199 protein-coding genes, 1 tRNA gene, 2 pseudogenes and 1 riboswitch (2 of these 203 cut by a window edge) are annotated in these 230686 nt (G+C 68.3%); of the genes and pseudogenes, 83 read left to right on the top strand and 119 right to left on the bottom strand.

Annotated elements, in window-relative coordinates:
- The 10 genes from FJ887_RS03705 to FJ887_RS03660 all read right to left on the bottom strand — a co-directional run.
- Nucleotides 1-247, bottom strand: partial view of a hypothetical protein gene (locus tag FJ887_RS03705; protein ID WP_137825636.1) — the 5' portion only. Its footprint begins 95 nt before the window's first position; the window shows 247 of its 342 coding nt (coding positions 1-247); it begins with the start codon at nucleotides 245-247; its stop codon lies off the left edge, out of view.
- Between the two features lie 200 nt (nucleotides 248-447).
- Nucleotides 448-1002 (bottom strand): cysteine hydrolase family protein, encoded by a 555-nt coding sequence (locus tag FJ887_RS03700; protein ID WP_137825637.1) that lies wholly within the window; start codon nucleotides 1000-1002, stop codon nucleotides 448-450.
- 92 nt (nucleotides 1003-1094) lie between these two features.
- Nucleotides 1095-1679, bottom strand: a complete 585-nt coding sequence (locus FJ887_RS03695; protein WP_249356770.1) for a CbiQ family ECF transporter T component — start codon at nucleotides 1677-1679, stop codon at nucleotides 1095-1097.
- 160 nt (nucleotides 1680-1839) lie between these two features.
- A complete protein-coding gene (locus FJ887_RS03690; protein WP_376904000.1) occupies nucleotides 1840-2721 on the bottom strand; it encodes an energy-coupling factor ABC transporter ATP-binding protein in 882 nt (293 codons plus the stop codon).
- Nucleotides 2718-3365: a biotin transporter BioY gene (locus tag FJ887_RS03685; protein ID WP_137825639.1), complete on the bottom strand. Its 648-nt coding sequence runs from the start codon at nucleotides 3363-3365 to the stop codon at nucleotides 2718-2720. Before FJ887_RS03685 ends, FJ887_RS03690 begins: the two co-directional genes overlap by 4 nt.
- A 223-nt stretch (nucleotides 3366-3588) precedes the next feature.
- Entirely contained in the window at nucleotides 3589-5169 is a 1581-nt protein-coding gene (gene guaA, locus FJ887_RS03680; protein ID WP_137825640.1) for a glutamine-hydrolyzing GMP synthase, read from the bottom strand.
- Nucleotides 5170-5249: 80 nt separating this feature from the next.
- Complete coding sequence (locus FJ887_RS03675) at nucleotides 5250-5687, bottom strand: DUF3817 domain-containing protein (protein WP_137825641.1); 438 nt, start codon at nucleotides 5685-5687, stop codon at nucleotides 5250-5252.
- Entirely contained in the window at nucleotides 5684-6619 is a 936-nt protein-coding gene (locus FJ887_RS03670; RefSeq protein WP_249356771.1) for an SURF1 family protein, read from the bottom strand. Before FJ887_RS03670 ends, FJ887_RS03675 begins: the two co-directional genes overlap by 4 nt.
- A 55-nt stretch (nucleotides 6620-6674) precedes the next feature.
- Nucleotides 6675-7808: a GuaB3 family IMP dehydrogenase-related protein gene (locus tag FJ887_RS03665; protein ID WP_137825642.1), complete on the bottom strand. Its 1134-nt coding sequence runs from the start codon at nucleotides 7806-7808 to the stop codon at nucleotides 6675-6677.
- A 198-nt stretch (nucleotides 7809-8006) separates the two neighbouring features.
- Nucleotides 8007-8906 (bottom strand): LysR family transcriptional regulator, encoded by a 900-nt coding sequence (locus tag FJ887_RS03660; RefSeq protein WP_137825643.1) that lies wholly within the window; start codon nucleotides 8904-8906, stop codon nucleotides 8007-8009.
- A gap of 191 nt (nucleotides 8907-9097) precedes the next feature.
- Here FJ887_RS03660 and FJ887_RS03655 point away from each other — a divergent pair, with 191 nt between their 5' ends.
- Nucleotides 9098-9814, top strand: coding sequence for a LysE family translocator (locus FJ887_RS03655; protein WP_137825644.1), 717 nt, complete (start codon nucleotides 9098-9100; stop codon nucleotides 9812-9814).
- 580 nt (nucleotides 9815-10394) lie between these two features.
- On the opposite strand, the gene FJ887_RS03650 is transcribed toward FJ887_RS03655, so the two are convergent.
- From FJ887_RS03650 to panB, 3 genes are all read right to left on the bottom strand, one after another.
- Nucleotides 10395-11966: a mechanosensitive ion channel gene (locus tag FJ887_RS03650; protein WP_137825645.1), complete on the bottom strand. Its 1572-nt coding sequence runs from the start codon at nucleotides 11964-11966 to the stop codon at nucleotides 10395-10397.
- Between the two features lie 523 nt (nucleotides 11967-12489).
- The gene (gene panC / locus FJ887_RS03645; RefSeq protein WP_249356772.1) at nucleotides 12490-13518 is read right to left on the bottom strand and encodes a pantoate--beta-alanine ligase; all 1029 of its coding nucleotides are present in this window, start codon (nucleotides 13516-13518) and stop codon (nucleotides 12490-12492) included.
- The gene (panB, locus tag FJ887_RS03640; protein ID WP_137825646.1) at nucleotides 13518-14381 is read right to left on the bottom strand and encodes a 3-methyl-2-oxobutanoate hydroxymethyltransferase; all 864 of its coding nucleotides are present in this window, start codon (nucleotides 14379-14381) and stop codon (nucleotides 13518-13520) included. Before panB ends, panC begins: the two co-directional genes overlap by 1 nt.
- Before the next feature lie 224 nt (nucleotides 14382-14605).
- Between panB and nadA the strand changes: the two genes are divergently transcribed.
- From nadA to FJ887_RS03615, 5 genes are all read left to right on the top strand, one after another.
- The gene (gene nadA, locus FJ887_RS03635) at nucleotides 14606-15889 is read left to right on the top strand and encodes a quinolinate synthase NadA (protein ID WP_137825647.1); all 1284 of its coding nucleotides are present in this window, start codon (nucleotides 14606-14608) and stop codon (nucleotides 15887-15889) included.
- A gap of 1 nt (nucleotide 15890) precedes the next feature.
- A complete protein-coding gene (gene nadB, locus FJ887_RS03630; RefSeq protein WP_137825648.1) occupies nucleotides 15891-17690 on the top strand; it encodes an L-aspartate oxidase in 1800 nt (599 codons plus the stop codon).
- Entirely contained in the window at nucleotides 17684-18640 is a 957-nt protein-coding gene (gene nadC, locus FJ887_RS03625; RefSeq protein ID WP_137825649.1) for a carboxylating nicotinate-nucleotide diphosphorylase, read from the top strand. Before nadB ends, nadC begins: the two co-directional genes overlap by 7 nt.
- Nucleotide 18641: 1 nt before the next feature.
- Complete coding sequence (locus FJ887_RS03620; protein ID WP_137825650.1) at nucleotides 18642-19805, top strand: cysteine desulfurase family protein; 1164 nt, start codon at nucleotides 18642-18644, stop codon at nucleotides 19803-19805.
- Between the two features lie 229 nt (nucleotides 19806-20034).
- The gene (locus FJ887_RS03615) at nucleotides 20035-20247 is read left to right on the top strand and encodes a hypothetical protein (protein ID WP_137825651.1); all 213 of its coding nucleotides are present in this window, start codon (nucleotides 20035-20037) and stop codon (nucleotides 20245-20247) included.
- A gap of 115 nt (nucleotides 20248-20362) precedes the next feature.
- On the opposite strand, the gene FJ887_RS03610 is transcribed toward FJ887_RS03615, so the two are convergent.
- The 15 genes from FJ887_RS03610 to FJ887_RS03540 form a co-directional block, all read right to left on the bottom strand.
- Nucleotides 20363-21046, bottom strand: coding sequence for a hypothetical protein (locus tag FJ887_RS03610; protein ID WP_137825652.1), 684 nt, complete (start codon nucleotides 21044-21046; stop codon nucleotides 20363-20365).
- A 118-nt stretch (nucleotides 21047-21164) separates the two neighbouring features.
- A complete protein-coding gene (locus tag FJ887_RS03605) occupies nucleotides 21165-21887 on the bottom strand; it encodes a TenA family protein (RefSeq protein ID WP_140954801.1) in 723 nt (240 codons plus the stop codon).
- Between the two features lie 94 nt (nucleotides 21888-21981).
- Nucleotides 21982-22851 (bottom strand): bifunctional hydroxymethylpyrimidine kinase/phosphomethylpyrimidine kinase, encoded by an 870-nt coding sequence (gene thiD, locus FJ887_RS03600; protein WP_137825654.1) that lies wholly within the window; start codon nucleotides 22849-22851, stop codon nucleotides 21982-21984.
- Nucleotides 22848-23573, bottom strand: coding sequence for a thiamine phosphate synthase (gene thiE / locus FJ887_RS03595; protein ID WP_137825655.1), 726 nt, complete (start codon nucleotides 23571-23573; stop codon nucleotides 22848-22850). Before thiE ends, thiD begins: the two co-directional genes overlap by 4 nt.
- Entirely contained in the window at nucleotides 23570-24430 is an 861-nt protein-coding gene (gene thiM / locus FJ887_RS03590; RefSeq protein WP_137825656.1) for a hydroxyethylthiazole kinase, read from the bottom strand. Before thiM ends, thiE begins: the two co-directional genes overlap by 4 nt.
- A riboswitch (TPP riboswitch) is annotated at nucleotides 24418-24521 on the bottom strand. Its footprint overlaps the gene before it by 13 nt.
- 86 nt (nucleotides 24522-24607) lie before the next feature.
- Nucleotides 24608-25819 carry a sugar ABC transporter permease gene (locus tag FJ887_RS03585; RefSeq protein ID WP_137825657.1) on the bottom strand — a complete coding sequence of 404 codons (1212 nt, stop codon included), beginning with the start codon at nucleotides 25817-25819 and terminating at the stop codon, nucleotides 24608-24610.
- Nucleotides 25816-26652 (bottom strand): ATP-binding cassette domain-containing protein, encoded by an 837-nt coding sequence (locus tag FJ887_RS03580; RefSeq protein ID WP_212743320.1) that lies wholly within the window; start codon nucleotides 26650-26652, stop codon nucleotides 25816-25818. The genes FJ887_RS03585 and FJ887_RS03580 overlap by 4 nt, the downstream gene beginning before the upstream one ends.
- Before the next feature lie 18 nt (nucleotides 26653-26670).
- On the bottom strand, nucleotides 26671-27813 hold the full coding sequence (locus tag FJ887_RS03575; protein WP_249356773.1) for a substrate-binding domain-containing protein: 1143 nt from the start codon (nucleotides 27811-27813) through the stop codon (nucleotides 26671-26673).
- Nucleotides 27814-27921: 108 nt separating this feature from the next.
- Complete coding sequence (locus FJ887_RS03570) at nucleotides 27922-29046, bottom strand: LacI family DNA-binding transcriptional regulator (protein ID WP_140954802.1); 1125 nt, start codon at nucleotides 29044-29046, stop codon at nucleotides 27922-27924.
- 140 nt (nucleotides 29047-29186) lie between these two features.
- Nucleotides 29187-31826 carry a GNAT family N-acetyltransferase gene (locus FJ887_RS03565; protein ID WP_249356925.1) on the bottom strand — a complete coding sequence of 880 codons (2640 nt, stop codon included), beginning with the start codon at nucleotides 31824-31826 and terminating at the stop codon, nucleotides 29187-29189.
- The gene (locus FJ887_RS03560) at nucleotides 31823-33364 is read right to left on the bottom strand and encodes a lysine N(6)-hydroxylase/L-ornithine N(5)-oxygenase family protein (protein ID WP_137827005.1); all 1542 of its coding nucleotides are present in this window, start codon (nucleotides 33362-33364) and stop codon (nucleotides 31823-31825) included. The genes FJ887_RS03565 and FJ887_RS03560 overlap by 4 nt, the downstream gene beginning before the upstream one ends.
- 391 nt (nucleotides 33365-33755) lie before the next feature.
- Nucleotides 33756-35270 carry an IMP dehydrogenase gene (gene guaB, locus FJ887_RS03555; protein ID WP_137827006.1) on the bottom strand — a complete coding sequence of 505 codons (1515 nt, stop codon included), beginning with the start codon at nucleotides 35268-35270 and terminating at the stop codon, nucleotides 33756-33758.
- Between the two features lie 205 nt (nucleotides 35271-35475).
- Nucleotides 35476-36138: a GntR family transcriptional regulator gene (locus FJ887_RS03550; protein ID WP_137827007.1), complete on the bottom strand. Its 663-nt coding sequence runs from the start codon at nucleotides 36136-36138 to the stop codon at nucleotides 35476-35478.
- Nucleotides 36139-36183: 45 nt separating this feature from the next.
- Nucleotides 36184-37236: a pseudouridine synthase gene (locus tag FJ887_RS03545; RefSeq protein WP_140954803.1), complete on the bottom strand. Its 1053-nt coding sequence runs from the start codon at nucleotides 37234-37236 to the stop codon at nucleotides 36184-36186.
- A 10-nt stretch (nucleotides 37237-37246) separates the two neighbouring features.
- On the bottom strand, nucleotides 37247-37915 hold the full coding sequence (locus FJ887_RS03540; RefSeq protein ID WP_137826998.1) for a TetR/AcrR family transcriptional regulator: 669 nt from the start codon (nucleotides 37913-37915) through the stop codon (nucleotides 37247-37249).
- 130 nt (nucleotides 37916-38045) lie between these two features.
- Between FJ887_RS03540 and FJ887_RS03535 the strand changes: the two genes are divergently transcribed.
- Nucleotides 38046-38288, top strand: a complete 243-nt coding sequence (locus FJ887_RS03535; protein ID WP_137826999.1) for a hypothetical protein — start codon at nucleotides 38046-38048, stop codon at nucleotides 38286-38288.
- 123 nt (nucleotides 38289-38411) lie between these two features.
- Here FJ887_RS03535 and groL (FJ887_RS03530) read toward each other — a convergent pair whose 3' ends face one another.
- From groL (FJ887_RS03530) to FJ887_RS03490, 9 genes are all read right to left on the bottom strand, one after another.
- Nucleotides 38412-40004: a chaperonin GroEL gene (groL, locus tag FJ887_RS03530; RefSeq protein WP_137827000.1), complete on the bottom strand. Its 1593-nt coding sequence runs from the start codon at nucleotides 40002-40004 to the stop codon at nucleotides 38412-38414.
- A 36-nt stretch (nucleotides 40005-40040) separates the two neighbouring features.
- On the bottom strand, nucleotides 40041-40334 hold the full coding sequence (groES, locus tag FJ887_RS03525; protein WP_009376237.1) for a co-chaperone GroES: 294 nt from the start codon (nucleotides 40332-40334) through the stop codon (nucleotides 40041-40043).
- Between the two features lie 425 nt (nucleotides 40335-40759).
- Complete coding sequence (locus tag FJ887_RS03520; RefSeq protein WP_137827001.1) at nucleotides 40760-41980, bottom strand: resuscitation-promoting factor; 1221 nt, start codon at nucleotides 41978-41980, stop codon at nucleotides 40760-40762.
- Between the two features lie 399 nt (nucleotides 41981-42379).
- Nucleotides 42380-43357, bottom strand: a complete 978-nt coding sequence (locus FJ887_RS03515; protein WP_137827002.1) for a TatD family hydrolase — start codon at nucleotides 43355-43357, stop codon at nucleotides 42380-42382.
- Complete coding sequence (metG, locus tag FJ887_RS03510; RefSeq protein ID WP_137827003.1) at nucleotides 43357-45072, bottom strand: methionine--tRNA ligase; 1716 nt, start codon at nucleotides 45070-45072, stop codon at nucleotides 43357-43359. The genes FJ887_RS03515 and metG overlap by 1 nt, the downstream gene beginning before the upstream one ends.
- Before the next feature lie 434 nt (nucleotides 45073-45506).
- The gene (locus FJ887_RS03505; RefSeq protein WP_140954804.1) at nucleotides 45507-46331 is read right to left on the bottom strand and encodes a hypothetical protein; all 825 of its coding nucleotides are present in this window, start codon (nucleotides 46329-46331) and stop codon (nucleotides 45507-45509) included.
- Between the two features lie 736 nt (nucleotides 46332-47067).
- The gene (gene rsmI, locus FJ887_RS03500; RefSeq protein WP_137824283.1) at nucleotides 47068-47937 is read right to left on the bottom strand and encodes a 16S rRNA (cytidine(1402)-2'-O)-methyltransferase; all 870 of its coding nucleotides are present in this window, start codon (nucleotides 47935-47937) and stop codon (nucleotides 47068-47070) included.
- Nucleotides 47938-48368: 431 nt separating this feature from the next.
- Nucleotides 48369-48830 carry a DUF4190 domain-containing protein gene (locus FJ887_RS03495; protein WP_137824284.1) on the bottom strand — a complete coding sequence of 154 codons (462 nt, stop codon included), beginning with the start codon at nucleotides 48828-48830 and terminating at the stop codon, nucleotides 48369-48371.
- A gap of 153 nt (nucleotides 48831-48983) precedes the next feature.
- The gene (locus tag FJ887_RS03490) at nucleotides 48984-49634 is read right to left on the bottom strand and encodes a DUF4190 domain-containing protein (RefSeq protein WP_171006947.1); all 651 of its coding nucleotides are present in this window, start codon (nucleotides 49632-49634) and stop codon (nucleotides 48984-48986) included.
- Nucleotides 49635-49858: 224 nt separating this feature from the next.
- Here FJ887_RS03490 and FJ887_RS03485 point away from each other — a divergent pair, with 224 nt between their 5' ends.
- The 7 genes from FJ887_RS03485 to FJ887_RS03455 all read left to right on the top strand — a co-directional run bounded on the left by FJ887_RS03485 (nucleotide 49859) and on the right by FJ887_RS03455 (nucleotide 59336).
- On the top strand, nucleotides 49859-52045 hold the full coding sequence (locus FJ887_RS03485; RefSeq protein WP_137824286.1) for a dolichyl-phosphate-mannose--protein mannosyltransferase: 2187 nt from the start codon (nucleotides 49859-49861) through the stop codon (nucleotides 52043-52045).
- 83 nt (nucleotides 52046-52128) lie between these two features.
- Nucleotides 52129-53361: an acylneuraminate cytidylyltransferase gene (locus tag FJ887_RS03480; protein WP_137824287.1), complete on the top strand. Its 1233-nt coding sequence runs from the start codon at nucleotides 52129-52131 to the stop codon at nucleotides 53359-53361.
- Between the two features lie 129 nt (nucleotides 53362-53490).
- Nucleotides 53491-54378, top strand: a complete 888-nt coding sequence (locus FJ887_RS03475) for an N-acetylneuraminate synthase family protein (RefSeq protein ID WP_137824288.1) — start codon at nucleotides 53491-53493, stop codon at nucleotides 54376-54378.
- 277 nt (nucleotides 54379-54655) lie between these two features.
- Nucleotides 54656-55630, top strand: coding sequence for a glycosyltransferase family 2 protein (locus FJ887_RS03470; RefSeq protein WP_137824289.1), 975 nt, complete (start codon nucleotides 54656-54658; stop codon nucleotides 55628-55630).
- Entirely contained in the window at nucleotides 55627-57018 is a 1392-nt protein-coding gene (locus FJ887_RS03465; RefSeq protein ID WP_137824290.1) for a polysialyltransferase family glycosyltransferase, read from the top strand. The genes FJ887_RS03470 and FJ887_RS03465 overlap by 4 nt, the downstream gene beginning before the upstream one ends.
- A gap of 1 nt (nucleotide 57019) precedes the next feature.
- Nucleotides 57020-58003, top strand: coding sequence for a polysialyltransferase family glycosyltransferase (locus tag FJ887_RS03460; protein WP_137824291.1), 984 nt, complete (start codon nucleotides 57020-57022; stop codon nucleotides 58001-58003).
- Nucleotides 58004-58034: 31 nt separating this feature from the next.
- On the top strand, nucleotides 58035-59336 hold the full coding sequence (locus FJ887_RS03455) for a DUF6716 putative glycosyltransferase (protein WP_249356431.1): 1302 nt from the start codon (nucleotides 58035-58037) through the stop codon (nucleotides 59334-59336).
- A gap of 62 nt (nucleotides 59337-59398) precedes the next feature.
- Here the strand turns inward: FJ887_RS03455 and FJ887_RS03450 are convergent, their stop codons facing one another.
- Together FJ887_RS03450 and FJ887_RS03445 are read right to left on the bottom strand one after the other, a co-directional pair.
- On the bottom strand, nucleotides 59399-59872 hold the full coding sequence (locus tag FJ887_RS03450; RefSeq protein ID WP_249356432.1) for a GtrA family protein: 474 nt from the start codon (nucleotides 59870-59872) through the stop codon (nucleotides 59399-59401).
- A gap of 51 nt (nucleotides 59873-59923) precedes the next feature.
- Nucleotides 59924-61426, bottom strand: coding sequence for a hypothetical protein (locus tag FJ887_RS03445; RefSeq protein WP_137824293.1), 1503 nt, complete (start codon nucleotides 61424-61426; stop codon nucleotides 59924-59926).
- A gap of 393 nt (nucleotides 61427-61819) precedes the next feature.
- Between FJ887_RS03445 and FJ887_RS03440 the strand changes: the two genes are divergently transcribed.
- A complete protein-coding gene (locus tag FJ887_RS03440) occupies nucleotides 61820-62938 on the top strand; it encodes a glycosyltransferase (protein ID WP_137824294.1) in 1119 nt (372 codons plus the stop codon).
- A gap of 229 nt (nucleotides 62939-63167) precedes the next feature.
- On the opposite strand, the gene FJ887_RS03435 is transcribed toward FJ887_RS03440, so the two are convergent.
- Both FJ887_RS03435 and FJ887_RS03430 read right to left on the bottom strand, forming a co-directional pair.
- Complete coding sequence (locus FJ887_RS03435; protein ID WP_137824295.1) at nucleotides 63168-64778, bottom strand: hypothetical protein; 1611 nt, start codon at nucleotides 64776-64778, stop codon at nucleotides 63168-63170.
- Between the two features lie 76 nt (nucleotides 64779-64854).
- Nucleotides 64855-66393, bottom strand: coding sequence for a hypothetical protein (locus FJ887_RS03430; protein ID WP_137824296.1), 1539 nt, complete (start codon nucleotides 66391-66393; stop codon nucleotides 64855-64857).
- A 38-nt stretch (nucleotides 66394-66431) separates the two neighbouring features.
- Between FJ887_RS03430 and FJ887_RS03425 the strand changes: the two genes are divergently transcribed.
- The 3 genes from FJ887_RS03425 (at nucleotide 66432) to FJ887_RS03415 (ending at nucleotide 68050) form a co-directional block, all read left to right on the top strand.
- Nucleotides 66432-66584 carry a hypothetical protein gene (locus FJ887_RS03425; RefSeq protein ID WP_171006948.1) on the top strand — a complete coding sequence of 51 codons (153 nt, stop codon included), beginning with the start codon at nucleotides 66432-66434 and terminating at the stop codon, nucleotides 66582-66584.
- Between the two features lie 126 nt (nucleotides 66585-66710).
- On the top strand, nucleotides 66711-67820 hold the full coding sequence (locus FJ887_RS03420) for an iron-containing redox enzyme family protein (protein ID WP_249356434.1): 1110 nt from the start codon (nucleotides 66711-66713) through the stop codon (nucleotides 67818-67820).
- Between the two features lie 5 nt (nucleotides 67821-67825).
- Complete coding sequence (locus FJ887_RS03415; protein WP_171006949.1) at nucleotides 67826-68050, top strand: CDGSH iron-sulfur domain-containing protein; 225 nt, start codon at nucleotides 67826-67828, stop codon at nucleotides 68048-68050.
- Between the two features lie 109 nt (nucleotides 68051-68159).
- Here FJ887_RS03415 and FJ887_RS03410 read toward each other — a convergent pair whose 3' ends face one another.
- The gene (locus tag FJ887_RS03410) at nucleotides 68160-69401 is read right to left on the bottom strand and encodes a metallophosphoesterase family protein (RefSeq protein ID WP_249356437.1); all 1242 of its coding nucleotides are present in this window, start codon (nucleotides 69399-69401) and stop codon (nucleotides 68160-68162) included.
- Between the two features lie 390 nt (nucleotides 69402-69791).
- On the opposite strand from FJ887_RS03410, the gene FJ887_RS03405 reads away from it, so the two are divergent.
- The 4 genes from FJ887_RS03405 to FJ887_RS03390 all read left to right on the top strand — a co-directional run bounded on the left by FJ887_RS03405 (nucleotide 69792) and on the right by FJ887_RS03390 (nucleotide 73582).
- Complete coding sequence (locus FJ887_RS03405; RefSeq protein ID WP_137824297.1) at nucleotides 69792-70766, top strand: methionine ABC transporter ATP-binding protein; 975 nt, start codon at nucleotides 69792-69794, stop codon at nucleotides 70764-70766.
- The gene (locus FJ887_RS03400) at nucleotides 70763-71437 is read left to right on the top strand and encodes a methionine ABC transporter permease (protein WP_137824298.1); all 675 of its coding nucleotides are present in this window, start codon (nucleotides 70763-70765) and stop codon (nucleotides 71435-71437) included. Before FJ887_RS03405 ends, FJ887_RS03400 begins: the two co-directional genes overlap by 4 nt.
- A 79-nt stretch (nucleotides 71438-71516) precedes the next feature.
- Complete coding sequence (locus FJ887_RS03395) at nucleotides 71517-72353, top strand: MetQ/NlpA family ABC transporter substrate-binding protein (RefSeq protein ID WP_137824299.1); 837 nt, start codon at nucleotides 71517-71519, stop codon at nucleotides 72351-72353.
- A gap of 134 nt (nucleotides 72354-72487) precedes the next feature.
- Entirely contained in the window at nucleotides 72488-73582 is a 1095-nt protein-coding gene (locus FJ887_RS03390; protein ID WP_137824300.1) for a carboxylate-amine ligase, read from the top strand.
- A 48-nt stretch (nucleotides 73583-73630) separates the two neighbouring features.
- Here FJ887_RS03390 and FJ887_RS03385 read toward each other — a convergent pair whose 3' ends face one another.
- Nucleotides 73631-74032, bottom strand: coding sequence for a VOC family protein (locus FJ887_RS03385; protein WP_137824301.1), 402 nt, complete (start codon nucleotides 74030-74032; stop codon nucleotides 73631-73633).
- 107 nt (nucleotides 74033-74139) lie between these two features.
- Here FJ887_RS03385 and FJ887_RS03380 point away from each other — a divergent pair, with 107 nt between their 5' ends.
- The 4 genes from FJ887_RS03380 to FJ887_RS03365 all read left to right on the top strand — a co-directional run bounded on the left by FJ887_RS03380 (nucleotide 74140) and on the right by FJ887_RS03365 (nucleotide 77955).
- Entirely contained in the window at nucleotides 74140-75192 is a 1053-nt protein-coding gene (locus FJ887_RS03380) for a helix-turn-helix transcriptional regulator (RefSeq protein ID WP_137824302.1), read from the top strand.
- Between the two features lie 43 nt (nucleotides 75193-75235).
- Nucleotides 75236-76036, top strand: a complete 801-nt coding sequence (locus FJ887_RS03375) for an NAD(P)-binding domain-containing protein (RefSeq protein WP_137824303.1) — start codon at nucleotides 75236-75238, stop codon at nucleotides 76034-76036.
- A gap of 185 nt (nucleotides 76037-76221) precedes the next feature.
- Nucleotides 76222-77070, top strand: coding sequence for a DUF4062 domain-containing protein (locus FJ887_RS03370; RefSeq protein ID WP_137824304.1), 849 nt, complete (start codon nucleotides 76222-76224; stop codon nucleotides 77068-77070).
- Nucleotides 77071-77376: 306 nt separating this feature from the next.
- The gene (locus FJ887_RS03365; RefSeq protein ID WP_137824305.1) at nucleotides 77377-77955 is read left to right on the top strand and encodes an antibiotic biosynthesis monooxygenase; all 579 of its coding nucleotides are present in this window, start codon (nucleotides 77377-77379) and stop codon (nucleotides 77953-77955) included.
- Nucleotides 77956-78143: 188 nt separating this feature from the next.
- Here the strand turns inward: FJ887_RS03365 and FJ887_RS03360 are convergent, their stop codons facing one another.
- The gene (locus FJ887_RS03360) at nucleotides 78144-79853 is read right to left on the bottom strand and encodes a formate--tetrahydrofolate ligase (protein ID WP_137824306.1); all 1710 of its coding nucleotides are present in this window, start codon (nucleotides 79851-79853) and stop codon (nucleotides 78144-78146) included.
- Nucleotides 79854-79919: 66 nt separating this feature from the next.
- Nucleotides 79920-80315 carry a MerR family transcriptional regulator gene (locus FJ887_RS03355; protein WP_137824307.1) on the bottom strand — a complete coding sequence of 132 codons (396 nt, stop codon included), beginning with the start codon at nucleotides 80313-80315 and terminating at the stop codon, nucleotides 79920-79922.
- 54 nt (nucleotides 80316-80369) lie between these two features.
- Between FJ887_RS03355 and FJ887_RS03350 the strand changes: the two genes are divergently transcribed.
- Nucleotides 80370-81257, top strand: coding sequence for an alpha/beta fold hydrolase (locus FJ887_RS03350; protein WP_137824308.1), 888 nt, complete (start codon nucleotides 80370-80372; stop codon nucleotides 81255-81257).
- Here the strand turns inward: FJ887_RS03350 and FJ887_RS03345 are convergent, their stop codons facing one another.
- From FJ887_RS03345 to lhgD, 4 genes are all read right to left on the bottom strand, one after another.
- On the bottom strand, nucleotides 81258-82436 hold the full coding sequence (locus tag FJ887_RS03345; RefSeq protein WP_140954805.1) for an FAD-dependent oxidoreductase: 1179 nt from the start codon (nucleotides 82434-82436) through the stop codon (nucleotides 81258-81260).
- A 125-nt stretch (nucleotides 82437-82561) separates the two neighbouring features.
- Entirely contained in the window at nucleotides 82562-83917 is a 1356-nt protein-coding gene (locus FJ887_RS03340) for a sodium/glutamate symporter (protein WP_137824310.1), read from the bottom strand.
- Nucleotides 83918-83993: 76 nt separating this feature from the next.
- Nucleotides 83994-84986 (bottom strand): UDP-glucose 4-epimerase GalE, encoded by a 993-nt coding sequence (galE, locus tag FJ887_RS03335; RefSeq protein ID WP_137824311.1) that lies wholly within the window; start codon nucleotides 84984-84986, stop codon nucleotides 83994-83996.
- Between the two features lie 119 nt (nucleotides 84987-85105).
- Nucleotides 85106-86320, bottom strand: coding sequence for an L-2-hydroxyglutarate dehydrogenase (gene lhgD / locus FJ887_RS03330; RefSeq protein ID WP_137824312.1), 1215 nt, complete (start codon nucleotides 86318-86320; stop codon nucleotides 85106-85108).
- A 546-nt stretch (nucleotides 86321-86866) separates the two neighbouring features.
- Between lhgD and FJ887_RS03325 the strand changes: the two genes are divergently transcribed.
- Nucleotides 86867-91285 (top strand): choice-of-anchor G family protein, encoded by a 4419-nt coding sequence (locus tag FJ887_RS03325; RefSeq protein ID WP_181365612.1) that lies wholly within the window; start codon nucleotides 86867-86869, stop codon nucleotides 91283-91285.
- A gap of 174 nt (nucleotides 91286-91459) precedes the next feature.
- Nucleotides 91460-91642 (top strand): hypothetical protein, encoded by a 183-nt coding sequence (locus tag FJ887_RS03320; RefSeq protein ID WP_137824314.1) that lies wholly within the window; start codon nucleotides 91460-91462, stop codon nucleotides 91640-91642.
- A 4-nt stretch (nucleotides 91643-91646) separates the two neighbouring features.
- Here FJ887_RS03320 and FJ887_RS03315 read toward each other — a convergent pair whose 3' ends face one another.
- On the bottom strand, nucleotides 91647-92336 hold the full coding sequence (locus FJ887_RS03315) for an aminoacyl-tRNA hydrolase (RefSeq protein WP_137824315.1): 690 nt from the start codon (nucleotides 92334-92336) through the stop codon (nucleotides 91647-91649).
- A gap of 213 nt (nucleotides 92337-92549) precedes the next feature.
- Between FJ887_RS03315 and FJ887_RS03310 the strand changes: the two genes are divergently transcribed.
- On the top strand, nucleotides 92550-93650 hold the full coding sequence (locus tag FJ887_RS03310) for an alpha/beta hydrolase fold domain-containing protein (protein ID WP_137824316.1): 1101 nt from the start codon (nucleotides 92550-92552) through the stop codon (nucleotides 93648-93650).
- Between the two features lie 234 nt (nucleotides 93651-93884).
- Nucleotides 93885-95567 (top strand): DEAD/DEAH box helicase, encoded by a 1683-nt coding sequence (locus tag FJ887_RS03305; RefSeq protein WP_249356470.1) that lies wholly within the window; start codon nucleotides 93885-93887, stop codon nucleotides 95565-95567.
- Nucleotides 95568-95676: 109 nt separating this feature from the next.
- Here the strand turns inward: FJ887_RS03305 and FJ887_RS03300 are convergent, their stop codons facing one another.
- The 5 genes and pseudogenes from FJ887_RS03300 to FJ887_RS03280 all read right to left on the bottom strand — a co-directional run bounded on the left by FJ887_RS03300 (nucleotide 95677) and on the right by FJ887_RS03280 (nucleotide 101819).
- Nucleotides 95677-97356: an ABC transporter ATP-binding protein gene (locus tag FJ887_RS03300; RefSeq protein ID WP_137824318.1), complete on the bottom strand. Its 1680-nt coding sequence runs from the start codon at nucleotides 97354-97356 to the stop codon at nucleotides 95677-95679.
- Nucleotides 97356-98264: pseudogene (locus FJ887_RS03295) on the bottom strand (ABC transporter permease). Before FJ887_RS03295 ends, FJ887_RS03300 begins: the two are co-directional and overlap by 1 nt.
- Nucleotides 98261-99215, bottom strand: a pseudogene (locus FJ887_RS03290) (ABC transporter permease). Before FJ887_RS03290 ends, FJ887_RS03295 begins: the two co-directional pseudogenes overlap by 4 nt.
- Before the next feature lies 1 nt (nucleotide 99216).
- Nucleotides 99217-100767, bottom strand: coding sequence for an ABC transporter substrate-binding protein (locus FJ887_RS03285; protein WP_137824320.1), 1551 nt, complete (start codon nucleotides 100765-100767; stop codon nucleotides 99217-99219).
- A complete protein-coding gene (locus FJ887_RS03280; RefSeq protein ID WP_137824321.1) occupies nucleotides 100767-101819 on the bottom strand; it encodes a TetR/AcrR family transcriptional regulator in 1053 nt (350 codons plus the stop codon). Before FJ887_RS03280 ends, FJ887_RS03285 begins: the two co-directional genes overlap by 1 nt.
- Nucleotides 101820-102012: 193 nt before the next feature.
- Here FJ887_RS03280 and FJ887_RS03275 point away from each other — a divergent pair, with 193 nt between their 5' ends.
- Nucleotides 102013-103350 (top strand): CDP-glycerol glycerophosphotransferase family protein, encoded by a 1338-nt coding sequence (locus FJ887_RS03275; protein ID WP_171006951.1) that lies wholly within the window; start codon nucleotides 102013-102015, stop codon nucleotides 103348-103350.
- A 52-nt stretch (nucleotides 103351-103402) separates the two neighbouring features.
- Here FJ887_RS03275 and FJ887_RS03270 read toward each other — a convergent pair whose 3' ends face one another.
- The 9 genes from FJ887_RS03270 to FJ887_RS03230 all read right to left on the bottom strand — a co-directional run bounded on the left by FJ887_RS03270 (nucleotide 103403) and on the right by FJ887_RS03230 (nucleotide 117411).
- Nucleotides 103403-104596 carry a glycosyltransferase gene (locus FJ887_RS03270; RefSeq protein ID WP_137824322.1) on the bottom strand — a complete coding sequence of 398 codons (1194 nt, stop codon included), beginning with the start codon at nucleotides 104594-104596 and terminating at the stop codon, nucleotides 103403-103405.
- Entirely contained in the window at nucleotides 104596-107448 is a 2853-nt protein-coding gene (locus tag FJ887_RS03265; protein WP_137824323.1) for a bifunctional glycosyltransferase/CDP-glycerol:glycerophosphate glycerophosphotransferase, read from the bottom strand. Before FJ887_RS03265 ends, FJ887_RS03270 begins: the two co-directional genes overlap by 1 nt.
- Nucleotides 107449-107508: 60 nt before the next feature.
- On the bottom strand, nucleotides 107509-108432 hold the full coding sequence (locus FJ887_RS03260) for a glycosyltransferase family 2 protein (protein WP_137824324.1): 924 nt from the start codon (nucleotides 108430-108432) through the stop codon (nucleotides 107509-107511).
- A complete protein-coding gene (locus tag FJ887_RS03255) occupies nucleotides 108429-109259 on the bottom strand; it encodes a CDP-alcohol phosphatidyltransferase family protein (protein WP_249356440.1) in 831 nt (276 codons plus the stop codon). Before FJ887_RS03255 ends, FJ887_RS03260 begins: the two co-directional genes overlap by 4 nt.
- Before the next feature lie 154 nt (nucleotides 109260-109413).
- A complete protein-coding gene (locus tag FJ887_RS03250; protein ID WP_137824326.1) occupies nucleotides 109414-111231 on the bottom strand; it encodes a glycosyltransferase in 1818 nt (605 codons plus the stop codon).
- 64 nt (nucleotides 111232-111295) lie between these two features.
- Nucleotides 111296-112765, bottom strand: a complete 1470-nt coding sequence (locus tag FJ887_RS03245) for a glycosyltransferase family 2 protein (RefSeq protein ID WP_171006952.1) — start codon at nucleotides 112763-112765, stop codon at nucleotides 111296-111298.
- A gap of 46 nt (nucleotides 112766-112811) precedes the next feature.
- Nucleotides 112812-113201 (bottom strand): glycerol-3-phosphate cytidylyltransferase, encoded by a 390-nt coding sequence (gene tagD, locus FJ887_RS03240; protein ID WP_137824328.1) that lies wholly within the window; start codon nucleotides 113199-113201, stop codon nucleotides 112812-112814.
- 132 nt (nucleotides 113202-113333) lie between these two features.
- Entirely contained in the window at nucleotides 113334-115967 is a 2634-nt protein-coding gene (locus tag FJ887_RS03235; protein ID WP_137824329.1) for a glycosyltransferase, read from the bottom strand.
- A 187-nt stretch (nucleotides 115968-116154) separates the two neighbouring features.
- On the bottom strand, nucleotides 116155-117411 hold the full coding sequence (locus FJ887_RS03230) for a CDP-glycerol glycerophosphotransferase family protein (protein ID WP_137824330.1): 1257 nt from the start codon (nucleotides 117409-117411) through the stop codon (nucleotides 116155-116157).
- Nucleotides 117412-117516: 105 nt separating this feature from the next.
- Between FJ887_RS03230 and FJ887_RS03225 the strand changes: the two genes are divergently transcribed.
- The 5 genes from FJ887_RS03225 to FJ887_RS03205 all read left to right on the top strand — a co-directional run bounded on the left by FJ887_RS03225 (nucleotide 117517) and on the right by FJ887_RS03205 (nucleotide 122927).
- Complete coding sequence (locus FJ887_RS03225) at nucleotides 117517-118521, top strand: glycosyltransferase family 2 protein (RefSeq protein ID WP_137824331.1); 1005 nt, start codon at nucleotides 117517-117519, stop codon at nucleotides 118519-118521.
- 111 nt (nucleotides 118522-118632) lie between these two features.
- On the top strand, nucleotides 118633-119823 hold the full coding sequence (locus tag FJ887_RS03220) for a magnesium and cobalt transport protein CorA (protein ID WP_249356443.1): 1191 nt from the start codon (nucleotides 118633-118635) through the stop codon (nucleotides 119821-119823).
- A gap of 96 nt (nucleotides 119824-119919) precedes the next feature.
- Nucleotides 119920-120579, top strand: coding sequence for an HdeD family acid-resistance protein (locus tag FJ887_RS03215; protein ID WP_137824332.1), 660 nt, complete (start codon nucleotides 119920-119922; stop codon nucleotides 120577-120579).
- Between the two features lie 163 nt (nucleotides 120580-120742).
- On the top strand, nucleotides 120743-121645 hold the full coding sequence (locus tag FJ887_RS03210; RefSeq protein WP_249356446.1) for a glycerophosphodiester phosphodiesterase: 903 nt from the start codon (nucleotides 120743-120745) through the stop codon (nucleotides 121643-121645).
- Between the two features lie 82 nt (nucleotides 121646-121727).
- Nucleotides 121728-122927, top strand: a complete 1200-nt coding sequence (locus FJ887_RS03205) for an MFS transporter (protein ID WP_249356448.1) — start codon at nucleotides 121728-121730, stop codon at nucleotides 122925-122927.
- An 86-nt stretch (nucleotides 122928-123013) separates the two neighbouring features.
- On the opposite strand, the gene FJ887_RS03200 is transcribed toward FJ887_RS03205, so the two are convergent.
- Both FJ887_RS03200 and FJ887_RS03195 read right to left on the bottom strand, forming a co-directional pair.
- Nucleotides 123014-124345, bottom strand: a complete 1332-nt coding sequence (locus FJ887_RS03200; RefSeq protein ID WP_140954807.1) for an NAD(P)/FAD-dependent oxidoreductase — start codon at nucleotides 124343-124345, stop codon at nucleotides 123014-123016.
- 280 nt (nucleotides 124346-124625) lie between these two features.
- A complete protein-coding gene (locus FJ887_RS03195) occupies nucleotides 124626-125246 on the bottom strand; it encodes a TetR/AcrR family transcriptional regulator (RefSeq protein WP_137824334.1) in 621 nt (206 codons plus the stop codon).
- Between the two features lie 142 nt (nucleotides 125247-125388).
- On the opposite strand from FJ887_RS03195, the gene FJ887_RS03190 reads away from it, so the two are divergent.
- Both FJ887_RS03190 and FJ887_RS03185 read left to right on the top strand, forming a co-directional pair.
- On the top strand, nucleotides 125389-126507 hold the full coding sequence (locus tag FJ887_RS03190; protein ID WP_137824335.1) for a phosphotransferase enzyme family protein: 1119 nt from the start codon (nucleotides 125389-125391) through the stop codon (nucleotides 126505-126507).
- On the top strand, nucleotides 126504-127769 hold the full coding sequence (locus tag FJ887_RS03185) for an aspartate aminotransferase family protein (RefSeq protein ID WP_137824336.1): 1266 nt from the start codon (nucleotides 126504-126506) through the stop codon (nucleotides 127767-127769). Before FJ887_RS03190 ends, FJ887_RS03185 begins: the two co-directional genes overlap by 4 nt.
- Before the next feature lie 7 nt (nucleotides 127770-127776).
- Here the strand turns inward: FJ887_RS03185 and FJ887_RS03180 are convergent, their stop codons facing one another.
- The gene (locus FJ887_RS03180) at nucleotides 127777-128136 is read right to left on the bottom strand and encodes a hypothetical protein (protein WP_137824337.1); all 360 of its coding nucleotides are present in this window, start codon (nucleotides 128134-128136) and stop codon (nucleotides 127777-127779) included.
- 190 nt (nucleotides 128137-128326) lie between these two features.
- Between FJ887_RS03180 and FJ887_RS03175 the strand changes: the two genes are divergently transcribed.
- Nucleotides 128327-129391 (top strand): 2,3-butanediol dehydrogenase, encoded by a 1065-nt coding sequence (locus FJ887_RS03175; RefSeq protein ID WP_137824338.1) that lies wholly within the window; start codon nucleotides 128327-128329, stop codon nucleotides 129389-129391.
- 15 nt (nucleotides 129392-129406) lie between these two features.
- Here FJ887_RS03175 and FJ887_RS03170 read toward each other — a convergent pair whose 3' ends face one another.
- The 3 genes from FJ887_RS03170 to FJ887_RS03160 all read right to left on the bottom strand — a co-directional run bounded on the left by FJ887_RS03170 (nucleotide 129407) and on the right by FJ887_RS03160 (nucleotide 132316).
- Nucleotides 129407-130762 carry a DUF2252 domain-containing protein gene (locus FJ887_RS03170; RefSeq protein WP_137824339.1) on the bottom strand — a complete coding sequence of 452 codons (1356 nt, stop codon included), beginning with the start codon at nucleotides 130760-130762 and terminating at the stop codon, nucleotides 129407-129409.
- Nucleotides 130763-130870: 108 nt separating this feature from the next.
- Entirely contained in the window at nucleotides 130871-131773 is a 903-nt protein-coding gene (fdhD, locus tag FJ887_RS03165; protein WP_137824340.1) for a formate dehydrogenase accessory sulfurtransferase FdhD, read from the bottom strand.
- A gap of 3 nt (nucleotides 131774-131776) precedes the next feature.
- Nucleotides 131777-132316, bottom strand: a complete 540-nt coding sequence (locus tag FJ887_RS03160; protein ID WP_137824341.1) for a MogA/MoaB family molybdenum cofactor biosynthesis protein — start codon at nucleotides 132314-132316, stop codon at nucleotides 131777-131779.
- A gap of 206 nt (nucleotides 132317-132522) precedes the next feature.
- Here FJ887_RS03160 and FJ887_RS03155 point away from each other — a divergent pair, with 206 nt between their 5' ends.
- The 6 genes from FJ887_RS03155 to FJ887_RS03130 all read left to right on the top strand — a co-directional run bounded on the left by FJ887_RS03155 (nucleotide 132523) and on the right by FJ887_RS03130 (nucleotide 137846).
- Nucleotides 132523-132981, top strand: coding sequence for a MarR family winged helix-turn-helix transcriptional regulator (locus FJ887_RS03155; protein WP_137824342.1), 459 nt, complete (start codon nucleotides 132523-132525; stop codon nucleotides 132979-132981).
- 22 nt (nucleotides 132982-133003) lie between these two features.
- Nucleotides 133004-134209 carry an LLM class flavin-dependent oxidoreductase gene (locus tag FJ887_RS03150; RefSeq protein ID WP_249356451.1) on the top strand — a complete coding sequence of 402 codons (1206 nt, stop codon included), beginning with the start codon at nucleotides 133004-133006 and terminating at the stop codon, nucleotides 134207-134209.
- On the top strand, nucleotides 134209-134775 hold the full coding sequence (locus FJ887_RS03145) for an NADPH-dependent FMN reductase (protein ID WP_137824343.1): 567 nt from the start codon (nucleotides 134209-134211) through the stop codon (nucleotides 134773-134775). The genes FJ887_RS03150 and FJ887_RS03145 overlap by 1 nt, the downstream gene beginning before the upstream one ends.
- 213 nt (nucleotides 134776-134988) lie before the next feature.
- Nucleotides 134989-135474 carry a DoxX family protein gene (locus FJ887_RS03140; RefSeq protein ID WP_137824344.1) on the top strand — a complete coding sequence of 162 codons (486 nt, stop codon included), beginning with the start codon at nucleotides 134989-134991 and terminating at the stop codon, nucleotides 135472-135474.
- 286 nt (nucleotides 135475-135760) lie between these two features.
- On the top strand, nucleotides 135761-137020 hold the full coding sequence (locus FJ887_RS03135) for a calcium:cation antiporter (RefSeq protein ID WP_137824345.1): 1260 nt from the start codon (nucleotides 135761-135763) through the stop codon (nucleotides 137018-137020).
- 193 nt (nucleotides 137021-137213) lie between these two features.
- On the top strand, nucleotides 137214-137846 hold the full coding sequence (locus FJ887_RS03130; RefSeq protein WP_137824346.1) for a hypothetical protein: 633 nt from the start codon (nucleotides 137214-137216) through the stop codon (nucleotides 137844-137846).
- 75 nt (nucleotides 137847-137921) lie between these two features.
- On the opposite strand, the gene FJ887_RS03125 is transcribed toward FJ887_RS03130, so the two are convergent.
- A complete protein-coding gene (locus tag FJ887_RS03125; RefSeq protein ID WP_137824347.1) occupies nucleotides 137922-138812 on the bottom strand; it encodes a LysR family transcriptional regulator in 891 nt (296 codons plus the stop codon).
- A 78-nt stretch (nucleotides 138813-138890) separates the two neighbouring features.
- On the opposite strand from FJ887_RS03125, the gene FJ887_RS03120 reads away from it, so the two are divergent.
- Complete coding sequence (locus FJ887_RS03120; protein ID WP_137824348.1) at nucleotides 138891-139799, top strand: EamA family transporter; 909 nt, start codon at nucleotides 138891-138893, stop codon at nucleotides 139797-139799.
- 62 nt (nucleotides 139800-139861) lie between these two features.
- A complete protein-coding gene (locus FJ887_RS03115; protein WP_137824349.1) occupies nucleotides 139862-140866 on the top strand; it encodes an aldo/keto reductase family protein in 1005 nt (334 codons plus the stop codon).
- 297 nt (nucleotides 140867-141163) lie between these two features.
- Here the strand turns inward: FJ887_RS03115 and FJ887_RS03110 are convergent, their stop codons facing one another.
- Nucleotides 141164-142180: a helix-turn-helix transcriptional regulator gene (locus FJ887_RS03110; protein ID WP_137824350.1), complete on the bottom strand. Its 1017-nt coding sequence runs from the start codon at nucleotides 142178-142180 to the stop codon at nucleotides 141164-141166.
- Between the two features lie 111 nt (nucleotides 142181-142291).
- Here FJ887_RS03110 and FJ887_RS03105 point away from each other — a divergent pair, with 111 nt between their 5' ends.
- Nucleotides 142292-142657, top strand: a complete 366-nt coding sequence (locus tag FJ887_RS03105; protein WP_137824351.1) for a VOC family protein — start codon at nucleotides 142292-142294, stop codon at nucleotides 142655-142657.
- Nucleotides 142658-142770: 113 nt separating this feature from the next.
- On the opposite strand, the gene FJ887_RS03100 is transcribed toward FJ887_RS03105, so the two are convergent.
- A complete protein-coding gene (locus FJ887_RS03100; protein ID WP_137824352.1) occupies nucleotides 142771-143259 on the bottom strand; it encodes an SRPBCC domain-containing protein in 489 nt (162 codons plus the stop codon).
- A gap of 16 nt (nucleotides 143260-143275) precedes the next feature.
- On the opposite strand from FJ887_RS03100, the gene FJ887_RS03095 reads away from it, so the two are divergent.
- On the top strand, nucleotides 143276-143647 hold the full coding sequence (locus FJ887_RS03095) for an ArsR/SmtB family transcription factor (RefSeq protein WP_137824353.1): 372 nt from the start codon (nucleotides 143276-143278) through the stop codon (nucleotides 143645-143647).
- A 216-nt stretch (nucleotides 143648-143863) separates the two neighbouring features.
- Here FJ887_RS03095 and FJ887_RS03090 read toward each other — a convergent pair whose 3' ends face one another.
- On the bottom strand, nucleotides 143864-145153 hold the full coding sequence (locus FJ887_RS03090) for an MFS transporter (RefSeq protein ID WP_137824354.1): 1290 nt from the start codon (nucleotides 145151-145153) through the stop codon (nucleotides 143864-143866).
- Nucleotides 145154-145331: 178 nt separating this feature from the next.
- On the opposite strand from FJ887_RS03090, the gene FJ887_RS03085 reads away from it, so the two are divergent.
- Nucleotides 145332-145883: a hypothetical protein gene (locus tag FJ887_RS03085; RefSeq protein ID WP_137824355.1), complete on the top strand. Its 552-nt coding sequence runs from the start codon at nucleotides 145332-145334 to the stop codon at nucleotides 145881-145883.
- 22 nt (nucleotides 145884-145905) lie between these two features.
- On the opposite strand, the gene FJ887_RS03080 is transcribed toward FJ887_RS03085, so the two are convergent.
- From FJ887_RS03080 to FJ887_RS03055, 6 genes are all read right to left on the bottom strand, one after another.
- Nucleotides 145906-146343, bottom strand: a complete 438-nt coding sequence (locus FJ887_RS03080; protein WP_137824356.1) for an NUDIX hydrolase — start codon at nucleotides 146341-146343, stop codon at nucleotides 145906-145908.
- Between the two features lie 32 nt (nucleotides 146344-146375).
- Nucleotides 146376-146972, bottom strand: a complete 597-nt coding sequence (locus FJ887_RS03075; RefSeq protein ID WP_137824415.1) for a DNA-3-methyladenine glycosylase I — start codon at nucleotides 146970-146972, stop codon at nucleotides 146376-146378.
- Nucleotides 146973-147013: 41 nt separating this feature from the next.
- Nucleotides 147014-148426, bottom strand: a complete 1413-nt coding sequence (locus FJ887_RS03070) for a pyridoxal phosphate-dependent decarboxylase family protein (protein ID WP_137824357.1) — start codon at nucleotides 148424-148426, stop codon at nucleotides 147014-147016.
- A gap of 52 nt (nucleotides 148427-148478) precedes the next feature.
- Nucleotides 148479-150542: a choline BCCT transporter BetT gene (gene betT / locus FJ887_RS03065; protein ID WP_137824358.1), complete on the bottom strand. Its 2064-nt coding sequence runs from the start codon at nucleotides 150540-150542 to the stop codon at nucleotides 148479-148481.
- Between the two features lie 250 nt (nucleotides 150543-150792).
- Entirely contained in the window at nucleotides 150793-152172 is a 1380-nt protein-coding gene (locus tag FJ887_RS03060; RefSeq protein ID WP_137824359.1) for a short-chain fatty acid transporter, read from the bottom strand.
- Between the two features lie 182 nt (nucleotides 152173-152354).
- On the bottom strand, nucleotides 152355-153737 hold the full coding sequence (locus FJ887_RS03055) for an NAD-dependent succinate-semialdehyde dehydrogenase (RefSeq protein ID WP_137824360.1): 1383 nt from the start codon (nucleotides 153735-153737) through the stop codon (nucleotides 152355-152357).
- 204 nt (nucleotides 153738-153941) lie between these two features.
- Here FJ887_RS03055 and FJ887_RS03050 point away from each other — a divergent pair, with 204 nt between their 5' ends.
- Nucleotides 153942-154295 (top strand): nuclear transport factor 2 family protein, encoded by a 354-nt coding sequence (locus FJ887_RS03050; RefSeq protein ID WP_137824361.1) that lies wholly within the window; start codon nucleotides 153942-153944, stop codon nucleotides 154293-154295.
- Between the two features lie 47 nt (nucleotides 154296-154342).
- Here the strand turns inward: FJ887_RS03050 and FJ887_RS03045 are convergent, their stop codons facing one another.
- The gene (locus FJ887_RS03045; protein WP_137824362.1) at nucleotides 154343-155317 is read right to left on the bottom strand and encodes a 3-hydroxyacyl-CoA dehydrogenase NAD-binding domain-containing protein; all 975 of its coding nucleotides are present in this window, start codon (nucleotides 155315-155317) and stop codon (nucleotides 154343-154345) included.
- Nucleotides 155318-155415: 98 nt separating this feature from the next.
- On the opposite strand from FJ887_RS03045, the gene FJ887_RS03040 reads away from it, so the two are divergent.
- Nucleotides 155416-156279: a hypothetical protein gene (locus FJ887_RS03040; RefSeq protein WP_137824363.1), complete on the top strand. Its 864-nt coding sequence runs from the start codon at nucleotides 155416-155418 to the stop codon at nucleotides 156277-156279.
- 182 nt (nucleotides 156280-156461) lie between these two features.
- The gene (chrA, locus tag FJ887_RS03035; RefSeq protein ID WP_137824364.1) at nucleotides 156462-157715 is read left to right on the top strand and encodes a chromate efflux transporter; all 1254 of its coding nucleotides are present in this window, start codon (nucleotides 156462-156464) and stop codon (nucleotides 157713-157715) included.
- A 69-nt stretch (nucleotides 157716-157784) separates the two neighbouring features.
- On the opposite strand, the gene FJ887_RS03030 is transcribed toward chrA, so the two are convergent.
- From FJ887_RS03030 to FJ887_RS03010, 5 genes are all read right to left on the bottom strand, one after another.
- Nucleotides 157785-158507: a YceI family protein gene (locus FJ887_RS03030; protein WP_137824365.1), complete on the bottom strand. Its 723-nt coding sequence runs from the start codon at nucleotides 158505-158507 to the stop codon at nucleotides 157785-157787.
- Nucleotides 158508-158586: 79 nt separating this feature from the next.
- Entirely contained in the window at nucleotides 158587-160224 is a 1638-nt protein-coding gene (locus FJ887_RS03025; RefSeq protein ID WP_137824366.1) for a long-chain-fatty-acid--CoA ligase, read from the bottom strand.
- Between the two features lie 88 nt (nucleotides 160225-160312).
- On the bottom strand, nucleotides 160313-161071 hold the full coding sequence (locus FJ887_RS03020) for an enoyl-CoA hydratase (RefSeq protein WP_137824367.1): 759 nt from the start codon (nucleotides 161069-161071) through the stop codon (nucleotides 160313-160315).
- A 118-nt stretch (nucleotides 161072-161189) separates the two neighbouring features.
- Nucleotides 161190-162455 (bottom strand): trans-sulfuration enzyme family protein, encoded by a 1266-nt coding sequence (locus FJ887_RS03015; protein WP_137824368.1) that lies wholly within the window; start codon nucleotides 162453-162455, stop codon nucleotides 161190-161192.
- A gap of 93 nt (nucleotides 162456-162548) precedes the next feature.
- A complete protein-coding gene (locus FJ887_RS03010) occupies nucleotides 162549-163463 on the bottom strand; it encodes a LysR family transcriptional regulator (protein WP_137824369.1) in 915 nt (304 codons plus the stop codon).
- 87 nt (nucleotides 163464-163550) lie between these two features.
- On the opposite strand from FJ887_RS03010, the gene FJ887_RS03005 reads away from it, so the two are divergent.
- The gene (locus tag FJ887_RS03005; protein ID WP_137824370.1) at nucleotides 163551-164594 is read left to right on the top strand and encodes a YeiH family protein; all 1044 of its coding nucleotides are present in this window, start codon (nucleotides 163551-163553) and stop codon (nucleotides 164592-164594) included.
- A 184-nt stretch (nucleotides 164595-164778) separates the two neighbouring features.
- Nucleotides 164779-166191, top strand: a complete 1413-nt coding sequence (locus FJ887_RS03000; protein WP_137824371.1) for an SLC13 family permease — start codon at nucleotides 164779-164781, stop codon at nucleotides 166189-166191.
- A 53-nt stretch (nucleotides 166192-166244) separates the two neighbouring features.
- Here FJ887_RS03000 and FJ887_RS02995 read toward each other — a convergent pair whose 3' ends face one another.
- Nucleotides 166245-166832 carry a GNAT family N-acetyltransferase gene (locus FJ887_RS02995; RefSeq protein ID WP_137824372.1) on the bottom strand — a complete coding sequence of 196 codons (588 nt, stop codon included), beginning with the start codon at nucleotides 166830-166832 and terminating at the stop codon, nucleotides 166245-166247.
- A gap of 149 nt (nucleotides 166833-166981) precedes the next feature.
- Between FJ887_RS02995 and FJ887_RS02990 the strand changes: the two genes are divergently transcribed.
- Nucleotides 166982-167302 carry a GNAT family N-acetyltransferase gene (locus FJ887_RS02990; protein WP_137824373.1) on the top strand — a complete coding sequence of 107 codons (321 nt, stop codon included), beginning with the start codon at nucleotides 166982-166984 and terminating at the stop codon, nucleotides 167300-167302.
- Nucleotides 167303-167361: 59 nt separating this feature from the next.
- Here FJ887_RS02990 and FJ887_RS02985 read toward each other — a convergent pair whose 3' ends face one another.
- Nucleotides 167362-167898, bottom strand: coding sequence for a DUF2306 domain-containing protein (locus FJ887_RS02985; RefSeq protein WP_137824374.1), 537 nt, complete (start codon nucleotides 167896-167898; stop codon nucleotides 167362-167364).
- 145 nt (nucleotides 167899-168043) lie between these two features.
- Here FJ887_RS02985 and FJ887_RS02980 point away from each other — a divergent pair, with 145 nt between their 5' ends.
- The 4 genes from FJ887_RS02980 (at nucleotide 168044) to FJ887_RS02965 (ending at nucleotide 171586) form a co-directional block, all read left to right on the top strand.
- Nucleotides 168044-168751 carry a MerR family transcriptional regulator gene (locus FJ887_RS02980; protein ID WP_137824375.1) on the top strand — a complete coding sequence of 236 codons (708 nt, stop codon included), beginning with the start codon at nucleotides 168044-168046 and terminating at the stop codon, nucleotides 168749-168751.
- 117 nt (nucleotides 168752-168868) lie between these two features.
- Nucleotides 168869-170326: an NAD-dependent succinate-semialdehyde dehydrogenase gene (locus tag FJ887_RS02975; RefSeq protein WP_137824376.1), complete on the top strand. Its 1458-nt coding sequence runs from the start codon at nucleotides 168869-168871 to the stop codon at nucleotides 170324-170326.
- 118 nt (nucleotides 170327-170444) lie between these two features.
- Nucleotides 170445-171080, top strand: a complete 636-nt coding sequence (locus tag FJ887_RS02970) for a putative immunity protein (protein WP_249356454.1) — start codon at nucleotides 170445-170447, stop codon at nucleotides 171078-171080.
- The gene (locus FJ887_RS02965; protein ID WP_137824377.1) at nucleotides 171077-171586 is read left to right on the top strand and encodes a putative immunity protein; all 510 of its coding nucleotides are present in this window, start codon (nucleotides 171077-171079) and stop codon (nucleotides 171584-171586) included. Before FJ887_RS02970 ends, FJ887_RS02965 begins: the two co-directional genes overlap by 4 nt.
- 72 nt (nucleotides 171587-171658) lie before the next feature.
- Here FJ887_RS02965 and FJ887_RS02960 read toward each other — a convergent pair whose 3' ends face one another.
- From FJ887_RS02960 to galU, 3 genes are all read right to left on the bottom strand, one after another.
- Complete coding sequence (locus FJ887_RS02960; RefSeq protein ID WP_137824378.1) at nucleotides 171659-173503, bottom strand: hypothetical protein; 1845 nt, start codon at nucleotides 173501-173503, stop codon at nucleotides 171659-171661.
- An 88-nt stretch (nucleotides 173504-173591) separates the two neighbouring features.
- Entirely contained in the window at nucleotides 173592-174233 is a 642-nt protein-coding gene (locus FJ887_RS02955) for a GNAT family N-acetyltransferase (RefSeq protein WP_137824379.1), read from the bottom strand.
- A gap of 118 nt (nucleotides 174234-174351) precedes the next feature.
- On the bottom strand, nucleotides 174352-175254 hold the full coding sequence (galU, locus tag FJ887_RS02950) for a UTP--glucose-1-phosphate uridylyltransferase GalU (protein ID WP_137824380.1): 903 nt from the start codon (nucleotides 175252-175254) through the stop codon (nucleotides 174352-174354).
- Between the two features lie 46 nt (nucleotides 175255-175300).
- Between galU and FJ887_RS02945 the strand changes: the two genes are divergently transcribed.
- The 4 genes from FJ887_RS02945 (at nucleotide 175301) to mscL (ending at nucleotide 177818) form a co-directional block, all read left to right on the top strand.
- The gene (locus tag FJ887_RS02945) at nucleotides 175301-175963 is read left to right on the top strand and encodes a 5-formyltetrahydrofolate cyclo-ligase (protein ID WP_249356457.1); all 663 of its coding nucleotides are present in this window, start codon (nucleotides 175301-175303) and stop codon (nucleotides 175961-175963) included.
- Between the two features lie 109 nt (nucleotides 175964-176072).
- On the top strand, nucleotides 176073-176402 hold the full coding sequence (locus tag FJ887_RS02940; protein WP_137824382.1) for an FmdB family zinc ribbon protein: 330 nt from the start codon (nucleotides 176073-176075) through the stop codon (nucleotides 176400-176402).
- A gap of 137 nt (nucleotides 176403-176539) precedes the next feature.
- Nucleotides 176540-177169, top strand: coding sequence for an SAF domain-containing protein (locus FJ887_RS02935; RefSeq protein ID WP_137824383.1), 630 nt, complete (start codon nucleotides 176540-176542; stop codon nucleotides 177167-177169).
- 181 nt (nucleotides 177170-177350) lie between these two features.
- Nucleotides 177351-177818: a large conductance mechanosensitive channel protein MscL gene (gene mscL / locus FJ887_RS02930; RefSeq protein WP_137824384.1), complete on the top strand. Its 468-nt coding sequence runs from the start codon at nucleotides 177351-177353 to the stop codon at nucleotides 177816-177818.
- Nucleotides 177819-178016: 198 nt separating this feature from the next.
- On the opposite strand, the gene FJ887_RS18280 is transcribed toward mscL, so the two are convergent.
- Together FJ887_RS18280 and FJ887_RS18485 are read right to left on the bottom strand one after the other, a co-directional pair.
- Nucleotides 178017-178142: a hypothetical protein gene (locus FJ887_RS18280; RefSeq protein ID WP_283202121.1), complete on the bottom strand. Its 126-nt coding sequence runs from the start codon at nucleotides 178140-178142 to the stop codon at nucleotides 178017-178019.
- Nucleotides 178143-178362: 220 nt separating this feature from the next.
- Nucleotides 178363-183702, bottom strand: coding sequence for a PDDEXK-like endonuclease domain-containing protein (locus FJ887_RS18485; RefSeq protein WP_140954808.1), 5340 nt, complete (start codon nucleotides 183700-183702; stop codon nucleotides 178363-178365).
- Nucleotides 183703-183809: 107 nt separating this feature from the next.
- Here FJ887_RS18485 and FJ887_RS02920 point away from each other — a divergent pair.
- A tRNA-Arg gene (locus FJ887_RS02920) sits at nucleotides 183810-183882 on the top strand.
- 29 nt (nucleotides 183883-183911) lie between these two features.
- Here the strand turns inward: FJ887_RS02920 and FJ887_RS02915 are convergent.
- From FJ887_RS02915 to pdxH, 7 genes are all read right to left on the bottom strand, one after another.
- The gene (locus FJ887_RS02915; protein WP_137824386.1) at nucleotides 183912-184988 is read right to left on the bottom strand and encodes a permease; all 1077 of its coding nucleotides are present in this window, start codon (nucleotides 184986-184988) and stop codon (nucleotides 183912-183914) included.
- A gap of 4 nt (nucleotides 184989-184992) precedes the next feature.
- The gene (locus tag FJ887_RS02910) at nucleotides 184993-186057 is read right to left on the bottom strand and encodes a universal stress protein (RefSeq protein WP_137824387.1); all 1065 of its coding nucleotides are present in this window, start codon (nucleotides 186055-186057) and stop codon (nucleotides 184993-184995) included.
- 223 nt (nucleotides 186058-186280) lie between these two features.
- The gene (locus FJ887_RS02905; RefSeq protein WP_137824388.1) at nucleotides 186281-186781 is read right to left on the bottom strand and encodes an HNH endonuclease; all 501 of its coding nucleotides are present in this window, start codon (nucleotides 186779-186781) and stop codon (nucleotides 186281-186283) included.
- Nucleotides 186782-187243: 462 nt separating this feature from the next.
- Nucleotides 187244-188086: a C40 family peptidase gene (locus FJ887_RS02900; protein ID WP_137824389.1), complete on the bottom strand. Its 843-nt coding sequence runs from the start codon at nucleotides 188084-188086 to the stop codon at nucleotides 187244-187246.
- 383 nt (nucleotides 188087-188469) lie between these two features.
- Nucleotides 188470-189156 carry an iron-dependent transcriptional repressor DtxR gene (locus tag FJ887_RS02895; RefSeq protein WP_137824390.1) on the bottom strand — a complete coding sequence of 229 codons (687 nt, stop codon included), beginning with the start codon at nucleotides 189154-189156 and terminating at the stop codon, nucleotides 188470-188472.
- Between the two features lie 158 nt (nucleotides 189157-189314).
- Entirely contained in the window at nucleotides 189315-190874 is a 1560-nt protein-coding gene (locus FJ887_RS02890; RefSeq protein WP_249356460.1) for an aldehyde dehydrogenase family protein, read from the bottom strand.
- A 128-nt stretch (nucleotides 190875-191002) separates the two neighbouring features.
- Nucleotides 191003-191674: a pyridoxamine 5'-phosphate oxidase gene (gene pdxH, locus FJ887_RS02885; RefSeq protein ID WP_137824391.1), complete on the bottom strand. Its 672-nt coding sequence runs from the start codon at nucleotides 191672-191674 to the stop codon at nucleotides 191003-191005.
- Between the two features lie 115 nt (nucleotides 191675-191789).
- Between pdxH and serC the strand changes: the two genes are divergently transcribed.
- Nucleotides 191790-192941 (top strand): phosphoserine transaminase, encoded by a 1152-nt coding sequence (gene serC / locus FJ887_RS02880; RefSeq protein WP_212743274.1) that lies wholly within the window; start codon nucleotides 191790-191792, stop codon nucleotides 192939-192941.
- 80 nt (nucleotides 192942-193021) lie between these two features.
- On the opposite strand, the gene FJ887_RS02875 is transcribed toward serC, so the two are convergent.
- From FJ887_RS02875 to FJ887_RS02855, 5 genes are all read right to left on the bottom strand, one after another.
- Nucleotides 193022-193516, bottom strand: a complete 495-nt coding sequence (locus FJ887_RS02875; RefSeq protein ID WP_137824393.1) for a DUF456 domain-containing protein — start codon at nucleotides 193514-193516, stop codon at nucleotides 193022-193024.
- Between the two features lie 81 nt (nucleotides 193517-193597).
- Nucleotides 193598-194857 carry an MFS transporter gene (locus tag FJ887_RS02870; protein WP_140954809.1) on the bottom strand — a complete coding sequence of 420 codons (1260 nt, stop codon included), beginning with the start codon at nucleotides 194855-194857 and terminating at the stop codon, nucleotides 193598-193600.
- 8 nt (nucleotides 194858-194865) lie between these two features.
- Nucleotides 194866-195888, bottom strand: a complete 1023-nt coding sequence (locus FJ887_RS02865; RefSeq protein WP_249356463.1) for a DUF3027 domain-containing protein — start codon at nucleotides 195886-195888, stop codon at nucleotides 194866-194868.
- Nucleotides 195888-196268 carry a cold-shock protein gene (locus FJ887_RS02860; protein ID WP_137824395.1) on the bottom strand — a complete coding sequence of 127 codons (381 nt, stop codon included), beginning with the start codon at nucleotides 196266-196268 and terminating at the stop codon, nucleotides 195888-195890. The genes FJ887_RS02865 and FJ887_RS02860 overlap by 1 nt, the downstream gene beginning before the upstream one ends.
- Before the next feature lie 510 nt (nucleotides 196269-196778).
- Nucleotides 196779-197009: a hypothetical protein gene (locus FJ887_RS02855; RefSeq protein WP_137824396.1), complete on the bottom strand. Its 231-nt coding sequence runs from the start codon at nucleotides 197007-197009 to the stop codon at nucleotides 196779-196781.
- Between the two features lie 78 nt (nucleotides 197010-197087).
- On the opposite strand from FJ887_RS02855, the gene FJ887_RS02850 reads away from it, so the two are divergent.
- Both FJ887_RS02850 and FJ887_RS02845 read left to right on the top strand, forming a co-directional pair.
- The gene (locus FJ887_RS02850; RefSeq protein WP_249356466.1) at nucleotides 197088-199178 is read left to right on the top strand and encodes a helicase-associated domain-containing protein; all 2091 of its coding nucleotides are present in this window, start codon (nucleotides 197088-197090) and stop codon (nucleotides 199176-199178) included.
- Nucleotides 199179-199266: 88 nt separating this feature from the next.
- Nucleotides 199267-200901: a DNA repair helicase XPB gene (locus tag FJ887_RS02845; RefSeq protein ID WP_137824398.1), complete on the top strand. Its 1635-nt coding sequence runs from the start codon at nucleotides 199267-199269 to the stop codon at nucleotides 200899-200901.
- Nucleotides 200902-200916: 15 nt separating this feature from the next.
- Here the strand turns inward: FJ887_RS02845 and FJ887_RS02840 are convergent, their stop codons facing one another.
- Entirely contained in the window at nucleotides 200917-202596 is a 1680-nt protein-coding gene (locus FJ887_RS02840) for an ABC-F family ATP-binding cassette domain-containing protein (protein ID WP_137824399.1), read from the bottom strand.
- A 172-nt stretch (nucleotides 202597-202768) separates the two neighbouring features.
- Nucleotides 202769-203728 carry an EamA family transporter gene (locus tag FJ887_RS02835; RefSeq protein ID WP_137824400.1) on the bottom strand — a complete coding sequence of 320 codons (960 nt, stop codon included), beginning with the start codon at nucleotides 203726-203728 and terminating at the stop codon, nucleotides 202769-202771.
- Nucleotides 203729-203924: 196 nt separating this feature from the next.
- Here FJ887_RS02835 and FJ887_RS02830 point away from each other — a divergent pair, with 196 nt between their 5' ends.
- The 9 genes from FJ887_RS02830 to pspAB all read left to right on the top strand — a co-directional run bounded on the left by FJ887_RS02830 (nucleotide 203925) and on the right by pspAB (nucleotide 213586).
- The gene (locus tag FJ887_RS02830; protein WP_249356468.1) at nucleotides 203925-204611 is read left to right on the top strand and encodes a CGNR zinc finger domain-containing protein; all 687 of its coding nucleotides are present in this window, start codon (nucleotides 203925-203927) and stop codon (nucleotides 204609-204611) included.
- Between the two features lie 172 nt (nucleotides 204612-204783).
- A complete protein-coding gene (locus FJ887_RS02825) occupies nucleotides 204784-205539 on the top strand; it encodes a response regulator transcription factor (RefSeq protein WP_137824402.1) in 756 nt (251 codons plus the stop codon).
- A gap of 30 nt (nucleotides 205540-205569) precedes the next feature.
- The gene (locus FJ887_RS02820; RefSeq protein WP_137824403.1) at nucleotides 205570-207357 is read left to right on the top strand and encodes a sensor histidine kinase; all 1788 of its coding nucleotides are present in this window, start codon (nucleotides 205570-205572) and stop codon (nucleotides 207355-207357) included.
- Nucleotides 207354-209573 carry a S1C family serine protease gene (locus FJ887_RS02815; RefSeq protein ID WP_137824404.1) on the top strand — a complete coding sequence of 740 codons (2220 nt, stop codon included), beginning with the start codon at nucleotides 207354-207356 and terminating at the stop codon, nucleotides 209571-209573. The genes FJ887_RS02820 and FJ887_RS02815 overlap by 4 nt, the downstream gene beginning before the upstream one ends.
- A 576-nt stretch (nucleotides 209574-210149) precedes the next feature.
- On the top strand, nucleotides 210150-210437 hold the full coding sequence (locus tag FJ887_RS02810; RefSeq protein ID WP_137824405.1) for a WXG100 family type VII secretion target: 288 nt from the start codon (nucleotides 210150-210152) through the stop codon (nucleotides 210435-210437).
- A 380-nt stretch (nucleotides 210438-210817) separates the two neighbouring features.
- Nucleotides 210818-211564, top strand: coding sequence for a PspA/IM30 family protein (locus FJ887_RS02805; RefSeq protein WP_171007134.1), 747 nt, complete (start codon nucleotides 210818-210820; stop codon nucleotides 211562-211564).
- Nucleotides 211564-211848 carry a PspA-associated protein PspAA gene (gene pspAA, locus FJ887_RS02800; protein ID WP_137827047.1) on the top strand — a complete coding sequence of 95 codons (285 nt, stop codon included), beginning with the start codon at nucleotides 211564-211566 and terminating at the stop codon, nucleotides 211846-211848. The genes FJ887_RS02805 and pspAA overlap by 1 nt, the downstream gene beginning before the upstream one ends.
- A 131-nt stretch (nucleotides 211849-211979) precedes the next feature.
- On the top strand, nucleotides 211980-212891 hold the full coding sequence (gene htpX / locus FJ887_RS02795) for a zinc metalloprotease HtpX (RefSeq protein WP_137827046.1): 912 nt from the start codon (nucleotides 211980-211982) through the stop codon (nucleotides 212889-212891).
- A 98-nt stretch (nucleotides 212892-212989) separates the two neighbouring features.
- The gene (pspAB, locus tag FJ887_RS02790; RefSeq protein ID WP_137827045.1) at nucleotides 212990-213586 is read left to right on the top strand and encodes a PspA-associated protein PspAB; all 597 of its coding nucleotides are present in this window, start codon (nucleotides 212990-212992) and stop codon (nucleotides 213584-213586) included.
- 58 nt (nucleotides 213587-213644) lie between these two features.
- On the opposite strand, the gene FJ887_RS02785 is transcribed toward pspAB, so the two are convergent.
- From FJ887_RS02785 to FJ887_RS02770, 4 genes are all read right to left on the bottom strand, one after another.
- Nucleotides 213645-214271, bottom strand: coding sequence for a M23 family metallopeptidase (locus FJ887_RS02785; RefSeq protein WP_349290538.1), 627 nt, complete (start codon nucleotides 214269-214271; stop codon nucleotides 213645-213647).
- Between the two features lie 26 nt (nucleotides 214272-214297).
- Complete coding sequence (locus FJ887_RS02780) at nucleotides 214298-214525, bottom strand: RNA-binding S4 domain-containing protein (RefSeq protein WP_137827044.1); 228 nt, start codon at nucleotides 214523-214525, stop codon at nucleotides 214298-214300.
- Nucleotides 214525-215346 (bottom strand): OadG family protein, encoded by an 822-nt coding sequence (locus FJ887_RS02775; protein ID WP_171007133.1) that lies wholly within the window; start codon nucleotides 215344-215346, stop codon nucleotides 214525-214527. Before FJ887_RS02775 ends, FJ887_RS02780 begins: the two co-directional genes overlap by 1 nt.
- 123 nt (nucleotides 215347-215469) lie before the next feature.
- A complete protein-coding gene (locus tag FJ887_RS02770) occupies nucleotides 215470-216219 on the bottom strand; it encodes a sulfite exporter TauE/SafE family protein (RefSeq protein ID WP_137827043.1) in 750 nt (249 codons plus the stop codon).
- A gap of 164 nt (nucleotides 216220-216383) precedes the next feature.
- Between FJ887_RS02770 and FJ887_RS02765 the strand changes: the two genes are divergently transcribed.
- Entirely contained in the window at nucleotides 216384-217151 is a 768-nt protein-coding gene (locus tag FJ887_RS02765; protein WP_140954810.1) for a DUF1707 SHOCT-like domain-containing protein, read from the top strand.
- 206 nt (nucleotides 217152-217357) lie between these two features.
- Here FJ887_RS02765 and groL (FJ887_RS02760) read toward each other — a convergent pair whose 3' ends face one another.
- Both groL (FJ887_RS02760) and FJ887_RS02755 read right to left on the bottom strand, forming a co-directional pair.
- Nucleotides 217358-218995, bottom strand: coding sequence for a chaperonin GroEL (groL, locus tag FJ887_RS02760; RefSeq protein ID WP_137826671.1), 1638 nt, complete (start codon nucleotides 218993-218995; stop codon nucleotides 217358-217360).
- A 309-nt stretch (nucleotides 218996-219304) separates the two neighbouring features.
- Entirely contained in the window at nucleotides 219305-219778 is a 474-nt protein-coding gene (locus tag FJ887_RS02755; protein ID WP_137826672.1) for a winged helix-turn-helix transcriptional regulator, read from the bottom strand.
- A 168-nt stretch (nucleotides 219779-219946) separates the two neighbouring features.
- On the opposite strand from FJ887_RS02755, the gene FJ887_RS02750 reads away from it, so the two are divergent.
- Nucleotides 219947-221374 (top strand): MFS transporter, encoded by a 1428-nt coding sequence (locus FJ887_RS02750; RefSeq protein ID WP_137826673.1) that lies wholly within the window; start codon nucleotides 219947-219949, stop codon nucleotides 221372-221374.
- 97 nt (nucleotides 221375-221471) lie between these two features.
- On the opposite strand, the gene FJ887_RS02745 is transcribed toward FJ887_RS02750, so the two are convergent.
- The 4 genes from FJ887_RS02745 to FJ887_RS02730 form a co-directional block, all read right to left on the bottom strand.
- Complete coding sequence (locus tag FJ887_RS02745; protein WP_009376446.1) at nucleotides 221472-221675, bottom strand: cold-shock protein; 204 nt, start codon at nucleotides 221673-221675, stop codon at nucleotides 221472-221474.
- 279 nt (nucleotides 221676-221954) lie between these two features.
- The gene (locus FJ887_RS02740) at nucleotides 221955-222614 is read right to left on the bottom strand and encodes a LytR C-terminal domain-containing protein (RefSeq protein WP_137826674.1); all 660 of its coding nucleotides are present in this window, start codon (nucleotides 222612-222614) and stop codon (nucleotides 221955-221957) included.
- A 3-nt stretch (nucleotides 222615-222617) separates the two neighbouring features.
- The gene (locus FJ887_RS02735; RefSeq protein WP_137826675.1) at nucleotides 222618-222884 is read right to left on the bottom strand and encodes a DUF3263 domain-containing protein; all 267 of its coding nucleotides are present in this window, start codon (nucleotides 222882-222884) and stop codon (nucleotides 222618-222620) included.
- A 436-nt stretch (nucleotides 222885-223320) separates the two neighbouring features.
- Complete coding sequence (locus FJ887_RS02730) at nucleotides 223321-224787, bottom strand: aldehyde dehydrogenase family protein (RefSeq protein ID WP_137826676.1); 1467 nt, start codon at nucleotides 224785-224787, stop codon at nucleotides 223321-223323.
- Between the two features lie 282 nt (nucleotides 224788-225069).
- Between FJ887_RS02730 and FJ887_RS02725 the strand changes: the two genes are divergently transcribed.
- Nucleotides 225070-225771: a uracil-DNA glycosylase gene (locus FJ887_RS02725; RefSeq protein WP_137826677.1), complete on the top strand. Its 702-nt coding sequence runs from the start codon at nucleotides 225070-225072 to the stop codon at nucleotides 225769-225771.
- Between the two features lie 180 nt (nucleotides 225772-225951).
- Here the strand turns inward: FJ887_RS02725 and FJ887_RS02720 are convergent, their stop codons facing one another.
- Nucleotides 225952-227841 (bottom strand): threonine/serine exporter family protein, encoded by a 1890-nt coding sequence (locus FJ887_RS02720; RefSeq protein WP_249356889.1) that lies wholly within the window; start codon nucleotides 227839-227841, stop codon nucleotides 225952-225954.
- Nucleotides 227838-229106 carry an amidohydrolase gene (locus FJ887_RS02715; RefSeq protein ID WP_137826678.1) on the bottom strand — a complete coding sequence of 423 codons (1269 nt, stop codon included), beginning with the start codon at nucleotides 229104-229106 and terminating at the stop codon, nucleotides 227838-227840. Before FJ887_RS02715 ends, FJ887_RS02720 begins: the two co-directional genes overlap by 4 nt.
- A 257-nt stretch (nucleotides 229107-229363) precedes the next feature.
- On the opposite strand from FJ887_RS02715, the gene FJ887_RS02710 reads away from it, so the two are divergent.
- Complete coding sequence (locus FJ887_RS02710) at nucleotides 229364-230245, top strand: SGNH/GDSL hydrolase family protein (RefSeq protein ID WP_249356890.1); 882 nt, start codon at nucleotides 229364-229366, stop codon at nucleotides 230243-230245.
- Nucleotides 230238-230686 carry the 5' portion of an alpha/beta hydrolase gene (locus FJ887_RS02705; RefSeq protein ID WP_137826679.1) on the top strand. 367 nt of this gene lie beyond the right edge of the window, so the window shows 449 of its 816 coding nt (coding positions 1-449); its start codon is at nucleotides 230238-230240; its stop codon lies beyond the right edge, outside the window. The genes FJ887_RS02710 and FJ887_RS02705 overlap by 8 nt, the downstream gene beginning before the upstream one ends.

Genomic DNA, 230686 nt, shown 5'->3' with positions numbered 1-230686 from the left:
GCGAGACGATGCCGCTGCTGAGGGTCATCATGACGACGAGATAGACGAGAGCCCCGAGGAGCGCGAACCGGTCGGCCGGGACTGCTCGAACCTTCCGCCGCAGGCTCACCCACAGTCCCGCACCAGCGAGGATTGCGGCGATGACCTGGACGGATGACAATGCGCTCGCGGTCTCGGGCACGCTCTGTCCGTTGCGGCCGACGCTGATGACGGAGAAGAGCAGAGCGGCGATGATGACCAGGGGCATGCGATCCTCTCTTCGGTTGCGGTCCGCTTCCACCGTAACAGGACCACGCACACACGGATTCGCGTGCTCGCGGCGGCTCAACCCGCAGGTCATGGGCCGCAGCTTGGGCCTCCCTGAAATCGAGACGGACACTTCGCGTCGAGACCGACAGTTGTCAGTGCCGGTCTCGACGCGAAGTGTCCGTCTCGATGGCTGGGGCGTTACTTCCCGACCCACTCGGCGACGGTGACGACATCGGCCTGCCAGGGCAGCACCTTCTCGATGAGGACTCGGTGGACCTCCTCGTCGCGGTCGGCGCAGGCATCGGCGAGGATCGTCACGGGATAGTCGAGGTCGGCGGCCTGCCGCATCGTGGCGAGGACGACGCCGCGGGTGGCGATCCCGGCGAGCACGAGCTCGGTGGCCCCGAGGCCCCGGAGCACCTCGGCGAGGTCGCTGCCGCTGAACGCCCCGACGCGGCGCTTCGTCACGAGCAGCTCATCGTCCCGGCGCCCCATGACATCGAGGATCTGCGTCGCCTCGCTCTCCTCGGACAGGTCGCCGTGGGAGGCGATGCGCATGAACGGTGAGGTCTCGGGCAGCTCGGGATAACCGGGTCGCAGCGCCACGTGCACCCAGACGACGGGGATGCCGACCTGCCTGGCGTGGGCGATCGCGTCCTTCGTGCGGGCGACGACGTCAGCCTCGGCGAAGGGCCCGGCGATGCCGTTCTGGAAGTCCATGGCCAGCAGGACGGTGCCGGTGTGGTTCTTCATGAGCATCTCCCCTCTGTGCGGGGTCACTCGCCCCGCTGTCTCCGACGGTACTCCGGAGATCGGGTCATCGGGGTGGGCATCTCTGCTGGCGATCAGTCGACGATGCCGCGGGCGTCGAGGGCGCGCCCCGTGTCCTGCGCGTACTTCACCGATCGGAGGATCGCGGGCACGACCCGAGCCCTGAGGCTCGTCTCGAGCCCACGGGCGCGGGCGGCCCGGTCGGCGTCGGTCAGCAGCCCCGAGATGTGCGAGATCGCGCGGACCATGAGTCCGGCGGTCAGGGCGATGACCTCGGTGTCGACGCCGAGGCGGCGCAGCGGGGAGACGATCGCCGCGAACGCGTCGAGGAGCTGGCCGACGGTCGTCGTCAGAGTGAGCAGCAGTGCCGCCTGGACGCAGGCGAAGACGGTGCCGGCCACGGCCAGACCGGCCTGCAGGGTTCCGAAGAAGACCTGGAGGACCATGACGATGACGACGAGAACCGCCGCATACGCCCAGGTCAGGGCGAACCGTCGGACGGGCAGGCGGGCGCTGAAGCCGACGAGGACAAGGACGGCGAAGATCGACCAGTTGATGATCGGGTCGCGGAAGATCAGGGCGACAAGACCGATGACGGCGATTGCCGCGAGCTTCCACCCCGTCGGCACCCCGTGCAGCCAGCCCCGTTGCCTGCTCACCGTTCCGAAGAACTGAGGGCGACGCCGGACCCCGGCCCGCGACCGGCCCGCGCTTCGTGCCTGGCCGGCTTGGGTCTGCGCTGCCTGGGTCTGCCCTGCTTGGGTCTGCCCGGCTTGGGTCTGCGCTGCCTGGGTCTGCCCTGCTTGGTTCTGCCCTGACTCAGTCATGGGTCTCGCTCATGACGATCTCCCGGTAGGCCGCGACCGCCTCGGTGGGGGTGCCGTCGTGGGCGATGCGCCCGGCCTCGACGACGATGGCGCGGTCGGCGATCCCGGCGAACTCGAGGTCGTGTGTGGAGACGATGATGCGGACGCCGCGTCGGGCCACGAGGTCGTTCAGCCGTGCGCGCAGCCGCTCCCGGTTGCGCAGGTCGAGCAGGGTCGTCGGTTCGTCGAGGACGAGGATCTGCGGGTCGACGGCGAGGACGGCGGCGAGGGCGACGAGCTGCCGCTGCCCGCCGGAGAGCTCATAGACGCTGCGGTCGGCGAGGTCGGCGATCCCGAGTTCGTCGAGCACGGCGAGGGCCGCCGCCCGGCGTTCGCGTTTGGGCACGCGGCGGCGCAGGGAGAGTTCGATGTCCTCGAGTGGGGTCGGCATGACGAGCTGTGCGGCCGGGTCAGTGAAGACGAAGCCGACGTGAGAGCGCACCTCGGCGGGCTGCCGGGCGGGATCGATGCCGTCGATGAGGACCTGTCCGGCGTTGGCGGTGACGAGTCCGTTGAGCAGCTGGAGCAGCGTCGACTTGCCCGATCCGTTCGCCCCGATGACGGCGACCGCGGGCTCGGTGAGCCGCAGGTCGATGTCGGTGAGGATCGGCCGGAAGGCATCGCCTGTGGGAGTGTCGTCGACGACGCCGACCGTCACCCCGGACAGGGAGATCTCCCGGTGGTCCCTCGCCCGGGCAGGGGTGGATCCGGCCGACACCGAGGCGGCCCCGGGGTCTGCGGCGGACCCGGGCACCGCCTCGGGGTCGGCTGCGGACCCGGGCACCGCCTCGGCGGTCGATGGGGCGTTCGATGATGGGCGGCGGCGGAAGATCACTCGGCGTCCGGGATCTGGGGGCGGACGCCTCGGCGGCGGAGGATGTCGGGGAAGGCCCGGTGGATGAGCAGGGCCACGGACACCGCGAGGATGTTCTTGATGATGTCACCGGGCCAGTAGATGAGGTCCGCAGCGAAGGCGACGCCGAGCGGGAGGTCGCCGTTGATCGACATGCCGAGGATGCCGAGCGGGTGGTTGAGCAGGAAGCTCGCGCCGAGGGAGCCGAGGAACATCGCGACCCACAGGGCCGCGCCCCGATAGCGGCGCAGCGCCCAACGGGCGACGAATCCGGCGGCCAGGGCGTAGAGGGTGAAGGAGATGATGTAGCCGGCGCTCGGGCCGGCGAGGACGGCGATGCCGCCGCGCATCCCCGAGAAGATCGGCAGTCCGAGCAATCCGAGGACGACGTAGAGCCCGACGGCGGCGGCCCCGCGCCACGGGCCGAGGACGAGGCCGCACAGCGCCACAGCGAAGGTCTGCAGGGTGATCGGCACGCCCACCGGGCCGACGGGGATCGGGGGCAGCATCGCGAACGCCGCGAGCAGGGCGGCGAAGACCGCGATGAGCGCGATGTCGCCGGCCCGGCTCGGGGTCTTGAGCGAAGCGGTGCCCGCCGAGGCGGCGGTGCTGTCTGCGTGGGTCATGGGTTCTCCAACGGTCGGGTCGTCCCGGGCCTCACCCGGGCTGACCCCACTGTAGCTGAACACCGTTCAGGAGTTGTCGGCGGGGCACAGATCGTGCCCCGCTTCTTGGCAGGGCTCGACCCAGCGCCCGACCCAGGGCCCGACGCGGCACCCGACCCAGCGCCCGACTCGGCACCGGTCGCGGCACCCGCGGACGCCCGAGGTCACCGCACACGAGCGGCGCTCACTCCCATTCGATCGTGCCCGGAGGCTTCGAGGTGACGTCGAGGACGACGCGGTTGATGTCATCGACCTCGTTGGTGATCCGGTTCGAGATCACCGAGAGCGTGTCGTAGGGGATCCGCGTCCAGTCGGCGGTCATCGCATCCTCGCTCGAGACCGGTCGGAGGACGACGGGGTGGCCGTACGTGCGGCCGTCACCCTGGACGCCGACGGAGCGGACATCGGCGAGGAGGACGACCGGGCACTGCCAGATCTCACCGTCGAGGCCGGCCTTCGTCAGCTCCTCACGGGCGATCGCGTCGGCCCGGCGGAGGATCGCCAGGCGCTCCTCGGTGACCTCGCCGATGATGCGGATGCCGAGGCCCGGGCCCGGGAAGGGCTGACGGGAGACGATAGCCTCGGGCACGCCGAGTTCACGGCCGATCGCGCGCACCTCGTCCTTGAACAGGGCGCGCAGGGGTTCGATGAGCTGGAACTGGATGTCCTCGGGCAGCCCGCCGACGTTGTGGTGGCTCTTGATGTTCGCGGTGCCCGACCCGCCGCCGGATTCGACGACGTCGGGATAGAGGGTGCCCTGGACGAGGAAGCCGATCTCCTCGCCTTCGTCCTTGGCCTCGAGGACGAGGTCGGCGGCGGCGGTCTCGAAGGTGCGGATGAATTCGCGCCCGATGATCTTGCGCTTCTCCTCCGGGTCGGTCACCCCGGCGAGCTCCTTCATAAACCGCTCACGGGCGTCGACGGTGACGAGGCGGACGCCGATCGAGTTGACGTAGTCGTTCTCGACCTGTTCCCGTTCGCCTTCGCGCAGCAGCCCGTGGTCGACGAAGACGCAGGTGAGCTGATCGCCGATCGCCTTGTGGACGAGGGCGGCCGCGACCGAGGAGTCGACGCCGCCGGAGAGCGCGCAGATGACCTGCTTGTCCCCGACCTGCTGGCGGATGAGGTCGACCTGTTCGTCGATGACGGACTCGTTCGTCCAGTCGGCCTCAAGACCGGCGACCCGGTAGAGGAAGTTCTCGAGGATCTTCTGCCCGTTCTCGGAATGGAGGACCTCAGGGTGCCACTGGACGCCGGCGAACTTCCGTTCGGGGTGCTCGAACGCCGCGACCGGGGTGTCGGGAGTCGAGGCGAGGACAGTGAAGTCCGCGGGCGCCTCGGCGACGGAGTCCCCGTGGGACATCCACACGGTGTAGGCATCGGGGGTCTCGGCGAGCAGTGCCCCCTGGTCGGCGACGGCGACCGGAGTCGAGCCGTACTCGCGCTTGTCGGTCTTCGCGACGCGACCGCCGAGGCTCGTCGACATGAGCTGGAACCCGTAGCAGATGCCCATCGTCGGGACGCCGAGGTCGAAGACCGCCTCGTCGAAGGGCGGCGCCGCCTCGTCGTTGACGCTCGAGGGTCCGCCGGAGAGCACGATGGCCACGGGGTTCTTGGCCGCGAACTCGGCCGCCGGGGCGTCATGGGCGATGATCTCGGAATACAGTCCCGCCTCACGGATCCGGCGGGCGATGAGCTGCGCGTACTGCGCGCCGAAATCGACCACGAGAACAGGAGGCACCTGTGTGCTCTGGGGGTTCGTCATGCCCCCAAGTCTAATCAACGGCAGGACGCGCCGGATCGCCGGCTCCGGACGGAACTCAGCGACCGCCTCGGCGAGGGTCCTCAGCTCCTGGGAGCGACGACGACCGCGGCGGCGAGCTCAGCTTCGACCTGACGGTGGATGCGGCGCTCGAGGATGAACGACATCACCGGAACGACGCCGGCGAGGGCGAGGATGAGGTAGCGGCCGAGGCTCCAGCGCATCTGCTGATTGAGCCAGAAGCAGCCGATGAGGTAGACGACGTAGCACCAGCCGTGGCTGATCGCGATCGCCGCGGCGAGATTGAAGTCACCGAACATCAGCGCCGTCGACGGGTCCGGGGCGATGAGGTACTTGTAGATCATCTCGACCGTGAGGATCATGAGCATCGTGCCGGTGATGATCGCCATGACGCGATAGAACTTCAGGGCATTGCGCGCCGAGGTGAAGCGCTTGACGCTCCACAGGTTCGACTCGTCGACCTCGGGGCGGGAATCGAGGTTCTCGGGGTGGTCGCTCACGCTTCGGGTCCTTCGGTCGTGGTGCTGGCAGTCGGGGAGGGCTGGGTCTGGCTGTCGGCTCTGCGCGGTTTCGCCCCGCCGTGCCGGTGGGCGGGCAGTCCGGTCAGCCCGGACATCACCTCGGGGTCGATCCGCGCCTGGCCGGCAGGTTTGACGATGACGTAGTCGCCGCCGGTGGACGGGTCCTTCCCGTTGCCCCCGGCCTCGCCGAGGCGGGTCCTGACGTAGTCGTCGCGCAGCAGCTGCCACCACATGTAGAGGGCCATGCCGGCGAAGATCAGCCATTCGATGGCGTAGACCGCCGACTGCAGGTTGAAGCCGCCCTCGTCGCGGGTCGTCGTCGTGTCGACCTGGGTCAGTCCCCCGGTGCCCACCGAGGCGGCCGCGCCGGTGGCGGACTCGGGCATGAGGAAGCCGGAGTACGTGAGCAGGTCGGGGAAGAGGTTGATGAGCTGCGAGGTCGAGACCGTCTTCACCTGCCCTGGCGGCAGGTCGGTGCCGGGTTCGGGCCCTTCGACGGGACCGATGCGCGCCACGAGCGACACCGGGCCCTCGAGCGCCCGTGAGTTCATCGCCGTCGCCTCGTCGGTGGTGAAGCCGCGGAGGACGGGGATGGCGATCGTCTTGCCGGTCGTGTCCGCGACGGCTCCCTCGCCGAGGCGGGCGTCATCGGGGGCGAACATCGTGACGACCCAGTACCCCTCTTCCCCGTCGTTGATCCGGCCGGGAACGACGACCTGGTCGTCGGGCAGCCAGCGGCCGGTGAGACTGACCCGCTGATCGGCGAGGATGCCCGGCATCGGGGCCTGGGCGCCCATCAGCTCGTTGAAGTCCTTCGTCTCGTCGACATCGGTCGAGGACACGACCTCGTTCTTGTGCTGGGCACGGTCGACCTGCCATGCCGACAGTCCGACGAAGCAGCTGACGAGCACGAGGACGAAGACCAGGGACCCCAGCCATTTGGGAGTCAGTGCCAGACGGAACAGATCAGACCACCGATCCAGGCTGGTACGGGGACACGGTGACGTCGACGCGCTGGAACTCCTTGAGGTCGACGTACCCGGTCGTGGCGAGCGCCCGGCGCAGCGCACCGGCGAGGTTGAGTTCGCCGATCGCAGTGCGACCGGGACCGAAGAGGACCTGTTCGAGGCTGCCGACCGTGCCGAGTTCGACGCGGTGGCCGCGCGGCAGCTCGGGATGGTGGGCCTCGGCGCCCCAGTGCATGCCGCGGCCGGGGGCCTCCGTGGCGCGGGCGAGCGCAGTGCCGAGCATCACGGCGTCGGCGCCGACGCCGAAGGCCTTGACGATCTCACCGCTCGTGCCCAGACCGCCGTCGGCGATGACGTGGACGTAGCGGCCGCCGGATTCGTCCATGTAGTCGCGGCGGGCGGCGTGGACATCGGCGATCGCGGTGGCCATCGGGGCGTGGATGCCCAGCGTGCGCCGCGTCGTCGCCGCCGCTCCCCCGCCGAAGCCGACGAGGACGCCGGCGGCACCCGTGCGCATGAGGTGGAGGGCGGCGGTGTAGGTGGCGGCCCCGCCGACGATGACGGGGACGTCGAGTTCGTAGATGAACTGCTTGAGGTTGAGCGGCTCGGCCTGGCTCGAGACGTGTTCGGCCGAGACGGTCGTGCCGCGGATGACGAAGATGTCGACACCGGCATCGACGACGGTCTTGTAGAACTGCTGCGTGCGCTGCGGGGTCAGGGCACCGGCGACGGTGACCCCGGCGTCGCGGATCTCCGCGAGACGCGCGGTGATGAGTTCGGCCTGGATGGGCGCGGAGTAGAGCTCCTGCATCCGGGACGTCGCCATGTCCGAGGGCAGCTGGGCGATCTCGGCGAGCAGCGGGGCGGGGTCCTCGTACCGGGTCCACAGGCCCTCGAGGTCGAGGACGCCGAGACCGCCGAGGCGGCCGAGCGCGATGGCGGTGTCTGGCGACATCGCCGAGTCCATCGGCGCGCCGATGAACGGCAGCTCGAAATGGTAGGCGTCGATCTGCCAGGACAGGGAGACATCCTCGGGATCGCGGGTGCGACGTGCGGGGATGATGGCGATGTCGTCGAGCGAATAGCCCCGACGACCGCGCTTGCCTTTGCCGATCTCGATTTCAGAACTCACGCGCACAGCCTATCCCACCGGACTCTCAGGAGGTCTCAGCCGACTGTGAGGGAGAGCGCGACTGCGGAGGCAGGTCAGTGCCGGGGTGCGGCCGCGCGAATTGCCTCCCGGAGGCGGATCCCGCTCGATTTTCGCCGCGAAGTCGAGCGGGATCTACCTCTGGACGTCGTTCGGGGTGCGATGTCCGGGGTGAGCAGCTCAGGGGAAGCGGTCGGCGGCGACCGCCTCGGCGGCGGAGGCGAAGGCCCGCACGTGCGGGAGGTGGGCTTCACGGTCACGGACATGCATGACGACGCGGCGCACGGGGGTCGGGTCGGTGAGGTCGACGGCGACGAGGCCGGGCGACAGGTGCTCGGTCGAGAGACGGGGCAGCACGGTCACGGCGAGGTTCGCGGCGACGAGGGCGAGCGCGGCGTAGTCGTCCTCGGAAGCGGCGAACATCGTCGGCTCGAACCCGGCGGCGGCGCACGCGAGATCGACGACGCGGCTCGTCGGGCCGTTCCACAGGTCGTAGTTGACCCAGCGTTCGTCGGCGAGCTCCTTGAAGGGCACGAAGTCGCGGCCGGCGAAGGGGTGGCGTTCGGAGACGACGACCCGGTAGTCGTCGTCGAAGAGCACGGTGCGCGACATCCCCGGCAGGCTGCCCTCCTCGTCCTGAGGGACCTCGTTGCGGATCTCGATCGTGCAGTGGCTGCGGCGGACCTTCGCCGGTTCGTTGAGCTGGATGTCGAAGCGCAGGTCCTCGTGCTCGAGGGCGACGGGACCGATGATGTCGGGCAGAAGGACGGCGTTGAACGAGGTGAACGCCGCGATCCGCATCCGCGGGCGGTGGACGGCGCTGAAGCTCTCGACGAGGCCGTCGAGGCGGCCGAGGCCGGTGAAGACGTCGGAGGACTCCTCGGCGAGGCGGCGCCCGAGTTCGGTGATCTCGATCCCGCGTCCCGACCGGCGGTAGAGCTCGGCTCCGACGGCCTTCTGCAGGGTCGTGATGTGCTGGCTCACGGTGGCCGGGGTGTAGTTGAGGCTGCGCGCGGCGGCGACGACCGAGCCGGTCGCGACGACGGCCCGCCACACGCGCAGGCGCTGGAGATCCCACATGCGTCCAGGGTAGCCGAGATCGTTCGGTGACGCCTGATGATTGTTTGAGAATGATTGCTTTTCGCAACGCTTTTTCTGCGGCAGACTGGTCATCGGCGTGATTCGCGCCCGCCGTGTCTCGGTCGCTGTCGGCCGGCATCCGGCTCGTTCGTCCCCGCCAGCACGTGCACCACCACCCCGACAGGAGTCCCATGACCGGTCCTGAGCTCATCACCATCGCCGGCGCCGCCACCGTTCTCGCGGTCACCCCCGGACCCGAGACGATCCTCACCGTGCGGCTCTCGGCACTGCGCCGCAAGGCCGGGCTCATCTACTCCCTCGGTTCGGCGACCGGCATGACGATCTGGATGATCGCCGCGCTCACCGGGATCTCCGCACTGCTCACCGCCTACCCCTCGGCACTCCTCGTGCTCAAGATCGTCGGCGGCGCCTACCTCTGCTTCCTCGGCGTCCTCGCCGCTCGGCAGGCGCTGAAGATCCGCCGCGAACTGCGCGGCACCGCCCCGCTGGGACCGGTCGGCGAGATCGCGGCGGCCACCGATGACATCGTCGCCGACGACCTCGTCGCCGAGGTGGCCCCGGCCAAGGGCGCCCACCCGTGGGGCCAGCTCGCCTCGATCATCTCCTACCGCCGCGGCCTGCTCTCCTCCCTGTCGAATCCCAAGGCGGGTCTCTTCTTCCTCGCCGTCATGCCGACGCTCGTCCCCGCCTCCCCCGCGGGCACCGACTACGTGCTCCTCGTCGCGATCGTCGTCGGGCTGCTGCTCGCCTACCAGATCCTGCTCGCCCTCATCGCCGGATTCGCCGCCGCTGCCCTCCAGCGCCGCAGCACCGACTTCTGGATCGAAGCCGTCTCCGCAGGCATCCTCGTCGTCATGGGCATCACGGTCGCCGCCATCCCGATGTGACGCCCCCGCCGGTTGTGGTGTGAGCGGCGCGGCCTCCCATCGCACGGCCGCCGCGACGACACACCTGCACCGCGGCCCGTGTCGGCCAAAAGTACAACTGCGGACGACTGATCGCCCGCCGTTCTGCTTTTGGCCCGCAGAATCTCAGCGCCCCGCACCGTTCGCCCGCAGATCGACTTTTCGCCAACGCCACATGCGGCGCGGCATCTCGCAACACGATCGGTGCGACGACACACCTGCGCCGCAGCTTGTGTCGGCCGAAAGTACAACGGCGGACGACTGATCGCCCGCCGTTCTCCTTCTGGCCCGCAGAATCTCAGCGCCCCGCATCTTTCGCCTGCAGATCGACTTTTCGCCCTCGCCACCCTCGGCGCGGCACTGCCTATCGGCGCGACATGGCCGGGTGACACGGCGGGACGGCACGGCGACTGGTGCGGGCGGAGAGGCGACCCTGGCGACCGCCACCACACGCGACGGCGCCGGTGCCCGAGATCGCTCTCGGACACCGGCGCCGCTGACTTCTGTCCCGGCCGAACCGCCACCGCGGAGAATGCGGCGAGCGGCTCGGGCCGGGTCAGGCTCAGTCGCTGTGGCTGGGGCCGTCGCCGCGCGGACCGTCACCGACCGAACCCGCGCCGGGGCCGGCACCGGGAGCCGCACCGCCGCCGACCGGACCGGCACCGGTTGCGCGGCCGGTCGCACCGCCGAGGCGGTCGCCGGTCGGATCTCCGACCGAGGACTCGACGACATCGGCCGCTTCATCCTCGACCTTGCCGAGCAGTCGCGAAGCGGCCTCCCGACCGCCGAGGCCGAACGCGAGTGCGGCGGCCGCGGCTCCGCCGATGACGACGGCACCGAACGCGAGGTTGATGATCGAATCGGCGATGCCCATGTAGCGCAGGCCCATCGCGATGAAGAGCGCGATCGCCGAGTAGCGCAGCACCTTGCTCGCGAGGTTGTTCGTGATGAACTTGCCGATGAGCGCCGCGATGAGGAAGCCGGCCGCGATGATCACCGCGCCGAAGAGGACGCTGCCGCCCAGCGCGAGGATCTCATTGAGGATGTTGGTGATCTCGGGGAAGCCGAGCATCCTCGTGGCCATGATCGCGAAGAAGATCATGATGGCGACTTGGACGATCTTCGTGATCACCGACGACGCGCTCGTGCCCGCGGGGAAGATGCCGATCGAGTCGATCGCCTTGTCGGTGCCGACACCGCGGAGGATCTCCTCGAGCAGGTTGCCGAGGAACTTCGCGATCACCCAGCCGATGGTGAGCAGGATGGCCGCGGCGATGATGAGCGGGATCGCCTGGAGGAACATCTCGAGCATCTGCTGGGCGGGATCGGAGATCGCTGCGATGCCGAGCACCTGCAGCGCCGCGATCGAGACGACGATGATGATGATTCCGAAGACGAGATTGCCGACGAGGTTGACGACCCGAGCGTTCGCATCGGCCTGCGCGTTCGGCTGGCCGTAGCCCTGCTGACCGGTGTGGCCCTGCTGACCGTAACCCTGCTGACCCGGGTGACCCTGACCTGGATGGCCTTGGCCGGGCTGCCCCTGCGGCGGCATCGGCTGACCCTGCGGCGGCTGACCACCGGGCTGCCCCGGTCCCGCCGGTCCGCCCTGGCCCATGGGCGCACCCTGCTGGTCGAGGTTCGCGTTCGGCTGCGACGTGCCACCGGGACGGCGGAAGCCCCCGTCGGAATCGGCGACGCTGACCGCACGGTCGCCGATCGACTTGAACTTCGAGGTCAGTCGGCTGAGATCGACGGCACCAAGGGCGGTGACGACGAGCTGCTTGGCGATCTTCGCGAACACATAGCCGATGAGGAAGATGAAACCGGCGCCGATGATGTTGGGAAGGAACCCGAAGATTCCATTCGCCAGTCCCTGCAGCGGCGTGAGCACCTGATCGAGGGCGAACAGCTGGAGGACCGCGATGAGACCGAGGATCCAGATGACGAGTCCCGCGATCTGCCCGACCGAGCGGCCGATCTGCTGACCGTTGTGCCCGTCTCTCTGCAGAGCCGGGATCTTGGCCACGAGCTTGCCGATGGCCCATTTGACGATCGATGCGACGATCCACGTGACGATGAGAATGAGAATTGCAAGGCCCACATTGATGAGGACCGGCCATATGTCTTGCATTTCCGTTGTCTCCTTCGGATTCTGCGGACTAACAAGGCGTCATTGCCGCTTGTTGATTCGGAGCCTATTCGAATGGAGCACACCGGACAAGGGTGCGTCGGCTTTCATCTCGGATTTCGACCGAAATGACAATCGGCGACTGCGCCATTCATCCGTTTATTTCAATGCCTTAACAAGACGTTCATATGGCGATCACAATTGTGCATCGAGAACGCATTTCGGCGGCCGGCAGGTCGAGCCGCTCACCGACCTGACCTCGAACGGAAGGCATTCCCGGCGCGCGTCCTCAGCGATGACCAGAGTGACCGCCGAGCTGCCGGAATGGTCGGCATTCGTCTGCCCCGGACGCGAATAGCGGTCAATGCGCGCGGCCGGCGGCGAATGCAAGAATGGCCGCGAAACGGATCGATCCGAGTCCGCATTCGCTCACCGCCGCGCCGCCGGGGAATCGCTCATCAGCCGCAGAATCACCTCGACGGATCGCCCGAGAATCGTCCTGTGATCGTTGACAATGACCCGGCAATTACTCCGCGGAGAATTCCACCGGCACGTTGTCGATGAGCCGGGTCGTGCCGACGGTGACCGCGGCGAGCAGCAGCGCCGAACCGCGGAAATGGTCGGCCACCGGCTGCAGGGTCGCCGCGTCGACGAGACTGAGGTAGTGGACCCTGACGTCGGGTCCGCCGTCCGCCTGGGCCGACTCAATGCCGATGTCGAGCACCCGGCGGGCGACTTCGAGGGTGTCGGGCGGCAGCGCATTGTCGATGCGCACCGCCTTCTCCGCCGCCGCCAGTGCGCGGGGAATCGCGAGCGCCGCAGCCCTCTCCCCCGGGCTGAGGTATTCGTTCCGGCTCGAGGTCGCCAGGCCGTCGCGGTCGCGGACGACGGGCAGGCCGATGAGCTCGATATCGAAGTCGAGGTCGGCGATGAGTCGCCTGACCAGGGAGAACTGCTGGATGTCTTTGAGCCCGAAGACGGTGACATCGGGCTCGATGAGGGTGAAGAGCTTCGTCACGACCGTGAGCACCCCATCGAAATGGCCGGGCCGGTCGGCTCCTTCGAACACCGCACCCATGCGTCCGCCGGTGACGGTGACCTCGGGGGCCGACGGGTACATCTCGATGAACGCCGGGGCGAAGACGAAATCGGCTCCGGCCTCCTCGCACGCGGCGATGTCCTCGGCGAAGGGGCGCGGGTAGCGCGTGAAGTCCTCGCCGGGGCCGAACTGGAGCGGATTGACGAAGATCGACACGACGAGGTGGTCGGCCGTCTGCCGGGCACGCTCCATGAGCGCGCGGTGCCCGGAGTGGAGGGCGCCCATCGTCGGCACGAGCGCGACCGTCCCGGTCTGCCGCTTCCGCCACTCCCGCAGCGCGGGAATCCCGCCGATCTCCAGGCCACCGGCCCGGTTCTCAGTCCCCGACGCCTCCGCGCCCGAGGTCGCAGCACCCGATGCCTCCGCACCCGAGGTCGCAGCGCCCGGCTCAGCCGCTCGCGCCCCCGATGCACCCGACCCGTCCGCCTGCGACCCCTTCGCCTGCGCCGACGACATCACTCGAAGCTCCGCTCGGGTTCGGGGAACTGTCCGCCGGCCACCTCGGCGACATAGGTCTCGACCGCCTCGGTGAGGACGGATCGGACATCGGCGAAGCGCTTGACGAAACGAGGTGCCTTCCCCGGCCGCAGACCCGCCATGTCCTGCCACACGAGGACCTGCGCATCGCAGTCCGCGCCGGCCCCGATGCCGACGGTCGGGATGCTCAGCTCGGCGGTGACCTGGGCGGCCAGCGGGGCTGGCACCATCTCCATGACCACGGAGAACGCCCCCGCCTCGGCGACGGCACGGGCATCGGCGAGCAGGGCGTCGGCGGCATCACCGCGGCCCTGGACGCGATAGCCTCCGAGGTTGTGCTCGGCCTGCGGGGTGAACCCGATGTGCGCCATGACGGGGATCCCGGCCGCGGTGATCGCGCGGATCCGGGAGGCGACCTGCTGCCCGCCTTCGAGCTTGACGGCGTGGACCTCGGCCTCCTTCATGAAGCGCACGGCCGTGGCGACGGCCTGCTCATCGGAGATCTCGTAGCTGCCGAAGGGCAGGTCGGCGACGATGAGGGCCCGCGAGGTCGCGCGGGCGACGGCGCGGGCGAGCGGGATGAGCTCGTCGACGGTCACCGGCAGCGTCGTGTCGTAGCCGAAGACGTTGTTCGCCGCGGAGTCGCCGACGAGGAGCGCCTCGACTCCCGCCTCCTCGAAGAGCGCGGCGGTGTACTGGTCGTAGCTGGTCAGCATCGCCCAGCGCCGTCCCTCGGCCTTCGCCTTGAGCAGATCGACGGTGCGCACGCGCCGCGGCGGTGCCCCCGACCCGTACACCGGCGTCGTCTCTGTCTGCCTGCTGTCGTCTGCCGCATCGGGCATGGGAATCCTCTGTGGTTGGCTGTCTCGGCGCGCACGGTGGGCCGGGGCATCCGCGCGGTCGCGCGCTGCCTGCCTGCACCGGTCGCAAGCACCGTTGTCATGGAGCCGGCCCGGATCGCGAGCCTGCCACCAGCGTACCCGGGTCCGCGTCGGTTGCACTTTCCCGCCACAGATGATTAAGCTCAAAAGTGCGCAAATAAGGTGCCGAACCCCGAAGGACGACGATGACCACGACAGCCTCGATCGAGCTCACCCTCAAAGACATCTCCGCCGGCACCACCGCAGGATCGATGTGCGGCGACGACCTCGTCACCGCACCGTGGGACGTCGACGCCTCCCCCGGCTACGGCCCCGGCGCTTCGACCGCTGACCCGGTCCCCGCCTCGGCGCCGCGTCAGGGCGAGATCCCGCAGGAGTACCGGGACGCCTCGGCGGATGAGCTGCGGGAGCGGATCATCGCCGCCAAGACTGCGCTCGGTGACCGCGTCGTCATGCTCGGCCACCACTACCAGCGCGTCGAGGTCGTCGAACACGCCGACTACATCGGGGACTCGTTCATGCTCGCCGGTGCCGCCCAGAACCATCCCGACGCCGAGGCGATCGTCTTCTGCGGCGTCCACTTCATGGCCGAGACCGCCGACCTCCTCTCGACCCCTGACCAGGCCGTCATCCTCCCCAACCTCGCCGCCGGGTGCTCGATGGCCGACATGGCGACGATCGATGAGGTCGAGGACTGCTGGGAGCAACTGGCCGAGCTGTGGGGCACCGCACCCGACGCATCCGGCAAGGTGCCCGTCGTCCCCGTGACGTACATGAACTCCTCGGCCGCGATCAAGGGATTCTGCGGCCGCAACGGCGGAATCGTGTGCACCTCATCGAACGCCGAGGTGGTGCTCGACTGGGCCTTCGAACGCGGGCACCGCGTCCTCTTCTTCCCCGACCAGCACCTCGGCCGCAACACCGCCATCGACATGGGCATCGACCCCGGCCGGATGCCCCTGTGGAACCCCCGCCGACCGCTGGGCAACAACACCGCCGAGGTCCTCGACGACGCCCGCGTCATCCTCTGGCAGGGCTTCTGCTCCGTCCACAAGCGCTTCACTCCCGCCCAGATCGCTGCCGCCCGTGCCGCGAATCCGGACGTCCGCGTCATCGTCCACCCCGAGTGCCCGCGCGAGACCGTCGCCGCCGCCGACGAGTCCGGGTCGACGGCCTACATCACGAAGGCGATCGAAACCGCTGCCGAACCGACCGCGTTCGCCATCGGCACGGAGATCAACCTCGTCCAGCGGCTCGCCGCCGACCATCCCCAGCACGAGATCTCCTGTCTCGACCCCGTCGTGTGCCCGTGCTCGACGATGTACCGCATCCACCCCGGCTACATCGCGTGGGTCCTCGAATCCCTCCTCGACGGTCGGGTCGTCAATCAGATCACGGTCGATGCCGAGGTGGCCGACCCGGCCCGGGTGGCACTCGACCGGATGCTCGCCGCGAAGCCGAGGATCTGACGTGGGCCACGTCGTCGTCATCGGCTCCGGCATCGCCGGCCTGACCACGGCCCGGCACCTGGCCGGCGCCCACGAGGTCACCCTCGTGACGAAGGACCGCCTCGGCGACTCGAACACGGCGCTGGCCCAGGGCGGTATCGCCGGAGTGCTCAGCCCCGATGACTCCGCTGCCGCCCACATCGCCGACACGCTGACCGCCGGTGTCGGGCTCTGCGATGCGAGCGCCGTCCGGGTGCTCTGCACCGAGGGTCCCGCGCGCATCCGTGAGCTCGCGGAGACCGGGGTGCGCTTCGATCGCCGAGGCGGGACCGGCGATCCCGGGCCTGCCGGCGGGCTGGAGCCCCGCGTCGATCCGCTCGATCCCGCAGGGTGGGAGCGGGGCCTCGAGGGCGCGCATTCCGCGGCCCGGATCTATCACTCCGGCAGGGATGCGACGGGGCGGGCGATCGTCGAGGCCCTCGGCTCCGCGGTCCGCACCGAGGCGGACGCCGGCCGGATCGCAGTGCGGACGGAGACGATGCTCGTCGACCTCGTCACCGGGCCTGCGCAGTCCGCCGAGCCTGCGGCGGCTGCCGGGGCGCCGGCGGTGACAGGGGTCCGCGTGCATGGGCGCGACGGCGTTGTCGAGTGCATCGCCGCCGATGCCGTCGTCCTCGCGACCGGCGGGGCCGGACAGCTCTTCGCCCACACGACGAATCCGCCGGCGGCGACCGGTGACGGTCTCGCCGCGGCGATCCGCGCGGGCGCGGCCGTCAGCGACCTCGAGTTCGTCCAATTCCATCCCACGGCGTTCGCCGGATCGGGCTTCCTCGTCTCCGAGGCCGTCCGCGGTGCAGGGGCGCTGCTCCGCGATGCCCGCGGTCGACGGTTCATGCCCGCGATCGATCCGCGCGCCGAGCTCGCACCGCGCAATGTCGTCGCCCTCGCCCTCCGCCGGACGATGGCCGGACAGAACGGTCGGCCCTGTCACCTCGATGCGCGGGCGATCCCCGACGTCGATGCCCGGTTCCCGAGCATCGCCGCGCACCTGTCTGCCCACGGGCTCTCGCTCGCCGACGACCTCATACCCGTCACCCCCGCCGCGCACTACGTCATGGGCGGCATCACCACCGACCTCGAGGGGCGCACCTCGCTCGAGGGCCTCTTCGCCGTCGGCGAGGCAGCCTGCACGGGCGTCCACGGAGCCAACCGTCTCGCCTCGAACTCCCTGCTCGAAGGCGCGGTCTTCGGAGCGCGGGCCGCCGCCGCGATCACCGCCGACCTCGACGAGGAGACGCACAGCGGAATGACGCTCGCCGGCACGACGGCATCCGGCACCAGAGCCGAGGAGAACCGAACCGCATCGGCACCGAACCGGGAGACCGCCTCGGCGACCGACGAGCTCCATCGCCCAGCGCCGCTGTCGCGCACGGCGCTGCAGGCGCTGGCCTGGCAGCACCTCGGCCTCGAACGCACCGCTGCCGGCCTCACCGAACTCCTCGACCACCTCGGCGCCGGATCGAACGACCGCCCAGGCACGCCACAAGGAGACGACCTTCGCCCGAGTGACGACGTTGTGCTCGAACGGCATGACCTCGAAACCGCGAATCTCACGCTCATCGCACGGACGATGGCCGGGCACGCTCTGGCTCGCACCGAGAGCATCGGCGCTCATGTCCGCACCGACGAACCTCATCGGCCCGACGCCCTGCCCGATGCGACCTGCGCCGAGGCGGCCCCTGCGGCCTCGACGCCCGTGACCACTGGGTCCGGGGGTCGGACGACGATCCACCCCCACACCGAGGAGGCGGCTTCATGCTGACGACGGCGACGATCGAGACGGCAGTGCGGACTGCGCTGACCGAGGACGCACCCTGGGGTGACATCACCGGCGAGGTGTTCGTTCCCGCGGAGGCCACGGCCACCGCTGAGCTGCGCGCCCGGGAGGACGGCGTCTTCGCAGGCGGTGAGGTCTTCGCCGCCGCGTTCGCCCTCACCGATCCGACGATCGACGTCGAGGTGAGCCTGGCCGACGGGGATGCCTTCGCCGCCGGCCAGGTGCTCGCGTCCGTGTCGGGGCCGGCGCGCGGTGTGCTGCGCGCCGAGCGGATCGCTCTCAACTTCACCCAGCGGATGAGCGGAATTGCGACTCTGACCAGGGCATTCGTCGATGCCGCTGGGGGCAGGACACGGATCGCCGACACTCGGAAGACCACTCCGGGCCTCCGCGCGTTCGAGAAGCACGCGGTGCGCTGCGGGGGTGGGCACAGTCATCGGTTCGGGCTCTCGGATGCGGTCATGGTCAAGGACAACCACCTCGGCGTGCTCACCGGCGCCGGCGGCGACGTCACCGCCGCGCTGCTGACGGCGCGGGAGCGGCTCGGGCACACGACGATGATCGAGGTCGAGGTCGACCGGCTCGAGCAGATTCCCGCGGTCCTCGACGGCGGGGCCGACATCATCATGCTCGACAATTTCTCGCTGGCCGATCTGCGCCGTGGGGTCACCCTCATCGGCGATCAGGCGATCGTCGAAGCCAGCGGCAACGTCTCGCTCGAGACGGTCGAGGCGATCGCGGCCACCGGCGTCGATGTCATCTCCTCCGGTGCGCTCACGCACAGTGTCCGGTCGATCGACCTCGGCCTCGACCTCGTGCTCACCGCCGCCGCGGCGGCACCCGCGGCCGATGATGCGCCGATTCCAGCACCCGGGGCGAGCGCGGATCCTGCCTCCGCGGCCGCTGATCCAGTCATCCGCACGGCGGCCGACTGAGATGGACCCGCTCTACCTCGACACCGCCTCCGCCGCGCCGGTGCGGCGCGAAGCTCTTGAGGCGGCATGGCCGTATCTCGCCGGGGCCTTCGGCAATCCGTCGAGCCATCATGAGATCGGGCGGCGCTCCGCGGAGGCCCTCGACGACGCCCGGGCGCGAGTCGCCCGGGTCCTCGGGAGGCGGAGCACGGACATCGTCTTCACCGGTGGCGGCACCGAGGCGGCGAATCTCGCGGTCATCGGGATGGCGCTCGGCGGCCTGCCGGAGGACGGTGGCACCGCCCGCCGCCGCCACCTCGTGACCTCACCGCTCGAGCACGAGGCGGTGCTCGCCTCGGCGGATCATCTGCGCCGACGTCACGGCTTCACCGTCTCCTTCGTCGACGTCGAGCCCGACGGCACGGTCACCGCCGAGGCTCTGCGCGCGGTGCTGCGAGAGGACACCGCCGTCGTCAGCCTCGGGTATGCCAACAATGAGATCGGCACGGTCGCCGATGTCTCGACGCTGTCCGACATCGCCCGCGAGGTCGGTGCGCTCACGCACACCGATGCCGTCCAAGCCGCCGGATGGCTGCCGCTGGGCGATCTCGGGGTCGACGCCCTCACGCTCGCCGGGCACAAGATCGGGGCGCCGAAGGGCATCGGGGTCGCCGCGATCCGTGCCCGGGTCCCGGTCGAGCCGATCATCCACGGCGGGGGTCAGGAGTCGGGGCGTCGGTCGGGCACGGAGAACGTCGCCCTGGCCGTCGCGTTCGCCACGGCCCTCGAACTCGCCGAGGCGGAACGGGTCGAGGCGGCCGCACGGGTGGCCCGCATCCGGGATGCCTTCATCGCCGAGGTGGTCGGGGCGGTCGACGGCGCACTGCTCACGGGCAGCGCTGCGGCGCGGACCCCCAACCATGCCTCGTTCTGCTTCTCGCGCACGAGCGGGGAGGCGGTGCTCCTCGAGCTCGAGCGGCTCGGTGTCACGGCATCGAGCGGATCGGCGTGCGCGGTCGGCTCCGATGAGCCCTCGCATGTGCTCCTCGCTCTCGGCATCGACGCCGAGGTTGCGAAGACGAGTGTGCGCTTCACCTTTCCGGCCTCGATCACCCCCGAACAGGGGGCGGCAGCCGCGGCCGCCGTCGTCGAGTCGGCGAAGCGGTTGAGCCTCGCATTCTCCTGAGCCTCGCGGTCTCCTGAGTCCCGCAGGCCCCTGAGCCTCGCGGTCTCCTGAGCCTCGGGGTCACCTGAGGACTCGGTCCGGACTGCGGTCTCACGCCGTTCAGCCCTCACACGGCCCCTCTCACCTGCCGCGAAGAGTCCACTGATGAGCGATTGGACTCTTTCCAAGCTCTGGATGCGGAGAGACACTGGAATCACAGGATCCGCTTCGGCTGGGAGGAGGCACCGTCATGGATCTCGTGGCCCTGCTCTTCATCGCAGCGAGCTTCACGGGCATCGTCTTCCTCATCGGACGGCTGACGTGTCCGCGCCGCGATCGGGTGCCGCTGACGGAGGTCGACGGCGTCATCCTCTGGACCACGCTGTGCCGCGGGTGGCTGGCGATGAGCGCGATCGCTCCGCTCACCCTCATCATCGACGACCGTCCGGACAGCGCTGCCTAAAAGCGAATCGGGCTAAAAAATTGACCTCTTGCTGCGATAGATGCGGAATTGGCGAGTGACCAAGTGCTAGATGATGTGGACACCCGCCTCGCCCTTCTGTTTGCCTATTTGAAGGCTAACGACCAGCGCCAATGGCGAACTGAGCGTAGCCTTGAAACCCGAGAGCTGCCCAAGCAGCTCCGTACTTGATGAATCCGGTTGCGACATTCTTTACTTGACTTGCCGCCGCCGCCCATCGCGATTTTTCATCCTCCGACGCGCCCTGAGCAGCTAAGAGTGCAACCCACAGTTGCTCCATCGCATGGCCAAAGTCGAATTCTTGTCCAAGGCCGTTCCGTTCAATGTTGGCTCGAATCGAGCTTAAGAGTTCGTTGATGTACCGCTTCATTTCGCCGCTGATCGACTCGTCTTCGACGAGAATTTGGCGGACTTCGCCGAGGAGATCGTCCACCCGGGGAGCGTGCCGCGTGTTCTCGTCGAGGATTCTCTGTACATCGTAAGCGGCGAGGCGTAAGGCCTCCATCATCACCGGATCGAAGTTGTATGAGTCGAGCTGGCTACTATCCCAGCTGGACTGTACAGCCAGAATCGCGCGGGCCATCTTGGGAACGTGCTGGAGACAACGCTCAGCGACCAAGCTGTGGGTGCTGAGGAACTCAAGAGTACGACGAGTTTCAGTGAAGAGCTCCATCGCCTCAATGTGACGTTGAGTCGCTTGGCCTGGATCCCGTTTGAACCCCCGGCTCGTTTTGGGCGTTTCGTTGGTATTCCATGCATCAAACAGATCGGCAAGTTCCATTACCGGATTGCCATCAGATCTCGTTCCCATACACCATATCCAACCACAATACGGAAGTCAGCACTGTCGTCATCGGTGATTCCGGAGGGTCGGCCGTAGTTTCCTTGGCGTCCGCCCCTCACCTCGCGAAGACGGAGGCGTCCCAATTCTGCATCGCATGCGCTGAGGCCCAGAAGTGGAGTTCGTAGACGCATGCGCGTTCGAACGCCGCGCGCATCCGTGCGGCTTCGTCAGCCGGAACCCGGTCGAACTCGCGCTCTAAGATCGCCACGGCCTGCCGGGTCGATTCGTCGAACTCCGGGGAGTCATAGGTCTGCACCCACGTCCGGTACGGGTGATTCTCGCTCATCGTTCCCGCCTTCTCGACGAGCACTTTGCCCATGTGCGCGTAGACCCAGAAGCACGGGAGGACACCGGCGACACCTTCCCCGTACGACCGGCTCGCCGCAGTGGCGACGAGGAACGACACGTAGCCGAGCGTCGTCGGCGACGGTCCCAGATGGTCGGTGGCCTCGAGCTCGGCGTGGGCCACGGCGAGCCGCTCATCGGAGAGCAGCTGAGCGTGCATCTCCTCCTCCACCGTGATCGCCTCCGCCGCCGAGGTCGACCAGAACCGGGACTCTCCTCTGTCCGCTGTCTTCCCGGCGAGGAACGACATCGCCTTCGCATACCCGCTCAAGTAGATGCTGTCCTGCGTGATGTAGTTCGTGAACGCGAGCGGGGCGAGCGTGCCCTCGGCGAGCTGGGTGAGGAACGGCAGCGCTTCGATCTCGTCGATGATCGGGCGCACGTCCTCCCACAGCGCGGTGGTGTGCGGTCCGGCGGCGAAGTTCATGCTCATGAGTGGTCTCTCCTCGGGGTCGGAATGGGACGGGAATCAGACGGGAATCGGACTGTCCGGAATCAGCCGGGTGGGAAGCGGCCGGGTCGACAGGCTATCCGCGACGGCGGACGTCGACCTGGTGGTCGACGGGCCCGTGCGCACCGGCCGCATCGAGGCTGACCTGCCAGTCCGCGGCCGAGGCGAGCGCGCGGGCGAGGAAGTCGAGTCCGCGCTCGACGGCCCCGTGCACCTCCTCGGCACTCAGCGCCTCTCCGCCGTTCGCCCGCCTGAGCACGGCCGCCTCGGCGGTGATCGCAGCCGACAGGGTGCACCCGGTGCCGTGCGTGTTCGGGGTGGAGATCCGGGGGTGGGAGAACTCGGCGATCTCCCCATCAGCGGTGACGAGAATGTCGGCGACGTCCCCGTCCGCGGCGTGACCGCCCTTGAGGAGCACCGCCCGGGCACCCCGGGCGATGAGCTCGCGTGCCTGGTCGCGCATCTGAGCCGGGGTCTGGGCCTCAGCGACATCGTCGCCGAGGAGGAGGGCGGCCTCGGGGAGGTTCGGGGTGATGAGATCGGCGAAGGGCAGGAGACGCTCCCGCACGGCGGCGACCGCATCGACCTCGAGGAGGCGGTGCCCGGACGTCGACACCATGACCGGGTCGACGGTGAAGAACCCGAGATCGGAGGTGCGCGCCCGATCGACGACGAGGTCGACGAGCGACGTCGACCCGAGCATCCCCGTCTTCGTCGCATCGACGGGCATGTCGTTCAGGACACTGTCGAGCTCGGCGACGACGAAGTCCTCATCGATCGGGTAGACGCGGGAGACCCCGTGCGTGTTCTGCGCGACGAGCGCGGTGATCGCCGTGGTCCCCAGCACCCCGAGGGCGGTGAACGTCTTGAGGTCGGCGTGGATGCCCGCCCCGCCCGAGGGGTCGGTGCCGGCGATCGACAGGGTGATCGGTGGCCGCGTGCTCATGCCGCTCCCCCGTCCTCGCCGGCACCCGGCGCGGTCCCGTCGCCGTACGCGGTGAGCAGCTCCCGGGCCGCCCGTTCCGGGTCGGCAGCCCGGCAGATCGCCGAGACGACGCAGAAGCCGAGCAGTCCGCGGCCGCGCAGCTGCGGGACCCGGCTGGCATCGATGCCGCCGATCGCCACCGCCGGCAGACCCGCCTCGGCCGTGAGTTCGCCGAGGCGGTCGGGACCGATCCCGGCCGGTGCGTCGGTCTTCGTCGTCGTGTCGAAGACGGGCCCGATCCCGACGAGGTCGACGGCGCCGGCAGCCCGGGCGGCGGCGAACTCGGCGTCGCTGGCGGCGGAGAGACCGATGAGCGGGTCGGGTCCGACGAGGTCGCGCACCTCGGCGACGGGAGTGTCGGTCTGTCCGACATGGATGTGGACGTCGGCGCCCTCATCGAGGAGGTGCCGGGTGACGGCGACCCGGTCGTTGAGGACAACGGGCACGCGGCGGTCCGTACCCGCCACCGCCTCGGCGACGGCGGCAATGACCTCCCTGGTCAGGGTCAGGAACTCGGTGTCGTCGATGTCCTTGTCGCGGACCTGGACCATGCCGACTCCCCCGCGCACGGCCGCGAGCACGGTCTCGGCGACGGTGCGTCCGGCCTCCCGGCTCTGGGCGGAATCGGTGACGAGGTAGAGGCGGGCGTCGACGCCGGCCAGGCGCTCACTCGTCGCGCTCATGCTCTCGTCACTTCGACCCGTGCCTGACCGATGCGCGCATCGTCGGTGGTGTAGAGGGCGTCGAGGAAGTGTTCGGCATAGCTGCCCGGTCCGGCGGCACCGGCCGCTGCGGCTTCGCCGGCGACGGCGAAGTGGGCGTGGGCGGCGACGACGGCGGTGAACTGTTCGAACGCCGCGAGTCCGGCCGGCCCCGCACCGGAACTCGAACCGGCCGGCGGCACGGCGGCGAGGTAGGCGGAGGTCACGGCACCGAGCGAGCACCCGGTGCCGATGACGAGCGGCATGAACTCATGGCCCCCGTCGACACGGGCGATGTGATCGACGCCGTCGATGTGGGCGACGATCGCGTCGCGTCTGCCCGAGACGGCGACGATCGCCCCACTGGTCCGTGCGAGCTCGGCCGCCGCGGGGAGGACGGCGTCGACCTCGTCGGTGGATTCGACGCCGCGCCCGCCGGCCCCGGCTCCTGCCAGGGCCGCGATCTCCGAGGCGTTGCCGCGGATCGCGGTCGGGCGATCGGCGGCGGCCCGGCGGATGCGGGTGGTGCGGTGGTCGACTGCGCCGATGCTCACCGGGTCGAGCACCCACGGAGTCGAGTCCGCGGTGACGGCTCCGATCGCGGCGTCGGCGGCGAGGAACTGCTGGTTCGTCGCGGTTCCGAAGTTGACGAGCAGACCGCCGGCGAGGTGCGCGAACTGTGCGGCGTCGGCTTCATGGTCGAGCATCGCCGGGGACGCACCGACGGCGAGCAGCACGTTCGCGCTGAACTGCTGCACGACCGTGTTCGTGATGCATTGGATGAGCGGATTCGCCGCGCGCAGACGTGCGTGCGCCGACGACAGATCGATGTCAGTCATGACGATCCCTTCGCTAGCATGGCCCAGATCAGGTTCGATGGGTGTCCTCTCAGCCCGGCGCGACTGCCGCCGGGCACCCCATGTCATTGCCCATGACTGTACCAAAATCGCCGAGGCGGGGGTGAGGTGGGGTCACCCCCTGACCTCGCCCCCGCCTCGGCGCTGGTGGAGCAGACCTCACCCCCTGCCGACGTACCGCTGTCCGCGCCGGCTGACGGCGTCGATGACGACGGCGGTGAGGAGGACGAGGGCGGTGATGATCTGCTGCATATCGGAGTTGAAGCCGATGAGGTAGAGACCGTTGTTGATCGCGCCGACGACGAACGCCCCGAGGACCGCGGCCCACGCCGACCCCCGCCCGCCGAAGAGGGAGGTGCCGCCGATGACGGCCGCGGCGATCGCGTTGAGGAGGTCCTGGGTGCCCACGAGCGTCGACCCGGCGTTCGTCGTCACTCCGGCCTTGACGAAGCCGAAGAGGGCGGCGAGGACCCCGGCGGTCATGAACACGCTGATGCGCACCCACGTCACCCGGATGCCGGCGCGCCGGGCGGCTTCGACCTTGCCGCCGACGGCGTAGATCGAGCGTCCGTAGCGGGTCTTGCGCAGCACGAGGTCGATGATGATCGCGATGACCATCATGAGGAAGAACGGCAGCGCGAGTCCGAAGTCCTGGTTGACGAGGATGAGGAAGCCGAAGACGATCGCCGCGAGGACGACGATGCGCACGATGACGGCCGTCCAGCTCGGGCTGTCGAGGCCTGCGGAGTGCCGACGCAGCTTCGAATGGATGATGCCGGCGGCGAAGCCGATGACGGCGATCGCCCCGAAGACGTAGGCCCAGAACGCCGGGAAGTAGTAGCTGGCGAAGTCGAAGACGAACGTATCGGCCATCGAGAGGTTCTTCTGGGTGCCGAGCACCGTGAGCGTGAGCCCCGTGAACGCGAGCAGACCGGCAAGGGTGACGACGAACGCGGGAATCCCGACGACGGCGAAGAACCAGCCCTGGATCGCCCCGATGACGAGGCCGAGCAGGAGGATGATCGTCACCGCGATCACCGGCGGGACCCCCTGCCGGACGACGAGGACACCGAGCACCGAGGCGGCGAGACCGCCGAGCTGGGCGAGCGAGAGGTCGATCTCGCCGAGGAGGAGGATGAGGTTGATCCCGAGTGCGAGGATCGCCAGGTAGGCGACCTGGGTGGAGAGGTTGACGAGATTCGCCGGTGAGAGGAAGTTGCTGTTCGCCGACTGGAAGACGATGACGATGACGACGAGGGCGAGGATGACGGGGAACGACCCGAGCTGGCCTTCCCGGATCCGGCGGACGAACGTCCGCACGAGCCCCTCGTCGGAGATCCGCTCGTCGGTGATGAGGGAATTGCGGGTCATCGGCGCTCACCCCTCCGCGCGGCCCGCTGGGTCACGACGTTGTCGTTGGCTCCGGTGATCGCGGCGACGAGGACGTCGGTGCGCTCGTCTCCCGGGAAGTCCCCGGCGTCCTTGCCCAGCCGCAGCACGTGGACACGGTCGCACACGGCCTGGACATCGGCCATGTTGTGGCTGACGAGGAGCACCCCGAGGTCACGGTCACGGAGGCGTTCGATGAGGTTGAGCACCTCGGCGGTCTGGGCGACGCCGAGGGCGGCCGTCGGTTCGTCGAGCATGACGAGCGAGGGTTCGCCGAGGAGGGACCGGGCGATCGCCACCGTCTGGCGCTGGCCGCCGGACAGGGCGGCGATCGGCACGCGCACGCTCGGGATCTTCGCGGACAGGCTGCGCAGCAGCTCCCACGACTTCGCCTCCATCGCGACTTCGTCGAGGACGCCGCCGCGGGTGTGCTCGTGACCGAGGAAGAGGTTGGCGACGACGTCGAGGTTCTCGCAGAGTGCGAGATCCTGGAACACCGTGGCCACCCCGGCTCGCTGTGCGTCCTTCGGGGAGGAGAACTTCTGCGGGCGTCCGCCCATGATGAGCTCGCCTCCGTCGGCGGAGTGGACGCCGGCGATGATCTTGATGAGCGTCGACTTGCCGGCGCCGTTGTCGCCGACGAGGCCGACGACCTCGCCGCGGCCGATCGTGAGGTTGATGTCGGTGAGCGCCTGGACGGCGCCGAATCGCTTGTCGATCCCGCGCAGCTGGAGCACGGGCTGGGAAGCAGTGGACTGGGGCGTCTCCGACGCCCGCCCGGAAGCGGGCGTCGGATCGTTCGTCTGTGAGGTCATCGGGCTGGTCGGACCGTCCTACTTGATTCCGGCATCCGTGCACAGCTTCTCATCGATGCCCGAGCAGATGTCGGAGGCCTTGATCTGATCGCCGACGATGTCCTTGATCGTGTCCTTCGTCACGACCTTCGCCTCGACGAAGTCCGTCGGGGTGTCCTTGTACGTCGTGCCGGCCTCGGGCTTCTCCCCGTTGGCCAGTGCGACCGCGGCCTTCGCCGCGTATTCGGCCTGCGGCGGGATCGACTTGTAGATCGTCGCGTACTGCTCGCCCTTGAGGATGTTCTGCAGTCCGTCGACCTCGGCGTCCTGCCCGGTGACGACGGGATCCTGCTTCGCCTTCGTCGTCGCCGCGAGCACCCCGCCGGCGGTGCCGTCATTGGCCGCGTAGATCGCGATCGGCTTCTCACCCCCGCCCTGCAGCTGGCCCTCGACCCACTGGCGGGCATCGTCGGGGTTCCAATCGAGCGTGTCGTGGTTGGCGGCGATGTCGACGCCGGCACCCTTGAGCGTCTCCTCGGCACCGGCCTTGAAGTCCGCGGCGTTGGGGTCCTTCGGGTCGCCGTTGACCATCCACACCGGTCCGGACGTCGGGTCGACGCCCTTGGCCTCGAGTCCGTCGAGGAGGGCCTGACCCTGGAGGTTGCCGATCTTCTTGTTGTCGAACGACGTGTAGTAGTCGGCGCCCTCGAAGAACCGGTCATAGGAGACGACGGGGATCTGCTTCGCTTCGGCCTTCGACAGGGAGGAGGAGACCGCCGAGGCGTCGACGGGGTCGAGGACGATGACGTCGACGCCCTCGGTGACCGCGGCTTCGAACTGCTGTTGCTGCTGGGTCGCGTCCTGGTTGGCGTTGCGGTACTCGACCGTCGCATCGGGGCTCGCCTCGGCGACGTACTTCTCGAAGTTCGGCTTGTCGAGGGATTCGTAGCGCGTCGTCTTCGACTCGGGCAGGAGGAGGGCGATCGTCACCGGGCCGTCACCGCCGCCGGAATCGGCGGCTTCGTTGCCCTGGCCCTTCTGGTTGCCGCAGCCGCTGAGCGCGAGGGCCGAGATCGCGACCGCGGCGCCGAGCACCGCGAGCCGGCGCGGCTTCCTCAGCGCTGTGGGCACGGCGGTGAGAGACGACTTCTGTGCGTGTGACTGGGGGCGGAACCTGCGCATTCGCGAAACCTTTCATCATTCTGACAACGTTGTCAGGTTGGTCAACATATTTCGCCCACCGGTGTCGTTTGTCAACCACCCCCGCGGTGATTCCTTCCTCGCGTCGGCTCAGCGCTCGGTGACCTGGCGGGGTGATTCCTCACCGCTGCCGCGGCGGATGAGGTGGACGCGCGCGAATGCGGCGGCTTCGCCTCGTGCCTCGTCGGTCCGCGCGGACTCAGCGCCATCGGCGAGCGATTCCCCGGCCGGACGCGCCCCGCCGCCCTGCCCCGCCCCACTCTCCGGCGCGCCCCCGTCGAGGAGCCGGACCGCCTCGGCGGACATCGCGTCGATGTCGGCGTCGACGACGGTGACGTCGAGCAGATCCGCGCCGGGGAAGTCGTCGATGCCGACGACAGCCGGCCACTGGTCGAGGCGGCGACTGGCGTCGATCGCGCCCTTCGTCACGGTCGCCGAGAGCGTGATGAGCGCGGTCGGGGCGGCCCGGGAGCCGAGGAGGGCGGCAACGACGTTCTTCGCGCTCGCCTGGTCGTGCGCATCCTCGTCGAGGAAGGCCCGCCACCCGATGTCGCCGCGGTCGCCGAGGACCTCACGGATGCCGGCGAGCCGGCGCTTCTGCGATTCGAGATGGGCCCGATCCCCGATGACGCCGATGCTGATGTGGCCGTGGCGGACGAGCTGTTCGGCAGCGCGCCGACCGGCGTCGACATCGTCGGCGGCGAGCGTGACGATGCCCGGCCCCGTGACCGCCGGGTCGAGGGAGACGACGGCCATCTCGCCGGTCATCGCCGAGGTGGGACCCCGGGAGATCGTCGCATAGATGCTCGCCGACTCCGGCTGGGAGCAGACGACGCAGATGCCGGACATGTCACCGCTGAGGCATTCGTCGACGAAGGTGCGCTCGAGCTCGGCGTCTCCGCCGGTGACGGTGACGACGGTCCGCAGCCCCCGCTCGGCGAGGTCGGCTTCGAGCCGGGCGAGGAGGCGGACCTGGAGGGGGTCGTCCATGTCGGAGAGGACGACTCCGATGTAGGGTGAGCGGCTGCCTTCGCGCAGGCGCCGGGCCGCGGAGTTGAGGCGGAAGCCGAGCTCCTCGGCGGCCGTCTCGACCTTCGCGGCCGTGGCGCTGGCGACGTGCTTCTCCCCGTTGAGCACGCGGGAGGCGGTCTTGATGCTCACACCGGCGCGCTCGGCGACCGTGGCCAGTGTCGGCCGGTCGTTCTGCTTGCCCATGTGTGCGCCTTCGAAACGGTCCGGTGCCTCGACCCCGGCGACCGCCCCGGAGTGGGCGGCCGTGGGATCGATATTAGCGGCACCGCCGAGCCCCGCCCAGTGTCACCGCGGCGGTCACCGCCGGGGAACACCGGCCGGGATCAGCGCCCCACCGGGTTGCGCATCGTGCCGGCGAAGATCAGCGAGTCGGCCTGGTTGCCGATGTCGACCATCTCCTTCGTGTTGCGCAGCTGCAGCCGGTTGAGGCACGAATGCTTGAACCGCGGCGCCCGCAGATCGATGTCGCCGGCGATGCCGCGTGCCACCTCGGCGTGCTCCCCCTGATATGCGTCGAGGACCTCGGCGACGAGAGCCCAGAACCGGGAGGCCTCGAGCAGTCCGTCGACGTCGAGGATCCCCGCCAGGTGCCGCAGCACCCCGTCGAAGACATCGGTGAAGATCGCGAGCGCCTTCTCCTCACCGGGAACGACCGCGCGGATCCGCTCGACAGCGGGCGGCAGCTCTCCTTCGCCGAGGTAGGCGACCTCCTCGCCGATGTCCTTCATGAAGACCCCGGTGACGACCTCGGCGTCGAGGATGAGGATGAGATTCTCCCCATGCGGCATGAACACGAGATCATGGGCGAGCAGCCCGTGCACGAGCGGCTGCAGATACGCCCTCAGGTAGGCCCGCACCCAGTCCTCTGCGCTCAGTCCCGAACGGCGGATGAGGTGGGAGACGAGGGATTCGCCGAGGTGGTCGCGATGAAGCAGGGCCGCCATCGTCATCGTCCGCTGGCCGTCGGTGAGCAGCGGCAGCGGGTTCTCCCGCCACAGCCCGGCGAGCATCTTCCGGTGCGGGTTCGTCGCGCGGGTGCGGTGGTAGACATCGCCGGTGTAGCCGATCGCGCTGCGTTCGCGCAGCAGACGGAACCCGGCAGCGGCGAACGCCTGATCACCGTCGACGAGGCGAGCGACCCAGTCGTTGATCGCGGGGGTGTCGCGCATATACGTCGGTGAGAGTCCGCGGAGGAACCCCATGTTCTGCACCGCGAGGGCGACCTTGACATAGGGTGCGCCCGGACGCGAATGGTTGAAGAACGTCCGCAGCGACTGCTGCGCCTGGTGGTCGTCGAGGCCGGGCCCGAGCGGGATGAGTCCGCCGCGGGCGATGTCGGCGGCGAACGTGATCGCCAGCCGGTGGTCGGCCTGCCACGGATGAACCGGCATGAGGTGCACGTCCTCGAGGCGTCTGCCGACGGCGGCGAGTCGGCTGTCGAAGAGCTCGCGTTCGTCGTCGCTGAGAGTCCACGCGAGGTGCCTCTCCTCATCGAGTCCGTCGCCCAGCGCCAGGTGCGACTGCTCCCGGTCGACGGCGACCCAGTCGAGGCGGTTGCGTCTGCCGGTCTCCGGCGCCCACCTGCGGTAGTCGCGCAGTCCGAACCCGATGCGCCCGTTGTTCGCGATGAAGCCGGGGTGGCCTTCGGTCATCGCGGCCTCGATCGTCTGGAAGTCGGCATCGGCGAGCGCCGCGGAATCCGGGCGCTCACCCCTGCGCGCCGCAGTGAGCTTGAACGCGCTGCCGGCCACCGTCGAGGCGAGCTCCTCGAGGTACGTCGAGATGAGGTCCTCGGGCACGCCGAGGCTGTCCTGGAGTTCGAGGACGAATTCCTGCGCATCGAGGTTGACCGCCCGCCCGTCCCGGAACCGCGAGATGCTCGCGTCATCGATGACCCAGTGCTCGAGCGGGAGGACGCGCGCCTCGAAGGTGTAGTGGATGACGGGGGCCGCCGGGTGATCGTCCGGTCCGCTTCCCGGGCTGTCGGGGTCGCCCGGGATCGTCAGCACCCACGCGTGCTCGCCGGCCTCAGGGTTCTGGCTGGGGGCGATGAGCCGTTCGTGGGCGAACTCGGCGATCGACTTCGCGACGAGATGGCGGCTGACCACGGCGAATGCCTCAGGGGTGAGGTGGGCATAGTCGTCCTGCGTGAGAGGCTCGGGGTCGCCCTCGCCGAGGCGTTCGCCTTGCCGATCTCGGTCGCCGTCGCCTGCCTCGTCGTCTCCGCCGTTCCCGGTGACGCCGGCTCCGGCGATGAGCCGCCCGAGGCGGCTCGTCGCGAAGTCCGTGCGGGTGCACGTGCTCACGAGCGCGGTCTTCGTCGTCTCCCCCAGCGGCACCTCCGCCTCGGCGATGACGCGGAAGCCGGCGGCTGCGTTCTTCGCGTGGATCGCCGGATTCCCGACGTCGGGTTCGACGACGACTCGGCTGGCCCCGCGTCCGCCCTGTGAGTGCGGGCGCAGGCAGAAGTCGATGACGCGCGCCATGACGGCGTCGGTGAGGCCGCTGCGGGTCCGGCCCTGTGGTGGAGCGATGAGGAGGTGCATCCCGATGTCGCCGGGCTCCTCGGCGATGACCGCGGTGGGGATGAGCAGCGACGGTGCATAGGTCTCGACGTAGAAGGCCGGCGCGCCGTCGATGAGCCCGATCCAGCCGTTCTCATCCGCCGAGGCGCGGATCGCCTCGAGATAGGACCCCACGGCCTGTCGGTCGAAGTCGGTCATCTGCCAGAAGTGCGAGCGCGGGTGGGTCAGCCAGGCGTGGACCTCCTCGGCGTGGCCCTGCGGGTCGAGCGGAACGATCGAGATCGACCGGGCGATCTCGGCGGCTGCGGCATCCCCTGCCGCGGTCAGCGTGGTCGCGGCAATTCCGGTCGCGCGGCTGGTGCCGGGCGCGGGGCCGGTGTCGCAGTCAGTGCCTGCACCGGCCTCGTCCGTCGCCGTGTTCATCGTGTCGGTGCTCATGCGTGGGTCATCTCCTTCGTGCGATTGGGTTCGTCGGCGGCACGCGCGGTCTCCTCGGTGGTGCGGTCTGTCTCGGCGGTCGCCTCGGTGCCGGGAACCCCGAAGGTCTGGAACGCGATCGACCGTTCGATCGGATAGGGTTCACGACCGGTGACCTGGGACAGCACCACCGAGGCGCGCCACGGCCCGAACCCGAGGTCAGGACCCGTGACGCCGTGGGTGTGCTCTTCGATGCCGAGGGCGTGGATCGTGCCGGCCGCATTGACGGTGTAGTCGCGGCTGATGTCGAGGCGGCCCTCGCGATCGCGGTGGATCTCCGAGCCGAGCGGGCCGAGGAACGCCGGGACACCGGCGCGGTACCCGGTGGCGGCGACGACGGCACCGGCCGACCGGGTGAAGGTCTGCCCGAGCACAGGGTTGCGGAAGGTCAGCTCGTACTCCGCGGTCGCCTCGGCGGGGCGGGCGGAGATGAGCTCCGCATCGGTGGCGAGGGTCGTCAGGAGTCGCCGACCGCCGCGGCTGAGCCGGTAGAGCGTGTCGTGGATGTCGTCGATGAGGTCCGCGCTGATGCCCTTGTAGAGGCCGCGCTGTTCGCGTCCGATCCGTCCGCGCAGGTCATCGGGCAGGGCGCGGAAGTGGTCGGTGTACTCCGGTGACGTCATCTCCAGGGTGAGCTTCGTGTACTCCATGGGGAAGAACCGGGGCGAGCGGGTGATCCAGTCGACGCTTACCCCACGGTCCTCGGCGTCCTCGATGAGGTCCCGGTAGATCTCCGCGGCGGACTGTCCGCTGCCGATGATCGTCACCGATCCCGCCGCGAGCAGCCGTTCACGGTTGGCCAGGTAGTCCGCGGTGTGGATGACGGGGCCGTTGCCGGCCGCTTCGGCGTCGCTGCTCGTCAGGGCCTGCAGCGCCGGGGGGAGGACCGGTGCGGTGCCGACGCCGAGGACGACGTGCTTCGCGCGGTAGGTCTCGATGTCGACGATCCGTCCGGAGGCGTCGGTCACCTCGGCGAGGATCCGGTAGACGCCGCCGTCATTGGTCACCGAGGTGACCGTCCGGTTCCAGCGCAGCGTCCCCAACTGAGCGGCGACCCACCGGCAGTACTCGTCGTATTCGGCGCGCAGCGGGTAGAAGGATTCGCGGATGAAGAACGGGTAGAGGCGCCGGCGGTCCTTGAGGAACTGGAGGAACGAATACGGCGACGTGGGATCGGCCATGGTGACGAGGTCGGCGAGGAAGGGCACTTGGATGGTCGCGCCTTCGATCATCATGCCCGGATGCCAGCGGAACTCCGCGCGCTGGTCGAGGAAGACGGCGTCGACGTCGGGCAGCGGATCGGACAGGGCGGCAAGCCCCAGTCCGAAGGGCCCGATGCCGATGCCGACGATGTCGTGGACGCGGGAGTCGGGGTTGTGCGTGTGGCGGTCGTGTGCGCCAGGGTCGTACCTGCCGGCGCTGTGCGCGTCGTGGTCGTGTGAGTTGTCGTCGTGTGCGGGGGACGGCGGTGCGGGTGTCACTGAGTGCTGAGCAGTCATGAGCGTTCGTTGCCTCCTTCGTCTGCGTCCCGGGGTCAACCCGGGTGCATTAGGGAAACCTACCCTAAGTACGACGAAAAATGCTGGACGAAAGCCCAGGTCAGAGGACTACAGGCGTGACTGCACGGTGTCGGAGGGGTGACGTCAGGCGCGAGTCCGCGCGGATCGCGACGGTCACAGACCTAACGAGAACCGCCGCAGAATTCGTCCTGTGACGCTCATCACAGCAAACGGCTGCGACCCCCGCAACGGGGGGTCGCAGCCGTTCGTCGATGTCGTCGTCTCCACTGCGGAGAGGGACGCAGCCGCACCTGGAGTTGGATCCCGGCCCCACCTCGGCGCGGACCGCTCAGAAGCTCACTGTGCTCAGCCGCTCACTGCGCTCAGGTGCTCACTTCGAGACGTAGTTCGGTGCCTCGACGGTCATCTGGATGTCGTGCGGGTGGCTCTCCTTGAGGCCGGCCGTCGTCAGGCGGACGAACTTGCCCTTGGCCTTGAGCTCGTCGATCGTGCGGGCGCCGACGTAGAACATCGTCTGGCGCAGTCCGCCGGTGAGCTGGTGGGCGACCTGCTTGAGCTGTCCGCGGTAGGCGACGCGGCCCTCGATGCCCTCGGGGATGAGCTCGGTGTCGGTGGCGATGTCGGCCTGGAAGTAGCGGTCCTTCGAGTACGACTTGCCCTTGCGGGGGGCCATCGCGCCGAGCGAGCCCATGCCGCGGTAGGCCTTGTACTGCTTGCCGTTGACGAAGATCAGCTCGCCCGGGGACTCGTCGCAGCCGGCGAGCAGGGAGCCGAGCATGACGGTGTCGGCGCCGGCGACGAGCGCCTTGCCGATGTCACCGGAGTACTGGAGGCCGCCGTCGCCGATGACCGGGACGCCGGCAGCGCGGGCGGCCTGGGCGGCGAGGTGGATGGCGGTGACCTGCGGGACGCCGACGCCGGCGACGACGCGGGTCGTGCAGATCGATCCCGGTCCGACGCCGACCTTGACGGCGTCGACTCCGGCGTCGATGAGCGCCTGCGCGCCCTCCTGCGTGGCGACGTTGCCGCCGATGATCTGGACGTGGGAGAACGCCGGGTCGGCCTTGATCGTCTTGATCATGTCGGTCACGCCGCGGGCGTGGCCGTTCGCGGTGTCGACGACGAGGACGTCGACGCCCGCCTCGGCGAGGAGCCCGGCGCGCTCAAAGGCGTCACCGTAGAAGCCGACGGCCGCACCGACGCGCAGACGACCTTCGGCGTCCTTCGTCGCGAGCGGGTACTCCTCGGTCTTGACGAAGTCCTTGACGGTGATGAGGCCCTTGATGACGTTGTTCTCGTCGACGAGCGGGAGCTTCTCGACCTTGTTGTCGGCGAGGAGTTCGAACGCCTTCTCCGGCGCGACGCCGACGGGGGCGGTGACGATCGGCATCGGGGTCATCGTCTCGGCAACGGTGCGCGTGGGGAATTCGCTGCGGGAGACGAAGCGGAGGTCGCGGTTGGTGACGATGCCCAGCAGCACGTCGTTCTCGTCGACGACGGGCAGGCCGGAGATGCGGTAGCGACCGCAGAGTTCGTCGAGTTCCTCGAGCGTCTTCTCCGGCGTGATTGTCAGCGGGTCGTTGATCATCCCGGACTCGGACCGCTTGACGTAGTCGACCTGGTCGGCCTGGTCTTCCTTCGACAGGTTGCGGTGGATGATGCCGAGTCCCCCGATGCGGGCCATGGCGATGGCCATCCGCGATTCGGTGACGGTGTCCATGGCCGCGGAGACGAGCGGGATGTTGAGCTCGATCTCCTTGGTCAGGCGCGTCGTCGTCGAGGCTTCCGAAGGAATGACGTCGGTGTCGCCGGGCAGGAGCAGAACGTCGTCATACGTGAGCCCAGTGAGAGAGAACGGATCGTTTGCGGGCTCGAGGTTCCCCATGAGACCAGCCTTTCGACGCGGAGAGATCAGTTGATCAATGGTATCGAAGGGGCATGTGGACGATCCACAGTTTCAACTACCGCGGGCTGTGAGAATGGACACCTCGCCGAGGCGGTCGGACGGGAGTCCCGGTCAGCTCACCGAGGCGACCGGACGGGTGCCCTGGTCAGCTCGCCGAGGCGGTCGGACGGTGCCTGACCCAGTCTCAGCGGCCGGCGCCGACGGAGCGGGCGAGGTCGAGCGTCGAGGCCTCGGAATCGTCGAGGTGGATGCGCAGCAGCCCTTCGGCGCCCTGCCGGTCACCCGACTTGATCTTCTCGAGGATGTCGCGGTGCGGGTTCGCCCAGTGCGAATGGTATTTGCCGGGCTCCGGGGAGCGGGAGAACGTCGTCGACAGCCGCGCCATGAGGTTGAGGTAGAACTCGTCGAGCAGCGGCGAGCCGAGCAGACCGACGATCGCCCGGTGGAACGACGCCGAGTGCTCCTGGGCATCGGTCCAGCTCTCGTTCTCCGGGGCGGTCTCGGCGCGGACGACGGAGGCCTCGACGGCGGCCATCGCCTCGTCGGAGGCGTCCTGGGACTCCTGGACGGCGCGGATCTCGAAGACCCGGCGGGCCCGGTAGAGATCCTTGAGCTCGTCGATGCCGAAGGTGCGGACGAAGAAGCCGCGGTTGGGCTCCTGGGTGAGCAGGCCGGCATGGCGGAGCAGACTGAGGGACTCGCGGGCGGTGTTGCGCGAGACGTTGAATTCCTTCGCGAGCGCACCATCGCGCACCGGTGACCCCGCAGGGTACTCACCGTTCGTGATTCGGGTCCGGACCAGGGCGACGATCGCCTCAGAGGTGCATCCGGGGGCGTTGGGACTCATACCTCCAGGCTACCGTGTCCGTCTCATTTCCGCGTCGCCGACCCACTACGCCTGCCGCATCCCCTGTCCCGCGCGGTCGAGGTCGAGCCCGGTCGCGAAGTGCCGGGGGCGGCCGGTCAGCGGGTCGGTGAAGTCGATCGTCGCAGCGAGCAGCTGGAGCGGCGCGGAGAAGTCGTAGGGGTCGGGGCTGCGATCGACCGGGTAGACCGGATCGCCGAACAGCGGCAGCCCGAGGGCGTTCATGTGCACACGCAGCTGGTGGGTCTTGCCGGTGAGCGGTGCGAGCCGGTATTCGCTCACCCGCCCGGCCCCGTGACCGTGGGCTTCGATCTCGCCGAGGTGGTCGATGCGGCTGATCGCATTGACCTCCCCGGGCACCTCGATGACCTGCCGTCCCCCGGCAGGCTTGTGAAGGCGGGTGCGTCGTTCGAGGGGGAAGGACAGGTCGGCGGGCGGGGCGGGCGCGAGTGCCCGGTACGTCTTCATCACCTGCCGGTCCTGGAAGAGCCGCTGGTAGCGGCCGCGGGTCGCCGGCCGCTTCGAGAGGATGAGGAGGCCTGCGGTGATGCGGTCGAGGCGGTGGATGGCGACGAGGTCGGGCTGGTCGAGGTCGACGCGGAGTCGGGTGACGACGCATTCGCGGACGAAGCGGCCGTTGGGAGTGCTCGCGAGGAAGTGCGGCTTGTCGACGACGAGGAGGTCCTCGTCCTCGAAGACGATCGCCACCTCGAAGGGGATCCGCGCCTCGGCGGGCACCGGTCGGTGGAAGAAGTAGAAACCGCCGGGGACAACGGGATCGCCCCAGGCCACCGGCGTGCCAGCCGCATCGCTCAGCTGGCCGGGGATGAGGTCGCGGTCACTCAAGGTGGTGCGGTCGCGTCGATCGGCATCAGCCAGCAGCCCCTCGAGCTCGGTCGTCGACCGGGCGACCAGGCTGCGGAGCTCGAGGTCGGTGGCGTGAGGGAATTCCGAGGCCAGCCAGGCGCCGATCGAGGCGGGCACGGCCAGATGGGCCTTGTCGTGGGTGGCCAGTCCCCCGGGCGCCCGCAGCGATGTTGCCGAGATGCCGTCTCGGGGCGGAAGGGGGCTGCGGGGCATGGTGCCCAGTCTACGAGGCGGCCGCACCCGGGCTAGCTGCGGATGCCTGCGGGGGCACGGTGAGGGCACCGTCACGGGGCACTGCGGTCAGGGCTGCCCGGGAGAACGCGGACACGCGGTCGATGATCCATTCGACTTCAAGCGGGTTCGGGGTGCTCCGGGCCGGATCGAGGAGGTCGACGACGTTCTCGCTGACGGCCCCGACGAGCGATCGGGCGAAGAGCTCGGTGGGGAATTCGGGGCCGAGGCAGCGCATGAGCGCCGTGGAGATCGCGGACACGAAGCCGCGGCGCAGGGCACGGCGCTGGGCTTGGATGGGTTCGGGAACCTCTTCGAGCAGGAGCGCGTAGGCCAGGCCGCGCCCGGCGACCGCCCGGCGGATGAAGACCTCGACGACGGCTCCGACGGCGGCCTCGGGCGTCGAGCACGCGTCGACCGCCTCGGTGACGACGGAGAGCTCACGACCGGCGGCAGAGGCGAACACCGACGCCAGCAGTTCGTCGTGGTCGTCGAAGCAGCTGTCGATGACCCCCGTGGTGCACGACGCGGCGTGGGCGACGGCGGGGACGGTCGCGGCGGCGAATCCGCCGTCGGCGACGACGAAGCGCGCCGCATGTTCGATGCGTGCGCGCCGCTGCGCGGTGTTGGCACGACTTCTGGCGGTCTCCAGGTGGGCCACAGCGCCCCTCTCTCGCAAAGGTGAATGAAGATTCAACCGTTGACGAGTATGGCACCCCTCACATGACGAATCAACGGAGGGCCTGTGACCTCGGGGTTTGCCCAAGGTCGATCGAGTCCCGGTCTGCCCGATGGGCACGGTCGAAGTCCGGTTCACCGGCGATCCGCGTGCCGGCATCCTCGACCACGACGTCGTGTTCCCCGACGGGACGGTCAACCACAATCCCTTCCGCGTCCTCCCCCACGGCGAGGTCAGCGAAGTCGCCTTCACCGTCGTCCATCGCGCAGGGATGAGCGCTGCCGACGTCGACCGCGATGCGGCGGCTGTCGCCGCCGACCTCGATCGGCTCGCCGCGATCCTCGACGCGGACTGAACGCACGAATGGCCCGGAACGCAGTGTTCCGGGCCATTCGCAGGCGTCTCAGGCCGACCGGGCCGTCAGGCTGCTCGAGACTGAGCTGATCCGATCAGACTGTGAGGGGACGGAGCGGGGAGGTCAGTCCTCGTCCTCGTCGTCCTTCTTCTCAACAACCAGGGTCTCGGTGGTGAGCACCAGGGCCGCGATCGACGCTGCGTTGCGCAGAGCCGAGCGGGTGACCTTGACCGGGTCGATGATGCCTGCGGAGATGAGGTCGCCGTAGGAGTCGGTGGCGGCGTTGTATCCCTGGCCGGACTCGAGGTCCTGGACCTTGGAGACGACGACGTAGCCGTCCTGGCCGGCGTTCTCAGCGATCCAGCGCAGGGGCTGGACGATTCCGCGCTTGACGATCTCCACACCGGTGGCACCGTCGTAGTCGAGACCGAAGTCCTTGCCGTCGAGCACCTTGGCGGCGTGGATGAGTGCCGAACCGCCACCGGCGACGACACCCTCCTCGATGGCCGCACGGGTCGCCGACACGGCGTCTTCAACGCGGTGCTTGCGCTCCTTGAGCTCCACCTCGGTGGCGGCGCCGACCTTGATGACCGCAACGCCACCGGAGAGCTTGGCCAAGCGCTCCTGCAGCTTCTCACGGTCCCAGTCGGAGTCGGTGTTCTCGATCTCGGAGCGGATCTGGGCGACGCGCCCGGCCACTGCGTCATCGGCACCGGCACCATCGACGATGGTGGTGGTGTCCTTGGTGACGGTGATCGTGCGGGCGTTGCCGAGCTCGTCGAGGGTGACCTGATCGAGCTTCATGCCCATGTCCGGGGTGACGACCTGACCACCGGTGAGGACGGCGAGGTCCTCGAGGATGGCCTTGCGGCGGTCGCCGAAGCCGGGAGCCTTGACGGCGCAGACGTTGAGGATGCCGCGCAGCTTGTTGACCACCAGCGTCGACAGCGCTTCGCCCTCGATGTCCTCGGCGATGATGAACAGCGGCTTGCCGGCCTGCTGCACCTTCTCGAGGACGGGCAGGAGCTCCTGGATGTTGGAGATCTTGCCCTGGTTGATGAGGATGAGCGCATCGGACAGGATGGCTTCCTGACGGTCAGCGTCGGTGACGAAGTGCGGGGACAGGTAGCCCTTGTCGAACTGCATGCCCTCGGTGATCTCCAGCTCCACGTCGGAAGCCTGGGATTCGTCGATGGTGATGACGCCGTCCTTGCCGACCTTGTCGAAGGCATCGGCGATGAGCGAGCCGATCTCCTCGGACTGGGCGGACAGACCGGCCACGTGGGCGATCTCCTCGGAACCGGCGACATCACGGGAGATGGAGCCGAGTTCGTCCGAGACGGCCTCGACGGCGGTCTCGATGCCGCGCTTGAGCGCGCCGGGAGCCGCACCTGCGGCGACATTGCGCAGACCTTCGTTGACGAAGGCCTGGGCCAGGACGGTCGCGGTGGTGGTTCCGTCACCGGCGATGTCGTTGGTCTTGGTGGCGACTTCCTTGGCCAGCTGTGCGCCGAGGTTCTCGTAGGGATCGTCGAGCTCGACCTCACGCGCGATGGTGACACCATCGTTCGTGATCGTGGGGGCGCCCCACTTCTTGTCGAGAACGACGTTGCGTCCGCGGGGTCCCAGGGTCACCTTGACGGTGTCAGCGAGAGTGTTGACACCCTTTTCGAGTGAACGACGGGCCTCGTCGTTGAATTCCAGATTCTTAGGCATTCGTCCTCCTGTTCTCTAAGCGTTGTTCAGGTGGATTCAGCCGATGACGGCGAGCACGTCGCGCGCCGAGAGAACGAGGTACTCTTCGCCGGCGTACTTGACTTCGGTGCCGCCGTACTTCGAGTAGATGACCTTGTCGCCGACAGCGACGTCGACGGGAACGCGGTTGCCGTTGTCAGCAACGCGGCCGGGGCCCACTGCGACGACTTCGCCTTCCTGCGGCTTCTCCTTGGCGGTATCGGGAATGACCAGACCGCTGGCAGTGGTCTGCTCGGCTTCGACCTGACGGATGACGATCCGATCTTCGAGTGGCTTGATGGAGACCGACATATCGGGCTCTCTCCCTTCGCTGGGTGAATAACTTACGTGAAGTCAGACGGCGGCGGCTGCCTGAGGAACCACTCGTCGTCGCGGGTGCCGAGGAGTTCGACCGTCTTCATAAAACTGGCACTCACTGAGCGTCAGTGCTAATTCGACTCTATGACTCCTTTAGCACTCGGTCAACTCGAGTGCCAAAGAATTGTCACGCTCTCGGCGAAAGCTCAGGGTGCCGGTCCGGACGAGGGAAAGGCCGCTCGGCGCCGGGACGGGCAGGCCGCCTCGGCGAGAACCCTGACAACCAGAATTCGGCGATGATGCGGAAGAGGGACCCCGGAATCATCCGGAGTCCCTCTTCTGCCATTCAGCTGTTCTGCTCGCGCAGCCGCCCTGCTCAGGCCACCGCGCTCAGCGCGTTACTGCTCAGACAGTGCAGGTCACGCGCAGGCCCACTGGCCCCAGCCGGCCTTCGCCTGCAGCTTCTTCGCACGGTCGAACTGCTCCTGCGGGCTGGCATCGATCGGGTTGCCCGATCCGCCGACGCTCTGCCAGGTGGCGAGCTTAAACTGGAAGAGTCCGAAGTGCGCGTTGTTCTGCTTGTTGACCGCACGGGGGTTGAAGTTCGATTCGCACTTGGCGACCTGGTACCACTTCGACCCGGGTCCGCCGAGCATCGCCTTGATCTCCTCGGTCGACATCGAGCCGCCGGAACCGGAGCCCGAACCCGAATCGCCGGAGTCGCTGCCACCGGAACCGGAGTCGCTGCCACCGGAGCCGGAACCGGAGTCGTCCTTGGGAGCCGGGGCTTCCTTCTTCTTCGTGCCCTCGATCACGACCTTGGCCTGCGGTTCGGAGAGGACCTTCTCGCCCTTCTTCTCCTTCTCGACCTCGTCGCCGTTGATGGTCTTGACCGCGTACTCGACTTCCTTCTCACCGGCCTTGCCCTTGTCCTCGACCTTCGTCTCGCCGACGTAGAGCGAGTCCGACTTCTTGGTCTGGGTCTCGGGCTTGATCTCCTCTTTCTCCTTGACGGTCTTGTTCTCCACCCGGTTGACGGTGAGAACCTGGCCGTCGGCGACCGATGCGCTCATCGGCACGGAGAGGAAGTCGTCCTTGTCGAGTTCGACCTTCGCCTCGTTGAGGGCGTCCTCTGCGGTGTCGACCGGAGCCGTGACCTTGACGTCCTTGCCGTCGGCGACGACGGTCAGAGCCTTGGCGGTCGTGACCGCAATGTCGGTCGGGCTCTCGACCTTGAGCTTGTCGTCGGCATCAGCGCTGAGGTCGGCGTCCTTGGCGTCGACGCCGAGGTCGGCGAGCGCCTGACCCACGGTGTTCGCGTTCGTCCACTCGTCGGTCTTCTTGCCGTCGACGGTGAGCGAGATGTCCTTGGCCGTGTTGACCGTGACCGTCATATCGCGGTCGATCTTCGTGTCGATGCCGGGCTTGACCTCATCGTTCTTCTCGAGGTCGATGTCCTGGCTGTCGAGAATCTGGCCGACGGTTCCGCCGAACGTGCGGATCTCCTTCGGCTCTCCGTTCACCTCGAGGGTGACGGGCTTGTTCATGGTGAGTACGGCGCCGGTGCCACCGACGAGACCGGTGATGACTACCGCCTGTGCGGCGATCTGCACCTTGCGGTTCTTGAGAAAATCAATCACAGAAATATCCCCGAGCAGAGTTGATCAGCTGTTTGCAACTCGTCCACTGTAACCGATTCGTTACATGTAACGCAAAAGATCACGAATCCGTAACAGGAAGTTCCCAGACTCCCGGATTCTCGGCGATCGCGGCCGTTGCCATCGTCGCAGGTCACGCGCCGTTGGCACCGATTCCCGGGTTCTCAGGGTGAGACCGACACCACCACCGAGGCGGCCGTGATCTCACCGTCGCGACCCGTCGTCTCCGCGTGGTCGGCAGTGCCGTTCGGGCTGCCGTTCGGCATCGCCCGACCCCGGCGGCTCACACGTGGCTGGTCAGCCCACGTCCGGCTGGTCAGCCGTGGCTGCGCTGCCGAGGCGCCCCAGCTGCCCCGCGGTCGCCGCGCAGCCTCGCCGCCTTCAGTCCCAGCCGCCGAGCGCGGTCTCTGCGTTCGTCCAGACCGCCTCGGCGAGGTCACCGGCATCCATCCCGCGCACCTCGGCGAGCTTTCTCGCGGTGATCGGGGTGAGGTACGGCCCGCCGGGCTTGCCGCGATAGGGGTGCGGGGTGAGGAACGGGGCGTCGGTCTCGGTGAGGAGCAGCTCGAGCGGGGCGCTCGCAGCGGCCCGGCGCAGCTCATCGGCGTTCTTGAACGTGATGTTGCCGGCGAACGACATGAAGTAGCCGGCCTCGGCGCATTCGCGGGCCATCGCCTCGTCGCCGGAGAAGCAGTGGAAGATCGTCACCTCAGGCGCGCCCTCCTCGCGGAGGATGCGCAGCACATCGGCGTGGGCCTCACGGTCGTGGATCTGCAGGGCGCGGCCGGTGCGCTTGGCGATCTCGATGTGGGCGCGGAAGGAACGCTGCTGCTCGGCGATGCCGTCCTCGCCGGTGCGGAAGTAGTCGAGACCGGTCTCCCCCACCACGCGCATCCGGTCATGGCTCGTCACAAGGGCTTCGATCTCGGTGAGCGCATCGTCGAGCAGGCTGGCCTCGGCCAGACGCGGAGCCTCGTTCGGGTGGAGGGCCGCGCCGCCGAGCATCCACGTGCGCGGGGTCTCCGGCGGAGCCGGCACGGACGCGGCGACGCTCGGGTCCGCAGCACCGGCGCGGCCGGCGTACTGGGAGGCCACGAGCGCCGTCGTCCACCGGGCCGCCGGCAGGTCGCAGCCGATCTGCACGATCCGCCGCACCCCGGCCTGCTCGGCGGTGTTGAAGAAGAAGTCGAGGTCGGGGAACTCCTCATCCTCGTCGGGGGTCACCTCGGGAGCCGGTTCCCCCGCACCCAAGGGCAGTCGCATGCCCGTGCCGATGTCGAGGTGGGTGTGGGTGTCGACGATCGGGTGGGGCAGGGGTTCGGGCACCGGAGGATACGTTCCGGCGGCGCGCGAGGCCATTACTCCGTCTCCTCCACGAACTTCGGGAACACCGGTTCGGGCTTCGGCAGCGGTGTGCCGGGCACGAGCGGGTAGTCGATCGCGGCGAACGACCGGGGATCGATGTCGGCGGCGGCCACGGAGCCTTCGGCCTCCTCGGCGAAGGACGGGGCGATGCCGGCGGCGGCGACACCCGCCCCGGCGACGACGCCGACGGCGGCACCCGCGGACACGGTGTCCATGACTTCGGCACCGGAGCCCGACTCGACGGCAGTGGGCAGGACCTTCGCCCCCGCCTCGGCGACTCCGGTGGGCACCCCAAGGAGATCGAGGATCCGGCCCGCGGATTCGGGCATGACCGGCTGGATGAGGATCGAGACGATGCGCACGACCTCGATCGTCACCCACAGCACGGTGGCCATCCGCTCGGGATCGGTCTTCTTCAGCTTCCACGGCTCCTGCGCGGAGAAGTAGCGGTTGGCCTCGGTGAGGACCTTCCAGCACGCGTCGACGTACTGATGCAGCGACTGGGTGTCGACATGCCGCCGAGCGGTGTCGAGAGTGCCGCGGGCCAGCGCCAGCAGGGTCTCGTCCGCCTCGGTGAGCTCACCGGGCTGCGGCACCTGGCCGTCGCAGTTCTTCGCGATCATCGACAGGGAGCGCTGGGCGAGGTTGCCGTACTCGTTGGCGAGGTCGGCGTTCTTGCGGGTGATGATCGAGTCCTTCGTGTACGAGCCGTCCTGGCCGTAGGAGAACTCGCGGAAAAGGAAGAAGCGGACGGTGTCGAGACCGAACGCGTCGACGAGGTCGATGGGATCGACGACGTTGCCGACGGACTTCGACATCTTCTCCCCGGCATTGAAGAGGAAGCCGTGAGCGTGGACGCGGCGGGGCAGCTCGATGCCCGCGGACATGAGGAACGCCGGCCAGTAGACGCTGTGGAAGCGGATGATGTCCTTGCCGATGATGTGGACGTCGGCCGGCCACCACTTCGCCAGAGCCTCCTCGTCATCGGGGTACCCGGCGGCGGTGAGGTAGTTCGTCAGGGCGTCGATCCACACGTACATCACGTGCTTGTCGTTGCCGGGCACGGGCACTCCCCAGTCGAAAGTCGTGCGCGAGATCGAGAGGTCCTTGAGCCCGGAGGCGACGAACGAGGCGACCTCGTTGCGGCGGGAGTCGGGCCCGATGAACTCCGGGTGGTCGCGGTAGAGCTCGAGGAGCCGGTCCTGGTACTTCGAGAGGCGGAAGAAGTAGGACTCCTCCTCCGTCCAGGTCACCTCGGTGCGGGTCTCCTTGGACAGGCGCACGCCGTCGACGACCTCGGTCTCGTCCTCGGTGTAGAACGCTTCGTCGCGCACCGAGTACCAGCCGGAGTACGAGTCGAGGTAGATGTCGCCGGCCTCCTCGAGCCGGCGCCAGATCGCCTGCGAAGCCGCGTAGTGGTCGGGGTCGGTCGTGCGGATGAACCGGTCGAACGTCGAGCCGAGGGCCAGCTGGGTGTCGCGGAAGTTCGTCGCGTTGTCGTCAGCGAGTGCCTTGGGCGTGATGCCGAGCTTGTTCGCCGCCTGGAGCATCTTCAGACCGTGCTCATCGGTGCCGGTGGCGAAGAACACCTCGTGGTTGTCGAGGCGCTTGAACCGCGCGATGGTGTCGGCGGCGATGTACTCGTATGCATGCCCGATGTGGATGGCCCCATTGGGGTAGGCGATCGCTGTTGTCACGTAGTAACCCATAGGTCAATCAGTCTAAGGGACGCGCGGCGGCGGGTCGGACGGTGTCCGCGGGGGTGGGTGGCCTGCCGGGCGGGGCGGGCGGTGGGCCTGGAGGCCGGAGGGGTGGGTCCCGGCGGGGCGGAGGCCTCGGGGCGGGTCCGGGCTGGGCGGTCCGGGCTGGGCGGGTTCCCGCGCAAAGGGTCGACGGGCGGAGGAAGTCGCGGGGGTGCGTGGGGGCGCAGGAGGGCCCGGCGGGGCGGATCCCAGCGGGGCGGGTCGTCCCCGCGGGGTGGGTGCCCGCGCACAGGGCCGGCGGGAAGGCGCGCCTGCAGCCCCACGGCGTTAGAGCTCACCCTGGTTTCCAGGGCTCGGTTCTTGGCATGAGCCCTGGAAACCAGAGTGAGCTGTGGCGAGGACTCGCTCCCGGCACCCCTGCCGGTCGACGCAGAGCAGGCTCAGAGGCGAAGGGGCTTGCCCCTGAACTTCAGCAGCTCCGGTGCCTGTTCGAAGAGCTTCGCCCCGAACACCTGTGGATTGAGAATGTCTCGGAAGGCGAAGTGGACGACCTTGTACCCCATCGTCAGCAGCATGTTGTGCTGGTAGCTCTCCCGCTTCAGGCGACTGCGTCCGAACTCCACGTACTTGCCGGAACCATCGACGGCCAACGCCGTCCTCGTCTGCCGGTGGAGAAAGTCCAGCCTCGTGAGGAAGTCCCCGTCGTGGGCGACATTCCACTGCTGGTCGAAATCGTGGAGGCCGAGGAGATGGAGATTGAACGAACTTCGACTCTCCGCGTAGCTCTCCGACAGCGGAGAGATGTGCGCAAGCAGGGTGAGAGCTCGTCTGCGTCCACGCGCCAGTCGGAGTGCAGCGGGAGCGAAGTCGTGGGCGACGAGGTTCCGGCCGATGTCCGCGAGCACATGGGGATTGGCGAACCCCAGACGCTTCTTGAGTCCGTACCGCTTGTGGACGCCGCGTCGCAGGGTGGCCTCCAAGGCGGCGTACCCCGCAACTGGACCGCCGTACTCGATGAGGTCCAGGCTGGTGCGGATCGAGCTCGTCACGTCCACGTCCGACAGGTTCGCCCGATCAGCGCAGGGCACCGCGCGCCGGAAGCGGCGGATGGCCGGGCTCAGCGTGCTCGCAGTCGGATGCATGACTGTCAACGGTCGGAGCGGCAGGTCGAACATCGGCAGGTCGTGCAGCAGCGCTGCAGACACACCGGAGACGACATCGCCGCGGCGATAGTGCGGGTAGTGGATCACCTCGAGCCGTGCCAACTGAGTGCGAATCGCACGATTCTCGATCTGTTCGGCTATCGAAGAGTCCTGGAACCGATCAGTCCACACCGTGTCCGTGATCAGCTCGCGGATGCGCGCATGGCGAGGAACCGTGCAGGCGACGGCGATCGAATACACCCCGCGGCAGACGCGGATGAGACAGCAGTCGACAGCTCGACTGATCTCCACGCTGGTCACCCCTGCTGCACGCAGGGTCTGAGAGGTCACCACATTGCATGTCGGCTGTTCCCTGTGATCGTCCATCCGCACACTCTGGCGCCCGCAGTCGGCCGCCGCATCTGCGATCGGGTGTCCTGTGGAAACGCGATGAGCGTCCACAGGCTGCGCGAACGCGAGTGCTCGCAGTCTCCCCAGGGGGCGTGACGGCAACGCACCAGCGTCACCGTCCCTGACGTCGCCGGGCCGCCACGTCCCCGGCGGTCGCAGTTCCTCAGAGACGCATCACCGCAGGCGAGCGTGCCAGCACTCGAGTTCGCGTCGACACTGCGAGACGAGTCGGAAGCGTCAGACGAGCTCGCTGATCGAACCGCAACCCTTGACCACGCCGCTTTGAGCTCTGTCGAGCACGAGCAGCTCACGTTGCGAACAGTGCCGCCCAAACGAAAGTGAGCCCAAACCGTCCACAGCCGATCGCACGCAAGTGGGGCCGCACGACGGGCCCGACGGGCCGACCGCGCACGGACGCGCCGGTCCCACCGCCCACCCCGCACCGCGGTCACTCGCGGTGGAGCCAGGCCTCGTAGATCTCCCGCTTGGACAGACCGAAGCGCTTCGCGATCTGGCCGGCCGCCTCCTTCGCGCGCACACCCGACTCGACCAGCTCCTCCATCTCGCCGAGGTGGTCCTCCGGAGCCGTCTCCACCTCGGTGGCACCGGCGAGGACGAGGGTGAGTTCCCCGCGCAGACCATCGGCGGCGAGCTCGCGCAGGGACCCGACGGTCCCACGCAGCGTCTCCTCGTACGTCTTCGTCAGCTCCCGGCTGATACTCATCGGCCGGTCGGGGCCGATGACCGATGCGAGGTCGTCCATCGCCTCGGCGATCCGGTGCGGGCTTTCGAAGAAGACCATCGTCCGCTTCTCCGACTTGAGCTCGTCGAAGAGCGTCCGGCGAGCCCCGGACTTCCGGGGCAGGAAGCCCTCGAAGCTGAAGCGATCACTCGGCAGACCGGAGACGGCGAGCGCCATGAGCACCGCGGACGGCCCCGGCGTCGCGGTCACCGGCAGATCCGCCTCGGCGCACGCCCTGACGACGCGATATCCGGGGTCGGAGACCGCCGGCATCCCAGCATCGCTGAGGAGGACGACGGTCTGACCGCCGCGGACGAGGTCGACGATCTCGGGCGCGCGGGACTGCTCGTTGTGGTCGAAGACGCTGAGCACGCGCTTCGTGTGCGCAATCCCCAGACGCTGAGCGAGGGAGAGGAAGCGGCGGGTGTCCTCGGCGGCGATGACGTCGGCAGTCGAGATCGCCTCCCGCATCCGCGGGCTCGCATCGCCGAGGTTGCCGATCGGAGTCCCGACAAGGATCAGTCGTCCGCCTGCCGGCTTGGGGTCGAGTGACGGGTCGGCTGCGTCCTCGTCCATCGAGGGATCGCCGTGCGAGCCTGCGTCGGCTCTGTCGGCAGCGTGGCCAGCTCTGTCGGCAGCGTGGCCAGCTCTGTCGGCAGCGTGGTCAGCTCTGTCGGAAGCGTGCGATCCGTCGGCACGCGGTGCCGCGGACTGGTGGCCTGAATCGCGGTCATCAGGCTGCGGGTCACCGAACCCGGGACCACCGGATTCGGGAGCACCGGAATAGCGGTGGCCCGCCCCGATGTCATACAACTCTCGGTCACCGGACTCTGAGTCACCGGACTCAGTATCACGAGTCTCTGGGTTGCTGAGTTCAGGAGCGCCGAACGCATCCGGGGGCAGCCCGTCCGCCTCCTCACCGAGTACAGGATCGGGACCGAGAACAGGATCGGGCGTCGTCGGCTCAGGCGCCGGTGCAGTCGGCCACCGTGCGGGATGCGGCCTCGTCAACTGTACGAGCCGGCGCTGCCGAGGAATCCGACCCCGAGGATCGCCACGAAGAAGAGAATGTAGACGATCCAGAAGAGGATCCAGAGACTCGTGCCGATGTAGCCGACCCAGAGGGCGGCGATCGCCATCCCGTCGCCGCGCTCGCCGCGCTCCCTGATCTGCTTGCGGGCGATGTGGCCCATGACGATCCCGGCGATGCCCGCGAGGAAGACGCCCGAGATGGTGCCGAAGATCGAGGCGACGAGGGCGATGATCGCCAAGGTGTTCGTGGGTGCCAGCTGCTGGTAGCCGACCCCGGCGCTGCCATAGCTCGCAGGACCGTACGCGCTTCCGTAGTTCGCGACCTGCTGGTTGTTCGCGGCCTGGTAGCCGTTGGGATCGTAGCTGTTCGACGGCTGCCCGGACTGCGGCTGCTGGTAGTACATGTCGGGATTGTTCCAGTTGTTCTGACTGCTCATGACTTCTCTCCTCGGGGATTCTCCCTCAACCGTACCGAGCACGGCACCGAGACCAAAGGCGAACGTGTTGCAATCCTGCATCGTCGACCGTCGGAGGCACCCTCTGCGACCGATGCCGGGCGGTGGGCCGCCCGGTGAAGTCGAGTCCGCCGCTCAGGCCGTCGCGGCGAACATCGCGAACAGGCTCACCCCGACGATCGCGATGATGACGATGGCCAGGATCGCCAGGCCGATGCTGATGTAACCCATGACGAGGCCCGCCGTCGCCTGACCCCGCCCGTCTTCGCCGGTGCGCTTGATCTGGCCGCGCGCCACGTGCCCGAAGATCACCGCGAGGATGGGCGCCAGCCACAGGAGCATCGCGAGGAAGCTGAAGAGCCACCCGATGACCGGGATCATCGCGAGCAGCCAGCAGACGAAACCGCCGGCGAGGCCGATGATGCCCATCCACATCGACCACCCGGCCAGTGTGTTCGGCCTGCGGTAGACGACCATCGGCGCACCGTACGTGCCGTAGGTGACCGGCTGACTGAAACCGCCCGGCTGGCCCATCGCGGGCTGCCCGCCCGAGGGTCCCACCGAGTCGAGGTACTGCCCGTAGTCCGTGTACTGGCCGCCACCGTAGCTGACCTGGTCATAGCCGCTCTGGCCCGATCCGTAGCCGTTCTGGCCAGTGCCGTAGCCGGGCTGTCCGGAACCGTAACCGAGCGACGGCTGGGACGCTCCGTATTCGGAGCCGAACTGCTGGGAACCGACCTGGGGTGGGTCGCTCGGGCGGTAGTTCGGGTTGTTCGACACTCTCATCACCGTCTTCGCTCGTACACGGAACTTCTCGCACAGCACGTTGTGCAATGCCTGTAGTGATCAGCCTAACTGCCTTCCCCCGCGTGCGATACCGCCATTTGCACCACTGCGCCGCCACAGGGCGGCAGCAGGGAATGACGCGCGCCGAGGCGGCCCGACGTCCGAGACACGACCGAGCGCAAGCTGAACGGGCTGGTCGGCGCCGCACCCTAGACTTGGCGGTGATGACAGCTCCCCATGATCCCCCATCGCCGAGGCGGTCCTCCGACCCGACGACCCGCCCCGAGTCGTCGGGCAACACTGACCCGACGACCGACCGCAAGTCGTCGAGCGCCCCTGACCCGACGACCGGCCCCGAGTCGTCGAGCGCCCCTGACCCGACGACCGGCCGCAAGCCGGCGGCCAGCCCAGAGCCGACGACAGAGGCTGCGGCCACCTCGGCGGCCCGAGCGGCCGTGCGCGAGGAGATGTCACCGACGGCGGAGTCATCCGCCCGCACAGACCGCAGACAGAACACCGGCCCGTCGCGCCGCGTCGCACGCGAGACCCGGGCCCGCCGGCGCGAGGCTGTCCTCGCCGGAGCTGCGGCTCTGCGCAGGACGACCTTCTCCGCGGGCATGTGGGCGACCCGGGCTCCGGTGTGGATGTGGCCGGCACTCATCGTCATCACTCTCATCAGCGGCGCTCTGCGCCTCTTCCGCCTCGATTTCCCGCCGCGGCTGATCTTCGACGAGACCTACTACGTCAAGGATGCCTACTCGGTCGTCACCTTCGGCTACGAGCGCGCCTGGCCGGAGAACGCCGACGACTCGTTCAACGCCGGCGACCCGAGCGTCATCGAGTCCGGCCCCGAGTACGTCGTCCATCCGCCGCTGGGCAAATGGGTCATCGGATGGGGCATCGACCTCTTCGGCGCCGACGACTCCTTCGGTTGGCGCTTCTCCGTCGCCATCGTCGGCACCCTGACGATCTTCCTCATCGGCCTCGTCGCCTGGAAGCTGTTCCGATCAGCCTTCTTCGCATGCGTGGCCGCAGGTCTGCTCGCCGTCGACGGCGAGCACTTCGTCCACTCCCGCACGAGCCTGCTCGACATCGTGCTCATGGCCTTCATCCTGCTCGCCTTCTATTTCATCCTCCTCGACCGCGAGCAGGTGACGAAGCGACTCGCCCGCTGGACCGCGGGACTCGACAGCGCTCCCCCGCCGACGAGCGAATCCGCCGCAGACCCCGCAGCCAGCCACGCCGCAGAAGCCCAGAGCCCCGCCGCGAAGTCCGCCCGCGCCAAGGTCGCCGACGCGATCAACTTCGGCCCCCGCCTCGGCGCGCGACCCTGGCTCATCGCCGCGGGCATCAGCCTGGGACTCGCCACCGGCGTGAAATGGTCGGGCCTCTATGCCCTGGCGGCGTTCGGCATCCTCGTCGTCGCCTGGGACGTCCATTCCCGTTTCCGCGCCGGCGTCGTCCATCCGTGGCTCGGCGCCCTCATCCGCGACAGCATCCCGGCGTTCCTCTCGCTCGTGCCGGTCGCCCTCATCACCTACATCGCGACGTGGACGGGCTGGATCCTCTCCGACGACGGCTGGGACCGGCAGTGGGCGGCCGAGACGCCCGGCTGGTGGCAGTCCCTGCCGTCGTGGCTGTACTGGCTGCCCTCGCTCGCGCGCTACCACTACACGGCGTACTCGTTCCACGTCGGCCTCGACGCCGAGCACCCCTACATGTCCAACCCGTGGGGCTGGATCGTCCAGTGGCGGCCGACGTCGTTCTACTACGAATCCCTCAACCAGGGCGATCTCGGGTGCGAGGCGATCCGGTGCTCCTCGGCGATCACCTCGGTGGGCAACCCCGTCATCTGGGGTCTGGCACCCGTCGCGCTCCTCATCGTCCTCGCCGCGTGGATCATCCGCCGCGACGTCCGCTGCGGGGTCATCCTCGCCGGACTCGCCGCGACGTGGCTGCCGTGGTTCGCCTACCAGGAGCGGACGATCTTCACGTTCTACACGATCGTCATGGTGCCCTTCGTCGTCCTCGCGCTCACGTACTGCCTGACCCTGCTGTGGGGCAGGCGGAATCCCGCTCCCCCATTCGCCGAGGCGGTCCGACCGTCCCCGGCGACGCCGGGTTCCGCTCCCGAACCACAGACAGTCGCCGGTCAGTCACCGGACACCGACACGACAATGCCCCCCGGCCAGCCACCGGCGACCGGCACTCCGACATCCCCCGAAACCTCCCGCGTCTCCCGGCGCCGAGGCGGCCGGCCCTCGTGGACGCTGCTGGCCCGCCGCCTCGGCGTCGGTCTCATCCTCGCCGCCGCGGTGCTCGCGTTCGCGTACTTCTGGCCGATCTACACCGGCGAGGTCATCCCGTTCGAGGCGTGGAACAACAGGATGTGGAACGTCACCTGGCGCTGACCTGAACTCGACATGACGGGGTCGCCTCGGCGACACCGGCTGTTCACCTGCGCGTCACGGCCCGTCGTTAGGTTCGGGGCATTGTGACTGACACCGCCATCCCGAACCACCCAGCTCCCGCCTCGGCGACACCCGCTCCCACCTCGGTGGACACGAGGACATCCGAGCCGAACACATCGCGAACCGTCGCCATCATCCCCGCCCGCGGCGGATCGAAGGGCATCCCCCTGAAGAACCTCCAGAAGGTCGCGGGCGTCTCGCTGCTCGCCCGGGCGATCAACGCGGCGAAGGCCACCCCGAGCATCGACCGGGTCATCGTCTCGACCGACCACGAGGGCATCGCCGCGGAGGCGATCCGGGCCGGCGCCGAGGTGTCCCACCGTCCCGCGGAGATCGCCGGGGACACAGCGACGAGCGAATCGGCGATCATCCACACCTTGAACACCCTCGACGAGGACTTCGACGTCACCGTGTTCATGCAGTGCACGTCGCCGTTCATCGACTCCGCCTCGATCGACAATGCCGTGTGCCGGGTCGCCGACGGACAGGACGACGTCGTGTTCTCCGCCGTCGAGGACCATTCGTTCCTCTGGCGCCTCGACGACGACGCCGAGGCGGTCGCCGTCGGCCATGACAAGGCCTTTCGCCCACGGCGCCAGGACCGAGCCAAGCACTTCAACGAGACCGGGGCGTTCTACGTCATGCGCACGGCCGGGCTGCTCGAGAGCGGACACCGCTTCTTCGGCCGGGTCGGCATCGAGGAGGTCCCGCCCGAGCACGCCCGCGAGATCGACGACATGTCCGACCTCACGCTGGTCCGCGCGATCGCCTCGACGCAGGAGACGGCTCAGGTCATCGACGTCGACGCGCTCGTCACGGACTTCGACGGCGTCCACACCGACGACGGCGCCTATGTCGATGAGGACGGAAACGAGCAGGTCAGGGTCCATCGCGGCGACGGAATGGGAATCTCACGCTTGGTGAAAACAGGTTTCCCTGTCATGATTCTCTCAAAGGAACGCAACCCTGTGGTCACCCGCAGGGCGGAGAAACTTCATATCGACGTAACCCAGGGTGTGGACAATAAGTCGGAGGTTCTGCGGTCGTGGATCGACGCGCAGGGCCTCGACGCCACCCGCGTCGCCTATGTCGGCAACGACATCAACGACCTCGAAGCCTTCGACGTCGTCGGGTGGCCGATCGCCGTCGCGGACGCCCACCCCAAGGTGCTCGCCGCCGCTCGAGTCGTTCTCGACCGGCCCGGCGGACGGGGCGCGGTCCGTGAGGTCTGCGACCTCATTCCCGCCCGCAGCTGAGCCAGACACCGGAGCGCGGCCTCCCGGCGGCCCCACCGACAACTCCACACCGCAGACACAACTCCACAAGGAATCGCACCACCCACCCCGCGCGGCGGCACTCACCGCGTACGAACGAAAGCAGGATTCATGACTGATCACATCGCCCCCGTGGCCATCGGCGACCAGCTCGTCGGACCCGGCCAGCCCGTGTACATGATCGGTGAGATCGGCATCAACCACAACGGTGACGTCGAGATCGCCAAGCAGCTCATGGATGCCGCAGCGACCGCAGGCGCGCAGGCAGTGAAGTTCCAGAAGCGCAACCCCGATGTCGCCGTGCCCGAACACCAGAAGTCGAAGATGCGCTCGACCCCGTGGGGCGAGATGACCTACCTCGACTACAAGTTCCGCGTCGAGTTCGAACGCGAGGAGTACACGGAGATCGACCGCTACGCGAAGGAACTCGGCCTGCAGTGGTTCGCCTCCCCGTGGGACGTCGACTCCGTCGAGTTCCTCGAGAACCAGTTCGATGCGCTCACCTACAAGGTCGCCTCGGCGTCGCTGACCGACTTCGAACTCCTCCGCGCGATCGCCGAGACCGGCAAGCCGGTGCTCTGCTCGTCCGGCATGTCCGACTGGGCGACCCTCGATGCCGCCGTCGAGGTCTTCGACCGCGACAAGCTCGTCCTCATGCACGCCACCTCGACGTATCCGCTGCCGCCGGAGGAGGTCAACCTCCTCGCGATCCCCGCGATGCGGGAGCGCTACGGGGTGCCCGTGGGCTACTCGGGCCACGAGCTCGGCCTCGAGATCTCCTTCGCCGCCGCCGCGCTCGGCGCGGTGACGATCGAGCGTCACATCACCCTCGACTCCTCGATGTGGGGATCGGACCAGTCGGCATCGATGGAGCCGCGCGAGTTCGCCTCGCTCGTCAAGGGCGTGCGCGTCCTCGAACAGGCCATGGGTGACGGCGTCAAGCGCGTCATGCCCGGCGAGGAGTCGAAGATCGACTCCCTCCGCAAGGTCACCGCTTGATCTCAGTCCTCTGAAGTCAGCAGGCGAACCGCCCCGACGGACAGGTGTCCGTCGGGGCGGTTTCCCGTGCGCATAGGACAGAACCGTGCCTGCGTGCGGAATCCGGCACAGCGGAATCCGCACGCAGCCGGCCTCTCGAGGCCAACCTTCGGTGAACTCCTCGAACCGTGTCGTTAACCCTGTCGTCACCTGCTGTTACTCAGCCGTGTCTACCATCGTCTGAGCCCATGCACGTGCGGCATTCCCCTGCGGCCGTGCTCAGCAGCGAAAGGACCCCATGACCACTCCCCTGACCAGCGTCATCATCGCGGCGAAGAACGCCGAACAGACCATTGGGAGCAGTCTCAAGAGCTTGACCATGCAGGGGTTCGCCCCCGACGAACTCGAAGTCCTCGTCGTCAACGACGGCTCGGAGGACCACTCGGCTGAAGTCATCGCCGAGTACGAGGACAAACTCAATCTCGTGACCATCGAGAACCCCACCTCGCTCGGTGTCTCGGCGTCGCGCAACTTGGCGCTCGAGGCGTCCACCGGCCAGACCATCACCTACCTCGACGGAGACGACTGGTACGCGCCGGGTCACCTGCGGAAGATGACGGATGCGATCACCGGACTCGGCGTCGACTTCGTCAAGATCGACTACGTCCTCGTCGAAGGCACCAAGCGCAGCCTCAACCAGGCGCCCTGTGCTCTCCGGAACCGTCCGCTCAATCCGCGCGACTACATCATGCCCGCGAACATGCCGACGATGGTCGACTACCCGGCGTGCTGGACGGGCATCTTCACCCGCAGCATGGCCGATCGCGGCCTGCTCACCTTCGATCCCGCCCTGCGGACCTGTGAGGACCGCCCCTGGACGTGGCGACAGCACCTCGAGTCGGATTCGTTCGCCGTCATCAACTCCGCAGGCCTGTGCTACCGCAAGGGAATGTCGACGTCGCTGACCTCGATCTACGACGAACGGCAGCTCGACTTCATCCCGGCCTTCCGGACCGTCTTCGCAATGCTCGAGAGCGACCCGGAGATCGACGAGTTCGAGACGAAGGCCGTGCGGAACTTCCTGTCGATCCTCTACCACCAGCTCGTCAAACGATCGGACCAGATGACCGCCGAGGTGAAGCAGAAGCTGTTCGCCGGTGCGACGACGAACGTCAAGATGATCAAACCCGAACTCGTCGATCGGGTGGTCGAGAAGTTCGGCGATGACCGAGTTCCGGTCATCGCCCCGGTTCTGAGGAGGGCACAGGCATGACACAGCTCATCCAGGTCTCCACCCTGTATCAGCTCGCCAACGTGGCCGCGAACATCAACGCCGGTCACTTCGGGTCGGCCGACGAACGCCGCATCCTCGTGGTCGCCAACAACGCCTACGCGCCCGAGATCACCCCATCGGCGATCGACCTGCTCGGCTCGACGACCCTGCTCAGTCGGTTCGATTCGGTCGTCGACTGGAATGCCGCCATCTGGCCGAGCCACCCCAAGCAGTTCGGCATCTCGCCGACGCGGGCGCCGATCATGCGCACGCTGCTCGAACACCTGTGGTCGCTCTCCCCTGACGAGGACATCTCCCTCGTCGTCGAGTCGCTGCCCGGCCATCCGGCACACGCGCTCACCCAGGTCTTCGCCGACGCTCCGATCTCCGTGCACTCCGACGGCCTGATGAGCTACGGGCCGGTGCGCAATCCCCTCGGTCGTCCGCTCTGGCAGCGCCTCGAGAACGTCCACTACACCGACCTGCTTCCCGGAGTCATGCCCCGGCAGCTCGCCGAACACGCTCCGAATCGCATCGCCCTGACCGTCGACGAACTCCGTCCGGTCATCGAGGAGATGGCCCAGGAATCCGACGACGCCCTGACCTCTGCGGGCCTGTCGAATCCGATCGACGACAGCGCCCTGGTCCTCGGCCAGTACCTTGCGGAGATCGAGCTCATCACCGAGGAGGAGGAGATCCAGCTCCACCTCGACATGCTCGACGAGGTGAAGAAGCGCGGAGTGGGCACGGTGATCTTCAAGCCCCACCCGACATCGGCCCGGACCGTCGCCGAACCGCTGAGGCGGCGCGCGGAGGCCCTCGGCCTGCGCTTCGTCCTCGCTGATGTGCCCGTCCTCGCCGAGGTGGTGGCATCCCGGACGCAGCCCCGGCTCGTCGTCTCGTGCTTCTCCACCGGGCTCGTGACCACCCAAGCGCTGTACGGAACCGAGACCGCTGTCGTCGGCACGGAGCTGCTCCTCGAGCGGATCGCCCCGTATCAGAACAGCAACCGCATCCCGCTGACGATCGTCGATGCGCTCAATCGCGGCGGCTATGTCCTCGAGGACCGACCGGGCGGCCGCGGGCTCAAGGACTTCAATGCTCTCATCGACGCCGTCACCTACTGCATGCAGTCGACCATCATGACTCACCTGCGCGAACCCGCCGTGCGCTTCCTCACGGCGGCCGTCGGCACGGGCGACATGGTGTACTTCAAACGCAAGCGCCTCACCCGCCTCGATCTGCCCGGCAGCCTCGAGGCGTCGAACCGCGGGCGAGTGCTGCGCACGGGGAAGCGGATCCTGCGCAAGAATGCGAAGTCCGCGCTCTCGAAGCTCGACCGCCGTGGGATCAAGATCGACGTCGCCAAGCTGACCGGACGCCGCTGACATGGCTCGCACGGCGATCGCTTTCGCAGAATCGCCTCTCCAGTTCCTCTCCGCGCTCGAAGCGCACGAACCGCACGAAGAGCTGCTCATCCGAGCTCGCGCGAACGCGAAGGGGATGACGTCGTTCCTCGACGCCTTCGACCCCGCCTGGCTGCCCAAGCGCGTTCGCCTCGAACGCGAGGGGGCCAAGCCGGGCATCCTCAGGAAGATGTCGCCGTCGAGTATCTACATCGGTGACGCCTGCTCGGGCCAGGTGCACAAAGCGCTGTCGATGGCGTACCTGGAACGGCGGATGCCGGAGATCGTCATCCTCGATGACGGGCTGGCGACGTACTCGACGATTGAGACCCTCGCCGCCAAGCGGGGACCGCTCGTGCGCCCACGTCAGAAGCTCAAGCCGTCCCGGGAGGTCATGGCCGCCTATGTCGCCGACCGACTGCGCGGCCTGGCCTCCGGGGGCAAGCTCCGCTGGCACACCGCGCTTCCCGTGCCGAAGGCGCTGCGCAATGCCTTTCTGCGCACCGGGGCGGAGATCACCCGGCATCGTTTCGAACACCTCCAGTCGCTGCCCACCGGCGGCAGCCATTCGCGGGACACTCCGGTCATCGGATCCTCGCTGGCCGCTGACGGACTCATCCGCGAAGAGGCCTACCTCGCCTGGCTCGAGGGTCTGCTCGCCGCCGGTCCGATCACCTACTACCCGCACCGTCGTGAGTCCGCGGAGTTCCTGGCGAAGCTCGGAGCCGACGACCGGGTGCGGATCAAACACGTCGGACTGCCGATCGAACTGCGCCTGATCAACCTGCCGGCGGAATCGGTCATCCGCAGCCTCCCGAGCACGGCGGCAGTCTCCCTGGCGGTGCTCAACCCCGATGTCCGCATCGATGTCACGGAGATCCCCCGTGAATGGTGGACCGGGACGTCTCCCGATAGTCTGCGTACGTCCCTCAACGCACAGACTGTGGCCGGTGATCTCGATTCCTGATACCCCTCACGCCTCCGAGCACGAAACTCCGGTGGCCGACACCGTCACGCCGCATCCTGCCGGCACCCCGGCCGCGCCCGCCGGCACTGCTCGCTCCGTCGGTGCCGAGGACTCCGCGCGCGCCCGCTCGGAGCGGGAGACGATCAGCGTCGTCTCCGTCTCCGACAGCGAGTCGTACCTCAAGTGGGCGACTCAGCTGCTGAGCACGCTGCCCAATGTCGAGGCCCACGTCTACCTCATCGACAATCCGATCCTTCCCACGAACGAGCAGATCACCCATGCGATCGCCGGTACCGCGTGGGAGGGCCATGAGGTTCCGATCATCAGCCGCAGCGAACTCGGCGAGGTCATCGCCAATCACGCGCCCGACATCGTTCTCGGTGCGGCCACCGGTCCCATCGTCGCCCAGCTGTTCCTCACCGCCAGTGCACTCGAACCGCGTCCCGCGCTCGTCTCGGGACTGCCCGGGATGGGACTGCCGGCCAGCGGCAAGGGGATGAACTACCGCAGACTCATGGATGCGTTCCTCGCCCACTCCTTCACCGAGGTGGACGAGTACCGGGCCGTCAGCGCGCTGCGGCGGGTGCCCGCCGAGATCCTCCTCGCCCGCCTCCCGATGCTGCGTTCGCCGGGCGTGCCGGATCGCCCGGCCGGCGGGTCACCGGCAGGGGTGCCGACGACCCTGGTCTTCGCCCCGCAGGCGAAGGTGCCCGAGTCGGCCGCCGAGCGTGAGTCGATCATCGCCGCACTCGTGGAGTTCGCACTCCGGCATCCCGATTCCCGCACCGTGGTGAAGATGCGGTCCCGGCCGGGCGAGCACGAAACGCACCGCGAGCAGCACTCGTACTTCGAGATCATCGACGAGTTCAAGGCTCGCAAGGTGCCCGGAGCCGATCGTCTCGAGATCGGCTACGGTCCGCTCACGGCGTTCCTCACCCCCGGTTCGGCGCTCGTCACGCTCTCCTCCACAGCGGCGCTCGAATCGATCGACCGTGACATTCCCACCCTGCTCATCTCGGACTTCGGCTTCGACCGGGCACTGCTCAACGAAGTCTTCGCGGATTCGGGCGCGACTGGCAGTCTCGCCGATGTCGCAGCGGGCAGAATCGGCTTTCCCAGCGAGGAGTGGCTGGCGAGAAACTACTTCCACATCGATGACGGAAGTCTGCGTCGCAGCCTCGGCCTGCTCGCCACCCGGTCCCGCACCGGACAGCTGCCGAATCGCCGGAAGGCCGTGCTCAAGCAGAAGCGAATGCTCTTGCGTGCCGAAGCCCGCATCTACACCCCGCCGATCGTCGTCAAGGCCTATAGGCGGATTCGGTACGGCCGCTGAGCACGACGCACGGGGACGCTGGGCGGTGACCTTCGAAGGACTCTGGGACCGGTCCGTGGCCCTCAGCTGCGGTCGTCGGTGACCGAGCTCGATTCGTCGAGTTCGACGACCACCTCGGCGGCGGGTGATGCTGCCTTGAACACCCATGTCCGGTACGCGTAGAACCGGAAGGCCATGGCCAGGGCGATGCCGATGACGTTCGTCGAGATGTTGTAGGTGAGCTGGTCGCGCATGTTGAGCAGATACCAGGTGACGCCGAGCGGGATGACGGAGATCGCCATGCCGGCGAGGTTGACGGCGATGAAGAGGATGATGCCGCGGACATTGGAGTCGGTGGTGCGATCCCCGTAGGTCCACAGCTTGTTGCCGATCCACACGACGATCATCGCGGCGATCGTCGAGATGATCTTCGCCTTGATGGGGCTGCCCTCGAGAAGCGCAGGCACCGGGCCGAGCCCGTAGGTGAGGAGGTTCGAGAGTCCGACGTCGACGATGAAACCGACGCCGCCGACGGTGAGGAATTTGAAGGCTTCCACCGCGAGGCGCCGAAGCCGAATCGAGACAGACTCTTGCATGACAGCTCTACTCTATGTTGTCTGCTTCCGGACTCGCTGAACGTGCCCACGTCGCGCCGACCACATTCCCAGGGTGAGGACCACGCCGACGGTCACCGCAAGCGCAGGCCAGAAGGTGTATCGGAAGTGGTTGGCCGGCACGATCGGGAAGTAACCTGCGACATAGCACAGCGCCGAGGTGGCGAGCATCACGATCTCCGGGACGAGGCTGGGGGTCGGCCGGGGAGCTGAGCCGCGAGAGGTCTCGGCTCGTCTCAGGCGAAGCGCAGCGGCGACGAGAAGCACCCCCAGCAGAGACCAGAACCACGGTTTGAACACCATCGGGAACGTGGCCAGGGCGAAGTCCTCGACATACGGGCGGAAGAGGTAGTCGGCCTTCTCGTCACCCTGTGCGTAGCCGACCTTCGTCCCCTCCCCATGCCATTCCGCGGGCCAGTACTCGAGGCTGGAGGAAAAGAAATAATAGGAGAACACGGCTGCCCGGTACTCGACGTAGCGCAGCGGGTGGGTGATGACGGTGTCCAGCCAGAGCTGCCTGAGTGCGTCCTGGTCGGCGATCGGGCTGAAGTTCTCACCCGTCGCGCCTTTGCCGTAGCAGTTCCAGTACGCGTCCCAGATCTCCCCCATCTGCAGACACTTCGGGCGGGCCGCACCGATCTTCGCTTTGAGCTCCGGGGGCGCGTCGGAGGCCATGAGCTCCTTGTCGGGCACCGAGAACATCACGTCGTCGAGGAGGACCTGTGAGATCTGCCCGGTGGGCTGAACATCGTAGCGGGCGGCGATGATCGCATCAGTCGCCTTCACCCCGCCGACCAGGATGATGAGGACGACGACTCCCGCCGAGGCGGTGGCGAGCACCGCGCGCGCCCGCGTCCGGTGAGACGGGGGTGTCTCGACAGCGGCCATCCCGTGACGTCGACTCCGCCGCGCAGCGAGTGCGGTGACGAGGCACCACCCGAGGTAGACGGCGATGGGGATGATCGCGAATACGGCGTTCTTGCGCAGCCCGACCGCGTAGGTGATCAGAACGAGTGCCGGCACCCACAGCGGCCACGTCTTCGGCACGAGGCGCGCGACGGTGAGCAGCATGATGGCGGCGAGCAGCGCCGCGGCCATCTGCGTGTCCTTCCACAGCGTCGTCATCTGCGACAGCGTCCACGGCATCACCATGACGGCGGGACCGAGAAGGCTGACCCACCTCGGCGCCCCGCAGCGGTGGATGATGGCACCGAGCACCCAGCACGACCCGGCGATGAGGCCGGTCTGGAGGACGAACAGGCTCGCCTGCTCTCCGGTGAGGTCGATGAGGCCGCGCCACACGACGGCCATGACGGGCGGGTGCCAATCAGAGAACGGGATCGCGCCCACCGCCTGTGCGTACTGGTTGGCGATGTCGACGTTGACGCGACCGGGGGCGTAGAGGCGCACGAAGACGACGGCCCACCCGATGCTCAGACCACCGAGGACGACATCCCACACCCAGCTCGAACGGGCAATCGATCGCGCAGAGTTCATGGGGGCTCCTCAGCAACTGATGTCGAGGTCGGGGATCGGGCCGCGCGGTGGTCGCGGCCCGGTGACTCAGTCAAGCGACTACCGTAACCGCGCCGACTTCGCACAGCGGAGAAATCCGCACGACTTCACAGATGCTTCCTCGACACTTCACCTGCTCGCCATGCAACAGCGGCCGGGTGAGAGCGAACTCGCCGTCCGGTGGGGTCGCTGACGGCTCCCCCGACGGCAGCGCCTGTGCGCTTCACCACAGACGGAGTCTGCCCACGAGCCGCCGCCCCAGGTGACGCCCGCGAGGAAGCTGAGCGTCCGGTGTGTCGACCCTGGCAACTGGCTATAATTGCCGGAGCCCTGTGCACCCTCGCACGCACTCACGGCATCCCCAAGGAGCTTCATATGACCGACCGTCCCACCGGACTGCGCATCGCGGCGATCGTGCCGTGCCACAACGAGGAGATCACGATCGGCAAGGTCGTGCGTGATCTCTCGGCCGCAGTTCCCGAGATGACGGTCTACGTCTACGACAACAACAGCACCGATCGCACCGTCGAAGAGGCCCTCGCCGCCGGTGCGGTCGTCCGCCACGAATACTTCACCGGCAAGGGCAACGTCATCCGCCGGGCGTTCTCCGACATCGAAGCCGACATCTACGTCACCATCGACGGCGATGACACGTACGAGGCCGCCGATCTACCGGCGATGATCGATCTGCTCCTCGAGGGACCCTACGATCATGTCCTCGGGGTCCGGCAGGACACCCAGGCGACCTCGTCGTACCGGCCCGGCCACGAGTCGGGCAACAAGATGTTCAACCGGCTCACCAGCCGCCTGTTCAAGTCGCATGTCACCGACATGCTCTCGGGCTATCGGGTCTTCTCCCGTCGCTTCGTCAAATCGTTCCCGGCGATCAGCAAGCGCTTCGAGATCGAAACCGAGCTCACCGTTCACATGATGGCCCTGCGCCTGCCGAGCGCCGAATACCCCGTCGGCTTCCGCGACCGCCCCGACGGCAGCGAGTCGAAGCTCTCGACGTTCGGCGACGGCTTCCGCATCCTCGGCCTCATCACCCAGCTCGTCCAGCACGAGCGGCCCCGGCTCTACTACGGCCTGCTCACGCTGATCTTCGGCGCGCTCTCGCTCATCCTCGGCATTCCGGTGATCGTCGAATACTTCAACACCGGCCTCGTCCCCCGCTTCCCGACGGCGTTCCTCGCCGCGATCCTCATGCTCCTGGCGATCCTGATGGGCAGCATCGGACTCATCCTCGACGGCATCCGCCGTGGTCGTCGTGAGCTCGCGCGCCTCCACTACCTCGGGCTGCAGTCGGTGGCTCCGGTCATCCCGGCTCTCAAGTCCGCCGGCGCCCCCACGCCGCTGTCGAAGGACCAGGAGGAGCACGACGCGCCCATCGAGCGCCCGACCCAGGAGTCGAGCGTGACGTCCCCGAAGCCGGGGTCGGAGGCAGGGTCGAGCGGCGCCGCACCGCAGAACCGGCTGCACGTCACCCGCCCCTGAGACGACCGCCCGAGAGTCCGCCTCCGCTGAGCAGGTCCAGCGGCACAGCGCCAGTCTCAGCGACACAGCGCCAGCCCCAGCGGCACGGCCCCAGCCCCAGCATCACAGAACGCCCCGTCCGTCCGGACGGGGCGTTCCCTGCTCTCAGACGACCGCCGGCCTCGGCCGCCTCACCTCACTGGCCGTCAACCGTCACCTCACGGGCGGTCAGTCGTCACCTCACGGGCCGTCAGTCGTCGTTCCCTCGCTCCGCCTCGGCGTCCGCGCCGAGCCTCACGGCTCTCCGGCGCTTCGCCCTCCACGCCATCTGTGCGGCAGCGGCGATCATGATCGCGCACATCGTCATCACCATGGCCGGCCAGTAGACGTACCGGTAGTGGTTGGCCGGCACGATCGGGAAGTAGCCGACGACGTAGATCAGCGTCGACAGGCTCATCGCCGTCACCGCCGTCGCCAGGTGCGACCAGCCTGCGGCCTCCCCCAGGCGGCGGATCCGCGGGTGCGCGACAAGGGCGACGACGGACAGCATCGTCCAGAACCAGCCGGTGAACAGCCACGGCAGGTCCTCCATGCCGAACTTCTCGACATAGGTCTGCGCCGCGTCGTTGAGCTGCTTGTACTTCACCTCCCAGCCCATCGGGTTCTCCACGATCGTTCCACCCCATTCGGCGTAGTTGTCGAAGAGGAAATGGGAGAACGTCTGGGTGCGGTAGATGAGGTAGCGATCGGGACGGGTGACGACTTCGGACAGCCAGACGTCCTGGAGTTCCTCGGTGTGGTCGATGGCCGTGTAGATGCCGTCGGCCCCCTGCCCGTAGCAGCGCCAGTACGCGTCCTCGTACGATCCTGCCTCACGGCATTTGGCCTGCGCGGCGACGAGTCTGTCCCGCAGGTCCGGGTCGGTGTCGAGGGTCTTGAGCTCGGCGGCGGGAATGGTGAAGAGGACGTCGTCGAGCATCACCTGTGACACCTGATGCGTCTTGAGCGGCTGATACACCGCGTTGAGGATCGCTCCTGAACCGATGACGAGGACGAGCACCGCTCCGGTGAGGACGACGAACCGCAGATCGAGGATCCGCCTCCACATCGACCGCCCCGCCTCGGCGCGCTGTCCGGACTCGGTGGCGGCCGCCTCGGTGCCTTCCGGGGACGGCCTGGAGGTCGCCGCCGCCTCCGCCTCGGCGGGCTGTGAGGACCGCGCGATTCGGGCCGACCAGATCGTCCACGTCGAGAACGCCAGCAGCCAGATGAGCGGCAGCACGGCGAAGAACGCGTTCTTGCGCACCGCGGTCCCGTACGTCAGCGCCACGAGACCGACAGCCAGGAGCACCCAGCGCAGGCGCCTGAACCGCTGCGCGAGCAGCGCGCAGACCACAGCGGCGAAGAACGCCTCCGCCATCTGCGTGTCCTTCCACAGCACACCGATGTAGGTGAAGATGTTCGGCAGCAGCAGGAACCCCAGTCCCGCATACGACCAGCCACGGGACCGCGTGACGTCATAGAGGTAGAGCGCGAAGCCCAGGCCGATGCCGAACATGAGGAACACCTGGACGTAGAGGATCGCCGAGGCGTGTCCGGTGAGATCGAAGAGCCACGTCCACGTGATCGTCATGATCGCCGGATGCCAATCCGAGAGCTGCTCGTTGCCGAGCACCTGATGCAGCTGCCAGCGCGTGTCCGCGTACATGCCGCCCGGCGCGAAGGCGAGGCTGGTGCCGATCGCGAGCACGAGCGCGACGACACCGAGGACAGCCAGATGGATCCTGGCCGAGGCAGAACGGTAGTCGGGTCGCAGCGGAACGGCAGGCCGGTCGGACGCCGGGTGGTCGGCAGAGGGCATGTGGGGATCCTTCAGAGGGTTGACGCACTGGTCCGCCGCCGGACGGGCGGAGAACAGCCTGAACGACTCTATCCGATCAGTCGCCGGGACTCGCGGCTCCCGCGCCCGGGTCGGCTCCCGCGCCCGGGTCGGCAGGCGCGCCCGGGTCGTCAGGCGCGGGCCGTCGTCTCGCCTTCCACGCCAGCGAACCGGCGGCGGCGAGCATGATGGCGGCCATGCTCATCGCCAGCGCGGGCCAGTAGATGTAGCGGAAGTGATTGGCCGGCACGATCGGGAAGTACCCGACGATGTAGATGAGCGCGGACAGGCTCAGGGTCGTCACCGTCGTCATCAGGTGGGCGAGACCGGATGAGGCCTCGAGGCGCCGGACATGACGGACGCAGACGAGTCCGAGCACTGCGCACAGCAGCCAGAACCACCCGGTGAACAGCCATGAGAGATCGCGCGCCCCGAACTTCTCGACGTAGGTCTCCGCGGCATCGTTGGCCTGTTTGTACTTCGTCTCCCAGCCCAGGTCGTTCTCGACCGTCGCGCCGTCCCAGTCGGTGTAGTTGTCGAAGAGGAGATGGGAGAAGGTCTGCGTGCGGTAGAGGAGGTAGCGGTCGGGCCGGGTGAGCACCGTGCGCACCCACAGGTCCTGCAGCTCGTCGACGTGCTCGATCGCCGTGTAGATCCCGTCGGCCCCGCGCCCGTAGCAGCGCCAGTAGGAGTCCTCATAGGCATCCTTCTCCCGGCAGACCTTCTGGGCGGCCAGGAGGTTCTCCCGCAGCTGCGGGTCCATGTCGGTGGTCCTCAGCTCCGAGCCGGGCACCGTGAAGACGACGTCGTCGAGCATCACCTGGGAGACCTGATGGGTCTTGAGCGGCTGATAGATCGCGTTGAGGATCGCTCCCGACCCGAGCACGAGAACGAGCACCGCGGCCGTGGTCGCCGCGAACGCCGGGGAGAGCAGCCGTTTCCGCCACGATGTCCGCGGACGCGCGGAGCGGATCGCGAAGACGGAGAACGAGAGCAGATAGATGAGCGGCAGCACGGCGAAGAACGCGTTCTTGCGCACCGCGGTCCCGTACGTCAGGGCAATGAGACCGATGATGAGCAGAACCCACCGCAGGCGCTTGAACCGCTGCGCGAGCAGCGCGCAGACGACCGCGGCGAAGAACATCTCCGCCATCTGCGTGTCCTTCCACAGCACACCGATGTACGTGAAGAGGTGCGGGGTGAGGAGGAAGAGCAGCCCGACCCAGGACCAGGCCCGCGACCGGGTGACGTCGAAGAGGTAGAGGGCGAACCCGAACCCGGTGACGAACATGAGCAGCACCTGGACGTAGAGCACCGCAGAGGCGTGCCCGGTCAGCTCCGCGAGCCACATCCAGGTGATCGTCATGATCGCCGGATGCCAGTCCGAGAGCGGTTCGTTGCCGAGGACCTGATGCAGCTGCCATCGGGTGTCCGGGTTCATGCCGCCCGGTGCGAATACCACGGTGGTGCCGACGGCGAGCAGACCGGTGACGACGATGAGCAGCGCGAGGTGGATCCGCGCCCTCGCCGACCGATAGTCGGGACGCGTCGTCGAATCGACACGCGTCGGAGCAGAGGGGATTTCGGGCGAGGGCATGAGCAGGTCCTTCGAGGAATCAGCGCACGGATCACCGCGTGCGAAAACAACCTCATCGACTCTATCCCATCGGCACCGCCGACCCGGCCCTCCACGGCTCCTACCTGGCGATCCCGTCGTCGTCTGTGACGAAACTCGCCGAGGTGGTCCGACCTCAGTGTGCCCGAGACGAGCAGCAGATCTCCCTGTGATGTGCTCACCGGGCGGACTGCGCCGTGCAATGACACTTGACCGATCGCCGGGCATGCTATTTCATCGAACAAGGAAGATTGCACCCTGAGACGAGACGGATCCGCGCTGGAGAGAAGGGAGCAGAGGTGACGACCACACACTTCGAGCCGGCGGCAGACGGGACCGCGGCGACACACCTGCCAGGAGGCACCCCCGAACCGCGAGGACCGCTGAGTGCGGCGCTGCTCGCGGTGCTCACCCATGAGGAGACCGAGGCGGACCGGGACTCCGCCGCCGCACTGTGGCAGCGCCTCGACGAGGCGGCCCCGGTGGCGCTGCGGGAGACTGCGGACATCGTCGCCGACGAGGACCTCCAGCTGTCACTCTTCCTCCTCCACCTCCTCCACACCGGGCCCGCCCCCTTCGTCCGCGGGGACGTCGAGTGGGATCCGCGCCTCATCGCGCTGCGCCGGAGCATCGAGGAGCCCTTCGAAGCCGCCCTGCGAGAGCGCACCGCCACCGCGGATCCGGAACCGACCAGCGGAGAGGAAGTCTCAGAGGCCCTCTTCGCGATGACCGCCGAGGTCACGCAGCCGACGCTCGCGACCTGGGCATCGCGTCATGCGACCGCAGATCAGCTGCGGGAATTCCTCATCCACAAGTCGATCTACACGCTCCGGGAGGCCGACCCGCATTCGTGGGCGATCCCCCGCCTGCGGGGCCGCGCCAAGGCAGCACTCGTCGAGATCCAAGCCGACGAGTACGGCGGCGGCGCCCCCGACCGGGTCCACGCGGAGATCTTCGCCCGCACGATGCGCGGCTACGGCCTCAGCGATGAGCCCGACCACTACCTCGACGAGGTTCCGGCGCTCACTCTCGCGGCCTTGAATGCGATGAACCTCTTCGGGCTCAGCCGGCGCCTGCGGGGAGCGACCATCGGGCATCTCGCTGCGTTCGAGATGACCTCGTCGATCCCCAACCGCCTCTACTCGCGAGCGTTCAGCCGACACGGGTACGGCGCGGACGTCACGGAGTACTTCGACGAACATGTCGAAGCCGATGCCGTGCACGAGCAGATCGCCGGCCGAGACCTCGCCGGCGGTGCCGCCGACGACGATCCGAGCCTCATCGCCGACATCCTCTTCGGAGCCCGGGCCTGCCTCCACCTCGACGAACTGACGGGGACCCACATGCTGGAGAGCTGGCAGAACGACCGCACCTCACTCCGGGCACCGACGGTGTCTGAGAAAGGGTGATCCCCATGGACGACAGCGAACCCGCAGCGACGATCACTCCGTGTCCCGACGGGCCGCTGCTCGTGCGCGGCAGCTTCGCGATCCTTGCCGGACCCGGTCGCGAGGACACCGTGACCGACCGCGGAGTCGTGGCCCTGTGCCGTTGCGGCAAGAGCGGAATCCCGCCCCTGTGCGATGGCAGCCACCGCCTCGTCGGCTTCCGGGCCCCGGCTCCCCCACCCCCGGAGTGACACATCGCCGAGGCGGCTCCGCTGCCAGCAGGAACCCTGACGGCGAAGGCGGGGCTGCGCATCCGCCGCCTCATCAGCGACCACGCAGCCCCGCCTCGGCGAGATCAGCTCACTTCACGTAGGAGGGGAACTCCGCGGGCTCACCCGGCTTGTTGCCCGAGCTCGTGTCGATGCCGTAGTCGCGGGCGAACTTGATCTCCGACCCCGTGTAGACGCCATCGGCACCCTCGTCGAGAGTGAACACGCGGGCCCCGCGCATCCGGTTCTTCTCCGCCCCGGGCAGACCGTAGGGGTTGAAGCCGGTGCCCGGCGAGTAGCCGAGCTCGATGCCGTAGTAGTTGCCGCTGTAGCTGTTGATGTGGTCGTGGCCGACGAAGAGTCCGCGCACGTCGCCGCGGCCGAGCATCGCATTGAACAGACCCGAGTTGAACGGTCCCGGGCACTCGGCTTCGTTGCGCTCACCGACGATGCTGTGCTTCTTCACGGCACGCTCGTGGTCGGCGTCGGTGCGCGAGTCGATGCTCGAAAACCACATCGCCCGATGCTCGTGGAGGGCGATGTGCTGGAACACGAGGCCCGGCACCTTGCGCTTGGCCTTCTTCTCCAGCGCCCGGGAGGTCTCCGCATACCATTCGACCTGGTCATAGCGCAGCCAGTCCCAATCGGGGTAGCCCTCGAAGTCCTGTCCGGCGATCTCCTCGGGCGCATAGCGACCGGAGTCGAGGAGCCAGATCGCGAAGGCGTCGGCATTGCCGTTCGAGGCCGCGACCGTGACAACCTGGTTCGAGGTGCCGGTGACGTCGGCACCGGTCGTGTTGAGGTTGTACTCGTACTGGTCGATGAAGGCGATCATGTCGGCTTCGTCGAAACCGGTCTTGCCGGTGCTGTCCTCGTCGTGGTTGCCGAAGGTCAGCGCCCACGGGATCTTCCGCTCCTCCATCGGCAGGACGACGTTGTTGATCGCCTGCTTGACCTCCGTCACCGAACCCGGTCCGCCGTTGATGACGTCACCGTTGATGACGACGAAGTTCGGCTTCACATCGTCGAGCACGGCGTTCTGGAGTTCAGTGGTGCGCACGTCGGTCCGGTGCGAGTCCTGCGTGTCGTTGAACTGGACGATCGTGAACGCCCCGGAGGAGGAGAATTTCAGCTCCTTGCGCACGATCCCCTCCTGCGCCGAGTTCCCCGCGCCATTGCCCTTGGACTTGCCGGGTTTCGCGGCCGCGGGCATCGCCCCGAGGCCGGCCAGTCCGGCACCGAGGGCCGTGGCTCCGGCGGCCTGGAGCATGCCGCGCCGGTTCCAGCCGCCGCGCCCGGCCGCCTCGGCGCTGTGGGGGTTCTCGTCGTTCATCGTCCACCTCTCTGAGAAGTCTTCGTCTCCGCACGGGACCGCAGGAGACCACGGGCAGACACGCTATGGACGGACAATGACGCACATCTGAACCGCGGGGTAACTCTCGCCGACGAATCCCCGACCCCATCTGTTCACTGAGGTGTTCGTCACGTTGGTCAGCCAATGCGACGTTTTATGTCCTGGGCAGCACCTCGGCGGTCGGACGTTTTGACATGCTGAACTGCCCGCCCCTGCCCCACCGTCGCAGGCGGCGGGCCAACGACGCGATCCGGCCACGGCCGGGTCCTGCGCTCATGAGCACTGAGCACCCCCATGAACCATGAAGCACTCCGGACCCTGCGCTCCACCGAGCCGGGGAGCCGGAGACGACAACGAGGAGTTGAGCCTGTGATCGAACTGCGCGGCCTGCGGAAGGTGTTCGGAGACACCGTCGCGCTCGAGGAGATCGACCTCAGCGTTCCCGCAGGCGAGATCCACGGCATCGTCGGACGCTCCGGTGCCGGAAAGTCGACCCTCATCCGCTGCCTCACCGGACTCGACCGTCCCACCTCGGGAACCGTGGCCATTGACGGCACCGACCTGACCCAGCAGACCGGCAGCGGGCTGCGCCGCGCGCGGCGGAACATCGGCATGGTCTTCCAGCACGTCAACCTCCTCGACTCGCGCACGGCGCTCGACAACGTCGCCCATCCGCTCCAGATCGCCGGAGTCGGCAAGGCCGAACGCCATGCGAAGGCCCGCGAGCTCCTCGAGTTCGTCGGCCTCGGCGACCGTGTCGACAACCATCCCGCGCAGCTCTCCGGCGGGCAGCGCCAGCGCGTCGGCATCGCCCGGGCGCTCGCCGCCGAACCCAAGGTCCTCCTCTGCGACGAGCCCACCTCGGCCCTCGACGCCTCGACGACCGAGCAGATCCTCGGCCTCATCCGCTCCCTCCGCGACCGGCTGGGCATCACCGTCCTCATCATCACCCACGAGATGTCCGTCGTCCGCGAGATCTGCGACTCCGTGACGCTGCTCGCCGACGGTCGGGTCGCGAAGACCGGGAAGCTCGCCGAGGTGATCTCCGAGCCCGGTTCGACCCTGGCCAAGGATCTCGTCCCCCTGCCCCCGGTCGGACTCGGCGACGGTGACACCGGGATCGTCGAGGTCGCACTTGCCGGCACGACTCTGCCGGCCGTGCTCCGCAGCGCGGGCACCGTCGGCCTCGACGCCGAAGCGATCCTCGCCGGCGCCGTCGAGACGGTCGAGAACCGTCAGGTCGGTCGCATCCGCTTCTCCGTGGCGAGCCCCGCGCAGGCCAGGGAGCTCGTCATCGCCTTCGCCTCCGAGGGCATCCACGCCGAGGAGGTGGCAGCAAAGTGAACGATCCGATGTGGTTCGACAACCCCGCGATCACCGACCAGATGTGGCCGGCGACGATCGAGACCCTGCTCATGACCGTGTGGTCGACGGGCCTCGCGGTCCTCTTCGGCCTGCCGCTGGGGATCTGGCTGTTCACGACGTCGAAGGGCGGGCTGAGTCCGCACCCGATCGTCTACCGGGTGCTCTCGCTCATCGTCGACATCACCCGGTCGATCCCGTTCATCATCCTCATGATCGCGCTCATCCCGTTCACCCGGTTCATGGTCGGCACCGCTCTCGGCTGGCAGGCCACGGTCGTGGCGCTCACGGTCGGGGCGATTCCGTTCTACGCCCGCCTCGTCGAGAACGCCCTGCGGGAGGTCTCCGACGGCAAGGTCGAGGCGGCGCTGATGATGGGGGCCTCGAACGGCCAGGTGATCAGGCAGGTCTTCATCCCCGAAGCACTGCCCGGTCTCATCGGTGCGGCCACGGTCACCTCGGTGACGCTCGTGTCGTACACGGCGATGGCCGGAGCCGTCGGCGGAGGCGGGCTCGGTGCCCTGGCGATCTCCTACGGGTACCAGCGCTACCAGTCGGACACGATGATCGCGTGCATCATCGTCCTCGTCGTCATCGTCGCCCTCATCCAGTTCATCGGCGACCGCATCGCCCGCCTCGTCGACCACCGCTGAGGCACCCACCCCAGCCGGGACCCGAGCGGTCCCGGCCCCACCGACCCTCACCAGCACACGACACACATCTAGGAGAGTCATGAAGACCAAGCTCATCGCCGTCGCCGCATCCGCGACCCTGCTGCTCTCGGGCTGCGGACTCATGGGCGGCGGGACCGACACCGTCGGCCAGCAGGACGGGGACGTCACGACGCTCACCGTCGGGGCGACCCCGGTGCCGCAGGGCGACATCCTCCGGTTCGTCGACGAGAACCTCGCCGCCGACGCGGGCCTCGACATCGAGGTCAAGGAGTACACCGACTACACGCTGCCGAACAAGGCGCTCGCCGACGGCGACATCGACGCGAACTACTTCCAGCACAAGCCGTACCTCGACTCCGAGATCGCGGGCCAGGGGTATGAGATCACCGGCTTCGAACCGATCAACCTCGAGCCCTTCGCCCTGTTCTCGAACACGGTCGAGGACGTCAACGATCTGCCCGACGGCGCGAAGATCGGCATCAACAACGATCCCGCGAACCAGGGTCGCGCCCTGAAGATGCTCGAAGAGGCCAAGCTCATCACCCTGAACGACGGGGTCGACGCGGTCAGCGCGAAGCTCTCCGATGTGCGTGACAACCCGAAGAACATCGAGTTCGTCGAGGCCGATGCCGCGCAGCTGGCACGGACCCTCCAGGACGTCGACGCCTCGGTCATCAATGGCAACAACGCCCTCGAGGCCGGTCTCAGCCCCGCCGAGGACGGGATCCTCCTCGAATCGGCGGAGAACAACCCCTACGGCAACTTCCTCGCCGTCCGCACGGAGAACAAGGACGACGAGAACATCACCAAGCTCAACGACCTGCTCCACTCCCCCGAGGTCAAGCAGTTCATCGAGGAGAAGTGGGCGGACGGATCGGTCCTCCCGAGCTTCTGATCGATCTCGGTCCGGTGACCCGCACCCGCCGCTGCCGGGCGGGTGCGGGAGCTTGACAGACGGCACCGCCGGATGACCTACTGGCGGGAGACGACGCGGGCAGCACACGCGCATGAGGGCACCGAGGAGGCCAGTTGTCCGCTTTCGGAATCGAGGAGGAGTACCTCCTTTTCGACCGCGCCACTCTGCTGCCCGCTGCGCCTTCGAGCGAGCAGCTGAGGGCGCTGTCGGCGATCCCGCCGTCCGGCGGGCAGATCACCACCGAGTGGCTCGCCTGCCAGGTCGAGTACGCATCCGCCGTGCTGCGGACCGCCGCGGAGGGGTTCGACGCTCTCATCGGCTTCCGCGAGTCGCTCGCGGCGACAGCCGACGGGCTGGGGCTGAGCACCGCGGCGCTCGGCACTGCACCTCAACTCGCGGATGTCCCTGCGGCGACCAGCGACGGTGAGCGCTATCGGGAGATGACGGCGCTGGCCCCGGCGATCGCCGCAGAACAGCTCATCAACGGCATGCACGTCCATGTCGGTGTTCCCGACCAGGAGACCGGCGTGCGCGCGCTCAATGGGATCCGTCGGTGGCTGCCGGTGCTCACTGCCCTGGGCGCGAACTCTCCGGTGTGGCGAGGCACCGACAGCGGTTTCGCCAGCTGGAGATCGATCCAGTACCGCCGCTGGGTGGTCAACGGCGCTCCTCCCCACTTCGCCGACGCCGCCGACTACGACTCCCACATCGCAGCGCTCCAGCGCACCGACGTGATCAGCGATGTGTCCATGGTGGGCTGGCTGGCGCGCCTGTCACCACGGCACGGCACCGTGGAGATCCGAGCCTGCGATGTGCAGCTGAGCGCCGACGACGCACTCACCCTCGCGCTCCTCATCCGCTCCCTCGTCGAAGTCGAGATCGAGGACCCGGTGACCGATCCGATCCCGACCGCCCTCATCGACCTTGCCCACTGGCAGGCTGCGCGGTTCGGCACCGCAGCGACCCTCATGGATGCCGATGTGCAGAGGTCCGTGCCAGCGTCCGCCGCCGTGTGGGCCGCGGTCGATCGGGCACAGCCGACCCTGGCGGCCCACGGCGATGACGAACGCGTGCGCACCGGTGTTCGCCGCCTGCTGCACTCCGGCACCGGTGCGCACCGGCAGCGGGCCGCCTTGGCTCGCGGAGGCGTGTCCGGGCTGCTCACCTTCGCCGGCGAGCAGATGACGTCGCGCGAGCCTCACTCCTGACCGCTGCGCCTGGTTCCCGCTGACGGGAGGTGAGTCGAGCAGGGTTCCTCAGTGCCGGGCGAGCCAGTGGGGACTGTGCATGAGTCCGAGCACGTTGCCGAAGGGGTCGGTCACCGAGGCGGTGACGAACTCCTCACCCCGCGGGGTCACCGGCGCATGGCCCGTCGCCCCGCGAGCGACGAGATCAGCGAGCGCCTCCGCGACGTCGTCGACGAACCAGTACGTCACCGAGCTGCTGCCTGCCGACGTGCCGTCGGGAGCAAAGCTCCTGCTCATGATCCCGAGCTCGTCCTCGTCGGGACCGATGCGGAACTCGACGTAGGCGGGGTCGCCGTCGGGCGGCTGCCGGAAGTACGGCGCGATGCCGAGGACCCTGGAGTACCAGGTGGCGGCCTCCTCGACATCGTCGGCGGTCAGCACCATGGTCGTCAGTCCTCTGAGAGTGCTCATGTCGGCTCCTTGTGCGGTTCGGCGGCACCCCCGCTGGCTGCCGCTGAGAGCAACTCTTCCAGGCAAAGTGCTCACCCTATGATCACTTTTATGCGCATACTTGTCCTATGCGTGCAGATCGGCTTCTCGCCCTGCTTCTCCTCCTCCAGCGGCGGGGGAAGGTCACCGCCGCCGAGGTGGCGGCCGAGCTCGAGATCTCCGTGGCCACCGCGCGACGAGACCTCGAGGCGCTCCTGGCGGCCGGTGTTCCGGTGTACGTCCAGCCCGGACGCGGCGGCGGGTGGCAGCTGCTCGGTGGCGCCCGCACCGACCTCACGGGCCTGCGCTCCCCTGAGGCGCATGCCCTGTTCTGGATGCTCGGCACCGCAGGTCTCGCTTCCCCGCAGACGCGCGTCGCCACCCGCAAGCTCCTCCGCGCCCTCCCCGAGAGCCAGCGGGCAGAGGCCGAGATCCTCGCCACGACCGTCCACTACGACCACTCGCCGTGGGGACGTGCGAGCGGCGGTGAGGATTCCGTGGACATGAGCGGACACCTCGGCGAGCTCCGCTCTGCACTGCTGTCGCGCACCCACCGGCGCATGCGCTATCGCACCAGGGACGGCCGCGGACGCACGGTCACCATCTGTCCCGTCGGACTCGTCGCCAAGGCCGGAGTCTGGTACCTCGTCGCCCACGAGGTCACCGCCGAGGTGCCCGCACACGGATCAGGGTGGGAGGCCACCGTGCGCACCTTCGCCGTCGACCGGATCGATGCCCTCACCGACGCCGAGGTCACCATCGAGCCCGACGCACTGTCACGGCCCGGTCCGACCGAGGACCTCCACCGACAGATCGACCTCACCGACTTCTGGACGGCTCACGTCGACGAGGTCGAAGCCCTGCGGTCGGCAGTGACAGCGCGAGTGCGATGTCCCCGCTGGGTGCTGCCGATCCTCACGCAGCAGTTCGGACGGCAGATCACCGTGATCTCCACGGATGAGGACACCGCCATCGCCGAGGTGGGGGCCAACCTCACGGCAGCACTGGCCGAACAGCTCGCGGGGTGGGGGTCGACGATCGAGGTCCTCGACCCACCCGCGGTGCGCGTCGAGCTCGCCCGCATCGGCACCGAACTCGTCACGCGCTACGGCGACTCCGCCCCGCCGGCGGGGCCCGGATGACACAATGCAGAGTAAGTCACCGCTGACCGCAGGAGGACTGAGGATGGGCACCAGGCTCGGCATCATCGGAGTCGGGGAGATCGCCGCGGCGATCGTCGACGGACTCTGCACACAGGCAGCAGAGGAGAGCCCCCCGGCGGACGCTCCCGCCATCGTCCTCTCCCCGCGCGGAGCGGCGCACTCGGCGCGCCTCGCCGAGACCTATCCTCACGTCGAGGTCGCCGCGTCCAACCAGGAGGTCATCGACCGCAGCGACCGCGTCCTCCTCGCCGTCCTTCCCCAACAGGTCGAGGAGGTCCTCACCGAGCTCGACGTTCCCGAGGAGACGACCCTCGTCAGCGCGGTCGCCGGCGTCTCGGTCGCCGCCCTCGAGACTCTGCTCCCCCACCGCCCGGACGTCGTGCGCGTCATCCCGCTGCCGGCGGTCCGCGAACGCCGCGGACTCACAGCCGTCCACCCGGGGAACGCGCCCGTCGAAGCGCTCTTCGATCGCCTCGGCGGCACGGTCGTCGCGGAGACCGAAGCGATGTTCAGCACGCTGTCGGCGACGACGGCGACGATGTCCGCGCACTTCGCCTACCTCTTAACGATCACCGAATGGCTCATCGCCCAGGGGTGGGCCAGGACCGACGCCGAGGCGGTCGTCCGCGGTCAGTTCGTCGGCCTCGGCACGACGCTCGCCGACACCGACACTCCCATCGCCGATCTCGTCGCCGCCCACGAGACCCCCGGCGGAATCAACGCGCAGGTGCGCAGCGAGTGGATGGACGAGGACAACCGGCAGCACCTCTCGGCCGCCCTCGACGCGGTGCTCGCCCGGGTGACGGGCGCCCCGCAGACCTGATGACCAAGCAAGACCACTGCAGCGAGGAATCTCGAACTTCGCAACAACCTCCGTGTAACCAGAAGGCGCTGCGCCGCAGGGAACCCGATGCAACTCGATCGCTGGTCACGCATGCTTAAGCTAGGATCTTATTTAACTACAGCCACTTCATCGAAATTGAATTTGTTTAAGGAGCACGAGCAACGATGACTTACCTTGCCACCGCAGTCCGAGTAATGATCGCCTCACCATCCGACACCGCAACACAACGCGATGCCATCGAAAGAATGCTGACTCGCTGGAACGGCTCCAGAGGACAATCTGCTGCAGTGAATCTAGTCCCAGTCAGGTATGAAGCCCATGCAGTGCCCGCGGCAGCCGACAGTGCCCAATCGGTCATCAACGGCCAACTCCTTGATTCTGCTGACATCGTCATCGCAATATTTGGAAATAAACTTGGATCAGCAACTGACTCTGCCATCTCAGGAACGGTCGAAGAAATACAAAGAGCGATCGAAGCGAAGATTCCAGTACATGTTTACTTTTCCTCAGCAGACGTGCCACGTGATCAATTATCCGACGCCTCAAAGATCAATGATTACAAGAATAGCTTCAAGGGATTATACGCGGAGTATGCCGACGACTCCGAACTCGCAGATGCGGTGCGAAATGCCATTGAGAGGGACGTAACCCTGTGGGCCGGAGCAGTTAATGGTCCTAAAGAAGCAGAGGCAGATCCTGTAATTCAAATCCAAAGAGAGAACGAGGTCAAATACAACTCAAAAGGAAATCCGAGAAACCACACGAGAAGATGGATCGAGATCACCAACCAGGGGGGTAGCGACGCCGAAGACTTCACTATAGAAGTCGACGCAGGAGACGGAGTATTTTTCATGGCAGAACCGGACGAGCCACGCACACTGCATCGTGACGATCTGATTCGAATCCCATATGAACTGACGCTTGGTGCCTCGAACCAAGCAGAGGCGGTCATGTCATGGACCGAAGGGAAAGAACGCAAAGTAAAGCAGCGGACACTTAATCTGATAAACTGAGAGAATACTTACACATAACCCTTGGCCAGCATCCACAGAATCACTCACGTATGGTACGTGAATGCATCTCCAATGGAACCCATACTCGAATTTCTTAGCTCGGTGCAAGAAGCATTCTGAACTATAACTCTCGCCACTGCTCGCCTCTCCCCGGTTCGTCTAATTGTTCAACTTTGACTATTGAACGCAATCGAAACTCGCAATGCATCGAAAGGATTCAATTGTCGTTTTAGCCCCAACCCGAACGGTCGCCTGAGGCCACCCCGTGCGATCGCGGTCGCCCCGGTGATCCCTATAATCGCAATCATGCCTCAGCCGTCTGCCATCACCGTCGCGATCACCCGCACCGTCCAGCCCGCACACCACCGCCGTTTCAACGCATGGGTGCAGGCCGGTCAGGAGCTCGCCCGCGAACGTCCCGGCTATCTCGGATCCGGGTGGGTGCGGACCGCGCCGGACTCGAACGAATGGCACGTCCTCTATCGGTTCGCCGATGCGAAGTCGCTGCGCGCCTGGGACGAGTCCGATGACCGCAAGTGGTGGATCGACAGCGGTGCCGAACTCATCGAGGATACGAAGGTCGAACACCGCACGGGCATCGAAGGCTGGTTCGAACCCCAGGGTGAGACGGCGCTGACCATTCCCGAAACGGTCGTCCCACCGCGCTGGAAGCAGGCGGTGAGCATCTTCCTGCCGTTCTTCCCCCTCAGCCTGCTCTCGACCTATCTGCTGCTGCCCCACCTGTCGGCGTGGCCTCCGGTGCTCTCCGTGCTGCTCAACATCTGCCTCCTCACCCCGCTGATGACGTACATCTTCCTGCCGGTGAGCACGCGCCTGCTGCGCCCGTGGCTCCAGAAGCCGCGAAAGCCCAAGCGCCAGAGGTAGACAGCCGCCGTCCCGGTCTGCCGGCGGCCGCCGACTGCCGACCTGACACGGCGATGAGACCGGGCACCAGCGAGTGCGCCGACTCCACGGCGAATGTGCGCCATCGTGAGGGCGGAATCGGCTCGGATTCCACCCTCAAGGTGGCGCAGATTCCCGGACGCGCCGTGTGTCTCGGAAGACACCGCGCCTCAGAACAGGCCGGTGATGTTCCCGTCCTCGGTGACGTCGATCTTCAGCGCCGACGGCTCCTTCGGCAGTCCGGGCATCGTCATGATGTCGCCGGCGATGACGACGACGAACCCGGCGCCGGCGGACAGGCGCACGTCTCTGACCTCGATGATGTGGCCCTGCGGGGCACCGCGCAGGCTCGGGTCCGTGCTCAGCGAGTACTGGGTCTTCGCCACGCAGATCGGGGCATCGCCGTAGCCTTCGTCGGTGAACTGTGCCAGCTTCCGCTTGACCTTCGCGGGTATCTCGACGTCGGCGGCGCCGTAGATGCGCTGGGCGATCGTGCGGATCTTGTCCTCGAGCGGCTGGTCGAGCTCGTAGCTGTACTGCGCGCGGGCCGCCGCGTCTCCGTCCCCGGCGTTCTCGACGGCGGCGACGACCGCCTCGGCCAACGGCACGGCACCCTTGCCGCCGTCGGCCCAGTGCGTCGATTCCACTGCCGCGATGCCGAGCGAGTCGAGGTGGTCGATCGCGGCGGCCATCTCCTCGTCGGTGTCCGAGGGGAACCGGTTGAAGCACACGACCGGGGTGAGGCCGAAGATGTCGCGGAGGTTCGAGCAGTGGAGTTCGAGGTTGCTCATCCCCGCCAGAACCGCCTCGGTGTTCGGGGTCTCGACGTCGCCCACGTCGATGCCGCCGTGGTACTTCAGCGCCCGGAGGGTGGCGACGACGACGACGGCGGAGGGCCAGATGCCGGCGGCCCGGCATTTGATGTCGAGGAACTTCTCGGCGCCGAGGTCGGCGCCGAACCCGGCCTCGGTGACGACCCAGTCGCCGAGCGTCATCGCCGCCTTCGTCGCGAGCAGGCTGTTGCACCCGTGGGCGATGTTCGCGAACGGTCCGCCGTGGATGAACGCGGGCGAGTGCTCGAGGCTCTGGACGAGGTTCGGGGAGAGCGCATTGCGCAGCAGTGCGGTCATCGCCCCCGCGGCACCGAGGTCGGCGACGGTGACCGGCTGACGGTCGCGGGTGTGGGCGACGACGATGCGCCCCAGCCGTTCCTTGAGGTCTGCCACCGAGGTGGCCAGGCAGAACACCGCCATGACCTCTGAGGCGACGACGATGTCGAAGTGGTCCTCCCGCGGCACTCCCCCATTGAGGCCGCCGAGGCCGATCGTGACGTTGCGCAGAGCCCGATCGTTGAGGTCGACGACCCGCCGGATGTGGATGCGGCGCGGATCGATGTCGAGGTCGTTGCCGTGGTGGATGTGGTTGTCGAGCATCGTCGCAGCGAGGTTGTTCGCCGCCGCGATCGCCGCGAAGTCACCGGTGAAGTGGAGGTTGATGTCCTCCATCGGCACGACCTGCGCGTACCCACCGCCGGCGGCCCCGCCCTTCATGCCGAACACCGGGCCCATGCTCGGCTCCCGCAGCGCCAGCACAGCCTTCCCGATCTCCGGGTTCGTCTTCGCGAGCTCGTTGAGCCCGTCGGTGAGCCCGATGCTCGTCGTCGTCTTGCCCTCCCCGGCCGGGGTCGGGCTCATCGCGGTGACGAGGATGAGCGCGCCGTCGGTCGCCGACTCAGCGGCTGCGTCGAGGACGTCGATGGGCACTTTCGCCTTCGTCCATCCGAACGGAATGATGTCCTTGGGGTCGAGCCCGAGGTCAGCGGCGACATCGACGATGGGATCGAGCTCGGCGGCGAGTGCAATGTCAAGATCAATGCTCATAGGGCCATCTTGCCTGCCATGGCGCGTTTTGTGACCAGTGACACCCGATGAATTTCGACCGAGCCCTCACCGCGCCGAGGTGGTGCCCCGGCGCGTCGGTGTCGCCGCGTACTCGGCGCAGTCGGGGCACCGGGCCATGAGGTCGTGACGACAGTCGGCGACGTGGACGAGGAAGCGCTCGGCCGCCTCGAGGGCGACCGTCTGGCGACGGATGGCAGCGATCCGCTCAGCGATCACCGCCGCCCTCCCCGCCGCGCTCCGGTGGAGGACCTGCCGGATCTCCGCGAGACTCATCCCCACCCCTTGGCAGGCGATGACGATCCGGCACCGACCAAGGTGTTCATCGTCGTAGCTGCGATGTCCGGCGGGAGTGCGGTCGGGCACGACGACGCCGCACTCCTCCCAATGCCGCAGCACATGCGCGGCGATGCCGAGATCCGCTGCGGCCTCTCCGATCCTCATCGCCCCATCATCGCACCTTGACTTCAGGTCGACCTGAAGTTCTACCGTCGACGCATGTGCATCCCACCCACAGAGGTCCCGGCACCCGACTGCGTCGCCGTCCCGATTCCCTGCGGTCCCGACGCCTCGTCGACAGCACGGATCGGGACGTACGTGCTCGATGCGACCGGCGGCGACAGCCTCGGCGGTGTCGTCATCTGCCACGGCACGCCCTGGTCGTCGAGGATGTGGCTGCCGCTGGCCCGCCGGCTGAGCAGCCGGTGGCGCGTGCACCTGTGGGACATGCCCGGGTACGGCGGTTCGCTCGAGGCGAATGCCGCCTCGCCGGTCGATCTCGTCGCTCAGCGCACGCGGTTCGCGCGTCTGCTGCGCCACTGGGGCCTTGCCGCGCCCCATGTCATCGCCCATGACATCGGCGGCGCCACAGCTCTCGGCGCACACCTGTTCGAGGGCAGCGTCTTCGGCTCGCTGCATCTCAGCGACATCGTCACCCTGCCGCCGTGGGGGTCTCCGTTCTTCCGTCTCGTCGCGGAGAACGAAGGTGTCTTCGCCGCGCTCCCGCCGGCGCTGCATCGGGCCCTCGTCACCGAGTACATCGCCGGGGCGGGTGGCCCCGAGCTGTCACGGGAGTGGATCACCGAGCTTGCGCGGCCGTGGACGACCCCGGCCGGTCAGGCGGCGTACTACCGGCAGATCGCGGCACTGCGACCGGAGCACACGGACCCGATCGCCGCTCGTCTCGCGAAGGTGCGGTGCCCCGTGCGGATCGCGTGGGGTGAGTCCGATCCGTGGATCCCCGTCGCCCACGCCGACGCACTCGCCGCGGCACTGCCCGGACGTCCCGAGGTCACACGGTTCCCGGGCGTCGGGCATCTCGCTGTCCTCGAGGCGCCGGAGGATTTCGCCGCCGATGTGGTCACGTGGCTCTCGGCCCAGGTGTGATCACCGTCGGGACAGGTGCGCGTGGTGGGCGGCACGGAACTCCTCGGGCACGCCCCCGCCGATCCGGTCGCGGACCCCGCCGCCGGTCGCCAGCGCTGCGGCGAACTCGCCGAGCAGCGGAGCGAACTTCGCCCCGTGTCCCGAGCACGCGGAGACGATGGTGACCCCGCCGACGGAATCGATGAGGAAGTCCTCGCTCGGCGTGTTCGTGAACAGACAGGTCGTCTCCGCAAAGAGTTCCGGCACGAGTCCCGGCAGATGCGCCCGTGCGTAGGCGATCATCCGCTGCCGCATCGCCTCGGTGATCTGGCCGTCCTGGTCGAGGGCGGAGCCGATGACGCGCCCGCCGTTGAACTGTGCGAGCTTCTGCCCGGCGAATCCGGCGTCGCGTCCGCCGGGCAGCCCGTAGGTGAAGATCTCCGCACAATTGTGGATGAACGTCGGCCAGTCCCGTGCCGGGCGCCCACCGCCGATGGTGTCGCGGTAGGGCAGGTGGAACGCCTGCTCCTGGCGAACTTCGAACGTCGGCAGGGAGGAGAGGAATCCGGTCGGCAGGCCGAGATCCCCCAGCAGCGCCGGCAGCCAGCCGCCTGCCGCGACGATGACGGATGCAGCGTCAACCATGTCCCCGGCCGCCGAGGTGACCCGCAGGCTCCCCGTCGACCGCCGGTCCACCGCGGCCACGGTCCAGTCCTCGAAGACTCGGGCACGGCCGGTGGCGAGGGCGAGGTCGAGCAGCGTCCGCACCGACCGCTCGGCGTCGATGACCCCAGCGTCGGGATGCCAGAGCACCTCCGTGTCGAAGGCGAACTGCGGCCACCGGGCATGGGCGGCCTCGGCGCTGAGCACTTCGTGGTCGATCCCGAGAGCGTCGAAGACGCCGGTCAGCTGCCCCGTGTGTCTGGCCTCCCCGAAATCGAGGGCACCGGTGGGTGTGATGAGTTCGGTGTCGGCAGCCTCTTCGACAGCTGTCCACAGGTCGCGGGCGCGGACGACGAGCTCGGCGTAGAGGCGTTCGGGGTAGGCATAGCGGAAGATCCGGGCTGAGCCGTGCGAGCTTCCGCGCGCGTTGGCCGGGCGGTGCTGTTCGAGGACGGTGACGTTCTCTCCGCGTGCGGTCAGCGCCCACGCGGCGGCGGCCCCGGCGAGCCCGGCGCCGATGACGATGTGCTCGGTCATTGGTGCTCCTCCCCTGGGACGGCATCGTCCTGTGTCCGAGCCTATGCCAACGCGGGCAGACGCCGCGAGGCACTGTCGGAATGTGGCCTTGCGACAGTGCCTCGCGGCGGTGAGCGCGGATACGGCTAGCCGACGGGCACGAGCTCCCGGCGGTTGGCGGCCATGATGTAGAGCGCCACCGCGAGCGCGCCGACGGCGATCGCACCCCAGATCCCGACGACCGCCCACGCGGCCCCGCCGAGGACGAGCAGCGGCGCGAAGGTCACGGCGGCGACCTCGACGGGGATGACCGGCAGGTACGCGAGCGAGAAGTCCTCGAGCGTGCGGGAGTTGAGCTTCGGATCGACGATGCGCAGCAGGGCGATGCCCGTGGCCACGGCACCGGTCGCCCAGCCCCACGTGAAGAGCTGGCGTTCGAACCAGCCGTCGCTCATCACCCGCGGGGCGACCCAGAGGCCGAGGAAGAGGCAGAGGGCGAGTCCGACGATGAAGAGGATGAGCAGCGACAGCCACTGGTCGGCGACGAAGGACGGGACGACCGAGGCGATGCCGCAGACGATGAGGACGTCGGTGGCGAGACCGGAGATCGAGTTCTGCGTCTCCTTGTCGATGAACTTCGTCGTCTTCGTGCCCGCGAGGATGCTGCGGAGGATGAGGCCGACGATGAACGCGATCGAGAAGAGCGGGAACGTCACCGACGGCATGAGCTCGCCGAGGATGAGGTTGACTCCGTACGCGGCCGCGGAGACGGTGGCGACGATTCCGGCCTGGAAGGTCAGGGATTCGATCGCGCTGCCGGAGAACATGTGCGTGCCGATGGGCGGCTTCTCCTGCTCGTGGTCGAGCACGCCGGTGCGCAGTTCGGCGGGGACCTCGCTCAGTCCCACGAACTCCTTGGCGTGGCCCTTCGCCGCACCGATCTTCGCCTGGATGATGCCGCCGACGATGCCGGTGAGCATGCCGACGGTCGCGGCGGTGAAGGCCAGCGACTGCACCGCCGGGTCACCGGCCTCGGTGAAGACCGTGCCGATCGCGGCAGCCGAGCCGAAGCCGCCGGCCCACCCGGCGAAGAGGAGGAGCCCGACGGAGTCGGGAGCGCCGAGGAGGGGGCCGAGGAGGACGAGGACGAGTCCCATGCCGAGCGCCGTCTGGGTCGCATAGATGAGGACGCCGTAGCTGGCGAATCCGGCGACGGAACGGCCGATCTTGAAGATGTTGAAGTCGCTCGTCAGCGACAGGCACGCGAAGACGACGACGATGAGCAGCGAGGAGTACGTGCCCAGCTGGTCGGAGAACGGCAGCCAGCCCAGGCCGTTGGGGCCCATGAGCAGTCCGAGGAAGCCAGCGATGACTCCGGCGGGGACCATCATCGTCTGCAGGACGCGGATCCGGGCGCGCAGGATGGTGCCGACGACGAGCAGCGCGCCGATGAGGCCCGAATCGATGAGCAGGGCGTAGGGGCTGAAGGGGGTGGGATCCACGACGGGGTCTCCTTGATCAGGTCACGACGGCACGAAGAACCAGCGCCGGCGGCCCGGCGCTGGGATCAGGTGCGGGTTACTTGGCCGCGGGCAGCATTCCTGCGGCGGCGACGGCGCTGCGGACGATCTCGTCGAGCCCGTATTCGGCCTTCCAGCTCAGCTGGGCCGAGATCCGGGAGACGTCGGCGACGAGGGCGGGAGGATCCCCTGCCCGCCGTTCGCCCATCTCCGGGACGATGTCACGGCCGGTCACCTCGGCGATGGTGTCGATGACCTCTTTGACCGAGGCTCCGGTGCCGGTTCCGACGTTGAACACGGTCTCCGAGGTGTCCCCGGACTTCATGTAGTCGAGAGCGGCGATGTGGGCCTCGGCGAGGTCCTTGACGTGGACGTAGTCGCGGATGCACGTGCCGTCGGGGGTGTCGTAGTCGTCGCCGAAGACGATCGGGGCCTTGCCGGCGGCGACCCGGCCGAGGACGATCGGGATGAGGTTCATCACCGCAGTGTCGGCGAGTTCGGGCCAGCCGGCGCCGGCGACGTTGAAGTAGCGCAGCTTGACGGCGTTGAACGGGACCCGGCGCATCCGCGCCGCGGTGATCGCGTTGTCGATCATCCATTCGCCGATGAGCTTCGTCTCCCCGTAGGGGTTGATCGGTCGGCATTCGAGGTCCTCAGCGACGAGATCGACGTCGGGCATGCCGTAGGTGGCGGCCGAGGAGGAGAAGACGAGGGAGGCGATGCCGGTGCGCTCGACGGCGGCGAGGATGTTCGTCAGGCCGCCGATGTTCTGGCGGTAGTAGTGGACGGGCTGCTCGACGGATTCGCCGACCTGCTTCTTCGCCGCGAAGTGGATGATCGAGTCGATCCCGTGCTCCTCGATGGCCGCGACGAGGCGGTCCTCGGCATCGGGAGCGGCGAGGTCGAGGTCGAGGACGGGCAGTCCGGCGACGCGATCGGCGATCCCCGTCGAGAAGTCATCGACGACGAGGACGTCGTCACCGCGTTCGGTGAGCAGACGCACCACGTGCGAACCGATGTAGCCTGCTCCTCCGGTGACCAGTACAGCCATGAAACTCCCTCATTCGTCCCTCACCGCGGTCTCGATCTCGCGGCGATGCCGGATCAAGCTTAGTCGAGGGCACCGCCGGGACACGAAGTGCGTACCTGACCAGGGAGGATGCGTATCGCTCAGGAGTCGGCGACGGCTCGGTCGACGAGGTGCTCGGCGATGGCCAGCGCTGAGGTGGCACCGGGCGAGGGAGCGTTGCGGACGAACATCACCGGTCCGGCGCGATCGATGACGAAATCGTCGACGAGCGAGCCGTCTCGGTTCATCGCCTGGGCGCGGATGCCGCGGGTGGCGCGATGCCCGGTCGCCCCGGCCAGCTGCGGCACGTAACGGGCCGCCTCGGCGACGAAGCGCTCAGTCGAGAGCACCCCGCCGATCTCCCGGACCGCGGTGGGCAGATTCCCCGCGGCGAATCTCCAGAATCCGGCATCGGCGGCGATCGAGAGCGCATCGCGCACGCTGAGCCCGAGTCCTGAGTATCCCTCCCGGGAGAACGAGAGGAACGCGTTGGGGCCGATCATCACCCCACCGTCGATGCGCCGCGTGACGTGAACGCCGAGGAAGGGGTACTTCGGGTCGGGCACGGGGTAGATGAGTCCGTTGACGACCGAGTCGAACGCGGGATCGAGGATGAAGTACTGCCCGAAGAACGGCACCACAGACGGCCGCGCGCTCTCTCCCGAACGGGCGGCGAGGCGATCGGACTGGAGTCCGGCGCAGGCGATGACGGCGTCGAATTCGAGCGCATCCTTGTCCGAGTGGACGATCGCGCGCTCTCCGGCCCGTCCGCCTCGGCGCTCGACGCGGGACACCGGGGTCGAGAAGCGCACGCGACCGCCGCGACGGCGGAAGTCGACGACGAGTGCATCGGTCAGGCCCGGGTAGTCGATGATCGCCGTGTGTGGGGAATGGAGCGCGGCCACCCCGACGGCCTGCGGTTCGACCTCGGCGAGACCATCACGATCGAGCATCGCGACATCGGGGACCCCGTTGGCGAGAGCCCGCTCGTGGATGGCGCGCAGCCGACCGACCTCGATGTCGTCGGTGGCGACGACGACCTTTCCGCACTCGTCGACGGCGACCCCGTGCTCGGCGGCGAAATCACGGATGAGCTCGACCCCGCGGCGGCACAGACGCGCCTTGAGGCTTCCCGGCTCGTAGTAGAGACCGGCATGGACGACACCGGAGTTGTGTCCGGTCTGGTGCATTGCCGGCCCGTCCTCCTTCTCATAGAGGGTGACGTCGGCGGACTCATCTCGCAGGAGGAGTTCGCGGGCGACCGCCGCTCCGATGATGCCGGCCCCGATGACGGCGACACGCCTGACCTCACTCATCTTTCGCTCCTTCGCGGTGGGGACCGATGGTCCTGTCGTGTGAGAGGCCGTCTCGTCCAGTGGCCTGGTGCGGACTCTAGTTCACCGTTTCCGGTAACGCGAAGGCACGACGACTGACATATTCCCGGCATCTCATTGAATAACACCTGAAGTTCTATGTGAGTCCGATGCCATCGGGTCATTCACGAGAATATGCGAAATCGGCAATTCGTATACCTTCGCCATCGAGCCAGCATCTGATCCTGCTCAGAATAGATCACTTGACCAGCGCAAACAGTGGACCGACCAGCCTCGCCTCCAGCGCAAGTCGGCTTCTTTACGGAGTAAATCATTCTGTCACGAGCGCTCGATCAATCATCGGATCACAGGCGTAGACCGCCTGCACTATCTACCGATGAGTATTTATAACGGAGTCATAACTTTATTTATGACGTGATGATGACTGTTTAGTGTTTCCGTAATCTCGGTGATGAACTGCCAGCCGATTGCCGTCGAGCACTCAGGGCCTGTTCAGCATCAGAGATGATCACTGCCGAAGTGGGGGCTATGAAGACATTCCGCAACCGGGTGCGTTCCCGATACCGTGCCGCGATCGGCGTCGTCGCCGCGGCGACAGCCGTCGGGCTGACCGTGCTCATCACCTCCCCGGGCACGGCAGTGCCGATCGATCCCGACGAACTCGCCGAGGCACACGGGCAGGTCATCGACACGGACCTCATCACTGCGGATCTCCTCGACGTCTCCTCCGCCCGCAGCACCTATCCGTCGAGTCCCGAGGCCGACCACACTCCGCTCGACGTCGCGGCTCTCCAGGCCCTGAGCATTCAGCTGCCCAACGTCTCACTCCCCCTCATCAGCGGTGAGGACGGAAACGGTCTCCTCCACCTCGGCGAGGTCGGGGCGCTCAACGCCTTCGGTCACGCACCCTCCTCCGACAGCGCCGTCGCGAGTGCCGGCGCGGTCGGACAGGACGGAGCGATCAACGTCGATCCCGACAATCCCGGGGCCTACGGCAACGCCACGGTCAGCCTCACCCCGCTGCTCAAGCAGCTCGGCATCAGCGACATCACCGACGAGGTCGTCGACGAGCTCAGCCTCGAGCTCGGGGCGCTGGCCTCGCGGGCCGAGGCGGACGCGGAATCGGTGACCTCGGACTATGTCGTCGCCGACGGGAAGCTCACGATCTCGAGTCCTGCCGTCAGCCGGCTCTCCGACGACCTCGAGGTCGCGGTCGACACGACCGGACAGGCACTCGACGACGCCGTCGGCGACGAAGGACTCGTATCCGAACTCGCGTCGATCGGAATCGATGCGAATGTGCTGCTCGGCCGGGTCAGTGTCGGCGGAGCGGACACGAAGGTCAGTGCAGAGACCCGCGACGCCCTCAACAGCGTCGTCGAGAACGTCATCCGAGAGAAGCTCGAGGACAGGTCGGGCATCGTCTCGATCGACATCGGCAGCGGGGATATCGAGGTCGATCTCGCGAAGATCGTCGAAGGCGGCAACGGCGAGGACCTCAATGACCTGGCACCGAACACCGAGGTGCTCACCTCGGCGACGATGTCAACGATCACCGATGCCGTGGCCGATGCGCTCGGCGCACTCTCCGGACGCGTCAACGACACCCTCACCGAGGCTCTCGACAACGTCCATCTCATCATCGAACTGCCGGCCAGCATCTCTCTGCTCGGGCAGACGATCACCGGCGGGGTGACCGTCGATGCGACACTCGGTCAGTTGGCGGGCACGGATACCAGCCGTCCGACTGTCACCACCGATCTGCGGATCTCCGTGCTCGGCACGACGATCGACGCCGGAGCGATCCTCAACGTCATCACGACGCCGGTCATCGATGCTGTCCTCGGGATCACCAAGCCGATCATCGGGAACATCATCACCGCGACCGCCGACGAGGTGTCGAGCTCGGTGCAGGGGATCATCGACCCGCTGCTCACGACTCTCGACCCCGTCTTCGAGGCGCTCAACCAGGTCGTCGGTGTCACGATCAACGAGCAGGTCGAAACTCCCGTGCCGCAGCGGGAGGACGCGACTCGGGCATTCGCCGCGGCCGCCGCACCGACGGACATGTTCACCGTCAGCGCCGTGAGCCTTGAGGTTCTGCCCGGCGTCGATGCCGTCGACGTCAACCTCGCCTCGTCGTCGGTGAGGACGAGTGCGCAGGATGAGGCCGACCCCGACGCGAACACGAATGCAGCCGCCTCGGCATCAGCCTCGGCGACCGCTGACGACGACGGCAACCCGGCCGCCGAGGCCGCATCGGAGGCGGCAGCCAACGACGACGCGACCACGACGGCCTCGGCAGCAGCGGATCCGGATGCCGTGGCAGCCGCGGAATCCGCGGCGACCGAGGATGCCTCGTCCCAGGCATCGACGGATTCGACGACGGACACCAGCGCGTCCTCGACGGCAGCCTCGCAGGCGGCTGCACAGGCCGACAGCACCGACGACACGAACGCCGGAGCATCCACAGCGGCCGACGCCGATCCGGCGGCCGCGGCCCAAGCGGCGTCGACGGCCGACTCGTCCTCCGAGGCCTCCGCCGAAGCCGCGGCCACCGCCGATGCGTCGACTGATCCGGATGCATCTGCGGACCCCGACACCGCGGCTGCAGCCGACGCATCGACCGACCCGGACGCTGCGGCGGACCCGGATGCGGCAACCGACCCCGACGCGGCTGCCGACCCTGACGCCGCAGCGGACCCCGACGCGACTGCTGATCCGGACTCGTCGACAGACCCGGATGCCTCCACCGATCCAGACGGCACTGCCGACCAGTCGACCGATCCCGACGCCGCGGCGGACCCAGAGGCGGCTGCCGACCCCGACGCGGCCGCTGATCCCGATGCGGCTGTTGGCGCGGACTCGTCCGCCAACGTCAACGCCGCCGCTTCCGCCTCGGCCTCAGCCAACGCTGACGACGACGGCAACCCCGCCGCCCAGGTCGCCGCACAGGCAGCCGCCGACGAGGACGCAACCACCACCGCCTCGGCAGCAGCCGACGCCAACGCCGAAGCCGCAGCGGAATCCGCCGCCACCGAAGAGGCCACATCGGACACCACAGCCGATGCCTCGGCGGACCCGAACGCCGCCGCGAACGAATCCGCCCAGGCCGCCGCCACCGCTGACACCACCGACGACACGAACGCCGATCAGTCAGCAGCCGCCAACGCCGACGCCTCGTCCGCGGCTCAAGCAGCCTCAACGGCCGACTCGTCCTCCGAGGCCAGTGTCGAAGCCACTGCCACCGCCGACGCGTCGACCGACCCCGATGCGGCCACTGACCCCGATGCGTCTGCGGACCCTGAAGGATCTGCCGACCAGTCAACCGACCCCGACGCGGGAACGGATCCCGACGCAGCTGCTGATCCGGACACGTCGACGGACCCGGACGCCTCTACCGATCCGGATGCGTCTGCGGACCCCGACACCTCGGCCACTGCCGACGCATCGACTGATCCCGACGCTGCGGCGGACCCTGACACCGCGGCCACTGCCGACGCCTCGACTGACCCCGACGCCGCGGCTGACCCCGACGCGTCAGCCGATCCCGAAGGATCTGCTGACCAGTCAACGGACCCTGACGCATCGACCGACCCTGACGCAGCTGCTGATCCCGACTCGTCCACTGATCCGGACGCGGCTGCCAACGTCAACGCCGCCGCTTCCGCCTCGGCCTCAGCCAACGCTGACGACGACGGGAACCCTGCCGCCCAGGTCGCCGCACAGGCAGCAGCCGACGAGAACGCTGACACCACGGCCTCGGCAGCAGCCGACGCCAATGCCGAAGCAGCCGCGGAATCCGCCGCCACCGAAGAGGCCACCTCGGACACCACAGCTGATGCGTCGGCGGACCCGAATGCCGCGGCGAACGAATCCGCTCAGGCCGCCGCCACTGCTGACACCACCGACGATACGAATGCCGATCAGTCAGCAGCGGCCAACGCCGACGCCTCGTCCGCGGCTCAAGCGGCCTCGACGGCCGACTCGTCCTCCGAGGCCAGTGTCGAAGCCGCGGCCACGGCCGACGCGTCGACCGACCCGGACGGCGCCGCCGACCAGTCGACCGACCCCGATGCGGCGGCGGATCCGGATGCTGCAACAGACCCCGATGCGTCAGCCGACCCCGAAGGATCTGCTGACCAGTCAACGGATCCGGACGCAGCGGCTAACCCCGACGCGGACGCCAACGTCAATGCCGCGGCCACGGCGTCGGCCTCGGCGAGTGCCGACGACGACGGCAATCCCGCCGCTCAGGCAGCAGCCGAAACCGCCGCCGAGGAGGACGCGACCACCACGGCCTCGGCAGCAGCGAACGAGAACGCCGAAGCAGCCGCAGAGTCGGCAGCCACCGAGGATGCGTCATCCGAGGCCTCGGCCGACGCCACCTCGGATCCGAATGCGTCATCCGAAGCCGCCTCACAGGCTGCGGCCGAGGCCGACAATGAGGACGACGCCAACGCCGCTGCCACGGCAGCCGCCGACGCCGATCCTGCAGCCGCCGCCTCGGCGACAGCCACCGCGGACTCGGGTTCCGAAGCCTCGGCAGCGGCGGCCTCCGACGGGGACCCGAAGGGGTCATCCGATTCGGATGGCGGAGCAGCGGCCGATGCGGCACAGGCAACGTCGACCAGCACCGCCGATTCAGCGGCCTCCGCGAACGCCGGCGGATCGGCCGCAGCCGAAGGTGCCGACGGAACATCCAGTTCCGGAGGATCCTCGACGAGCAGCTCCGCCGGCGGCGGGTCCTCCAGCAGCGCAGACGCCTCGGCCGGCACGGGTGGTTCATCGGGCGCGAGCTCGACGGCCTCCGGAGGCGGAGACCTGCCGCGGACGGGTGCTGACGGCTTGGCGGCGATCATCACCGTCGCAGCTCTGCTCGTCCTCGGCGGTGCCGCAGTCACCCTCGCCTCGCGGCGGGACAGGATGTTCCGCGGCCGGCACTGATCACCTCACGAACGGTCAGGGGTGGGTCCGATGCTCCCGCGTCGGACCCACCCCTTCCCCTCTGCCCTGAACCACCGGTGACCAACCGGCACACGGGTCGACCACCTCGGCGAATGATCCTTGAGACTCGCGTCACACGGGGGTACGGTCAGAGTAACCAGAGGAGGCAGTGCCATGAGCGGAGTCAACGAGGATCACTACCAGCCGCAGACCCATCCCGGCGACATCATCGAAGTGCGCGACGAGGAGACCGGTGAGATGGTCAAGCGTCGCATCATCCTCGATGAGTTCGGCAACGGGACGAAGACGCGACCCCTCGAAGAGGGCGAAGAAGACGAGCTGACCGAGAGCAGCTGAACCGTCACCAGTGCGCGCGCACGGTCTCCGTCGGTCCGTCGACCTCGGTGAAACCGGCGTCGATGACGCTGATCGGACGCTCTGCGACAGCCCACTCGGCTTTCGACGGCGTGACCACCCGCAGACTGAAGCCCGATTCGCGCCAACGATCGCGCACCTCGGCGGGCATCTGCTCGAACGCGAGCTGAGCGCCGTGGGCGACCTGCGCCGCCGCCTTGCCCGTCGTCAGCGTGACCAGCGGTGAGAGTTCGATGGTGACGACCGCCTCGGCGGCGGGAATCGACGTCTCCCCATCAGCGGGGAACTCCGTGTCCCCCACCTGCAGCTTCGACAGCTCACGCGGCAGCGGAGAGACCGGACCGGGCGGGAAGACGTAGGCCTCGGCCGGGGCGAACTCCTCCGTGCCTCCGAAGCTCACGCCGACGCTGCCGAGGGCACGCGCGTCCTCGAGCTTCTTGCCGTCACCGCGCCGCACCACCTTGCGGATCGCCCCGTCGCGCCAGTACTCGACGGCGTCGAACCACTCCCCCTCCGGCTGTGTGCGGGGGTCATCGAGGAACGTGACGACGGCGCGCGCAGTCGCCTCGAGGACGTCGATATGGCGGGCGAGCGCCGTCTTCGACTTGCGGACGACGATGGGCAGGGACCACGGCACGTCATGATCGGTCTCGTGTCGCCGCATCTGCTCAGTCATTCGCTTCCTCCGTCGTCTCGGCTGCCGCAGCGGTCGCGGGCACTTCCGCTTCGACAATGACAACGTCGGGCATCGCCGCTTATTCCCGGGCACCTCCTCCCCACGCAGTCTCACCTCGATGGATCGTTGCCCTGCGCGGGTAGGCTGGAGGGGTGCGCGCCGATCGAGAACTGCTCGTGGTCCCGCGCGCCGTGAGCTCCGAAGAAGGATCCGATGACGCCCTCCCGTTCCCCGCAGTGGTCCGAGTCGATGCCGGCCGACATCCGCGACGCCCTGTCTGCGCAGATGCGCGAGGTCCTCGACATCCAGGAGGCCCGCGCCGCCGAATGCCGTGCGGCCGCCGACCGCGTGATCGCAGCCCGGGCCCGACAGGGCGGTGGTGAGCCCGGGATCCTCGTCCCCGACCGTGACGCCGGAGCGCCGACGGAGTTCGCTGCGGCACGGGCGGAGTACCGCGCCGAACGCACGCATTGGAACGAGGGCGGGCCCGCGATGGCGCGGACCGAGGACACGCATCTGCGGGTCGGTGACGTCGACGTGCCCATCCGCATCCACCGTCCGACCACCGAGGCGGTCCTGCCGGGCATCGTCTTCCTCCACGGCGGCGGGTTCTGCCTCGGCGACCTCGACACCCACGACCGGATCGCACGCGTCATCGCCTCGGCCTCCGGCGCTGCCGTCATCGCCGTCGACTACTCCCTCTCCCCCGAGGCCGTCTTTCCCCAGGCTCTTCTCGAATGCGCGACCGTCATCGCCCACCTCGCCCGGCACGGGGCGGACTGGGGAATCGACGGCACCCGCCTCGCCGTCGCCGGGGATTCGGCCGGGGCGATGCTCGCCCTCGGATCGGCACTGCTGCTGCGCGACGAACCCGAACGGGTCGGCGCCGACTCATCCTTCGCCGCACTCAGGGCCCTCCTCCTCGTCTACGGCTCCCACGGCCTCCGCGACTCTGCGAGCCGTCGCCTCTACGGCGGGTCATGGGACGGGATGGGACCCGAGGTGCTCGCCGGAATCGCGAAGGTCCACTACACCTCACCGGCCGACGCCGAGAGCCCGTACATCGACCACCTCGGCGCCGATCTCCGGGGTCTACCGTCGACGTTCATCGCCGCCGCGGGCCTCGACCCGCTGCGCGACGACAGCCGCGCCCTGGCCGCCCTTCTGCAGCGCGCCGGCACCGATGTCGACGTCATCGAATACCCGCATGTCCTCCACTCGTTCCTCCACTTCGGGCGGGTCCTCGACGAGGCGAACGCGGCGCTCACAGCAGCCGCGGGCTTCGCCGCGGCGCGACTCGATGCGGAGAACTGACGACGAACGATGTATCCTTGAAGATCTTGCGATTTCGCTCGGCGAAATCCCTGCGTCGTCAGGATCACGCGACTCTGCGCCCGCACACCCCAGCTGCGGCGCATGCTCGGCGAAACCCGTTCCTCTCGGCGAACGAGAACGCGGTCCCGCGTTCGGACACCCTGCCGGGTTGCACGATTGCCGCCACCACTGAGTGGTCTCGCAGCGCGCACCTGCGCGTCGAAAGGCCACCCCATCACCTCCACCACCGCTCCGGCCCAGTCGTTCTCCGCCCTCGGAGTCCCCTCTGCCCTCGTCGCCCGTCTGGCCGCCGACGGCAAGACCGAGGCCTTCCCCATCCAGCAGGACACCCTGGCCGACACTCTCGCCGGCCGCGACGTGCTCGGCCGCGGGAAGACCGGCTCGGGAAAGACCCTGGCCTTCTCCATCCCGATGGTCGCCAACCTCGCGGACGCCCAGCCGGCACGACCGGGTCGCGGCCGGGCTCCGCGTGGGCTCGTCCTCGCACCCACCCGTGAGCTCGCGACTCAGATCACCGCCGTGCTCGATCCCCTCGCCCAGGCCGCCGGGCTGACGACCACGACGATCTTCGGCGGAGTCAAGCAGAAGAAGCAGGAAGCGGCGCTCAACGCCGGCGTCGACATCGTCGTCGCGTGCCCCGGACGCCTCGAAGACCTCCTCCAGCAGGACCTCGTCTCCCTCGACGACATCGAAGTCACCGTCCTCGATGAGGCCGACCACATGGCCGACATGGGCTTCCTGCCCGGCGTCACCCGCCTCCTCGCGAAGACCCCGGCCACAGGCCAGCGGATGTTCTTCTCCGCGACGCTCGACAACGACGTGGACAAGCTCGTGCGCCGATTCCTCCACGACCAGGTGCTCCACTCCGTCGACGACCCGAGCTCGCACGTCGATGCGATGACCCACCACCTCTTCGAGGTCACCCCCGAGGACAAGGGCGACCTTGTGCACCGTCTGGCCTCCGGGGCCGGGCGGCGCATCCTCTTCACCCGCACGAAGCATCGGGCCAAGCGGCTTGCCCGGCTGCTCACGAAGCAGGGCATTCCCGCCGTCGACATGCACGGCAACCTCTCGCAGTCCGCACGCGAGCGCAACCTCGCGGCCTTCGCCGACGGCGGGGTCAAGGTGCTCGTGGCCACCGATGTCGCGGCTCGCGGCGTCCACGTCGACGCCGTCGAACTCGTCGTCCACGTCGACCCGCCCACCGAGCACAAGGCCTACCTCCACCGATCCGGTCGCACCGCGCGTGCCGGCAGCACCGGCGACGTGGTCACCATCATGACCCCGGAGGAGCGCAAGGACACCCTCGCACTACTGCGCAAGGCGAAGATCTCCGTCAAGCCGCAGAAGGTCTCCGCCGAGTCACCCCAGGTCGGCGAACTCGTCGGTGAGGTCGCTGCGTTCGTCGAGCCGCAGGAAGCGAACCCGGAGCGGGTCCGCGGCACGGAACCGGTCGAGACGGTGGCGCCACCGGAGAAGAAGCGCTCGTCCCGGCGCCGCCGCGGACGCCGAGGGGGCAGCGGACAGTCGGGTGCCGCCGCATCCTCCGAGTCAGCAGGCGGAACCCAGTCACGTGCACAGACGCCGGCCGGCGGCGCGAAGCAACGCGGAGGTGCGGGATCCCGGAACCGCGGTCGGGGCCGCGAGAAGTCCGGTCGCCCCGAGACCTCGGCCCGCGCGGATTCGTCGGGCCGCACCGAGTCGAACCGGAGCGAGTCCCGTCGCGGCGAGCAGTCCCGTCGCGGCAGCTCTGCAGGCTCCGGCCAGCGGCGGAATGCCGCATCCCGACGCGGAGAGTCCCAGAGCACCCGCGGGACCAGTGCTGAGACCCGCCGCCGCAATCGCTCGCGCGCCGCAGCCGGCGGATCTCAGCAGGTCTATTCGACGAGCAGCTGAACCGCGTCCGCAACCGGTTGACCTGGGTCGGTGCTCACCGACCCAGGTCGCACCGGCTCTCACTCAGAACGTCCCGGATTCGTCCGGCCCAGGTCGCACCGGCTCTCACTCAGAACGTCGGCACGTCGTCGATGAGGGAGCGGGTGTACGCGTGCTGCGGGTTCTCGAGCACGGAGTCCGCAGGCCCGTAGTCGACGATCTTGCCCTTGTTGAGCACCGCGAGGTTGTCGGCGATGTGCCGCGAGAGCGCGATGTTGTGCGTGACGAAGAGCATCGCCAGCTGCCGCTCGGCGCGCAGGGTGCGCAGCAGCCCGATGATCGAGGCCTGCACGCTGACGTCGAGGGCCGAGGTGATCTCGTCGCAGACGAGCACATCGGGCGCATTGACGAGCGCCCGGGCGATCGCCGCCCGCTGCCGCTCACCACCGGAGAGGTCTCCGGGCCGCCGGTGGTAGAAGCTGCGGCCCAGGCGCACCGCATCGAGCGCGTCCTCAACTGCGGCCTTCCGGCTCGCCGCCGTCCCATCTCCGCTCATCTCCAAGGGCACCGTGAGCGACTGCCCGATCGAGCGCCTCGGGTTGAGGGAGGAGAACGGGGACTGGAAGACGTACTGGATCCCGATCCGCTGCTCGTTCGTCCGCTTCCGCGTCGATTTCGCGAGTTCGACTCCGCGCAGACGCACCTCACCCGAGTAGTCGTCGTTGAGTCCGGCCACGCACCGCGACAGGGTCGTCTTGCCCGACCCCGACTCCCCCAGCAGCATCGTGCACTCGCCGGGTTCGAGGGTGAGGTTGATGCCGTCGAGGATCTGCGCCTTCCCGTAGGCGAGCTCGACGTCGGCGACGTCGAGGAGCGGGGTGCTCGCCGAGGCGGCCTCCCCCTCCCGGTCGACGGCCGTGACCGGGGCTGCCGCACTCGGCTCGTCGCCGATCTGCTTGTCACCGGCGAGGTCGGGAACCGCGGCGAGCAGCATCTTCGTGTAGTCATGCACCGGGCGTGAGAGCACTTCTTCGACCGGTCCCTCTTCGACGAGGTCGCCGCGGAGCATGACGGCCACCCGGTCGGAGATGTCCTTGATGACGGCGAGGTCGTGGGTGATGTAGAGACCGGCGACATTGTTGGCCACCGTCATCTGCCGGATCGTGTCGAGGACGACGGCCTGCGTGGAGACGTCGAGGCCGGTCGTCGGCTCGTCGAGGATGAGGACGTCGGGGTACATCGCGAACGCCATGGCGATGCCGATGCGCTGCTGCTGACCGCCCGAGAGCTGGTGCGGCCACCGACTCTGGTACGCCCGGTCGCCGGGCAGACCGACGTCGGTGAGCACCTCGGTGATCCGCGCCTCCCGCTCCGCCGAGGAGGACCCGAAGCCGTGGATCTCGAGGACCTCGCGGATCTGGTCACCCACCCGCATTGCCGGGTTGAGGGAGAGGGCGGGATCCTGGGGGATGTAGGCGATCCGCGATCCCCGCAGGGCGCGTACGGCCTCCTCGCCGAGGTCGAGGACCTCGACGGCGGTGTCCTCCCCGCGCGGCCACAGGCTCACCGAGCCCGAACCGTACTTCAGCCCCGACCGGAAGTGGCCCATGCAGGCGAGCCCCGCGGTCGTCTTGCCCGAACCGGACTCCCCGACCAGGCCGAGGATCTCTCCGCGGCTGAGGGCGAAGTCGACGCCGTGGAGGATCTCGTCACCGGCCATGGTGTCGATGCGCAGGTCGCTCACGCGCAGGACGATGCTCTCGTTCGGTGCGGAGTCGACCCCGGCAGCGGTGTCATTGGTCGTGGTCATCATTCCTCCACTGTCGTCGAAGCGGTGGCTCGGGCGAACGAGTCCGCGAGCAGGTTGGTGCCGATGGTCAGCAGCGCGATCGCGATGACCGGCAGCAGCACGCCCCACGGCTGGATGCTCAGCGCGATGCGGTTCTCGTTGATCATCAGGCCCCAGTCGGCGGCCGGCGGCTGCAGGCCGAGTCCGAGGAATGACAGCGAGGCGATCGCGCCGATCGAGTACGTCAGGCGCAGCCCCGCCTCGACGCTGAGCGGCCCGGTGATGTTGGGCAGGAGCTCACGGACGAGGAGCTTCGACCGGGGCATCGCGTACATCTCCGCGGCGAGGATGTAGTCCTCGTTGATGACGTTGAGAGTGGCCGACCGGGCCACCCGGGCGATGCGCGGGGCATGCGTGATGCCGATGACGGTGATGAGCACCCAGCCCTGCGGTCCGAGCACGGTGATCGCCAGCAGCGCGAACACGAGCTGCGGGATCGCCAGCAGGACATCGTTGAGTCGCATGAGGATCGCGTCGAAGCGTCCGCCCACATAGGCGGCGAGCATGCCGACGATCGCGCCGAGGACCATGCCGAGCGCCGTGGCGAGCACCGATTAGATGATGAGCGTGAGCCCTCCGGCGAGGAAGCGGGAGAGCACGCTGCGGCCGAGGTTGTCGGTGCCGAAGAGCCCGTACGGGGAGAACGGCTTCGCGACGAACTCGGTCGCCGTCGACCCCGTCGCCCACGGCAGGAGAAGGGGTCCGCAGAAGGCGAGGAGAACGATGAATGCCGTGAGCACGAGGCCGATGCGCCCCTGCTTCTGCGCGATGACGCGGCGGAAGAAGGGCACATAGGTCGTCTGCGACTCCTTCGGCACCTCCGCGGCTTCGATGGCGTCGGACTTCATGTCGTCGAGGTTGCTGCTCATGCTGCGCTCCTCAGTTTCGGGTTGGTGAGGATGCCGACGATGTCCGCGGCGAGGTTGACCACGACGTAGACGGCGGCGACGAGCATCGAGATCGCCTGGACGACCTGGACGTCGCGGTAGGTGACGGCGTCGATGAGCGCCTGGCCGATGCCGGGGTACCGGAAGAGGAACTCGACGACGACCACGCCGCCGGCCAGCCACGCGAGTTGGATCGCGACGACCTGGGCGACGGGACCGAGCGCATGGGGCACCGCGTGACGGAAGATCACTCGGCGTTCGGGAACGCCCTTGAGGCGGGCCATCTCAACGAATCCGGAGTCGAGGACTTCGATCATCGTCGCCCGCATCATCCGCACGATATAGGGGGGTGACGACGAGGACGAGGGTGGCCGTGGGCAGGACGAGCTGCGCGGGGATCAGCCACACTGGCTGGCCCGGCGGGGCGAGCGTGACGGCGGGCAGGATCTGGAACACCGAGGTGGCGAAGATCGCGATGAGGGCGATGCCGATGACGAACTCGGGCATCGCGGCGAGCACGAGGCTGATGCCGGTCAGCGCCTGGTCGCGGCGGGTGCCGCGGTGCAGCGCCGAGTAGACGCCGAGGCCGATGCCCAGCGGCACGGAGATGATCGCGGCGAGCGCCATGAGGACGAAGGAGTTGCCGATCCGCGGTCCCAGCAGCTCCGAGACCGGTCCGCCGGTCGCCGTCGAGGTTCCGAAGTCGCCGACGAAGAGACCACCGAGCCACTCGAGGTAGCGCTGCCAGGCCGGCAGGTTGAGCCCGAGCTGTTCGTTGAGTGCCGCGATGCGCTCCGGGGTGGCCTGCTGGCCGAGGATCGCGCGAGCCGCATCGCCGGGCAGGAGGAGGGTGGCGCCGAAGACGATGAGGGAGACGGCGAGGAGGATGAAGGCGGAGAAGATCAGCCTGCGAATGATGACTTTGGCGAACATGTCACACCTTCCCGATCCACACGCGGTCGAAGCGCCAGCCGCCCAGGGGCCTGCCGGTCGCATTCGGTTCGAGGCCGCCGACGTACTTCTGGTAGGCGTCGACCTGGTTGGCGAAGCCCCAGATGATGTAGCCGCCGTTGTCGTAGAGGATCTTCTGCGCCTCGTGTTCGAGGTTGCGTCGCGCCGCCGGATCCGGCAGAGAGCGCGCCTCCTCGACGATCGAGGTGAAGTTCGGATCGTCCCAGTGGGTTTCGTTGAACGGCGATTCCGGCATCACACAGGACACGCACTGCGGGAGGAAGTCACGCGTGTACCAGAAGTCCTGCGCGAAATCCCACTGCAGATAGTTCTCCCCGAAGAACGTCGTCGCATCGACCCGGCGGATGCTCACCCGGATGCCGGCGTCGGCGGCCTGCTGGGCGAAGACCTGCGCGGCTTCGACGACACCGGACTGGATGGGGGCGGTGACGAGCTCGACGTCGAGACCGTCGGGGTGCCCCGCCTCGGCGAGGAGCTGCCTGGCCTGCTCGACATCGCGCGTGCGCTGCGGGAAGTCGGGGTAGTTCTCACTGAGGGGACCGAACATGTCGTTGCCGATCGTGCCGTAGCCGGAGAGGACCTGCTCGATCATCTGCTCCCGGTCGACGACGAGGCGGAAGGCCTGCCGCACCCTGACGTCGTCGAAGGGCGGACGATCCACGCGCATCGTGAACGGCAGCCACATGCCGGTCTCGGAGTTGAGGATCGCCATCCGCTCGTCGGCGCCGATGACCTCGACGAGGGCGAGCGGGATCTGCGCGATCGCGTCGACCTGGCTCGAGAGGAGGGCATTGATGAGAGCGTCGGAGTCATTGAAGTTGAGAAGGTGGACGGCGTCGAGCCAGTTGCCGTCCGTGCGCCAGTAGTACTCGTTGCGTTCGAGCACGGTCGACACCGCCGCGGTGTGCGATCCGAGCTTGTACGGTCCCGAACCGACCGGTGCGGCCGGGTCGTAGTCGCGGGGGACGATGCCCGTCGTGTACTCGGAGACGGAGTCATCGAGGAGGCCGTTGGGTTCGCTGAGCCGGAACTCGACGGTGCGATCACCGGTGGCGACGACCTCGTCGAGCATCGTGAAGCTCGCCGCCGCGGTCTTCGGATCATCGGGGTCATTGATGCGTTCGAAGGTGAAGACGACGTCGTCGGGGGTGATGTCACGCCCGTCGGAGAATTTGATCCCCGGCCGCAGCGTTGCCGTCCACACGGTCGCGTCGCCGTTGGGTTCGAACGACTCGGCGAGCTCCGGCTGGATCTTGTAGTCGTCGGTGCGCGTGAGCAGGGAGTTGTAGAGGTTGACGGTGCGGGCGACGTCGCCGGAATTCACGGGGATGTGCGCATCGACGGTGTCGGCGGAGTTGCCGCCGGTGACCCCGACGCGCAGGGTGCCGCCGCGGACGGGCTCGCCGGCGGAGATGTCACCGGCCGCCGCGCCGCCGCCGCAGGCGCTCAGTCCGGCGAGCGCGGTGAGCGAGAGTCCCGCTCCCAGCGCTTGTCTTCGGTTCGGAGTGTTCATCAGCCTTCTTCCTGGAGTGGTTCGTCCTGAAGATGTTCCGCAGGCCCCGGCTGCGCGGCCGGGTCCGGAGGTCGTGTCGATGCCCGCATCTGCGCGGGCTCTGCGCCGGGGACGAGGATGTGGGCGCGGAGGAAGGCGTCGATCATCGCCAGGGCGTCGTCGTCGGTCAGACTCATCTGGGCGGTGCTGCGGGCGACGCCGAGTCCGTCGATGAAGACGCTGAGGCTCTTGACCATGAGGTCGGTGTCGCCGTCGCGGACCTGGCCGACGCGCTGACCGGCGGCGACGACGCCGCGGATGAGGTCCATCCATTTCTCGTAGACGGCGGCGAGGTTGAGGCGGGAGCGCTCGTCGACGACGGCGCGGGCCCAGCTCTGGATCCAGATCGACCACACGCGGCGCACGGTGGGGTCGACTCCCGCATGGACGCGGGAGAACCGGAGGAGCACCTCGGCGGGGTCCTCGGGTTCGACGAGGTCGCGAGCGGTCGCGATGATCTCAAGCGAATAGTGCAGGGCCGCCTCGAGCAGCGCGGTCTTCGTCCGGAAGTGGTAGTTGATCGCCGAGGTCGACAGACCCGCGGCGGCGGCGATGTCGTGGACGCGCACCGCGTCGATGCCGCGGTCGGCGTAGAGCTCCCAGGCGGCGGCGACGATGCGGCGGCGATTGCGGGTGCCCTTCGACATCCACGTCGTCGACGCCTCCGGACGGGGGTGGTCGCCGCCGGTGGCAGACAGTGCGGACGCGCCCTGACCGGCCGCCTCGGTGAGCGAATGGGTGGGAGACAGCGGGGCGGTCTGGCGCCGAGGTGCTCCCTCCTCACGTCCGAGCGTGAGCCAATCCGTGGTGACGTCGGTGAGCTGGGCGATGCGCGTGATCTCCTCGACGCGGAACTTCCGAGTCCCGGCGAGGGACTTCGAGAGCTTGCTCGGTTCGAGACCGATGCTGCGGGCGACTTCGCTGTGGTTGATTCCCGCGTCCCGAATGGCATTGCGCACACGGGTGCCGAGGCCGGCGCGACCGCCGTGATCTGCTTCTCTGCCCTCGAACACCATCCCAGTGTGCACACATGTTGCGATTATGGCAAGAGTTACTCTGGTTTCGTGCAGTTTTCGTGACCGGGGCGCAATGTGATTTTCCCGAGAGAACCGGGCCGGACTCGCGCTCGAGCCGGCTCTGCGGCCGTCGTCCACTAGACTCTCCGGGGCAATCGGAATCGTCGGACGAGCACGGAGCAGGCACGACATGCGTTCATCCCTGAAGTCACTGACCGCGAAGAAGCCTCCCATCAGCCGGTGGGTGCGCAAGGCGGGACTGTCGGCTCTCAACTCGCGGCCGTGGCAGGCGACCAGTCGCTGGCTGCGGGGTGCGAAGGCGATCGAACGCCTCGAAGCGAAGTACGACGGTGCGGGTCTGGAGACCCCGGTCATCGCGTACTTCGGCGACGGGCCCGCGAAGATCTACCAGATCCTCCAGTGGATCCCCATCTTCGAAGAGCTCGATCGGACGCATCCGGTCGCGATCGTCCTCCGGTCCCCCGGCGCGCTGCAGGAGCTGCGCGCGGTCACCGAGCTGCCTCTCGTGCTCAAGCGCCAGTTCGATCCGCTCCAGGACTTCTACTACGCCCTCGATCCGAAGGTCGCCCTCTACGTCAACAACGGCGTGCGCAACTTCCAGTCGCTCGGCTACGCCCCGATGGTCCACGTGCACCTCAACCACGGTGAGAGCGACAAGCTCTCGATGGTGTCGAACCAGGTCAAGGCCTACGACCGCGTCTTCGTCGCCGGACCCGCCGCGATCGAACGACACCGGAAGGCGCTCATCGAGTTCGATCTCGGCAAACTCGTCGAGGTCGGCAGGCCGCAGCTCGACATCGAACAGACATCGACGCTGCCGTCGACGACGAAGCGCACAGTGATGTATGCGCCGACGTGGGAGGGCGAGAACGACGCGAACAACTACACCTCGCTCGATCTCTTCGGTGAGGCCATCGTCGCAGCGATCCTCAGCACCCCGAACACCCGCCTCGTCTACAAGCCGCACCCCAGGGTCGAGCAGTCCGACGACCCCGCTGTCGTCGCGGCCGATGCGCGGATTCGGGAGCTCATCGCCGAGGCGGACAGTGCCGAGACCGCCGGTGCCGCAGCCGACGGCACCGGGGCAGGCAGCACCGGGGCAGGCGCTGGGCACCTCGTCTCGATGCAGGGTGACATCCTGCCGATGTTCGCCGATGTCGACCTCATGGTCACCGACGTCTCGAGTGTCGGGCTCGACTTCCTCTACCTGCGGCCGGAGAAGCCGATCATCATCACCGATCGCCGGGACGATCTCGCAGCGATCAACGAGGATTCGCCGATCACCCGAGCCACCCCCGTCGTGTCGCAGTCGACGATCGCCGAGATCGCCGACACGATCGCCACCGAGCTCGACGCTGACACCACGGCGGCCCAGCGCGCGGAGCTGCGCGAGTTCTACTTCGGTCGCCGTGCCGTCGGCGACTCGACCCGGGAGTTCGTCGCCACGATCTCCGGGCTCATCGCCTCACGGCAGCGGGAGATGCTCGCGAAGACCGACCTCGACTGAGCAGCCGGTCTCAGCGGCCGAACCGTCGGCCCCAGCGACCGAACCGTCGGTTTCAGCGGGCCATCTCGCGGAAGAGGTCCTCCCACCGATCGAGGATGCGCTCGGGGGCGTACTGCGCCATATCGGCGCGGACCTCGTCCGACATCTGCGCCAGCGCCGCGGGGTCGGCGGCCAGCGCCTGCAGGCGCTCGGCGAGGGCGGAGACGTTGTTCTGGGCGACGATGTATCCGGTGCGCCCGGAGTCGATGAGCATCTCGACCCCCGGGGAGCAGTCGAAGGACACCGTGGGCACGCCGGAGAGTCCCGCCTCGACGATCGAGATCGGCAGTCCCTCGTGCTGTGAGGAGATGACGTGGATCTTCGCGGCCGCGAGCACCTCGGCGACAGCGTCGGTCTTGCCCATGAGCGCGGCACGGGGAATCGCGCGGTCATCGATGAGGGCCTGCAGACTCTCGCGCAGTTCGCCCTCACCGTAGAGCTCGACACTCCAGTCGGGAAGGGCGGGAGCGATCTCGGCCCAGGCCGCCAGCAGGTAGTGCAGCGACTTGACCTCGTCGTAGCGCCCGAGCGCGACGATGGTGTTGCGGCGCGTGGATCCGGTCTCCGCCGTTGCCTCGATCTCCGACCCGGCGAGGGTGACGGGGTTGGGGATCCACCCGGTGTTGTTCAGTCCTGCGAGGCGGAAGCGCTCGGCGTCCTCTGCCGTGAGGAACACGGTGCGGTCGACGTCGGCGTAGGCCTGCAGCACGCGGCCGGCGTCCCGACCGGTGCGCGTGGCCCCGTCGTATGACCCGTGGTACTGACCGACGACCCGCGGCAGGCGGGGATCGGCGGCGTCGTATCCGGCTTCGAGCATGTGCTCCATGCCGTAGACCTGCGTGCAGATGATGAGCGTGCGCGGACCCCACTCGGCGAGCAGTGCCCGCAGCTTGTCGACCGCGATCTTGCGCAGGTCGAAGCGCTTCCGATACCGCCGCATGCGCTCCCGGTCCTTCTTGTCCGCGTCGGAGCGGATGGTCCAGTCCGGCGGCGGAGGCTCGGGCATGAGCGTGCGCACCGTGATGCCGGCGGAGCGCTCGACGACCTGACCGTGACCTTCCGGCGGCGGCGAGACCCCGACGAGCTCGGTGGCGTATCCCCGGGCGTGGAACCCGTCGGCCATCGTGCTGATGAAGCGTCCGACACCGCCGAGGCGGTCGACGTCGTTGGCCATGAGGACGATCCGATCGAACTGCGACTGCGCCATCACTGAGCTCCCCAAATCGTTGCGATCGTCTGCGCGGCTGCATCACCGGGTTCGGTGCCGGCGAAGTCCTCCCGGAAGCGGCGCCGCAGCGGCTCCGCCGCGTCGTCTCCTGCGGCCCTGATCGCCGCGACGAGTTCCTCCTGGTCGGTGACCAGCGGACCCGGATGATGGTCGCGCAGGTCGAAGTAGGTGCCGCGCGCGGAGTTCGCATAGTCGTCGAGGTCGTACGCGTAGAGGATGATCGGGCGGTCGAGACTGAGGTAGTCGAAGATGATGCTCGAGTAGTCGGAGACGAGGATGTCCGCGGCCTGGAGCACCTTTGCGGTGTCGGCGATGCCGCTGACGTCGATGACCCGACCGCGCAGGTGGGGCGGCACGGCGATGCGGTTGAGGTAGTGGGGCCGCAGCAGGATCTGATAGTCCTCACCGAGGTCGTCGACGAGCTCGGCGAGGTCGAGTTCGAGCGAGGCCTGCCCGCGGGTGCGGAACGTCGGGGCGTAGAGCACGCTCGTCTTCGCCGGGTCGAGGTCGAGGCGCGCCTTGGCCGCGGCGATCCCCGCGGCATCGCCGACGAGAACGTCGTTGCGCGGCGATCCCACCGGCAGCTGCGCACGCTCGTACCGGAACGCCGGCACGAAGGTGTCGCGGAAGTAGGCGCTGGGGATGCTGAGGAAGTCCCAGTAGCCGACTCGCCGTTCGAGGTCGGCGATGTCCTCGCGCGATCCGAACTCGAGGTTCGGCTCGTCGAAGCCCATCTTCTTGATGGGGATGCCGTGCCACGTCTGGATGTAGATCTGACCCGGGCGCTTGACGTAGCCGACGGGCAGGCTCTGGTTGTCGATGATGTACTTCGCCCGGGCGAGCGTGCGGTAGTAGTCGACGGTGTTGCGGATGACGATGTCCTCGCGGCCCGCCGCCCAGCGCTGGTTGGCCGCCGCCACGACGACGACCCTGAGGTCGGGGCGGGTGCGACGCAGCTCCGCGGCGAGCACGTGGGGCGAGTCGGACTCGGTGGTGCCCATGTGGGATTCGACGACGACGAGGCGGTCGTCGAGCTGCGCCGGTGCCTCCGCGGCGATCCGCGCGCCTTCGGCGACGAGCGCATGGGAGGGCAGGGGCACGTATCTGTCCCGCAGCGCGGTCTGACCGGTCGAGAGCATGGGTCTGATCGCCCGGCGCAGTCGCCGGCGCTGCTTGCCGATGCGGGCGAGGCGGAAGGCCAGGGTGCCGATCTCCGTGGCGTAGGGCTGATAGCGGATGTTCGCGAGCGACTCGGCGACCCCGTGAGGCTGGGTCTTCTGCTTGCTGCCGACGAATCCCTTCCTCACCCGCAGCGGGAGGAGCGTCGAGGCGGTGCCGTTCGTCAGCTCCATGCGGATGGAGATCTTCGGCCGCACGGCACGGTCGATGGCGGCGGGGAACTCGAACTCGGTGGTCCACTCCACCTCACCGTCGGCGGTGCGCTCCCAGCGCACTGGTGCCACCCATTCCCGCTGGAAGCCCCAGCGCTCCCTGATGAGCATCCGCGCAGTGAGATCGGGCCGGTCGAGCTTGGCGAACGAGTCGGGGATGCGGCCGGAGATCGTCACCCGGTTCTTCCCGTCGATGGCCACGGCGTCGACGGCGTTGTAGAACTTGAACGCGTACCACGGGATCGCGACGACCTCGGCGGCGTCGAAGGTCGCGAGCATGTGCTCACGGGAGTCGGCCGAGTAGGAGGCGAAGGTCTCCGGCTCCCACAGGCTGCGGTGCCCACCGGGCTCCCAGTCGCCGTAGAGGTCCCACGTGCCCGAGGCGATGTGGGCCATCCGAGAGACGAGGTCGACATCCTCGGCGAGGGCCGAGGCGATGAGCAGCCGGTCGTCGCGGGGCACATCGTCGTAGATCTCGGTGGGGATCGATTCGATGAGCGGCTTGAGTTCGGCGAGGAGTTCGGGCGCGAGGTTGGGCACCTGCCCGTGGGCGATGTCGTTGAGGTAGAGCCGGGCGTCGTGGCGGAGGATCTTCAGCTGCAGGCGGGCGTGGAGCGCCGGCACGCTGGCCGGGTCGGCGACCCGGAGGACTTCGGCGAGCGCGACCTTGCGATGCTGGAGGTTCCTGATGTCGTCGCGCTGGTTGGTGATCGATTTGCGGACCTTGATGGGATAGAGGTTCCACTGATAGACGAATTCGGGGATGACGCGGATGCCCTCGGCCTTCGCGAACACCTCGGCGGTGAAGATGAGGTCCTCGTAGTGGAGTTCCTCCCGGAAGCGGATGCCGTTGGCCCGCAGCATCTCCATGCGGTAGAGCTTCGCGACGGCGATCGTGTCGATGCAGAGCTCGGGGTTCTCCTCGATCGTGTCGAAGTGCTGCTCTTCCCGGTAGAGCCGGTGGTGCCAGCCGCGGAACTTCTTCTTCGCGATGTCCCGGCGCCGCGTCTTGGCCATGACGATGTCGGCTTCGCTGCGCTCCGCGGCCGTGAGCAGGTTGTACGTCGCATGGCGTTCGAGGATGTCGTCGCTGTCGAGGAACGTCAGGTACGGGGCGCTCGCGTTGTCCATTCCGATGTTGCGCGGCGCTCCCGGCCCGCCGCTGTTCTTCGGCGTCTGGAACACCCGCAGCCGCGGTTCGTCCCGGGCCAGCTCGGAGACGTGCTCGAAGGACCCGTCGGTGGAGCAGTCGTCGACGACGATGACCTCGGTGCCCTTGAGCGTCTGGTCGAGGGCGGAGCGGATCGCAGTGCCGACGTTCGCGATGTCGTTGAACATGATGATGACCACGGTGACCAGCGGTCGTCCGTCGATCCCCCAGACGGTCTCCGGTGGGGTCGTTGCGGTCGTGTCGGCGGCGCGCACCGCTGGGTGAGTCAAAGTGTTCTCCGTCGTCGTCTTCTCTATCGGTCGGGCGGGCCCGCGGCTCCGTGGGGCGGCTCAGACGACCGGGGGTCGGCCGTGGCGCGCCATGCGCAGGACACCGCGCCCTGACAGCTTCCGGTGCTGTTCGTCGTCGCTCCACGGGTCGAGCTTCCACCCGTCGCGCCACCCCTCGAACCACGGGCGCAGCTGGTCGGGCTTGTTCGCCCATTTCAGGCACTGCATGAGCGTCCACGATCCAACGTACATCCAATTGAAGGGCCACGGCAGGTTCCGCCGGGCCAGCCACACGCGGTTGCGGGCGTTCATGTAGAAGTACTCGTCGTGGCGGCTCGGATCGATGACGGGGTGGGCGACGGCGAGGTCGCCCATGTACCACACGGAGTAGCCGGCGTCCCAGACCCGCCACGCGAGTTCGATGCCCTCATGGGCATACCAGAACGGGGCCGGCCAGCCGCCGCATTCGTCGAAGGCCTTGCGCTGCATGCACACGGCGCCCTCCCACACGGAGAAGACGTTCGAGGAATGGTCGGCCTCGCCCTTCTTCAGGCGCGGAATCCAGCGCTTCGGGGAGGCCGGTCCGCCCGGCTCCTCGACGCGGGGCTGGACGAGCCCGATCTTCGGCTTCGTGCGCATCAGCTGGGCCATGCGCATGAGCGTGGTGTCATCGGGCAGCCAGGCGTCGTCGTCGAGGAAGAAGAGGAACTCCCCCTTGACGTGCGGCACCCCGGCGTTGCGTCCGGCGGGGATGCCGAGGTTCTCCGGCAGGGCGAGACGCTTGACGGCCGGCGGGATGCCTTGCGGCTCCCAGCCGTTGCCGACGCACACGATGTCGAGGTCGACGCCCTTCTGCGCGAGCAGCGAGTCGAAGCCGCGGTTGAGCTCCTCCAGTCGCTTGCCCTGCGTGAGCACGACGACGCCGAAGGTGTACTTCCGGTTCGCTTCGAAGCGCTGGGTGAGGACCCGTGAGGTGTTCGTCATGACAGCCTCTTCGACGCCATGATCGACATGAAGTGGCCGATGACGGAGAGCAGGCAGAGCGGCACGAGGATGAGCACGAGCCAGCGCTCACCGACGAGCGGGGCGGCGCCGAGCGGCACGGCGACGGCCGTGACGATGCTCGAGAGCAGGGCGAGCAGCGAGAGTTCGACCGAGTGGTAGATGCGGTGGAACGGGACGAAGCGGGCGGCGCGCTTGAGCTTCGCGGTGAAGCCGGGGTTGAGTGCGGTCGCGGACTGCGAATCGGCGAGCTTGTCGAGCCCGTTGAAGGCGCGGGACACGTGCACCATGTCGTTGAGCGCCTTGTTGAGCAGGACGAGGGAGGCGAGCATGGAGCCGGCGAGCAGGTACGGGTACGTGCCGCCGGGATCGGTGGCGAGGTTCGACCATTCGCCGACTGCGCGCGCCCCGAGCGCGAAGGCCACGAGTCCCTCGGTCGTGTAGTGGCCGACCTTGTCGAGGAAGACGCCTTTCGCGCCGCTCGTGCCGCGCCACCGCGCGACCTCGCCATCGCAGCAGTCGATGTACATCTGGACCTGCGAGAAGACGACGGCGAGGACGGCGCCCCAGATCCCGGGAATGAGCAGCGCTGCGGCGATGCACCACCCGGCGACGATCATCATCCCGGTCACGCCGTTGGCGCTGATGCGGGTGCGCACGAGGAGCATCGTGAAGTAGATGGAGAAATGCCGCAGGTAGAGTTGAGCCGTCCAGTGCTCGGCGTTCTTCCGGGTGCGGACTTCGATCGGCTGGGCCTTGGCGCGGAGTTCGGCCAGGGTCGGGTACCGTGATTGCTTCTCCGCGCTCACTCCCGACCTGCCTTCTGACTGCATCTGACCCCGACAATTCACGCCAAGTTTACCGACTGTCCAACCCCCTGGCCACTTCCGTGACCGCCGACACGACCGCGTGTTTCGCGCAGGGCGTCCTGGCTGACCCCGCCCTGCGGTGGGCGGCGACCGCTCAGCCCACCGTGAAGCTGAGGTTGCCCTTGACCGTGCGATACGGGGTGATCCGCCTCTCCGCGCCGGGCGAGTCCGCGGCCTCGTCCCCGGCCGCATCCGCGTCGACGGCGATCCGCGGGTGGTGGATCCCGTCCTGGCCCGTCCACTGCCACCACGCGTCGAGCGTCGCGCCCGCCGGCACGATCAACAGTTCCTCTCCGCTGAAGACGGCATTGCCCTGCGCATCGACCGCCGAGGCGAACGCGCAGCTCCCGTCGCGCGTGCCCAGGACGACCGCGAAGTCCTCGCCGGGGGCACGGCCCTCGACGGTGATCCGGACCCCGCCGTCGACGGCCGTCTCGGGTGCCGCGGTGAGTGCGGGGACGATCGTCTTCGGCCGGTTTTTCGCCGTCGTCCGCAGCCGCGAGAACAGCTCCGCCCAGCGCGCGGTCACGCTGTCGTCGCTGAAGGTCGCGGCCTTCGCCACGGCGGCGCGCCGCAGGTCGGCGATCGCGGCGGCGTCGGCGTCGAGGAGGCCGGTGATCGCGTCGGCCATGGCCGTGCTGTCGGCGACGAGGTACCCGTTCACCCCGGAGTCGATGATGTCGGAGGGACCGTACCTGATGTCGTAGGCCAGCGGGATGCAGCCTCTGGCCATGGCTTCGATGAGCACGACGCCCATCCCCTCGAACGAACTCGTGAGGAGGATGAAGGAGTGGTCGCGCAGCCTCTCGGCGGCCCCGTCGACGTGGCCGGCGAAGGTGACGCGGGAGCTGAGGACATCGCTGCCGGCGACGATCGCTTCGAGCTCGGCTCGCTTCTCCCCGTCGCCGATGATGTCGAGGGTCATCTCGGGTCCGACCCGGGCGACGGCGGCCAGGGCCTCGTCGATGCGCTTCTGACTCGTCAGTCGGGCGAGCACGACGCCGCGTCCCGGCGGCCGGGAATCGTTCTCCGGGGACGGGTGTCCCACCTCGTCGACGGCCGTCGAATTGGGGATGACGACGAGCGTCGGCGCGCTGCCGAAGGCGGCGGCGAAGTCAGCCCGCTGCTTCTCGGTGAGGAAGACGAGGAAGTCGTACTCGAACCAGTGCCTGAGGATCTCGATCCGGGACCGGGTGAAGGGGCCGTTGACGGACGCGGTTCCCGGGTTGAGGTGGGAATTGTGGAGGACCTGGCCGATGCGCAGATGGTCGCGCTTGTAGCGATGGAGGAACGTCGCGATGAATTTCGATTCGTTGATGAGGATCGACTCTTCGCCGCCGGTCGCGGCGTCGAGCCATGCGAAGTAGAAGTCCCTGGCGCGGGCGAACTCGGACACGCAGCGACCGTCGTGGTCGAGGAGCACGAGCCGTCTTGTGCTCCCGGTGCGGTCGTCGATGAGGAAGGTCGTGCCGTCGCGGCGCAGATGATCGACCCGATCGATCGTGCCGTCCGCGGCGAAGTATTCGATGTAGCGGTCGGTGGTGTTCGTCGACCCAGGTGCGTGCTGCGGGGGAATCCCGGCGGCGGGGCGACCGCCGAACCGGCGCAGGGCGCGCCGGTCGTAACCGGCGACCTCGTCCCACGCATTGCGCAGACGCATGCCGTCGATGAGTTCGCCCGCCTCGCGCAGTCGCTGCCGAGCCTCGGCGACGTCGAGTCGGTAGTCGAGGGTGAGCACATCGACGTCGATCCCGAGGAGGGTGACGAAGTTCCGCGACCGTCGCAGCATGACCTTGGTGAGACCCCCGTACTCCTGCGGGATCGACCAGGTGAGGTCGAAGATGCGGGTCGGAGGGGCCGAGCTCGAGGCGGTGGCGCGGCGGATACGCCGGAGCAGGCGGTTGAGTGGCATAGGTGGCGTTCCTTGGTGGTGGGGCAGGGATGCGAAGCGCCGGCTGGGACGTGTCTGCGGAATGCTACCGCATCGATCTGCGGCCGAGCCCGGTCAGCCGCTTCGCGAAGGCGCGTGCTCCGCTCGCGACGTGGAGGTTCGCCCCGCCGAGGCTGGTGGGGGTGACCTCGACGCGCAGCCCCCAGCGGCGCGCGGAGAGCACACCGGTGTCGGCGAGACCGACGCGAACCGCCCTCGTCTCTTCGGTGCCGGTGTCGGCCCGGGCGTAGACCTTGACCGTGCCGTGGGCGAGCAGCGCCTTGAGCGGGATCTCGCTGCGGAACCGCTTGACGGCGTTGGCGGCGGCGTCGGGTGAGTCGGCCGAGGTGGCGGCGACGGGCAGAAGGTCCGCCGCGAACTCGGCGATGTCCTCATCGCCGCGACGGAGGACGAACGTCAAGGCCGTGATGTCCTCTGCGGCAAGGAGAGCTGCGGCGCGCCCTTCGAGCACGAGTCGGACGCCGGTGAGCTCAGCTCGATCGACCTCGACGGCGACGAGTCGGCTGCGATTGCCGCGTCGGCTCACGGCCTCGACGAGGGCCGGGATCCCCGTGGAGAGGCTCCACACCCGTGCCCGGTTGAGGGGACTGTAGAACTCGAAGAGCCTGGAGGGCAGGCAGAATTCGTCGACGAGCTTCTTCGATTCGGCGATCCACGGCAGGCGGAACTCCACGCGCCGACCGTCGAAGCTGTCGTTGAAGCGGTTGAGGGTGACCCGTCGGAACCAGTCGGCCATGGCCTCGCGGCGCAGCTCGGGCTCCCAGGGTCCTGAGGTCAGCGGCAGGAGGCTTTCGCGGATGCCCTGCGCGTGCAGCTCGGGAGCTGTGCCGGTCTGGCTGATGTGTCCCCCGCCGTGGTCGTAGACGAAGTAGTAGCTGCGGTCGGCGAGGATCGAGACCTTCGACGCCGCGGCATAGGCGCGGAAGCAGAATTGGGCGTCTTCGAGCCTGATCCTGTGCGCGGGGAAGCGCAGATCGTGGTCATGAAGGAAGGATCGGCGGAAGAGTTTGAAGGAGTAGTTCGACCGCACGAGGCGTCGGATGTCTCCCTCGTCCTGGGTGTCGGCGAAGACGTCGGCGTGGGTGTGGCGTCCTCCCCGTCCCTCGATCGTCACGAGAACGACGTCGCTGCCCTGTGCATCGGCGTAGGAGACGGCCGTTCCCAGGCAGTCGCCGTCGAGGCGGTCGTCGGCATCGTGGAAGAACACGTAGTCGCCGCGGGCCGCGTCCAGCCCGGTGTTGCGGGGACCGCCCGCCCAGCCGGAGTTCTCCTGCCGGATGACCCGCACATTCGGATGCCGGGCGACCGCCTCGGCGAGGACCTGCGGTGTGTCATCGGTCGACCCATCGTCGATGACGATGACCTCCGTCAGTCCGTCGTCGCACGTCTGCGCTGCCGCAATGTCGACGGCGGTCCTGACGTGGGAGGGGTTGTTGAAGACGGGGATGACGATCGAAAGGCGCACCGGATCTGCTCCGGCCGTCTTCTCATTCACTGAGGGGGTTCTCCTCGCAGGGTGGGGATGAGATGAGGATTGGGGATCAGGAGTTGCTGAGCTCGGATTTGATCCTGGTCGTGGAGATCTCCGGGGTCCGCGAGAGGTAGACGACGTCGACCTTGTCCTTGAGGAAGTCGAATTCGCCTTCCCAGTCATCACCCATGACGAAGGTGTCGATGTGGTACTTGTCGACGTCGGTGGCCTTCTGCTCCCAGTTGTCCTCGGGGATGACGAGGTCGACGTAGCGGATGGCTTCGAGCATGCGCTTGCGGTCCTCGTAGGTGAAGTACGACTTCTTGCCCTTGCCGGCGTTGAATTCGTCGCTCGAGAGCGCGACGACGAGGTAGTCGCCCTGTTCCTTGGCCCGCTGCAGGAGCCGGATGTGGCCGTAGTGCAGCAGGTCGAACGTGCCATAGGTGATGACTCGACGCATGCGCGGTGCTTCCCAACTGTGATGTGGAACTCGCGCCGGGCGCCGAGCTCCGAAAGATTTGAGGAGTTCACGGCGATTTTACCAGCGTGTCACTCGGACGCTGAATTCACGCCGCCTTCTCGCAAGGAGGAGTCAGCGTCCGAAGACCGCCCGTTCGAACTCGACGACGACGTCGGCGTTGTAGGCGTCGGGGTCGAATTCGGACGGTTCGATCTCCCCGTTGAGGAACGCCCGCATCCCATCAGCAAGTGCGGAGACGTCACGGTCGACGACGAGGCCGCCGCTGCCCTCCATCGCACTTGCCGCCGACCCGAAGCGGGTGGTGACGACCGGCAGGCCGAGCACCCGTGCTTCGAGGATGACGATCGGCTGCCCCTCATAATCGCTCGAGAGCACGAAACAGTCGCCGGCGGCCATCACGGCATAGGGATTGCGCAGACGACCGGTGAACTCGACGGCTCCGGAGATGCCGAGCGAGACCGCAAGCTGCCGCAGTTCCCCGGCGAGGGGTCCGTCGCCGATGACGACGAGGCGTACGTTCGGGTCTTCGGCGCTCACCTCGGCGAACGCCCTGAGCAGACGGGCTTGGTTCTTCTCCGGCGACAGTCGCCCGACGGTCACGAATGTTCTGCCGCTGCCCTTCTCGAGCAGACCTCCGAGGAGTTCCTGTCTGGATGCTTCGGAGATCACCTCACCCAACGAGTAGAGACTGCCCAGTTGCGCCACGGCTCCGGACAGACTGCGAACATCGATCGCTTCGGTCTCGGCGTCCGCCGCTGCCGAGTGCCCGGCGCCACCGCGCACCCGCTCGCTGTCGATGACGTTGCGTGCGCTGACGAACTTCTCCGCGGCGGCATACTCGCCGAGGTTGGTCGCGTTGATCGCTCTGAGGTCAGGAGAGACCGACACGAGAGCATCGAAGTGGTGGTAGAGCTTGAAGACTCCAGTGAGGTTGTTGAAATGCGGGCGCGCACCGTCGACCTCGCGCATCGCATCGGCTTCGAGATCGTTGTGGAGCCAGACGGCTCTGCGCGCTGCGGTGCCATGCGCGACGATCCGCGCCCAGTACGAGGAGTAGCCGCTGAAATCGACGGCAGCATCGAACTCGGCGTGGCCGAAAAGTCTGCGCCATTCCCGGCTCCACAGACCAGCGTCGCGATTGCCTGCTTCAAGGTCATCGCTGGTCGACTCATCGAACTCCTGCATACTGCCGAGCAACGGCAGCTGCAGACTCCCCTGGTCGCGTATGACCTGACGGACATAGCGTGGGATGAGGGCGGCGTTGTCAAGCCGGTCGCCCTGCTTCGACCGATAGTGCAGCGTCGTGATGTCGTATTTCTCCGGGTCCAGCTGATGGAGGAGATTGAGCACCGAGGAGGTGATCCCGTTGGTGATGAGTCCGCCGAGGTAGAGCATGAGCCGAATTCGCCCGTCCTCGAATCCGCGCAGCACCCGCCGGTCCGATTCCCGACCGCCGAATACGATGTCGAGGATGCGGGCACTGGCTGCGCCGTCGTCGTGAGGTGTGAGCTCCGCAGCGAGACGCTCGTAGCGAGCTGTCGCAAGAGGAAATGCCGCAGTGTCGGACACCAGCTTTGTCACATCACTGATAAGACTCTCGACGGTCTCGGACACTGGGCCGGGCAGCTCCTCGATGCCGAAGTAGATGCCGCGCTGGGTGGCGTACTTCTGCGCGTCTGGCACATGAAAAGCGACAGGTCGACCGGTCGCCAAGAAGTCGATGAAGATGCTCGAATAGTCCGACACGAGGAGGTCGGTGAGGGCGAGGACGTCATTGGCGGGAATGTCGTTGGGAACCAGGAAGTCGGCGAGGTCTGCGTCATCGATGAGTTGATCGACGATGACTTGGTGGGCTTTGAGCAACACCGTCCAGCCCTTGTCCGCAAGTGCCGAACGCAGTGCGACAAGGGTGCTCTTGAGCCGAGCGGCATCGGATTGGGGATTGTAGAACGACTCCCCGCGCCACGTCGGCGCATAGCAGAGCACCTTCTTGCCCGCGATCTCGATCCCGTGTTCTCGCAGCTCCGTTCGGGCGCGGTTGCCTGCCTCTGGTCCGAACATCTTGTCGGTGCGCGGATAACCCTCCTCGATGATCGCGCCGCGAAAGATGTTGCGCAGCTTGTAGGCGTCGAGGTACATCGTCTCGGTCATGAACGAATTCTGCGAGAGCAGATAATCCGCCGACATGAAGTTGCGCAGGACGTTGCGTGCCCCGTCCGCACCGTTCTCGATGTCATAGCCCATCTTCTTCAACGGCGTGCCGTGCCACACGTTGAGGTAGGTCTGCTCGGGCCGTTTGATGAACTCGGCCGGAAACGTCGCGTTGTTGACGAGGAACTCGCTGGTTTCGAGAGCATCGAAGTATTTCCGCGAGCGGTGGCGGACGAAACTGACGCGTGGGTGCTTTGCGAACTCCGCTCGAATCGGTGAGTTCCACGCAGCGGTCGAGAGCACCCAGATGTGGCGATAGCTCACGTACTCGGGGGAATCGATCATGGTGCGGAACAGTGCCTCGGGATTGCAGAGTGCACCATTGCCGGCGAATGACTCCCACACCACAGTGTTCTTCTCGACAGGGCTGAGCAGGGCCTTCGCAAAGGCACGCGAGGTCAGCGCGGATGAGAGCGATCTGCGGTTTCGCTTCAACTGGCGCGACCACGTGACCCGTTCCTTGCGCAGATAGGCGGCCATCGCCGGCGGCAGAGAGTCGAGAAGCAGTCGCTTCCCCGTGGTGCGGACGTTCATGCGTTCAGACTCTCCTCGTCGTTCCACTTCTGCCGCATCATTGCGCACAGGTCGGCTGCCGAACCGTCGAACGGCAACCGTGGCTGATCTCGCCAAGATCTTAGTCGAACGAGGTCACTGAGGACGGAGGCGGGTCACCCTCGGAGTCACACGGCGGTCATTGACCGCCCAGCCACACATGACCTCATCAGTTCGTGCTGTGGTCGAGTTCGCGCCGCCGGGCGTCGATGACACGCTGTCCGGCCGCGACGAAGCGGTCGATCTGCGCTCCGGGCGCGGTGTCGCCTAGGTAGTGGCGGCTGAGTTCAGCCGCTTCACGGTCCTCGGCAGCGGCGATGAGTGCGGTCACCGAATCGACGTCTGGCTGCTGTCCTCTCCACGACACGGCACGGTCGAGCAAACCCCCTGGCAACACCTCGGCGCGGGAGTCGGTCGGAGGGATCATGATCAGCGGCTTCTGCGTCGACAGCCAGTCGAAGGCCACGGATGACATCTCTGCGAATGCGACATCAGCAACCTGCAGCTGCCACGTGACATCCGGCGTGGTATCGACGAAGCCACGGGGATGCGCGTCAACGACGGCCTGCACCGCCTCCAGTGCGCGGGCGAAGTCGCCGCGAAAGAGACCCGTGCGGGGATGCGCTCGGAAGATCACGCGATAGCCGGCGCTGAGCAGCTGTTCGACCACGGCCGCACCGGTGTCCGGAATAGAGCCGTAGGCCATGCTCGACGAGTCGCCTTCCCAGGTCGGGGCATAGAATGCGACGCGACCGGTGGGCGCCGTCGCGGCGAACGTGTGCCACACAGCGGGGATCGTCGGTGTGCGGTCGAGCTGCGGGCGGCCGACATCGATGAGCGCTTCCTCGTCGAGTCCGTGGAGGATGGACCCGATGCGGTCCCTGGCTGCCTGCCCTGCCGTGAAGACGAAGTCATAGGCCTTGAGCTGGTTGGAGATCATCGAGATCTTCTCGCTCTCTCCATGACTGAGGTGCACATGGGCGGGGACGGGAAATCTCAGCGCCTGGAAGTTCATCGTCGCCTGATTGACGTAGAAGACGATGCGCAGGCTCGGTGAGGAGAAGAACTCATCGAGCCCCTTGGTCAGGCGCGAGAATCGCACCGGAAGGTCGGTGCGCTTCGCGACCCGGCGCGCCACTCGCGGGTCGCGGACGATGATACCGAAGGGTGACGGACCCTCACCGGCCTCGACAAGGCTGTCGCGGAGCTGCTCGAACGGCCACAGCCATTGTTCGAGCTGGTAATCCGAATGAGGATCTGATCCGAAGTACGCCGCCGCAACGAACCGGTCGGCGGGGTCAGGTCGGAAGGCGTCGGGCAACCGGGCCTCTTCGACCCGGCTGCCCATCACGTCGGTGCCGACTCGCGCCGCAGTGGAGAGGAATGTCCACCCGCGGCGCAGAGTCTTCGAAGAAAGGGAGACCATGGATCCATTGTGCCTGGCGAAGATGGGTGTCCGAGTATAGTTGGCGAACAATGGCCCCCTGCTTTCGGCTGACAGCCGCCGACGTGAGAATCCGGAGTGGTCCCGATGGCACTATTCACCAGAACGCCAGACGTCACGATCGGAATCCCAGCCCACAACGCCGAGGCGCATCTGGAAAAGTGTCTGCGCAGCATCGCCGCACAGACGATCGACACCAAGCGCGTCGAGACGATCATCGTCGATGACGGGTCGACAGACGGCACAGTGGACCTGGGGAGACGACTGCTTGGGCAGCTGAAGCTGCGCGGCACTGTTCTCACCCAGGAGAATTCCGGCACACCGGCCAAGGGACGCAATGTCGCCCTTGACGAGGCCAGAGGCCGATGGATCTACTTCGTCGATGTCGACGATCACCTCGGTCCGCAAGCCCTCGACGCGATGACGAGCTTGGGGCATTCAGACAGCGCCGATGTCGTCGTCGGCAGGTACGTCGGGGTCGGACGGGGAGTCCCCAAGGTGATGTTCAAAGAGACGCTCAGCCGCACCGACGCACGCCAGACTCCACTCATTGATTCGCTCAATGTGCTCAAGATGTTTCGGACGGCTTTCGCACGCGACCTCGACTACCGGTTCAATCCCGACCTGAGAATGGCCGAGGACCACCCATTCGTGTTGTCCGCCTACGCCCGCACCGACCGCGTGGCCGTGCAGGCGGATGTCGACTGCTACTTCTGGGTTCGGCACACCACCGACTCGGGTGCGAAGGGCCATCTGACCGGACACGTCCTTCCCGTCGACGAGTTCTACGCCTACATGTTCGAGTCGTTCGGGGTGCTCGCGCATGCAGCCAGCCGCCGCCAACCCTTCGCCGAGTACCTTCACAACCGGTATTGGCACCGGTTGCTGTCGTTCGATCTCCCCACTGAGATGCGCCGCAAGCGAACGCCCGCCGATCGCGACCGTTCCATCACCGTCGCCAGACAGATCATGGAGATCGAAGGCGCAGCCGACGCTGTGAACGAGTTCAACCTCAAATCGCGATCCATGCACCGGGCGCTCGAGCTCGCCGATCGCGAGATGGTCGAATACGTCGCGCAGCTTCTCAGATAGCGCGCGTCGGAGCACCCCATCATCGCGACTGGGGACGTTGACTCCGACAGCTTCCCACCTCCCCACCCCCGTCGAGTACCTTGGGGTGAGAGACCAACCCAAGGAGATCCGATGGCACCCTCACGCCGACTTCCCACTCCCCCGCTCACCCGTCGACTCCGCGGGAATCCGGGCACGGGCCGGCTCGGGAACGCGAAACCCGCCGGCGGGAAGGCGACCACGGGCAAGGGCGGGAACCGGGGACCGGGGGCGAGCGCCTCGGCGCCGGTGCTGCTGAGCCGACAGATCGTCGACAGCCAGCCGCAGCCGGTCTCCGTGACGACCTCCTTCGCCGAGGCGCTCGCGGCCTGCGCACCCCAGGGTCCGACCCAGCCGGGCACGATCACGCAGGTCATCGTCCCGCATTCGACGCCGGAGCTGCTCGCGGAGATCGCGACGACGTGGGACCTCCACCCGGTGCTCGTCGAGGACCTCTTCCACGCCGATCAGCGGCCGAAGGTCGAACGCTACGACGACGTCCTCTTCGTCGTCCTCATCTCCGCGCTCTACGTCGACGCCGAGGAGGAGGTCGACTTCAGCGAGTTCCATCTCCTCATGAAGGGCGACGACGTCGTCATCATCTGCCAGGACGGCCGCTTCATCGACGGCATGCCGATCCCCTCGGATGTTCATGACCTCGAGGAGCATTTCTCCGACGCGGACCTCATCAGGAAATCCGACAAGGACCTGCTCTCGCTCGGCCCCGAGGCCCTCATCTACCGTCTGCTCGACGGCGTCGTCGACGGCTACTTCCCCGTCATCGACGGTCTGCAGGATGACAAGGACGGGATCGAACGCCAGGTCTTCAGCGGCGACCCCGCCGCAGCCGAGCGCATCTATCGCCTCAGCCAGGAGGTCATCGACGTCCTCCACGCCACGACCCACCTCAGTCGACTCACCCAGGCACTGAGCAACGGCGCGACGAAGTACGACATCCCCGAGGAGCTGCGCACCTATCTCAACGACGTCACGGACCACCTCACCCGGGTCCTCGCCGAGGCGGGGGAACTGCGCGAGGCCCTCTCCCAGATCCTCAGCGTCAACGCCACCCTCGTGGCCCAGCGCCAGAACGAGGACATGAAGAAGATCTCCGGTTGGGCCGCGATCCTCTTCGCCCCCTCCCTCATCGGCGCGATCTACGGGATGAACTTCGCGAACATGCCCGAACTCAACTGGAGGTTCGGCTACCCGATGGCGCTGCTCCTCATGGTCGGTCTCAGCGTCACCCTCTACACGGTCTTCCGTGTGAAGAAGTGGATGTGACCGAATCGGTGCCAACGGATCTCAGCCGTCCCCTCCGGTCGGACTTAGACTGAAGTGGCACCATCCCTTGGCAAGTCCCCTTCATGAGGAGTTGAGATGACCACCTCACCCGAATCCCAGAACTTCCCCGACCCGAACCCCTCCGCCGACACCCCGCCCAACGACGGCTACCGCAACCCGGTCGACTCGACGCGCTCCCTGCTCACCGAGCTCGGCAAGGGCGTGTTCTGGGTCGTCCTGCTCCGCGGCATCCTCGCGATCGTCTTCGGCATCCTCGTCTTCGCCGCCCCGGACGCTGTGGCCCTGGTCATCGGCATCTGGATCGGCGCGTGGCTCTTCGTCGACGGCATCCTCACCATCGTCAACGCGAACACCGCCCGCAAGGCCGGGCTGTCATGGGGGTGGGAGCTGACCGCGGGCATCATCTACATCATCGTCGGCCTCCTCATCTTCATCGCCCCGCTCGCTTTCGCCATGCTCTCCGGCGTCCTGGTGCTGTGGTTCATGGCCTTCGGCATGCTGCTGCGCGGCATCTTCAGCCTCGCCTCGAAGTCGTACCGCGGCTGGTCGAAGCTCCTCGGCGTTATCGACATCATCTTCGCGATCATCCTCATGATCGTCGTCTTCACCTCACCGGCTGCCGCCGTGACCGCACTGCTCTGGGTGATCGGCGTCTACGCGATCCTCTTCGGCATCTTCCTCATCGTCATGGCGTTCATGGCCCGCTCCCAGGCCAAGCGCGTGATGCAGGGCTGAGGACACCGCACCGCCGGCGGCCCGGACGGCAGGGACTCCCTGTCGTCCGGGCCGCTGTCATTCACACGGTGTTCACCACCGCATCCGACTGTTCGCCGTCTGCCGCCCTGACGTTCAGCTCCGCGCCATCGGAGGATCGGACGGTCGCCGTAGCGTCCGATGAATGGGCGCCTCACCTCGGACTCTGCTCCGCACACGCATTCCTCTCCGATCCGCTGCGATCGCGGCCGCACTGGGATCGGCCCTCGTCACCGCGACCGGCTGCGGTGCGAACGCGCCATCCGTCCAGAACCAGCAGGCCGCCGCGCCGATGTCGCAGCTCGCCGGGGACATGCCCGTTCCTCCGACCGGGACCAGTGGCACGGCCTCCGTCGCTGACCTGTCCTCCCCGGTGACGATCTCCCACCGCGGCGGGGCCCTCGTCTATCCGGAGGAGTCGATGGAGGGCTTCACCGCCTCGGCGCGGGACGGATTCCTCCCCGAGATGGACATCCAGTTCCTCTCCGACGGCACCCCCGTGCTCATCCACGACGACACCGCGGACCGCACACTCAACGGCGCCACCGGCCCGATCCGGGACCTCACCCGCGAACAGTGGGACGCTGCGACGATCACGCACCCGACGGGCGGGGCGCCGGCCGAAACGGTCACCCTCACCGAGCTGCTCGACGAACTCGGCGGCGAGGTCGTCCTCGTGCCCGAGATCAAGCCCGGGGCCACCTCGGCGGAGGTCGACTCCGTCCTCGACGAGTTCACCGATCGCGGACTCACCGCATCCCTCATCGTCCAGTCCTTCGACTTCGACACGGCAGAGACGATCGCCGACCGCGGGTTCACCTCGCTCTACCTCTTCGACGGCACCCTGCCGGACCAGACTCCAGAGCAGATCGCCGCTGCGGGGATTACCTGGGTGGGACCGAACAGGTCGCTGCCCGCCGACGACGTCGCCGCCCTCACCGGTGCCGGACTCCAGGTGGCCCCGTACGGGCTGAAGAACGCCGAGGATGTCGCCGAACTGCCCGACGGCGTCGCCGGCTGGTTCACCGACGACCCGTGGGACGAGTGAGACCCGGCCGCTCAGTGACCGCCCGTTCCGCGAGGTGAGCTCCGCGGCCCTGGAAGTCTGAGCGGGAGTACAGTGAGGATTCGTGAGCCCCGCGACCGATCCTGCCGAGAGTCCCTCGGACAACCGCTCCTCCCCCACGCGCCCGCCGCTGGCGGTCTCGCTGGCAGCGTTCGTCAGCAGCTTCGACCGGTTCGCGATCAGTCCTCTGCTCGTCCTCGTCGCCGCCGACCTCGGCGTCACCCTCGCCCAGGCCCTCGCCGTCGCGAGCGCGTACTACCTCGCCTACGGGGTGAGTCAGCCGCTGTGGGGGATGCTCTCGGACCGGGTCGGGCGGATCCGCCTCATGCGCGCAAGCCTCATCGCCGCGGCGCTCGTCGGCATCGTCGCGGCACTCGCGCCCACTCTCACCGTCCTCATCATCGCCCGCACTCTGGGCGGTGCGTTCTACGGCGCGATCGTCCCGACCTCGCTGACGTACGTCGGCGACACCGTCGATGAGCGGCACCGGCAGCCGGCGCTGGCCGATCTCATGGCCGCGATCGCCGTCGGCACGGCAGTCGCCACAGCCCTGGCCGGGATCATCGCCGACCTCCTCGACTGGCGGGTCGTCTTCGCGATCACCTCGGTGCTCGCGATCCTCTCCGTCCTCGGCCTCGCCCGCGCCCCCGAGGCACCCAGGACCCCGCGGGCCGGCGTGCTGACGACGATCAGGATGGCGCTGGGCAACCGGTGGGTGCTCGTCGTCATCGCCCTCGTCTTCGTCGAGGGCGCCGTCGTCCTCGGCGTCCTCACGCTCCTCGCCCCGGCCCTGCAGTCCCTCGGGGTCGGCGCGGCGATCGCCGGGCTCGCGACCGCCGCCTACGGGGTCGGCGTCATCCTCACCAGCCGCCTCATCAGACTCCTCGCCCCGCGCCTGGCGATGCCGCTGCTCATGGCCATCGGCGGCACCGCGGCGACCGTCGGCTTCACCGTCCTCGCCCTCCACCTCTCCATCGTCACCGTCATCGTCGCCGCCCTCCTCCTCGGCACGACGTGGTCGTTCCTCCACTCGTCCCTGCAGACGTGGTCGACGACGGTCCTCCCCCAGGCCCGCGGCACCGTCGTCTCCCTCTTCGCCGGCTTCCTCTTCGCCGGCAGCGCCTTCGGAGCCTGGGCCGGCGGCTACCTCGGCGAGCACGGGGAATGGTCTCTGCTCTTCACCCTCACCGCGGGCATCGCCCTCGTCCTCACCGCGGTCGTCGTCATCGTCCGCCGCACCTACGAAGGCCCCCGCCGAGTCTGAGACTCATGCGGGGGCCTCCGTGAGGGCCGACCGGCGCCGAGGCGGTCCTGCCCTCCCAGCCCAACCGGGCTGGGACTCGGGGTTCGTCAGCGGTCGCGGACCACCTCGGCGAGGACGCGCCTGGCCGTCGTGATCCCGGTTTCGATGGCCCCGTCGACGACGACGCCGTTCCAGCCCTTCGCGTAGTCGGCACCGGCGAAGTACATCGCCGTGTCGGTGTCGGCGAAGCGCGACCAGCCGTCGATGAACTGGCCGGACTTCAGCGTCGCCCACGTCTGCCCGCTCCACTGGTCGGCCACCCAGTCGTGGCCGTCGGCGGCGAGCACGACGATGTCGTCGCGCCACTGCCGCATGATCTCCTGCACCTGGTCCGTGTCCGTGAGGTCGATGGCGGTGTGGTCGCCGCCGAAGCCGACCATGATCGTCGTGCCGTCGTCGAGGAAGTACTCGCTCTTGATCATCGCCAGCGGCCCGCCCTTCGGGGCCGTGGCGATGAACGAATGGTGGCCGTCGATCTTGATCCAGATCTTCGATCCGACGCTGTTCGTCTTCTCGTCGGCGATCTCCTGCAGCGGGGCCGGCAGGGCGGGCGAGAACTCGATCGTGTTGATCGCCCCGATCGGGGTGGTGACGATGACGGCGTCGCCCTCGACGGTCGAGCCGTCGGCAAGCGTGAGCCGGGCGCCGTTCTCATGCTCGACCTTCGTCACCGGCGCCGAGAGGTGGATGGGGCACGTGAGGTCGGCGGCGAGCGCCTCGTAGAGTCCGCGCATGCCGTTCTTCAGCTTGAACTCGAGCGTCTGCTCGTCGAGGAGGTCGAGCCGGTGGTCCGACAGCGCGGCCCAGTGCTTGGCCATGAGCGGCGAGGCGGTCTCGAGGGGACCCTGATAGGCCGCGGTCCAGTAGGAGTCGCAGAGGTCGATCTCCTCCTGCGAGAAGTCACCGTCGCGGAGGACGTCGAGGACGCCTCCCTCATCGGCGGCCCGGAACTGCTCGACGACCTCGGCGGGGCCGTCGTAGCGGTCGCTGAGGACGTGGAGCGGGTCGTGCGGGTAGGGGAAGAGCTCACACGAGCCCTCGAAGATCTTCTTCTGCGGCCGGTCGAGCACCTCGTTCATCCGCTCCTTCGGGCCCTCGACGAGGTTGCCGTCGGTGATCCAGAACGCGCGGTCGTAGTCGGGGCTGGGGTGGATCTCCTGACCGTAGCGGGCGATCTCCGACCACACGAACGGCTGCATCCAGTGCACCCACGTGGCGCCGAGTTCGAGCGGCCGTCCGAGTCGCTCATCGGTCCAGGCGCGGCCGCCGATCCGGTCGCGAGCCTCGAAGATCTCGACCTCCACACCTGCGGTCTGCAGTTCGCGCGCTGCGATGAGGCCGGAGAATCCGGCACCGACGATGAGAATCTTCTTTGACATACCCGGGGCACTCCTTGTCTGCAGCCGACCGAGACGCCTGCCGTCATCTGGTGACCGGCACGTCCGCGCCCGGCGGATCGTCAGCAGCTGTCGCTGCCTGAGTCCATCCTCGCCGAGGTGGGGGCACCGGTCCTTGTGCGCGCGTGCACGATCCTTGCCCGAGCGTGCACGGTGCGGCTGTGTCCGGTGTCGGTGCCGGGTGTCACTGCCCGGTATTGCTGCCCGGTGTCGCTGTCCGGTGTCGGCGCCCGGTGGCGGCGCCCAGTGGCGGCGAGAGCCCTCAGTGCGGGGCCGCGAGGCCGGCGACGAGGGTGGAGAACGCGGCGAGCTCCTTCGCGGAGTCGGCCTCGCCGGTGGCGATGGCGATCGCGGCCTCCCGGATGGCGCCGACGAGCAGGGTGGCCACGGCTCCGGGCACGACGGTCTCCCGCAACAGGCCCGCGGCCTGGGCCTGTGCGAGGGTGTCGGCGATCATCGCCCGACTCGCCCCGGAGCCGATGCCACGGGACTCCCCGCCGGCGATGAAGGCCGGCCCGGAGACGTTGTAGAAGTGTCCGCTGCCGGAGTTCGCGGCGAAGTCGAACATCGCTCGGGCATGTGCGGTGAGCTCCTCGGTCCACACGCTCACTGACGCGATCTCCGTGGTCGTGCGGGCGACGATCGTCCGCCCGATCTCCGCATAGGCGGCGGAGACGAGTTCGGTGAGCCCTCCGGGGAAATGCGCGTAGACGGTCCCCCGGGACACCCCGGCCGCCGTCGCGATCCTCTCGATCGTCAGTCGGTCGAAGCCCTGCGCGTCGATGACCGCGAGCACCCCGGACACGAGGTCCTCGCGGGTCTGCGCCCGGCGCCGCTCCCGCAGGCTGGGGGCGGGGTCACCGGTGTCGGTCGCACTGTTCACGCCTTGATCCTCTCACAGCGGACGGATCGCCTCCGACCCCTGGATGGATTGCCAGTTCATGTTCTATACTCCGAGTATAACTTTGCAATCGGCCCCTGTTCGCCGCACGGCGACACCCGCAGAGCGACCGAAGGAGACATCGATGTCGAGGACGGCCCAGCCCGAACCGCGGCGCAGCACCGGCCCCTCCGCCGTGGCGGCGGGTGCGGCATCCACAGAGGCGGGTGCCGCATCCACGGCCGTCGTGGGGGCGGCAGAGCTCGCCGCGGAGGCCCTGGCCGCGTTCGGCCTGCCGGAGTCGACCGCACTGCGCCTGCTCAAGCACCGGGAGAACAGCGTCTTCGGGCTCGAGCACGCGGGCACGTCCTACGTCCTCCGGGTCCACCGGCAGGGCTATCACAGCGATGCCGAGCTCGCACGGGAACTCGAGTTCGTCGGCAGCCTCGCCGGCCGCGGCGTCCCGGTGCCGCGGTTCGTGCCGGTCTCCGATGCACAGAGCTTCGTCCACGTCGGTCACGACCACCGCCTCGGCGTCCATCAGGTCGATCTCCAGCTCCACATCGCCAACGACGGGAACTTCGGTGACGAGCAGACGGCCTTCGACGGGACCGCGACACACGAACCGGAGGACTTCGACCGCCTCGGCGAGCTCATCGGAGACGTCCACGACGCCACCATGACCTCCGGGTTCGCCGTCGACGACGACCGTCCGCGCTGGGATGCCGACGGTCTCGTCGGGGAGGCCGCGTTGTGGGGCGCCCCGCTGAGGGTGCGCGAACTGCACGCGCCGGAGAACTCCGCAGCGCTCGCCACGCTCACCGAGGCGATCGCCGACATCCGCACGGTCCTCGCCGACTACGGCGTCGGGCCGCAGCGGTTCGGGCCGATCCACGCCGACCTCACCCCGGAGAACGTGCTGCGCACGACCTCTGGTCTCGTCCTCATCGACTTCGACGATTTCGCCGCCGGCTGGCACCTCTTCGACCTCGCGACCGCCCTCTACTTCTTCACCCGCCATCCGCGGGCCGCGGAGTACCAGGCCGCGCTCTTCGCCGGCTACCAGCGCCGACGCCCACTCGATGCCGCGGACTTCGCGGCGTTCCCGGCCCTCCTCGTCGCCCGCGGCCTCACCTACCTCGGGTGGGCCGCCGATCGCCGCGGCGAGCCGGCCGCGGAGTTCCACATCCACACCGTCCTCCCCCACCTCGTCGACCTCGCCGCCGCGTTCGTCGCCGACCGACGCTCCGGAGCCCACCGATGACCGACCTCCTCACCCGCCGCCACGCCACCCTGGGGCCGTACTCACCGCTGTTCTACGACGAACCGCTCGAGTTCGTCTCGGCCAAGGGGGTGTGGTTCACCGATGTCCACGGCCAGCGGTACCTCGACGCGTATAACAACGTCCCCCACGTCGGGCACGCCAACGATCGCGTCGTCGACGCCCTGTGCCAGCAGGCGCGCACGCTCAACGTCCACACCCGCTATCTCAACGCCCGCGTCGTCGACTACGCGGAGGCGCTGCTGGCGACCTTCGAGGATCGGCTCGAGCGGGTGTTCTTCGGCAATTCGGGGTCCGAGGCCAACGAGCTCGCCCTGCGGATCAGCCGCCAGCTGACCGGGGTGACGGGCCTCATCGTCTCCGATTTCAGCTATCACGGCACGACGATCGCGCTGGCGGAGATGACGACGGGGCTGAAGACGCAGGAGGGACTCGGCCCGCACGTGCGCACCCTGCGCATCCCCGACCTCGACACCGATGAGCGCGGTCCCGACGAGGTGCTCGCCGCGACACTCGCTGACCTCGACGCCGCGATCGCCTCGCTCCAGGAGGCCGGATACGGGGTGTCGGCGTGCCTCTTCGACTGGCTGTTCTCGACCGAGGGGATGCCGCGTCTGCCCGAGGGGCTCGTGACCGGGATCGCCGAGCGGGTGCGGGCCGCGGGCGGAATGGTCATCGCCGACGAGGTGCAGTCGGGTTTCGGGCGCACCGGCACCCACATGTGGGGGTACCAGCGGGTCGGTCTCGTCCCCGACCTCGTCACCCTGGGCAAGCCGATCGGCAACGGCCATCCGATGTCGGCCGTCATCACCACCGCCGAGGTGATGGATGCGTTCGGTCCCCGCAACGAGTTCTTCAACACCTTCGCCGGCAACCCTGTGTCCGCGGCGGTCGGGCAGGCCGTGCTCGAGGAGATGGCGGAGAAGGAGCTCATGGAGCGCGCCCGCATCCTCGGCGCCGAGGCGAAGGTCCGGCTCGAGGAGTACGCGGACCAGTACGATTTCATCCGCACCGCGCGGGGCGCGGGCATGTTCCTCGGCCTCGACTTCGCCGTCGACGGCACACCTGCCCCCGACCTGACGAAGCAGGTCGTCGAGGCGATGAAGGCCAAGCACGTCGTCATCTCCCGCATCGGTCGTGACGACAACGTCCTCAAGGTTCGCCCGCCGCTCGCGTTCAGCGCGGCGGAGCTGCCCCTGCTGCTCGACGCCTTGGGCGAGTCCCTCGCCGAGGTGGAGGTGTGAGCACCCCTCACCATGGGTTGGCGAGCTGCCACTGCTTCCGCCAATAGCTGTCGCCGACGTAGTGCGACTTCCCCGGCCGGCAGCCGCGCAGACTCGCGTTCGCACCGAGCCACGCGCGCACCGTGGGACCCGCCTCGTCCATCCGCCCTGCCCAGTCGTCGAGGACGAGGAGCAGCGTCGCCCCGTCATCGGCGGTGAGCAGACACGAGTAGCGCGGCAGTCCGGCCGTGTTCTGCGAATGAGTGTAGGCGACGGTGTCGCACCCGGTCGTGAGGGAGAAGCGGATGTACTCCCCCGACACCGCTGAGCACAGCGCCTTGAAGTCCTGGTAGTCAGTGAGCCACTCCGGCACCCGATATTCGTTCATGCGTTCTATTATGCGCTCAGGGACTGACACCGACCAGAGTGCCCTCGGCCGGGGCCGGCACCACGCCCCCGACGAGCGACAGATGGCGGACGACGACCGGGAAATCCGCCGCAATCGGCGGTTGTCGCCCCCGGGCTCCGCCGTGGATCGTGGATGGTGAGAGCATCACCGAACATGAAGAGAGGCACTGATGAAGGCTGCGCGACTCCACGGACGCGAAGATCTGCGCATCGAGGACATCCCCGAACCGACCGTCGGCCCCGGCCAGGTCAAGCTCCGCAACGCCTACGTCGGCGTGTGCGGCAGCGACGTCCACCTCTACCTCAACCCCGAGGCCTCACCGATCGACCTCTTCTCCCCGCACCCGGTTACCGGCGCCCAGCTTCCCCAGCCGATGGGCCATGAGTTCTCCGGGACCGTCGTCGAGGTGGGTCCCGGTGTCGAGGACATCACCGTCGGTGACCACGGGGCGGTGTTCCCCATCGCCTACAGCTGCGGCGAATGCATCGCCTGCCGGCGCGGGGCACCGACGAGCTGCCGGCTCATGGCCTCGCTCGGGGCCAACGCCGACGGCGGCGGCATGGCCGAGTACGTCACCGTCTCCGCATCGCAGTTCCACCGCGTGCCCGAGTCCGTCGACCTGCAGACAGCGGCACTCGTCGAACCGATGGCCGTGGCGTGGCACGGTGCCGCCCGGAGCCGGGCCGGTGCCGGCGACGTCGTCCTCATCGCCGGAGCCGGACCGATCGGCATCGGAGCGTGGTACGCCTTCCGCGCACGTGGGGTGAAGGATGTGCTCGTCTCCGAGCCGAGCCCCGAGCGCCGACAGAAGATCGCCGCCCTCGGGGCCACGGTCATCGACCCGACGACGGAGGACCTCCACGCCATCGTCGCCGACCGCACCGACGGCGACGGAGTCGATGTGTTCTACGACGCCGCCGGCGTCCCTGCCGCACTGTCGACCGGACTGGCCGAGCTCGCCCCGGGCGGCCGCGTCGTCCTCCAGTCGCCGCACGAGCACGGGTTCGAGATCCAGCCGAGCGCATTGATGATGGGCGAGACCGAACTCATCGGCGCAGTCGGCTACACCGCCGAGGAGTTCGACGAGGTCATCGCGCGCATGGAGTCAGGCGACTACGACACGACCGGCTGGGTCGAGGAGATGGCCCTCGACGACGTCGTCACCGCGATCGACACCCTGCGCACCGGCGCGGGCACGAAGATCACCCTGCGGGTGGGTGAAGCCGACTCCTGACTCAGGCGACGTCGCTCAGGCGATGTCCGCGACCTCGCCGAGCAGCGGCTCCTTCCCGCTCTTCGCCGCCTCGACGAGCAGCGCATGATCGGCGGTGACCACCTCGGCGTACTTCTCCGCCCACGCCGCCACGGCGTTCGCGAACGAATCCGAGGTCCCGAGGTACCCTGCGACAAGGCGGGCCTGCGGAGACTGAGAATGCGCGCGGGCCAGCACCTCACCGCACAGCCGGGAATAGCCGTCGAACTGGGTCGCATCGAGTTCGGCGAGGTCGTAGCTGCCCTTCATGTCGCGGAACTGCCGCCAGTAGTAGTCGCGTCCCTCATACGTCGTCCAGCCGAGGAACGGATCGGAGACGGACTGGAGCACGAGCTGCGAGCGGACGACGCGCTCCCCCTCCGATGACAGACGCTGCCCCTCCGGGTGGGAGGAGAATCTCGGCAGACCGCCGAACGCCGAGACCACCGACTCCTGCGCCTCCTTGACCTGGAGCAGCAGCGATTCGCCGTCGGGGCCGGTGAGGAGGACGAGGAAGCAGCGGGTGCCGACACTGCCGACGCCCACGACCCTGAGCACCGAATCGGCCACCCCGTACTGCCTGAGCAGCACGGCCACATCGGTGCGCGCCGTCTGCCGGTACTCCGCGAAGATCCCGGCGACATCGATGCCCTGTTCGTCGAAGTGCCTCGTCAGCGGGGGCTGGTCGACGATCCGCAGGCCCGAGGACGATGTCTCCGTCGCGAACTTCTGCAGCGCTTTCTCACCGGTGCGGCTGCGGGCCTTCTTCATCGCCTTCGTCGTCGCCTTGCGATGCCCCTTGCCGCTGATCGCCTGGAGCATCGTGTCCGAATCGACGATCGCGTAGAAGCGGTCGAGCGCGGTCACCGCCATGAGTGCGGCCAGCCGATCCTGGTATCCCCGCACCGCGGCGAAGGCCGCCGATCGCCCGACGTCATCGCCGAGCCCGTGGACCTGAGCGCTGAGGAACGCCGAGGCGGCGAGGCGTTTGACATCCCATTCGAACGGGGCGAACTCCGCCTCGTCGAAATCGTTGAGGTCGAAGATGAGGGAGCGCTCGCGGGACGCGAAGAAGCCGAAGTTCCCGACATGTGCGTCCGCGCTCGAGAGCACGAAGGGACCGGTCGTCGTCCCGGCGGCGAGATCGATGGCCATCTGCGCAGCCGCCCCGCGGTAGTAGCTGAACGGCGATTCGGCGAGCCGCTGGGTGCGGATGCCGAGGAGTTCGGGCAGCCGTGACTCGTTCTGCCGGCAGATCACTCCCACCGGGTCGCGGTCGGGCGGCAGCAGCAGCTCGGCGTGGCGTGAGCGCGGTGTGTCCTTGCGCAGGGCTCTGCCGTCGGACTGGTCCATGTCATCACCCTCGCTCTCACCGCGTCGGCCCGGCGCCGATTCGTCCCCTCATCGTAGTGCGACAGAGCCGATCTCCGCGGCGGCGAGCCTGCCTTTTCAGCGCCGTCCTCAGGCGATGCGCTCGGGGTGGGAGTAGACGTTGAAGCGGCCCTTGCGGTTGAAGCCGATGACGGTGACGCCGCTCGTCTTCCCGAAGTCGACGGCGAGTGCCGAGGGGGCGCTGACGGCCGACATCATCGGGATTCCGGCCATCGCGGACTTCTGCACGAGTTCGAACGACGCCCGGGCTGAGACCTGGAGGACCGTGCGCGAGAGCGGCAGTCCGCGCTCGGCCATCGCCCAGCCGATGACCTTGTCGACGGCATTGTGCCGGCCGACGTCCTCGCGGACGACGAGGAGTTCGGGTTCGGCCCCGGGGTCGTCGCCGACGGCGAAGAGCGCGGCGGCGTGGACTCCCCCGGTCTTGTCGAAGACCACCTGCCCTGCGCGCAGTCGGTCGGGCAGCTCACCGATCCGGGCAGGGGTGAGCAGCGGAGGGAAGACGATCTCTCCGTCCTCGTCAAGACGCGGGGCGTCGATCCCGCCGAGGCCGTCGGCGGGCACGAGCGGATACGCCGACTCCTTCGTCACCGCATCGATCGCGGCCGTGCCGCAGATCCCGCAGGAGGACGAGGTGTAGACCGAGCGGGCCGGTGCCGTGGCGGCATCCCAGACCCCGGGTCGCAGGCGCACGCCGGCGACGTTGTAGTTCCGAGAGCCGTCGGGGGCGAGCCCTGTCGAGAAGTCGATCTCGGCGATGTCGTCCATCGACTCGACGATGCCCTCGGAGAGCAGGTAGCCGGAGACGAGTTCGACGTCGTTGCCGGGCGTGCGCATCGTCACGGAGAACTGCTCGCCGTTGAGGTTGACCTCGAGCGGCTCCTCCCCGGCGAGCGAGTCCGGTCCGGCTTTGATCTCACCGGTCGCGTCGAAGCGGTGGACGCGGGCGCGGACGGCCTTGCGCTGCTGCACGGCTCAGACCCGCGGTCCGTGGTCGGTCGTGTCCTCGACCGAGGTCTGGATGTGTTCGAGGAGGTCGTCGATGACGGTGATGCCGTCCCTCACCCCGCCCTTCGAACCGGGGAGGTTGATGACGAAGCTGCGTCCGCGCACACCGGCCACGCCGCGGCTCATCACCGCCGACGACGTCGACTCGAGGCCTTTGCGCCACATCGCGTAGATGAGTCCCGGCGACTGCCGCTCGAGGAGTTCGGCGGTGAACTCGGGTGTCCGGTCGTCGGGTGCGAGCCCGGTGCCGCCGCTGGTGACGATGACGCGTGGACGCTCCTCCGCGGGGGTGTCGACGAGCAGCGTCCGCAGAGCCTGCCCGACCGGTTCGCCGTCGCGGACGACGATCGCGTCGGGACAGTCGTAGCCGCGACCGCGCAGCCACTCGACGAGGAGCGGGCCAGTCGTATCCGCCGCCTCTCCCCTGGCCGCCGAGGTCGAGGCGATGATGACAGCGGCAGAGCGTCCTGCGCCGAGGCGGTCGGTCGTGGTCTCGCTCGTCGTCATTGCCCGTCTCCTCACTGGTCCATCGCTGGGTTCGCCACCATTCTTCCACGCCGCCCTGCCGTGCGCGCGAGTCCCGGTCGGAACTCGACCTGCCGCGCTCCTGTCCGATCGTCCGCCCCGTCGGCGACAGGCCGACATGATGGTCAGTAGAGTGAGAGTGAGTCGCCGCGGCGCCCGAGGCCCGGTGTGTCGAACGAGGAGCCGCGATGGACGACCTGACGCTGAGCACGCTCACCTGGCTGCGCATGGTGCGCTTCGTCCAGAACAGCAATCAGCTCTCCAACGACCACCTGAAGCAGTTCGACCTCACGGTCGGACAGTTCGAGGCGCTCGCGAACATCCGCGCCTATCAGCCGATCACCCAGTCCGACCTCGCCGAGCGCCTCACGGTCAGCGGCGGCGGGATCTCCCGGATGCTCACCCGCCTCGAACGCGACGGCCTCATCGCCCGGCGCCAGGACTGGAAGACGAAGTACATCTCGCTCACCGACAAGGGACGAGCGCTCCTCGAAGAGGCGTTCCCCAGCCAGCTCGCCCTCCAGTCCTCGATGTTCGACGACGCCCTGAGCGAATCCGAGCGCATCGAGCTCCATGCGCTGATGAAGAAGCTCTACGAACGCAGCGTCGCACGCCGCAGCGCGCTGCCGGAGACTCCTGGGGAATAATCCCCCGCACTCCTCAGTTGACATGACAAACGAGAATGTCATCGTCACTCAAGGAGACACCGTGCCCGAGTCCCAGAACCTCATGAAGGAGCTGAACTTCGACCCCAGCCAGGGCCTGCAGTTCGGCATGTACACCCTCGGCGACCACCTGCCGAACCCCGCCGACGGGTCGCGCGTGAGCGCCGGCGAGCGCATCCGCGAGTTCGTCGCCTACGCCACGGCCGCAGAGGAAGCCGGTTTCGACTTCTTCAGCGTCGGCGAGAGCCACCAGGAGTACTTCGCCTCGCAGGCCCACGCCGTCATCCTCGGCGCGATCGCCCAGGCGACGTCGTCGATCCGCGTCGGCAGCACCTCGACGATCCTCTCGACCTCGGACCCGGTCCGGGTGTTCGAGAACTTCGCAACGATCGACCACCTCTCCGGCGGTCGTGCCGAACTCGTCGCCGGCCGCGCCTCACGGGTGGGACTCTTCGAGCTCCTCGGCTATGATCTGCGCGACTACGAGGAGCTCTTCGAGGAGAAGTTCGACCTCCTCCTCCAGATCGCCCGCAAGGAGTCGCTGACGTGGAACGGGCAGTATCGTGCCCCGCTCACCGACGCCGCGGTCATCCCCCGCCCTGCGCAGGAGACGTTCCCGATCTGGCGTGCCGTCGGCGGTGCGCCGACGAGCGCGATCAAGGCCGGCCTCGCCGGCGTCCCCATGGTCATGGCCCATCTCGGCGGGACCACCTCGGTGTTCAAGACGACCATCGATGCCTACCGCGAAGGCGCCCGCCATGCCGGATACGACCCGGCGACCCTCCCGATCGCCACGGCCGGGTTCCTCTACACGGCACCGTCGTCGCAGGATGCCCTCAAGGAGCTCTACCCGCACGTCAACGAGGGGATGCGCCGGGTCAACGGGCAGGGCATGCCCAAGCAGCTCTTCGCCCAGAGCGTCGATCCGCGCAGCATCGTCAACATCGGCAGCCCGCAGGAGATCATCGAGAAGATCCTCCACCAGCACGAGGTCTTCGGCCACCAGCGCTTCCTCGGTCAGATCGACTTCGGCGGGATCCCGTTCGACCGCGTGATGAAGCAGATCGAGACGATCGGCTCGGAGATCATCCCCGCCGTGAAGAAGTACACTGCGCAGCCGGCCGCCGATTCCGACGGCACCAGCGCGCCGGCCGAGCCGACCTCGGGCGACGGCGAGACCGCGGGCACGAAGAGTGAGGAGCTCGTCTGATGAGAATCGTCGTCCTCTCCGGCTCGAACGTCGGGACGAAGACCCGCACGGTCATGGAGTACGTCACGCAGGCGGTGATGAGCTTCGACCCGGACGTCGAGGTCACGCTCATCGACCTCGCCGAGGCGGACATGGTCTTCAGCGACGGCCGGAACTTCACGGAGTACTCCGGGGACACCGGTCGGATCACCCGGACGCTCATGGATGCCGATGCGATCATCATCGGCACCCCGATATTCCAGGCCTCGATCCCGGCGACCCTGAAGAACGTCTTCGATCTGCTGCCGACGAGCGCCTTCCGCGACAAGGTCGTGGGCATGGTCGCGACCGCCGGTTCGCCGAAGCACTTCCTCATCCCCGCCCAGCAGCTGACTCCGATCCTCACGTACATGAAGGCGCAGGTCGTCCAGCCCTACGTGTTCGTCGAGGAGAAGGATCTCCATCGCAACCAGATCGTCAGCAGCGACATCACCCAGCGCCTCGACCGCCTCGTCGAGGACACCGTGGTGCTCACCCGCACGTACACCGCGATCCGCGAGGAGAGGGAAGCCGCCTACGGCTTCTGAGCCAGCATCGTCACTGAGTGCATTGCGACAATGCGCCTGGTTCGTCAAGCGAATCCCGGAGAGCAGAATCCGCTCTCCGGGATTCGTCGCACCTGCCCGCATCAGTGCTGGTGAGAGCCGAGATTCACGGGGGTTTGCCGAAGTCCGCCCAGGGTCCTGCCAAGCTCCGTGAATAGGGTTCTGGTTGTCATTTCAACTCACATGGAGGACAACATGTACGCCACCACCGGACTGCCGACACTTGCCCGCGACGTCATTGCCCTCATTGCCCGCATCGGGCTCGGAGTCATCCTCATGGCCCACGGCTGGCAGAAGTTCAGCGAATGGACCATCGCCGGAACAACCGCCTCGTTCTCGCAGATGGGAGTGCCCCTCCCCGAGGTGGCCGCCCCGTTCGCGACCTTCGTCGAACTCATCGGCGGCGCCCTGCTCATCCTCGGCGCCTTCACTCCGATCGTTGCGGTGCTCATCGCCGCGAACCTCCTCGGAGCCCTCGTCATCGTCCACTTCATCCCCGCCCCGTTCGTCAGCGAGGGCGGCTGGGAGCTCGTCGCCGCACTGTCCGCCGGAGCGCTTCTCATCGCCGCGATGGGACCCGGACGCTTCAGCGTCGACCGCTTCCTCTTCAGCGGCTCGAAGAAGAAGTCGGCATCGCGCGGTGCCCGCACCAGCGGTGTGCGCTCGGTCGCGACAGCCTGACTGGTCGCGACTGCCTGACTGGTCGCGACGGCCTGCGTCGTCACTGCCGGTCTGCGCGACAGGACAGCCGGACTGAGAGCACCGAGGGCCGCTCGTCCCACCTGGGGCGAGCGGCCCTCGTCGCATTCCCCGCTCGACATCCTCCGGCCCGGCCACCTCGGCGCAGTCGTCCCTCCTCTGCCAAACGCCGCGATCTTCGCTAGACTGGAGGTGACGCGGCGATCGGGACGACCCGGTCGCTGTCCTACGCGATGAGGACGGCCTCGTAGAACTGGATCAGACCGTCATGAATGCCGTACTCCGCAGCATCATCACCCCCGCAGCCGTCATTCGGCTCGTCCTCGGCTGGGGCGCTGTCGTCGCCCTCTCCCTCTTCGGCTCCCTCCTCGAGGCCCCCGCCCCAGCGCCGCTGCTCATCACCGCGCTCGTCGTCATCATCGGCGTCATCCTGCTCTGCGCGTTCGGGGTCGTCCACGAAGCCGAACATCTGGCGCACCGCCTCGGCGATCCCTACGGCTCGCTCGTCCTCACCCTCTCGATCGTCCTCATCGAGGTCATCCTCATCGCCGCGGTCCTCCTCGGTCCCGGCGACCATGCGACGATCGCCCGCGACTCCGTCATGGCCGTGTCGATGATCATCCTCGGCGCCGTCGTCGGCATCTGTGTGCTCGTCGGCGGCCTGCGGCACGGGGACATGGAGCACAACCGGACAGGCACCTCGGCGTACCTCAGCCTGATCGTCGTCCTCTCTGCGCTCGCGTTCGCGCTGCCCGCCGTCATCGGCGAGGACGGAAGCTATCTGCCGTGGCAGGAGATCCCGATCATCGTGCTGACGATCGCCATCTACGTCTTCTTCCTCGTCCGCCAGATGGGTGCGCAGGCCGATGACTTCCGCGAGGTCGACCCGCGGCTCGTTCCCGCCGGGACGGCTCAGGTCGAGACGACGCAGGCCGGGACGGCGCAGCTCGAGACGGCGGAGGTCGGTTCGGTGCCCACCGGCACGGCGCAGGCCCCCGCCCCGGCAGGCACAGGGCACGCCGGCACGGCGCACGCCCCAGCACACCCGGGCATCCTCGAGATCATCGCGACCCACCGCGTCGAGATCGTCGCTCGCCTCACCCTCCTCGTCATCACCGTCTTGCCCATCGTCCTCCTCTCCCATGACATGGCCGCGCTGCTCGATGACGGGCTCAGCCGCCTCGGCGCCCCGACCGCCCTGTCGGGCATCGTCATCGCGATGATCGTCTTCCTGCCCGAGACGATCACCGCCATCCGCGCCGCCTGGCAGGGCGAAGTGCAGCGGGTGAGCAACCTCTGCCACGGCGCGCTCGTGTCGACCGTCGGACTGACGATCCCCGTCGTCCTCGTCATCGGCCTCCTCACCGGCCAGCAGATCGTCCTCGCCGAGGGCCCGGCGAACCTCCTCTTGCTCGGCGTCGTCATCCTCCTGTCGGTGGCGACATTCGCCGCACGGAAGGTCACCGCCGTCCACGGGGCGGCACTGCTCATCGTCTTCGCCGCCTACGGGATCAGCGTGTTCTCGTAAGTGTCGTCGCCGAGGCGGCAGGTCCTCCACGGCCCGCCGCCGACTCCGAGGCGACGACTCCTGCTCAGCCCGCCGGCGCAGTTCTGTCCCGGTCCGACCACAAGATCGCCGACCCGTCGCCCTGATGGGCCGATCCGTGGCAGGCTGAAGACACCCGACCCCACCGCCGATCGAGACTGAGAGGAGGGCGAGGATGCGCCACGACACCGAGCGCTCGGTCACGCACGCCTTCCTCGACGCTCCCGTGCCCGCACACTGGCAGGCCGTCGTCAGGCAACTGAACTCCAGTCCGTTCACGCACCTGAGCAGGGACGACATCCTCGCCGAGGCGACCGGCCTCCTCATCGTCGCCCCGTCGGCAGAGGTGGTCGCCGCCGGTCTCGGCACCCTCCTCGCCGCGCTCGATCCGGTGCCCGCCGGCTTCGTCACGGTCCGCGCCGCCGAGGAGGTCGACCCTGCCGACGTCCCCGCGGGAACGTGGGTGCTCCTCCCCCACCGAGCGGACGGATGGGTTGAAGCCGAAACCGCCTCGGCGAAGCTCCACCGAGAGTTCGTCGCGGAGAACACCGCGCGGTTGCGCGCCCGCGATGACAGCACAGGCGAATCCCCGCGCACCGTGGGCGTCGTCGTCATCGAGTACGGCATCAACCTGTGGTTCTGGGCCGAACCGCCGGCGTCCGGGGGCGATCCCGTCTGCCACGCCGGGGAGCTCATCAGCTGGGAGAGCGCGTGGACGCTCAGCGACGCCTCGACCACCGCCGGGGCGCGACCGCCGATCCTCTTCGGGCTGCCACCGGTGCTGCACCGACGACGAGCAACCGGCTGACCCCGCGGTTCACCGGGCGGTGGCGTCTGTCACCGCAGGGTCGATCCACTCGTCACCGCGGAGTCGACCCACCCGTCACCGCGGGCGATCTGTGCCCGTGGCCAACCTGACCTCCTCGACGAAGGCGAGCGCGGCGGGGCTCGGGTTGAAGTCACTCCACGCGAGGTATTCGGTGCGGGTCGGGCCGCCCGTGATTGCGACCGTGGAGAGCCCGCGCTCAGCGGGCACCACTGCCGGGGGCAGCAGCGCGATCGCGAGGTCTGCGCCGACGAGGTCGAGGATCATCTCCGCTGTCATCACCTCGAACGCGACGGTCCGCACCAGCCCGGCGGCGGCGAACGCCCGGTCGGTCTGTTCGCGACCGGGACTGCCGGCAGGGAAGTCGACGTAGGTCTCGTTCGCGATGTCGGTGAGACTGAGGCGACGCCGGCCGCCGAGGCGGTGCCCGGGACCGAGGATCGCGACGTGACGCTCCTCGGCGAGGACGAGATGGTCGGTGCCGGACGGCGTCACCGAAGCAGGCAGTCCGAGCACGGCGGCGTCGAGCTCGCCGGCGCGAATCTCCGCGATGAAGCGTCTGCTGTCTCCGGCCCGCATCGTGATGCGCACCTGCGGATGTCGGGCGTGCAGTGAGGCGAGCACCGCCGAGAGGTCGAGCGCGGTGACCGTGGGAATGACGCCGATCGACAGCGTCCCGCGGATCTCGCCGGCGGCTGCCGCGGCGGCTGCCCCGGCCCGGTCGGCGGCCTCGAGGGCGGCGCGGGCGGCGGGAATGAACGCGGCGCCGGCATCGGTGAGGTCGACGCGCCGGCTCGTGCGCGCGAAGAGCGTGACACCGAGTTCGTGTTCGAGAGCTTTGATCTGATGGCTCAGCGCCGACTGGACGACGTGACACCGTGCGGCGGCTCGCGTGAAATTGCGCTCCTCGGCGACGGCGATCGCGTAGCGCATCTGCTGAAGCTCCATGCATCTATCGTGAATCACGATCGCTGAGATGAAAAGCATGTGTTGGACTCATTGACGATTCGGGCGGAATCTGAAGACATGACCTCGACGATCTCGCCTCCGGATCCCTCGCCAACCCGGTCCCGCCTCGGCGCGACAATGGCCACCGCCGTTGCTCCTGCCGTCTGGGGCACGACCTATCTCGTCACCACCGCTTTCCTGCCCGCCGACCATCCGCTGTTCGCTGCGCTCATGCGCTCCCTGCCGGCGGGCCTCATCGGGCTGCTCATCGCCCGCCGGCTGCCGCAGGGTTCGTGGTGGTGGAAGGCGCTTGTGCTCGGGGCCCTCAACATCGGTGTGTTCTTCCCGCTCCTCTTCGTCGCCGCCGGTCGTCTGCCGGGCGGAGTCGCGGCGACCCTGGGGGCCACGCAGCCGATCCTCGTCACCGTCCTCGCTGTCGTCATCCTCGGCGAACGGCTCTCCCGCTGGCGGCTGGCCTGGGGCATCGTCGGTGTCGTCGGCGTCGGCATGGTCGTCCTCGGACCCGGGGCCGGCTTCGACCCTCTCGGTCTCCTCGCCGGCATCGGCGGGGCGGCGTCGATGGGCGTCGGCGTCGTCCTCGTCAAACGCTGGGGCCGCCCGCCCGGGCTGAGCGCGGTCGGCTTCGCCGGATGGCAGCTGACCGCAGGCGGGCTCGTCCTCCTCGTTCCGACGCTGGCCTTCGAGGGTGTGCCGGGGCGCATCGATGCTGCGGGAGTCGCCGGCTACCTCTGGCTCGGCATCGTCGGCGGCATCCTCGCCTACACGCTGTGGTTCCGCGGATTGGGCCGCCTCCCGGTGACCGCGACGGCTCTGCTCGGGCTGCTCTCACCGCTCGTGGCAGCGGGTCTCGGGGCGCTCTTCGCCGGTGAGCGCCTCACCCTGCTCCAGATCGCCGGGTTCGGTCTCGCCCTGGCCGCGCTCGCCTGCGGACAGCTCACCCCACCTCGGCGGGGACAGCCCACGTGACGACGGACCACCTCGGCGATCACGATCCGAAGGCCCTTGACTCACGGTCGTAGGCTGAGGTTATGGAGTTCAGGTATCTCGGAAACAGTGGTCTGAAGATCTCGGAGATCACGTACGGCAATTGGCTCACCCACGGTTCGCAGGTCGAGAACGACATCGCGACGAAGAGCGTCCATGCCGCCCTCGACGCCGGCATCTCGACGTTCGACACCGCCGACGTCTACGCCAACACAGCCGCCGAACAGGTCCTCGGCGATGCTCTGGCCGGGCAGCGACGGGAATCGGTCGAGATCTTCACGAAGGTCTACTTCCCGACCGGCCCGAAGGGGCACAACGACACCGGCCTGTCGCGCAAGCACATCATGGAGTCGATCAACGGATCGCTCACCCGTCTGGGCACCGACTACGTCGACCTCTACCAGGCGCACCGCTACGACTACGAGACGCCGCTGACGGAGACGATGCAGGCCTTCGCCGACATCGTCCGGGCCGGCAAGGCGCTCTACATCGGTGTGAGCGAATGGAACGCCGACCAGCTGCGGGCCGGTCACTACCTCGCCCAGGACCTCGGCATCCAGCTGATCTCGAATCAGCCGCAGTACAACATGCTGTGGCGGGTCATCGAACCGCAGGTGGTGCCGACGTCGAAGGAGCTCGGCATCTCGCAGATCGTCTGGTCGCCGATCGCCCAGGGCGTCCTCACCGGCAAGTACAAGGTCGGTCAGCCGGCCCCTGCCGGGTCGCGCGCAACTGATGACAAGGGCGGGGCAGACATGATCTCCCGCTACCTCAATGATGAGACACTCACGGCGGTCGCGAAGCTCGAGCCGATCGCCGCCGACCTCGGCCTGACGATGGCCCAGCTGGCGATCGCGTGGGTGCTCGCCAATGACAACGTCGCCACCGCTCTCGTCGGGGCGTCGCGTCCCGAGCAGATCGCATCGAACGTCGCCGCCGCCGGGGTCAAGCTCGACGCCGAGGTGCTCGATCGCATCGATGAGGCCCTCGGAGATCTCCCGGAGACGGATCCCGCGAAGACGAAGTCCCCGGAGACCCGCATCGTCTGACGCGCATCTCGAGCCGCGCCGGCGGGTCCCGAGTAGGAGGCTGAGCGAACGCTCCTGACACGCACCGGCTCGAGCGCCCGGCGCAGGGTGGCTCGAGCGGCCCGACGCGGGGTGGACGCTCCGGTGTTAATCTCCCGAGGTGGATCTGAGCTGAAGATCAGCGGATTGTCGAGCTCGATCCACCTCGGAGAGCCGAGTCGCCAGAATCAGCGCGGAGCTGACATGCGGTGAAGCAGCGGGTTGGGTTGTCACGGGGGTGGATCGGTCGACGGACCCATTGCCGCCACTGCAGCACCGTCAGGGACGCCCGTCGTCGTGGCGTGCGGCCATGCCGCTCGTCAGGCGGTGGACGAGGTTGCGAGCCTCTAGCGGTTCGAGGATCTCGATGTGGTCGGTGAACTGGATGAGCTGACGGACTCCGTCGAGCTCCTCATAGCCGACGGTGATCGTCACGGTCTCGTCCCACCGGCGATCGTCATCGTCACTCGGTTCGAGCCCGACACTTGGTTCGAGGCTGAGCAGGCGACTGCCGAGGATGCGACGGACCAGATCCTCAGCGGCAGCGTCGATCACGGCGGTGACGACGACAGCGTGCCGAGTCTCGAGCCGCGTGACCAAGTGATCAGCCACCTCGGCGAGGGTGACATCATCGCGGACCCGCTTGGGCTCCCCGAGCTCCCGCCATGTGTGCACCCGGGACAGGGCGAACATCCGCGGGTCGCCCTCGACATCGGCGATGAGGTACCACCGACCACCGCGCGAATAGAGACCGTAGGGATCGACGGTGTGGTCCGCGGCGTCGGACTGCCCACTCGGACGGTACCGCAGACTCAGACGCCGGCCGCGCCGCAGCGCCTCGACGAGGGGACCGGCGTCGATCGACGGCCCCGCGTCGAACCACCCCGTGGTGTCGATCGCGACGAGGTCCCCCAGCCCCGTCGTCTTCGTCATGCCCTTGTGCTCGGCACCGACCGGCCACGGCGCTCGTGTCGAGAGCTTCCGTGCGGCCGAACGGGTGGCGGCTTCGAGCCCGAGTTCGCGGGCCCGGGCGACGTCGACGCCGACGAGCCCGAGCGCTTCGGCCTCGCGGTCACTCAGCCTGGTGACGTCGATGTCCGCGCCGTAGACGAGGGAGATGCCGCCGCCTCGACCGCGTTCGGCGATGACGGGAACATCCGCCTCGGCGAGAGCATCGATGTCACGCAGGATCGTCCGCTTCGAGACATCGAACTGTTCGGCCAGGTCAGCGGCGGTCGTCTGCCTCCCGGTCTGCAGCACGGCGATGATCGCCAGCAGACGCTGCGGACGATCCATGGCAGCCTCCCGACGACTGTTCTTCGCGACCGATCGAAAGATGACATGGGCTGTCATCTATGGGTGCCACTGTAGTCGTGTCAGCACCCGGCAACCAGTGAAGGAGCCATCATGTCCACCCCGAACCTCTTCCTCATCTACGTCACCGACACCGAGGCCTCGACCGCGTTCTACTCCGACCTCTTCGGAATGGAACCGGAGATGGTCACACCGCGCTATGTCTCCTTCGAGGTCGCGCCCGGTGTCCTCTTCGCGGTGTGGAGCGGAGGCGCCGAGGCGATCGCCCGGGCAGGTGCCCGCACCGCGGAAGTCGGGCTCATGGTCCCCGGGTCCGCCGAGGCGGTCGACCGGATGTTCACCGATTGGACGGCGAAAGGCGTGTCCGTCGTCGAGGAGCCGCACGATGCGGTCTTCGGGCGCACGTTTGTCGTCGCCGACCCGGACGGCAACCTCATCCGGGTCTCCCCGGTCGACTGAGGCGCCGCGCAGCCCCTGCCCGCGGGTTCCAGTGCCCGCGGGCCGGTGCGGTGCAGGGTCTCAGCACTCAACGACCCCTGCACTCGAGCACTCGGCACTCGAGAGGCGATGGCCTACTTGTAGAAGCCCTCGCGGAGGTTGATTCCGTATTCGACCCACGCCTTGAGCGCGGCGAGCATGCCGGTCCAGCCCATCGAGTTGCCGAAGGCGCCCTCGGCTCCGCCGACCGTCGTCTTCCACGCCTTCTCCGTGATCGTCACGAGCGTGCGGGTTCCGTCATCGACCGGCGAGAACTCGAAGGTCGTCGTCGTCTTCGGCGCCGTCGTGTGCTCCGAGCCCTCCCACGCGATGACGATCTTCTCATCGGGGACGGTCTCGATGACGTCGACCGGGAAGCGCCCGGGGAAGTCAGCGAAGTCCCAGGTCACCTCGGCGCCGGGAGCGAGTCGGCCGCGGGCGCCGCCGGTCGTGAAGTACTTCGAGAGCTGCTCGGGGTCGGCCACCGCCTCATAGGTCTCATGGGGCGTCTTCGAGATGTAGCCGGTGACGGTGAAGGAGAGCTCCTCCAGCGGGGCCTGCTTGTCGTTCTGCTCATCATTCATGTGATATTTTTACCACATGTCTGGAGAGAAGGGAACAGGTTCGCGCCGAGGCGACCGCACGGAGAGCGGATCCGCCGACTCCCGCGACGACGCCGTGTTCAAGGCGCTCGCGAATCCGACCCGGCGTCGCATCCTCGACCTCCTCCGCGCCGAACCGCGGACGACCGGAGCCGTCGCCGCCGAATTTCCCGAGCTCGATCGCACGACCGTCCTCCAGCACATCCGTGTGCTCGAACATGCCGAGCTGCTCACCGGTCGCAAGGTCGGCCGGACCCGCGTGCTCGCCCTGGCTCCGCTGCCGATCAAGCGGATCCACGACCGCTGGATCGGCGACTACGCCCATGCCGCCGTCGAACTCCTCGCCTCCCTCGACACCGAGAACGAGTGACCCGGCCGCAGCACGCACTCAACCTGGCCGGTCTCGGAGTCTGCGCCAGGTCCAGGGTGAACCCTGGATTCTGCGCCAGGTCCAGGGTGATTCTGCGCCGCGGCGATGGCGAAAATCGAAGAGATAACGCCATGAACGTGGCGCAGACCTCTGGGAAGCGCCATGGATGCGGCGCTCAATCGCGCACGCAGCGACCACCTGCGCAGTCTGCTCCCTCTAGTCCCGGCCACCCGATGTGCCGGCGCGCCGCGCGGCGACGATCCATGACACGAGTCCCGCGAGCAGGAGGATTCCGGCGCAGAGGAGGAAGGTCGCGGTGTCGCCGAGGTAGGTGAACCCCACCCCGCCGATGACCCCGGCGATGCCGAGGCCGATGTCGAAGCTCATGTTCCACGCGACGCTCGCCCGCGCCGGGGTGCTCACAGCGGTGAACGCCATGACGAGGCTCGCCGACTGGAGAGTGCCGAGCCCCAGTCCGACCACCGCCATCGCCAGCCCGAGGACGACTCCCCCGCCGGTGATCGCCGTGATGATGAGGCCGCAGGCCGCCAGGCCGACGCCGGCGAGGTTGAGCCCGAGCGGCGAGCGCGCATCGGCGACGGCTCCGGCGGCGAAGCGCCCGATGACGGAGAACACCTGCATGATCCCGATGTAGATCGCCGGAGTGGCGATCCCCTCCCCTGGACCGAAGCCGACGATGAGTCCGAAGGTGACCATGCCGATGAGGAACGGCGCGAGCATGGTGAGCAGAGGAAGGATCTCGCCGAGGCGGCGCCGGCCCTGCGAGGACGCTCCGCGGTCAGCGTCAGGGCCCGAAGTCCGGGCACCGACGCCGGCACCCGAACCCCGGGCACCGCCGTCGGAGACCGCCGCCTGAGCATCAGCGTCAACAGCGCGGTGTGTGCCGGGCAGCCCGTCGTGCTCGGCGCCGGGCGGCGGGACACGTCCGGGCAGGAAGCGGATGATCGTCGGTGCCGCGAGCAGCAGGGTTCCGCACGCGATGAGGCGGAACGACCACACGGGGACGACACCGATGAGCCACAGCCCGAACGGCGCCCCGAGGGCCGCCGCGAGCGAGGTGATGCCGCCGAAGATGCCGAGCGCCTTCCCCAACCGGCGGGGCGCCACCGTCCCCGGGACCGCGGCGTTGGCGAGGACGACGAAGAGGCCGAACCCCATGCCGCCGAACACCCCGGCGAGGACGAGGCTGAGCAGCGGCTGCGTCACGATGAGGCCGCACACCTGCCCGAGCACCTGGAGTCCGAGGGCGACGAGCAGGGCCGAGCGCAGGCCGAGCCGCGCGCCCAGCCACGGGGCGAAGGGCTGGACGGCGATGACGCCGACCATCATCGTCGTCAGCACGGCACCGCCGGTCACGGTTGCGAGCCCGCCGATCGCCCCGATCGAGACCATCGTCGAATAGCTGAGGAAGAACCCGGAGAATCCGAACATCGCCGACCACACGAGCCCGAGCAGGGCCGGGGTCAGAGTGCGACGATCATCCATACTCGCACGTTACGTCATCGCCTCCCCGAGGCGGCTGCGGATCTCGCATTCGCGATGATCGGTGGTCAGCGCCCGCTGGTCTTCGCTGGTCGGACACGCACTCTGCCGGGCACTCAGCCGCCGACCGAGCACCGGCAGCGTTCATTCCGTGTTCCTCGACGTTCTGTAGAATCGCGGCATGACCTCGTCGCAGCTTCCCGACAGCCCGTCCTCCGGCCTCATCGACACGGCTTTCGTCCTCCGCTACGAGCCCCAGTACGAGCTCACCGACCTCGAGGCCGAGATCTTCGATTCGATCGCCCCGAAGGTCGTGCGCCGCGAGGGCTACAAGCGCAAGAACTTCCTCAAGGTCGTCGAGTGGAAGGCCGTCGCGGTGCTGCCGATGGCCGAGAAGCTCTCCGGCGACGACATCGACTACGTCACCGCCGTCGCCCTCGACGAGGACACCCCGAACCATCTGCGCCTGCCTTTCCTCAAGGTCCTGCCGGGGGTCGGCAATCCTCTGGCCAGCGCCCTGCTCACCGTCTTCGATCCGAAGAAGTACGCGATCCTCGATGCCCGTGCCGTCGGTGTCCTCCACGACCATGGCCTGCTCGAATCCGCCAACCCGTCGCATGTCGACTACACGGCCTACCGGAAGCTCGTGAAGTCCCTGGCCAAGGGCGCGAACTGCGCTCCCCTCGACCTCTACCGCGCTCTCGTCGCGTACTCGCGCCAGCCGAAGGGCTGAGCGTCGCCGACCTCCGTCAGCCTCAGATCGCGCCGGCCGCCGCCAGTGCCGGCACCACCCGATCCCGGGTGAGCGGGGCGAACTGGCGCTCGGCGGTGTCGGCGGGCATCGGATCGCATGGGAACCATCCGGCCGCGGCGATCTCGGCCTGATGCCGGATGTCGGTGAGGTCGAGCCCGGCGGGCACCCCGTCGTAGACGAAGACGTCGCCGATGACCCGATGGTCGGCCTCATTGGCGGCCGCTGCGGTGAACTCCCCGAGCGGCGAGAGACGAACGGGATCGAGGTCGAGTCCGAGCTCCTCGGCGATCTCCCGGATGATCGTGTCCTCCGGGGTCTCGCCCGCCTCCGGTTTGCCGCCGGGCAGCATGAACGACGTCGTCCCGGTCTTGCGGACCATGAGCAGTTCCGGGCGTTCGGGGTGGATGACGACGAGCGCGCTCACGCGGATGTCCCTCATGGTGTCCTTTCGCCGAGGCGGTGGTGTCCGGGTCAGTCCGACCAGAGGCCGGAGGCGCCTCGGCGATGGGAGCCGACGAGGTGCGTGTCCACCATACCGACGGCCTCCATGAGCGCATACATCGTGGTCGGACCGACGAAGCGGAACCCTCTGCGCTTGAGCGCCTTCGACAGTGCCGTCGATTCCGGGGAGGTCGTGGGCACCTCGGCGATCGTCTGCGGTGTCGGGGTCTGTGCGGGCCGGAAGCTCCAGATGAGCTCGCTGATCCCGCCGGAGTCCCGCAACGCGATGATCGCCCGGGCATTGCCGATGCATGCCTCGATCTTCCCGCGATGCCGGATGATGCCGGGATCGTCGAGGAGGGCTGTGACCTCGGCGTCGCCGTAGCCGGCGACGGTGTCGACATCGAAGTCGGCGAAGACCTCGCGGAACCGTTCGCGCTTCTTGAGGATCGTCAGCCACGACAGCCCCGCTTGGAAGCCCTCGAGGCTGAGGCGCTCGAAGAGCCCGGACTCATCGCGGACCGGCAGACCCCACTCGGTGTCGTAGTACTTCAGCAGCAGCGGATCCCCGTAGGCCCACGGGGTGCGCGCGAGACCGTCCTCGCCGACGACCGGGCCACCGGCCATCGTCTCCACGGCACTGGTTTCCCCGGCGCCTGTCTCCTCCCTCACGGTGCCACCGCCTCCTTGAGAATCTCCCACAGCGCTTCGACATCGCTGCGCTCCGTCGTCAGGGAGCCGATCGAGATCCGCACCATCCACCGACCGTCGAGCGTCGACGGGGACACGTACGCGCGCCCGGAGTCGTTGACCGCCCGCGCCCACTCCCGGGTGTGCGCGTCGAGGTCCTCCCCGCTCACGCCCGGCGGCTCATGGCGGATGCACACGGTCTGCAGGGGCACAGGGGCGACGACGGTCCACCCCGGTTCGGCCTCGACCTGCGCGGCGAACCAGCGGGCATTGTCCAGGTCACGGCGCAGGCGGGCGCGGATCGCCTCGGCGCCTTCGATGCGGAGCATGAACCACAGCTTGAGCGCCCGGAACCGGCGCCCCAAGGGCACACCCCAGTCGCGGAGGTTGGTCACCTCGGCGTCCCGATCGGACTGCAGGTACGAGGGATTCGTCGACATCACGGCCTCGAGATGGGCGGGATCGCGGACGAAGAACAGAGAGCAGTCGAAGGCGACGCCGAACCATTTGTGGACGTTGATGACGAGTGAATCGGCGCGGTCGATGCCCTCGGCCATACCCCTCATCTCCGGGAGGATGAGGGCGGACCCGGCCATCGCGGCATCGACGTGGAACCACAGGCCGTGTGCGGCGGCGACCTCCCCGATCGCCGCGAGCGGGTCGAGTCCCGTGGTCGTCGTCGTTCCGCACGTCGCGACGACCGCGGCGGGAACGGCACCGGCCGCACGGTCGGCGGCGACCGCCTCGGCGAGGGATTCCGGATCCATCGCGAAGTCCTCGTCGACGTCGACCCAGCGGATCTGGTCCTCCCCGAAACCGGCGAGGAGCACGGCCTTGCGGACCGAGGAGTGCGCGTACGGGCTGAGGTAGACCGTCAGCGGAGCGCTGGCCTGGGTGAGCCCGGGGCCCATCATCGCGAAGTCCGAGGCGCGTTCCCTGGCCCCGAGCATCGCGAGCAGGGTCGCCGTCGAGGCGGTGTCCTGGATGACCCCGCGGAAGTCCGCGGGCAGCCCGAAGAGGTCGCGGGCCCACCCGAGGACGACCTGCTCGACCTCCGACAGCGCCGGGGAGGCCTCCCAGGACAGCCCGAGCACCCCGAGTCCCGAACTCGCGATGTCACCGAGCACCGAGGAGAGCTCGCTGTTGGCGGGGAAGAAGTTGAAGAACCGCGGATGCTGCCAGTGCGTGAGCCCGGGCATGACGATGTCATCGAGATCCCCGAGCACTGCGGCCGGATCCTCCCCGTCCTCCGGCGCCGAGGCGGCCAGGCGAGCGGCGATGTCACCGGGAGGGACACTCGCGCGCACGGGCCGCTCATCCAGGGAGGCGCGGTAGTCGGCGATCCAGTCGATGAGGTCGTGGCCGTGCTTCCGGAACTCCTCGGGCGTCATCGTCGCACCGCCCGGTCCCTCGCGTCGGCGCCCCAGCCCGGCTCCCAGCCCATCATTCGGTGCCGCCGGTGATGTTCTCCTGCATCTGGAGGAACTCGACGTGGCGCTCGTACTTGTCGAGGACGTCGTCGATGAGCTGGTCCTTCGTGTAGCCCATGATGTCGTAGCCCTGACCGGCTCCGCCGTCGAGGTAGACCTCCATCCGATAGTAGTCCTCGGTGCCGCGCGGAACGCGGCCGCCGAAGGACGGCACGCTGACCTTGTGCGGCCACACCTGGTAGCGGAAGGGGTACTGGCCTTCGCCGTCGACCTCGAGTTCGACGAGCTCGCCGTCATCGTCGAAGCGGCCTTCGGAGTCGACGCGGCCGCAGCGGGCGGAGATGCCGCGTGAGCGCATCTCCTCGGCGATCTCCCGCATCGTCGGCAGCAGGACGGTCTGCTCGTAGTCGCGGACCTTGCTCCCGCTGGGGAACGCGAGCACGCGGGAGAGCTGCTTCTTCCACGTCTCCGATCCCCGCCCTGACCGGCGGGCCAGCGATCCCGAGAGGCTCTGCTCAACGCTGTCGACGCGGTTGCCCTCGACGCGCAGGGCCTTGTAGAGGCCGATCATGACGAGGATGACGACGAAGGCGAAGGGCAGACCCATGATGACCGTCGCACTCTGCAGCGCACCGATCCCGCCGACGATGAGCATCGCCACAGTCAGCGCGCCGGTGAGCACCGCCCAGAAGATCCGCAGTCCGGCGCGCCCGTCGTCCTGCGGTGTCGGCAGGAACGAGGAGAGGTTCGCCATGACGAGGGCCGCGGAGTCCGCCGAGGTGACGTAGAAGAGGAGAGCGGTGAGCGTCGCCAACGCGGCGACGATGATGAACGCCGGATACTGGGCGAGCAGCTCGTAGAACCCGCCCTCGGGGTTGAGCATCGTCTGCTCCCCGAATTCCCGGTTGCCGCTGCGGATGATGTCGAGTGCGGAGTTCCCGTAGATCGAGATCCACATGAAGATGTAGATGAAGGGGATCGTCAGGGTGCCGATGACGAACTGGCGGATCGTGCGGCCCCGCGAGATGCGGGCGAGGAATAGCCCGACGAACGATGCCCAGGCGATCCACCACGCCCAGAAGAACAGCGTCCAGTCCGTCATCCACGTGCCCGTGTCCTCGAACGCGAAGGTCTGGCCCACCATGTTCGGGAAGAGCCGGACGAAATCGGCGGCATTGAGGACGAACGCGTTGAGGAGGAACTTCGTGTTGCCGGCCACGAGCACCCAGATGCTCAGGGCGATCGCGGCGAAGACGTTGAGCAGGGAGAGGAACTTGATGCCCTTGTCGACGCCGGAGACGGCCGAGAGCGTGGCGACACCCACGCCGACGACGACGATGGCGATCTGCGACCCCACGGACACGGGCAGGCCGAAGATGACACCCAGTCCGACATTGACCATGACAACGCCGATGCCGAGTGACGTGGCGACACCGAAGATCGTGCCGAGGAGGGCCGCGAAGTCGACGGTGTCGCCGAGCGTGCCCTGAACCCGCTTGCCGAAGATCGGGGCGAGTGCCGAGCGGATCGCCAGCGGCATGTTCATCCGGTAGGCGAAGTAGGCGAGCGCGATGCCCATGAGGGCGTAGAGGCCCCAGCCGCTGAGCCCGTAGTGGAAGAGCGTCCAGACGGTGGCCTCACGGGCGGCGTCGACGGTCTCGGGTTCCGTGCTCGGCGGTTGCAGGTACTGCGTGACGGGTTCGGCCACGGCGAAGAACATGAGGTCGGTACTGATGCCGGCGGCGAAGAGCATGGCCGCCCACGGCAGCAGACCGAACTCGGGCTTCGAATGCTCGGGACCGAGCTTCGTCGACCCGTACCGGGAAGCGGCGAGGTAGATGACGAAGACGAGGACGATGGCGACGAGGAGGACGTAGAACCAGCCGAACCAGTCCGAGGTCCACGTCACCACAGCGCCGAGGACGGCCTGGGCATTGACGGGGGCGAAGAACGCCCACAGTGTGATGGCGAGCGTGCCGATAGCCGCCGCGATGAAGACGCGCTTGTTGACCGGTGGCAGGTTCTTCTTCGGCCTGCCCGCCGCGTCCTCGTTGGATTGCTTTGCCTGCAGTGTCATCTCTTCGCTCCCTCGTCCGGCGACCGACCGCCGCGATGTCATGGGCAACTTGGGGTTCATGGGCTTGTCGCGGGAGGACCGGTCAGGGCCCGCTGCGCAGGGGCCGCTCAGCGCTCGGCAGCCAACGATGCACGCTACCATAGCCGAATTCCCGGCCGTGGTCTCCAGCCGATGTCCTCCCATGAGACAGGTGATGGGACAGGTCGGCCCCGCGCGTCCCGGGCCTGCTCCTCAGAGTGAGACGAGCTCCTCAGAGTGAGACGAGCAGGAGGACCACCGCCATGACGACTCCCGAGCCGAGGAACGTGATGAACGTGTAGCCGAGGATGTCGCGCATCTTCAGACCCGCGATCGCGAGCACCGGCAGCGCCCAGAACGGCTGGAGCATGTTCGTCCACTGGTCGCCGTAGGACACCGCCATGATCGCGATCGACGGGTCGACGCCGAGCTGGTTGGCCGCGTCGAGCATGATCGGACCCTGCACGGCGAACTGGCCGCCGCCGGAGGGGACGAAGAAGTTGACGAGCCCCGCGGAGAGCAGCGCGAGGACACCGAAGGAGATGGGGTTGGCGATCGAGACGAACGCGTCGGAGAACACCGCGATGAGCCCGGTACCGGACATGATGCCGAGGATGCCGGCGTAGAGCGGGAACTGGAGGAGGATCTCGCCGACGTTCGACGCCGCGTCCTTGGTCAGGGCGATGAGTTCGAAGGGGTTGCGCACGAGGAGGAAGATGAGGGCGAGGAAGGACCAGTTGACGATGTCGAGGGTCAGTCCCCCGCCCTGGGCGAAGTGGATGATGAGGTAGGCGACGAGGGCGAGCCCCATGACGAGGGTGAGGATGCGGGAGGCGTCGATGCGGTCGGCGGGCGTGACGATCTCCTCGACGAGGGGGCCGCGCTCCCCCGAGGACACCGATTCGGGCATCTCGTAGACCGTGGCACCCGGCTTCGGGGCGATGAGGTAGAAGAGGATGCTGCAGACGACGATGACGCCGAGGATGGCGAGCAGATTCCACGTCGAGAAGATCGTCTCGCTCACCGGCACGATCTCACCGCCGAGGGAGTCGGCGAGGAACGAGTCCGGGGTCGCGGCGGTCAGTGGCCCCGACCCCGAATAGCCCATGTGCCAGACGACCATCCCGGAATAGCCGGCGGCGACGAGGAGCGGGAAGTGGACCTTGATGCCGCGGCGGCGGGCCTGCACGGCGACCTCCCTGGCCAGGAGCGCGCCGACGACGAGTCCGAGTCCCCACGTGATGAGGCTCGCGACGGCGGCGACGAGGAAGACGAAGACGTAGGCGAACGCCGGGGACCCGGGCACCCGGGCGAGCCGGGAGAGCAGCGCCTGGACGGGGCCGGTGTTGGCGAGGATGTGGCCGAGGAGGAGGATGAGGCACATCTGCGTCATGAACTCGAGCAGCCCGGACAGGCCGACGCCCCAGCTCGTGACGACCTCGACCGGACTCGCCCCGGTGAGGACGAAGGCGAGGACGGCGACGATGAGGGTGAGCACGATCGCGAAGGTCAGGGCCGAGGGGATCCACTGCTCGAGGACCCGGTTGATCGGTCGCATCACCCCCTTCGAGGCCGCGACGTTCTTGTGGGCAGACGGCGTCGGTGCCGACATGGGGACCTCCTGCTGGGAAAGTGCTGTGTATCACTTCAGGATACAGTGAGCGCCGTCACCGTTCGCGGGGACCCGCACACGGCGAAGGCGCCGTCCGCGGATGCGGACGACGCCTTCTGCGCCGAGTCGAACTCAGCGGCGGCGGGCTCTCAGGCCCTCCTGCCGCGGTGAGCGCTCAGCTCTCACTGGTCGCTTTTGAACACGAGCTGCTTGTTGACGAACTCGTCCATCGCCAGCGGGCCGAGCTCACGCCCGACACCGGAGCGCTTGACGCCGCCGAAGGGCAGGTACTCGCGTGAGCCCTCAGGCGCATTGATGAAGACCATGCCCGAGTCGATCTGCGCTCCGACGCGTTCGGCGCGCTCGACGTCGCCGGAGAACACGGCGGCCCCGAGGCCGAAGGGGGTGTCGTTGGCGAGTTCGACGGCCTCGTCCTCACTGCTCACCTTGTAGACGATGACGGCGGGGCCGAAGAGCTCCTCGTAGTAGCCGCGCATGCCCTTCTCGACGTCGGCGAGGACGACGGGTTCGACGTAGGCTCCTCCGCCCTCGTATTTCTTCCCGCCGGCGAGCAGGGTCGCACCCTGGCTCACGGTGTCCTGCACCTGTTCGACGAAGCGGTCGGCGGCGGCGACCGAGGACAGCGGGGACAGGCGCGAGCCCTCCTCACCGGGCACCTCAGGGGTGGCCTTCTTCGCGGCGGCGGTGATCGACTCGAGGAACTCGTCGTAGACGTCGTCCATGACGATCATCCGCTTCGGCGAGTTGCAGGCCTGACCGGTGTTGCCCATCCGGGTGTTGAAGAACGTCTTCGCGCTCTTCGCAACATCCTCGGTGTCGAGGAGGATGTAGGGGTCGGAGCCGCCGAGTTCGAGGACGACCTTCTTGAGGTTCTTGCCCGCCTCCGCGGCGACAGCGGCACCGGCGCGTTCGGAGCCGGTCAGGGACACGCCCTGGTTGCGGGGGTCGGGGAGGATGAGGTCGGCGACCTGCTCGTTGCTCGCGTAGATGTTGATGTACGCACCCTCGGGCAGGCCCGCCTCGGTGAAGATCTCCTCCATGATCGCCGCCGACCGCGGGCACTGCGGGGCATGCTTGAGCAGGATCGTGTTGCCGAGCGCGAGGTTCGGGGCGGCGAAGCGGGCGACCTGGTAGTACGGGAAGTTCCACGGCATGATGCCGAGCAGCGAGCCGACGGGCTTGCGGCGGATCCATGCGGTGCCGTCCTCGGGACCGCGCAGCGGCTCGTCGGCGAGGAACGCCTCGGCGTTGTCGGCGAAGTAGCGGTAGATCGCCGAGCTCAGCGCAACCTCGCCCTTGCCCTCGGGCACGGACTTGCCCATCTCAAGCCGGATGACCTCGGCGAGCTCCTCGGCGCGTTCGGCGTAGATCTCCGCGACCCGGGTGAGCAGGGCCGCGCGTTCGGCGACCGGGGTCTGGCTCCACTCGGTGAACGTCGTCGCCGACCGGTCGATGGCGGCCATGATCTCCGCGTCCGTGGCCGTCGGGAACTCCTCGACGACGTCTCCGGTGGCGGGGTTGGTGACGCGATACAGGGTGGACATGATGGACCTCTTCTCTGCTTCGATGTCGGGAATCGTCGGTGACCGCAGGCCCTCGCCGAGGTGGTCACCGCGTGTACGTCCCACGCTATGGCCGATCCGGGTCCGCGGCAATTCCCCTTCCCACCGAATTCCCTGGATGCTTCCTCGCCCGCGGATCGGCGCCCCCGGCCCCTGAGAACCGGCGGCGACTGCTAAGTTGGCGCTATGACCTCAGTCACAGATCTCGTCAAGCGCTACTACACGACCGTCGACGCCGGGGATCCCGTGGCCACCGCCGCACTCTTCGCCGCCGACGCCACCTACGACCGTCCCGGCTACCCGACGATGGTCGGGCAGCAGATCACGGACTTCTACCTCGGCGAGCGCGTCATCGAATCCGGTGCCCACGAACTCGCCGAGATCCTCGTCGACGGTGAGGCGGCCGCCAGCCGCGGCACCTTCGCCGGTCGTCTCAAGGACGGCTCGGAGACGACGGTGGGCTTCGCCGACTTCTTCCGCTTCGACGCCGAAGGCCTCATCAGCACCCGCACCTCGTACTTCTACGTCGGCGCCGTCTGAGCTGGTCGCACTCTCGCACACCGCGACGCACCATCGCTCGCGGCGCGCTACAGCGCCTGCCCGCGCGCTCTGAGCACGGCGCGCTGGATCCGGTCGCGCTCGGCGGCCGCGGCGGGACTCGGGGTCGTTCCATAGGCGTCCTCGACCTGCGCGAACACCGTCTCCATCGCCTCGTCGCCGAGGTCGAGCGGCAGGTCGTCGATCGCGGCGAATGCGGGGCCGATGTGGTGCATGAATCCGCGGATCCCGGCCTCTCCCCCGCCGTGGTGCATGCCTGCGAACTGGCCGACGGCCGCCCACCGCAGGCCCAGTGAGTTCCGCATCACCGCGTCGAGGTCGGCGGCGGTGACGACGCCGTTCTCGACGAGGGCGATCGCCTCCTTGAGCAGTGCGTTCTGGAGTCGGTTGCCGACGAATCCGCGGACCTCGCGGGCGAGGACGACGGGTTCGCGTCCGCAGCTGCGGTAGAACTCGACGGTGCGGGTCAGCGTCTCGGCGCTCGTGACCGGGGAAGGGACGACTTCGACGAGCGGCATGAGGTGCGGCGGATTGAAGGGGTGTCCGACGATGACCCGGGCGGCCGCCTCGGCGGGCAGGGCGCCGGCGATGTGGGAGGCGGGGATCGTCGACGACGAGGTCGCGAGCACCGCCTCGGCCGGTGCCGCCGCGGCGATCCGGGCGAAGAGCCGGGGCTTCTCGTCCGGGTCCTCGGGTCCGGACTCCTGGACGAATCCCGCCGAGGCGACCGCCTCCTCGAGCGAGTCCGCGAGGTCGACGGTGCCGGTCCGTCCGCGCGCGGCCGTCCCGCCGAGGTCCGAGCCGACGAGGTCGGGGTCGCGCTCCTCCGCGGCTGCGGCACGGGCGGCGACATCGGTGTCGACGTCGGCACGGATGCCGGCGACCACCTCGGCGAGGTCGTCCCGGGGATCGACGACCACGACGTCGTATCCCGACGCGGCGAAGAGACGAGCGAAGGAGCGGCCGATGGTGCCGGCCCCGATGACGGCGACTGTGAACGACATGGTCCCAGGCTATACCGGCACGGCAGGGGCCCTTGAGGGGGACGAAAATCTTCGCCCGTGACGGCTCTCACCGGGGCGTTCGGTGGCACAATGACACCATGGCAGCGCACCCCGGACTCAAGCCCGTCGACTCCGAGACCCTGGCCGTGGCCGAGGACGAGTTCGCGGCCGCCGCCGAGATGGCGAACGTCGAGGTCCGGGAACTCCACACTGCCGCCGAGGCGGCCGAGGCCTCGCTGCTCCTCGACGAGGTGTGGAACGTCGACCAGACCGGCACGAACGTCCTCGAACCCGGGCTCATCGTCGCCTTCGCCCATGCCGGCAACTACGTCTCGGCGGCGTACAGCCGTGACGACCCTGCGGAGATGATCGGGGTGACGATCGGATTCTTCGGCCAGCCGCTCGGCACCGTCATGCACTCGCACATCGCCGGGGTCCGGCACGAGCACATCGGGCACGGCGCGGGATCGGCGATGAAGCTCCACCAGCGGCTGTGGTGCCTGCGGCTGGGGATCACGGAGATGACGTGGACCTTCGATCCGCTCATCGCCCGCAACGCGTACTTCAACTTCCAGCGCCTCGGCGTGAGCATGGTCGAGTACCTCGAGGACTTCTACGGGCAGATGCGCGACGGCGTCAACGCCGGACAGGCCAGCGACCGGATGATGGTGTCGTGGCCGCTCGACCGCCCCGCCCGGGTGCCCGCGGTCTCCGCCGACGCCGCGTTCGCGTGCCTGCGCGCCGACGAGTCGGGTGCCCCGCTCATCTCCGAGGTGCCGCGGGAGGCCGCCGTCGTCTCCCTCGACTTCCCCTCCGACATCGAGAACCTGCGCCGCCACGACCCCGAGCTCGCGACGAGGTGGCGCCTGGCCCTGCGCGAATCGCTCACCGCCCTCGTCGCCGACGGCTGGGTCCTCGACACGTGCCTCAAGGGCGGCACGTACCTCCTCCACCACCCGTGATCCGGGGCGGACTCCTCCGCGGAGGGACTCCTCCGCGGCGAGACGCTCCCGGGCCCGAGGCTCCGCGCGCCGAGGCTCCGCGGGCCGAGTTCACCTGTCCGTCATGTTCACGCCGTTGACTGGACCGCAGACGTGCGCCGCACACTGCGGTCTGTGCGTGAGTCGATGAACAAGGAGAGCGGATGAGCACAACGGTCACGCGGCATCCGGGCACAGTGGGCGAGGTCTTCCGCGTCTTCCTGCGGCTCGGCCTCACCTCCTTCGGCGGTCCCGTCGCGCACCTCGGCTACTTCCGCGAGACCTTCGTCGCCCGCCGCCGGTGGCTGACCGACACCGCCTACGCCGATGTCGTCGCACTCTGCCAGTTCCTTCCCGGGCCGGCATCATCCCAGGTCGGCATGGCCATCGGCCTGCAGCGCGCCGGGTTCGGCGGCCTGCTCGCGGCGTGGTTCGCGTTCACCATGCCCTCGGCGATCGTGCTCGTCGCCTTCGCCTACGGGTTCGACGCGTACGGTGACGCGCTCGGCACCGGGTGGCTCGACGGTGTGAAAGCCGCTGCCGTCGCCATCGTCGCCGGCGCCGTCCTCGGGATGGGGAAGTCGCTGGCCCCGGATGCCAAGCGCGCGACGATCGCCGGTCTCGCCGCGATCATCGTCCTCCTCATCCCCTCTCCCGTCGTGCAGGTGCTGGCGATCATCGTCGGGGCCGGTCTCGGCCTGACCTGGCTGCGACCGGAGGAGGCGACAATCCGCGCCGAGGCGGCCGCGGCCGCGGAGGAGACTGCGGAGTCGGGGGCGAGCGCGCCGCCGGGATTCCGGGTGTCCGTGTCGAAGAGGGTCGGTGCCGCCGCCCTCCTCGTCTTCGCGGCCCTTCTCGTCCTCCTGCCGATCGCGACCGCCGTCACCGGTGATCCGACGCTGCGGCTCACCGACATCTTCTACCGCGCGGGTTCCCTCGTCTTCGGCGGCGGCCACGTCGTCCTGCCGCTCCTCGACACGGAGACGGTGCGCTCCGGCCTCGTCAACAGTGAGACCTTCCTCGCCGGCTACGGGGCCGCACAGGCGGTGCCCGGGCCGCTCTTCACCTTCGCGGCCTTCCTCGGAGCGTCGATGACGACGGAGCCGACGGGCCTCCTCGGTGCGACGATCGCGCTGCTGGCGATCTTCCTCCCCGCCGGGCTGCTCACCGTCGGGGCCCTGCCGTTCTGGCAGAGCCTGCACGGCTCGGTCCGCGCCCGCCGCGCCCTGCTCGGGGTCAACGCCGCCGTCGTCGGCCTCCTCGGCGCCGCCCTCTTCGATCCCGTGTTCGTCGAGGGCATCACCAGCCCGGCGACGCTGGCGATCGCCCTCGCCGCGTTCATCGCCCTGACCCGGTGGAACCTGCCCGCCTGGGCCGTCGTCCTCATCGCCGCGGCGATCGGCGCGATCGCGCTCTGAGCGCACTCGCCCCCCGATCGGCACCGCACTCGCCCCCGATCGGCTGGGATCGGGGGCGGAATCCGGGCCTCAGCCCTGCGTGAGCGCGAGGGAGAATTCGACGACGCCGGCATCCTCGACGGAGACGAAGCCGAGGTTCGGCGGTTCCACGCCGTAGTCCTGCCAGGTCACGTCGATCGCACCGACGACGGAGAGGCCGGTGTCGGCGCGGGTCGCCGTGGTCTCAGCGGTGACCTCCTGGGTCTGTCCGTTGATCTCGAGCGTGCCGGGGATCTCCACCTCGGCGCTGCCGGAGTCGCTCAGTGCCGTGAGGTCGACGGGTCCGGCGGCGGTGAATGTCGCTTCCGGGTTCGCGTTCGTGTCGATGGCCTGCCCGGAGAAGTAGTCGTCGCGCCGGGAGCTGTCGGTCGTCACGGTCCGCAGGTCGACGCTCACCGTCCCGGCCGTGAGCTGACTGCCGTCGATCGTGATGTCGCCGGTGACGTCGGGGGTGCGGCCGACGACGGTGACGTCCTCCCCGTTGAGGACCTCGTCGACCCGGTATCCGGCCTCCGATCCCTCCCCGATCGTCCACTGTCCGTCGATGCTCCCTGCCGCACCGTCGGTGCTGCCGGAGCCTGAGGCGATGTCCTCGTTGGCGAACTCCGTGGGAGCCGCGGAGTTCTGTGATGAGGTGTAGAGCTTCGTGCCGACCAGCGCGCCTGCGACGAGCACAGCGATGGCGATGAGGGCGATGATCCACACGAGGGGACGGGAGTAGAAGGGCCGGCGAGCTGCAGTGGAGTTCGTCATAGTGTCACAGTACAAACTTCAACTACAGCTCAACCAGGCCCTTCACCTGGAGAGGGACTGCACAGTCCCTGGGAGCGGATCAGGCCCCGGCGTCCTCCCAGGTCTTGCGCAGGAGCTTCTTGTCGAGCTTGCCCACCGAGGTGCGCGGCAGTTCGTCGGTGACGATGATCTCGTCGGGCAGCTGCCACTTCGCGAACCGGTCGCCGAGGACCTCGACGATCTTCTCCCGGGTCACCTCGGCGCCGTCCTCGGCGACGACATAGGCGACGGGCCGCTCCTGCCACTTCTCGTCGGGGACGCCGATGACAGCGGCCTCCTTGACGCTCGTGCAGTCGAGGATCGCGTTCTCCATGTCGATCGAGGAGATCCACTCGCCGCCGGATTTGATGACGTCCTTGAGACGGTCGGTGAGCTTGAGGTAGCCGTTGGGGTAGATGACTCCGACGTCGCCCGAGCGCCACCAGCCGTCGAGGAAGCGCTCGGAGTTGTCCGGCAGCTGGAAGTAGGACTCGGTGATCCACGGACCGCGCATGAGGACCTCGCCCATCGACTTGCCGTCGCGGGGCAGCTCCTCACCGGTGGGGTCGACGACCTTGACCTCGACGCCGATGACGGGCAGGCCCTGGTAGCGCTTGAAGTCCCAGCGCTCCTCCTCGTCCATATCGAGTCCGGGTTTGATGTGCCAGTTCGTCGTCGCCAGCGGAGTCGTCTCCGTCGCCCCGTAGCCGTGGATGACATCGGCCCCGGTGATCTCCTTGAACCCGCGCATCATCGACAGCGGCGGCTCGGAAGAGCCGGAGACGAGGCGCACTCCGCTGAGATCCGGGGGCTGCGGCATGTCCTTCATCATCGCGAGCATCGGCGCGAAGATCGCCGGTGCGCCGTTGGCGAGCGTGACCTTCTCGGCGATGAACGCCTTCGCGATCGCCCCGAACTCCTCGGCGGCGAACTTGCCGGGCAGGACGAGCTTGGCCCCGGCGGCGACGGCGTTCTGCGGGAAGCCCCAGGACAGGACGTGGAACATCGGGGTGATCGGCATGATCGTGTCGTCGAACGAGGCGCCGAGCGCGGCGAGGCCGCCCATCGTGTGGAGGTAGATCGAGCGGTGCGAGTAGTAGACGCCCTTGGGCCTGCCCGTGGTGCCGGTCGTGTAGCCGGCGTAGGCGGCGGTCTTCTCATCGACGACGGGCCAATCGTAGGTGTCGGGCTTGTCCTTGATGAGGTCCTCGTAGAAGACGACGTTCTCCAGCGTCGTCTCGATCTCGGAGGCAGGCTTGTCGGTCATGACGACCCAGCCCTTGACGTCGAGCTTCGGCGCGAGCGCCTCGGCGACGGGCAGGAGGGATTCGTCGACGAAGATCCAGTCGGACTTCGAGTGGCTGACGACGTAGGCGAGGTCCTCGGGGGCGAGTCGGAGGTTGAGCTGGAGCATCGTGGCCGCGAGCCCGGGGACGGCGAAGTAGAGCTCGAAGTGGCGGCGGGAGTTCCAGTCGAGGACGCCGACCATCGAACCGGCACCGACGCCGAGTTCCGTGAGGCCGTGGGCGAGCTGCGCCATCCGCTTGAACTCGTCGGCGTAGTTCGACCGTCCCCACGATCCGTCCGAGTTGCGGTAGACGACTTCCTGTTCGCCGAAGACCGTGGCCGCGTGCCTGATCATCGACGTGGTGTTGAGCTGGTAGCTGTCGCCGAGGGTTGACGGGATGCCAGTGAGCATGAGACTCCTTTGTTCGTTCACTCGTGGTGGGGCGTGGGGTGCGGGTGCGCTCGCCGAGGCGGTGGGCGGGTGCCGCGGCGAGTCGGCGTCACCGGCCGACGAAGCGGGGGACGCGTTTCTCGATGAAGGCCGACACCCCCTCGGCGAAGTCGCGGGTGCCGCGCAGGTACGTCTGGTCGGCCGATTCCCGGCTGAAGGCGTCGTCGAGGGAGGTCAGGCTCGCTTCGTTGATCGCCGACTTCGAACGGGAGAAGGCCAGCGGGGCGCCCTGAGCCCAGGCGATGCCGAGGTCGCGGGCGCGGGTGAGCTGCTCTCCGGCGGGCACGACCTCGCTCGCCAGTCCCCAGCTCAGGGCCTCCGGTGCCCACACCTTCTCGGCCGTCAGCGCCATCTTCATCGCCCGGTGGCGACCCGCCGAGGCGGCGACGAGGGCGGTGGCTCCGCCGTCGGGCATGAGGCCGATCTTCGCGAAGGCGAGCATGAGGTAGGAGTTCTCGCTCATCACGACGTAGTCGCAGGCCAGCGCCAGGGAGCAGCCGATCCCGGCGGCCGGCCCGGACACCGCGGCGATGGTGGGGACGGGAACGTCGATGAGCGCGCGGATGATCGCGTTCGCCTCGTCGAGGTCGAGGGTGACGTCGTCGTTGCCGCTCTGGAGATCAGCGCCGGAGCTGAAGGATCGGTCGCTGCCGGTGAGGATGATGACGCGGGAGTCGGCTGCCGCCTCGGCGATGGCAGCCCCGAGGCTGCGGAACGCTTCGGCATCGAGCGCGTTGAGGGTGTCGGGGCGGTTGATCGCGATGGTCGCGACACCGTCACGGTGATCGACGAGGACACTTGAGCTCAAGACGGCTCCTTCGCTGACGGAGATGAGTTTCCCTGCGCCAAGCTTAACGCACGTTAAGTTGATCTGGGTCACACTGCCATCGGGCGAGGAGGAATTCTCAGGTCACGGGCGGGCCACCTCAGGCGAGGGTCGCTGCCGGCTCGCCGTCCCCGGTCTCCCCCGTGGCCGCGGTGATCGCGGCGTCGAGGTCGGCCCAGAGGTCGTCGACGTGTTCGATGCCGACGCTCAGCCGCAGCAGACCTTCGGGCACCGAGCTCGGCTCCGAGGCATGGCGACGCCGGCGTTCGATGAGGGACTCGACCCCGCCGAGCGAGGTCGCCGGCGTCCACAGCCGGACCGCCTCGGCGATCGCGGTGGCCTGCTCCGCCGTGTCGACGGTGAAGGCGACGATCGCCCCGAATCCTGCCATCTGCTTACTCGCCCGTGCGTGACCGGGGTCGGCGGGCAGTCCCGGGTAGCGGACCTCGACGACGCCGGCACGGTCGCTCAGGCGCTCGGCGAGGATCTGGGCATTGGCCTGCGCGCGCTCGAGCCGGACCGACAGCGTGCGCATCCCGCGCAGTGCCAGCCACACCTCGAAGGGCCCGGCGATCGCCCCGCGCATCGACCGCTCGGTCAGCAGCAGCTCCCGAAGTGTCGGGTCGTTGGTGATCACCGCGCCGAGGACGACGTCGGAGTGCCCGGCGAGGTACTTCGTCACCGAGTGGACGACGAGGTCCGCGCCGAGGTCGAGCGGCGTCTGGAGCAGGGGCGTGGCGAAGGTGTTGTCGACAGCGACGCGGACGCCGCGTGCGCGTGCGGCGGCGATGAGGGCGGGCATGTCGGCGACCTCGAGCATCGGGTTCGTCGGGGATTCGATCCACAGCATCGCCGAGGCGGCACCGGGGTCCTCAGTCACGTCACCGGAGCTGTCCCCGGCCGCGGCAGCGGCGTCGTCCGTGACAATGCCGTCGAGGGCGGCGATGACGGCGTCGGTGTCGGCGATGTCGACGCTGACGACGGAGAATCCGGCGCGCGCGGCGAGCTCCTGCGCCGATTGCAGCGATCCCTGGTAGGAGTGCGTGGGCATGACGAGGGTACCGCCGCGGGGCACGAGGGCGAGCACCGCGGCGATCGCGGCGAGCCCCGACCCGAAGACGAGGGCCGGCAGCGCCGCGTGTTCGAGTTCGCCGAGTGCGGCCTCGAACGGCGTCCAGGCCGGAGTCGCGAACCGACCGTAGGCGTAGCCGGAGTCATTCACCTCGGTGGTGCCGATGAACGTCGAGGACAGTTCGATCGGCGGATTGACCGAGGCGCCGTTCGCGCGCGGCGGTCGGGCCGCCTCGACGAGGACGGTTTCGGGCGCGAAGGTCGGGGTCGGGCGTGCGGGGTCACGAGTCGTCATGGCCTCAATATAGACAGAGCGGGGACGTCGCCGCTGTGACGTCTCGCCGGCGCGGCCGGCCGGGTCCGGGACGAGCCAGGCGTGTGCGGATGACTACTGTGCGGCGATCAGGTGCTCGAGGAGTGCCCGCGCCCCCTGCGACAGCCTGCGCTTCGGCGACCACAGCGCATGGAGGGCCCGATCGAGGTCGACGTCGTCGGCCACCGGCAGCGGAGCCAGCCGCATCGCCCGGAAGTCATCGCGCAGGGCGAGATCGGAGAGGACGACGGGTGCGACGCCCGTGGCCGCGGCGACCCGCAGCGCCGAATTCGACCGGTACTCCCCGGCGATCGTCGCCCCGCCGAACTCGGCGAGCGCGGTGTCGATGACCTCCCGCGTTCCCGACCCGACCTCACGGACAAGGAGCGGGATCCCGGCGAGCGCCTCGGCGGTGATCGGCTCCGCCCACGTCTGCCCATAGGACGGGGCGGCGGCGATCATCAGGCGGTCGTGGCCGATGACGGCGGCGGGGAACCCCGGCGGCAGGGACACGGACTCGACGAGACCGATGTCGCAGCGCTGCGCGCGGACCTCGGCGACGACAGCCGCGGAGTTCTCGACCCCGAGGCCGACGTCGATGCCCGGGTGCGCCGAGGTGAAGGTCGCAAGATAGCTCGGCAGGAGGTATTCGGCGACGGTGAGGGACGCGCAGACGCGCACGTTCCCCGCCCGCGCCTCCTGGATGGCGCGGGTGCCGGCGTTGAGCGCACTGTAGGCGTCGATGACCTGCGCGGCCCATTCGGCCACGGCCTGGCCTTCGGCGGTGAGCTCGGTGCCGCGCGGGGAGCGCGTGAGCAGGGGGACGCCGAGTTCGCGCTCGAGGCCGGTGAGGCTGCGGGAGGCGTTGGGCTGGGCGATGCCGACCGCCTCGGCGGCCTGACCGATCGACTGCGCGCCCCCGCTCAGGGCGACGAGCAGCCCGAGGGCCCGCAGCTCCGGCCACCGCTGCATGTCCGACACATCGCGCATACCGCCATCATGGCATATCAATTCGATATGGGTCGACGCGAAATCACCGTCTACCGGGCCTCCCGGCCGCGCGGAAGACTGGAGTCCATGAACACAGCCCGCCGACTCCTCCCCGGTCTCGGCCTCGCCGCGGCAGCCGCCGCGATCGCGTGGCCGATCTCGACCCTCGCCCCCGTCATCTCCCCGCTGCTCGTCGCGATCATCCTCGGTGTCATTCTCGGCAACGTCGCCCCGAATCTCCCCGACTCCCTCAAGCCGGGGCTCGACTTCGCCGCCAAGCCGCTGCTGCGCCTGGGCATCGTCGCCCTCGGCGCGCAGGTCGTCTTCGGCGACATCCTCGATCTCGGCTGGCCCGTCCTCGTCCTCGCCGCCGTCGTCGTCGCCGTCGGCATCGTCACGAGCGTCGCACTCGCCCGTCTCACCCGCGTCGACGGCGACCTCGCGCTCCTCATCGGCTGCGGCTTCGGCATCTGCGGGGCCGCGGCCGTCGCCGGCATCGAATCGACGATGAAGGCGAAGAAAGAGGACGTCGCCGCCGCGATCGGCCTCGTCGTCCTCTTCGGCACCGTGATGATCGCCGCGATCCCCCTGGCCAGCGGTGCCCTCGGCCTGCCTGCGGTGACCGCGGGGATGTGGGCGGGAGCCTCGACCCATGAGGTCGCCCAGGTCGTCGCGATCGGCGGGATCATCGGCCCGGCCGCCCTCGAGGTGGCCGTGCTCGTCAAGCTCGCCCGCGTCATCATGCTCGCCCCCACCGTGGCGGTCCTCGAGCTCGCGATGCGCCGGTCGGAGGCGAAGGTGCGGGCCACCACCGCCGAGGCGGTCGCCGGGGACGCGAAGGAGTCCGTCGTTCCCGCGCCGGCCGGCAAGCGCCCACCGATTGTTCCCCTCTTCGTCCTCGGATTCCTCGCGATGGCCGCACTGCGCACGTTCGGGCTCCTCCCCGAGGTCGCCGTCACCGGCCTGGGGTGGCTGCAGACGGTGTGCCTGTCGATGGCGATGTTCGCCCTCGGCCGCGGTGTGCAGTGGCGTGCGCTCAAGAGCCTCGGCGGCGGCCCGATCGCCCTGGCCACGATCACGACGGTCGTCGTCGCCCTCGTCGCCCTCGGCGGTGCGCTCCTGCTGACCTGAGGCCAGGCCGCCCCGGCGCCCGCAGCGCCGGGGCGGCCGCCTGACTTCCCGACCGGCTGTGCCGATAGTCGGGAAGTTCGCGCGTTGGGCCTCCGAACTCCCGCCCTGCGTCCGTACCGGCTGGTAGTCTCACAGCAGATCTCCCGATTGCCCACAGAGACTGCTCAGCTACCTCAAGGACGACATGCTTGCTCAGCTCATCGCATTAGGCATCTTCATCGCACTCTTCGCCGTCGGAGCGATCCGCGGCGTCCACATCGGCGTCCTCATGCTCGTCGGCGCCGCCGGCACCGGACTGCTGCTCACGGACATGACCGTCGAGGACATCATCGCCGAGTTCCCGCTCTCGATCATGATCCTCCTCGCCGGAGTCACCTACTTCTTCGCGATCGCCCAGGAGAACGGCACCGTCGACAAGATCATCGACTGGGCGCTGGAGAAGGTGGGGTCCTCGGCGGTGCTCCTGCCCGTCGTCTTCTTCGTCATCACCGCCGGCATCGCGTCGATGGGCGCGCCCCTGGCCGGACTCGTCATGATGCCGGTGGGCATGCAGGTGGCCCGCAAGTACCACGTCGACTACGCGCTCATGGGCCTGGCGATCTGCTTCGCGATCGGCGCCGGCGGATTCGCCCCGACGAGCCTCTACGGCATCGTCACCTACAGCACCGCCGAAGGCGCGGGCATCGGCCTCAACCCGTTCCTCCTCTTCCTCATCGCCGTCGTCGTCTATCTGCTCATGCTCACCGTCGCCTACGTGATGTTCGGCCGCTCCCTCTTCTCCCGGAAGTCCGCGGCCCCGGCTGCCGGAGCCGGCACGGCAGAGGCCGACTCGGGCACCGCCTCGGCACCGGCGACCGGCACTGCCGCGCGGATCTCCCGCGGTGGGGCCTCGGCGACGAAGGTCGCCTTCGGGGAGGACGACGAGGACGAAGCGCTCTTCGACTCCTCGTCCGCCTCGGCGGACTCCACGACCTCGGAACCGTTCACGGGCGTGCAGATCCTCACCGTCGTGCTCATGGTCGCCCTCATCGGCACCGTCGTCGTCCTCGCAGCCCTCGGTCAGGAGCCGGACATCGGGCTCCTGTGCTTCCTCTTCGGGGCGATCCTCGCGCTCGTCGATCCGGCCACCGGCAAGGCGGCGATCCCGAAGATCGACTGGTCGACGGTGCTCCTCGTCGGCGGCATCATCACCTTCGTCGGGGTGCTCCAGACGATGGGTGCCGTCGACCTCCTCGGTGAGGCCGCCGAGGCGATCGGCTCCCCGCTCATCGCCGCGTTCGTCCTCTGCGTCGTCGGCGGTCTCGTCTCCGCATTCGCGTCGACGACGGGCATCCTCGCCGCGCTCGTCCCCCTCGCCCTGCCGCTCATCGAGGCCGGCGGGGTGCCGGGCTGGGCGCTCATCGCCGCGCTCGGCATCTGCTCGGCCGTCGTCGACGTCTCACCGTTCTCGACCCTCGGTGCCACCGTCGTCGCGACGGCGCCGGGTGATCAGAAGCAGCGGCTGACGGCGATCCTCGTGAAGTTCGGCATGTCTATGGTCATCATCGGGCCCATCGTCCTCGTCGGCGGTCTCGTCGTGCCCGCGATGCTGTTCTGACTCGGCTGGCGATCAGCCGGGCCAGTGTGCCGCGGCAGTGAGGGGGTTAATGGTCAGCCCAGCTGTTTGACGAGGACGACGAATTCGAGATCGTCGACCTTGGGCACCCCGAAGCGCTCGTCGCCGTAGGGGAAGGGCTCGGTCTCACCGGTGCGGACGTAGCCGCGGCGCTCGTAGTAGGCGATGAGTTCGCAGCGCTTGTTGATGACGGACATCCGCAGCGCGGTCGCACCCCAGCGCTCGGCCACCCACGCCTCGGCGAGGTTGATGAGCGCGGATCCGACGCCCTGCCCCTGGCCGAGCGGGGAGACTGCGAGCACGCCGAGGTAGGCGACGCCGTCGACGGGCTCCCGCAGATAGACGCTGCCGACGGCCTGACCGTCGCGGGCGCGCACGAGGAGCATCGTCGAATCCGCCTCGGCGAGCATCTCCCTGGCCATCGCGGCGTCGAGGCGCTGTCCGCTGAGGAGATCGGCCTCGGTCGTCCACCCCTGCTTCGAGACCTCCCCGCGGTAGGCGGAGGCGACGAGCGCGACGTAGTCGTCGATGTCAGCCTCGCCGAGGAATCCGACGGTGAATCCCGCTTCGCTGAGGATGAACTCGTAGCCGTCGATGAGGGTGGCCGGGGTCTGCGAGGTCATGTGGGGACTGCTCCTTGCTGCGGCGGCGAGCGGGGAGCATCGCCGGGGGTGTCGACTGCGCTTCCCAGATTAGTCGGTAGGCTCGGGTTGAGGACACAGCGCCCTCCCCTCATCCGCCGAGGGTGCCACCGCAGAGAGCAGGAGCAGCCATGGACGTCGACATCGACGGCGAGACCTACACCATCGCCCACGACCCCGACCAGTCCCGGTTCACCGTCACCCATGACGGCACGGTCATCGGCACCGCAGACTACGTCGACACCGATGCCACCGAGGCGGGGGTGCCCACCGTGCGGACCTTCACCCACACGATCGTCGACCCCGCGTACGGCGGGCGGGGCATCGCCGCGAAGCTCGTCCGGTTCGCCCTCGAATCCACCACCGAGGCGGACCTGCGGTTCCGCACGACGTGCTCGTACGTCATGGGCTTCCTCGAGAAGAACCACGAGTTCGACGACTCGCTCGCGTGAGGACCCGCCCCGAGGCACCCTGACTCCGCGGCGTCCTGAGGCTCGCCACGCCGCGGATCTCAGCGCTCCGCACCTTCGGGAGCGCTCCCCCGCGCTCCCCTGTGCTCATCGGTCAGTCGCACGACCGCCTCGGCGGGGCGGCGCACCGGGACGAAGCGCAGCACATAGGCGACCCAGAGGGTGGCGGCGACGATGACGGCGATGAGGATCGTCCAGAAGACCAGGGGCTCGGCGACGACGAGCCGGGGGATCTCCCGGGTGGGGATGAGGACGGCGAACAGTCCTGCCGTCACCGCGCCCAGCCACGAGCCGATCATGTTGAAGGCGTGGGTGCGCACATGGCCGCGGCGGATCATGATGACCCCGAGGGTCGTGGTGAGGAACGTGAAGATCGCCAGAGCGTGGAAGAACGTGAACCCGCCGGTGATCGAGTAGATGAACATCCCGCTCACGCACACGAAGTACATGAGGACGACCCATGAGCGGCCGATGGCCTTGTGGCGCTGATCCTTCGGCCGCCGCAGCACCTGCACCGGTGCGAGCAGGACGACACCCGTGGCGGCAATGGCATGGATGGCGATGAGCAGCGTGTCCATGGACTTAAGATAGTGTCGCTATCCAAGTGCTGGCAACGTGGATAGTGCCGGGGTCCGCAGCTATCCGAGGGCCTCGGCTGTCCGGGCGCGAAGGCCCAGGCTTGACGGCCCGAGAAGTTCCAGCCGCGGATATCGAAGGAGCGCGATGAAGCTGAGCGAACTCGCCCGCCGCACCGAGGTGTCGCCGGCGAGCATCAAGTACTACCTCCGCCTCGGTGTGCTCACTCCCGGACAGAAGCGCAACGCGACGACGGCGGCCTACACCGAGGCCCACGTCCACCGGCTCGCCCTCATCACGTGGCTGCGACGCGAGCTCGATCTCCCGCTGGCCGCGATCGCCGAGCTGACCTCGGTGATCGACGATGAGACGGTGAGCAACCTCGAACTCATGGGCCTGTGCCAACGACTGGCCAGCCATCCCGGCGTCGCGGACACCGTCGGAACCGACGCCGCAGACCCGCCCGTCGCTGACACGCCCGTCACTGACACGCGCCTGCCCTCCGAGCAGCCGCCTCGGGGAGACGGTGACGACGGCGACGCCGCCGTCCGCAGCGCCCTCGCCGCACTCGAGTGGCCGGACGTCTCCCCCACCGCGCGCACCGCGGTCGCCGAGGCGCTGACCGACCTCGCCGCTGCCGGATACACCGTCGACGCCGACACCGTGCTCCTCCACGCGCGGGCGCTCGAGGAGATCGCCCGGACCAACACGCTGCCGATCAGCGATGACCTGACCCGCGATGAGATCGCTTTGGCGGTCATCCGCGGCATCACCCTTCACAATCGCCTGCTCGTCTCGATGAGCGGACTCGTCCATGCGGCGATGTCGGCACAGGTGCGAAGGCAGGGCGGGTGACGCTCTCACTCTGCGAAATCCGCATCGATTCCACGGTGGGCGACCCGTACACTGAACGAGGCATCGGGCGCTCCCGTGCCCGAAAGCTTCGAGACAACAACCAAGGGAGGATCAGTCGTGGACATCACGCCGATCATCGACAAGCTCAACACCGGACTGTTCATCAACGGACAGTGGCGTGATGCCGAGGACGGAAAGACCATCGACGTCATCAATCCCGCAACCGGTGACGTCATCACCACCGTGGCCGACGGGTCGGCCGCTGACGCCGAGGCGGCCATCAAGGCAGCCGGCGACGCCCAGGCCGATTGGGCGGCCACCGCTCCGCGCGAGCGCGCCGAGATCCTGCGCCGCGCCTTCGAACTCCTCATCGAGCGCTCCGACGACATCGCCGCCGTCATGACCGCTGAGATGGGCAAGCCGTTCGCCGAGTCGAAGGGCGAAGTCGCCTACGGCGCAGAGTTCTTCCGCTGGTTCTCCGAGGAGGCCGTGCGCATCTCGGGTGACTTCACCCTCTCGACCGACGGCAAGAACCGCCTGATGATCTCGCGTGAGCCGGTCGGACCGTGCGTGCTCATCACGCCGTGGAACTTCCCGCTGGCCATGGGCACGCGCAAGATCGGTCCGGCGATCGCCGCCGGCTGCACGATGGTCTTCAAGCCCGCGAAGCTCACCCCGCTGACCTCGCTCATGCTCGTCGACGTCCTCAAGGAGGCCGGCCTGCCCGACGGCGTCCTCAACGTCGTCACCTCGGAGTCGGCACGGCGCGTCGTCAGCCCGTGGATGGAGTCCGGCATCGCCCGCAAGGTCACCTTCACCGGGTCAACCGAGGTCGGCATCGGTCTGCTCAAGCAGGCCGCCGACAATGTCATGAAGTCCTCGATGGAGCTCGGCGGCAACGCCCCGTTCGTCGTCCTCGAGGACGCCGATCTCGACAAGGCCGTCGAAGGCGCGGTGCTCGCGAAGATGCGCAACGGCGGCGAGGCCTGCACGGCCGCCAACCGCCTCTTCGTCCACTCCTCGATCGCCGATGAGTTCTCGACGAAGCTCGCCGAGCGCATCGGGTCGATGAAGGTCGGCAACGGCCTCGAGGACGGCACCGAGGTGGGCCCGCTCGTCGATCAGGAGTCCCTGGACAAGGTCGCCGCCCTCGTCGACGATGCCGTGTCGAACGGTGCCACGGTCATCTCCGGCGGGGCGAAGATCGACGGCCCCGGCTTCTTCTTCGATCCCACGGTCATCACGAACGTCCCGGAGAACGCGGAGATCCGCACGACCGAGATCTTCGGCCCCGTCGCCCCGATCGTCACGTTCGACACCGACGAGCAGGCCGTCGCGCTGGCGAACGAGACCGAGTACGGTCTCGCCGGCTACCTGTTCAGCGAGAACATCAACCGTGCCCTGAGCATGGCCGAGAAGCTCGAGGTCGGCATGATCGGCCTCAACACCGGTCTCGTCTCGAACCCGGCCGCACCCTTCGGCGGCGTGAAGATGTCGGGTCTCGGCCGCGAGGGCGGCCGCGTCGGCATCGACGAGTACCTCGAGCTCAAGTACGTCGCCACTCCGCGTTCCTGAGCGCGTCGCGCCGTCACGGTTCCCGTGACGGTGCGCTGGACCGTCACCGAGGCGGCCGACACCTTGCGTGCCGGCCGCCTCTTCTCGTTCCGCCGCAGTCGTCCTAGACTCGGTGACCGTGAGCACTGCGAGGAAGCCCGGCGGTCAGACGAGGAGCGGATCGGGCGCTGCTGAGACACGGAGGGCGCCTCGCGTTGCCGATTTCGACCTCTCCCTCGACGAGATCCGCGCCGTCACCGCTTTCGCCGTGAGCGCGGCGAGCGCCGTTCTCCCCCTGTTCGAAGCCGACCGACCGACGGACGAACGTCCTCGCGCAGCCGTCGATGCTGCTCGCGCCTTCGCCGACGGGCAGCCCCGGTCACGGGTTCTGCGGATCGCGGCACCCGCGTCGCATCGCGCGGCGAAGGACGCGGGCGGGGAGCCGGCCTTCCACGCCGCGATGGCTGCCGGCGACGCAGCAGCCTCGGCGTTCCTCCATCCCCTCGCCGACGCTGTCCAGATCGGACACATCCTCCGTGCCAGCGCGCACGCGATCCACGCGATCGAGCTCGCCGACGCCGGGGCGGGAACCGACCAGCGGGCTGCGCTCCTCGACCGCTTTGCGAAAGCGGCCTCACCGACGGTCGCCGCGGTCCTGCGGCGCTATCCCCGGCCGGGCCCTGCACGCAGTCAACTGGCGCTGACGATCAGCGAACTCGATACTCGGGTGCGGGACCAGCTGGCAACCACCGGCAGACAGGACCGGGCTCGATGATCCTCTCGCAGGACCGCGACCCGCGGCTCATCACGATTCGCCGCGGCGGCACCCTCACCGACGACGACCACCGCCTCCTCGCCCTCTGGGCCGCCGACTGCGCCGAGCACACCCTCCCGCTCGTCGAGGCGGCCGTCGCCGATGACCCGCGTCCGCGCGACGCGATCGCAGCGGCACGGGCATGGGCGAGCGGTGAGATGCCGATGATGACGGCACGCGCCCTCGGCGGTCATGCGATGGGTGCGGCCCGTCCGCTCACCGGCGCACCCCGATTCGCCGCCTACGCCGCCGGTCAGGCCGCCTGCGTGGGACACGTCGCCGAGCACGATCTCGGCGCGGCCGCCTACGCGATCAAAGCCGTCGCCGCGGCGGCACCAGGCGATCCGTCTGCCGGCAGGGTCGAACGCGACTGGCAGCGCAGCCGCCTGCCTGCCGCCATCCGCGATCTCGTCCTCGAGGACCAGGAGCGCCGGAACGCCATCTGCTGGGGCGTCTTCTCCGACTGAGACCGCGAACAGCCCCACCGATCGGTGGGGCTGTTCGGTCGTCGTTGCCGGCCAGTCAGCGGCCTCGCGCGCTCAGGCGCGGCGGCGGGCGAGCACGTCGTTGACGGCGTCGAGGGCCGGGGCCTTCGTGGCCCGGATCGCCTTGCGGCCGTGCTCGAGCGGGCTGTCATCCCGTGCGGAGTCGCTGAGCTCGTTGCGGTAGCCGAGCTCTGCGGCGAACTGTGCGGCGATGTCCTCGCGGCTGCGGGCCTCGGTCTCGTACGAGCTCGCGTCGGCGGCCTTCGCCGCGGGCACGGCGTGCTCGGCTTCGGGGGCATCGACATAGCTCGGCACGGGCAGCGGCGTCGGCGACCAGCCTCCGCGGGCCATGAGGCGCTGCTGGAACGGATCGGTCACTGCCGGAGCAGCGTCCTTCGCCTGCGGGGCACGCGCCGGTTCGGGAGCCGCCTCGGCGAGATCATCGGCCAGGCCGGTCCCGGTCACAGCATCGGACTCGGAAGCGGACTCGGTCGAGGCGGAACTCGACTTCGCATCCTCGTCCTCGGCGGGAGCGGCGGTGGCCTCGTCGATGACGGGAATCGGTCCGGTGAGGAGGATCTGACGAGTCGTGTGCCCTTCGGCGGCCTCGCTGCGGATGTGCACGATCGGGATCTCCCCGGTCACGGCTTCCTCACGGGCGTACTTCGCCGTGGCGCTGCGCTGCATGACCGCACGGGCGCGAGCGGCCTTCGCGGCAGCGGCCGGTTCGGCTGCCTCCGCGTTCGACTCCGCAGCCGCCGTGGCAGGTGCGGCCGAGGCTGCAGGCTTGGCCGCTGCGACCGACTTCGCGACGGTGCGCTGGGCAGCCGTGGCCGACCGCGATGCCGGTGTCCGTGCTGTCGACTGCGCAGTCGGCGCGCTCGGCTCGGCAGGCTCCGAGACCGCCCGAGCGGGGGCCTCCTCGACCGCATCGGACTCGCGGCCGCGGACCGGTGTCGTGCCGAAGCCGCGGAGCTGGCGTTTGATGTCGCGCTTGCGCAGATTGAGGGTCCGCACGATGAAGAGCGAGACCACCGCGAGTCCCGCGAACACCCCGATGAGGGCGGGGTGGACGACGGAGACGAGCGCGAGGGCACCGGTGACGAGGATGCCGAGCACGGAGGCCAGGAACACGAGCGCGAACCCGCGGACCATCGTTCCGGTCGACCGCAGGGATTCGCGCAGGCGGGCAGCACTCTCAGTCATCGCAGGGTCCTCTGTGTCTCGGGCGGTCTGTTCGGGTGTCGCGGGACCGGGCACGGGCGTCTGTGCCCGCGCCGCAGTCGTCGTGGGCCGGTCGGCGCCTCCACCGCGGGGGTGAAGCGGCTGGGTCCGGCCGGCGGAAGTCGGTTGTTGCGGACCTTGCGGGTTCTCGCCGAGGCGGCCCGTGCCACCATTCGCCGAGTTCGTCGGCCCCGACGGGGCCTGGCTGAAGACGGCGCGCACCGCAGGATGCAGGGGACGGACGTCGGCGGCGTGCGCGGGATCGTGCCCGGCGGAGACGAACGTCGACGCGGACTCGCCGACGGCGACGGGCAGCTGCTGGGGCTCCGCGATCTGCGCGTCGGGGGCGACCGCCTCGGCGCGGGACTCACCGTCTCCGTCGATGACGGCGAGTTCCGGGGTCTGGGCGGACAGCCGCAGGCTGGGAACCGTGCCGGCAGGGGTGTGACCGATGCGCGGCACGGACGGCTGGGCCGCCTCGGCGCGGAAGATGGTGACACGTTCTGCCTCGTCACGGCAGGGATTCTGGGACTCGGCACGGACCACCCGGGCATCATCGGGGACACGGTCGAGGTCGATGCGGGAGATCTCGGTGGCCGAGCGGCGGATCAGTGCGGGCACGACGACGACGAAGACCACGGCGATGGCGATGACGACGATGATGCTGGTGTCCACACTGCAAACCCTAGAGGTCACAATTGGACAACGTCGTGAACGACGGTGGTGTGTCGGTCAATCCGCCAGGAAGTTCACACGATTCGGTTCAGGCCCTGCTCACACCGGGTTCGTCGCGGCCTCCGCCGGTGCCGTGACGGAAGGCTGCGAGGATGCCGTGGGGGACGTCTTCGACGGTGAGCGCGAACGTCCGGTGATCGCTCCATCGCCCGTCGATGTGCATGTAGTTGCGCCGCAGGCCCTCGTCGCGGAAGCCGAGCTTCTCGACGACGCGCAGGCTCGCCGCGTTCTCCGGGCGGATGTTGATCTCGATGCGATGGAGGCCGAGGGAGAACATGCAGTGATCGGTGGCCATCGCCACCGCGAGCGGGGTGATTCCGCGGCCGGCGACGCGGGAGTCGATCCAGTAGCCGATCTGCCCGCTGAGGATCGAGCCCCACGTGATCCCGGAGACGGTGAGCTGCCCGCGGAACTCACCGGCGACCTCGATGGCGAAGGGGACGGACTGACCGCGCTTGGCCTGCTTGTCATACATCCGCACCATCGCCCGGAAGCTCGGGGTCTCCTGGCCGGGCACCGGCAGCGTCGCGTCCCAGGGGCGCAGCCAGTCGCGGTTGAAGGCACGGACCTCACGCCATGCGGACTCGTCGCCGCGACGCAGGGGTCGCAGCGTCACCGCCGCCGTGGTGTCGCGCAGTTCGATCGGCCACAGCGGTCCGTCACCGATCACCGGGGCCTCCGGGAGGCACCGGGGTCCCGGAGAGTCATCGGACTCACCGGGCAGCCTCTGCGGCTGCCGGGGTCACCGGGCAGCCGCCCCGTGGCGCGGCACGATCTCGCATCGGCGTTCAGTCGAGGTCCGCCACGTACTCTTTGAGCCAGCCCTTGAGGTCGTCGCCGAGGTCGTCGCGCGAGCACGCGATCTGCACAACGGCCTTGAGGTAGTCGAGCTTGTCACCGGTGTCGTAGCGGTCACCGCTGAAGACGACGCCGTAGACGCCGTGGCTCGCGGCGTCCCCGGCCAGGGTCTGCAGGGCGTCGGTGAGCTGGATCTCGTTGCCGCGGCCGGGCTCCGTCGTCTCGAGGACGTCGAAGATCTCCGGCGCGAGGACGTAGCGGCCGATGATCGCGAGGTTCGACGGCGCCTCCTCCCGGGCGGGCTTCTCGACGAGACCGGTGATCTTGACGACCTCGGCGTCATCGGTCTGTTCGACGGCGGCGCAGCCGTAGAGGTGGATGAGCTCGGGCGGAACCTCCATGAGGGCGACGACGCTGCCGCCGGTGGATTCGGCGACGTCGATCATCTTCGGCAGGATCGGGCTGCGCTCGTCGATGAGATCGTCACCGAGGAGGACGGCGAACGGCTCATCGCCGACGTGCTGGCGTCCCTTGAGCACGGCGTGGCCGAGGCCCTTGGGGTCGCCCTGGCGCACGTAGTGGATGTCGGCGAGCTCCGAGGAGTGGCGGACGGCGGCGAGCTTCTTGTCGTCGCCCTTCTTCGCCAGTGCGGCTTCGAGTCCGTCGACCCGGTCGAAGTGGTCCTCGAGGGGACGCTTGTTGCGTCCGGTGATCATGAGGACGTCCTCGAGACCGGCGGACACGGCTTCTTCGACGACGTACTGGATCGCCGGCTTGTCGACGACGGGCAGCATCTCCTTGGGGGTGGCCTTGGTGGCGGGGAGGAATCGAGTTCCGAGGCCGGCGACGGGGATGACGGCCTTGCGAACTGTGCTGTGGGATTGATCGCTCATGACGTTCATCTTAACCAGTCCTCACCCACCGGTTACGCTGAAGGGCGTGGATCCTGAGACATCGAAGGCGCGTCTGCGCGCGCAAGTGCGGGCGCGCCGGGCCGAGCGGTTCCGCGCGTCGTCCCGGCCGGATGAGCCGACGATTGCGACTGCCCTCACCGAGGCGATCGCCCGGATGAGGCCCGGTGACGACTTCACCGGACGGACCGTCGTCGCCTACGCGGGCCTGCCCGGCGAACCCGATCTCGACCCGGCGCTCGATGACCTCCTGCGCCGCGGGGCGCGCGTCCTGCTGCCCGTCGTCACCCGCCTCGGTGAGGCCCTGCGATTCGGCGAGGTGACCGGAACAATGGCCACGCTGCGGCCGCAGGGTCGTTGGGGGATCCGGGAACCTGTCGCCCAGCTGAGCGCCACCGCCCTCCTCGCCGAGGCGGTCCCCGACCTCATCCTCGTCCCCGCCCTCGGATTCGGGCCCGGCGGAGCCCGCCTCGGCAACGGCGGAGGGTTCTACGACCGGACGTTCGGACCATTCGGGGAAGCACCCCTCGACCAGGCGCAGAGCCCCCGCACCGCACCGGGCCCGCGGGTCGTCGGCGTCTGCTTCGCCGACGAAACCGATCTGCCCGGGCTCACCGTCGAACCGTGGGATCTGCGCATCGGCGAAACTCTCACCGAGGACGGACTGGAGCGGCCCTCCCCGGAGAAATAAACGCTCACTTATGTGTGTTGTCCTGTGGACAGCTAGTGCGCACCGCGGCGCGACACCGCCGATGCTCGGCCCCGTGGACTATAATCCTTACGTCGAAGAAAGGTTCCGAATGCCCGTCTATTCCTACGCATGCAAGAGCTGCGGTCACAAGTTCGATATCCACCAGGACTTCAGCGACGACTCGCTCACGATCTGCCCCGAATGCCAGGGACAGTTGAAGAAGGTCTTCGGCACCGTGGGAATCAGCTTCAAGGGCTCGGGCTTCTACGCCACCGACTCCCGCAACAGCTCCTCGAGTTCGCTCTCGCCGTCGCACAAGGATTCCGCGCCCAGCGGCTCCTCGGATTCCTCGAAGTCCGCGTCGTCGACAGGAGGCTCCTCCGGCTCCGATTCGTCGTCTGCGAAGAAGGTCGGCGCGAGCTCCTCATCGGGTTCCTGATCCCGCTCACTCGCGTGCAGTCCCCTGGGGACGCCGCCGCCACTCGTGTTCAGCTCCCCTGTGGATGCCCACCGCGCATCCACAGGGGAGCTGTCGTCTGTTGACCTCGCCGATGCCACGGGCGCATCGTCTCCACCATGACGCTCATCGAACGCATCAGGCGCCAGCTGCCCTCGCCGGCCGCCGGGACCAGGGTGCGGCCGCGACGACTCCTCGCGGCCGCCTGCATCGCCGGTGCGTGCGCGCTGCTCGCCTGGCTCCTCACTCCGGCACAGGGCGACACCCCGGTCGTCGTGGCCGCCGCGGACCTCGCTCCGGGGACTGAGCTCACCGCCGCTGATCTCACTCTCGTCGACTATCCCCGCGACTTCGTTCCGAGCAAGGCGTTCTCCGCGATCGATGAGGCAGTGGACAAACGGACCTCGGCGGGCGTGTCCGAGGGGTCCCCGCTCACCGCCGCCGCGGTACTCGATCAGCAGGCGCTGCCGGCGGGGAGCACCGATCTCATCATGCCCGTCCGGCTTGCCGATGATGAGTCCGCGGGCCTGCTGCAGCCGGGCCAGCGCATCCGCCTCTTCAGCTCGCTTCCCGAGGGCGGATCGGAGGTCGTCGTCGAGGAGGTGACGATCGCGCGCCTCATCCGGAAGGAGAACGGCATCGCCGCGGAATCAGGCCAACTTGTCTCTGTAATACTGTCGCCCGACGACGCCGGACGGATAGCGGAATTCGCCGGTCTGCCGATCAGCTTTGCAATCCTCCCTCAGTGAATCGCGATTCTTCCGGCGGAGAAAGCCTTTGTTGCGCCGGTCACATTCATCGCCGACACCGGGATGTCGCGATTTGTTCGCATGTCTATGCTGTTGAGATCTCTTGCTGGTGTGTACTATGTAACCGTCATTGAAAGATTAGAGTTGCATTAATGCTCACACCACTGAAAGGGTGCCGCTAATGCTTAAGGGTTTCAGAGACTTCATTCTCCAGGGGAATGTCGTCGAGTTGGCAACTGCCGTTATCATCGGCAGCGCCTTCACTGCGATCGTCACGGCGTTCTCCGACAAGATCATCAACCCGCTCATCGCGGCGGTCGGCGGCGCCGAGGGACCAGCGCTCGCGTTCCGCATCAAGCCGAACGTGCCGGAGACGACCATCGACATCGGTGCGGTCATCACTGCGGCGATCAACTTCCTCATCGTTGCCGCCATCGTGTACTTCATCATCATCGTCCCGATGAACAAGCTCAATGAGCTGCGCAAGCGCGGTGTGCCCGAGTCCGAGGTGCCCCCGACCGCTGAGGACCTGCTCGGCGACATCCGCGATCTGCTGCGCAACCAGGCTGCGGCCAACGCCGGACCTGCCGGTGGCGCCCAGGGCCAGGGCGGCGGGTACATCGACCCGAATGAGCCTCCGCGCCACTGAGTCCCCGACGTGGTCACGATGGGCCGTCTCCCCTGCCGGGAGGCGGCCCTTCGTCATGTCGGCGGCGAGGGTCCGTGCGCCGAGTGGTTTCAGGTTCTGGTTGTCTCGGGCGCCCGGTGGTCTCAGGCGTCTGGTCGTCTCAGCCCGGGTGGTCTCAGCCCGAGGCAGCTTCAGGCCGGCGCGTGCGAGTCCGCGCTGTCACCAGTGCGGGGGCTTCTGCGACCGGTAGTGCTCGGCGCTGAATCCCTCAGTGCCGGATTCGGCTTCGTTGCGCAGGGTCGCACGATACTTCCGCAGCGCCCTCTCGAGGCGCTCCTTCCTCACCGCATCCTCGTCCGTTGTCGGGCGGTCCCCGTCCGATGTGGGCTGGTCGTCGGCTGGCGAGTGGCGATCTTCGGCGGACGTGGGGCTGTCCTCGACGGCATGACTCTCGGTTGGTGCCTCTCCTGCCCCGCGATTCCCTTCCGGCACGGCTGAGCGATCCGCGGCAGACGCATCCTCAGCCGCATGGGAGGCCGGGTTGTTCGCGGGTGTCTTAGCGTCGTCAGGACTGCTCATCGGAGCGGTCTCGCTCACCGCTGCGGGAGCCGGCTGCCGCATCCTCCCCCGAGGCGCTCGTCGCCTCAGCGTCCGACCTCGGCGCGGCAACGACGTCCGACTCTTTGCCGGCAGCGTCGTCCGACTCCGCATCCGAACCAGCACCGCCCGCTCCGGTCTCCCCCGCACGGTCGGTCGCAACAGGGTCACCCGCTGCCGAGGCATCCGTTGCCGAGGCATCCGCCTCGGCGTCGATGAGACCGGCATCGCGCAGCGACTCCGCGCGGATCTGCCCGGTGTCGAAGCTCGGAATGACCTCGCCCTCCACGGGACCGCGCGCATCAGCGGTCGGGATGAACACCTCGGCGCCGGTGACCTTCTTCGCCTGCGCATGGCGCTGACGGTAGCGGTCGACCGCCGCCTGCAGCTGCGTCTCCCCGCGAGGGCTGTTGCCCTTCTGCGCGAGTGCGGTCCGCAGGAGTTCCTTGATCTCCCCGTCGCCGCGCACCACCGCATCCGACTGGATCCAGTCGATCATCGCGTCGAGACCCTCGTCAGAGTACTTGTGCATCGGCAGTCCGGGGACGAGCTTCGGTCGGCTGCCCGTGCGCCCGACGACGACGGACGCTGCGCGGGCGGCGTTGAGCACGGCCTGCGGACTCATCGTCTCGACCGTCGCCTTCCATGCGTCGAAGACTTTCTCCGTCTCGGCCTGCGGATCGACGAAGGCATCCGTCGACCATACGCGCATGAACTTCCATCCGCGGCGCTCGAGCTGTTCGGGCACGACCCGGTCGCGCTGGCGGAGGCTGCGGATCGAGGCGTAGTCGGGGCCGTCGCCGGAGACGGCGATGATCATCCCGTGCTCGTCCTCGGCGGAGTTCGCAACCGCGAGGTCGATGCCGTTGTAGTGCTCGTGGGCGACGACGCCGAGCTGGAGGAGTCGATCGGCGATGTCGTTGAACAGCGGATCGTAGATCTCCCCGTGCGGGCCCGGCTGGCGGACACCACCTGCGGCGATCTCCTCGAACAGCTTCGGCAGCAGGGTCGCACCCCCGGTGAGCTTCGCTTCGTCGAAGTCGTCGGACTCGATGCTCGAGACCACCGTAAGGCGCTTGCGGGCCCGCGTGACGACGGCGGCGAGGATCCGATCCCCGTCGGGGCCCGAGAGCGGACCGAAGTCCGGGATGACCCGGCCGTGCACGGTGCGTCCGTAGCCGAGGGAGAAGATCACTGCATCCCGTGACATGCCCTGCACGCGTTCGGCATCGGTGACGACGAACGGCTCCTTGCCGGGGTCGTTGAAGAACGCCGCGACATAGGGCAGGTCCTTCATCGCCCGGGAGATCGCCGTGGCGATCCGCTGTGCATGGTGGGGCGTGAGCGCGACGACGGCGAGGGATTCCCTCGACCGCGTGCGCGCGTGCTTGAGCACCAGTTCGACGACACGCTTGACCTCGGCATCGGGGCTTTCGACGCGTCCCGTGCCGATGTCGGTGGGTCCGCGCCCCTCGGAGACGTAGGAGAATTCGAGGCCGGTGCCCTCCCCGGTGTGCGCCGTCGGCAGCGTCGAGATCGTCGAATCGTAGAAGTGGCGGTTCGCGAGATCGATGAGGCCGACAGGAGAGAGCCGGTAGGAGTTCGAGAGGTTCATCCGCGGCAGGAACTCGCCGAGGCGGTCCTGCACCGAGTCCGGGTGGTCCCCATCGTCGGTGCCCCACCGGTCGACGGCGATGGAGAACGACCGGGGACCGAGCAGACGCGAGTCGCCGAGCGAGATGACCTGACGGGCGCGGGTGATGCCGGGCACGACGTCGGCGACCGAGAGCCGACCGCCGTCGGCGATGACGACGGCGTCGAAGAGCGGAAGGGCGGCGAAGAGCTCCGGCACGGTGTAGGGGCTGGCCATCCACACGGGGGCGAGCGTCGTGAGGAGGTCCGGGGCCTTCGTCGACATCCGCTGCACCGAGGTGTGCGGGGAGAGCAGCTCCTGCTTGATGACGCCGGCGGCGATCGGGTCGGCGTCGATCGCGCGCTTCCACGCCTGGGCATGGTTGAACCGCAGGCGACCGGCACCGGCGGCGACGAAGGCACGGTCATTGTCGCGGAAGCCTTCGGCCACGCGGTGGAGGGCGGCCCCGTCGTGGCGGCCGATCTGCGGATCCTCGCTCGCCATCGTCTGCAGCACCGACGCCCAGTAGGCGAGGTCGAACTCCGGGCCGACGAGGTGTTTCTCGACCTTGCGGCGGCGCAGGTCGGTCATGAGCTCGGACATGCCCTCGGCGCTGAGCTCGCGCTGGAGTCGGGAGCGTTCGGGCAGGTCGGCGAGGTTCTCGGAGTCTCCGCCCATCGCCTCGGCGCGGGCCTGGAGCTCCTCGATGAGCATGCCGCCGAGGTCGCCGCCGTCGGGGGTGGTCTCGAGGACCGGGGCGAGCTTAGCGACGTCGGCTTCGACGCCCTGGAGGATCTCATCGGCTTCGAGGACGCCGCGTGGGATCTGCGGACGTCCGTCATGGCCGGCGAGGTCGCGGAGGATGACCCGCTGGGCACGGACGTCGATGAGAGCCGCATGGAGGTCGGGCACCTCGGCGCCGGGACGGAGGAACTCCTGCGCGGACTTCTTCAGGCGCTTGCGCTGGAGCATGCCCATCTCGACGCCGAGCTCGGTCCGGTACTCCGAGGATCCGGTGGCGGCGATGAGGTCGTCGAGCCGGTGGTCGTAGACGTCGGGGGCGAACCGGTCGAGTGTGGCGCGGACCCTGAGGAGGACCTTGATCGCCCGCGACCAGTCGTCGAGGTTGCGTCGGGGGTTGAGCTTGGCCTTCGCGAGCACGGGTTCGACCGCGGCGACGAGGTCGGGCAGGGTGCGCCCGAGGCGTTCGGCGACGGTGCGCGCGGCTTCGGCTTCGTCGACGGATTTGAGGTCGGCGCCGAACCACACGGTGTCTTCGACGTCGAGGGTGAAGGCGCCGAGGGACGCGAGTTCGCCGAGTTTGCCCCGCAGTGCTGTGCGCCGGTCATCGCTGGCTTCGAGGATGTCGTCACCGAACCGGACTCCGGTCTGGGGCGAGTCATCTCCCGAGGTGAGCTCCGCGAGGTGCTGCATCGTCTCGTAGACGGAGACGTCCCACGGCGCGCGCCGGCGGTGCAGGGAGGTGACATGGTCGCTCAGCGTCGCACGCTGCTCGTTGAGCTCGCCGAGCAGGCCCGCGAGATCGGGGCGTTCGGCCCGCTCAGCCGAGCCGATGAGGCCGATGAGCTGACGTTTGATGTGGTCGGCGCCCTCGCGGGTATCGACGGCGAAGTCACTGAGTCCGACCTCGCCGAGGCGGGCGGAGAAATCGTCGAGCGCGTCGGAGGTCTGGGCGAGGAAGAGGACGCTCTTGCCCGTGTGCGCGAGTGTCGTGGCGACCGCGACGGCGACCTGGGTCGCGCCGGTGCCCGGCGGGGTGTCGACGACGACGGACCGTCCGGAGACTGCGGCGTCGACGACGGCCTGCTGGTCACCGTCGACGTCGATGACGAGGAACTCCTCCTGCGGCTTGCGGTCGGGCAGGGGCGTGACCGGTTCCTGGAGCGCCGCGGGCACGAACTCCTCGCCCGCCGCCGGCTTCCCCGACGTCGTCGCATCGGAGGCAGGTGATGTCGTGCCGGGCCGTGCTGTCGAGCCGGATTGTCCCGAACCGGCGGCTGGAGTCGAGCCGGTCTGCGTGGCGGCGCCGGTCGACTCCGCCGAGGTGATCGGCACGGTCGGCTCGCCGGTGTCGTCGCCAGCCTCGGGTGCTGTGTCGGTCTCGGCACTGGCGCCGGGCGCGGCTGTGCCTGTCGCGGCTGCATCGGACCGGTCCGTCGCGGCGTCCGCGCCCGTCGCAGCGTCCGTGCCAGTCGCAGTCTTCTTGGGAGTTCCGGTCTTCTCATCCGGCGTCGCAGCGCTGCCGGAGGCGGTCGAGTCCGCGGTCGTCGAGTCCGCGGTTGTCGACCCTGAGGTCGTTGCGGCACCGGATGTTCGGTCACCGGTGGTCTTGTCGTCGGCAGCGCGGTCGTCGGCCGCACGATCACTGCGCGCGGCGCTGCTGTCTTCGTCGCCGCTCGCCGACGTCGGTGCACCGTCCGCAACGGACGCCTTGACGGCGGTGGTCGTCGACTCGGTCGCGTCCGCTTTGGCTGAGGCCGTGGTGTCGGATTTCGGCTTCTTGCCTGCGTCCCGCTTGCCGGCGTCGGCGTCGGCGTCGGAGTCGGTGGACGATGCAGCGTCGTCGCCGTCAGACTTCCCCGCGGTCCTGCGCGATGCGGAGGCGGCACCCGCTTCGGTGTTCGCTGCCGTTGTCGCGTCGGCGTTCGTCGCCGTTGTCGAGTCGGTCCCCGTCGCCGGGCTCGCGCCGGAAGGAGCCGATCCTGTGGTCGGTGACTTCTCGGCGGCGCGATCGGCAGTCCCCGAGGAACCTGCCGCATCGGAATCCGCCCCCGTCGCCGCGGTGACCGTGGCATCGTCGCCGGTGGCTGACGCATCGACGCTGCCTGGCGCGGTCGTGGATGCGGCGGACGTCGCGCCACTCGTGTCCCGTCCCGACGGTGCCGCTGATCGCGGTGTCCGGCACGGCACGGTGGCGCCCCCGCCGAACTGCCCGCGCACCTCGGCGTCGCCGGCGAGTGCCCGCAGGATCGGATGCTGAGTGGGCAGGTAGTCGCCGGTGAACGAACTCGCGATGTTCGCGAACGTCGAGACGATGAAGCGGTGGTTGATCCGCAGACCGGGCACCGACTGGGCGAGTTCGCCGAGGCGGTCAAGGGCGGGCCCCGGGTCGAAGCCGTGCGGCCCCCCGGTGGCGTCGACCCAGTCGTCGACGGGAACCTCAAGGTCGTACACCTCGGCGAGGTGCCGGACGAGGGCCGGGTTGATTGTGATCTCGTTGCCGAGGACGATCTCATAGTCCTCGACACGGGAGCCCCGCGGCACGAGCGTGATGTGGCGGAGCACAACGGGGGCGTTGAACTTGTACTTGGAGTCCTTCTCCGTCCACGAGGCGAAGCCGATCGCGAGGTGGGCGGTGCGGATGCCGCGTTCGGTGTCGAGCTGCTCGGCCTTCGAGCGGATCGACCGGGCGCGACGGCGGGCGTCGGCGAGGATCTCGTGGTCGCGGATCAGGCTCGACAGGCGTGTGGGGCGACCGGCGAGCAGCTGAGCGAGGCCCGACGGGTGGGCTCCCGAGAGGTCGATGCTGCCGTCGCGAGAGTCCCGGAAATGAAGCATGGTGTCGCGACCGCCGAGGTGGGCGGCCTGCTGCTTCCACTCGGCGAACGCGCCCCCGAGCTCTGGGTACTGATCGTCAACAACGGAATCTGGCACAGTTCGACCCTAACGAGAAACTTCCCATAACACGTGCTGGCGCACCGTGAATCATCGAGGTTTCTTCTACGCTACACTGGGTGATCGTGGTTGACGACAGCCACACGGCCCCCGTAGCTCAGGGGATAGAGCACCGCTCTCCTAAAGCGGGTGTCGGCAGTTCGAATCTGCCCGGGGGCGCCTTCACGCCGCTTCTCAGCAGGGCCGCCTCACGTCAGTGCGAGCAGCACGAGCCCGGCCAGCACCGACCCGATCATCACGGCAAGCCCCATTGCCAGAGTCGCTGTCCATCCCATCGCCTTGCCGACCATGACCATCGACGGGATGCTCAGCGCCGGCAGTGCGATGAGCAGCGCCCCGGTCGTCCCCGCTCCGACCCCGGCGGCCAGCAGCGTGATGATGATAGGGATCTCACCGCCGGTCGGAATGACGAGCAGTGTGCCGACGCACGCGGCGACGATGATCGCGAGTGCTCCCAACTGGCTCTCGAGGCCGCAGAGCCCGGTCAGCCAGGGAGCGACGAGGCCGATGACGAAGACGAGGGCGAGGTGTTCGGGGACGAGGATGAGCGCGAACCGCGACAGTGAGCGCAGATAGCGCAGCGGCATCGATGACAATCGCACGGGCTCGCTGGCGGCCGGTGTCGGAACGTCCTTGACCCGACCGGCCAACCACGTGCCGATGAGGGCGCTGGCACCGACGGCGATGAGGAGTCCGACGCCGATGCGCGTGCCCACGTACTGCCACGGCAGGACGAGACCGAGGAAGATGAGCACGGCCGGGTTGAGGAGCGGATTGCCGACCCAGTACGCGAGGGCGGCGCTGCGGGTGACACCGCTGCTTCGCAGGCCAGCCGCCACCGGCGCCGCGCAGCATGTGCACATCATGCTCGGCAGCGACAGCGTCGCACCGACGAGTGACTGGGTCGCCGTGTGCCGCCGGTTCATCACCCGCAGCAGCCAGTCGCGGGGCACGAGAGCATCGATCGCCGCAGCGACGAGGAGTGCGACGACGAGGGCCTTCCACACTGCGAGGAAGTACGCGAGGGTGAAGTCCCAGGCCCCCGTCAGTGACATCGCGTCCCCGGCGACGGCGAACAGTGAGCTGCCGTCCCACACGGACGTCTCACTCAGCGTCCACGCCCGGTCCCAGTACGGCAGCCACTTCGACCAGGTGAGGCCGCCGACGAGGAGGACGACGAGGAATCCCAGACCGATCCAGTCCGCGGTGCCGAGACGACGGCGCCGCCCTGTCGGAGGCGGCGCCGTCTGTGCTGGAGCATCCACCGTGTCAGAGACTCGGCTCGGGGATCTCTCCCTCTTCCCGCCGCTTGTCGGCGTCACGGGAGACCCGCACGACCATCGTCGGGCACTGCGAGTACGGCAGCACCGACTGCGAAGTCGACCCGAGGAGCAGGCCGGCGAAACCGCCGCGCCCACGGGACCCGATGACGAGGACCTCTGCGGTGTCGGAGGCGCGCACGAGCACCTCGGCGGGCTGCCCGTCGAAGAGGGTCCACGTGACGTCGAGGTCGGGGAACTCGTCCTTGATCCGCTGCTTGGCGACGACGAGCTTGTCAGCGCCTTCGTTGATGAGGCGTTCGAGATCGGCGGTGCTCGGCAGCCATTCGGGACCGATGACCGTCGTCGTGATGACCGCGACGATGTGCAGCGGCGACCCGCGCCGCACGGCAAGCCGGGCCGCCTTCCACAGGGCCGGCGACTCGGCCCCGAGCGAATCGACGCCGACGACGACCTTGCCGTCGAAGCGCAGGCCCTCGATCGCCTCGGCGTCGGGATCCGTCTCCTCGATCTCTCCGCGGTCCTGGCGGATCGGGCGTGACGACGTCGGATGGGCGGCCTTGTCCGTCTCGGCCTGCCATGCCGCTGGAACGACGACCGTCGGGCACGCGGAGTGTGCGGGCAGTGCGCTCGAGACGGTGCCGAGCAGACGGCCGGCGAACCCGCCGCGGCCACGCGAACCGACGACGGTCAGTCCCCCGGTCTTCGACTCCTCGATGAGCACGCCGGCGGCATCGCCGATCTCGATGACGGCTTCGACCGGCACGCCGGCGGCCTTGACCTCCGCCGCTGCCTCCTTGAGCGTGTTCGTCACCGACTGGCGGATCGCCGAGTCGTCGATCGGCACATACGACACGTCGATCGCCGCGGCGGCGACACTGGGGATCGTGTAGGCCCCGACGAGCCGAATCGGCTTGCCGAGCGACCGTGCTTCCTGGATCGCCCAGTTGAGCGCGTTCCTGCTCGGCGGGGATCCGTCGATGCCGACGATCACCGCGTCGGACTCACCGACCGGCGGCGATCCGGCACCCTGGGTGCGGTCCTGCTCTGACATCGCACGCTCCTTATGTCGCAGCGAACTTCTCACAATCAACACTAGAGCACAATGCGTCGAACACTGCCGTCGATGTCACATCGTTATCCGCAGGCGATCACAGTGCGGACAGCATCGTCACCGGTCAGACCTGTTGTCGGGACCGGAGCGGCGGCACCGGCAGAGGGGTCGGCCGGCGTCGGACGCCGGTGACTGCACCGGGCCCCGGCGACCGCGTCAGCGGTCAGGCCGCATGGCCCATGTCGAGGAACGGACGCCACTGCTCGACGGGCTTGTCGATGCCGCGCATCCAGAACTGACCGACTCGCGGCTCCTTGGGGCGGAAGCTCAGCTTCCACCCGATCTCGCCGAGGGTGCGGTCGCCTTTGCGGTTGTTGCAGTCCCGGCAGCAGGCGACGAGGTTCTCCCAGGTGTTGCCGCCGCCGCGCGAGCGCGGCATGACATGGTCGACCGTGCTCGCCGGCCGGGTGCAGTAGGCGCAGCGATGGTTGTCGCGGCGGAGCACCCCGCGGCGGGAGAGCGAGACCCGACGGTCCCGCGGCGGTCTGACGTACCGAGTGAGCAGAATGACCGAGGGCTGGTCGAGGCTCACGTGCTGCGATCTCACCGGAGCATCCTCCGCCGCGAGCACTGTCGCTTTGCCCGTGAGCACGAGCACGACAGCCCGGGTGAACGGCACGACCGACAGCGGTTCGTATCCGGCATTGAGCACGAGAGTCTTCATATCTCGCCCCTCATCGTCATGTGCGGAGTTGTCCCACTGCTCCGATCACGCAGACGCGCCCGCTGCCGCACCGGCGGCGCACCTGCCCCAGGGAACACAAAAGGCGTCGTGCACCAGCACAACGCCTTGGAAACGGACATAGACACAGATATGTACTCCGCGCCAGAACCTGGAGCGGCTATCCGGAATATTCGACTATGCCCCATCCGATTTCCCATCGCTTACGGAACTCAATCTTCTCAAGAGTAACGCCGATTGCCGCTGTGATCGAATTCATACCGGCGGCGTCATGAATTCTTCCCTCGTCGTTCACTTCCAGCGGCTCTCTGCGCCGATCCTGTCCGGCCGCCACGGCCCTCGGACGCCCAGCACACGAGTGCGTCGCACCGCGCCGGGGATGCAGAAACTCCCCGCCTCACTCGAGGACCGTCGAGTGAAGCGGGGAGTTCCCGGCGAATCGAATCAGAGAACGCGAATGAACTTCGCGCCGCCGTCGATCATCCAGTCGATGCTGCGGTAGCTGGTGTCGACGCGGGGGTTGCCGGCGTCGTACATCATGCCGTTGCCGGCGTAGATGCCGATGTGTCCCGGCTTCCAGATGAGGTCGCCCGGCTGAGCTTCGGACTTCGACACGGTCTTGCCTGCGCTGCCCTGGGCACCGGAGGTGCGGGGCAGGTTGACGCCGACCTTGCCGTAGACGTAGGAGGTGTAGCCCGAGCAGTCCCAACCGCTGGGCGAGGTGCCGCCGGAGACGTAGGGGGTGCCAACGTACTGCTTCGCGATGGCGAGGACCTGCTGGGCCTTCGAGCCATCAGGCATCTTGAAGTCGGAGCCGGAGTCCTTCGAGTCGTCCTTGCCGCTGTCGGACTTGGACGAGGATTTCTTGTCCGACGACGAGGAGTCGGACGAGCTGGAGCTCGCGCTCGAAGCCGGCTTCGGCTCGGGCTTCGGCTCAGGCTTGGGAGCGGGCTTCGCGGTGACGGTCTGGACGTCGGCGCTGAAGGAGGAGCCTTCGGCCTTCTTGTCCTTGTCATCGGTGTTGCCCTTGGCAACGACCGTGGCGGCCTGGTTCTGGAATTCGGCGACCTCAGTGGTCTGCGACTCGGCGGAGACAGCGACGTTGTCGTCTCCGGCCTGACCGGCTGCCGGGAGAACGGCTGCGGTGAGAAGGCCACCGCTGGCAGCGACGACGGCTGCGCGACGTCCGAAGACGGCGGAGTTGGCGTTCAGGAGTTCGGTCAGTTCGGTCAGCGGGGTCTTGACCTTGGTCTCTGCGGCGCGGCGGCCATGGTGCTTAGTTGCCACGTTTTCCTCTCGTCACCTATCGGATTCCTCCGACCGCCACTCTCGGTCCTGGTGTGTGTCACAGCGGGCGTGGCGTGCGGCTCCCGGCGTGAAGTCACCTGCTTGCGCGGGCGACCTCCACAACTGTAACCAATCGGTGATCAATTGTCACGTTTCTGTCACAACCAGGGTGGGGAAACCCTGCGGTTAACCCTAAAAGCCGAGGTGAGAGGCTCGAATGAGATTCATGTCTCCGTAACATTCGCTGTTACAGACACCGGCCCGGGGAGCGGAGATCCGCTCCCCGGGCCGGGTTGTGCAACGTTTCGTTACACAGTCTGAGCACTGTGCGTCGACTCCGTCACAGCGTGCGACCGCGCCGTGATGTCACGACCGGTGACTGATCAGCGCTGGTGGGCGAACACGTGCGAGGCGGTCTCGACGGGAAGGTCGAGGACGTCCTCGGCGCCGGGCACCTGCACGGTGATGTATTCGCCGTTGCGGGTGATCTCGACATCGGTGCCGGGCATGACCCCGGCGACCTGGAACTGCTGGAGGAGGTGGATGTCGACCTGCAGCGGTTCGGCCAGCCATGCGATCGTCAGCTGCGTGGCCCCGTCGCGGGCGACCGCGGTCGCGAGGTCGACCACCTCGGCGCCATTGCTCGCTTCGGCACCGATGACCTCGAGGCCCGGGATCGGGTTGCCGTAGGGACCGGACTTCGTATCGGGCAGCAGGCTAACGAGTTTGCGCTCGACCTGCTCGCTCATCACATGCTCCCACCGGCACGCTTCGTCGTGGACGAGCTCCCACTCGAGACCGACGACGTCGGCGAGGAGCCGTTCGGCCAGACGGTGCTTGCGCATCACCTCGGTGGCGATGCGGCGCCCCTCCGGGGTGAGTTCGAGGTGCCGATCATTGCTCACATGGAGCAGTCCGTCGCGCTCCATCCGGGCCACGGTCTGGGAGACGGTGGGTCCCGAATGGTCGAGGCGCTCGGCGATGCGGGCCCGCAGGGGCACGATCGACTGCTCCTCGAGTTCGATGATCGACTTGAGGTACATCTCGGTTGTATCGACGAGGTCGTTCACTTAAGACCAGCCACTCCACTCTTCGTCTTCAGGTCTGGGAAGACCATGTCAGGCGTTCACACATTTCAGGGGGCGTGCGACCGTGCCCCGGCTGCGGTGTCTCGCGGCCCCCTGAGATTCTCATCGATTCTATCGTGGCCGCGGCATCGCTGCGGTGCTCAGCCCGCGTTGACGTACGCCGTCTTGTGGACGGTGTAGAACTCGCGTGCCGCTCGAGCCTGTTCGCGGGGTCCGTAGCTCGACCCCTTCCGGCCTCCGAACGACACGTGGTAATCCACCCCTGCCGTCGGCGCATTCACCATCACCATGCCTGCCTGGGCATAACGCTTGAAGTGGCTCGAATATTTCAGCGACGATGTGAAGATGCCCGCGGACAAGCCGAACGCGGTGTCGTTGGCCACCCCGAGCGCCTCGTCGTAGTCGGCGACCTTGATCACCGAGGCGACCGGACCGAAGACCTCGTCGACGTTGATCGTGTCGGTCGGTTTCGTGCCCGTGACGAGAGCCGGTGCGAGGAAGTACCCTTCCGTGTCCGCCTCGACGCGGTCACCGCCGGTGACCTCGCCGCCTTCGTCCCGGGCGATGCCGATGTAGCGCAGGTCCTGGGCGAGCTGGTCGTCGGAGACGACGGGACCGATGTCGACGCCCTCGGCGCGGGCATCGCCGACGGTCAGGCCCTGCATCCGCTCGGTGACGAGCCGGACGAATTCGTCGTGGACGTCAGCGGTGACGATGAGCCGTGACGAGGCGGTGCAGCGCTGTCCGGTGGAGAAGAAGGCGCCGTTGACAGCGGCATCGGCGGCGGCGTCGAGGTCGGCGTCGCCGAGGACGACGAGGGGGTTCTTCCCGCCCATCTCACACTGCACGCGGATCCCGTGGTCGCTGGCAGCGGCGATGACTCCGCGCCCCACGGCGGCGGATCCGGTGAAGGTGATGGCGTCGACGTCCGCCGAGGCGGTGAGCACCTCCCCGACGACGCGACCGGGCCCCATGACGAGGTTGAGGACCCCGTCGGGCAGGCCCGCCTCGACGAGGATGTCGACGAGTGCCGAAGCGGAGCCGGGAACGAGTTCGGCCGGTTTGAAGACGACGGTGTTGCCGTAGGCGAGCGTCGGGGCGATCTTCCAGGCGGGGATGGCGATGGGGAAGTTCCACGGCGTGATGACCCCGACGACGCCGATCGGTTCGTGGGTCATCTCGGCGACGAGGCCGGGGCGCACGGAGTCGATGATCTCCCCGGTGTTGCGGATCGTCTCACCGGCGAAGAACTTGAAGATCTGCGCGGCGCGCAGCACCTCACCGCGGGCCTCGGCCAGCTGTTTGCCCTCTTCGCGGGCGAGGAGATCGGCGAGGTCAGCGGCACGCTCGGCGATGAGGGTGCCTGCGGTGTCGAGGATCGCGAAGCGCTGCTGCGCGGGGAAGTCGGCCCAGGCCGGTGCCGCGGCAGCGGCGGCGGCGATGGCGTCGGTGACGGTCTGGGCGTCGGCGCGGGCGAAGCTGCCGATGACGTCGGCGGGATCGGACGGGTTGCGGTTGAGCACGCGGTCCTCGGAGCCGCGGCGCTGTCCGCCGATGAGGTTGTCGAACCGGGCGACCGTGCCTTCCTCCGTGCCGGCGGCGGTGTCCCGGTCGGCCTCCGGGGTCTGTCGCTCCGGTGCCGCCGGGTCGTTGCCGGTCGTGGTGGTGTCGGCCGGTGCCGACTGCGGTGACTGTGCCATTGCTGCTCCTTGAGGATTCGGGGTGGGGTCGGGTCACCCGGCTCACGACGCTGCGAGCCGGGTGACCCGGCAGGGGTCTGGGTCAGGGCGGCTGACTGTCCAGGAGAGAGTCTGGCCTGACCTTTCGGTCAAGGATAGAGGCGGACGAGCTCCCATTGGTCGGCGGCTGCGAGATCGCCGGGGTCGTGGCTGCCGTCGGCGCGTCGGAACACCCACCGGTCGTGGAAGCGGTTCTCCTGTCCCTGCCAGAACTCGATCTCGAACGGCCGGATGCGGAACCCGCCCCAATGCGCCGGTCGCGGCACCTCGCGCCCTTCGAATTCGGTCACCGCGGCGTCGTACTCGGCTTCCATCTGCTCACGCCCGCTCACCGGCTGGGACTGCTTCGACACGCTCGCCGCGATCTGGGAGCCGCGGGGGCGCACCGCGAAGTACGCGTCGGACTCCGCGGCGGCGACCGCCTCGGCGATGCCCCTGATCCGGATCTGCCGATGCATGTCCTGCCACGGGAAACTCGCCGCGATGCGCGGATCGGCGGCGAGCTGCCGTCCCTTCGCCGAGTCGTAGTCGGTGAAGAAGACGAAGCCGGCGGCATCGACGGCCTTGAGCAGGACGATGCGGGCGACGGGACCCCAGTCGTCGAGCGTGGACACGGTCATGGCGTTGGGTTCGCGGACCTGGCCGGCGGCTTCGTCGTACCACGTGCGGAACAGGTCGAGCGGGGAGACCTCGGGGCGGTCGAACGAGGACGAGATGTAGGAGGCCCGGGTCTGGGCCAGGCGGTCGACAGGCTCACTCATGGCTCCACTCTACGGGCGGTCACGGACACGGCCGGACCCTGCGGGGTGCGGGCACGATCCGCACGTGATGAGACGGCCCCCGGTCGCTGTGCTGCGAGACCTTAGAATGGCGAGCGTGACTGCGACGAACCTGACGATTCCAGACGAACTCCTGCCCGCCGACGGACGTTTCGGATCGGGCCCGGCCCGCATCCGCTCCGCACAGATCGAGGCGCTGAGCGCGGCCGGGGCGACCGTGCTCGGCACGAGCCACCGCCAGGCGCCGGTGAAGAGCCTCGTGGGCCGGATCCGCACCGGACTGGCCGAGCTCTTCGACCTTCCCGAGGGCTACGAGGTCGTCCTCGGCAACGGCGGGTCCACCGTGTTCTGGGACGTCGCGGCCTTCGGCCTCGTCCGCGAGCGCGCCGCCCACGCGACGTTCGGTGAGTTCGGACAGAAGTTCGCGAAGGCCACGGACACCGCCCCGCACCTCCAGGACTCCCTCATCCTCGCCGCCGAACCGGGCACCTCGGCGATCCCCTCCCCCGCCGCCCTGGCGGACGCCGGACTCGACGGGACCGCCGACGTCTACGCGTGGCCTCACAACGAGACCTCGACGGGTGTGGCGACGACGATCACGCGGCCACAGGGCATCGACGACGATGCGCTCGTCGTCATCGACGCGACGTCCGGTGCCGGCGGCCTGCCCGTCGACATCGCCGAGACCGACGTCTACTACTTCGCGCCGCAGAAGAACATGGGCTCCGACGGCGGCCTGTGGGTGGCGATCCTCTCCCCGAAGGCGGTCGCCCGGGCGCAGGAGATCAAGGACTCCGGCCGTTGGATCCCCGCCTCGCTCGACCTCGTCACCGCGATCGAGAACTCGCGCAAGGATCAGACCTACAACACCCCGGCCGTCGCGACCCTGCTCCTGCTCGCCGAGCAGATCGAGTGGATGAACGGCAACGGCGGCCTCGAGTGGGCCACCGAGCGCACGCGCGAGACCTCGGGGTACGTCTACGACTGGGCGGAGTCCGCCGAGGTGGCCCGCCCCTACGTCGCCGATCCCGCAGATCGCTCGTCGGTCGTCGTCACCGTCGACTTCGACGACTCGGTCGATGCCGCCCGCGTCGCCTCGGTGCTGCGCGCCAACGGCATCGTCGATGTCGAACCGTACCGCAAGCTCGGCCGCAATCAGCTGCGCATCGCGACGTTCGTCTCCGTCGACCCGGCCGACGTCAAGGCTCTGCTGGGCTGCCTCGACTTCGTCATCGACGCTCTCGCCTGACGCCCCGGGAGTGGGGCTCCGGGTAGTCTGCGACGCCCGCCGGTCTCGACTCGCAGCGCACCGGGCATCGCGGCGTCCGCTCACATGAAGTGGATGAGCAGTCCGATGCCGAAGGTGATCGCGGCGAGCAGCGCGAGACCGAGTTCGATGACGGTGCCGATGCCGATCGCCTTGATCGAACCCCAGCTCGATCCCCACGCGACCTTCGGGTCCTTGAGCCGGGACAGCTCGGCGAGGTAGAGGCCGAGGACAAAGCCCACGGGCAGGCCGACGACGGGAATGACGAAGAAGCCGACGATCGCGAGCACTCCCCCGAGCATGACCGACCGATTCGGCACGGACATCTCCTTGAGCTTGCGGCCAGTGAGGACGAGCGACGCGCTCATCCCGGCGGCGACGAGGACGGCGACGATCGCGAAGACGATCCACGCGGCGGGAGTGCCGATGACGATGGCCCAGATGAGCACCCCGATGCCGATGAGGATCGACCCGGGCAGCACGGGCACGATGATGCCGAGACAGCCGATGAGCACGGCGATGCCGACGAGCACCGATGTGAGAATGTCCGCATCCACCACGTGACGGGCCCTTTCGAGTTCGGAGACGAGAGTGCAGGCCCGATCTTACGGGACGCAGGTGTGCGGCACCCGGCGGACCTACGGGTGTCCGAGGTAGCTGACGTGGAGCCGGATGCGCGACTTCGGGTCGTAGGTCAGGCGGAGGTTCTTCGCGACGATCATCCAGACGAGCCCGACTGAGAATGCGAGCAGGCCCGAGGCCGCGCCGACGGCCATCGACATGCGCGGACCGAAAGCGTCGGCGACCCATCCCGCCAGCGGCGCGCCGAGCGGGGTGCCGCCCATGACGACGGCCGCGTAGATCGCCATCACCCGGCCCCGGTAGGACGCCGGAGTCGTCGTCTGCACGTAGGCGTTGGCCGAGGTCAGCATGGTCAGCGACGAGAATCCGACGAGGATGAGCGCGGCGGCGAAGACGTAGTAGTTCGTGATGAGCGAGGCGAGTCCGACGGCGAGGCCGAACCCGCCGGCGGCACCGAAGATGAAGCGCAGTCGCGGTTTCTCCCGCTTCGCCGAGGCGAGGGCGCCGGCCACCGAACCGATCGCCATGACGGAGTTGAGCAGGCCGAATCCGCTCGCATCCTTGTCGAACTCGATCCGCGCCATCGTCGCGGTGTAGATGTTGAAGTTGAATCCGAACGTCGCCACGATGAAGAGGACGATGAGCACGATGACGACGTCCGGGCGGGAGCGCAGGTAGCGGAACCCGCCGAGGACCCCGCCGCCGCCTCGGCGATTGGACGGGTGGAGGCGTGAGCGGTCGAGCCGGATGAGCACGGTGAGCGTCGCGGCGAACCCGAGCCCGCTGATGAGGAACACGGGTCCGGCGCCGACGAGGGCCGTGATGACTCCGGCGACCGCGGGCCCGATCATCCGCGCCCCGTTGAACGACGCGGAGTTGAGGCTGACCGCGTTGGGCAGGAGCTTCTCGCCGACGAGCTCGGAGACGAAGGCCTGCCGGGCAGGGGTGTCGAGGGTGGCGAGGATGCCGAGGACGAGCGCGAGCACATAGACCTGCCACAGCTCGATCGTGTCGGTGATGACGAGGACGAAGAGCAGCAGTCCGACGGCGCCGAGGAGGGCCTGCGTGACCATGAGCAGCGCGCGCTTGGAGAACCGGTCGGCGAGCGCCCCCGCGAAGGGGAACATGATGAGCTGCGGGCCCATCTGCAGCGCCATCGTGATGCCCAGCGCCGAGGCGTTGTTGTTCGTCAGGTAGGTGAGGACGAGCCAGTCCTGGGCCGTCCTCTGCATCCACGTTCCGGTGTTCGAGATGAGCGCGCCGGCGAACCAGTGTCGGTAGTTCGGTTCGGCGAGCGACCGGAACGTGTGGGCCATCGAGTGGTTCAGCCCTCCTGGAACTCGAGTTCGCCGCGGGCGTAGTCGTCGACGACGGCTTCGGCAGGTTCGGTGTCCTGGCGTCTGACGTCGGTCTCCGAATGCGCGCCGCAACCGGAATCGAGTTGGACGACGCGGCCGTCGAAGGGCGACCAGGCGTTCGCGCAGACCCCGAACTGCTCGCGCAGCGAGCCGGCGATCGGCATGAAGTATCCGCAGGTGCTGCAGTGCGCCGAGGCGCGGGTGGAGAATTCGCCCTCAGCGCCGGCATCGGAGTTCGCCCACCGGGTCGCGGCCGAGGAGATCCCCTCAGGGGAGAGCACCCGCTCCCGACCGATGCCGAACTCGAAGTTCGCGATCTGGTCGATGTTGTCGGCCGAGTTGTCCTCGGTCTGCTGGTAGCCCGGCTGCAGGTTGGGATCGGAGTCGACCTTCGGCAGGGTGTCGCGCGGGGTGAGATCCCCGGGCTCGAGCCGCTGATCCCACGGCACCCACTCGGGGGCGACGAGGGCGTCGGGACCCGGCAGCAGCGCTGTCTCGCAGACCGTGACCTTCTTCGACCGCGGTGCTCGGGCGAGGACGGCGACCCAGCGCCAGCCCCGGTAGCTCGGGTCGGTGCACACGAAGTAGTGGGTGACGAGCCGGGTGCCCTCGGCCAGCGCGCCGAGGTGCTCGCCGATCACGGAGCTGCCGGCCACCTCGGCGATCGCCGACCGGGCCACGTCGATCGCCGCTGCCAGCTGGGCGTCGAGGACGACCTTCTCCGGGGTCGAGCGGGCCGGCTTCGCGGGTGCGGCCGCGGTCTGTGTCGAGGCCGCGTCCGCCTTCGTCGCGGTCGTGACCGTTCCGGGATCGACGGTGGCCGCCGCGGCATCGGGGTTGGCCGCCGCGGCATCGACGGTGGCCTCAGCGGCATCGGTGGAATCGACCGGCGCCGAGGCGGTGGCGACGTCCGCGTCCTCAGGCGCCGAGGCGGCGGCCCGAGTACCCGCGCGCTGTTCGTCCAGCCACGTGGTGAAGAGAGAGGACATCATGACTCCAAATCGTCGGCGATCGCCCGCAGCAGCGAGGCGACCTTGTTCCCGTGCTCGCGGTCGGGGTAACGGCCGTGCTGCAGGCCGTTGCCCAGGTCATCGAGAACTTTGATGACGTCTTCAACCATAACCGCCATATCCTCGGTGGAGCGGCGGCGGGCCTTCGCGACCTTCGCGGGAGCGCTGATCAGTCGTGCTTTGAGCACCTGGGCGCCGCGGCGGGAGTCGACGACGTCGTAGTCGAGGCGGGTGCCCTTGGTGACCTCGGCGCCTTCGGGCAGGACCGAGGAGTGGAGGAAGGCCTGCGAGCCGTCCTCGGCGACGACGAAGCCGTAGCCCTTGTCGGCGTCGAACCATTTCACGCGTCCGGTTGGCATGGTGTCCTTTCGTGCAGTGCTGCCGTGGTGCGCAGCCCTGCGGTGTCTCGGAGGACCCGGTCGGGTCCTGTGTCTCTGACCGGCGATACCGGTCTGTGTCAGTGGTGGCCGGTAATGTCCTGCGCACTCAGATGGAAGGAGGTGGTCAATGGTGGTTCGTCGGTCGGCCTCGAATGCCTCGCACTCGTGGCCTCACAACCGAACGCGGCTCCGGCCGCTGAGCGGGAGTCTCATCGCTCGCCTCACGTGTCACTGTCGCCCGGTGGCTGCCCCGTGCCGTTGCTCTGTTCGTGAGCGTCACGGTGAGCGTTCGTCGACTGGTCGCAGCCTCTGCTTGCGCTGGGCTGGGTCCGGCTGAGCCGTCTGTCCTCAGCTGCTCGGTCGGTGCGGTTTCGGTGAGCTGGCGTGAACTGCGGTCCGACCGGAGGCCCCGAGCGAATGGAACCACCGACCGAACGGAGGTGATCGCCACAGAGACGTGAGCCCGCGGAAGTGAGCCCGCGGTTCGTCTCAGCTCTCATTCACCCCTGGCTGCCTGCGTCTGAGCGCTGAGCGGATGACGACCGCAGCGAGCAGAGCGAAGGCGATGGGCAGAAGGATCATCGGCAGGTATGTCAGCAAGTGCGAGGGGGTGTACCCCATCCACGCCTGACCCAGAACGCCGATGAGTGCGGCTGCTCCGATGACGGCTGCTGCGACGGCTACGACGACGATGGCCGTATCGGCACGCTTGGCTGACAATGCTCGTCCTTCCCGAGGTGATTGGGCGTTCCTGACCCCTCCATTGTACCCCTGGGGATACACTGAACGGCGATGTCAATGACCTTCAGCACATGGCTGGCCCAGAGCTCTGACGCGGACTTCGAGTCGTTCGTGCGGACTCGTCGCGACCTCCTCCGGCCCGAGTCGCCGACACTGTCCTCCCTTGCCGCTGCGGCGTCGTCGCGCATCGGCGTCTCGCGCGGCATCGAAGCGCTCGACGCCGACCAGCTCGACCTCCTCATCGGTCTCGCCACGGCCGCCCGCACCGGCCCCGACATCAGTCTCGACCGCCTCGACGGTGCCGCCCCCGCTGAAGCCGACCTCACCCGGCTGCGCGACCTCGGGCTCGCATGGCCGACGGACTCCCCCGACGTCTGGCGGATCCAGACCGAGGCGATCACTCTGCTGCCCACCTCGGCGGCGGACTCCGCACGCCCCCGCCCCTGGCACACCTACGCGGGTCTCGGGGACCGCCCGGACGCCTCGGCGACGACGATCCCTCAGGCTCTCGTCCACAACAGCGAACAGGCGGCCGTCGCCGAGGTTGTGTCCTCCCTGCGCGGCCTCGTCGACGAGATGGAGTCCTCCCCCGTCTCCCGCCTCACGAGCGGCGGCATCTCGAAGCGCGACGTCAGCCGCCTCGCCCGCACCCTCGAGCTCGACCTCGAACCGACGATCACCCTGCTGCTGGCGGCGAAGTCCCTCGGTCTCATCGGCGTCCTCGACGATCCGCTCGACCCGCAGTGGACGGCGAGTGACGACGCGGCGACGATGCTCGCCGGTGACCGCGCCGACCTCTGGGCGTCGCTCGTCTCCTCGTGGCTGCGCGAATCCCAGGACGTCACCCAGCTCGTTGCCGGGGCGAGCGCGAACGAGCGCCTCACCGTCCTCGCCGCCCCGAAGAAGTCCCTGTTCAAAGGCTTCAGCCAGTCGGTTCCGGCGATGCCGCTGCTGCGTGCCACCGTGCTCTCCGTGCTCCACGACATCGGTGTCGGATCATCGCGTTCGGCCGAGTGGATCCACGCGCAGGTCCTGCGAGCCCGGCCGCTGACCCCGGCCCACGATCCCGCCATCACCGAGGAGGTCCTGCAGTCCGCGGTGATGTTCGGGCTCGCGACGACCCCACTCCAGCAGCCGGGCCATTTCGGGCCGAGCCGGTTCGGGGTGATGCTCGCCGCCGGTCTCGAGCGGGCCGCGGCCGCGGCGGTCAGGGACAATCCGGCACTCGCCCCCCTCGGTGTCAGCGTCGCGGCACTGGCCGTGCCCGCCGAGGTCGTCGCCGAGGTCCGCACAGGGCTCGTCCCCGAGGTCGACACCGTCCTCATCCAGTCCGATCTCACCGCCGTGGCGACCGGTCCGATCGACCCCCGCGTCCACCACATCCTCCGCCGCTTCGCGGTCGTCGAAGCCCGCGGCCAGGGCACCGTCTACCGCATCGACGGGGACACGATCGAGGCGAGCATGCAGTCCGGCGTCGACGCCGCCGAAGCGCTGCGCGAACTCGCCGAGATCAGCGCCGAACCGTTGCCCTCGACGCTCGAGTTCCTCGTCTCGAACACTGCCGCGAAGCTGCGCCGGGTGCGGGTCGCCGGAGCCCGTGCCGTCCTCGTCGTCGACGACCCGGTCGACCTCGACGTCATCCTCTCCGACCAGCTCATGGCCCCTGCCGGTCTCGACCGTCTGGCCCCGACGGTGGCGATCAGTCAGCTCGGCCCCGAACGCACGCTGCACCTGCTCGAGGCCGGGGACCATCACGCGCTCCTCCACTCCCCCGCCGGTCCCGTGCGCCGCCGGTCGGTGATCCCGCAGACCGAACCCGAGGTGACGACGCGGACACGGGCCCGGGTCACCGACGACCGCCTCGGCGACTACATCCGCATCCTGCGCTCCCCGGCGGGCGCAGCCGCCGAGCGCACGGCGACGGACGAACCGCTCGGTCACCTCGATCGGCTGCGGGAGGCCGCACAGGCCCGGACGCTCGTGACGATCCGGCTCGCCGACTCCCACGGTCAGGAGCGCATCGTGCAGATGCAGCCGACGACGGTCAACGGCGGACGGGTCCGGGGCACGGTGACGACGACCGGCGCCGAGGCGTCCCTGTCGATCGCGCGCATCGTCAGCGTCGAAGCGGCGCCGGAGCCGAGGTGAGCGCAAGCCGGCAGGTACGGGCAGCGGTGGGAACAATCGCGCCGCCTGGCGCGTTGACCTCGTCGTTGTCACCTCGGCGAAGGAATTCATGAACGGACCTCTCATCGTCCAGTCCGATCGGACTGTGCTCCTCGAATCGGGGCACCCCCTGGCCACCGAGGCGGCGGTGGCGATCGCCCCGTTCGCGCAGCTGGCCCGGACCCCGGAGTACATCCACACGTACACGATCACCCCGCTGGGCCTGTGGAATGCGCGCGCGAGCGGCCATGACGCCGAATCGGTCGTCGATGTCCTCCTCGAGTTCGCGAAGTACCCGGTCCCGCACGAGCTGCTCGTCGACATCGTCGACATCATGGACCGGTTCGGGGTGCTCACCCTCATCGACCATCCCGTCCACGGGCTGACGCTGACGTCGACGGAGACCGAACTCCTCGACCGGCTGACCGGCCAGCCCGACCTCGTCGGCAAGTTCGGCAGGCGGCTCGATGAGGAGTCCGTCCTCGTCCACCCCTCGGAACGGGGCGAGCTCAAGCACGCCCTCCTCCAGCTCGGGCATCCGGTCTCCGACCATGCCGGCTACGTCGACGGCGAAGCCCACGACATCGAGCTCAGCGACGACGCCCACGGCGGGGCCTGGCATCTGCGCGACTACCAGCGGGAGGCCATCGACCAGTCGCTCTCCGGGGAGTCCGGAGTCGTCGTCCTCCCCTGCGGGGCGGGGAAGACGGTCGTCGGGGTCGCGACGATGTCGCGGGTGCAGACGACGACGCTCATCCTCGTGACGAACTCCGTGTCGGCGAAGCAGTGGAAGGACGAGATCCTCGCGCGCACGACGCTGACGGAGGACGAGATCGGCGAGTATTCGGGATCGGTCAAGGAGATCCGCCCGATCACGATCGCGACCTACCAGGTGCTCACGACGAGGCGGAAGGGCTCCTACCTCCACCTCGAACTCCTCGACGCGAAGGACTGGGGGCTCGTCATCTACGACGAGGTGCACCTGCTGCCGGCGCCGATCTTCCGGCTCACCGCGAGCCTCCAGGCCAGGCGGCGGCTCGGGCTGACTGCCACGCTCGTGCGCGAGGACGGCCGGGAGGACGAGGTGTTCTCCCTCATCGGACCCAAGCAGTACGAGGTGCCGTGGAAGGAGCTCGAACGCCTCGGCTTCATCGCCACCGCCGCATGCCACGAGGTCCGCGTCCGCCTCGACGGAGGCACCCGCACCGCGTATGCCCGTGCCGACGGCGAGGATCGCTACCGCCTGGCCGCGACCTCGGATGCGAAGCTGCCGATCGTCAAGACGCTCGTCGCCGACCATCCCGAGGCGCAGATCCTCGTCATCGGCCAGTACCTCGACCAGCTCGAGGAGATCGGCGAAGCCCTCGGTGCCCCCGTGCTCACCGGGCAGACCCCGGAGTCGCAGCGGCAGGAGCTCTTCCGCGACTTCCGGTCGGGGGCGATCAGGGTCCTCGTCGTGTCCAAGGTCGCGAACTTCTCCGTCGACCTGCCCGCCGCCTCGGTGGCCATCCAGGTCTCCGGTGCCTTCGGGTCGCGGCAGGAGGAGGCGCAGCGCCTCGGCAGGATCCTGCGGCCCAAGGAGGATTCGGGCTCGGCGACGTTCTACACCGTCGTCGCCGCCGACACCGTCGACGAGCACTTCGCCGCCCAGCGCCGCCGCTTCCTCACCGAGCAGGGCTACAGCTACGACATCGAGGTGCGGTAGGCGCGGCCGAGAGGCTCACCCACGGGCGCGGGACACGCGTCCCTCGTCCCAGACGGGCTCGTTCGACTCGTAGATCTCCCCGTCGGCGCCGAAGACGAGGAACCGATCGAAGTCACGGGTGAACCAGCGATCGTGGGTGACCGCGAGCACCGTGCCGTCGAAGGCGGCGAGCGCATCCTGCAGCGCTTCGGCGGAGACGAGGTCGAGGTTGTCCGTCGGCTCGTCGAGGAGGAGCAGAGTCGCGCCGGCGAGTTCGAGCAGGAGGATCTGGAACCGCGCCTGCTGCCCACCCGAGAGCGAGTCGAAGGTCTGCTCGGCGGCCCCGGCGAGTTCGTAGCGGGCCAGGGCCCGGGACGCGGGTTCGCGCGGCAGCCCGCTGCGGTGCTCGTCACCGCGATGGAGGATGTCGAGCAGGGTCCGTCCGATGAGGTCGGGCCGCCCGTGGGTCTGTGCGAACCAGCCGGGCCGCACCCGGGCCCCGAGCCGCACCCGTCCCTCATGGGCGACAGCGGGGATGTCGATGTCGCTGACGGGCCGATGCTCGGGCTCGGGATCGGTGCCGCCGGCGGCGAGCAGGCGCAGGAAGTGCGACTTCCCCGACCCGTTCGACCCGAGCACCGCCACCCGATCGCCGTAGTGGACCTCGAGGTCGAAGGGCAGCATGAGGTCGGTGAGCTCGAGTGCGTCGGCGACGATCGCGATCTTCCCGGTCCGACCCCCGCCGAGGCGGATCCCGAGGTTCTGCTCCCGCGGCATCGCTTCGGGCGGGCCGGTGGTCTCGAACCGTTCGAGTCGGGTCTGCGCCGCCCGGTAGCGCGAGGTCATATCCGAGTTGTACGCGGCCTTCTGCTTGTACATCTGGACGAGAGCCCTGAGCTTCGCGTGCTCCTCATCCCAGCGCTTCCGCAGCTCCTCGAGTCGGTCGAACCGGGCGACCCGCGCCGCGTGATACGAGGCGAAGCCGCCCGGATGCACCCAGGCGGTGTTTCCGGCGGCGGAGAGCTCGAGCGTGATGATCTCCGTCGCGGCCTGCGCGAGCAGCTCCCGATCGTGGGAGACGAAGAGGACGCTCTTGTCCGTCTCCCGCAGCTGCGCCTCCAGCCACCGCTTGCCCGGCACGTCGAGGAAGTTGTCCGGTTCGTCGAGGATGAGCACGTCGTCATGTCCGCGCAGGAGCGCCTCGAGGACGAGCTTCTTCTGCTCCCCGCCCGAGAGCGTCGGAATCGCCCGGTCCCGACACCGGTCAAAGGGGATCCCCAGCGCCGAGGTGGTGCACGTGTCCCACAGGACCTCCGCGTCGTAGCCTCCCGCATCCGCCCATTCGCTCAGGGCGTTCGCGTACGCCATCTGGACCTCGGTCGTCTCACCGTCGGGGCCGAGCAGACGCTCCTCGGCCCGTCGGACGACGGCGGCGGCCCGCTGGATCCGCTGCGGTGCGAGCTCCTCGAGCGCCTCGGCGACGGTGTCGGCGGTGATGAACTGCCGCATGAGGCCGACGCTGCCGGTCTGGGACACCGACCCGGACTCCGGGGACAGCTCACCGGTTAGGATGCGCAGCAGCGTCGTCTTCCCCGCCCCGTTGGCGCCGATGAGCGCGGCCTTCGCCCCGTCGCCGACCCGGAACGACACCCCCGACAGCAGCGGTCTGCCGTCGGCGAGGGTGTACGCAACGTCGTTGATGTCGATGTGGCCCATGGGCTCACGCTATCAGCGTCGTTCTCAGCAGCCCGCCGGGCACAGGGCAACCGGGCGCAGGGCACGGAGGCGCAGGGTGGCTGAGCGCCCGGAGGGTTCCTCGCCACGGCACCGAGCAGCCGGGAGGGCCGCCGGGACGGGCGGGCCGCCGGGACGCACGCGCCCCTCCCGGTCACACCTCGGCGAGGGCACCGGAGCGGGCGACGACCTCACGGGTGGCGATCCGCCGGGCCAGCCGGGCCTCGCCCCATTTGATGAAGACGACGCCGCCGAGGATGAAGACACCGCCGAAGAGCTGGATCGGCGCGGGCAGCTCGGCGAGCAGGAGCCACGCGACGATGACCGAGAAGGGCACTTCGATGAGGTTGACGAACGAGCCGACGGTCGCGCCGATGTAGCGCAGGCCGAGGATCCCGGTGATGTAGGCGCCGGCGGTGAAGAGGACGATGAGGGCCATCGGCAGCACCCACGAGACCTGGAGGCCGCCGAAGTCGACGTCCGTGGTCGCCGCGCCCCACGGCATGACGCCGAGGAGGACGATGAGACCCATGGTCAGCGCGCCGACGCCCATGCCGAGTCCGGTCAGCGCCACCGGCGGCACATTGATCGTGTCCTTCGCCGAGACGAGGAAGTACGAGGCGAGACAGACCGCGGCGGCGAGCGCCATGACGACGCCGAGGACGCTGATCGAGGCCCCGCGCAGGTTGAGGACGAGGAGGAGCCCGACCATCGAGACGAGGACCCCGATGAACGTCACGGTCGCCGGGCGGGTCCGGGTCCGACCCCAGATCCAGAAGACGATGAGCATCGGCGCCGTCATCTCGAGGAGGAGGGCGACGGCGACGGTGAGGTGTTCGACGGCGACGAAGTAGAAGCCCTGCACCCCGGCCATCGACACGAGCCCGTAGGTGAGGACCGTCTTCCAGTGCGTGCGCACTTCATCCCAGCGACCGCGCAGGGCGAGGAGGCTGGGGATGAGCAGGAGGAGGGCCGACCCGATGAGGCGGATGAGCACGACCGCGCCCGGCGTCCATCCGACGGCGTACATCGTCTTCGCGATCGGTCCGGAGACGGCGAAGAAGAAGGCGGAGGCGAGGGTGAGGAGAAACCCCAGGACGACGGTGCGGGTCATTCTCAGCCTCCTGAGCTCGGGTGCGGTCGGCGCGGACGGATGAGCGCGCCGAGGTGGCGGTGCAGTGACCGCCACGGTGGGTTGTGCAGTCTCCGCCGGGGTGGCGGTGCGTTGTCCATCGCCAGTATTTCCCACCGCGGTGAAATGAGTCAAGTGCATTTTGCTCCTTACGCGATGTGGCACAATGGCAGGCATCATGACTTTCGCTTATGACATCCGCTCGAACCTCACAATGCTCGTCGATCTCCTCAACACCGCGGGCGGCATCGCCGCGGACGGGGATCAGCTGACGACGACCGCAGGTCTCCGTGACTTCGCCGCCGGGCACGACTTCTCCGGGCCGCTCACGGCGACGAAGGCCGACGTCGAGGAGACGCGCCGGCTGCGCGAGCGCTTCGCCGCCGCCTTCGCAGTGGGCCTCGATGCTGAGCCCGCAACCGAAGCGAGCCTCGATGCCGAGCCCGCGTCCGAGGCGAACCTCGACTCCGACGCAGCCTCCGACACCGGCCCGGCGGACGAATCGGCCGCGGACGCCCTCGAGCGGCGCATCGTCGAGGAGGTCAATCTCACCCTGCGCGAGACCGATGCGCTGCCGCAGCTCGTGCGCCACGGCGACTGGGACTGGCACCTCCACGCCGTGGGCGCGACGGCGAGCCTCGCCGACCGCGTCGCCGCCGATGTCGCCCTCGTGCTCATCGATCTCATCCGCTCCGGCGACCTCGACCGCCTCGGCAGATGCGCGGCCGAGGACTGCCGGGCGTACCTCGCCGACTTCAGCCGCAACCGCTCGAAGCGCTTCTGCGACACCGGCAACTGCGCCAACCGCACCCACGTCGCCGCCTTCCGCGCCCGCCAGAGCGACGCCGGCCGCCCCTCTTCCTGAACCCGCCCTGTTCGCACGCTGAAAAATCCCGCAATTCACCCCTCCGATCCTGAGAGCCCAGGCCCCGAGGGGACTCGAATGGACTTTCCTGGGAATTTTTCAGTGACGCGGATCACAATCGCATTCAGGCAACGTTCACGTGACTCCCAGACTCGCTCTTCACACTGAAGTCATGACTACACAGAACGACACCGACATCGAAGCCACTCTGCTCGTTGTCGACGATGAGCCCAACATCCGCGAACTTCTCTCCACGAGCCTGCGCTTCGCCGGCTTCGACGTCGTGTCGGCAGCCAACGGCGCCGAGGCTCTGCGCCTCGCTGAGCAGACCACCCCCGACCTTCTCGTCCTCGACGTGATGCTGCCGGACATGGACGGCTTCACCGTCACCCGGCGGCTCCGCCAGATCGGGATGAACGCCCCCGTCGTCTTCCTCACCGCTCGCGATGACACCTCCGACAAGATCACGGGGCTGACCGTCGGCGGCGATGACTACGTGACGAAGCCCTTCAGCCTCGAAGAGGTCGTCGCCCGCATCCGCGCCGTCCTCCGCCGCACCCGCAGCCTCGAGGACGAAGAGAACGCCGTCATCGTGGCGGGCGATCTCGAACTCGACGACGACACCCACGAGGTGCGCCGCTCGGGGATCCTCATCGACCTCTCCCCCACCGAGTTCAAACTGCTGCGCTACCTCATGCTCAACGCCAACCGCGTGCTCTCGAAGTCGCAGATCCTCGACCATGTCTGGGAATACGACTTCGGCGGCGACACGGGAATCGTCGAGTCCTACATCTCCTATCTGCGTCGCAAGATCGACGTCACTCCGGAAACGGACGCCGCCGGTCACACCGTGGAGATGGAGTGGACGCCGATGATCCAGACGAAGCGCGGCGTCGGCTACATGCTGCGCACACCGGAATCCAAGTAGTCGCCCAAGCACGGGCGCTAGATTACTCACGTGGCAACAAAACACACCCGTCCCTCCCGACCCGGTTTCTGGGAGGAGTGGTCTCTGACCACCAAGCTCCTGGGGATCATGATGCTGCTCATGCTGCTTGTTCTCTCGGGGACGAGCGCATGGGTGCTCGAGAACCTGCGCGACAGTCTCATCGAACGCACCGACGAGCGTCTCATCAGCGCGTCCGAGACGCTGGCGAAGCAGGCCTACCAGGACGTCTTCGCCCCGGCGCAGCTGCAGTCGACCGAATCCGGCGGCGACGGCAGCGCGACGACGATCGACTCGAACTCGTGGAACGAGCTCAAGAGCCTTCTGCCCGGCGGCTTCTACGTCCAGTTCTACTCGACCGACGGCAAGGCGATCAGCGATCCCGTGGCGCCCGAGCCGAAGAACCAGCCGGTGCTGCCGCCGATCACCGAATCCGATGTCTACGCGCAGGGCGGCCGGCCCTTCACGGTCTCCGGAACGAAGTCGCAGTGGCGGGCACGGGCGATGAAGGTGCAGAACACCGACGTGCTCGTGGCGATCGCGGTCCCCTTCGACCGCGAGATCGACAACATCAACGAACGCGCCCGCAACACGATGATCGGCATCGGCCTCCTCGCCCTGGCGATGGTCGCCGGAGTCGGCTACTGGGCGATCAACAACACCTTCCGCCCGCTGCGTGACATCGAGAAGACGGCCTCGCGGATCGCCGGCGGCGACCTCAGCCAGCGCGTGCCGACGTTCCCCCGCAACACGGAGCTCGGACGGCTCTCGGCGGCGCTCAACACAATGCTCGGTCGCATCGAGGATTCCTTCGACGGTCAGACGCGATCGGAGAAGCGGATCCGACAGTTCGTCTCCGACGCCTCGCACGAGCTGCGCACTCCGCTCGTGACGATCCGCGGCTACGCCGAGCTCTACCGTCAGGGAGCGATCACCAAGCCCGATGACATCGCGCAGGCGATGGAGCGGATGGAGTCGGAGGCCAAGCGCATGGGCGTCCTCGTCGACGACCTCGTCGTCCTCGCCCGGCTCGACGAGCAGCGCCCGACGGAGATCGGTCCGATCGACCTCTTCAAGGTCGTCCGCGACGCCGCCGCCGACGCCGCCGCCCAGGCTCCCGACAGGGAGATCAGCTTCGTCGGCCTCGACGGGGACGATGCGACCCCGGTGCCGCTCATCCGCGGTTCGGAGTCGAAGATCCGCCAGGTCATCGTCAACCTCGCCGGCAACGCCGTCCGCCACACCCCGGAGGACGCGGCGATCGAGTTCGCCGTCGGCGTCGTCGGACTCCCCGAGGACCCCGCAGCCGAGACCGGCACCACCGGCCCGGAGGACAGCGGCAAGGCGGGGGCGAAGGAGAAGTCCCGGGAGCGCGGTTTCGTCACCGGCGGAGTCCGCATCTTCCGCCGCGGCGACGCGAGCGGAGCGGAGCCTGCCGACGCGCAGGAGCCGGCGGGCATCGTCCCCAACGTCACCGCGGCGGGCACGGTCGCCGTCGACGAGTCGCTGCGCGGCTTCCCGAACGGACGCGTCCGCTTCGAGGTCCGCGACCACGGCGAGGGCATCGACCCCGAGCTCGTCCCCCGCATCTTCGAGCGGTTCTACCGGCTCGACGTCTCCCGCACCCGCGACACCGGCGGATCCGGCCTCGGCCTGTCGATCGTCAAGGCGATCGTCGAGAACCACCACGGAGTCATCTCCGTGCAGCAGACACCAGGGGGCGGCGCGACCTTCCGCGTCGACCTGCCCATCCCAGATAACGAAGACAGTGCTCCAGACGCGCGAAAGGACGAGCGATGAGCAGCAACGACGGCAACACTCCCCGCAACCGGGGACGCCACGGAAACGACGACTACCGGACGTTCCCGACCGACGGCTCCCGTGCGTCATCGGATGTTCCGCGCACCTTCCCGACCGCCGATCAGGGGACCTCGCCGAGGCGGGACGGCGCACCCGCGTCCGACCCGTCCCAGCCCGGTTCAGGCCAGGCTCCGGCGGGATCGACTCAGGGCCAGTCCGGACAGGGTCTGGGCCAGTCCGGTCAGGGCCTGGGTCAGTCCGGTCAGGGCCAGGGTCAGTCCGGTCAGGGCCAGGCTCAACCGGGGGCGAGCCGCCCGGACTCCGATCCCTCCACGCGCAGCTTCCCCGCTGCGCCGGGTCAGGGACAGCCCGGGACCGGTCGGGGTGAGGACACGACGCGGGTGCAGCCGACTTACGCGCAGACGCCTGGGGACAATTCGCGCGGAGTGACCGGAGCGCCGCAGGGCAATGCGAGCGGAGGCCACTTCTCGGGGTCCGGCCAGCAGTCGGGCTCGGGCCAGCAGCCGGGCTCAGGCCAGCCGGGCTACGGATCGTCGGGCTATGGGGCGTCGAACCAGTCGGGCGCCTCGAGTCCCTTCAGCCCTGCAGGCCAGCAGTCCGCGGGCGGTGCCTCGACGTCCGGACAGTACGGTGCCGACCGGTACGGCACCGGGCAGAATCCGACGTCCGGCCCTGGCCGGTACGGGCCGGGTGCGGGTCAGTACGGTGCAGGGTCAGGGCAGTCGGGTCAGTACGGTGCAGGGTCAGGGCAGTCGGGTCAGTACGGTGCAGGGTCAGGGCAGTCCGGCCAGCAGGGAGCGACCGGCTCGACCGCGACCTTCGGCGCGGCGGCGGGTGCCGGTGCCGGCGCTGTGGCCGGTGCCGCTGCCGGTTCGAGTTCGGCGACGACTGGTGCCGCTGCCGGTTCGGGTACGGCGACGACCGGTCCCGCCGGTTCCCAGCAGGGCTCGCCCTATGGCGGCGGCTACGGGTCGGATGCTTTTGGCTACGGGGGCTACGGTTCCGGGGGCTACGGATCCGCTGCCTACGGGGCGAACCCGTCAGGCCCCGGCGATCAGGGCCCGTACGGCGGTGGAGCACCGCCTCGGCGCCAGAAGCGCGGACCGGGCTGGGGCGCGACGATCGCGATCGCCCTCATCGCCGCGCTCATCGGCGGAGGCGCAGCGTTCGGCGGCAGCTACGCGGTCAACGCCCTCCAGGATGACGCCCCGCGCAAGGTCGCCGAGCAGACCATCGAGACCCCGGACTGGACTCAGGTCGCGAAGGAGGCCTCCGAGGCCGTCGTCTCGATCCAGGCCGCTGTGGGCGGACGGCCAGTCGCGCTCGGCTCGGGATCGCTCTATGACGACCAGGGTCACGTCATCACGAACAACCACGTGGTGGCGCCGTCGGACACCGCAGGCGGAGAGCTCATGGTGACGATGAAGAGCGGCGCGACGATGAAGGCGAGCATCGTCGGGCGCGACCCCTCGACCGACATCGCGATCATCAAGCTCGATCAGGTTCCGCAGAACGTCACGCCGCTGCCGGTGGGCGATTCGAAGGCACTCCAGGTCGGCGATCCCGTGATGGCGCTCGGCAACCCGCTGGGACTCGCCGACTCGGTGACCACCGGCATCGTCTCCGCTCTCGACAGGCCGGTGACCACGGAGAACATCGGTGACAACGCCTCAGCTCAGCAGAAGGAGCTGACCATCACGAACGCCATCCAGACGGATGCGGCCATCAACCCCGGCAACTCGGGCGGCCCGCTCGTCGACGGCAACGGCAACTTCATCGGCGTCAACTCCGCTGCTGCCTCCCTCGGCTCCGGCGAGGAGGGACAGCAGTCCGGGTCGATCGGCATCGGCTTCGCGATCCCGGCTTCGCAGGCGGTGTCGATCGCCGATCAGCTCATTGCGACCGGCCAGGCCCTGCACCCGTTCCTCGGCGTCACCCTCACCGACGGGCAGATCAACAGCGGCGGAGTGACCCGCTCCAGCGCGAAGGTCCAGACCGTCGAGGCGGGATCGCCCGCCGCTGCGGCCGGGTTCCAGGACGGTGACGACGTCATCGCCGTGGCCGGCACGAAGGTCAACAGCGCAGTGTCGCTGCAGGCCCTCGTCCGCGCCCAGCCGGTCAACACTCCCGTCGACTTCACGATCGTCCGCGGCGGCCAGGAGCAGACCCTCCAGGTGTCTCTCGAACTGAAGTGACGACCGAGCGCCGAGGAGTTCTCGGCGCCGTGCCACCATGCGACACGGCGCCTCCCCGCTCGGGGAGGCGCCGTGTCGCATGGTGGCACGGCGTCTCCCCCGCTCGGGGAGGCGCCGTTTCGCATGGTGGCACGTCCGTGGATCCGCTCCGCCGCGGGTCCACTCCCCCGCGGGTCCACTCCCTCGCGCGTCCGCTCCGCCCCGGGGGTCCTCCCGCCCCGGGTCCGCCGAAGCGGTGGCGCGGCCGCTCCCCCGGTGCCGTTCCAGTTCCCGCAGCGATAGACCAGCTCCTCAGGTTCCACGCCCCCTCGCCTGTCTCTCCACCCGGGCCCGTGCTCCGCCCGGGCCCGTGCTCCACTGCTCGAATGACTGCGGGTGTGACTCGCGCTCGTGCAGGTGTGGAAGACGCGCACACTCGTGTGCCGGACGGCTGTGGACGCTCAACCCGTGTCCACAGGGACGCTCCGCGCCCTTGCGGCCGCGCCAGCCCGCCGGGGAACGTGGTCTCTGCACTCACCCAATGCGCTCACGCAGCACGGCGGACTCCACGATCCGCCGACCACATGAGGAGAAGTCATGAGTTTCGAAGTCGACGCCGAACGCGTCTCGTCCGCGGCCACAGCGACCGCCGCATCGTCCCAGGCGCTCATCGCCGAGTCGAACACGATGCTGCGGAACCTGCTCACCCTGCAGGAGTGCTGGAAGGGCAGCGCCGCCCAGAACTTCCAGTCGGTGATCAACCAGTGGGAGGGGGCACAGAAGCAGCTCTTCGAATCGCTCACCTCGATCCACGGTGCGCTCGGCACCGCAGCCACCCAGTACTCCGAGGTCGAGGCGGCGAACTCGCGTCTCTTCGCGCCGTGAGCCGGCCGGCAGCGAGCACTGTGACTGCGCCTCTTCGCACCGTGACCGGTCGAGAAGGATCGGTCGAAAGGGAACGGTCGAGAAGCGAGTGCCATGATCGGGCCCGCAATGAGAACCGGAGCGAACACCGGAGTCAGGGTCGGGCTCACGGAGTCCGAGCGCGAACCTGCCAAGACGGATCAGGGGGTGATTCCGGGCCGTCCGCGCGTGCGCGACACGCTGAGCCATCTGTAGTTCTCCCTCGTCGACATCTGGGAAACTATCAGCCTTTTTGAGTAGGCTGAAGGGGATAGTTCACGGCGATCGAGGCCGGGACACTCCGCACCCGGAGGTTTCCGACCGCACTCGTCGGACCAGGACCAGAGCAGGAGTCGACAACGGTGAGCATCTTCCAACGAATCGCGACGATCTTCGGAGCGAAGGCGAACAAGGCCCTCGACAAGGCCGAGAACCCCAACGAAACCCTCGACTACTCGTACCAGAAGCAGCTCGAACTGCTGCAGAAGGTGCGTCGCGGCGTCGCGGACGTCGCCACCAGCCGCAAGCGCCTTGAACTGCAGATCAATCAGCTCGAACAGCAGCAGAACAAGCTCTCCGGGCAGGCCCAGAAGGCCATGGAGATCGGCCGTGAGGACCTCGCCCGCGAAGCCCTCACCCGCAAGTCCGGTCTCTCGCAGCAGATCACCGACCTGCAGACCCAGCACGAGGGCCTCCAGGGCGAGGAGCAGAAGCTCACGCTGGCCTCGCAGCGGCTGCAGGCGAAGGTCGACGCCTTCCGTACGCGCAAGGAGACCATCAAGGCCACCTACAACGCCGCCGAAGCGCAGTCGAAGATCGGTGAGGCGTTCTCGGGCATCTCCGAAGAGCTCGGCGACGTCGGACTCGCCGTCCAGCGCGCCGAGGACAAGACCGCTGCTCTGCAGGCGCGGGCCGGCGCTGTCGACGAACTCATCGCCTCCGGCGCCCTCGAAGACGTCACCGGCTCGTCGAAGGACGACATCAGCGCGCAGCTCGATGCCCTCTCGAGTGAGAACGACGTCGAGATGGAGCTCGCCCGGATGCGCGAATCGCTGCCCGCCGGCCAGGAGAAGAACAACCAGAAATCGCTCGAAGGCGAGGGTCAGTGATGATCATCCGCATCATGGGCGAGGGCCAGTACGACGTCGCGAACGTCGACCAGGAGCTTCTGCAGAAGTACGACAACCAGGTCGAGCGCGCCGTCGAATCCGGTGACGAGGAGGAGGCGAAGTCCGCGCTCAATGCGCTCCACGACTACGTCATCAGCCACGGCACGCCCGTCTCCGATGACTACCTCGGATCCAGCGATGTCGTCGTGCCCTTCGTCGACGCGACCCTGACTGAGATCGCCGAGCTGCTCACGGGCGAAGGGTTCATCCCCGACCCCGCGTGAGCAGGATCGGCGCCCTGCCGCACTTCACGGCTCCGATGAACGCCGGTGCACCGGTTCGACGATGACACCTCCGGCCCATTGCCTGCTCACCAGGCAGTGGGCCGGACCTGCAACACCAGAGAGGAATGAGGATGTCCAACCGTTTCGTCAAGGACAGCGGGCTCACGATGCGCATGGGGTGGACGATCTTCCTCAACGGCCTCATCTACGTCGTGCTCATCCTCGCCATCTGGTGGATGCTCGGCGGCAGCACGACCGGAGTCATCATCGCAGTGGTCGTCAGCGTCGGGGCGTTCTTCTTCCAGTGGTACTTCTCCGACTCCATCGCGATGAAGGCGATGGGGGCACGGGAGGTCACCCCCGAGGAGGCCCCCGAACTCCACACGATGGTCGACCGCCTCACTCAGCTCTCCGACTCGACGAAGCCGCGGGTGGCTGTGTCGAACTCGGCGACGCCGAACGCGTTCGCCACCGGTCGCTCCCCGAAGCGGTCCGTGGTCTGTGTGACCCGCGGTCTGCTCGAGAACCTCGATCGCGAGGAGGTCGAGGTCGTCCTCGCCCACGAGCTCTCCCACGTCGCCCACCGTGACGTCACCGTCATGACGGTGGCGGGAGTGACCGGCGTCGTCGCCGCTCTGATGATGCGCGCCGGCTACTACATGACCCTCGGCGGGCGCCGCGACAACAACGGCGGCATCCCGATCCAGCTCCTCTTCATCCTCGTCGGAGCCGTGGTCTACGGACTCTCGTTCCTTCTCATCCGCAGCCTCTCCCGCTACCGCGAGCTCGCAGCCGACCGCGCGGCCGCGCTGCTCACCGGCCGCCCGTCGGTGCTCGCCTCGGCGCTGACGAAGCTGAGCGGCGACATGAACAAGATCCCGGAGAAGGACCTCCGCGCCACTGCCTCGGCGAACCATCTCGCCCTCATCCCCGCCGCGCACGGCGGCTCGGGCTTCGGTGAGCTCTTCTCCACCCATCCCTCGCTCGACAAGCGGCTCGCTCAGCTCGCCAAGATCTCCGCGCAGCTGTCGAAGCCGGAGTGAGCCAGCACCCCGCCTGACCTGCAGCACGGCAGCACCGCAGGCGGGCAGACGACCCCGCCTGACCGACCACTGACGATACGACACCGATGAGGAGTTTCATGGGCTTCTTCGACGCCATCCTGGGGCGCTCCAAACCCAAACGGGCCAACCTCGACGACCTCTTCGCGCTCCCACCGGCCGCGCTCACCCTGCAGGCGGCGACGGGATTCGTCCCGACCGGTGTCGGTGCCGTCGTCTTCCGCCAGGTCGAGGGCGCGGCGTTCGACTCCGCCGAACAGGAGAGCGTCGCCCTCATCGGCTCGGACCCGGCCGCGAGTGTGCGACAGACGAATGACGGCTTCGGCTACACGTGGCAGGTCGTCTCCGACGCGGATGCCGACGCCGTCAACCTCGTGACGAACCTCCACGCCGTCAACTCCGCCCTCGTCAATCAGGGCTTCGACACGATGCTCTTGTGCTCGACCGTCTACTTCGCGCACCCGGACGGGCGCCGCCTTGCCCTCGTCTACCAGTACAAGCGCGGAACGTTCTACCCTTTCGCCCAGACCGGTCCCCGGCAGCGCGACAATGCGCTCGAGATCCAGGTCCGCGGCATCCTCTCCGGCGAACTGCCGTTCGAGGACGACATGTCCCGGTGGTCCCCGCTCTGGGATGCGCCGGGCATGGAGGAGAATCCCCGCGCCCTCGACAGCTGACACCTCATCGAGCCGAGCGCGGCACCGCCTTCGACAGCCGGTCGCGTCCCTGCTGCGTTCACGCTTCGATGATCTCGCCGTTGCGCGGCAGTCGGCCGCGGAAGCTCAGCGGCACCGCCTCGGCGCGCTCAGGGTCGAGCCGATCCATGGCCTGGATGTGGAGGTGGGGTTCGGTGCTGTTGCCCGAGTTTCCCGTCTCCGTCACCACCTCGCCGAGGCGGACGGACTGCCCGACGACGACCTCGGTGCTGTGCCGTCGCACGTGGCAGAGGACGACGACAATCCCGCCGATGTCGATGGCGATGTGGTTGCCGGCGAGCGCAGGCCATCCGCGGCGCAGGCGCCGAGGTTGGACGGCCATATAGCTCAGCGAAGGCAGTCCACGGTGGGCAGGATGGTCGGGGTGGTCGTCATCGACGGCGATGATCGTGCCGTTCGCGGGAGAGAGCAGCGCGCGGCCGAAGCCGGGAAAGCGCTGCGGCGGTTCCGGGGCCAGCAGTGAGGTCAGGGTGAAGGGCGCTGACCTTCCCGCGTCATCGACGGGAACGAAATCGATCGCCTGCGCCGTCGCGAACAGAGTGGTTCCGTGACTGGGCAGGCGATCGGCTGGGCTGTTCTGGACGAGCCAGCGGCCACGGAACGGGAAGTCGAGATCGATTCCCGTACCCGTGGCCCGGTTCATCATCGGCGACCGCTGTCTGTCGGCGCTGTCTACGCCTCGCCGGTGCCTTCGGACTCGACCTCGAAGGCCTCACCGAGGGCTTCGACGCGGTCGCCGGGGCGGATCGTCGCCCCGCGACGGGTCTCGACCTTGCCGTTGACCCGGACGTCACCGGCGGCGATGAGATCCTTCGCCATCGCGCCGTGTTCGGCGACGCCGTGGAGCTTGAGGAGCTGACCGAGTCTGATCGTCTCGTCGCGGATGGTCACGACGTCCATCAGAAGTCGAAGCCTCCGAAGTCGAGGCCGCCGCCGTCGCCACCGCCGTCGAAGAAGCCTCCGCCGTCTCCGCCGCCCATGTCGCCTCCGCCGCCGTCGGCGCCCATGCCGTCCTGGTAGCCGTCGGCGTACGAGCCGTCCCAGCCGCCGCCCATGCCGCCGAAGAGCATGGCGCCCATGAGGACGCCGGGGAGAAGACCGGACCCGGCGTACGAGTTGAAGTAGCCGCGGTTGTATTCGGCGTAGGCCGGTCCTGCTTCCCAGTAGGCCCGACGGGTCTGACCGTCACCGGTGACGACCTTGCGCACGGCGGGTTCGGCGCCCACGGCGACGCGTTCGGCGTCGGCGGCGCACACGGGAACGGGCCGGAGCTGACCGCCGGCGGGAGCCCAGTCGATGTCCTCGACCGAGGGACCGTGCTGCGGATTGAAGAAGCACGGCGGGCGGCGCACCGGAAGGGGCTTGCCCTCGACGCGGGCGCGCACGCACTTCGCGGCGTAGCGACCGTCTTCGAGCGCCTCGGTGACGTGGCGGATGTCGGTGGGCTCGTCGACCTTGTCGAGCGTCTCCTTCGCGACGTCGTAGGAGTCGAGTGCCTGCTTGTAGTCCTGCTGGCCACCGGTGTCGAGTTCGACTCCGGACGTGATGATGTCGAGTTCGGCGACTTCCTCACCGAACTCGGTGACGTCCTCTTCCGCTGCCTTCTTCACGAGTTCGAGTTCCGCGGCGTGAAGCTCTTGCTTGCGCTTCTTCTCCTTGCGGTAACCGACGAAGAAGATGGTGCCGAGAACGATGAGTATGAGCAGGAATACTGTTCCCACGATCAATGCCTCCCAGATGGACGGATCACTGTCCAGTATGCCCGACGAAACTGGCAAGCGACTGAGCCAACCCCGCATGCCGCCTCCGCTTGTCCGGCCCGCACAACGGGGCGTGCAGCGTCGTCAGCCGAAGAGGCCGAGGCCCTTGGCGAGCGTCGCCGCTCCCCCGCCGAAGGCGAGAACGATCATCGCGATCCGCGCCGCTGTCGGCGCGACCTTCTGCGCAAGCAGATCCCCGCCGAGGAGGCCGGTGACGAGGACGACGCCGATCCCGATCCAGATGGCCGGGTCGAGCTGCGGCCACACCCCGCCGTCGACGATGACCTTCGCGATGATCGCCGAGGCGGTGCCGACGACGAGGAACGGCTGCAGGGTCGCCGCGAACGGCCGATGGTCCCAGCGGGTGAGCACCGCGTACGCGCTCACCGCGGGACCGCCGGCGCCCGCCGCTGCTGACATCGTGCCGGAGACGAAGCCGGCCGAGAACTGCGTGCCGAAGTTCGCCGGCATCGTCATTCCGACCCGACCGATGAGCAGGGAGACGGCGAGCGAGGCGATGATGAGAACGCCGATGAGCACCTGCAGCGACGCTGTCGGCAGGGCCGTCGTCAGCAGCGCCCCGGGCACCGTCCCGACGACCGTGCCGACGGCGAGCTTCCAGAACACCGGCCATTCGACCTCGCGCCATGTCCGCGCGAAGACGGTGGCGGCCGCGACGATGCCGCAGAGGTTGACGAGGAGGACCCCGGAGACGGGATCGAGGAGGAGGACGAGGAACGGCCCGGAGACCAGACCGAAGCCCATTCCGGTGATGCGCTGTGCGAGTGCCCCGATGAAGACGGCTGCGAGGATGAGCACGACCACAGGTTCCACCTGAGCAAGTGTAGTGGTTTCGTCCCCGCTCACCGGGGCTGTCCGCACCGTGAGTCGGACTGGTCCCCGCGACCGGACAGCCGTCGTGGCGGACCAGATTCTCTCGCCGCATTCGCCGCGACGTCCCAGGTTTGAGGCCGCGGGAGCGGGGTTACAGTAGACAGATGGAAAGTCGTCCACTCTGGTCCCGCTTCAGCGCCGACCCGCGCGATTACGGGCAGGTCAGAGCCTCCGATGCCGATCGAGCCGTGGTCACCGACGTGCTCTCCGAAGCGTATGCGCTCGGCCAGATCGATGCCACGGAGTTCGATGAGCGCACCGAGACGGCCGCACGGGTGAAGACCCTCGGAGAGATCCCGGCGCTCATCGACGATCTCGTCATCGCCGAGGCCGAACCCGTCGATCCCGACCACCTCGACGAGGCGAGCCGCGCCCGCGCGCTCGCCCAGCTCAGCAATGATCGGATCCCGATCACGCCCGAGCAGATCCAGGAAGCCGCGGAGAAGTACTACCGCGACCGGGTCAAACGCGCCCTCATCGGTCTCATGGCCGGTCCTGCCGGTTTCATGCTCCTCATCTGGGGAGCAACGAGTCTCTTCTCCGGGGGCCTCATCTTCTTCTGGCCGATCTTCATCCTCGGCCCGATGTTCTTCGGCGCGGTCGCGCAGATGACCGGCAAAGAGGAGATCATCCGCAAACGCAAGCAGGAGCTGACGAAGCGCGCTCGGGCCCACCTCGGCGATGAGGAGGCGAAGCGCCAGCTCGAGGAGCAGCCGCGCCAGGACGACGACTACGAGGAGAACTTCGGCCACGGCCTCCAGCCTCCCCACCCGCTCGCCCCGCCCTACGCCCCCGGGCAGGAGCCGTCGACGGACGAACTGCGGCGGCGGAGGGAAGAGCGGCGACGCCGTCGCGGCAACCCCTGGGACTGAGCACGCGCGGAGACTGATCGCGCACGGGACTGACACCGCTCAGGCGGACCAGCGCTGAGACGGACCAGCGCTGAGACGGACCGCCGCTGATACGGCCCCTGCCGAGAAGAACCGCCTGAGCCTCAACCGAGTGCAGGAATGACAGGAGCCGTGCCACCACCCCTGCGGGTGATGGCACGGCTCCGTCAGTGCCTGGCGGACGTGGGTCAGAAGCCCATTCCGCCCATGCCCTCCATGCCGGCAGCGGCTGCGTCAGCACCCGGTGCGGCCTTCTCGGGCTTGTCGGCGACGACCGACTCGGTGGTGAGGAACAGACCGGCGATCGACGCTGCGTTCTGCAGAGCCGAGCGGGTCACCTTGACCGGGTCGTTGATGCCGGCCGCGAGCAGGTCCTCGTACTCACCGGTGGCGGCGTTGAGGCCCCAGCCCGGTTCGAGGTTCGCGACCTTGTCGGCGACGACTCCGGCTTCGAGTCCGGCGTTCGTGGCGATCTGCTTGAGCGGCGCCTCGATGCCGACCTTGACGATGTTCGCACCCGTCGCCTCGTCGCCGGTGAGCGAGAGGTCGTCGAACGCCTGCTTGCCGGCCTGGATGAGAGCGACGCCGCCACCGGCGACGATTCCCTCTTCCACGGCGGCCTTCGCATTGCGCACGGCGTCTTCGATGCGGTGCTTGGTCTCCTTGAGCTCGACCTCGGTCGCGGCTCCGGCCTTGATGACGGCAACACCGCCGGCCAGCTTGGCCAGGCGCTCCTGCAGCTTCTCACGGTCGTAGTCGGAATCCGAGTTCTCGATCTCCGCACGGATCTGGGCCACGCGGCCGGCGATCTCGTCGGCGTCACCGGCGCCTTCGATGATGGTCGTCTCGTCCTTGGTGACGACGACCTTGCGTGCGGTGCCGAGCAGGTCGAGGGTGACGTTGTCGAGCTTGAGCCCGACTTCCTCGGAGACGACCTGGCCACCGGTGAGGATGGCGATGTCGGCGAGCTGCGCCTTGCGACGGTCACCGAAGCCCGGAGCCTTGACGGCGACGGACTTGAAGGTGCCGCGGATCTTGTTGAGCACGAGCACGGCCAGGGCTTCGCCCTCGACGTCCTCGGCGATGATCAGCAGCGGCTTGTTGGTCTGCTGCACCTTCTCGAGGACGGGCAGCAGGTCCTTGACGTTGGAGATCTTCGAGTTGACGATGAGGATGTAGGGATCCTCAAGGACAGCTTCCTGACGGTCGGTGTCGGTGACGAAGTAACCGGAGATGTAGCCCTTGTCGAAGCGCATGCCCTCGGTCAGTTCGAGTTCGAGTCCGAAGGTGTTGGACTCCTCGACGGTGACGACGCCTTCCTTGCCGACCTTGTCGATCGCCTCGGCGATGAGCTCACCGATCGCGGGATCACCGGCGGAGATGCCAGCGGTCGCAGCGATCTGCTCCTTCGTCTCGATCTCGATGGCGTTGTCGAGCAGGACATCGGTCACGGCCGCGACGGCCTTCTCGATGCCGCGCTTGAGGCTGAGCGGGTCAGCACCGGCAGCCACGTTGCGCAGACCCTCGCGGACGAGTGCCTGAGCGAGAACGGTGGCGGTGGTGGTGCCGTCGCCGGCGACGTCGTCGGTCTTCTTGGCGACTTCCTTGACGAGCTCAGCGCCGATCTTCTCGTAGGGATCCTCGAGCTCGATCTCCTTGGCAATGGACACGCCATCGTTGGTGATGGTGGGTGCGCCCCACTGCTTTTCGAGCACGACGTTGCGACCGCGGGGTCCAAGAGTCACCTTGACCGCGTCCGCCAGCTGGTTGAGACCAGCTTCGAGTCCCCGACGAGCTTCTTCGTCGAATGCAATCATCTTTGCCATAGTGGCCTAGATCCTCCCTGATGGAGTGGACTGGAATCGCAGAGCAGTCGTCAGCGCCCGCGACGGCAGAGAGTGTGTCCGCATGTTCCATTCCACACAGGGACCACGCTCTCGAGACGACTGATGAAATCCCGTGGCTTTCACCAGTACTAGATTTAGCACTCTCAGGGGGAGAGTGCAAACGAAATCCTGCCGACGCCCGTGATTCCGGGCGTTTCGTCAGGCGCGTTTCCGGGCATCGCCGAGGTGTTCGGCTCAGCGCGAACGGCCGACTCAGCAGTCAGCGGCTGGGGCGGATTCGTCGCCGGTTCATTCGCCGAGGTCGCGGTCCCCCGCGCCGGCGTCGCCGCGGCCGCGTCCGGCATGGGCAGGGGCGTCGTCGCCGAAGTCTCGGCGGTCTCCGCCGACACCGGTGTCATCGTCTGCCGACTCGCGTTCGACGTCGGCAGCGTAGTCGCGCCCCCACTCCGCCATGGCATCGAGCAGCGGCTGCACATTCCTGCCGCGGGCCGTCAGGCGGTATTCGACGCGCGGCGGCACCTCGGCGTAGACGGTCCGGGAGATGAGCCCGTCCTCTTCGAGTTCTCGCAGCTGTCGGGTGAGCACGCGCGGCGTCGGCTCGCCCGCGGCCCGCCGGAGCTCGCCGAAGCGCATGACCTCGTGCCGCCCGAGCACGCTGAGGACGACCGGCTTCCACGCCCCGCCGAGTACCGCCACCGTCACCTCCGCCGCACAGTTGTGCGACCACGAGGCGATGACGCCGTCGACGCGCTTCCGGGGCATATCCGTCCTCCTCACCGTGCTCTCCCGAACTCACCGGAGCCGCTGCGCTTCTCTGACGTCTTCGGCCCCACTTCGAGGTCACCACAGGGAAGTCAGTACCACTTGTGTCAGTAGGGGCCGAGATTGTGCATACTTGTGCCCATCGTAGCGCGGACCCACAGTGGACTCATGACCACTCACCCTCCGACAGGCTCCGGCGCACCTGCACCCGTTCCCGGCCTCTGGCCGACGATGGCCCCTCTGCTCACGGGAATCCTCTGCGGAGCGCTGGGAGTGAGCATGATCAACACCGCACTGCCCGCCATCGCCGCGAATCTCGCCCTCGCCGAGCCGATGCGTGCGTGGGTCGTCGATGCCTACCCCCTCGCGACCGCCGTGACGATCGTCGTCGCAGCCCGGTGCGGAGATCGCTTCGGGCGCCGCAGGATGTTCATCCTCGGCACGATCGGCTATGCGGCCGCCGCCACCCTCGCCGCGCTCAGCCCCGTCTCGGTCGTCCTCATCGGCAGCCGGGCGCTCATGGGTATTGCCGGGGCATTCATCATCGCCAGCGTCGTCTCGACGATCGGGGCGCTGTTCACCGGGCGTCGCCTCGTCGTCGCGAACGGACTGTGGATGGCCGTCTTCGGCCTCGGCAACTCGCTGGGGCCGCTGCTCGGCGGACTGCTCACGGAGCTGTGGGGATGGCGATCCGTCCTCGCCTCCTCCGCGCCGTTGGCGCTGGCCGCGGCCGGCCTCGCCGCAACATGCCTGGTCGAGACGCGGTCAGAGGCGAGGGTGCGCTTCGATGGGCTGAGCATCGTGACCTCGAGCGCCGGGGTCGGTGCGGTCGTCGCCGGGATCAAGCTCAGCGCCGTCAACCCGCTCATCGGGAGCCTCTGGCTTGCCGCCGGACTCGGCGCTCTCGTCCTCTTCGTCATCCGACAGCGCCGGATCGAGGCTCCGCTCATCGCGGTCGGTCTCTTCACCCAGCGCCGGTTCTCGTCGGCAGCGGTCCAGCTGTTCGCGTCTGCGGCGACGGCCGCCGCGTCGATCTATCTGCTCAGCATCCACCTGCAGAGCGAGTCGGACCTCTCACCGGCGGCAGCCGGGATGGCACTCGTGCCCCAGGCGGTGGCGACCACAGCCGGTGGCCTGCTGGCGCCGTGGGTCACCCTGCGGACCGGCAGACCTGCCGCGATCGTCATCGCACTCGTGGTTCAGGCGGTCGGCCTCTCGGCGCTCGGTATCACACCGACGGCAAGCCTCATTCCCCTCGTCCTCGTCGGGCTCGGCTTCGGGTTCATCGGAACCCTAACGACGACAACGCTCTTCGACTCCTCGCCGAGGTCGTCCGCCGGTCAGGTGGGGGCGATCCAGGAGATCGTGTTCGCCCTCGGCAGCGGGATTGGGGTCGCAGTGTTCGCGACGATCGCGCTCATCGGCGGTCCGGACGGATTCGCCCTCGCCCTCACCGCGGCTGCCGCACTCACTCTCGCCGCGGGATTCCTCGCGATCGGGCGCCGGGAGACACCGCGCTCGCGCAGAACTGACCGGCGACACAGAACTGCCGGGCGGCGCGGAACCACCCGACCGCGTTGCGGCACCACTAGGTGACCGCCCCAGTCGCCCGTGGCAGCGAAAACCTCAGCCCCGCGATCAGCACAGATCGCGGGGCTGTGTCTCGTCCGGTATCACACGGGCGATATCAGACTCAGAGGAGGGTGACGGATTCCGCCTGGGGACCCTTCTGACCTTCTCCGACCTCGAACTCAACCTGCTGGCCCTCTTCGAGCGAGCGGTAGCCGTCCATCTGAATGGCGCTCCAGTGAACGAACACGTCCTGGCCATCGCCTTCGAGCGTGATGAATCCGTAGCCCTTTTCGGCGTTGAACCACTTGACGGTGCCTTGTGCCATTGCTTCTCCAAAAAAATGCAGTGTCATTTGAAATTCGCCCGACCCCACAGCTCAGTGGCGAAGAGCGAACGCTAGTAAACCTCAACAGACCCCGCGATTTCTCTCATTGACCTCTGGAGATTGATCTCGGTGAAGCACGATCAGAACACAAGGTGCAGTGCTTGCCTAGCTGGTAAAACTCTACCCCAGCGTGGTGCGCGTCTCAGGTTCGCTCAACACTGTTATCAATTCGTTACATTTGAATTCCAGCGGCGTTCACCCTGGTCAGTCGTGCAGAGCTCAGCCCTCGCCGAGGCTGCCGTCCGTCGAATCGCCAGCGGTCGTCCCAGCGCCGTCGGAACCCGTCGTGCCACCGCCCTGGGCTCCCGATTCCTCAGTGCCGGCGGATTCGCCGCCGCTCGAGGCGGGACCGCGCTGGGCGATGTCCGAGCAGATGAGCACGGTGAGGTCAGCGGTGAAGTCACTCGATCTCTCGGTGGCTTCGATGCCGAGGGCGTCGGCGACGAGCTTCGCCTGCGCCTCGTTCGCGTCGTCGCTGTAGTAGACGACGGAGTCGCTGCGACTGGTCGAGTAGTTGCCGACCTGGCCGACCGTCCAGCCTTCCTCCTCCACGGCAGTCGAGAAGTCCTTGGCCGCGCCGGAGACCCCGGAGCCGTTGAGGACATCGACGGTGAGCGAGGAGTCGGCGACGCTGACTTCGCTCTCCGAGGGCGTCGGAGTCGCCGGGGCAGACGTCTCCGGCGCGGGTTCGGCGACGTTCGACTCGGGATTGCGCATCGAGGAGGTGATGATGTTGATGGCCGCGACGACGAGGAGCACGGCGACGAGCGCGAGAACGATGACGAGCACGATCGCCCCGACGTTCGACGAGGCGGCCGCCTCCTGGCGGTGGGCGCCGGAGCGGCGGCCGGGTTCGATGTCGTCGTAGTCGTCAGCCATGTGTCACCTCGAGACGCGAGCCTGAGCGCGTTCGCTCTGGCGCGTGGTGCGGATGCGTCGCAGGCGCTTGACCAGCATGGGGTCGCTTGCGAGGGCCGCAGGATTGTCGAGCAGGGAGTTGAGAATCTGGAAGTAGCTCGTGGCGGACATGTCGAAGCGCTCGCGGATCGCGTGGTCCTTCGCTCCCCCGTACTTCCACCAGCGCCGCTCGAACTCCAAAACGGACACCTCGAGCTCACTCAGTTCAGAGGCGCCATCGTTCTGCGGCATAGGGAGTCTGCTCCTTCACGAGTTTTCTTTGAGCTTATGCTATCGGGAGAATGACACGGCTGTCATTCTCGGCACGCCCGCATCCGCGCCCCGGCGGGCCCGCCGCTCGTCCCGATCACCGCCGCGGGCACCGCGCGACCAGCGCTCATGCGCGATCCCAGAGCCAGGTGCCCTGTCCGCTGGGCGCCCCCGACCAACACCGAGGCGAGCGCGAAAGGGTCATGGACATCACATCGCGCGACCGCCTCGGCGCGGGGATGGCACGACCGCACGCACAGGCACGGCTGAACACGCGGACACGACCGGCCCGCACGCCCGGACGCCACGGAGGGCAGGGGATCACTCCCCTGCCCTCCGTGGATCACTGGAGCAGCCGAACCGGAACAGCCGAGCCGGAACAGCCGGACCGGAGCAGCCGGACGAGAGCCCGACTCGCTCAGCGGATCCGGATGTTGACCTGCTTGATCTGCGTGAAGCCCTCGAGCATGCCCTCGAGCGAGGCCTCACGACCGAAGCCCGAGTTCTTCATGCCGCCGTAGGACTGCCCGGCCAGCTGTCCGCCGCCCTGGTTGACCTGGATCCAGCCGGACTCGATCCGGTCGGCCATCGTCAACGCCGAATCGAGGTCCTTCGTGAAGACGTAGGCGGCGAGACCGTATTCGTTCGTGTTGGCCATCGAGATGACCTCGTCGACGGTCTTCCACGGGATGACGGAGAGGACGGGTCCGAAGATCTCCTCCTGACTCGTCTGCCAGTCGTTCTGCGCCTTCGAGAAGATCACCGGCGCATGGTAGAAGCCGGGCTCGCCGACGTTGAGCTCGCCGTGACCGTCGTAGGCGACCTCGACGCCGTCCATGCCCTTGCCGATGTCGATGTAGCTCTGCACCTGGTCGTACTGCTTCTCGTTGATGATCGCGCCGATGTCGGTCTCCTCGTCCCGCGGATCCCCGACCTTCATCTTCGCCACCGCGGCGACGAGCTTCTCGAGGAACGAATCGTAGATGTCCTCGTGGAGGAAGAGGCGCGAGCCCATCGTGCACGACTGTCCCTGGCGGGCGAAGCGCGTCGAGAGGAGGACCTGCTCGACGGTGTCCTCGTCGTCGGAGTCGGGGAAGATGATGTTCGGGCTCTTGCCGCCGAGCTCCATCGACGAATGCGCGAGGCGCTGGCCGGCCACCTCGGCGACGTGGCGACCGACGCCCGTCGACCCGGTGAACGAGAGCTTGTCGACGTCGGGGTGGACGTTGAGGGCCTCGCCGATGACCGAGCCCTTGCCGGTGACGACGTTGAGGACACCGGGCGGGAGGATCCCGTCGAGGAGTTCGGCCATCTTGAGGATCGTCAGGGGCGCGTCTTCGGCGGACTTGAGGACGATCGTATTGCCGGCGGCGAGCGCGGCCGGGGTCTTGAACGCCGCGATCATCAGCGGCGAGTTCCACGGCAGGATGCCGGCGACGACGCCGAGGGGCACGCGCTTCGTGTACTGGAACTGCTTGTCGCCGGCGGGCAGGGTCGTGCCCTTGACCTCTCCGGCGACCCCGCCCATGTAGCGGAAGAGATCGGCGAGGATGACGGTCTCGGGGCGCGCCTGGGTGCGGATCGCGTTGCCGGTGTCGAGTGCGGTGAGCTCGGCGAGCTCCTCCGACCCGGCCTCAAGGGCGTCGGCGCACTTGATGAGCAGCTTCTGACGCTCCTTGAACGGCAGGCCCGCCCAGGCGGGGAACGCGGCGCGCGCGGCCTTGACGGCGCGGTCGGCGTCGGCTTCCTTGCCCTCGGGCACCGTGGCGATGACGACGTTGCGGTCGATGGGGGTGATGACGTCGTGCGTCCCCCCGTCGAGGGCGTCGACCCATTCTCCGCCGATGAGCATCTTCCAGGCCTTGGCCTCGGGGAATTCCGACATACTTCGCTGTCCTCTCGCCAGTCAGGGGTTCTTCGATGAACTCGCTGTCTCGAGCATAGCTCTGACACCTCTCGAGCTGAACGGCTGGGGTGTGCGCGATCACGCACAGCCGATCTGCGCGAGAGGCACAGCAGGTCCGCCCGGTGGGCGCAGTCGATCTGCCCGGTGGGCACAGCCGATCTGCGCGACGTGCACAGCTGGTCTGCCCGGTGGGAGCATCGTGTCCGGGGACGGTGCGGTGGGATTGCCGGCGCCGAGGCGGTCCTCGCTAGACTCGCGGACATGACCTCGACAGCGCAGCTGAGCACGATCATGTCCCCCGACTGGGCCGACGCCCTCGCCGATTCCGAGGCCGAGATCCACGCGATGGGCGACTTCCTCCGCGCCGAGATCGCCGCCGGCCGCTCGTACCTGCCCGCCGGCGACGCGGTGTTCCGGGCGTTCAGCGAACCGCTGTCCGCGGTCAAGGTCCTCATCGTCGGGCAGGACCCCTACCCGACTCCCGGCCATCCCATCGGGCTCTCGTTCTCCGTCGATCCCGAGGTCAGACCTCTGCCGCGGTCCCTGACGAACATCTACAAGGAGCTCGCCGACGACCTCGGCGTGACTCCGGCCGCCCACGGCGATCTGCGCGCCTGGTCGCAGCAGGGCGTCATGCTCCTCAACCGCGTCCTCACCGTCAGCCCCGGTCAACCGGCCTCTCACCGCGGAAGGGGCTGGGAGGCGATCACCGAGCGCGCGATCCGGGCGCTGGTGGCTCGCGACCAGCCGCTCGTGGCGATCCTCTGGGGTCGTGACGCCCGGAACCTCGCTCCCCTGCTCACCTCCGGCACCGCCGAGGTGGCGATCATCGAATCCGCGCACCCCTCACCGCTGTCGGCCTCGCGCGGGTTCTTCGGATCCCGGCCGTTCTCGCGGACGAACGACCTGCTCGCGCAGAAGGGCCTCGATCCCATCGATTGGCGACTGCCGGCACAGGCGTGACGTCGCATCGAACGCCCGCGCAGGCGTGACGCGGCGTCGCAGGCGCGACGTGGAGACTGCCCGCGCAGGCGTGACGCGGCGTCGAATGCCCACACAGGCGTGACGGTTCACCGCGGGCGAAGCGTGACGTCGGCCCGCCCGGGGCGAGCACTTCTCCCGCGCGCTTGAGAGCCGACCCGCTCAGCCCTGCGCGGGACCGGTGTCCGGGCCGGCCGGCGTGTCCCCGGCGCGCACCGAATCGGCGACCTTCTCCGCCTTGCGGCCCTTGAGGGGCCGGGCGAGGTAGCTGCCGAGGACAGCGCCGACGGCGAGGGCGGCGTTGGCGAGGATCGCGGTGAACAGCGCTGAGAGGCCGACGGCGAACGAAGTCGTCTCGGTCTCTGCAACGATGCGGTAGACGGCGGTGAAGATCGAGAGCCCCTGGAGCAGGGTGTAGATCGCGGGAATCGTCAACACGATCGCCGGCGCCCCGAGCCGCAGCGCGAGCGGCCGGGCGAGGAACCCGGCGACGGTCGCCGACAGCAGGCTCGCGAGCACGTTGTCGATGCCGAGCAGCGACAGCGAGGTCATCGTGATGAACGCGGCGAGACCGACGAATGCGGCGGGCAGGATGAACCGGCGGGACGCCTGCATGCCCACGGCACCGGCCATCGCAACGATGGCGGCGGCACCGAGGGAGACGATGACGGCGACGACGTGGACCCCGGAGCGGGGTACGAGGATCTCGATCGGCTGCATGCCCAGGGCCTGCCCGCACACGACCCCGAACGCCAGACCCGAGACGATGCCGGCGAAGGAGATGAACACCCCGACGAGCCTCCCGGCCGCGGTGAGCGGGAAGTTCGTCAGCGCATCCTGGACCGCGGAGTAGAGGGCCTGAGTGGGCAGGAGGAGGACGATCGCGGCGGCGACGAGGTACTGCGGGGAGTCGATGAGCCCGAAGTTCCCGGCCGCCATCGCCACGAGGGTGCCGATCGCCGCCTGCAGTGCGGTGATGAAGAACCCGGGCAGACTGGTGCGGCCGATGACCTTGCCGAGCTCGAAGATGAAGATCGCCATCGCGATGCCGAGGACGATCGCGATCGGCCCCCCGCCGAGGAGGAGGACGAGGCTGCCGACCATCATCCCCCACGCCCCGGTGACGAACCATTCCTTGAACGGCCGACGCTGGGAGCGGATCGCGTCGAGGCGGCTGCGGGCCTCCATGAACCCGATGCGGCCGTCGACGAGGTCGGAGACGAGCTTGTGGACCGAGGCGAGCTTCGCGTAGTGCGTCGACTCCCCACGGTTGACCCGCATCACCGTCATCAGGCGTCCGTCGGAGGTCGAGTAGTGGACGACGAGGGTGTTCGAGGTGAGGTCGATCTCCGCGGTCGCGAGTCCGCAGGCCGTGCACGCGGCGATGACGGAGACCTCGATGTCGTTCGTGCCGGCGCCGGCCCGCATCATGATCGCAGCGATGTCGGCGGCGAGGTCGAGGATCATCCGCGCCTCGTCCTCGCTCGGTTCGCTCGCCTGCACGGGTGCCTGGTAGGGAGTGCCCTTGAGGGCGGTGATGATCGGCACCGGCTGCGTATTCACCGAGGTGCCGGTCACCAGCCTGCCGACGGTGCGGCGGGCCACGCGCTGGGCGACCCGCTGGGAGGCACCAAGGGTCGTGTCGGTGCGCGGTTTGGCCGGCTTCGGCCCGCGCGGTCGGCCGGGTCCGCCACCGGTCTGCAGCTCCGCGAGACGCTGGGCGCGGGTGCGCTCGAGGAGTTCGCGCAGCGCAGCGGAACCGGCCTCGGACCGACCCCGGTCCTTCACCGGGCCCGTCGCCTGGTCCTGGTCACGGACCACCTCGGCGCCGTGCCTCCGGTCGAGGGGGATGTCCGCGGTCGTCGCATCCTCGGCCTCGGTCGACGCCGCCGCCGATGCCGCAGCGGATTCGACGATGACCTCGTAGGCGGTGACCTCGGTGGCGCTCGTCGTCGCCTCGACGGACACCTCGGCGGTCGTGGCCTCGTTCGCGTCGACCGGAGTCGCCTCGTCGGCTCCGTTCCCGGTGCGGTCAGGGGGCCTCTGCGTCACGGCTCGCTGATGAGAGTCGGGCCGAAGGGGTCGGCCACCTCGGCGGTGCCGGTGTCGGCGTCGAATGCGTAGACCCGGCGACCGTCGACGAAGACCTGCTCGGCCCGCGAATCGAGGTCGAGGGGATCGCCGGACCACACGACGAGGTCGGCGTCCCGGCCGGGGGCCAGCGAGCCGAGGCGGTCGTCGAGGCCGAAGATCGCGGCCGGGTTGATCGTCAGCGCCTCGAGGGCGACGACCGGGCCGAGGCCCTCCTTGACGGCGAGCGAGGCCTCGTGGATGAGGAAGTTGATGGGGATGACCGGGTGGTCGGTCGTCAGCGCGATGCGCACCCCCGCCTCGGCGAGCGCTGCCGCGGTGGCGAGCGTCCGGTCGCGCAGCTCGACCTTCGAGCGACTCGTCATCAGGGGTCCGAGGATGACGTCGATGCCCTTCTCGGCGATGTAGTCGGCGATCTTGTGGCCTTCGGTGCCGTGGTTGATGACGAGCCGGTACCCGAACTCCTCGGACAGTCGGATCGCGGTGGCGATGTCGTCGGCGCGGTGGCAGTGCTGGTCCCACGCGAGGGTGCCGTCGAGGACCGCGGCGAGGGTCTCGCTGACGAGGTCGCGCTCGAACGGAGTCCCCTCGGCCTCGGCATGGGCACGTTTGGCCTGGTAGTTCTGCGCCTCGACGAAGGCGTCGCGGATGATCTTCGCGGTGCCCATCCGCGTCGACGGGGTGACCTTCTTGTCCCCGTAGACCCGCTTCGGGTTCTCCCCGAGTGCGGACTTCACCGACAGGTCCTCGGTCACGAGCATCTCGTCGACGATCCGTCCCCAGGTCTTGACGAAGGCGGTGCGTCCGCCGATCGGGTTGCCCGATCCGGGTTTGATGAGCGCCGAGGTGACTCCTCCGCGCAGCGCGTCCTTGAAACCGAGGTCGGCGGGGTCGATGCCGTCGAGTGCCCGCAGCCCGGCCCCGTTGGGGTCGGTCATCTCGTTCGTGTCGTCACCGGACCAGCCCTCGCCGTCCTCATGCACGCCGAGGTGGCCGTGGGCTTCGATGAATCCCGGCAGCACCCAGCGCCCGGCGGCCTCGATGACCTCAGCGCCCTCGGGAACCTCGACATCGGCGCCGACGGCGGTGATGACGCCGTCGGAGATGACGATCGTGCCGGTCTCGATCGGTTCGGCCCGGGTGCCGTCGGCGTTCGCGATCGGCAGGATGCGGGCACCGGTGATGGCGACATCGTGGCGAGGGGGAACGGGGACCGAACGATACATCGTGCTCCTTCGACGGCGGTGATTCGCGACGGGACGAGTCTACGCCACGAGGGCGTCCGCACACCGCCCTGACCATGCCGTCGACCGGAGCGCGCGGCGACCTCTGCGGAGGCGTGGGCCGTGACCACAGACGACGCGCCGGGGCGGCACAGGCGCCGTGTCGTCACCGCTCAGACTCCTCGGCTACTCACCGGTACACCTGGCCGGGCCATGGGTATAGGTTGGACGCAGCGGACGACCGAACGAAGGAGTGACCCATGCTCGAAACCATCACGTCCTATGTCGCGATCGGCGACTCCTTCAGCGAGGGTCTCATGGACCCCGACCCCGACGGCACTCCCGATCGCTTCCGCGGCTGGACGGACCGCCTCGCCGAACTCCTCGTCGATTCGCCCGCCGCCGGGCCCGAACTCCTCTATGCGAACTTCGCGATCCGCGGTCGCCTGCTCCAGGGCGTCATCGACGAGCAGGTGCCGAAGGTCCTCGACCTCAAACCGGACCTCGTGAGCTTCTGCGCCGGCGGCAACGACTGCCTGCGCCCGCGCACGGACATCGACGGTCTGGCCAATCAGTTCGAACGCGCCGTCATCGCGATGCGCGAGGAGGGCATCGAGGTCGTCATGGCCAACGGCTTCGACACCGAGACGATGTCGCCGCTGCTCCGCGCGGTCCGCCCCCGGGTCGGCGTCTACAACGCGCACCTGTGGACGATCGCCCAGCGCCACGGCTGCCATATGGTCGATGTCTGGGGTCTGCGTCCGCTCTACGCCGAGGACAAGTGGGCCGAGGACAAGATCCACCTCTCCCCGGCCGGCCACGACCTCGTCGCCCGGCAGGCGCTCGCGACGCTCGAGTCAGGGCATTCGCTGCCGACGACGGGATTCGGAATGCCCCCGCGCACGACCCGGGCGATCCGCGAGGTCGTCGTCGAGGAGTCGAAGTGGGCGCGCGAGCACCTCGCCCCCTGGGTGGGCAGGCGCTTGCGCGGAGAGTCCTCCGGTGACAAGCTCTCTCCCAAGGTTCCCGATCTCTCCCCCGTCAAGCGCATCGTCGTCGATGAGGAGCACGTCGAGGGCAGGGACATCGAGGTCGAACGCATCATCAGCGACGACGCAGTGAGTGAGGGCAGGAATGACTGAATCGACGAATCCGGGATCACCGGCACGCCGGCCCACCGAGGATGAGCGCAGCGACGCCCTCGATGCCCTCGGCCAGACGCTCGGCGGCGCACCGAACGTCGTCCGCCACGCCTACGGGGACGATGCCGACCAGTTCGTCGAGGTCCACGGGGACCCGGCGACCGCCTCGGCGGTGGTGATCTTCGTCCACGGCGGGTACTTCCGACCCTCGATCGACTTCGTCCACGCCCGACCGCTGGCGCAGGCCCTGGCCGAGCGCGGGCTGCTCTGCGTGCTCGTCGAATACGGGCGCATCGGCGGGCAGCCGCGCTGCCTCACCGACGTCACCGCCGCGATTCGCTTCACCCAGGACGCTCTCACGGGGTGGGGCGTGCCCGCCGCGGCGGGCGAACGACCTGTCGTCGCCGGTCATTCGGCGGGCGGCTGCCTCGTGCTCAGCTG

The organism is Brevibacterium sp. XM4083, assembly GCF_006489205.2.
In the GTDB taxonomy this organism is placed as follows: domain Bacteria; phylum Actinomycetota; class Actinomycetes; order Actinomycetales; family Brevibacteriaceae; genus Brevibacterium.
The sequence above is the reverse complement of the archived record's forward strand: the minus strand, read 5'-3'. Positions and strand labels throughout refer to the sequence as shown.

Coding starts and splice junctions, on each gene's coding strand:
- FJ887_RS03700 (WP_137825637.1), bottom strand. CDS start 1,002: ATGAAGAACCACACCGGCACCGTCCTGCTGGCCATGGACTTCCAGAAC.
- FJ887_RS03685 (WP_137825639.1), bottom strand. CDS start 3,365: ATGACCCACGCAGACAGCACCGCCGCCTCGGCGGGCACCGCTTCGCTC.
- guaA (WP_137825640.1), bottom strand. CDS start 5,169: ATGACGAACCCCCAGAGCACACAGGTGCCTCCTGTTCTCGTGGTCGAT.
- FJ887_RS03660 (WP_137825643.1), bottom strand. CDS start 8,906: ATGTGGGATCTCCAGCGCCTGCGCGTGTGGCGGGCCGTCGTCGCGACC.
- FJ887_RS03655 (WP_137825644.1), top strand. CDS start 9,098: ATGACCGGTCCTGAGCTCATCACCATCGCCGGCGCCGCCACCGTTCTC.
- FJ887_RS03650 (WP_137825645.1), bottom strand. CDS start 11,966: ATGCAAGACATATGGCCGGTCCTCATCAATGTGGGCCTTGCAATTCTC.
- panC (WP_249356772.1), bottom strand. CDS start 13,518: ATGTCGTCGGCGCAGGCGAAGGGGTCGCAGGCGGACGGGTCGGGTGCA.
- panB (WP_137825646.1), bottom strand. CDS start 14,381: ATGCCCGATGCGGCAGACGACAGCAGGCAGACAGAGACGACGCCGGTG.
- nadA (WP_137825647.1), top strand. CDS start 14,606: ATGACCACGACAGCCTCGATCGAGCTCACCCTCAAAGACATCTCCGCC.
- nadC (WP_137825649.1), top strand. CDS start 17,684: ATGCTGACGACGGCGACGATCGAGACGGCAGTGCGGACTGCGCTGACC.
- FJ887_RS03620 (WP_137825650.1), top strand. CDS start 18,642: ATGGACCCGCTCTACCTCGACACCGCCTCCGCCGCGCCGGTGCGGCGC.
- FJ887_RS03615 (WP_137825651.1), top strand. CDS start 20,035: ATGGATCTCGTGGCCCTGCTCTTCATCGCAGCGAGCTTCACGGGCATC.
- FJ887_RS03610 (WP_137825652.1), bottom strand. CDS start 21,046: ATGGAACTTGCCGATCTGTTTGATGCATGGAATACCAACGAAACGCCC.
- FJ887_RS03605 (WP_140954801.1), bottom strand. CDS start 21,887: ATGAGCATGAACTTCGCCGCCGGACCGCACACCACCGCGCTGTGGGAG.
- thiD (WP_137825654.1), bottom strand. CDS start 22,851: ATGAGCACGCGGCCACCGATCACCCTGTCGATCGCCGGCACCGACCCC.
- thiE (WP_137825655.1), bottom strand. CDS start 23,573: ATGAGCGCGACGAGTGAGCGCCTGGCCGGCGTCGACGCCCGCCTCTAC.
- thiM (WP_137825656.1), bottom strand. CDS start 24,430: ATGACTGACATCGATCTGTCGTCGGCGCACGCACGTCTGCGCGCGGCG.
- FJ887_RS03585 (WP_137825657.1), bottom strand. CDS start 25,819: ATGACCCGCAATTCCCTCATCACCGACGAGCGGATCTCCGACGAGGGG.
- FJ887_RS03580 (WP_212743320.1), bottom strand. CDS start 26,652: ATGACCTCACAGACGAACGATCCGACGCCCGCTTCCGGGCGGGCGTCG.
- FJ887_RS03575 (WP_249356773.1), bottom strand. CDS start 27,813: ATGCGCAGGTTCCGCCCCCAGTCACACGCACAGAAGTCGTCTCTCACC.
- FJ887_RS03570 (WP_140954802.1), bottom strand. CDS start 29,046: ATGGGCAAGCAGAACGACCGGCCGACACTGGCCACGGTCGCCGAGCGC.
- FJ887_RS03565 (WP_249356925.1), bottom strand. CDS start 31,826: ATGAGCACCGACACGATGAACACGGCGACGGACGAGGCCGGTGCAGGC.
- FJ887_RS03560 (WP_137827005.1), bottom strand. CDS start 33,364: ATGACTGCTCAGCACTCAGTGACACCCGCACCGCCGTCCCCCGCACAC.
- guaB (WP_137827006.1), bottom strand. CDS start 35,270: ATGGGGAACCTCGAGCCCGCAAACGATCCGTTCTCTCTCACTGGGCTC.
- FJ887_RS03550 (WP_137827007.1), bottom strand. CDS start 36,138: ATGAGTCCCAACGCCCCCGGATGCACCTCTGAGGCGATCGTCGCCCTG.
- FJ887_RS03545 (WP_140954803.1), bottom strand. CDS start 37,236: ATGCCCCGCAGCCCCCTTCCGCCCCGAGACGGCATCTCGGCAACATCG.
- FJ887_RS03535 (WP_137826999.1), top strand. CDS start 38,046: ATGGGCACGGTCGAAGTCCGGTTCACCGGCGATCCGCGTGCCGGCATC.
- groL (WP_137827000.1), bottom strand. CDS start 40,004: ATGCCTAAGAATCTGGAATTCAACGACGAGGCCCGTCGTTCACTCGAA.
- groES (WP_009376237.1), bottom strand. CDS start 40,334: ATGTCGGTCTCCATCAAGCCACTCGAAGATCGGATCGTCATCCGTCAG.
- FJ887_RS03515 (WP_137827002.1), bottom strand. CDS start 43,357: ATGGCCTCGCGCGCCGCCGGAACGTATCCTCCGGTGCCCGAACCCCTG.
- metG (WP_137827003.1), bottom strand. CDS start 45,072: ATGGGTTACTACGTGACAACAGCGATCGCCTACCCCAATGGGGCCATC.
- rsmI (WP_137824283.1), bottom strand. CDS start 47,937: ATGGACGAGGACGCAGCCGACCCGTCACTCGACCCCAAGCCGGCAGGC.
- FJ887_RS03495 (WP_137824284.1), bottom strand. CDS start 48,830: ATGAGCAGTCAGAACAACTGGAACAATCCCGACATGTACTACCAGCAG.
- FJ887_RS03490 (WP_171006947.1), bottom strand. CDS start 49,634: ATGAGAGTGTCGAACAACCCGAACTACCGCCCGAGCGACCCACCCCAG.
- FJ887_RS03485 (WP_137824286.1), top strand. CDS start 49,859: ATGACAGCTCCCCATGATCCCCCATCGCCGAGGCGGTCCTCCGACCCG.
- FJ887_RS03475 (WP_137824288.1), top strand. CDS start 53,491: ATGACTGATCACATCGCCCCCGTGGCCATCGGCGACCAGCTCGTCGGA.
- FJ887_RS03470 (WP_137824289.1), top strand. CDS start 54,656: ATGACCACTCCCCTGACCAGCGTCATCATCGCGGCGAAGAACGCCGAA.
- FJ887_RS03465 (WP_137824290.1), top strand. CDS start 55,627: ATGACACAGCTCATCCAGGTCTCCACCCTGTATCAGCTCGCCAACGTG.
- FJ887_RS03460 (WP_137824291.1), top strand. CDS start 57,020: ATGGCTCGCACGGCGATCGCTTTCGCAGAATCGCCTCTCCAGTTCCTC.
- FJ887_RS03445 (WP_137824293.1), bottom strand. CDS start 61,426: ATGAACTCTGCGCGATCGATTGCCCGTTCGAGCTGGGTGTGGGATGTC.
- FJ887_RS03440 (WP_137824294.1), top strand. CDS start 61,820: ATGACCGACCGTCCCACCGGACTGCGCATCGCGGCGATCGTGCCGTGC.
- FJ887_RS03435 (WP_137824295.1), bottom strand. CDS start 64,778: ATGCCCTCTGCCGACCACCCGGCGTCCGACCGGCCTGCCGTTCCGCTG.
- FJ887_RS03430 (WP_137824296.1), bottom strand. CDS start 66,393: ATGCCCTCGCCCGAAATCCCCTCTGCTCCGACGCGTGTCGATTCGACG.
- FJ887_RS03415 (WP_171006949.1), top strand. CDS start 67,826: ATGGACGACAGCGAACCCGCAGCGACGATCACTCCGTGTCCCGACGGG.
- FJ887_RS03410 (WP_249356437.1), bottom strand. CDS start 69,401: ATGAACGACGAGAACCCCCACAGCGCCGAGGCGGCCGGGCGCGGCGGC.
- FJ887_RS03395 (WP_137824299.1), top strand. CDS start 71,517: ATGAAGACCAAGCTCATCGCCGTCGCCGCATCCGCGACCCTGCTGCTC.
- FJ887_RS03385 (WP_137824301.1), bottom strand. CDS start 74,032: ATGAGCACTCTCAGAGGACTGACGACCATGGTGCTGACCGCCGACGAT.
- FJ887_RS03380 (WP_137824302.1), top strand. CDS start 74,140: ATGCGTGCAGATCGGCTTCTCGCCCTGCTTCTCCTCCTCCAGCGGCGG.
- FJ887_RS03375 (WP_137824303.1), top strand. CDS start 75,236: ATGGGCACCAGGCTCGGCATCATCGGAGTCGGGGAGATCGCCGCGGCG.
- FJ887_RS03370 (WP_137824304.1), top strand. CDS start 76,222: ATGACTTACCTTGCCACCGCAGTCCGAGTAATGATCGCCTCACCATCC.
- FJ887_RS03365 (WP_137824305.1), top strand. CDS start 77,377: ATGCCTCAGCCGTCTGCCATCACCGTCGCGATCACCCGCACCGTCCAG.
- FJ887_RS03360 (WP_137824306.1), bottom strand. CDS start 79,853: ATGAGCATTGATCTTGACATTGCACTCGCCGCCGAGCTCGATCCCATC.
- FJ887_RS03355 (WP_137824307.1), bottom strand. CDS start 80,315: ATGAGGATCGGAGAGGCCGCAGCGGATCTCGGCATCGCCGCGCATGTG.
- FJ887_RS03350 (WP_137824308.1), top strand. CDS start 80,370: ATGTGCATCCCACCCACAGAGGTCCCGGCACCCGACTGCGTCGCCGTC.
- FJ887_RS03345 (WP_140954805.1), bottom strand. CDS start 82,436: ATGACCGAGCACATCGTCATCGGCGCCGGGCTCGCCGGGGCCGCCGCC.
- galE (WP_137824311.1), bottom strand. CDS start 84,986: ATGGCTGTACTGGTCACCGGAGGAGCAGGCTACATCGGTTCGCACGTG.
- lhgD (WP_137824312.1), bottom strand. CDS start 86,320: ATGAGTGAGGTCAGGCGTGTCGCCGTCATCGGGGCCGGCATCATCGGA.
- FJ887_RS03325 (WP_181365612.1), top strand. CDS start 86,867: ATGAAGACATTCCGCAACCGGGTGCGTTCCCGATACCGTGCCGCGATC.
- FJ887_RS03320 (WP_137824314.1), top strand. CDS start 91,460: ATGAGCGGAGTCAACGAGGATCACTACCAGCCGCAGACCCATCCCGGC.
- FJ887_RS03315 (WP_137824315.1), bottom strand. CDS start 92,336: ATGACTGAGCAGATGCGGCGACACGAGACCGATCATGACGTGCCGTGG.
- FJ887_RS03310 (WP_137824316.1), top strand. CDS start 92,550: ATGACGCCCTCCCGTTCCCCGCAGTGGTCCGAGTCGATGCCGGCCGAC.
- FJ887_RS03300 (WP_137824318.1), bottom strand. CDS start 97,356: ATGACCACGACCAATGACACCGCTGCCGGGGTCGACTCCGCACCGAAC.
- FJ887_RS03285 (WP_137824320.1), bottom strand. CDS start 100,767: ATGAACACTCCGAACCGAAGACAAGCGCTGGGAGCGGGACTCTCGCTC.
- FJ887_RS03275 (WP_171006951.1), top strand. CDS start 102,013: ATGCGTTCATCCCTGAAGTCACTGACCGCGAAGAAGCCTCCCATCAGC.
- FJ887_RS03270 (WP_137824322.1), bottom strand. CDS start 104,596: ATGGCGCAGTCGCAGTTCGATCGGATCGTCCTCATGGCCAACGACGTC.
- FJ887_RS03260 (WP_137824324.1), bottom strand. CDS start 108,432: ATGACGAACACCTCACGGGTCCTCACCCAGCGCTTCGAAGCGAACCGG.
- FJ887_RS03250 (WP_137824326.1), bottom strand. CDS start 111,231: ATGCCACTCAACCGCCTGCTCCGGCGTATCCGCCGCGCCACCGCCTCG.
- tagD (WP_137824328.1), bottom strand. CDS start 113,201: ATGCGTCGAGTCATCACCTATGGCACGTTCGACCTGCTGCACTACGGC.
- FJ887_RS03235 (WP_137824329.1), bottom strand. CDS start 115,967: ATGAACGTCCGCACCACGGGGAAGCGACTGCTTCTCGACTCTCTGCCG.
- FJ887_RS03230 (WP_137824330.1), bottom strand. CDS start 117,411: ATGGTCTCCCTTTCTTCGAAGACTCTGCGCCGCGGGTGGACATTCCTC.
- FJ887_RS03225 (WP_137824331.1), top strand. CDS start 117,517: ATGGCACTATTCACCAGAACGCCAGACGTCACGATCGGAATCCCAGCC.
- FJ887_RS03220 (WP_249356443.1), top strand. CDS start 118,633: ATGGCACCCTCACGCCGACTTCCCACTCCCCCGCTCACCCGTCGACTC.
- FJ887_RS03215 (WP_137824332.1), top strand. CDS start 119,920: ATGACCACCTCACCCGAATCCCAGAACTTCCCCGACCCGAACCCCTCC.
- FJ887_RS03210 (WP_249356446.1), top strand. CDS start 120,743: ATGGGCGCCTCACCTCGGACTCTGCTCCGCACACGCATTCCTCTCCGA.
- FJ887_RS03200 (WP_140954807.1), bottom strand. CDS start 124,345: ATGTCAAAGAAGATTCTCATCGTCGGTGCCGGATTCTCCGGCCTCATC.
- FJ887_RS03190 (WP_137824335.1), top strand. CDS start 125,389: ATGTCGAGGACGGCCCAGCCCGAACCGCGGCGCAGCACCGGCCCCTCC.
- FJ887_RS03185 (WP_137824336.1), top strand. CDS start 126,504: ATGACCGACCTCCTCACCCGCCGCCACGCCACCCTGGGGCCGTACTCA.
- FJ887_RS03180 (WP_137824337.1), bottom strand. CDS start 128,136: ATGAACGAATATCGGGTGCCGGAGTGGCTCACTGACTACCAGGACTTC.
- FJ887_RS03175 (WP_137824338.1), top strand. CDS start 128,327: ATGAAGGCTGCGCGACTCCACGGACGCGAAGATCTGCGCATCGAGGAC.
- FJ887_RS03170 (WP_137824339.1), bottom strand. CDS start 130,762: ATGGACCAGTCCGACGGCAGAGCCCTGCGCAAGGACACACCGCGCTCA.
- FJ887_RS03160 (WP_137824341.1), bottom strand. CDS start 132,316: ATGACGACGAGCGAGACCACGACCGACCGCCTCGGCGCAGGACGCTCT.
- FJ887_RS03155 (WP_137824342.1), top strand. CDS start 132,523: ATGGACGACCTGACGCTGAGCACGCTCACCTGGCTGCGCATGGTGCGC.
- FJ887_RS03150 (WP_249356451.1), top strand. CDS start 133,004: ATGACAAACGAGAATGTCATCGTCACTCAAGGAGACACCGTGCCCGAG.
- FJ887_RS03145 (WP_137824343.1), top strand. CDS start 134,209: ATGAGAATCGTCGTCCTCTCCGGCTCGAACGTCGGGACGAAGACCCGC.
- FJ887_RS03140 (WP_137824344.1), top strand. CDS start 134,989: ATGTACGCCACCACCGGACTGCCGACACTTGCCCGCGACGTCATTGCC.
- FJ887_RS03135 (WP_137824345.1), top strand. CDS start 135,761: ATGAATGCCGTACTCCGCAGCATCATCACCCCCGCAGCCGTCATTCGG.
- FJ887_RS03130 (WP_137824346.1), top strand. CDS start 137,214: ATGCGCCACGACACCGAGCGCTCGGTCACGCACGCCTTCCTCGACGCT.
- FJ887_RS03125 (WP_137824347.1), bottom strand. CDS start 138,812: ATGGAGCTTCAGCAGATGCGCTACGCGATCGCCGTCGCCGAGGAGCGC.
- FJ887_RS03120 (WP_137824348.1), top strand. CDS start 138,891: ATGACCTCGACGATCTCGCCTCCGGATCCCTCGCCAACCCGGTCCCGC.
- FJ887_RS03115 (WP_137824349.1), top strand. CDS start 139,862: ATGGAGTTCAGGTATCTCGGAAACAGTGGTCTGAAGATCTCGGAGATC.
- FJ887_RS03110 (WP_137824350.1), bottom strand. CDS start 142,180: ATGGATCGTCCGCAGCGTCTGCTGGCGATCATCGCCGTGCTGCAGACC.
- FJ887_RS03105 (WP_137824351.1), top strand. CDS start 142,292: ATGTCCACCCCGAACCTCTTCCTCATCTACGTCACCGACACCGAGGCC.
- FJ887_RS03100 (WP_137824352.1), bottom strand. CDS start 143,259: ATGAATGATGAGCAGAACGACAAGCAGGCCCCGCTGGAGGAGCTCTCC.
- FJ887_RS03095 (WP_137824353.1), top strand. CDS start 143,276: ATGTCTGGAGAGAAGGGAACAGGTTCGCGCCGAGGCGACCGCACGGAG.
- FJ887_RS03090 (WP_137824354.1), bottom strand. CDS start 145,153: ATGGATGATCGTCGCACTCTGACCCCGGCCCTGCTCGGGCTCGTGTGG.
- FJ887_RS03085 (WP_137824355.1), top strand. CDS start 145,332: ATGACCTCGTCGCAGCTTCCCGACAGCCCGTCCTCCGGCCTCATCGAC.
- FJ887_RS03080 (WP_137824356.1), bottom strand. CDS start 146,343: ATGAGGGACATCCGCGTGAGCGCGCTCGTCGTCATCCACCCCGAACGC.
- FJ887_RS03075 (WP_137824415.1), bottom strand. CDS start 146,972: ATGGCCGGTGGCCCGGTCGTCGGCGAGGACGGTCTCGCGCGCACCCCG.
- FJ887_RS03070 (WP_137824357.1), bottom strand. CDS start 148,426: ATGACGCCCGAGGAGTTCCGGAAGCACGGCCACGACCTCATCGACTGG.
- betT (WP_137824358.1), bottom strand. CDS start 150,542: ATGACACTGCAGGCAAAGCAATCCAACGAGGACGCGGCGGGCAGGCCG.
- FJ887_RS03060 (WP_137824359.1), bottom strand. CDS start 152,172: ATGTCGGCACCGACGCCGTCTGCCCACAAGAACGTCGCGGCCTCGAAG.
- FJ887_RS03055 (WP_137824360.1), bottom strand. CDS start 153,737: ATGTCCACCCTGTATCGCGTCACCAACCCCGCCACCGGAGACGTCGTC.
- FJ887_RS03050 (WP_137824361.1), top strand. CDS start 153,942: ATGACCTCAGTCACAGATCTCGTCAAGCGCTACTACACGACCGTCGAC.
- FJ887_RS03045 (WP_137824362.1), bottom strand. CDS start 155,317: ATGTCGTTCACAGTCGCCGTCATCGGGGCCGGCACCATCGGCCGCTCC.
- FJ887_RS03040 (WP_137824363.1), top strand. CDS start 155,416: ATGGCAGCGCACCCCGGACTCAAGCCCGTCGACTCCGAGACCCTGGCC.
- chrA (WP_137824364.1), top strand. CDS start 156,462: ATGAGCACAACGGTCACGCGGCATCCGGGCACAGTGGGCGAGGTCTTC.
- FJ887_RS03030 (WP_137824365.1), bottom strand. CDS start 158,507: ATGACGAACTCCACTGCAGCTCGCCGGCCCTTCTACTCCCGTCCCCTC.
- FJ887_RS03025 (WP_137824366.1), bottom strand. CDS start 160,224: ATGCTCACTGGCATCCCGTCAACCCTCGGCGACAGCTACCAGCTCAAC.
- FJ887_RS03015 (WP_137824368.1), bottom strand. CDS start 162,455: ATGACGACTCGTGACCCCGCACGCCCGACCCCGACCTTCGCGCCCGAA.
- FJ887_RS03010 (WP_137824369.1), bottom strand. CDS start 163,463: ATGCGCGATGTGTCGGACATGCAGCGGTGGCCGGAGCTGCGGGCCCTC.
- FJ887_RS03005 (WP_137824370.1), top strand. CDS start 163,551: ATGAACACAGCCCGCCGACTCCTCCCCGGTCTCGGCCTCGCCGCGGCA.
- FJ887_RS03000 (WP_137824371.1), top strand. CDS start 164,779: ATGCTTGCTCAGCTCATCGCATTAGGCATCTTCATCGCACTCTTCGCC.
- FJ887_RS02995 (WP_137824372.1), bottom strand. CDS start 166,832: ATGACCTCGCAGACCCCGGCCACCCTCATCGACGGCTACGAGTTCATC.
- FJ887_RS02990 (WP_137824373.1), top strand. CDS start 166,982: ATGGACGTCGACATCGACGGCGAGACCTACACCATCGCCCACGACCCC.
- FJ887_RS02985 (WP_137824374.1), bottom strand. CDS start 167,898: ATGGACACGCTGCTCATCGCCATCCATGCCATTGCCGCCACGGGTGTC.
- FJ887_RS02980 (WP_137824375.1), top strand. CDS start 168,044: ATGAAGCTGAGCGAACTCGCCCGCCGCACCGAGGTGTCGCCGGCGAGC.
- FJ887_RS02965 (WP_137824377.1), top strand. CDS start 171,077: ATGATCCTCTCGCAGGACCGCGACCCGCGGCTCATCACGATTCGCCGC.
- galU (WP_137824380.1), bottom strand. CDS start 175,254: ATGAGCGATCAATCCCACAGCACAGTTCGCAAGGCCGTCATCCCCGTC.
- FJ887_RS02940 (WP_137824382.1), top strand. CDS start 176,073: ATGCCCGTCTATTCCTACGCATGCAAGAGCTGCGGTCACAAGTTCGAT.
- FJ887_RS02935 (WP_137824383.1), top strand. CDS start 176,540: ATGACGCTCATCGAACGCATCAGGCGCCAGCTGCCCTCGCCGGCCGCC.
- mscL (WP_137824384.1), top strand. CDS start 177,351: ATGCTTAAGGGTTTCAGAGACTTCATTCTCCAGGGGAATGTCGTCGAG.
- FJ887_RS02910 (WP_137824387.1), bottom strand. CDS start 186,057: ATGTCAGAGCAGGACCGCACCCAGGGTGCCGGATCGCCGCCGGTCGGT.
- FJ887_RS02905 (WP_137824388.1), bottom strand. CDS start 186,781: ATGAAGACTCTCGTGCTCAATGCCGGATACGAACCGCTGTCGGTCGTG.
- FJ887_RS02890 (WP_249356460.1), bottom strand. CDS start 190,874: ATGGCACAGTCACCGCAGTCGGCACCGGCCGACACCACCACGACCGGC.
- pdxH (WP_137824391.1), bottom strand. CDS start 191,674: ATGAGTGAGCCTGTCGACCGCCTGGCCCAGACCCGGGCCTCCTACATC.
- FJ887_RS02870 (WP_140954809.1), bottom strand. CDS start 194,857: ATGGCCCACACGTTCCGGTCGCTCGCCGAACCGAACTACCGACACTGG.
- FJ887_RS02865 (WP_249356463.1), bottom strand. CDS start 195,888: ATGTCCTCTCTCTTCACCACGTGGCTGGACGAACAGCGCGCGGGTACT.
- FJ887_RS02860 (WP_137824395.1), bottom strand. CDS start 196,268: ATGCCAACCGGACGCGTGAAATGGTTCGACGCCGACAAGGGCTACGGC.
- FJ887_RS02850 (WP_249356466.1), top strand. CDS start 197,088: ATGACCTTCAGCACATGGCTGGCCCAGAGCTCTGACGCGGACTTCGAG.
- FJ887_RS02845 (WP_137824398.1), top strand. CDS start 199,267: ATGAACGGACCTCTCATCGTCCAGTCCGATCGGACTGTGCTCCTCGAA.
- FJ887_RS02840 (WP_137824399.1), bottom strand. CDS start 202,596: ATGGGCCACATCGACATCAACGACGTTGCGTACACCCTCGCCGACGGC.
- FJ887_RS02835 (WP_137824400.1), bottom strand. CDS start 203,728: ATGACCCGCACCGTCGTCCTGGGGTTTCTCCTCACCCTCGCCTCCGCC.
- FJ887_RS02830 (WP_249356468.1), top strand. CDS start 203,925: ATGACTTTCGCTTATGACATCCGCTCGAACCTCACAATGCTCGTCGAT.
- FJ887_RS02825 (WP_137824402.1), top strand. CDS start 204,784: ATGACTACACAGAACGACACCGACATCGAAGCCACTCTGCTCGTTGTC.
- FJ887_RS02815 (WP_137824404.1), top strand. CDS start 207,354: ATGAGCAGCAACGACGGCAACACTCCCCGCAACCGGGGACGCCACGGA.
- FJ887_RS02810 (WP_137824405.1), top strand. CDS start 210,150: ATGAGTTTCGAAGTCGACGCCGAACGCGTCTCGTCCGCGGCCACAGCG.
- pspAA (WP_137827047.1), top strand. CDS start 211,564: ATGATCATCCGCATCATGGGCGAGGGCCAGTACGACGTCGCGAACGTC.
- htpX (WP_137827046.1), top strand. CDS start 211,980: ATGTCCAACCGTTTCGTCAAGGACAGCGGGCTCACGATGCGCATGGGG.
- pspAB (WP_137827045.1), top strand. CDS start 212,990: ATGGGCTTCTTCGACGCCATCCTGGGGCGCTCCAAACCCAAACGGGCC.
- FJ887_RS02785 (WP_349290538.1), bottom strand. CDS start 214,271: ATGATGAACCGGGCCACGGGTACGGGAATCGATCTCGACTTCCCGTTC.
- FJ887_RS02780 (WP_137827044.1), bottom strand. CDS start 214,525: ATGGACGTCGTGACCATCCGCGACGAGACGATCAGACTCGGTCAGCTC.
- FJ887_RS02765 (WP_140954810.1), top strand. CDS start 216,384: ATGGAAAGTCGTCCACTCTGGTCCCGCTTCAGCGCCGACCCGCGCGAT.
- groL (WP_137826671.1), bottom strand. CDS start 218,995: ATGGCAAAGATGATTGCATTCGACGAAGAAGCTCGTCGGGGACTCGAA.
- FJ887_RS02755 (WP_137826672.1), bottom strand. CDS start 219,778: ATGCCCCGGAAGCGCGTCGACGGCGTCATCGCCTCGTGGTCGCACAAC.
- FJ887_RS02750 (WP_137826673.1), top strand. CDS start 219,947: ATGACCACTCACCCTCCGACAGGCTCCGGCGCACCTGCACCCGTTCCC.
- FJ887_RS02745 (WP_009376446.1), bottom strand. CDS start 221,675: ATGGCACAAGGCACCGTCAAGTGGTTCAACGCCGAAAAGGGCTACGGA.
- FJ887_RS02740 (WP_137826674.1), bottom strand. CDS start 222,614: ATGGCTGACGACTACGACGACATCGAACCCGGCCGCCGCTCCGGCGCC.
- FJ887_RS02735 (WP_137826675.1), bottom strand. CDS start 222,884: ATGCCGCAGAACGATGGCGCCTCTGAACTGAGTGAGCTCGAGGTGTCC.
- FJ887_RS02730 (WP_137826676.1), bottom strand. CDS start 224,787: ATGTCGGAATTCCCCGAGGCCAAGGCCTGGAAGATGCTCATCGGCGGA.
- FJ887_RS02725 (WP_137826677.1), top strand. CDS start 225,070: ATGACCTCGACAGCGCAGCTGAGCACGATCATGTCCCCCGACTGGGCC.
- FJ887_RS02715 (WP_137826678.1), bottom strand. CDS start 229,106: ATGTATCGTTCGGTCCCCGTTCCCCCTCGCCACGATGTCGCCATCACC.
- FJ887_RS02710 (WP_249356890.1), top strand. CDS start 229,364: ATGCTCGAAACCATCACGTCCTATGTCGCGATCGGCGACTCCTTCAGC.